This is a genomic window from Bdellovibrio bacteriovorus (assembly GCF_001592755.1).
Lineage (GTDB): Bacteria > Bdellovibrionota > Bdellovibrionia > Bdellovibrionales > Bdellovibrionaceae > Bdellovibrio > Bdellovibrio bacteriovorus_E.
Map to the genome: position 1 here is coordinate 1 of NZ_LUKF01000014.1, position 230686 is coordinate 230686.

General features: G+C 45.9%; 217 protein-coding genes and 1 tRNA gene (1 of these 218 cut by a window edge). 118 read left to right on the forward strand and 100 right to left on the reverse strand.

Features of this window, described 5'->3' with window-relative positions:
* Positions 1–16 precede the first annotated feature (16 nt).
* Entirely contained in the window at positions 17–388 is a 372-nt protein-coding gene (locus tag AZI85_RS08070; RefSeq protein ID WP_063243611.1) for a hypothetical protein, read from the forward strand.
* A gap of 28 nt (positions 389–416) precedes the next feature.
* Here the strand turns inward: AZI85_RS08070 and AZI85_RS08075 are convergent, their stop codons facing one another.
* The 16 genes from AZI85_RS08075 to AZI85_RS08150 form a co-directional block, all read right to left on the reverse strand.
* The gene (locus AZI85_RS08075) at positions 417–1844 is read right to left on the reverse strand and encodes a methyl-accepting chemotaxis protein (RefSeq protein ID WP_063243612.1); all 1428 of its coding nucleotides are present in this window, start codon (positions 1842–1844) and stop codon (positions 417–419) included.
* Positions 1845–2066: 222 nt separating this feature from the next.
* Complete coding sequence (locus tag AZI85_RS08080) at positions 2067–3659, reverse strand: response regulator (RefSeq protein ID WP_063243613.1); 1593 nt, start codon at positions 3657–3659, stop codon at positions 2067–2069.
* A gap of 91 nt (positions 3660–3750) precedes the next feature.
* Entirely contained in the window at positions 3751–4593 is an 843-nt protein-coding gene (locus AZI85_RS08085; RefSeq protein WP_063243614.1) for a CheR family methyltransferase, read from the reverse strand.
* Positions 4593–7964, reverse strand: a complete 3372-nt coding sequence (locus AZI85_RS08090; RefSeq protein WP_063243615.1) for a response regulator — start codon at positions 7962–7964, stop codon at positions 4593–4595. The genes AZI85_RS08085 and AZI85_RS08090 overlap by 1 nt, the downstream gene beginning before the upstream one ends.
* 291 nt (positions 7965–8255) lie before the next feature.
* Positions 8256–8861, reverse strand: coding sequence for a peptide-methionine (R)-S-oxide reductase MsrB (msrB, locus tag AZI85_RS08095; protein ID WP_081110961.1), 606 nt, complete (start codon positions 8859–8861; stop codon positions 8256–8258).
* A gap of 136 nt (positions 8862–8997) precedes the next feature.
* Positions 8998–9219: a hypothetical protein gene (locus AZI85_RS08100; RefSeq protein ID WP_063243616.1), complete on the reverse strand. Its 222-nt coding sequence runs from the start codon at positions 9217–9219 to the stop codon at positions 8998–9000.
* A 129-nt stretch (positions 9220–9348) separates the two neighbouring features.
* Positions 9349–9771, reverse strand: a complete 423-nt coding sequence (locus AZI85_RS08105) for a hypothetical protein (protein WP_063243617.1) — start codon at positions 9769–9771, stop codon at positions 9349–9351.
* A 111-nt stretch (positions 9772–9882) separates the two neighbouring features.
* Entirely contained in the window at positions 9883–10311 is a 429-nt protein-coding gene (locus tag AZI85_RS08110) for a VOC family protein (protein ID WP_063243618.1), read from the reverse strand.
* An 11-nt stretch (positions 10312–10322) separates the two neighbouring features.
* Positions 10323–12041, reverse strand: a complete 1719-nt coding sequence (gene ggt, locus AZI85_RS08115) for a gamma-glutamyltransferase (RefSeq protein ID WP_063243619.1) — start codon at positions 12039–12041, stop codon at positions 10323–10325.
* A 40-nt stretch (positions 12042–12081) separates the two neighbouring features.
* Positions 12082–12699 (reverse strand): uridine kinase, encoded by a 618-nt coding sequence (gene udk, locus AZI85_RS08120; protein ID WP_063243620.1) that lies wholly within the window; start codon positions 12697–12699, stop codon positions 12082–12084.
* Between the two features lie 9 nt (positions 12700–12708).
* Complete coding sequence (upp, locus tag AZI85_RS08125) at positions 12709–13341, reverse strand: uracil phosphoribosyltransferase (protein ID WP_063243853.1); 633 nt, start codon at positions 13339–13341, stop codon at positions 12709–12711.
* Positions 13342–13354: 13 nt separating this feature from the next.
* A complete protein-coding gene (locus AZI85_RS08130; protein ID WP_063243621.1) occupies positions 13355–14569 on the reverse strand; it encodes a DUF1688 family protein in 1215 nt (404 codons plus the stop codon).
* Positions 14562–15809 (reverse strand): GTP cyclohydrolase II, encoded by a 1248-nt coding sequence (locus AZI85_RS08135; protein WP_063243854.1) that lies wholly within the window; start codon positions 15807–15809, stop codon positions 14562–14564. Before AZI85_RS08135 ends, AZI85_RS08130 begins: the two co-directional genes overlap by 8 nt.
* Positions 15810–15820: 11 nt before the next feature.
* Positions 15821–17296: an aldehyde dehydrogenase family protein gene (locus tag AZI85_RS08140; protein ID WP_063243622.1), complete on the reverse strand. Its 1476-nt coding sequence runs from the start codon at positions 17294–17296 to the stop codon at positions 15821–15823.
* Positions 17297–17376: 80 nt separating this feature from the next.
* On the reverse strand, positions 17377–19596 hold the full coding sequence (locus AZI85_RS08145) for a S8 family serine peptidase (RefSeq protein ID WP_063243623.1): 2220 nt from the start codon (positions 19594–19596) through the stop codon (positions 17377–17379).
* A gap of 122 nt (positions 19597–19718) precedes the next feature.
* Entirely contained in the window at positions 19719–20204 is a 486-nt protein-coding gene (locus AZI85_RS08150; protein ID WP_063243624.1) for a glutathione peroxidase, read from the reverse strand.
* A gap of 193 nt (positions 20205–20397) precedes the next feature.
* On the opposite strand from AZI85_RS08150, the gene AZI85_RS08155 reads away from it, so the two are divergent.
* Positions 20398–21855 carry a hypothetical protein gene (locus AZI85_RS08155; protein WP_063243625.1) on the forward strand — a complete coding sequence of 486 codons (1458 nt, stop codon included), beginning with the start codon at positions 20398–20400 and terminating at the stop codon, positions 21853–21855.
* A 68-nt stretch (positions 21856–21923) separates the two neighbouring features.
* A complete protein-coding gene (locus AZI85_RS17650) occupies positions 21924–23450 on the forward strand; it encodes a hypothetical protein (RefSeq protein ID WP_253720909.1) in 1527 nt (508 codons plus the stop codon).
* A gap of 75 nt (positions 23451–23525) precedes the next feature.
* Here the strand turns inward: AZI85_RS17650 and AZI85_RS08165 are convergent, their stop codons facing one another.
* Positions 23526–24713, reverse strand: coding sequence for an aspartate kinase (locus AZI85_RS08165; protein ID WP_063243626.1), 1188 nt, complete (start codon positions 24711–24713; stop codon positions 23526–23528).
* On the reverse strand, positions 24710–25669 hold the full coding sequence (locus AZI85_RS08170; protein WP_063243856.1) for a lytic transglycosylase domain-containing protein: 960 nt from the start codon (positions 25667–25669) through the stop codon (positions 24710–24712). Before AZI85_RS08170 ends, AZI85_RS08165 begins: the two co-directional genes overlap by 4 nt.
* Positions 25670–25891: 222 nt before the next feature.
* Here AZI85_RS08170 and flgF point away from each other — a divergent pair, with 222 nt between their 5' ends.
* From flgF to fliW, 12 genes are all read left to right on the forward strand, one after another.
* Entirely contained in the window at positions 25892–26710 is an 819-nt protein-coding gene (gene flgF / locus AZI85_RS08175) for a flagellar basal-body rod protein FlgF (protein ID WP_063243627.1), read from the forward strand.
* Positions 26711–26772: 62 nt separating this feature from the next.
* Positions 26773–27558 (forward strand): flagellar basal-body rod protein FlgG, encoded by a 786-nt coding sequence (gene flgG / locus AZI85_RS08180; protein WP_063243628.1) that lies wholly within the window; start codon positions 26773–26775, stop codon positions 27556–27558.
* A gap of 3 nt (positions 27559–27561) precedes the next feature.
* Positions 27562–28494, forward strand: coding sequence for a flagellar basal body P-ring formation chaperone FlgA (gene flgA, locus AZI85_RS08185; protein WP_063243629.1), 933 nt, complete (start codon positions 27562–27564; stop codon positions 28492–28494).
* The gene (locus tag AZI85_RS08190; protein WP_063243630.1) at positions 28491–29255 is read left to right on the forward strand and encodes a flagellar basal body L-ring protein FlgH; all 765 of its coding nucleotides are present in this window, start codon (positions 28491–28493) and stop codon (positions 29253–29255) included. The genes flgA and AZI85_RS08190 overlap by 4 nt, the downstream gene beginning before the upstream one ends.
* Entirely contained in the window at positions 29248–30255 is a 1008-nt protein-coding gene (locus tag AZI85_RS08195) for a flagellar basal body P-ring protein FlgI (protein ID WP_063206273.1), read from the forward strand. Before AZI85_RS08190 ends, AZI85_RS08195 begins: the two co-directional genes overlap by 8 nt.
* 624 nt (positions 30256–30879) lie before the next feature.
* Entirely contained in the window at positions 30880–31602 is a 723-nt protein-coding gene (locus AZI85_RS08210) for a rod-binding protein (protein WP_063243633.1), read from the forward strand.
* A 78-nt stretch (positions 31603–31680) separates the two neighbouring features.
* On the forward strand, positions 31681–32010 hold the full coding sequence (flgM, locus tag AZI85_RS08215; protein ID WP_063206275.1) for a flagellar biosynthesis anti-sigma factor FlgM: 330 nt from the start codon (positions 31681–31683) through the stop codon (positions 32008–32010).
* 82 nt (positions 32011–32092) lie between these two features.
* The gene (locus AZI85_RS08220; protein ID WP_063243634.1) at positions 32093–32614 is read left to right on the forward strand and encodes a flagellar protein FlgN; all 522 of its coding nucleotides are present in this window, start codon (positions 32093–32095) and stop codon (positions 32612–32614) included.
* 78 nt (positions 32615–32692) lie between these two features.
* Positions 32693–34099: a flagellar hook-associated protein FlgK gene (flgK, locus tag AZI85_RS08225; protein WP_063243635.1), complete on the forward strand. Its 1407-nt coding sequence runs from the start codon at positions 32693–32695 to the stop codon at positions 34097–34099.
* 69 nt (positions 34100–34168) lie between these two features.
* Positions 34169–35251, forward strand: a complete 1083-nt coding sequence (gene flgL / locus AZI85_RS08230) for a flagellar hook-associated protein FlgL (RefSeq protein ID WP_063243636.1) — start codon at positions 34169–34171, stop codon at positions 35249–35251.
* Positions 35252–35311: 60 nt separating this feature from the next.
* Positions 35312–35539 carry a carbon storage regulator CsrA gene (gene csrA / locus AZI85_RS08235; protein WP_041869353.1) on the forward strand — a complete coding sequence of 76 codons (228 nt, stop codon included), beginning with the start codon at positions 35312–35314 and terminating at the stop codon, positions 35537–35539.
* Between the two features lie 296 nt (positions 35540–35835).
* The gene (gene fliW / locus AZI85_RS08240) at positions 35836–36363 is read left to right on the forward strand and encodes a flagellar assembly protein FliW (protein WP_063243637.1); all 528 of its coding nucleotides are present in this window, start codon (positions 35836–35838) and stop codon (positions 36361–36363) included.
* Between the two features lie 349 nt (positions 36364–36712).
* On the opposite strand, the gene AZI85_RS08245 is transcribed toward fliW, so the two are convergent.
* Positions 36713–37936: a DNA recombination protein RmuC gene (locus tag AZI85_RS08245; RefSeq protein ID WP_063243638.1), complete on the reverse strand. Its 1224-nt coding sequence runs from the start codon at positions 37934–37936 to the stop codon at positions 36713–36715.
* Positions 37937–38035: 99 nt separating this feature from the next.
* Between AZI85_RS08245 and menA the strand changes: the two genes are divergently transcribed.
* The 4 genes from menA to AZI85_RS08265 are packed head-to-tail and all read left to right on the forward strand — an operon-like array spanning position 38036 to position 41380.
* On the forward strand, positions 38036–38935 hold the full coding sequence (gene menA / locus AZI85_RS08250) for a 1,4-dihydroxy-2-naphthoate octaprenyltransferase (protein ID WP_063243857.1): 900 nt from the start codon (positions 38036–38038) through the stop codon (positions 38933–38935).
* Positions 38932–39924, forward strand: coding sequence for an o-succinylbenzoate synthase MenC (gene menC, locus AZI85_RS08255; protein ID WP_063243639.1), 993 nt, complete (start codon positions 38932–38934; stop codon positions 39922–39924). Before menA ends, menC begins: the two co-directional genes overlap by 4 nt.
* Positions 39900–41060 (forward strand): AMP-binding protein, encoded by a 1161-nt coding sequence (locus tag AZI85_RS08260; protein WP_063243640.1) that lies wholly within the window; start codon positions 39900–39902, stop codon positions 41058–41060. The genes menC and AZI85_RS08260 overlap by 25 nt, the downstream gene beginning before the upstream one ends.
* A complete protein-coding gene (locus tag AZI85_RS08265) occupies positions 41057–41380 on the forward strand; it encodes a (2Fe-2S) ferredoxin domain-containing protein (RefSeq protein ID WP_253720910.1) in 324 nt (107 codons plus the stop codon). The genes AZI85_RS08260 and AZI85_RS08265 overlap by 4 nt, the downstream gene beginning before the upstream one ends.
* Here AZI85_RS08265 and AZI85_RS08270 read toward each other — a convergent pair.
* The 3 genes from AZI85_RS08270 to AZI85_RS08280 form a co-directional block, all read right to left on the reverse strand.
* The gene (locus AZI85_RS08270) at positions 41377–43299 is read right to left on the reverse strand and encodes a hypothetical protein (protein ID WP_063243641.1); all 1923 of its coding nucleotides are present in this window, start codon (positions 43297–43299) and stop codon (positions 41377–41379) included. The two genes, AZI85_RS08265 and AZI85_RS08270, sit on opposite strands and share 4 nt — an antisense overlap.
* A gap of 118 nt (positions 43300–43417) precedes the next feature.
* Positions 43418–43873 (reverse strand): YkgJ family cysteine cluster protein, encoded by a 456-nt coding sequence (locus tag AZI85_RS08275; protein WP_063243642.1) that lies wholly within the window; start codon positions 43871–43873, stop codon positions 43418–43420.
* A 1-nt stretch (position 43874) separates the two neighbouring features.
* Positions 43875–44297, reverse strand: coding sequence for an acyl-CoA thioesterase (locus AZI85_RS08280; RefSeq protein WP_063243643.1), 423 nt, complete (start codon positions 44295–44297; stop codon positions 43875–43877).
* A gap of 91 nt (positions 44298–44388) precedes the next feature.
* Between AZI85_RS08280 and AZI85_RS08285 the strand changes: the two genes are divergently transcribed.
* The 7 genes from AZI85_RS08285 (at position 44389) to AZI85_RS08315 (ending at position 52292) form a co-directional block, all read left to right on the forward strand.
* A complete protein-coding gene (locus tag AZI85_RS08285; RefSeq protein WP_063243644.1) occupies positions 44389–45345 on the forward strand; it encodes a polyprenyl synthetase family protein in 957 nt (318 codons plus the stop codon).
* Positions 45342–46409 (forward strand): prenyltransferase, encoded by a 1068-nt coding sequence (locus AZI85_RS08290; protein ID WP_063243645.1) that lies wholly within the window; start codon positions 45342–45344, stop codon positions 46407–46409. The genes AZI85_RS08285 and AZI85_RS08290 overlap by 4 nt, the downstream gene beginning before the upstream one ends.
* The gene (locus AZI85_RS08295; protein ID WP_253720911.1) at positions 46385–47143 is read left to right on the forward strand and encodes a class I SAM-dependent methyltransferase; all 759 of its coding nucleotides are present in this window, start codon (positions 46385–46387) and stop codon (positions 47141–47143) included. The genes AZI85_RS08290 and AZI85_RS08295 overlap by 25 nt, the downstream gene beginning before the upstream one ends.
* Positions 47121–48281, forward strand: a complete 1161-nt coding sequence (locus tag AZI85_RS08300; protein WP_253720912.1) for a hypothetical protein — start codon at positions 47121–47123, stop codon at positions 48279–48281. Before AZI85_RS08295 ends, AZI85_RS08300 begins: the two co-directional genes overlap by 23 nt.
* 68 nt (positions 48282–48349) lie before the next feature.
* Positions 48350–49240, forward strand: coding sequence for a PP2C family protein-serine/threonine phosphatase (locus tag AZI85_RS08305; RefSeq protein WP_063243647.1), 891 nt, complete (start codon positions 48350–48352; stop codon positions 49238–49240).
* Positions 49241–49446: 206 nt separating this feature from the next.
* A complete protein-coding gene (locus AZI85_RS08310; protein WP_063243648.1) occupies positions 49447–50586 on the forward strand; it encodes a citrate synthase in 1140 nt (379 codons plus the stop codon).
* Positions 50587–50765: 179 nt separating this feature from the next.
* The gene (locus tag AZI85_RS08315; RefSeq protein WP_063243649.1) at positions 50766–52292 is read left to right on the forward strand and encodes a L,D-transpeptidase family protein; all 1527 of its coding nucleotides are present in this window, start codon (positions 50766–50768) and stop codon (positions 52290–52292) included.
* Between the two features lie 331 nt (positions 52293–52623).
* Here the strand turns inward: AZI85_RS08315 and AZI85_RS08325 are convergent, their stop codons facing one another.
* The 3 genes from AZI85_RS08325 to AZI85_RS08335 are packed head-to-tail and all read right to left on the reverse strand — an operon-like array spanning position 52624 to position 56566.
* Positions 52624–54429 carry a hypothetical protein gene (locus AZI85_RS08325; protein ID WP_063243651.1) on the reverse strand — a complete coding sequence of 602 codons (1806 nt, stop codon included), beginning with the start codon at positions 54427–54429 and terminating at the stop codon, positions 52624–52626.
* Positions 54430–54485: 56 nt separating this feature from the next.
* Complete coding sequence (locus AZI85_RS08330) at positions 54486–55892, reverse strand: sensor histidine kinase (protein WP_063243652.1); 1407 nt, start codon at positions 55890–55892, stop codon at positions 54486–54488.
* Positions 55889–56566, reverse strand: a complete 678-nt coding sequence (locus tag AZI85_RS08335) for a response regulator transcription factor (protein ID WP_063243653.1) — start codon at positions 56564–56566, stop codon at positions 55889–55891. The genes AZI85_RS08330 and AZI85_RS08335 overlap by 4 nt, the downstream gene beginning before the upstream one ends.
* A gap of 122 nt (positions 56567–56688) precedes the next feature.
* Between AZI85_RS08335 and AZI85_RS08340 the strand changes: the two genes are divergently transcribed.
* The 9 genes from AZI85_RS08340 (at position 56689) to AZI85_RS08380 (ending at position 67321) form a co-directional block, all read left to right on the forward strand.
* Positions 56689–57090 carry an HIT family protein gene (locus AZI85_RS08340; protein ID WP_063206295.1) on the forward strand — a complete coding sequence of 134 codons (402 nt, stop codon included), beginning with the start codon at positions 56689–56691 and terminating at the stop codon, positions 57088–57090.
* Between the two features lie 5 nt (positions 57091–57095).
* The gene (locus AZI85_RS08345; protein ID WP_063243654.1) at positions 57096–57338 is read left to right on the forward strand and encodes a DUF1653 domain-containing protein; all 243 of its coding nucleotides are present in this window, start codon (positions 57096–57098) and stop codon (positions 57336–57338) included.
* A 153-nt stretch (positions 57339–57491) separates the two neighbouring features.
* A complete protein-coding gene (locus AZI85_RS08350; RefSeq protein ID WP_063243655.1) occupies positions 57492–58859 on the forward strand; it encodes a hypothetical protein in 1368 nt (455 codons plus the stop codon).
* Positions 58860–58878: 19 nt separating this feature from the next.
* On the forward strand, positions 58879–59964 hold the full coding sequence (locus AZI85_RS08355) for an imelysin family protein (protein ID WP_063243656.1): 1086 nt from the start codon (positions 58879–58881) through the stop codon (positions 59962–59964).
* Between the two features lie 12 nt (positions 59965–59976).
* The gene (locus AZI85_RS08360; protein WP_063243657.1) at positions 59977–61488 is read left to right on the forward strand and encodes a di-heme oxidoredictase family protein; all 1512 of its coding nucleotides are present in this window, start codon (positions 59977–59979) and stop codon (positions 61486–61488) included.
* Between the two features lie 378 nt (positions 61489–61866).
* Entirely contained in the window at positions 61867–63612 is a 1746-nt protein-coding gene (locus AZI85_RS08365; RefSeq protein WP_063243658.1) for a chemotaxis protein CheA, read from the forward strand.
* Complete coding sequence (locus tag AZI85_RS08370) at positions 63609–64373, forward strand: chemotaxis protein CheW (protein WP_063243659.1); 765 nt, start codon at positions 63609–63611, stop codon at positions 64371–64373. Before AZI85_RS08365 ends, AZI85_RS08370 begins: the two co-directional genes overlap by 4 nt.
* A complete protein-coding gene (locus tag AZI85_RS08375; RefSeq protein ID WP_063243660.1) occupies positions 64370–65932 on the forward strand; it encodes a chemotaxis protein CheB in 1563 nt (520 codons plus the stop codon). Before AZI85_RS08370 ends, AZI85_RS08375 begins: the two co-directional genes overlap by 4 nt.
* 9 nt (positions 65933–65941) lie before the next feature.
* Positions 65942–67321 (forward strand): aldehyde dehydrogenase family protein, encoded by a 1380-nt coding sequence (locus AZI85_RS08380; protein WP_063243661.1) that lies wholly within the window; start codon positions 65942–65944, stop codon positions 67319–67321.
* 49 nt (positions 67322–67370) lie between these two features.
* Here AZI85_RS08380 and AZI85_RS08385 read toward each other — a convergent pair whose 3' ends face one another.
* Entirely contained in the window at positions 67371–67577 is a 207-nt protein-coding gene (locus AZI85_RS08385) for a hypothetical protein (protein WP_063243662.1), read from the reverse strand.
* Between the two features lie 181 nt (positions 67578–67758).
* Between AZI85_RS08385 and AZI85_RS08390 the strand changes: the two genes are divergently transcribed.
* Complete coding sequence (locus tag AZI85_RS08390) at positions 67759–68676, forward strand: hypothetical protein (RefSeq protein ID WP_063243663.1); 918 nt, start codon at positions 67759–67761, stop codon at positions 68674–68676.
* On the opposite strand, the gene AZI85_RS08395 is transcribed toward AZI85_RS08390, so the two are convergent.
* From AZI85_RS08395 to AZI85_RS08415, 5 genes are all read right to left on the reverse strand, one after another.
* Positions 68673–70649: a response regulator gene (locus AZI85_RS08395; RefSeq protein WP_253720913.1), complete on the reverse strand. Its 1977-nt coding sequence runs from the start codon at positions 70647–70649 to the stop codon at positions 68673–68675. The genes AZI85_RS08390 and AZI85_RS08395 overlap by 4 nt on opposite strands.
* A 144-nt stretch (positions 70650–70793) precedes the next feature.
* Positions 70794–71885: a D-alanine--D-alanine ligase family protein gene (locus AZI85_RS08400; RefSeq protein ID WP_063243665.1), complete on the reverse strand. Its 1092-nt coding sequence runs from the start codon at positions 71883–71885 to the stop codon at positions 70794–70796.
* A gap of 20 nt (positions 71886–71905) precedes the next feature.
* Positions 71906–72559, reverse strand: a complete 654-nt coding sequence (gene elbB / locus AZI85_RS08405; protein ID WP_063243666.1) for an isoprenoid biosynthesis glyoxalase ElbB — start codon at positions 72557–72559, stop codon at positions 71906–71908.
* A gap of 86 nt (positions 72560–72645) precedes the next feature.
* Positions 72646–73515: a hypothetical protein gene (locus AZI85_RS08410; protein ID WP_063243667.1), complete on the reverse strand. Its 870-nt coding sequence runs from the start codon at positions 73513–73515 to the stop codon at positions 72646–72648.
* The gene (locus AZI85_RS08415) at positions 73512–74603 is read right to left on the reverse strand and encodes a GNAT family N-acetyltransferase (RefSeq protein WP_063243668.1); all 1092 of its coding nucleotides are present in this window, start codon (positions 74601–74603) and stop codon (positions 73512–73514) included. The genes AZI85_RS08410 and AZI85_RS08415 overlap by 4 nt, the downstream gene beginning before the upstream one ends.
* A gap of 156 nt (positions 74604–74759) precedes the next feature.
* Between AZI85_RS08415 and AZI85_RS08420 the strand changes: the two genes are divergently transcribed.
* The 6 genes from AZI85_RS08420 to AZI85_RS08445 are packed head-to-tail and all read left to right on the forward strand — an operon-like array spanning position 74760 to position 79290.
* On the forward strand, positions 74760–74996 hold the full coding sequence (locus AZI85_RS08420; RefSeq protein WP_063243669.1) for a ferredoxin: 237 nt from the start codon (positions 74760–74762) through the stop codon (positions 74994–74996).
* Positions 74980–75684 (forward strand): endonuclease III, encoded by a 705-nt coding sequence (gene nth / locus AZI85_RS08425; RefSeq protein WP_081110964.1) that lies wholly within the window; start codon positions 74980–74982, stop codon positions 75682–75684. Before AZI85_RS08420 ends, nth begins: the two co-directional genes overlap by 17 nt.
* Before the next feature lie 14 nt (positions 75685–75698).
* Positions 75699–76181: a DoxX family membrane protein gene (locus tag AZI85_RS08430; protein ID WP_063243670.1), complete on the forward strand. Its 483-nt coding sequence runs from the start codon at positions 75699–75701 to the stop codon at positions 76179–76181.
* 1 nt (position 76182) lies between these two features.
* Positions 76183–77223 (forward strand): thiamine ABC transporter substrate-binding protein, encoded by a 1041-nt coding sequence (locus tag AZI85_RS08435; RefSeq protein ID WP_063243671.1) that lies wholly within the window; start codon positions 76183–76185, stop codon positions 77221–77223.
* Positions 77220–78683 carry an ABC transporter permease subunit gene (locus AZI85_RS08440; RefSeq protein WP_063243672.1) on the forward strand — a complete coding sequence of 488 codons (1464 nt, stop codon included), beginning with the start codon at positions 77220–77222 and terminating at the stop codon, positions 78681–78683. The genes AZI85_RS08435 and AZI85_RS08440 overlap by 4 nt, the downstream gene beginning before the upstream one ends.
* Positions 78655–79290, forward strand: coding sequence for an ATP-binding cassette domain-containing protein (locus AZI85_RS08445; protein ID WP_063243673.1), 636 nt, complete (start codon positions 78655–78657; stop codon positions 79288–79290). The genes AZI85_RS08440 and AZI85_RS08445 overlap by 29 nt, the downstream gene beginning before the upstream one ends.
* Here AZI85_RS08445 and AZI85_RS08450 read toward each other — a convergent pair.
* The gene (locus AZI85_RS08450; protein WP_063243674.1) at positions 79287–82001 is read right to left on the reverse strand and encodes an ATP-binding protein; all 2715 of its coding nucleotides are present in this window, start codon (positions 81999–82001) and stop codon (positions 79287–79289) included. The genes AZI85_RS08445 and AZI85_RS08450 overlap by 4 nt on opposite strands.
* A 271-nt stretch (positions 82002–82272) precedes the next feature.
* Between AZI85_RS08450 and AZI85_RS08455 the strand changes: the two genes are divergently transcribed.
* Both AZI85_RS08455 and AZI85_RS08460 read left to right on the forward strand, forming a co-directional pair.
* Entirely contained in the window at positions 82273–82989 is a 717-nt protein-coding gene (locus AZI85_RS08455; RefSeq protein ID WP_063243675.1) for a 3D domain-containing protein, read from the forward strand.
* 85 nt (positions 82990–83074) lie between these two features.
* A complete protein-coding gene (locus AZI85_RS08460) occupies positions 83075–84112 on the forward strand; it encodes an alpha/beta hydrolase (RefSeq protein ID WP_063243676.1) in 1038 nt (345 codons plus the stop codon).
* Here the strand turns inward: AZI85_RS08460 and AZI85_RS08465 are convergent.
* Positions 84093–85346, reverse strand: a complete 1254-nt coding sequence (locus AZI85_RS08465; RefSeq protein ID WP_063243677.1) for a hypothetical protein — start codon at positions 85344–85346, stop codon at positions 84093–84095. The two genes, AZI85_RS08460 and AZI85_RS08465, sit on opposite strands and share 20 nt — an antisense overlap.
* Before the next feature lie 135 nt (positions 85347–85481).
* Positions 85482–86456 carry a hypothetical protein gene (locus tag AZI85_RS08470; protein ID WP_063243678.1) on the reverse strand — a complete coding sequence of 325 codons (975 nt, stop codon included), beginning with the start codon at positions 86454–86456 and terminating at the stop codon, positions 85482–85484.
* Between the two features lie 266 nt (positions 86457–86722).
* Here AZI85_RS08470 and AZI85_RS08475 point away from each other — a divergent pair, with 266 nt between their 5' ends.
* From AZI85_RS08475 to AZI85_RS08495, 5 genes are all read left to right on the forward strand, one after another.
* On the forward strand, positions 86723–87679 hold the full coding sequence (locus tag AZI85_RS08475; RefSeq protein ID WP_063243679.1) for an N-acetylmuramoyl-L-alanine amidase-like domain-containing protein: 957 nt from the start codon (positions 86723–86725) through the stop codon (positions 87677–87679).
* Positions 87680–88157: 478 nt separating this feature from the next.
* The gene (locus AZI85_RS08480) at positions 88158–88982 is read left to right on the forward strand and encodes a flagellin (protein WP_063243680.1); all 825 of its coding nucleotides are present in this window, start codon (positions 88158–88160) and stop codon (positions 88980–88982) included.
* Positions 88983–89257: 275 nt separating this feature from the next.
* Positions 89258–89896 (forward strand): transposase, encoded by a 639-nt coding sequence (locus tag AZI85_RS17535; protein WP_081110965.1) that lies wholly within the window; start codon positions 89258–89260, stop codon positions 89894–89896.
* Between the two features lie 403 nt (positions 89897–90299).
* Positions 90300–91133, forward strand: a complete 834-nt coding sequence (locus tag AZI85_RS08490; protein WP_063206326.1) for a flagellin — start codon at positions 90300–90302, stop codon at positions 91131–91133.
* A 285-nt stretch (positions 91134–91418) separates the two neighbouring features.
* On the forward strand, positions 91419–91721 hold the full coding sequence (locus AZI85_RS08495; protein WP_063243682.1) for a hypothetical protein: 303 nt from the start codon (positions 91419–91421) through the stop codon (positions 91719–91721).
* Between the two features lie 162 nt (positions 91722–91883).
* On the opposite strand, the gene AZI85_RS08500 is transcribed toward AZI85_RS08495, so the two are convergent.
* Together AZI85_RS08500 and AZI85_RS08505 are read right to left on the reverse strand one after the other, a co-directional pair.
* Positions 91884–93092 (reverse strand): PQQ-dependent sugar dehydrogenase, encoded by a 1209-nt coding sequence (locus AZI85_RS08500; protein ID WP_063243683.1) that lies wholly within the window; start codon positions 93090–93092, stop codon positions 91884–91886.
* Positions 93093–93282: 190 nt separating this feature from the next.
* A complete protein-coding gene (locus tag AZI85_RS08505; RefSeq protein ID WP_063243684.1) occupies positions 93283–93618 on the reverse strand; it encodes a hypothetical protein in 336 nt (111 codons plus the stop codon).
* Between the two features lie 234 nt (positions 93619–93852).
* Here AZI85_RS08505 and AZI85_RS08510 point away from each other — a divergent pair, with 234 nt between their 5' ends.
* The 15 genes from AZI85_RS08510 to AZI85_RS08580 all read left to right on the forward strand — a co-directional run bounded on the left by AZI85_RS08510 (position 93853) and on the right by AZI85_RS08580 (position 107906).
* Positions 93853–94899, forward strand: a complete 1047-nt coding sequence (locus AZI85_RS08510) for a hypothetical protein (RefSeq protein WP_063243685.1) — start codon at positions 93853–93855, stop codon at positions 94897–94899.
* Positions 94900–94958: 59 nt separating this feature from the next.
* The gene (locus AZI85_RS08515) at positions 94959–95333 is read left to right on the forward strand and encodes a hypothetical protein (RefSeq protein ID WP_063243686.1); all 375 of its coding nucleotides are present in this window, start codon (positions 94959–94961) and stop codon (positions 95331–95333) included.
* Positions 95334–95505: 172 nt separating this feature from the next.
* Entirely contained in the window at positions 95506–96873 is a 1368-nt protein-coding gene (gene fliD, locus AZI85_RS08520) for a flagellar filament capping protein FliD (protein ID WP_063206332.1), read from the forward strand.
* 40 nt (positions 96874–96913) lie between these two features.
* A complete protein-coding gene (fliS, locus tag AZI85_RS08525) occupies positions 96914–97309 on the forward strand; it encodes a flagellar export chaperone FliS (protein ID WP_063243687.1) in 396 nt (131 codons plus the stop codon).
* Positions 97310–97328: 19 nt separating this feature from the next.
* Positions 97329–97754: a hypothetical protein gene (locus AZI85_RS08530; protein WP_063243688.1), complete on the forward strand. Its 426-nt coding sequence runs from the start codon at positions 97329–97331 to the stop codon at positions 97752–97754.
* 145 nt (positions 97755–97899) lie between these two features.
* Entirely contained in the window at positions 97900–98949 is a 1050-nt protein-coding gene (locus tag AZI85_RS08535; RefSeq protein ID WP_063243689.1) for a tetratricopeptide repeat protein, read from the forward strand.
* A gap of 2 nt (positions 98950–98951) precedes the next feature.
* Entirely contained in the window at positions 98952–99560 is a 609-nt protein-coding gene (locus tag AZI85_RS08540; RefSeq protein ID WP_063243690.1) for a hypothetical protein, read from the forward strand.
* The gene (locus tag AZI85_RS08545) at positions 99560–101137 is read left to right on the forward strand and encodes a glycosyltransferase family 9 protein (protein ID WP_063243691.1); all 1578 of its coding nucleotides are present in this window, start codon (positions 99560–99562) and stop codon (positions 101135–101137) included. Before AZI85_RS08540 ends, AZI85_RS08545 begins: the two co-directional genes overlap by 1 nt.
* A gap of 56 nt (positions 101138–101193) precedes the next feature.
* Positions 101194–102660: a glycosyltransferase family 9 protein gene (locus AZI85_RS08550; RefSeq protein ID WP_063243692.1), complete on the forward strand. Its 1467-nt coding sequence runs from the start codon at positions 101194–101196 to the stop codon at positions 102658–102660.
* Positions 102647–103330 carry a hypothetical protein gene (locus AZI85_RS08555; RefSeq protein WP_063243693.1) on the forward strand — a complete coding sequence of 228 codons (684 nt, stop codon included), beginning with the start codon at positions 102647–102649 and terminating at the stop codon, positions 103328–103330. Before AZI85_RS08550 ends, AZI85_RS08555 begins: the two co-directional genes overlap by 14 nt.
* A gap of 70 nt (positions 103331–103400) precedes the next feature.
* Entirely contained in the window at positions 103401–105287 is a 1887-nt protein-coding gene (locus tag AZI85_RS08560) for a PAS domain-containing sensor histidine kinase (RefSeq protein ID WP_253720914.1), read from the forward strand.
* 3 nt (positions 105288–105290) lie between these two features.
* Positions 105291–105644: a response regulator gene (locus AZI85_RS08565; protein WP_063243695.1), complete on the forward strand. Its 354-nt coding sequence runs from the start codon at positions 105291–105293 to the stop codon at positions 105642–105644.
* Positions 105641–106216, forward strand: a complete 576-nt coding sequence (gene rsmD / locus AZI85_RS08570) for a 16S rRNA (guanine(966)-N(2))-methyltransferase RsmD (RefSeq protein WP_063206341.1) — start codon at positions 105641–105643, stop codon at positions 106214–106216. The genes AZI85_RS08565 and rsmD overlap by 4 nt, the downstream gene beginning before the upstream one ends.
* Positions 106209–106691, forward strand: coding sequence for a pantetheine-phosphate adenylyltransferase (coaD, locus tag AZI85_RS08575; protein ID WP_063206342.1), 483 nt, complete (start codon positions 106209–106211; stop codon positions 106689–106691). The genes rsmD and coaD overlap by 8 nt, the downstream gene beginning before the upstream one ends.
* A 12-nt stretch (positions 106692–106703) precedes the next feature.
* The gene (locus AZI85_RS08580; protein ID WP_063243696.1) at positions 106704–107906 is read left to right on the forward strand and encodes a pyridoxal phosphate-dependent aminotransferase; all 1203 of its coding nucleotides are present in this window, start codon (positions 106704–106706) and stop codon (positions 107904–107906) included.
* 72 nt (positions 107907–107978) lie between these two features.
* Here AZI85_RS08580 and AZI85_RS08585 read toward each other — a convergent pair whose 3' ends face one another.
* Entirely contained in the window at positions 107979–109190 is a 1212-nt protein-coding gene (locus AZI85_RS08585; RefSeq protein ID WP_063243697.1) for a hypothetical protein, read from the reverse strand.
* A gap of 159 nt (positions 109191–109349) precedes the next feature.
* Here AZI85_RS08585 and AZI85_RS08590 point away from each other — a divergent pair, with 159 nt between their 5' ends.
* Genes AZI85_RS08590 through AZI85_RS08600 form a run of 3 tightly spaced genes read left to right on the forward strand, consistent with a single transcriptional unit; the run spans position 109350 to position 111026 of the window.
* Positions 109350–110282 carry a DUF2802 domain-containing protein gene (locus tag AZI85_RS08590; RefSeq protein WP_063243698.1) on the forward strand — a complete coding sequence of 311 codons (933 nt, stop codon included), beginning with the start codon at positions 109350–109352 and terminating at the stop codon, positions 110280–110282.
* A 4-nt stretch (positions 110283–110286) separates the two neighbouring features.
* Entirely contained in the window at positions 110287–110529 is a 243-nt protein-coding gene (locus tag AZI85_RS08595; RefSeq protein ID WP_063243699.1) for a hypothetical protein, read from the forward strand.
* 59 nt (positions 110530–110588) lie between these two features.
* Complete coding sequence (locus AZI85_RS08600; protein WP_063243700.1) at positions 110589–111026, forward strand: SRPBCC family protein; 438 nt, start codon at positions 110589–110591, stop codon at positions 111024–111026.
* Between the two features lie 99 nt (positions 111027–111125).
* Here the strand turns inward: AZI85_RS08600 and AZI85_RS08605 are convergent, their stop codons facing one another.
* Positions 111126–111638, reverse strand: a complete 513-nt coding sequence (locus AZI85_RS08605; protein WP_063243701.1) for a hypothetical protein — start codon at positions 111636–111638, stop codon at positions 111126–111128.
* 207 nt (positions 111639–111845) lie between these two features.
* Complete coding sequence (locus AZI85_RS08610; RefSeq protein WP_063243702.1) at positions 111846–114788, reverse strand: hypothetical protein; 2943 nt, start codon at positions 114786–114788, stop codon at positions 111846–111848.
* Between the two features lie 120 nt (positions 114789–114908).
* On the opposite strand from AZI85_RS08610, the gene pal reads away from it, so the two are divergent.
* The 6 genes from pal to smpB are packed head-to-tail and all read left to right on the forward strand — an operon-like array spanning position 114909 to position 118734.
* Positions 114909–115415: a peptidoglycan-associated lipoprotein Pal gene (gene pal / locus AZI85_RS08615; RefSeq protein ID WP_063206351.1), complete on the forward strand. Its 507-nt coding sequence runs from the start codon at positions 114909–114911 to the stop codon at positions 115413–115415.
* A gap of 22 nt (positions 115416–115437) precedes the next feature.
* Positions 115438–115749, forward strand: a complete 312-nt coding sequence (locus AZI85_RS08620; RefSeq protein WP_063206352.1) for a DUF4398 domain-containing protein — start codon at positions 115438–115440, stop codon at positions 115747–115749.
* Positions 115746–116420 (forward strand): tetratricopeptide repeat protein, encoded by a 675-nt coding sequence (locus AZI85_RS08625; protein WP_063243703.1) that lies wholly within the window; start codon positions 115746–115748, stop codon positions 116418–116420. Before AZI85_RS08620 ends, AZI85_RS08625 begins: the two co-directional genes overlap by 4 nt.
* 6 nt (positions 116421–116426) lie before the next feature.
* Positions 116427–117461: a tRNA (adenosine(37)-N6)-threonylcarbamoyltransferase complex transferase subunit TsaD gene (tsaD, locus tag AZI85_RS08630; protein ID WP_437435120.1), complete on the forward strand. Its 1035-nt coding sequence runs from the start codon at positions 116427–116429 to the stop codon at positions 117459–117461.
* The gene (rsmA, locus tag AZI85_RS08635) at positions 117458–118285 is read left to right on the forward strand and encodes a 16S rRNA (adenine(1518)-N(6)/adenine(1519)-N(6))-dimethyltransferase RsmA (RefSeq protein ID WP_063243705.1); all 828 of its coding nucleotides are present in this window, start codon (positions 117458–117460) and stop codon (positions 118283–118285) included. The genes tsaD and rsmA overlap by 4 nt, the downstream gene beginning before the upstream one ends.
* Positions 118282–118734 (forward strand): SsrA-binding protein SmpB, encoded by a 453-nt coding sequence (gene smpB, locus AZI85_RS08640; RefSeq protein ID WP_063206356.1) that lies wholly within the window; start codon positions 118282–118284, stop codon positions 118732–118734. The genes rsmA and smpB overlap by 4 nt, the downstream gene beginning before the upstream one ends.
* Here the strand turns inward: smpB and AZI85_RS08645 are convergent.
* Complete coding sequence (locus AZI85_RS08645; RefSeq protein ID WP_063243706.1) at positions 118679–119338, reverse strand: hypothetical protein; 660 nt, start codon at positions 119336–119338, stop codon at positions 118679–118681. The genes smpB and AZI85_RS08645 overlap by 56 nt on opposite strands.
* 85 nt (positions 119339–119423) lie before the next feature.
* Here AZI85_RS08645 and AZI85_RS08650 point away from each other — a divergent pair, with 85 nt between their 5' ends.
* The gene (locus AZI85_RS08650; RefSeq protein WP_253720915.1) at positions 119424–120197 is read left to right on the forward strand and encodes a hypothetical protein; all 774 of its coding nucleotides are present in this window, start codon (positions 119424–119426) and stop codon (positions 120195–120197) included.
* Here the strand turns inward: AZI85_RS08650 and AZI85_RS08655 are convergent, their stop codons facing one another.
* The 3 genes from AZI85_RS08655 to AZI85_RS08665 form a co-directional block, all read right to left on the reverse strand.
* Positions 120198–120881, reverse strand: coding sequence for a PilZ domain-containing protein (locus AZI85_RS08655; protein WP_063243707.1), 684 nt, complete (start codon positions 120879–120881; stop codon positions 120198–120200).
* Complete coding sequence (locus AZI85_RS08660; protein ID WP_063243708.1) at positions 120857–121756, reverse strand: SAM-dependent methyltransferase; 900 nt, start codon at positions 121754–121756, stop codon at positions 120857–120859. Before AZI85_RS08660 ends, AZI85_RS08655 begins: the two co-directional genes overlap by 25 nt.
* 61 nt (positions 121757–121817) lie before the next feature.
* Positions 121818–122120, reverse strand: coding sequence for a hypothetical protein (locus AZI85_RS08665; protein WP_155722527.1), 303 nt, complete (start codon positions 122118–122120; stop codon positions 121818–121820).
* A gap of 201 nt (positions 122121–122321) precedes the next feature.
* Between AZI85_RS08665 and AZI85_RS08670 the strand changes: the two genes are divergently transcribed.
* Positions 122322–123533: a hypothetical protein gene (locus tag AZI85_RS08670; RefSeq protein WP_063243709.1), complete on the forward strand. Its 1212-nt coding sequence runs from the start codon at positions 122322–122324 to the stop codon at positions 123531–123533.
* A 62-nt stretch (positions 123534–123595) separates the two neighbouring features.
* On the opposite strand, the gene AZI85_RS08675 is transcribed toward AZI85_RS08670, so the two are convergent.
* The 3 genes from AZI85_RS08675 to map form a co-directional block, all read right to left on the reverse strand.
* Complete coding sequence (locus tag AZI85_RS08675; RefSeq protein ID WP_063243710.1) at positions 123596–124111, reverse strand: MarR family winged helix-turn-helix transcriptional regulator; 516 nt, start codon at positions 124109–124111, stop codon at positions 123596–123598.
* Between the two features lie 200 nt (positions 124112–124311).
* Positions 124312–124707: a hypothetical protein gene (locus AZI85_RS08680; protein WP_063243711.1), complete on the reverse strand. Its 396-nt coding sequence runs from the start codon at positions 124705–124707 to the stop codon at positions 124312–124314.
* A gap of 276 nt (positions 124708–124983) precedes the next feature.
* Positions 124984–125742, reverse strand: coding sequence for a type I methionyl aminopeptidase (map, locus tag AZI85_RS08685; RefSeq protein WP_063243712.1), 759 nt, complete (start codon positions 125740–125742; stop codon positions 124984–124986).
* A 26-nt stretch (positions 125743–125768) separates the two neighbouring features.
* Between map and AZI85_RS08690 the strand changes: the two genes are divergently transcribed.
* Both AZI85_RS08690 and AZI85_RS08695 read left to right on the forward strand, forming a co-directional pair.
* Entirely contained in the window at positions 125769–126614 is an 846-nt protein-coding gene (locus AZI85_RS08690) for an NAD(P)H-hydrate dehydratase (protein ID WP_063243713.1), read from the forward strand.
* A gap of 89 nt (positions 126615–126703) precedes the next feature.
* The gene (locus AZI85_RS08695; protein WP_063243714.1) at positions 126704–127654 is read left to right on the forward strand and encodes a hypothetical protein; all 951 of its coding nucleotides are present in this window, start codon (positions 126704–126706) and stop codon (positions 127652–127654) included.
* Positions 127655–128101: 447 nt separating this feature from the next.
* On the opposite strand, the gene AZI85_RS08700 is transcribed toward AZI85_RS08695, so the two are convergent.
* Entirely contained in the window at positions 128102–128698 is a 597-nt protein-coding gene (locus AZI85_RS08700; RefSeq protein ID WP_253720916.1) for an NUDIX hydrolase, read from the reverse strand.
* 154 nt (positions 128699–128852) lie between these two features.
* Between AZI85_RS08700 and AZI85_RS08705 the strand changes: the two genes are divergently transcribed.
* Positions 128853–129113, forward strand: coding sequence for a PepSY domain-containing protein (locus AZI85_RS08705; protein ID WP_063243716.1), 261 nt, complete (start codon positions 128853–128855; stop codon positions 129111–129113).
* A 2-nt stretch (positions 129114–129115) separates the two neighbouring features.
* On the forward strand, positions 129116–129667 hold the full coding sequence (locus tag AZI85_RS08710; RefSeq protein WP_081110966.1) for a cytochrome b/b6 domain-containing protein: 552 nt from the start codon (positions 129116–129118) through the stop codon (positions 129665–129667).
* Here AZI85_RS08710 and AZI85_RS08715 read toward each other — a convergent pair.
* From AZI85_RS08715 to AZI85_RS08725, 3 genes are all read right to left on the reverse strand, one after another.
* Positions 129664–130089 (reverse strand): hypothetical protein, encoded by a 426-nt coding sequence (locus AZI85_RS08715; RefSeq protein WP_063243717.1) that lies wholly within the window; start codon positions 130087–130089, stop codon positions 129664–129666. The genes AZI85_RS08710 and AZI85_RS08715 overlap by 4 nt on opposite strands.
* A 76-nt stretch (positions 130090–130165) precedes the next feature.
* Positions 130166–130783, reverse strand: a complete 618-nt coding sequence (trhA, locus tag AZI85_RS08720) for a PAQR family membrane homeostasis protein TrhA (protein WP_063243718.1) — start codon at positions 130781–130783, stop codon at positions 130166–130168.
* 116 nt (positions 130784–130899) lie between these two features.
* Entirely contained in the window at positions 130900–132102 is a 1203-nt protein-coding gene (locus AZI85_RS08725; RefSeq protein WP_063243719.1) for a TCR/Tet family MFS transporter, read from the reverse strand.
* Positions 132103–132221: 119 nt separating this feature from the next.
* Between AZI85_RS08725 and AZI85_RS08730 the strand changes: the two genes are divergently transcribed.
* A complete protein-coding gene (locus AZI85_RS08730) occupies positions 132222–132461 on the forward strand; it encodes a hypothetical protein (protein ID WP_063243720.1) in 240 nt (79 codons plus the stop codon).
* Positions 132462–132513: 52 nt separating this feature from the next.
* Here the strand turns inward: AZI85_RS08730 and AZI85_RS08735 are convergent, their stop codons facing one another.
* Both AZI85_RS08735 and AZI85_RS08740 read right to left on the reverse strand, forming a co-directional pair.
* Positions 132514–132858 (reverse strand): RNA recognition motif domain-containing protein, encoded by a 345-nt coding sequence (locus AZI85_RS08735; RefSeq protein WP_063206374.1) that lies wholly within the window; start codon positions 132856–132858, stop codon positions 132514–132516.
* A gap of 205 nt (positions 132859–133063) precedes the next feature.
* Complete coding sequence (locus tag AZI85_RS08740; protein ID WP_063206375.1) at positions 133064–133600, reverse strand: TetR/AcrR family transcriptional regulator; 537 nt, start codon at positions 133598–133600, stop codon at positions 133064–133066.
* 78 nt (positions 133601–133678) lie between these two features.
* Between AZI85_RS08740 and AZI85_RS08745 the strand changes: the two genes are divergently transcribed.
* From AZI85_RS08745 to AZI85_RS08770, 6 genes are all read left to right on the forward strand, one after another.
* Positions 133679–134566 (forward strand): aminoglycoside phosphotransferase family protein, encoded by an 888-nt coding sequence (locus AZI85_RS08745; RefSeq protein WP_063243721.1) that lies wholly within the window; start codon positions 133679–133681, stop codon positions 134564–134566.
* A gap of 77 nt (positions 134567–134643) precedes the next feature.
* The gene (locus AZI85_RS08750) at positions 134644–135198 is read left to right on the forward strand and encodes a HutD/Ves family protein (protein ID WP_172795320.1); all 555 of its coding nucleotides are present in this window, start codon (positions 134644–134646) and stop codon (positions 135196–135198) included.
* Positions 135199–135271: 73 nt separating this feature from the next.
* Positions 135272–136549, forward strand: coding sequence for a trans-sulfuration enzyme family protein (locus AZI85_RS08755; protein WP_063243723.1), 1278 nt, complete (start codon positions 135272–135274; stop codon positions 136547–136549).
* 135 nt (positions 136550–136684) lie between these two features.
* Complete coding sequence (locus AZI85_RS08760) at positions 136685–137437, forward strand: 3D domain-containing protein (protein WP_063243724.1); 753 nt, start codon at positions 136685–136687, stop codon at positions 137435–137437.
* Positions 137437–137889, forward strand: coding sequence for a hypothetical protein (locus tag AZI85_RS08765; RefSeq protein WP_063243725.1), 453 nt, complete (start codon positions 137437–137439; stop codon positions 137887–137889). Before AZI85_RS08760 ends, AZI85_RS08765 begins: the two co-directional genes overlap by 1 nt.
* Before the next feature lie 93 nt (positions 137890–137982).
* Positions 137983–138261 carry a PilZ domain-containing protein gene (locus tag AZI85_RS08770; protein ID WP_063206381.1) on the forward strand — a complete coding sequence of 93 codons (279 nt, stop codon included), beginning with the start codon at positions 137983–137985 and terminating at the stop codon, positions 138259–138261.
* Here AZI85_RS08770 and AZI85_RS08775 read toward each other — a convergent pair.
* From AZI85_RS08775 to AZI85_RS08800, 6 genes are all read right to left on the reverse strand, one after another.
* Positions 138258–139352 (reverse strand): DUF2914 domain-containing protein, encoded by a 1095-nt coding sequence (locus tag AZI85_RS08775; protein WP_063243726.1) that lies wholly within the window; start codon positions 139350–139352, stop codon positions 138258–138260. The two genes, AZI85_RS08770 and AZI85_RS08775, sit on opposite strands and share 4 nt — an antisense overlap.
* Before the next feature lie 9 nt (positions 139353–139361).
* Positions 139362–140492, reverse strand: a complete 1131-nt coding sequence (locus tag AZI85_RS08780; protein WP_063243727.1) for a hypothetical protein — start codon at positions 140490–140492, stop codon at positions 139362–139364.
* Positions 140493–140566: 74 nt separating this feature from the next.
* Positions 140567–141304, reverse strand: a complete 738-nt coding sequence (tsaA, locus tag AZI85_RS08785) for a tRNA (N6-threonylcarbamoyladenosine(37)-N6)-methyltransferase TrmO (RefSeq protein WP_063243728.1) — start codon at positions 141302–141304, stop codon at positions 140567–140569.
* Positions 141304–144480 carry an isoleucine--tRNA ligase gene (ileS, locus tag AZI85_RS08790; protein WP_063243729.1) on the reverse strand — a complete coding sequence of 1059 codons (3177 nt, stop codon included), beginning with the start codon at positions 144478–144480 and terminating at the stop codon, positions 141304–141306. The genes tsaA and ileS overlap by 1 nt, the downstream gene beginning before the upstream one ends.
* Before the next feature lie 199 nt (positions 144481–144679).
* Complete coding sequence (locus AZI85_RS08795; RefSeq protein ID WP_063243730.1) at positions 144680–145276, reverse strand: redoxin domain-containing protein; 597 nt, start codon at positions 145274–145276, stop codon at positions 144680–144682.
* On the reverse strand, positions 145273–147282 hold the full coding sequence (locus AZI85_RS08800) for a protein-disulfide reductase DsbD family protein (protein ID WP_063243731.1): 2010 nt from the start codon (positions 147280–147282) through the stop codon (positions 145273–145275). The genes AZI85_RS08795 and AZI85_RS08800 overlap by 4 nt, the downstream gene beginning before the upstream one ends.
* A gap of 288 nt (positions 147283–147570) precedes the next feature.
* On the opposite strand from AZI85_RS08800, the gene AZI85_RS08805 reads away from it, so the two are divergent.
* Positions 147571–148635: a lactonase family protein gene (locus AZI85_RS08805; protein ID WP_063243732.1), complete on the forward strand. Its 1065-nt coding sequence runs from the start codon at positions 147571–147573 to the stop codon at positions 148633–148635.
* A 344-nt stretch (positions 148636–148979) separates the two neighbouring features.
* Positions 148980–154535, forward strand: a complete 5556-nt coding sequence (locus tag AZI85_RS08810) for a hypothetical protein (RefSeq protein ID WP_063243733.1) — start codon at positions 148980–148982, stop codon at positions 154533–154535.
* Positions 154536–154575: 40 nt separating this feature from the next.
* Here the strand turns inward: AZI85_RS08810 and AZI85_RS08815 are convergent, their stop codons facing one another.
* The 4 genes from AZI85_RS08815 to gcvT all read right to left on the reverse strand — a co-directional run bounded on the left by AZI85_RS08815 (position 154576) and on the right by gcvT (position 156845).
* Positions 154576–154911, reverse strand: coding sequence for a hypothetical protein (locus AZI85_RS08815; protein ID WP_063243734.1), 336 nt, complete (start codon positions 154909–154911; stop codon positions 154576–154578).
* Between the two features lie 314 nt (positions 154912–155225).
* Positions 155226–155308: transfer RNA gene (locus AZI85_RS08820), tRNA-Leu, on the reverse strand.
* A gap of 54 nt (positions 155309–155362) precedes the next feature.
* Positions 155363–155752, reverse strand: coding sequence for a glycine cleavage system protein GcvH (gene gcvH, locus AZI85_RS08825; protein ID WP_063206394.1), 390 nt, complete (start codon positions 155750–155752; stop codon positions 155363–155365).
* Positions 155753–155762: 10 nt separating this feature from the next.
* A complete protein-coding gene (gcvT, locus tag AZI85_RS08830; protein ID WP_063243735.1) occupies positions 155763–156845 on the reverse strand; it encodes a glycine cleavage system aminomethyltransferase GcvT in 1083 nt (360 codons plus the stop codon).
* A 54-nt stretch (positions 156846–156899) separates the two neighbouring features.
* Here gcvT and AZI85_RS08835 point away from each other — a divergent pair, with 54 nt between their 5' ends.
* The 3 genes from AZI85_RS08835 (at position 156900) to AZI85_RS08845 (ending at position 159063) form a co-directional block, all read left to right on the forward strand.
* On the forward strand, positions 156900–157421 hold the full coding sequence (locus tag AZI85_RS08835; RefSeq protein ID WP_253720917.1) for a tRNA (adenine(22)-N(1))-methyltransferase TrmK: 522 nt from the start codon (positions 156900–156902) through the stop codon (positions 157419–157421).
* Between the two features lie 89 nt (positions 157422–157510).
* Complete coding sequence (locus AZI85_RS08840; protein ID WP_063206396.1) at positions 157511–157987, forward strand: DUF4423 domain-containing protein; 477 nt, start codon at positions 157511–157513, stop codon at positions 157985–157987.
* A 134-nt stretch (positions 157988–158121) separates the two neighbouring features.
* Positions 158122–159063 (forward strand): M12 family metallopeptidase, encoded by a 942-nt coding sequence (locus tag AZI85_RS08845; protein ID WP_063243736.1) that lies wholly within the window; start codon positions 158122–158124, stop codon positions 159061–159063.
* Here AZI85_RS08845 and AZI85_RS08850 read toward each other — a convergent pair.
* The 12 genes from AZI85_RS08850 to AZI85_RS08905 all read right to left on the reverse strand — a co-directional run bounded on the left by AZI85_RS08850 (position 159060) and on the right by AZI85_RS08905 (position 174295).
* Positions 159060–159323 carry a YheU family protein gene (locus AZI85_RS08850; protein WP_063243737.1) on the reverse strand — a complete coding sequence of 88 codons (264 nt, stop codon included), beginning with the start codon at positions 159321–159323 and terminating at the stop codon, positions 159060–159062. The two genes, AZI85_RS08845 and AZI85_RS08850, sit on opposite strands and share 4 nt — an antisense overlap.
* Positions 159324–159330: 7 nt before the next feature.
* Positions 159331–162516, reverse strand: a complete 3186-nt coding sequence (locus tag AZI85_RS08855; RefSeq protein WP_063243738.1) for a hemagglutinin — start codon at positions 162514–162516, stop codon at positions 159331–159333.
* A gap of 134 nt (positions 162517–162650) precedes the next feature.
* Positions 162651–163670: a small ribosomal subunit Rsm22 family protein gene (locus AZI85_RS08860; RefSeq protein WP_063243739.1), complete on the reverse strand. Its 1020-nt coding sequence runs from the start codon at positions 163668–163670 to the stop codon at positions 162651–162653.
* 9 nt (positions 163671–163679) lie between these two features.
* Positions 163680–164666 carry a glycosyltransferase family 9 protein gene (locus tag AZI85_RS08865; protein WP_063243740.1) on the reverse strand — a complete coding sequence of 329 codons (987 nt, stop codon included), beginning with the start codon at positions 164664–164666 and terminating at the stop codon, positions 163680–163682.
* 3 nt (positions 164667–164669) lie between these two features.
* Positions 164670–167543 carry an aminomethyl-transferring glycine dehydrogenase gene (gene gcvP, locus AZI85_RS08870; protein WP_063243741.1) on the reverse strand — a complete coding sequence of 958 codons (2874 nt, stop codon included), beginning with the start codon at positions 167541–167543 and terminating at the stop codon, positions 164670–164672.
* A 101-nt stretch (positions 167544–167644) separates the two neighbouring features.
* Positions 167645–168793, reverse strand: coding sequence for an MFS transporter (locus AZI85_RS08875; RefSeq protein WP_253720918.1), 1149 nt, complete (start codon positions 168791–168793; stop codon positions 167645–167647).
* A 72-nt stretch (positions 168794–168865) separates the two neighbouring features.
* The gene (locus AZI85_RS08880) at positions 168866–169612 is read right to left on the reverse strand and encodes a hypothetical protein (RefSeq protein WP_063243743.1); all 747 of its coding nucleotides are present in this window, start codon (positions 169610–169612) and stop codon (positions 168866–168868) included.
* 66 nt (positions 169613–169678) lie between these two features.
* Positions 169679–170443: a hypothetical protein gene (locus AZI85_RS08885; protein WP_172795321.1), complete on the reverse strand. Its 765-nt coding sequence runs from the start codon at positions 170441–170443 to the stop codon at positions 169679–169681.
* 210 nt (positions 170444–170653) lie between these two features.
* Positions 170654–171124 carry an actin-binding protein gene (locus AZI85_RS08890; RefSeq protein WP_253720919.1) on the reverse strand — a complete coding sequence of 157 codons (471 nt, stop codon included), beginning with the start codon at positions 171122–171124 and terminating at the stop codon, positions 170654–170656.
* Positions 171125–171187: 63 nt separating this feature from the next.
* Positions 171188–171511 (reverse strand): DUF4286 family protein, encoded by a 324-nt coding sequence (locus AZI85_RS08895; protein WP_063243746.1) that lies wholly within the window; start codon positions 171509–171511, stop codon positions 171188–171190.
* Positions 171512–171521: 10 nt separating this feature from the next.
* Positions 171522–172859 (reverse strand): TldD/PmbA family protein, encoded by a 1338-nt coding sequence (locus AZI85_RS08900; protein ID WP_063243747.1) that lies wholly within the window; start codon positions 172857–172859, stop codon positions 171522–171524.
* Between the two features lie 11 nt (positions 172860–172870).
* Positions 172871–174295, reverse strand: a complete 1425-nt coding sequence (locus tag AZI85_RS08905) for a TldD/PmbA family protein (protein WP_063243748.1) — start codon at positions 174293–174295, stop codon at positions 172871–172873.
* A 218-nt stretch (positions 174296–174513) separates the two neighbouring features.
* Here AZI85_RS08905 and AZI85_RS08910 point away from each other — a divergent pair, with 218 nt between their 5' ends.
* The 4 genes from AZI85_RS08910 to AZI85_RS08925 all read left to right on the forward strand — a co-directional run bounded on the left by AZI85_RS08910 (position 174514) and on the right by AZI85_RS08925 (position 180195).
* Complete coding sequence (locus AZI85_RS08910; protein ID WP_063243749.1) at positions 174514–174753, forward strand: hypothetical protein; 240 nt, start codon at positions 174514–174516, stop codon at positions 174751–174753.
* 12 nt (positions 174754–174765) lie between these two features.
* Complete coding sequence (epmA, locus tag AZI85_RS08915) at positions 174766–175980, forward strand: EF-P lysine aminoacylase EpmA (protein ID WP_253720920.1); 1215 nt, start codon at positions 174766–174768, stop codon at positions 175978–175980.
* Positions 175981–176117: 137 nt separating this feature from the next.
* A complete protein-coding gene (locus AZI85_RS08920; RefSeq protein ID WP_063243750.1) occupies positions 176118–179711 on the forward strand; it encodes a tail fiber domain-containing protein in 3594 nt (1197 codons plus the stop codon).
* 178 nt (positions 179712–179889) lie between these two features.
* Positions 179890–180195, forward strand: a complete 306-nt coding sequence (locus tag AZI85_RS08925; RefSeq protein WP_063243751.1) for a hypothetical protein — start codon at positions 179890–179892, stop codon at positions 180193–180195.
* A gap of 37 nt (positions 180196–180232) precedes the next feature.
* On the opposite strand, the gene AZI85_RS08930 is transcribed toward AZI85_RS08925, so the two are convergent.
* From AZI85_RS08930 to AZI85_RS08955, 6 genes are all read right to left on the reverse strand, one after another.
* A complete protein-coding gene (locus tag AZI85_RS08930) occupies positions 180233–180523 on the reverse strand; it encodes an HU family DNA-binding protein (RefSeq protein ID WP_063206413.1) in 291 nt (96 codons plus the stop codon).
* 95 nt (positions 180524–180618) lie between these two features.
* Entirely contained in the window at positions 180619–181878 is a 1260-nt protein-coding gene (locus tag AZI85_RS08935; RefSeq protein WP_063243752.1) for a glycosyltransferase family 4 protein, read from the reverse strand.
* 4 nt (positions 181879–181882) lie between these two features.
* Entirely contained in the window at positions 181883–182998 is a 1116-nt protein-coding gene (locus AZI85_RS08940) for a hypothetical protein (protein ID WP_063243753.1), read from the reverse strand.
* Positions 182986–183447, reverse strand: a complete 462-nt coding sequence (mutT, locus tag AZI85_RS08945) for an 8-oxo-dGTP diphosphatase MutT (RefSeq protein ID WP_063206416.1) — start codon at positions 183445–183447, stop codon at positions 182986–182988. Before mutT ends, AZI85_RS08940 begins: the two co-directional genes overlap by 13 nt.
* Positions 183434–184417 (reverse strand): quinone-dependent dihydroorotate dehydrogenase, encoded by a 984-nt coding sequence (locus AZI85_RS08950; protein ID WP_063243754.1) that lies wholly within the window; start codon positions 184415–184417, stop codon positions 183434–183436. Before AZI85_RS08950 ends, mutT begins: the two co-directional genes overlap by 14 nt.
* 52 nt (positions 184418–184469) lie before the next feature.
* A complete protein-coding gene (locus tag AZI85_RS08955; protein WP_063243755.1) occupies positions 184470–185744 on the reverse strand; it encodes a Glu/Leu/Phe/Val family dehydrogenase in 1275 nt (424 codons plus the stop codon).
* A 192-nt stretch (positions 185745–185936) separates the two neighbouring features.
* Here AZI85_RS08955 and AZI85_RS08960 point away from each other — a divergent pair, with 192 nt between their 5' ends.
* Positions 185937–187559: a hypothetical protein gene (locus AZI85_RS08960; RefSeq protein WP_063243865.1), complete on the forward strand. Its 1623-nt coding sequence runs from the start codon at positions 185937–185939 to the stop codon at positions 187557–187559.
* 63 nt (positions 187560–187622) lie between these two features.
* On the opposite strand, the gene AZI85_RS08965 is transcribed toward AZI85_RS08960, so the two are convergent.
* Complete coding sequence (locus AZI85_RS08965; protein ID WP_063243756.1) at positions 187623–188867, reverse strand: NAD(P)/FAD-dependent oxidoreductase; 1245 nt, start codon at positions 188865–188867, stop codon at positions 187623–187625.
* Between the two features lie 86 nt (positions 188868–188953).
* Entirely contained in the window at positions 188954–189877 is a 924-nt protein-coding gene (locus AZI85_RS08970) for an alpha-ketoglutarate-dependent dioxygenase AlkB (RefSeq protein ID WP_063243757.1), read from the reverse strand.
* Positions 189878–189981: 104 nt separating this feature from the next.
* Here AZI85_RS08970 and rfaE1 point away from each other — a divergent pair, with 104 nt between their 5' ends.
* From rfaE1 to AZI85_RS08985, 3 genes are read left to right on the forward strand one after another with little or no spacing between them, the layout of a single operon-like run.
* Positions 189982–191010, forward strand: a complete 1029-nt coding sequence (gene rfaE1 / locus AZI85_RS08975) for a D-glycero-beta-D-manno-heptose-7-phosphate kinase (protein ID WP_063243758.1) — start codon at positions 189982–189984, stop codon at positions 191008–191010.
* Between the two features lie 55 nt (positions 191011–191065).
* Positions 191066–192592, forward strand: a complete 1527-nt coding sequence (locus AZI85_RS08980) for a phospholipase D family protein (RefSeq protein ID WP_172795322.1) — start codon at positions 191066–191068, stop codon at positions 192590–192592.
* A 49-nt stretch (positions 192593–192641) separates the two neighbouring features.
* A complete protein-coding gene (locus tag AZI85_RS08985; RefSeq protein WP_063243760.1) occupies positions 192642–193019 on the forward strand; it encodes a DOPA 4,5-dioxygenase family protein in 378 nt (125 codons plus the stop codon).
* Here the strand turns inward: AZI85_RS08985 and AZI85_RS08990 are convergent.
* The 4 genes from AZI85_RS08990 to AZI85_RS09005 form a co-directional block, all read right to left on the reverse strand.
* Entirely contained in the window at positions 193012–194586 is a 1575-nt protein-coding gene (locus tag AZI85_RS08990; RefSeq protein WP_063243761.1) for an exonuclease domain-containing protein, read from the reverse strand. The two genes, AZI85_RS08985 and AZI85_RS08990, sit on opposite strands and share 8 nt — an antisense overlap.
* Entirely contained in the window at positions 194583–196949 is a 2367-nt protein-coding gene (locus AZI85_RS08995; protein ID WP_063243762.1) for an ATP-dependent DNA helicase, read from the reverse strand. The genes AZI85_RS08990 and AZI85_RS08995 overlap by 4 nt, the downstream gene beginning before the upstream one ends.
* A gap of 2 nt (positions 196950–196951) precedes the next feature.
* Positions 196952–198028 (reverse strand): PA0069 family radical SAM protein, encoded by a 1077-nt coding sequence (locus tag AZI85_RS09000; RefSeq protein ID WP_063243763.1) that lies wholly within the window; start codon positions 198026–198028, stop codon positions 196952–196954.
* A 184-nt stretch (positions 198029–198212) separates the two neighbouring features.
* Complete coding sequence (locus AZI85_RS09005) at positions 198213–199409, reverse strand: MFS transporter (protein WP_063243866.1); 1197 nt, start codon at positions 199407–199409, stop codon at positions 198213–198215.
* Between the two features lie 259 nt (positions 199410–199668).
* Between AZI85_RS09005 and rlmN the strand changes: the two genes are divergently transcribed.
* The 4 genes from rlmN (at position 199669) to AZI85_RS09025 (ending at position 204150) form a co-directional block, all read left to right on the forward strand.
* Positions 199669–200880, forward strand: coding sequence for a 23S rRNA (adenine(2503)-C(2))-methyltransferase RlmN (gene rlmN / locus AZI85_RS09010; RefSeq protein ID WP_063243764.1), 1212 nt, complete (start codon positions 199669–199671; stop codon positions 200878–200880).
* 4 nt (positions 200881–200884) lie between these two features.
* Positions 200885–201793, forward strand: coding sequence for a PfkB family carbohydrate kinase (locus AZI85_RS09015; RefSeq protein ID WP_063243765.1), 909 nt, complete (start codon positions 200885–200887; stop codon positions 201791–201793).
* A 114-nt stretch (positions 201794–201907) separates the two neighbouring features.
* The gene (locus AZI85_RS09020; protein WP_253720921.1) at positions 201908–203455 is read left to right on the forward strand and encodes a tolA protein; all 1548 of its coding nucleotides are present in this window, start codon (positions 201908–201910) and stop codon (positions 203453–203455) included.
* A complete protein-coding gene (locus tag AZI85_RS09025; RefSeq protein ID WP_063243766.1) occupies positions 203452–204150 on the forward strand; it encodes a J domain-containing protein in 699 nt (232 codons plus the stop codon). The genes AZI85_RS09020 and AZI85_RS09025 overlap by 4 nt, the downstream gene beginning before the upstream one ends.
* Here AZI85_RS09025 and AZI85_RS09030 read toward each other — a convergent pair.
* Together AZI85_RS09030 and AZI85_RS09035 are read right to left on the reverse strand one after the other, a co-directional pair.
* Positions 204147–205835 (reverse strand): GMC oxidoreductase, encoded by a 1689-nt coding sequence (locus AZI85_RS09030; RefSeq protein WP_063243767.1) that lies wholly within the window; start codon positions 205833–205835, stop codon positions 204147–204149. The two genes, AZI85_RS09025 and AZI85_RS09030, sit on opposite strands and share 4 nt — an antisense overlap.
* 8 nt (positions 205836–205843) lie before the next feature.
* The gene (locus tag AZI85_RS09035) at positions 205844–207634 is read right to left on the reverse strand and encodes an alpha/beta fold hydrolase (RefSeq protein ID WP_063243768.1); all 1791 of its coding nucleotides are present in this window, start codon (positions 207632–207634) and stop codon (positions 205844–205846) included.
* Positions 207635–207850: 216 nt separating this feature from the next.
* Here AZI85_RS09035 and AZI85_RS09040 point away from each other — a divergent pair, with 216 nt between their 5' ends.
* The 5 genes from AZI85_RS09040 to AZI85_RS09065 all read left to right on the forward strand — a co-directional run bounded on the left by AZI85_RS09040 (position 207851) and on the right by AZI85_RS09065 (position 213087).
* A complete protein-coding gene (locus tag AZI85_RS09040) occupies positions 207851–209170 on the forward strand; it encodes a hypothetical protein (protein ID WP_063243769.1) in 1320 nt (439 codons plus the stop codon).
* Position 209171: 1 nt separating this feature from the next.
* Positions 209172–210311 carry a metallophosphoesterase gene (locus tag AZI85_RS09045; RefSeq protein ID WP_063243770.1) on the forward strand — a complete coding sequence of 380 codons (1140 nt, stop codon included), beginning with the start codon at positions 209172–209174 and terminating at the stop codon, positions 210309–210311.
* A 40-nt stretch (positions 210312–210351) separates the two neighbouring features.
* Complete coding sequence (locus AZI85_RS09050) at positions 210352–211569, forward strand: hypothetical protein (RefSeq protein ID WP_063243771.1); 1218 nt, start codon at positions 210352–210354, stop codon at positions 211567–211569.
* Positions 211570–211606: 37 nt separating this feature from the next.
* On the forward strand, positions 211607–212542 hold the full coding sequence (locus AZI85_RS09055) for a diguanylate cyclase (RefSeq protein ID WP_063243772.1): 936 nt from the start codon (positions 211607–211609) through the stop codon (positions 212540–212542).
* A 161-nt stretch (positions 212543–212703) separates the two neighbouring features.
* The gene (locus AZI85_RS09065; protein WP_063243774.1) at positions 212704–213087 is read left to right on the forward strand and encodes a hypothetical protein; all 384 of its coding nucleotides are present in this window, start codon (positions 212704–212706) and stop codon (positions 213085–213087) included.
* 76 nt (positions 213088–213163) lie between these two features.
* On the opposite strand, the gene AZI85_RS09070 is transcribed toward AZI85_RS09065, so the two are convergent.
* Positions 213164–213910, reverse strand: a complete 747-nt coding sequence (locus AZI85_RS09070; protein WP_063243775.1) for a hypothetical protein — start codon at positions 213908–213910, stop codon at positions 213164–213166.
* Between the two features lie 328 nt (positions 213911–214238).
* On the opposite strand from AZI85_RS09070, the gene AZI85_RS09075 reads away from it, so the two are divergent.
* Genes AZI85_RS09075 through AZI85_RS09085 form a run of 3 tightly spaced genes read left to right on the forward strand, consistent with a single transcriptional unit; the run spans position 214239 to position 215839 of the window.
* Positions 214239–214859 (forward strand): RNA polymerase sigma factor, encoded by a 621-nt coding sequence (locus AZI85_RS09075; protein WP_063243776.1) that lies wholly within the window; start codon positions 214239–214241, stop codon positions 214857–214859.
* A 3-nt stretch (positions 214860–214862) separates the two neighbouring features.
* Complete coding sequence (locus tag AZI85_RS09080) at positions 214863–215333, forward strand: hypothetical protein (protein WP_063243777.1); 471 nt, start codon at positions 214863–214865, stop codon at positions 215331–215333.
* Between the two features lie 23 nt (positions 215334–215356).
* Entirely contained in the window at positions 215357–215839 is a 483-nt protein-coding gene (locus tag AZI85_RS09085) for a hypothetical protein (protein WP_063243778.1), read from the forward strand.
* Here the strand turns inward: AZI85_RS09085 and AZI85_RS09090 are convergent, their stop codons facing one another.
* From AZI85_RS09090 to AZI85_RS09115, 6 genes are all read right to left on the reverse strand, one after another.
* Positions 215840–216127, reverse strand: coding sequence for a hypothetical protein (locus AZI85_RS09090; RefSeq protein WP_063243779.1), 288 nt, complete (start codon positions 216125–216127; stop codon positions 215840–215842).
* Positions 216128–216317: 190 nt separating this feature from the next.
* Positions 216318–216497, reverse strand: a complete 180-nt coding sequence (locus AZI85_RS09095) for a hypothetical protein (RefSeq protein WP_063243780.1) — start codon at positions 216495–216497, stop codon at positions 216318–216320.
* 79 nt (positions 216498–216576) lie between these two features.
* Positions 216577–217302, reverse strand: a complete 726-nt coding sequence (locus tag AZI85_RS09100) for a hypothetical protein (protein ID WP_063243781.1) — start codon at positions 217300–217302, stop codon at positions 216577–216579.
* A 75-nt stretch (positions 217303–217377) separates the two neighbouring features.
* Positions 217378–218379, reverse strand: coding sequence for an aminopeptidase (locus tag AZI85_RS09105; protein WP_063243782.1), 1002 nt, complete (start codon positions 218377–218379; stop codon positions 217378–217380).
* A gap of 47 nt (positions 218380–218426) precedes the next feature.
* Positions 218427–218996, reverse strand: a complete 570-nt coding sequence (locus tag AZI85_RS09110) for an outer membrane beta-barrel protein (protein WP_063243783.1) — start codon at positions 218994–218996, stop codon at positions 218427–218429.
* Between the two features lie 132 nt (positions 218997–219128).
* Positions 219129–220013: a cell envelope integrity protein TolA gene (locus AZI85_RS09115; protein ID WP_063243784.1), complete on the reverse strand. Its 885-nt coding sequence runs from the start codon at positions 220011–220013 to the stop codon at positions 219129–219131.
* Positions 220014–220103: 90 nt separating this feature from the next.
* On the opposite strand from AZI85_RS09115, the gene AZI85_RS09120 reads away from it, so the two are divergent.
* From AZI85_RS09120 to AZI85_RS09145, 6 genes are all read left to right on the forward strand, one after another.
* Positions 220104–220613, forward strand: coding sequence for a PilZ domain-containing protein (locus tag AZI85_RS09120; protein WP_063206446.1), 510 nt, complete (start codon positions 220104–220106; stop codon positions 220611–220613).
* Positions 220614–220727: 114 nt separating this feature from the next.
* Positions 220728–222050, forward strand: coding sequence for a PhoH family protein (locus AZI85_RS09125; protein WP_063206447.1), 1323 nt, complete (start codon positions 220728–220730; stop codon positions 222048–222050).
* Between the two features lie 12 nt (positions 222051–222062).
* Positions 222063–222479, forward strand: a complete 417-nt coding sequence (locus AZI85_RS09130; RefSeq protein ID WP_063206448.1) for a MaoC family dehydratase — start codon at positions 222063–222065, stop codon at positions 222477–222479.
* 15 nt (positions 222480–222494) lie between these two features.
* Entirely contained in the window at positions 222495–222917 is a 423-nt protein-coding gene (locus AZI85_RS09135; RefSeq protein ID WP_063243785.1) for a BLUF domain-containing protein, read from the forward strand.
* 19 nt (positions 222918–222936) lie between these two features.
* On the forward strand, positions 222937–223368 hold the full coding sequence (locus AZI85_RS09140; protein ID WP_063243786.1) for a DoxX family protein: 432 nt from the start codon (positions 222937–222939) through the stop codon (positions 223366–223368).
* A 260-nt stretch (positions 223369–223628) separates the two neighbouring features.
* Entirely contained in the window at positions 223629–224294 is a 666-nt protein-coding gene (locus AZI85_RS09145; protein ID WP_081110967.1) for a KGG domain-containing protein, read from the forward strand.
* Between the two features lie 51 nt (positions 224295–224345).
* Here AZI85_RS09145 and lipB read toward each other — a convergent pair whose 3' ends face one another.
* Positions 224346–224993: a lipoyl(octanoyl) transferase LipB gene (lipB, locus tag AZI85_RS09150; RefSeq protein WP_253720922.1), complete on the reverse strand. Its 648-nt coding sequence runs from the start codon at positions 224991–224993 to the stop codon at positions 224346–224348.
* 179 nt (positions 224994–225172) lie between these two features.
* On the opposite strand from lipB, the gene AZI85_RS09155 reads away from it, so the two are divergent.
* A complete protein-coding gene (locus AZI85_RS09155) occupies positions 225173–226789 on the forward strand; it encodes a hypothetical protein (RefSeq protein ID WP_063243788.1) in 1617 nt (538 codons plus the stop codon).
* A gap of 48 nt (positions 226790–226837) precedes the next feature.
* Here the strand turns inward: AZI85_RS09155 and AZI85_RS09160 are convergent, their stop codons facing one another.
* From AZI85_RS09160 to lpdA, 4 genes are all read right to left on the reverse strand, one after another.
* Positions 226838–228256: a lytic transglycosylase domain-containing protein gene (locus AZI85_RS09160; protein ID WP_063243789.1), complete on the reverse strand. Its 1419-nt coding sequence runs from the start codon at positions 228254–228256 to the stop codon at positions 226838–226840.
* Positions 228257–228515: 259 nt separating this feature from the next.
* Positions 228516–229427, reverse strand: a complete 912-nt coding sequence (locus AZI85_RS09165; RefSeq protein WP_063243790.1) for a DUF72 domain-containing protein — start codon at positions 229425–229427, stop codon at positions 228516–228518.
* Positions 229428–229543: 116 nt separating this feature from the next.
* Positions 229544–229966 (reverse strand): DUF3011 domain-containing protein, encoded by a 423-nt coding sequence (locus AZI85_RS09170; protein WP_063243791.1) that lies wholly within the window; start codon positions 229964–229966, stop codon positions 229544–229546.
* A 186-nt stretch (positions 229967–230152) separates the two neighbouring features.
* Positions 230153–230686, reverse strand: partial view of a dihydrolipoyl dehydrogenase gene (lpdA, locus tag AZI85_RS09175; RefSeq protein ID WP_063243792.1) — the end only. 891 nt of this gene lie beyond the right edge of the window; the window shows 534 of its 1425 coding nt (coding positions 892–1425); its start codon lies beyond the right edge, outside the window; the stop codon is at positions 230153–230155.

Here is a 230686-nt window from a genome sequence, read left to right on the forward strand (position 1 = left end):
GCTTTGAGGGGGGCTTATGTTCAAGCGTATTTTATCTGTAGTTTTATTTTTCTTTTTACCGGTCTCTGCCTTCGCAATTTCCGAAAAAATAGAGTGCACGGCGCAGGTCTTTGAATCTTTTCCGGACGGAACCGCTCGCAGAGAGAGCGCACCACTGACAGTCGAAACAGAATCCGTAAGGCATATTGCTTTATCTGCTTCGCTAGATGGAAGGGCGTTTGTTTTAAGTGGCGATAAAGAAAGCGGACCTTACTTTGTTAGCATTACGGAAGAGCCGGATTATACAAAAGGTTCATTGACGACTGCGGAATTTTCTAAAGAAGGCCGCTTGCAGCTTTCAGTGGTTCAGGGGCGACTTACTCACAAGTTAGAGTGTTTTAAAAGATAAAAAAAGGGACCGCGAGGTCCCTTTTATATTAAGCCGCTTTATTTCCTTCGATCAGTTTTCGCAGATCTAAAATCAGAGCATCGACGGCGTTGGTCTTATCTGTCAGCTCGTCGGCAATGAAGGACATTTCCTCCGAAGCTTTGCTATTACTTTGAGATGTGGAATCAAGATTTACCAAAGCTCCACTGACTTGTTGAATTCCGGTTTTTTGTTCTGCTGCCGAAGACGCAATATCTTGATTGTATCCCGAGACCTGCTCGATGTTTGTTAAAATGGTTTTTAGAACTTCCTGACTTAATTCTGCCTTTGAAGCTCCCTCTTGAATGTATTCAGCGCTTTGGGAAATCAGGTCCGAGATTTCCTTAGCCGAAGTGGAGCTTCGTTGCGCCAAAGATCGAACGGCCTCAGCAACCACGGCGAAGCCACGGCCAGCTTCCCCCGCTCGAGCGGNNGCCAGAAGATTTGTTTGGAAAGAAATGTCTTCGATGATGTTGATGATGTCTTGCATTTTTTTCGAGCTGTCGCTGATCTTAGCCATCGACTGCATTAACTGCTGAATGGCGTGCGACCCATCTTCGGCAGAACGTTTGGATTCTTCTGACGCTAGTTTTGCCTGCATCGCACGCTCGGCGCTTGTTTTTACGATGGATTCAATTTCGGTCATGGAAGCTGTGCTTTCTTCTACCATTGCTGCGGCTTTACTAGATCCGCCATGAACCGTTTTGCTGGTTTCGGTCAAAGCAGATGAAGCTTTGTGAACTTCTAAAGAATTTTCCGCTAAAGCCTCGCAGATTTTTTTAACTGTCTTACTAATAGAGATCGCCGCGACGAAGGAAACGACGCCCGCTAAGACGATGGAAACAATGGCAAATAAGCTCACCCATGTTTTAGATTCGGCTTCTGCTTTGTGGGCCAAAGCGGAAGCTCTTTCCGCATACTCAACCTGATATTGGGTTTCACGCAATAGCGGAGCATAAACTTTATCGGCCTTTTCCGGGCAAACCTCGCGAATCAGATTCGTGATTTTTACTTCGTTAGTTTGAAAGTCCTGGGCCAACGTAAGAACTTCGGCGCCAAAATTTTTAAATTCCTTCCAGCCGGTTAAAAACTCCTGAAAACTCGCTCGCTGAGAGGCCGCAGGATCTATCTTCATATAGCGTTCGATGTGTTCTTCAAATAGGGCTATTTGTTTTTTAGATTGCTCTGCGTATTTTGAAACGTCTTGCTGATTGTTGCCGGACAACCCGATACTCCGCACGTGAATGCGCAGTTCGCGAATGGTGGCACGCAGATCCGCGAGTTCTTTGAGAGAAGGAAGATTTTCATCAGCAACAATACTGTATTCGTCAGCAACTTCGTTTAGGAAATAAAAACCAATCGCTCCGCTTGTCGCAGCTAGTAGCGATACAAACAAACCCATGACTGTAAGCTTCGCTTTAAGACTCCAAGATTTCATAAACGTCTACTCCAGTTGGTAAAGGTTCCTAAAGAATTCATCGGCTGGAGTTGTGAAAGATGTAGAAGAAAAGATCACAAAAAATAAACTTCATGTTTTTTTGGACCTAAACATTTCGACGAAAATTAGACATCACAAAAGTAAGTTTAGCAGAATGAAAATTAAATGGAAATGTGATGTGGAAAAGTAAACGAGAGGGGGAAAGAATTGCCCCCGAAGTATCTAATGCAAGACTTCCTTTGGAGAAAGAAGCTTAATAATAAGTTCTGTCAGTTCTTTGCGGCGAACAGGTTTTGTCATCACCTCATCGCATCCGGCATCTAAGCATTTCTTGGCTTCTTCCTTCATTGCATGAGCAGTGAGGGCGATGATAGGACCGCCGTAACCGTTATCACGGGCTCGTCCTGTGGCTTCATAACCGTCCATCAAGGGCATTTGAATATCCATCAAGACTATATCCGGCTTTCTATCGGATATCATGCTCAGAGCTTCTGCGCCGGAGCTGGCCTCAATGATTTCTGATCCGGAGTGTTTCAAATAGCGATCAATCAAAAGGCGGTTATCACTCACATCATCAACGACAAGAATCTTTTTACCTTCCAGAACTTCAACTTTAGCTTGGCTGCCTTCTTGAGGAAGAGTCGCTAAGTGAGGAGCGTTGGCCAGGGCTTGCGAATTCTCTAAAATCATTGAAATTTCAAATGTGGAACCTTCGCCAGGCACAGATTCTTTTAGAATCAAATCCCCATGAAGTGTTTGAGCTAAGTGCCTAGAAATCACTAAGCCTAATCCCGTGCCACCAAAGCGACGTCGAGTCGAAATATCCGCCTGACTGAAAGGTTGGAAAAGATTTTTCTGTTCGTCTTTGGAAATTCCGATACCAGAGTCTTTCACTTTGAAAAACAATCGCGTGGAATTTCTGCCAGCTGGCTCGGCGGTCACTTCGACGTCGACGCTTCCTTTTTCCGTAAACTTCACGGCATTACCGATGATGTTTAAAAGAACCTGCTTAATACGAATCGGATCAGAATAAAATTTAGATTGCGGCAAGAATCGGCGAATGCGCAGAGCGATGCCCTTTTGTTCACAGCGCAAGTTCAATGTCGCGCTGATATCATCAATCACTTCATCCAAAGAAAATTTTGCTTTTACCAATTGAAGCTGTTGCGCTTCGATTTTTGAAAGATCCAAAATATCATCGATAAGACGCAGAAGAAGTTCTCCGTTACGACGGATGGCCGCTAAACAGTCCAATCTTTCATCTTCGCTCAGAACTTCCTGGGAAAGAACGTCAGAAAATCCTAAAACCGAAGCCAGGGGCGTGCGAATTTCGTGAGACATGTTCGCTAAGAACTGGCTTTTTGCCATATTGGCGTCTTCTGCTCTTCTGCGAAGGTTTTCAACTTCCTTCATCTGTTCACGCAAAAGACGAGCTTGATAATCTAGCTGAACGAAGGCCTGCACTTTGCTGCGAACGATGTAGGGATCCAAAGGTTTAAACATTAAATCGATGGCACCGGTTTCATAGCCCTCGAAGATGATGGACTGATCGCGCTGTTCTGCCGTCACAAAGATAACTGGCAGATTGCGGGTGCGATGCACACCACGAATAAGTCTTGCGAGTTCAAAACCGCTGACCCCAGGCATTTGAATATCTAAAAGCGCCAATGCGAAATCGTGCTCCAGAATATGATTTAAGGCCTCTTCCGCATTGACGGCAGAGTATATATCGATGTCATCATTCGCAATCAGCTCTGACATCGCAACAATGTTTTCTCGGTGGTCATCCACGACGAGAATTTTTGTTTTATCCATGTTTCTCCCAAACATGCCATCTCCACGAACGTACCGAATCATGTAAACAAGTTGTTATAGCTGTTGTCCACATCTATTACAGAATCATTAATTACACTTTTCTCATTTTCTTTGCTACTTGCATTGGATTCTTTTGATAAATTCTTTGTCCCGCATCAATCTCATCAAACGATTCGTTGTGCTGCGAAAAGCGCAAAGTTTCTTTGGAACCCAAGCCTAAAAATCCGCGATCACTTAAAGAGTTATAGAAAAGATCAAAAACCCGTCCTTGCAACTCTCGATTGAAATAGATCATCACGTTGCGACAGAAAATTACGTTGTGCTCTAAGAAAGACTCATCAGTCGCCAAATTATGATCAGAGAAGACAACGTGATCACGCAAGGAAGACCGAAAGCGCGCTAAGTTATAGTCTGCCGTATAGTACTCCGAAGGACTTTCTTTTCCGCCAGCGGCGGTATAGTTTTTCGCGAAGGCGCGCATGCTTTCAACGCTATAAATACCTTCTGAGGCGGTCTTTAAAGAATTGTGATTTATATCAGTCGCGTAGATCAGCGACCTTTCATACAAACCCTCTTCTTGAAGCAAAATAGCTAAACTATAAACTTCTTCTCCGGTACTACAGCCCGCGATCCAGAAGTTGAGCGCGGGGTAAGTCTTCAGCATGGGCACAACTTTTTCACGAAACGACAGAAAAAACGAAGGATCGCGAAAAAGCTCCGTCGTCGAAACCGTCAATTGAGGAACCAGTTCCGCAAAAAAGCGTGGATCGCGCAGAATACGAGCCATAAGCTCTAACTCATCTGGCAGACCGTACTTCGTCAACAGACCTTCAATTCTGCGGGTGAACGAGCTTTCATTATAGCCAGTAAAGTCGTAGCCGTACTTCTCGTAAATTCCCTGCAGTAAAAGTTTTCTTGCCAGAGCATCGTTCATTAAACAACAGTCTCCAAGGAAGAAATCCACACTTTCAATACCGAAACCAAACTGCCTAAATTGATCGGCTTCGGTAGATAATCATTGGCACCGACTTGAATGCACTTCTCGTGATCGCCCTTCATGGCTTTGGCTGTCAATGCGATGATTGGTGTTGTTGCGTACTGACTTTTTTCACGGATTTTCTGGATGGTTTCATATCCGTCCATACGTGGCATCATGATATCCATAAGAATCACGTCGATTTTGGGAACTTCATCCAGCTTTTCAAGAGCTTCGATACCATCGCGGGCAACCACGACCTTAAAGCCTTTGCTTTCTAAAACATGGGTTAGTGAAAATAAGTTTCGCAGATCATCATCGACCAGAAGAACTGTTCTGCCTTCAAAGCTTTGCTCGCGGCTGCGCAACTGCTTTAATATATCCCGTTGCGATTCTGGTAAATCTCCTTCAACTCGGTGAAGGAACAAGTTCACTTCATCTAACAAGCGTTCCGGAGAACGCACGCCCTTAAGAATAATGCTTTCGGCGTACTGACGAAGTGCTGCTTCTTCGTCGCGAGAAAGATCCTGACCTGTATAGATAATAACCGGAGGCAGGTGAGAGCTAACGGCGTTCAACTTATCCAGGAATTCCGCACCGCTCATGTCTGGCAATGCAAGATCCAAAACCACGCAATCAAAATTTTCTTTTCTTAAATGTTCTAAAGCTTCTTCGCCGTGGCTAGCACCCACTATTTTAAGGTCTAAACCTTGAACCAGACTGATAATCGCTTCTCGTTGGGCCTGATCGTCTTCGATAACTAAAAGGCTGCGGGCTTTTTTCGAAATCAAAGCTTCAATTTGGCTAAGGGCTGTGCCGACATCTTTTGTCGAAGTCGGTTTTGCTAGGTAACCCATGGCCCCCATGCGCATCGTGTTGTGTTGGTAGTCCAGAGCCGAGATCATGTGAACCGGAACGTGACGCAGGCGAGGCATCTGCTTAATAGTTTCCAGCAAGCCTACGCCGCTGATCCCGGGCAGTTTAATATCTAGCATGATCGCCGTCGGAACATACTCTTTTAAAACGGCTAAAGCCAGTTCTCCCGAAGATGCTTCTAGTGATTGGTAACCGTAGCCTTTGGCCGTCTCGGCAATCAAGCGGCTTGTGGCTTCGTCATCCTCGACGATTAATAAAGTTTTTCTTTGGGGTTCCAAAGATGAAATCATGGTTGAAACTTTTTCGTCGACGATCACAGAGGAACGTTCCGGTCGCGTTGGAGCGGTGTATTTAACCACCTGTTGAGAAGCCGTTTCGCTATGAGGTGATGAGCTCGCTCCAGGAAGTGTTTGCGGAATTTCCAAAGTAAACGCGCTACCGTAGCCAACTTCGCTGTCCACGTAAACATGTCCACCTAAAAGCGATGTCAACTCGCGAGAGATTGTCAGTCCTAATCCAGTACCGCCATAACGTCGACTGATGGAACTGTCTGCTTGCTCGAAGGCTTCAAAGATGGTGACGCGTTTTTCGTCAGAGATGCCGATACCTGTATCGATGATTTTGATAGTCACGAAATCTTTATGTGTCGACGAATGTTCCGCTTTAATGGTGATGCTTCCTTTTTCAGTGAACTTCACCGCATTGGAAAGGAAGTTGCGCAGGATTTGTTCAACACGCTGTAAATCTGTGTTCATGGGAAGTGCTTTGATCTCTTCCGAAGCGTCAATCACCAGACGCAGATTCTTTTTATTTGTTTGCGGCAAGAATGTGGATTGAAGCTGGGAAATCAAGTGGCCCATCGTGAATCGTTCGGCTCGCAAAGTCAGCTTGCGTGCTTCAATTTTAGAGATGTCCAGGATATCACTGATAAGACCCAACAAATCATTTCCGGCATCATAGATCGTAGAAGCAAAACCGATTTGCTGCTCGTTCAGGTTGCCCTCTTTGTTTTCTTTAAGCAGTGTCGCTAGAATCAGTAAGCTGTTCAGTGGGGTGCGCAGTTCATGCGACATCTTGGCTAAAAATTCTGACTTGTACTGATTGGTCTTTTCTAAATCCAGGGCTTTGGCTTCTACTTCCTTACGCGAAAACTCCAATTCACGGTTTTTATTATTTAAGTTTTCTTGTTGAATTTCCAAAGCACGTGCTTGTTCCTCAAGTTCTTCATTGCTTGCACGAAGCTCTTCTTGTTGTGCTTGCAGTTCGAGGGCTTGTTCTTGAGTTGTATTCAATAAACGCTGCAAATCTTCTTTCGCATGCGCGGTGTTGATTCCCACGGCGACGACTTCGCGCAGACTGTTTAAAAGCGCGCGCTCGTCGTCAGTAAGATCGCGGAAGAGTGCGAACTCTAAAATGCCCACCGGTCTGCCATACTGATAAATCGGAAAGAACAGTATCGACTTTGGATCTGTGATGCCCAGACTAGATTCGATTTGCAGATAGCCGCTGGGAACATTGCGGATTTTAAACATCTCATCTTTTTGAACGGCTTCTCCTAAAAGAGTTTCACCGATTTTAATACGTTCAATCCGTCTATGTGCGAAGGCTTTGCTTTCAGCGTACGTCGCCTTCAATAGCAGACTGTCCCCATCCGTAATGTAAAGACGAGCCGCCGGAATTTGCAGCAGACGACAAAGATAGTGCAGGACTTTGTCGCCAAGTTCGACCATCGTAAGATCTTCCGCTAAGATGGCGGACACTTCTGCCAGTCGCGACTTCATCCAGGTTTCACGTGCTTGACGTGCATTTTCAGCACCCTGTTGGCGCCAACTACGACGAATAAGATAAAAAGCCGTACCAGTTAAGGCTAAGTTCACCGCAATCGAAAAGAACCAGGATATAAAACCAATGTCTTCAGAGTTCTGCGCTTTTTCTTGGCGATCTTTAAGCAGTCTTTGTTCTTCCGCTTTCATGTGACCGACTTGATCGCGCAACTTGTCCATGACAAGTTTACCCTCACCGGGTAAAGCCGCGTCTTCGCCGACGGAAGTGTTATTGCGAAGGGAATTTTTGAAAGCCGCTTCTCGATCCGCTAAAGTTTTTTCGATATCGTTCAAAGAGGCTTGCTGTCGAGGATTGTCGATCGTGAGACTGCGCAGATGTAGGTAGCGTTCGCGGGCTTCTTTCACGCCAGAAAAATACGGATCCAAATAATCTTTACGATTTGTCAGAAGATACCCGCGCACGCCCGTCTCAGCATCTTTCACGGCTGACATCATCAGATCGAGTTCGGAAATAACATTCGCTGTATGCTGCACCCAAATCTGCTGTTGGCGAATATTTCTAAAGACATTCAGAAGAAGAATCGAATTAAAAACGATCAGAACGGCAGCGATCAGAAAGAAGGTTTTTAATGTCGTAAAGCGAGAGCTTTTTTCGAAGGTTTCAGTCACATCACACCTTTAAAAAGTTACAAATTGAATGCGATATTGCAGAGATAGCGACCCTTCCTATCACACCAGAAATAAAAATCCACAAAGGGACGTACTTTTCTCAGAAATTTGATGTACGCATCATAAAAAAGAAAATACTTAGCACTGCAAGTTCAGAAAGAAAACAGCAACGTGTTTTGATTTTTGAACGCTTTTTAACAGCAGCCTGTTTTCAGAGAGGAAATTCAGGAAATTCTTACAAGGATGTAATAGACGCGCGCTCCGATGTTGGAGCGCGCGAAGAAATTTGAACTATGGTTTATAAGGATTCTTTTTAGCTTCGGCCCAATCTTTTTCGTTAAAATCTTTGAGCCAATCTTCATAACCTTCCGCCTCCATTTTTTCTAATGGAACGAAACGCAAAGAGCCGGAGTTAATACAATAGCGCAAACCATCTTCTCCGGGACCGTCATCAAAAACATGGCCCAAGTGTGAATCTGCGCGAGAAGATCGAACCTCAGTTCGAACCATGCCGTGAGACATGTCTTTCTTTTCTTTCACGGTGCCTTTACTGATAGGTTTACTAAAGCTCGGCCATCCCGTACCAGAATCAAATTTGTCCTTTGACGAAAATAACGGCTCTTTAGAAATCACGTCGACGTAAATTCCGGGATGATGATTATTCCAATAGGTATTTCTAAAAGGAGCTTCGGTTGCATTACGTTTTGTGATTTCGTATTGCTCGGGACTTAAGAGTTTTCTTAATTCCGCATCATCTTTCGGAAAGGCGCAAGTTTCAGGGTTGTACTTTTCAGTCTTCACGGATTCCTCCTTCGGGGGAGTCGCTTTTTTGCTAGGAGCTGCCGTAGCACCAAAGGCCAGTGTCACAAGCAGCGAAATAAGTGCAGGTGTTCTCATAAGAAAAACCTCCGACGTATATTCTACGGCGAATGAGGGGCTTTCTCAATAGTCCTGCGAGGAATAGTGTGAAGAGGGCTGGAGGAAAAGTGGTATCCACGGCGTCTCTTGCGAGTCGCCGTGGAACTTCCGAATTTTAGTGCTTTTTCTTGTCGGGACCGTACTTTTTCAAAAGAGAAGTCAAAACGCCTTTGACCTCTTCTTCATGCAGACCGCATTTTTGTTGAACTAAGCCGTAGATAGATTTGATACTTCCGTGAGTCATATCTAATTCTTCACTAGAAATGTCTTCCCATGTCTTTTGTAGCTCGGCTTTAAGTAAAGGCCATTTCTCTTTTGAAATCTGTGTATTCATCATACCGCTCTCCTGCGTTATGTGAATAAGAAGAAGCACAGGCGGTGCCAGCGGTTAAAAACGTCCTGATCAGTTTAAATGATTCGGATGGGGTATAATTCCACACAGCCGGGAATTGCTCCCGGCTTTTGCTTATTTACAGGAAAAACCGGGACCCGCACCAGAGTCGCGGAAGTTAAAATAGTCTCGTGTCTCAAGATCGTTCACAAAAAGCTGCCCTGTATAGTGAGAGAACTCAGATCCTTTAAACTGCGGATACAATCTGAGGTAAACGCCTTCGGCATCACCACGCATACTGATGTCGCTATAATACACTTCGGGTGTCATGCGAATATTCGAGTTCGTATAATTCTGTGCGAAACCTTTTTCTTTCACGATCAACGTGGCCCCGAAATTATAACTGCCGATAAAAGGAGTTTTTGGGTCGATGGCTTTATTGAAAAGCACCTCAATTTGCACGTCATCATTCTGAGACGGAATACAAATCAAACGGGTGACGGAAGCAAGTGCGGATGAAGAGGACAGGGCAATTAAAATGGAAATCAGTGTTTTCATAGTGAAGGGAATTAACGATCCCGGATCACAAACGCAAATAAAAAAACTCCGTGGAAAGCTCAATGAGAAAATGCGGAGGATGGCTCCGCATTTTCTTAGTCGAAAACAAAATTAGAATGTGATTTTCACGGAATCTGCTGATTTTTTCGCTGGTCCATGAAATACCGCCTCGATGTTGTTGCCATCAGGATCGATCACAAAAGCAGCGTAATAGCCGGGATGATAGGGACGTTCCCCTGGGGCGCCATTGTCTTTGCCGCCGGCTTCTAAAGCGGCTTTATAAAACTTCTGAACCATGTCGCGATCCTGAGCTTGAAACGCTAAATGCACACGGCCCGTAAGTTTTCCAAGGGCGGCTTTGCTATCTGACGACGACACAAACAATTCATCGACCCAGAAATAATCGGGGCCTTCACCGCCCAAGGGAATTCCCAGGGTGTTGAAGACAGCCATATAAAACTTTTTGCTGGCGGCAAGATCTTTAACTACTAATTGAATATGGTCGATCAAGCGACCGCGGTGAAGCTCGTTTGTTTCCATGAGGACTCCTTTTATTTTGCGACACTAATTCCGATATCACGTGGGTCGGCGACGCCGTGAAGAGTGTCTCTTTCATTTGCAACGGCCATGACATAACAAGGCACCGGCTCGATTTTTACGTCGTATCCCATCCCTTGAAGTTTTGCGATCACATCCGCTCCAGGTCCTGGGGGATCAATATACAAAACATCCGGTTGCCATTGGTGGTGATAGCGTAGCATAGCGACGGAATCATACAACGATGTTTTAAACTCGACATAGTTTAAGATTGTTTGCGCGACACAGCTAATGATGCGAGTGCCACCGGGGGCGCCCACTGCTAACACAGGTTTCTTGTTACTTAAAAGCAAAGTCGGCGACATGCTGCTTAAAGGTGTTTTTTGAGGAGCAATAGCATTGGGTTTTCCGCCAATAGCCCCAAATAAATTAGACCCGCCTTCTTGGGCTGAGAAGTCGTCCATTTCGTTATTCAAAACAATACCCGTGCCCGGAGCGACAATCGCAGCACCCATCCAGCCATTGATAGTTTGAGTGGTGGCAACAGCGTTGCCTTCTGCATCCATCAAAGACAAGTGCGTGGTTTCCGTAGATTCGTAACCTGGAGGTTTACCCGCCGCCACTTCCGCGGCTTTGCGAGCGCGATCTAGAGACACTTCGTTACGCCGGCTTTGCACATAATCTTTAGAAATCAAACCTTCAACGGGCACCTTCACAAAATCGGGATCACCCAAGTATTTCGCGCGGTCGGCAAAGGAAGACTGTAATGCCGAAGCGGCAAGATGGATGGACTTCGCGGTAAGGGGACCTTCTTTTTTTAGCTGATCTCTTTCAAGAAATTCTAAAAATTGGATAACGTGAACTCCGCCAGAGCTGGGCGGCGGCATAGAAACCACTTCATATTTTTGAAACTTTCCGACCAATGGTTTACGCCACTTCACTTGATAGCTGTCGAAATCTTTTTGGGTGATAATGCCTTTGTGTTTCTTAGACAGCTTGATGATGGATTGAGCAACATCCCCTTTATAGAATCCACTCTTTCCATTTTTCGCAATCAAACGAAGAGTTTTCGCTAAATCTTTTTGTACCAAAATCGTTCCTATCGCAGGCACCTTGCCGTCAGCGGTTAAGAAGACCTTTTTCGCTTCAGGATCTTTAGCAAGAACTTCCGCGCGATTTTCTAAAGCCCGATGGAATTCGGGGTAAATGGGAAAACCATTTTCCGCGAGTTCAATCGCGGGTTGTAAAACCGTTTCCAGAGGTAAAGAGCCAAAGCGTTGGTGAATCTCTAAAAGCCCCGCCACTAAGCCAGGAACCGCGACAGCTAACACGCCGTTTTGAGATTTATCGGCATCAGCCTTACCATCTTTCCCGATATACATATTCTTGGTGGCTTTTAATGGAGCGCGTTCACGAAAATCTATGGCATAGGTTTCTTCACTTTTAGCGTCGTGAAAGATCATAAAGCCGCCGCCGCCAATGCCGGTTGATTGCGGACGCTCCACCGACACCGTGAATGATGCCGCGACGGTGGCATCAATGATATTTCCGTTTTGCGCAAAGATTTTCTCTGCGGCCTGAGAGGCGAACCGTCCTTGCGTAGAAACGGCGTAACGTGAACCATAGGCTTGAGCCGTCTCGCGATCGACACGTTCTTTGTCTGTGCGTATGACTTTGTTTTGACAGCTTAAAAGTAAAGCGGTGAAGGAAAGAAAGAGCAGTCTTTGTTTCATGCGCAACGTCCTTGATGCTAGGCTTTTTGCGCAAAAACTTTTAGGAATCTAAGTACGTGTTCAGTCTTTGGCAAAAAGAGTTTAAAGTTTCTGAGTACTCTCCAAGATCTTTTACCACGATATCGGCAAAGCTCTTGGAAGGTTCGACAAACTCATTGTGCATCGGACGCACTTGAAGTTCAAATTGCTTTTTAACCCCGTCAGGCGTGCGACCGCGGTGGTGAACGTCGCGATGAAGGCGACGTTGGAAACGCAGTTCTTCAGGAGTATCAAAGAAGACAGCCTCGTTAAGTTCGGCACGCACTAAATCCGAGTGCAGAATCAGGATTCCATCCACTAAAACTATTTTTGTGGGGCTTTTGGTCAAAGTTTCTGGGCGTCGTGTGTGAGTTTTAAAATCATACAGAGGGACTTTAATGTCCTGACCCTCTTTAAGTTGGCGAAGACCTTGCGCCAATAAAGAAAAATCCAGGCTGCTAGGATGATCGAAGTTCACAGATCCGCCATCGCCATCAAAGCGGGCCGACTGATCGATGTAGTAGTTGTCTTGATACAGGATCATGCAATTGTCTTCACCCAATTGCTTTTGTAACTCTAAGGCGAAGTGAGTTTTGCCTGATCCGCTGCCACCTGTTACACCGATAATGTAAACGCTCATGCATGGTCCCTATTTGGTTTGAAACAATCTGTCTCCGGCATCGCCCAGGCCTGGGACTAAGTAGCCCATTTCGTTGACCTGTTCTTCGATGTTGAGCGTGTAGATCTCTACATCCGGGTGAAAGTGCAAGATTCTATCAAGCCCGTGATGGCTGGCTAAAATACTTAAAACCTTCACTTTGCCGACGCCGTAGTTTTTTAAACGATCTATAGCTGCCACAATAGTGTCCGCCGTGGCAATCAAAGGATCGCAGAGTATAATTTCTTTATTCTGAACATCCTGAGGAAGTTTAAAATAATACTCCACGGTGTTTTGAATAAATTTGTCTCTATAAATGCCTATAAAGCCCGTAGAGGCGCGCGGGATCATCGACAGCACGGCATCCAGCATCCCGTTCCCGGCACGCATTATAGACACGACGACGGGGGGCTGAATAATACGTTCGGCGACGGTTTTAGCAATGGGAGTCTCAATAGGAACTGATTCCAAATGCTTCCAGTCGCGCATGGCCTCATACACCAGAATTTTTGAAATCTCTTTTACGATTTCCCGAAATTCATGGGAGTACGTGTCCTTATCGCGCAAATAGCCGAGTTTATGTTTAAGTAAGGGATGTTCAATGACTTTGACTTGAGTATGCATATCAAAACTCCAATTAAAATACGGTTCCATCGCTCTCAATTTTTAAAGGAGGCGAGCTGTCTTTTCTGAGGGATCCAGCGGCTTTACGACCTGCCCACCACGTGCCCCCTTCAAGAACTTTTGCTAATGGAAAATCTTCGTCGGACTTGTTTAATTTTTTGCGAACTTCAGCGCCGATTCTGTCCAGCAACGAAATTGTCAGGCCTCGCCACTCAATTACCAAATCTGAATCCGGTCGGTGAGGACGCTGCTGCAACTCATTTTGCTTTAAAGAGATCAGTCCTAAATCCAAAAGCAGGCCGCCATTGCGGTACTCGGCTAAACCGGTCAGTTTTTCGATACCGGTAATTTCAAATCCCGCTTCCATCAACGGCTCCATTAAAGAATAGCTCATCCACTGTGAAAGCTTGTGAAAGGCGGCAAGGCCTCCCGGGATTTTATCGTAAGACCAGATGTCGCCCAGATTGGTGGTGCCGACTTTCACGCGTCCCGGCCAAATATCGCCGAAGCCATCTAAAACAGCGCGCAAAATTTGCGGACCGGTCACGGTATATCCATAGCGAGCCAGAAGATAATCCACCAATCCGCCGGGACGTTCGCCTTTGAATAAATCTTTTTTACGCGCCAGAACTTCACCTAGGTTTTTTAACAGAGCCAGGCGACCTTCAACGCCCACAAGAGGGTTGTCAGGGCGCACTTGAAAAGCCGAACGCAAAGTTTTTTCGTTAAGGCTTCGTAAAGCCAAGGAGTCCACTTGCAAAGGATTCGTACGATGGCTGGAAAGATGCCCTTGGATAAAAAGATAGAAGCTGGCGACGGCTAAGCCTTCTGAACGCGAGATTTTTTTACCAGTCAGTCTTTCTTCGTAAATCCACGAATCTCCGGCCCCGGCATCTAGCAACACCGAGGTGATAACGAGATCTAGCTTTGTGCGCGCAATTTCTAACGCATCTTTTTCTGAAAGCTTGGCCTCTAGAATCTTCACGCGATCCACCTGTCCTGCACGGAAGTGGCCCCAACGTGAATGAAATGGAATGTCCAAGGTCGGATATTTATCGCGAATCACATCCACGACATAGTTTACGACTGAACTCATTTTTTCCGGATGATAGTTGAAGTGGGTTTTCCCATCTTCAGTCAGTTGCAAAATCTTTTCGGCACTGTCTCTGATTGCAGAAGGTGATAAAAGAAAGTCCAAATCTTTTTCTGTGTAAGTATGACTATTCATCGATAGGTCTCCCGATAACTGTTTTTAATTCTTCTGCTGATTTGCTGACGTCGGCGGTGAAATAACCTTTGGCTTTTTTCGCTTCAATTTCGACCTGGGCATCTGGAGGAATTAAATGCGGAGGAATACAGACTCGGTTGACCACTTCGATGCCGCTTTTGACGATGGCATCGTATTTCATATTACTCATCGAGTGCAGATTGTGGATTTTTGTAATGCCAAAGAAATGCAAAATATCAGGCATTAATTCTTGAAAGCGAGCATCTTCAACACCCGCAACACATTCCGTGCGGTGAAAATAGGTCGCTGCCGAATCGCCGCCTTGCTGGCGTTTGCGAGCATTGTAGACCAGGAACTTCGTGACCTCTCCGAGGGCGCGACCTTCCTTGCGGTAATAGGCGATAATTCCCACGCCGCCGTTCTGCGCTGTGCGAGCCGCATCTTCAATACCGTAGATCAAATAAGGACGGCATGTGCAAATATCTGAACCGAACACGTCAGAACCATTGCACTCATCATGCACTCTGCATGTCAGCTCGACGTCGGGCTTTGCCAAGTCTTGAGGATTGCCAAATATATAAACTGTGGTGTTACCGATCGGTGGCAGCATGACTTTAAGATCAGGCCGTGTCACTAGCTCCGGAAACATGCCGCCCGTTTCTTGGAATAAAATTTTTCTTAAGGCGCCTTCTTCCACACCCAAACGCTGGGCGATTCCTGGAAGGTACCAAACAGGTTCGAAAGCGACTTTCGTGATTTTAATATCTTTGTTTTTTGTGATGATCTTGCCATCAATATGTAAGCGCCCGGCAGCGATGGCCTCGTTGATCTCAGGAATTTGCAAATGAGCTTGGGTCACAGCAACGGTCGGACGAATATCGTAACCTTCTTCGAAATACTCTTTGAAGTGATGAGGAACATCAAAACCCCATGGGTCAATAGAGACGATTTTTTTTGAATCATACCAAGAGGCATAAGGTCCGATCTTCACCGGGCTTTCGGTATTGTGAAGATCTGGCTTATGCAGCGTCGAGTATCTGCCTTGGGCTATAGAAAGAGCCCGGTAAACTGTGTAACTGCCACTGTGAGTGCCAATAGCGTTTCTTTTTTTCGGCTCGGTTAAAGAGGCAATCACAGGGCCGCGCTCTTGAGGGGACGATGCTCCCCACTTTATCGGCGGGCTTCCTCGAAAAACCTGACTGGAATGTGACGTCAAAATAACGTGCGACGATCTTTTCATATCTATCCCTGTTACGACATCCATGTGGTGTCCTCCTGTTTTTCCCATTTCACTGTGACTTTTTTGATATTCGACCAGAAATCCAAAGAGTGATGGCCGGTGATATCACCGTGACCAAACTTAGAAGCATTGACGCCGCCAAAAGAGAAAGGCTCGCGGGGAACGGGGACGCCGACATTGACTCCCACCATTCCGGTCGAGGCCATCCGCACTACTTTTTCCGCCAAGTTTCCATTTGAAGTGAAAACAGAGCAGGCATTTCCGTACTCGACGCTGTTTTCAATTTTCATCGCTTCTGAAATATCTTTACAGCGAATGATGCTTAATACGGGTCCGAAGAGTTCAATTTTCGCGATCTCACTTTGAGGTGATACCTGGTCAATGATTGTCGGCCCGATCCAGTGACCTCCCTCATATCCCAAGGGAGCGCGTGCTTTTCTTCCGTCCAGCAGAATTTTCGCGCCTTCCTGTTCCGCTTTGGCGATGGCTTTGTTTAAAAATTCCACTTGGCCACGAGTGATAATGGCGCCCATGTCCTTTCCTAACTCTAAAGACTTTGCTCTTTCGATGATTCTTTGAATGTGTTTATCCACGTCACCGACGGCAAGAAGGACGGCCGCAGCCATACAGCGTTGTCCCGCGCAACCAGTGAAAGAATCACTGATACCTAAGCCCGAAAGATCGGGATTGGCATCTGGTAAAAGCACGATGTGATTCTTCGCGCCACCCAATGCCAGCACGCGCTTACCCTGTCGTGTTCCACGCTCATAAACTTGTTGAGCGATTTTTGTTGAGCCGACAAAGGCGACGGCCTTAACCAGCGAGTGGTCGATGATGGCTTCGACAGTTTCTTTTCCACCTTGAAGGACTTGCAGAAGACCTGCTGGCAATCCCGCTTCGTGAAAGGCTTCGGCGATTTTTAAGGAAGTTAAGGGAGTTTTTTCTGAAGGCTTCCAGATATAGGCGTTTCCCAGGGTGAGCGCGATCGGCATTGTCCATAACGGCACCATCGCTGGAAAGTTAAAAGGCGTCACACTTGCGACGACACCCAAAGGCTCGCGACGGTATTCACACGTGACCCCGCGAGAGACTTCTGTCTTTCCGCCTAAATCCATATTCTGTAAAGCAATAGCAAACTCTAAGACTTCGATACCTTTAAGCAGGCCGGCTTTACCTTCAGTAAAACTTTTTCCGGATTCAGCGCTTTTCAGATGTGCGATTTCTTCCAAGTCGCGAAGAAGAATGTGACGAAGGTTGAACATCACCTTGGTGCGCTCTTTCATGGGAATCTCCGCCCACTCTTTTTGCGCCTTCGCCGCGGCTTTCACGGCGACATCAACGTCTTCTAAATTGGAATGATGGAATTCACCGATCTTTCGGCCATTGTAAGGACTGACGATCTCACTTTTAAATCCTGAGGCCTTGTGGAGTTTTCCAGAGACGAAGTTTCTGCAATCAATGACATAGTCAGGGACTTGTACGTTCATTCTAGTTTTCCTTTGCCAGAGCAATAAAAACCAGAATGATTGTTCAATGACGTGTTTATGCCAAATTAAAAGGGTGTACTCTACTTTTTAAGAATGTAATCCAATGAGTGGGCACGCATTTCAAAATAGTCGATGACGAATTCTTTTGAGCCTTGTGACTTCAGAATGTCGATATTACTTTGAATCTTTTTAAGCATTGAGTCCTTGTCGAACTGAATTTCTTGTCCGTGAAGATAATAAGCCTGTAGGTGCTTCTCAAGCGAAGACAGGCGTAATAAAACGTCTTTCTCAAAAATATTTAAACCACCTTGAGTGCTCATATATGTTTCAATGTCGGTGCAACGATAAGCAAACTCTTTAAGAATGCAGTCTTTGCGGTCAAGACCGTTGAGCTTGCAATTGCGTCCTTCTGAAGAGCGATAAAAGTTTAAAATTTCTTCTGTCGACTGCTCTTGATATGTGGCAGATGGCATAACACCGTTCTTCGTGAAACCTTTTTTATTTTCAAGATAAGTGTATCCATGGACTTCAGATAAAAAAGCCGCAGGGAGAAGACGACCTTTTTGATCGACTCTTCGAAAGGCCACGATGTCACCGGCTTTAAGCTGATCTAGGTTTACGGATTGGCATAGGGGCGATTCAATAAGAAAAGCGAATTCACTTCCAAAAGTATGATGAACGCCTTGAGAAAGTCCGGCTAAAAGAGTTGAAGAGTTCCAACAATTAGGGCCTTCTTGGCGAGCGGTAGAATTTTTTAGAAAATCAATGCGCCCTTTTAAAAGTGCAGCTTTTGTGTCGGCATATCCTTTGGAAAGGACGGGGGCTTCAGGCGTCATCACCTGAGCGGTTTCAATAAAAAGTTGGCGGATTTGAACGGCACTTAAGTGGGGAAGTTCCATCCACACTTTGGCAACTTCGTGAACCATGAAGGGTGTTGCCATCGAAGTTCCACTGTGTGCAATCAGGCCACCGCCAATGCTGGCCGCGACCACTTTTGCTCCCGGGGCCAGAATGTCGACAGTTTTCGAGCCGTAGTTGCTGAAATCAGCCATCTTCGCATTTGCAGGTGTGACTTTACTAAAGTCAGCTGCATCCAAAGCGCCGACTTTTAAAACATTGGGTTGTTCGAAGCTTGCCGGATACTGGCGATTTTTTCTGTCGTCGATATTTAAGGACTCGTTGCCGGCCGCGACCACAAAGAGAGTCTCTGGATTTTCATCAATCATGCGGCGATAGGCCTTGATTCCATCGCGAAGACCCAGAAGATCTTTGGTGTCTGGGGGAAATCCAATGCTCAAATTTACAATTCGCACTTTGTGCTTTTTAAGAAAGGCAGAAATTTTATCGATATAACTGGCTTGAGTATAATCACCCGCGAAACCCACAAGGGCCGCATTCGTCAAATCACCAATAGCAATATGAGCCACATGGGTTCCGTGCGAAAGGGGACGATCATCGCGCTGAAAAGAGGTCGAAGACTCGGTAGGAAGCCCGACATTCTTTACTTGTTCCCAGCCAAAATTATCATCCACCCAGCCATTGCCATCGTTATCTTTGCCATCAATGGGATCATCAGGGTTGTTCCACCACTTCGTCACCAATGCGGCGTGATTGTAGTCGAATCCCGAATCAATAATCCCGATAAGAAATTTACCGGGGTTTTCGCGATGACGCTTATACAGACGAATCTCTTCTTCCGATTTTCCCAGGGAGCGTAAACGTTGTACAAGATCATAGGGTTCATACATTGAAAAACGCGTTTTTATTTTTCCATCTGGAGTAACCTCGACAAATCCCGTAGGCTTTTCATGACGGTCATTGGAGGCATAAGAAAAGGTGATCGATGAAAGGGCTTGGCCTTTTTCATTTTCATAATCTTTGCCGATCACGCGAAACGGTGTTTGCGTTTCGTAGCGTTCGATGAACAGAAGCTTGCGAGGGGCTTCATCGCTATAAACCCATTTGCGAAATAGAATTGAAGATTCGGTCTCACGGTTTTTTGAATCTAAGTTGGAAAGTTCTAACTTGGAAGTGATTTGCCCGTAGTCTTCTTTTTCAACTGAAAGATTGATGCGAACGGTGTGACCGTTTTCAAGGTAGCTGTAGCGGGACCAGCCCGAGAATCTTCCTGCGATATCAAAGTGTCGCTCTTCAACAAGTTGGGTGTCTTTGAAATAATATTCTTTAGAAACAACGCCGTTGTCGAATTTCTCTTTACGGACTTCGAACTCTGCCTGTGCAGAGGTACTTCCCAGAATGAGACACAATGTGAAGATCGCGCGAAAGGAAGAACATTTCATGAAACACCTCAATAGGGATAAGAGGTGCAACAGGGGTGCCCTGACAGATTGAATACGCTGACGGCGGGCACGGATCCTCTGTCAAAAAAAGTGACAGAGGACCCAGAGCGACACTAAGGAAATTATTTGATCGCTGCCTGAATATCAGGTGTCAAATTTTTAGGTTCTTCTTGAGGTGGATAACGTTTGATGATCTTACCGTCTTTGCCAACTAAGAATTTCGTGAAGTTCCATTTGATCATCTCGGTTCCGAGAAGCCCCGGAGCGGCTTCTTTCATCCATTTATAGACGGGATCTGCACTGTCACCATTCACGTCGACTTTGGCCATCACTGGAAATTTCACGTTGTAATTCAAACTGCAGAACTGCTGAATGTCGGCGTTACTGCCAGGCTCTTGGGCGCCAAACTGATTGCAAGGAAAGCCAAGAACCGTAAAGCCCTGGTCTTTGAATTGTTCATACAGATTTTCGAGTCCCTCGTACTGAGGCGTGAATCCGCATTTGCTTGCGACATTCACAACGAGCACCACTTGCCCTTTGTATTTATCTAAAGGGACGTCAGAACCGTCGGCAGCTTTCACGGTGAATGAATGTAATGTCTTTTCCATTGACCACTCCTTAACTGAATTTTTGAATTACTATTCTGTCATGTGTTCTCATCTTGAAACAACCTGAATCATATAAAGCTGTTTATTTCGTGTCGAGGGAAATGCCGATTAAAACTTATGAACTTCTCTTTATATTACAGAAGTGTGGACCGATAATGAAACCATGGGGACTTGGTATATCTGGATACTCTTCATGATAGCGATATCTTTTTCGCCGGCGCAAGCTGCTGATCCATTTTTGGGTTGTGCAGATTACTGTGCGATGCGCTTTACAGCTGGCAGCAAAGCTTGGGATAACTGTATAGTTCAAACGCAGAACGAAGGATATTGCGGTCGTCCACCGAGTTCATCTACTCCCACACCTTCACCAGCACCTCGAGAAACTCCCAATCAGAGCACCGGAAATAACCAGAACCGAAATCAAAATCAGAATCAACAAAGTCAGTGTTATGCGCAGTATGAAAGTTTGCTGCAGCAATGTAACACACAGATCGAAGACACGTCTTACACTTGCGACGAAAAAAATGATTCCGGTATGAATAGCGTCGCGAATACCGCGTCCCAATTGGCTTTGCTGATGGGCCAACAAACTTCCGCGAGCGTTCAAGCCGCATGTTCCAGAATGGGTGATCTTTCTCAGGCAGCCAGCGGTGCTTTGGCCGCTTATCGACTTACTTGCAGTGAATCGATGAAAACGTGCCGTACAACATGTGATGCAGCCGTGGATTACGTGAAGGCAAATACCACATGCTTTCCAACCAACTCTGCAACACAGTTGAGTGCCGTGAATGCTTTGTCTCAGGCGCAATCTCGTCGCGATAAGTGTAATAACTTTGAAAGTAAAATGAATGAAGCGCAACAAGCGATTCAAAACTATGGTGCGACTTCGGCAAATGCCTCTCAGTGTGAAGAGCAGAATAAGGGTGAAGCTACATCCACGACGCCGGATTTCTGTAAAACGACTCCGAACTATCCAGGGTGTAATCCGGCGGAACCTGTTGATTGTACAAAACCCGAGTTAGCGAGTTCGAACAAAGTTTGTATCTGTACGAAAAATCCATTGGATTCTGCGTGTTTCACGCAGGAAAAAACAACGGGAAATGCTCAGGTAGGAAATCTTATCGATTCATCCAGTCGTTTAGCGGCTAAAGGTGGCGACGACTTAGGCGGAGATCTTCCTGGATTGCCAGGCATCGAACACGGCCAACTTCCTTCTGGTGGTTATGGTGATGCTGTCGATGGGGCTCAAGGCGGAGGCGGATCGAGCCTGGGTGGTGAAAGTAGCAGCGGTGGAGGCAGTTATGCTGACGCCTTAAATGGTGAAGGCAATGCTGCGGCTAACGAAAAAGCTTCTAACGTGAATGGTGGATACTACGGCGGCGGCGGAGGAAGTGGAAGCGGACTTGGTGGCGGAAGCGGCAGCGACGGCCAACCCGGAGTTCGCCAACCTTCAGCTGCGGGCACCGGAGGCGTTGCTGGCAAAGGCGGTCCCGATCTTCGCCAGTTTTTACCGGGTGGAAAATTTGATCCGCGCCTCCGTGGAGTAGCGGGTGCTTCGGGCCCCGATGGTATCACGGGACCTCATTCGAATATTTGGCATAAGATCCAAAACAGATATAAGGTGGTCAGCCCTTCGTTGCTACCATATTGAGACGTTTTGAATTGAGATAGTTTATACTTTTGTAAAGTTGTCGATCCCGAGATCCGATAAATGGGTCTATGGGAATGAAGTTTTTTGCCGCAGTTTTCTCTTTCTCCTCACTTTTATTAAGTGCTTCACCTACCTTGGCCGCAGAGGCCTGTGGCTCGATGACCTGTCGAGACGATCACTACTGCGAGCGCAAAAATAATCTCGTGGGCAAATTGACGGAAACATGTAAGCCTAGATCCAACTACACGGCTCCCGATAGCACTTCAGGAAATGCAGCGCAAGCATTGGCCGACTGCCGTAGAACTTGTCAGTCTCCCAATGTCTGTAATGCCGACAACAGTGAGCGCACGAGCTATTCATGTCGTGCGCCTGATGGCAATCGCGCCAACGCGAATAACGCTCCAACGTGCAACCAGCAATTCCAACAATTGATGCAAGCTTGTACCTCGCAAATTGAAGACACATCTTACACTTGCGACGAAAAAAATGACTCCGGCATGGCCGAAGTCACTAACACAGCTTCGCAACTAGCTCTTCTCATGGGTCAACAAACCTCGGCAAGTATTCAAGCGGCGTGTTCGAAGATGGCATCTTTATCACAAGCGGCTAATGCCGCTGTTGCAGCTTACCGTTTGACATGCAGTAACTCTATTGGAAGTTGTAAATCGGCTTGTGGAGCAGCGAAAACTTACGCTCAACAACAGGCGACTTGCCTTAGTGCTGGAAACGCTGCTTTAGCTGTCCAACTTGCTTCTCAGGCGGACACAGAGTTAAAACGCTGCGACAGTTTTGAAAACAAAGTCAGCGAGGCCAATCAAGCGATTTCAAACTTCGGTACGACTTCCGCAAATGCTTCGCAATGTGCTTCTTTGACTTCCGGTGAAGCAGCTCCAACACCCGAGTTCTGTACGGCGAATCCCACTTATCCAAGTTGCGTGGCTCAACAAGCCGTGGATTGTACAAATCCATCGCTTGCTACCACGAACAAAGTTTGTATCTGTCAGAAAAATCCGATGGACCCTGCCTGTGTAACAGAGCAAAAAGTGGGTGACAGTGGCTCTGTGGCTTCGATGATTGACTCGTCTTCGCGTGTCGGCGCCAAAGCGGGTGAAGATTCTTTCGGCGGTGATTTGGGTTCCACTCCACCTATTCAACATGGTCAACTTCCTTCTGGGGGAGCAGGCCAATCGGTTGACGGTTCCCAAGGTGGTGGCGGAGGCTCTTTAGGTGGAGGCAGTGGCTCTGGCGGTGGTTCTTATGGATCCGCAAGTGGCGGTGGCGCCGCTGGTGAAGACGGAGCCAATGTGAATGGTGGTTTCTATGGCGGTGGCGGCGGCAGTGGTCGTTCTTTCGCTGGGAGCGGATCGGGCGAAGGCGGTGGCGGCCCAGGCGGAGCTGCGGGTATGCCCGGTTCGGGTGTTCCTGGGGCGAATGGACCTGATTTAAGAAAGTTTCTTCCGGGCGGGCAGTTTGATCCAAGACTTCGTGGCGTTGCCGGTTCTTCGGGACCCGACGGTATTACGGGACCGCATTCAAATATTTGGATGAAAATCCAAAACCGTTACAAGGTGATGGTGCCTTCTTTGTTGCCTTAGTAAAAATAGAAAATCTAAGTAATAAAAAAGGGAAGATCACTCTTCCCTTTTTTTATTCTATTTGTTCGAGTTAGTTTAGATAAGTTGATGCAAGCTTTCGATGACTTGCTTTCTTAGTGGTGCATCTACCAGAACGGTAACGCTCATAGCGCTCATCATTAATTTGCGTGTTTCCAATTTCTTTTCTGACAAAGCATTCAAAACTTTTTGCGTGATTTCCGGCGAGGTGGCACCGGTGCACGTCAACGTCACTGTGGAAAAATCTGTGGGCAGTAATGTGAACTGAGCATGATTCTGAAGTTCTTTCTTAATGGCTAAGATAATTTCAGAAGGGCCCGTTAACAACATTTCTGTTTTATCTAAATTCATTTCGTAATGCAGAAGCTGTGGGAATGGAATCTGCTTTTCATCAAAAAGAACTTGAAGGTCTTTTAAGGCTTTCGCCGGATTTTTTTCCTTACTTAAAATTCCAACAACTGTTTCATGAGAGTTCAAAGAAAGGGCTTTGCAGGATTCAAACATATTCAATCCTTTTTTAACAAGTGTTCCATCAGAAGTTTTACTAGAAGCAGGGCCGATGTACAAAGTGACATCGCGAAGTTTAGCCAGCTCTACCGAGCGGTAATGCAGAACTTTGGCGCCCCAGAAAGTCATATCCATCAATTGATCATAGCTGAGTTCTTGAATGGGTTTTGCCGCCTTAACAACGTTTGGGTCCGCAGTGAAAACGGCAGGAACATCTTTCAGAATCTCACAGCGTTCCGCATTGAATGCCGCTGCCATCGCAACAGCTGAAGTATCCGAGCCGCCACGACCCAATGTCGTAATCTCTTTTGTCACGGGCGATACACCCTGAAAGCCAGCCAAGATAACAACCTTGTCGGTTTTCAAAGACTCTTCCACGCGCATTGGTTTTACATCTTTGATGAAAGCGTTGACGTGCGAATCGTCAGTGAAGATTCCAGCCTGACTTCCTGTAAAGCTGATCGCCGGACAACCTAAGTCATTGAGCGCCATGCTCATCAGTGACATACTGATTCTTTCACCCACAGTCAGAAGCATATCCATTTCGCGACGCTGAGGATGAGCAGAAACTTGGTTTGCTAGATCGATCAAAGAATTTGTTGTCTTACCCATAGCACTGACAACAACGATCAAGGAATTTTCTTTAGATTGAGAAGCGACTCGCGCAGCGACAGACTTGATTTTTTCAGGATCTGCCAAAGTGGCGCCGCCGTATTTTTGTACAATCAGAGGTTTCATTCCAATGCAACTTTCCGACTAAACTGGTGCACGTAAGAGGAAACAAGCTGTCCCGCACCTTTAGGCACGCGAATAAAATGTTTCTCGACCTGACGAGGAATGTACCCCAGATAGAGTTCGGCGTTCAAATCTTTTAATGATTTTCTTGTGACACTCAAATGATCCGCTAATGCATCCAGATCTGTGCCACCTGGCACAAGAACGATTTCGTATTCGAGCGGGTCCATCTTTTCTAAGTCGCGAAAGCCATAAAGGTTGGGTGCTTTGGCAATCAACATAGCCGCAAGAATTTTTGGAACATACTCCTGCGTTTCGACGGGAAGTGCATTGAGTTTTATGAGTGTCCAGTAATCTTTGGTGCCATATTTCTTGATGCGATTGCGAAGGCCGTTTTCACCCATGTTGTAACTCGCGGCAACCAAATACCAAGAGCCAAACTCTTGATGCAGATCTTTCAAGTAGCGAATGGCGGCAAGCGTACTTTTCTTTAGATCACGACGCTCATCCAACCACCAAGTTTTACTGAGGCCGTAACGAGTGCCAGTCGCTTCGATAAATTGCCAAGGCCCTACGGCGTCAGCGTGGCTGATGGCGTTGGGTGCAAATCCGCTTTCGATCATCACCATGTAGGCCAAATCCAAAGGTAAGCCCGCTTTTTTTAACTCCGCTTGGATAAAGGGCATGTACTTGTAAGAGCGCTGCAACCACTCGCGAAACCACTTACTGCCGCGAGCTCCCTGATAGTGGGCGATCCACTTGCTGACTTTTTTATTGTAGGTCACTGGCAAATCAAAAATCAGATTGTCAGACTGAACATGAGTGGAACGTGAGGTGAGAGCTTTTAACTTCTCTTTTAAAGTCAAAGCCGGAGCGGGAGCTGCGGGTGTTACAGACGTTCCCGCCTGCGCAAATTGGATAATAAAAGTAGATAAAAGGACTGCGACCCACGTGCTCATAAAGTTCATTATGAAGCCGATTCTTTGACACTGTCGACAAAGAACTGACAACACCGCAATGCCATCGACAAAGGTCAATGCACGGTCAAATCCAAAAAAACTTGAGTCCAAGAATTTCTTTTGCGACGAAGGTCCAGCGTGGAAATCATTTCCTAGACGAAGATCGGTCCTGTCAAAACATGGCACACGCCTTGCTGCTCAACAATGTGTGGAGGAGTGTTCATGGGTGTAAAAGGGGTCTATACAGCTCTTAGCGGAGCGATCGCGCAAAGTACAAAGCTAGATACCATCGCCAATAACTTGGCGAATGTGAACACGCCCGCTTTCAAACGCGATCAGCAACTTTTCCAAGAATATTTAACTGCAAACGAAAAGCCACCTGAGACGACACAAATTCCTCGCGACGTCGCTTCGATCGAAAGCTTCTATAATATGCAAGGTGGCGACAAAAGTTACGTTGATGCCAAAGGCACCTTCACGGACTTTTCTCAAGGTGGTTTAAAACACACAGGAAATCCCATGGACGTTGCCATTGATGGCAAAGGCTTCTTTGAGGTTGCCACTCCCGGCGGTGTTCGTCTGACTCGTGCGGGAAACTTTACTTTGGATGGAAATGGTCAATTGGTGACTAAAGAAGGATTCCCGGTTCTTCGCGCGGGCGAACCAGGTGCTGATCCTGCTTCGCGCGTGATTCGCCTTCAAGGCACAGGTCTTCCACTTTCTATTAATGATAATGGTGATGTTTTTGAAGGAACTGAAAATATCGGACGCGTTTCTTTGGTGAACGTGAATAATCCCGATTCTTTACAGAAAATGGGAAGTTCGCTTTATTCCTTTAAGCCAAACATGGCTCCTGAATTGACGAATGTTAACAATCCAAGCTTAAAACAAGGTTTCTTAGAAGCTTCTAACGTCAACATCGTTCAAGAAATGACAGACATGATTTCCACCAATCGTGTTTTTGAAAGCACTCAGAAAGCCATCACCGCTTATGATCAGATGGCAGATAAAATGGTTAACGTGGTGGGAAAAACAAACTAGTCAGGATGACTGGTTTGCATGGATTTGATTTTTAAATAAGCAATTAATGGAAGGATTCTTTAATGCTTAAAAGTTTAAATACAGCAGCGACAGGTATGGCGGCCCAACAGACAAATATGGACGTCATCTCAAATAACATCGCCAACGTTTCTACGAATGGCTTTAAGAAATCGCGCGCTGAATTTGAAGATCTGATGTACCAAACTCAAAAAGAGCCAGGTGCTCAAAGCGGAATGAATGCGTATTCACCGAACGGTGTGCAAGTCGGTTTGGGTGTTCGCACCGCCGGCATTCAAAAGAATTTTGAAAATGGCAGCGCCGCGGTTACCAAGAATCCTCTTGATATTCAAATTGAAGGTTCTGGTTTCTTCCAAATTCTGACTCCGGATGGCCAAATCGGTTACACGCGTGATGGTGCCTTTCAAAAAGATCCTAATGGTCGTGTCGTCGATAAAAACGGAAATCTTCTTCAGCCTGAAATCACAGTTCCACCGGATGTAGCGGGTCTTGAAATCGCTCCGAACGGTGAAGTTCGTGTGATTCAAGGTTTGAACTCCGCTCCGCAAACTATTGGTCAAATTGATCTTGTGAACTTCGTAAATCCTGCGGGCCTTAAAGCTGTAGGTAAAAACGTCTTTATGCCAAGCCCTTCCAGTGGTCAGCCCGTTGTGGCTCGCCCAGGTATGAACGGAACAGGTTACTTGGCGCAAGGACAGCTAGAAACTAGTAACGTCAATATCGCTGAAGAAATGGTGAATATGATCACGGCGCAAAGAGCTTTTGAGACGAATTCAAAAGTGATCCAGGCCTCTGATCAAATGCTTCAATCTGTGAATAGCATGAGATAATTGATGAATAAGTTTTTGTCTTTGGCACTTTTATTTTTCAGTGTTCCGTCTTTCGCAAGACCTGAGATCACCATTCCAGCCAGCGTTGAGATTTCTCAACGTGAGCTTTTGCGTTTAAGTGATATCGCGACGGTGAAGGATGGCACGCCGGAACTTCTTTCGTTTATGGAAAGTGTTGTGATCCGCGAAGACGCACGTGAGCTTTTGTTGTCACAAAAACTTCCGTCTTCAGAAATTTTGACCAAAGTGCGTGAAGCGATGAAGAGCCAATCCGGTCTTCGCGCTTTAAATCCTGCTTATAAAATTCCTTCGCAAGTGGCGGTGGCGTTTGCTTCAACACCGATTTCTCGTGAAGAAATTCAAAGGAAAGTTCTGAATCATCTTCAGGTTCGCTGCAATGAGTGCGAATACAAAGTCAGTATTCAAAGCACGCCGGCTCCGGCACAAAAGCAATGGGATCTCGATTTTACGCAACTTACAGGCAAAGGAGGCTTCCTTTTGCCACTGCGCGACGGCGATCAGCGCCAATTAAAATGGATTTCAGGAACAATTCGCGTGTCGCAATTAACCCCGGTTGCGTCTCGTTTGATCTTACAAGGAGAGAGAGTGCAACAGGAAGACGTGCGCATGGTGATGACCGATGTGACGTTTGCTAAAGACAATGCACTTCGCCTGGCTGATATCCAAGGACAATTGGCAGCTAGATCTCTTCCCGTCGGTACGGCTATCTGGTCGACCGATCTCAAACGTGAACCGGCAGCTAAGAAGGGACAGATTGTAAAGGCATTGCTTGGCGATGAGGGATTTGAAATCTCCGTCAATATGCAGGCTGAAGACAACGGCTTTGTTGGGGATCTCATTAAAGTTAAAAACTTGGATAATCAAAAAGTTCTCTCAGGCGTCGTGATTGAAAAAGGTGTGGTGAAGTTGCAATGAGACTTAAATCTTTCTTCGTAACTATTTCTTCGTTGGTGGCTCTTACGTTGTTCACAGGTTGTGCGACGATGAATGATCTTTTGGCTTCATTGGATGGTCCCAAAGAAAACCCGCCATTAGAAAAAATCAATACGGCTCCTCGCTATTCTGACACTCAGAATTTGGGAGTACCGACAGATCGTCAATACAAACGCATGACTCGCAATCGCATGGAAGAAGAATCGGACTTAGGCGCCAATGCCGGTTCGACTTGGGTGATGGAAGGTCAAGGCGCTTATTTGTTCGCGCAAAACAAAATGCGTCGCGAAGGCGATCTTTTAAATGTGAAATTGGACGGACCTGCTTTGAAACAAGTAGAAACAAAAGTTTCTGTGATCAAAAAACTTTTGAAGCAGCTTGAAGAGCAACAACAACAAAGTTTGAATAACTCTTTAGCAGCAAATGGCACGGATGCATCTCGTACTCCGGCGTCGACAGAGGCAAAAAAGCCGGAAGCGGCTAAGCCCGCAGAAAAAGAAGACGACAAGGACGCTTTGGCGGATGTGCAAAACATACCCACTCGTATTGTCGAAAAATTGGCTGATGGAAATTACCGCATCAAAGGGCAACAGCCTTTTATGATCGGAAAACGTGAATACAAAGTCATCGTGACGGGTTTGATCCGTCCAGAAGACTTCAACGATCAAGGTATCGTCTCTGATAAACTTCTTGATCCGCAATATGATGTCGTCAGCATCAGAAGGAACGCACGCAATGAATAAACTATTTAGCGTTATCGTACTAACGGCTTTTTTTGTGATGGTGGCTTTTGAAGCGGCGAACGCGGCTCGCTTGAAAGACATCGCCAGCATCCGTGGTGTGCGTGAAAATCAACTTTTGGGTTACGGTATCGTCGTCGGTCTTAAGGGCACCGGTGACGGTAAAAATGAATTCATGAGTAAGAGCATGGTGCGCATGCTTGATAAATTGGGAATGAAACTAGATTCGCCTGAATTCGCAAGTAAGAACGTGGCGGCCGTGATTATCACCGGCACGATGCCTGCGTTCGGTAAAGCAGGGAATCCGATTGATGTCACGGTGAGTGCTATCGGTGATGCTTCTTCACTTCAAGGTGGTACTTTGTTGCAAGCACCTTTGCGTGCGGCGAATGAACAAGTTTACGCTGTCGCTCAAGGAAGCATCATTATCGGTGGTGACGGAAAAGATCAGCATCTCACTTCAGGAAGAATTCCGAATGGTGCAACGATTGAACGAGACATGACAGCGGATTTTGCTTCTCGCAAAATGTATCGTCTGACTTTGATCAATCCGGATTTCACGACGGCGGCTCGCTCGGTATTGACGATCAATAAAGAATTGGGTGGTCACTACGCTTCCGCAAAAGATTCAGGAACGATTGATATTATCACTCCATTTGCCTATGAAAATCGCGGTGTGGAATTGTTGGCAACGATTGAATCTATCGAGATCAATCCCGACATGAAAGCGCGTGTTGTTGTGAATGAAAAAACCGGCACGATTGTGATCGGTGATAAAGTGAAGATTTCAAAAGTCGCTATTTCTCACGGTTCACTCTCTGTAAAAGTTGGAGAGGGAAAAAATGCGAAAGATGAGAAAGTGGCTGTTTTAGAAAGTGGTGTCAGTGTTGGGGAACTCGTGCAAGCACTAAACAAATTAGGTGTCTCGCCGAAGGACCTGATAACTATACTTCAGTCCATCAAGTCAGCTGGAGCTTTGCACGGGGAACTCGAAGTATTATGAAATTTGTGTTTCGAAATGACACACTATGCAATAGACTTAATTTTATAGTTTCAGACACATGGACGTGTTTGGAACGCGGGGAGGGTGAGGAAGAGATCGCGAACCATGGAAGGTCAAGAGTCAAAAGTTTCTCGCAGGAAACAGGAGCAATAGGTCAGCAGGCACCAAGGATTGGTGAACACGAGCCGAAGCTACACTCTAAGAATCAATTGCAGGATGCATATGATTCTCCGACTCTCACTCCCCTTTTTTCTCTTTCTTCAAATGACATCGTTGCGTTGGAATCTGTGAGTAGTGGGTTGCTGGAACCTGCTGCTTCGGACAGTCCTCGCGCTTGGAGATTTTCTTGGCTTTGATGTCGGGTCGTTTTCTTTCTTTTTGTTGCTACTGCTGGCGTTCGCTGGCGCTGCGGAACTTGCATCAGGTTCCAGCAACCCACTACTCACAGATTCCAACGACGCGTTCGCTTGTTGGAAGCGAAGTTGGGGGTGGAGGGGGAATCAGTTCTTCTGGTTTTCTTCGAGTGGGGGCTTCTTTTGTTTTTGGGTTCTGGCCGTCTTTGACGGCGTTTTTTTCTCTGCTAATTTTTGATTTTCAGTTTTCTAACTTCGCTGGGAGCTTCTTATGAGTGATGCTGCTGGTGGGGCTGGAAATTTTAAGGCTTTTGGGTCTAAGTTTCTTTCTCGGCCTGTGTCTAAATCTCCGGAGCAGAAGCTTCGTGAAGTTTCGGATATGTATGAGAAGCATTTTCTTCGGGAGATGACTAAGGCTATGCGTTCCACTATTCAGGAAGGTGGATTTATTCAGACTAGTCATGCGGAAAAAATTTTTCGTGAGCAGTTGGATGATCACTATGTTGAGAAGTGGGGAGAGCGTGGTGGTGTTGGGCTCTCTGATATGATTTACACTCAGCTGGTTGAAAAATTTGGTGTGATGATGGGAATTAAGACTCAGGTGTCTAAGCCTCAGGGTCCTCTCCCTCTTGACACGAAATCTTTCGCGGCTCGTCCGTTTCAGCATCCTGGTAAAAAACAATCCGTGTCTTATCGAATTGATAATACGCAAGGTCCGCAAGGTGCAGATAAAGCGCCTGAAGCTGTCAAAGCCCCATGGGACGGGGTTTTGCTGGGGAAGAAGACTTTGGCGGATGATCAGACAATGATTGAAATTGAGCACGACAATGGTCTTAAAAGTCAGATGGTTTTTAAGGGTGGAGTGTCTAAAGTTTCGACAGGGGAAAAACTGCAAGCTGGCGACACCCTTGGGTTTTTAAGTCCTGAGGCGAAGTCACTCTATTGGACAGTCGAGAAGGGTGCAGAACCTGGACCAGAAACTGTCTCAGAATGATTTGGTGTAACTGTCCCATTGTGATACTATGAAAAGAACAAAGAGTGTATTCTAACACTCGAAAGCAGGAGGCCTTCAATGAAGATCACGCACAACAAAGTTGGACAGAATTTGAATCTGACAGATTCTTCTCGCTCTAACAAAGCGGATGCAATTAAAAATAATTCCGCTGGTGCGCCGACAGCAAAAGCAGATGCTCTGACTGCGTCGACTCTCGGTGAATCTTCTCGTGTTGAACTTTCTCCACGTGCGCAAGAAGCAAAAAGAATCAAAGAACTTGCGATGTCGGCTCCTGATGTTGACGAAGCCAAAGTTGCTAAGTTCAGAAAATTGATCGACGACGGAAAATACAACGTCGATGCAAAAGCTATCGCCGACAAAATGGTCGACGAACACTTAGATTTCTAAATTGCCGGAAGCCGGTAGAGCTAGCACCCATGCAGGGGTTTATTAACAACCTCACCGCCCAGGCGGCATCAAGGATGATGAAATGATGGACGCAACAGTAGAAAGAGCGTTTCAAAAGTTAGAAGCCAATCTCGAAGAACTCACAAAGATCTATCGTTCTCTTCTCGATATCGTACGCAAAGAAAAAGACCTTCTTCTTCAAGCGGATCGCGATGCTTTGGATGAAAGCAATAAACTCAAAGAAGAATTGCTTTTCAAACTTCGCGCGCAAGATGCTTTGCGTTCTCGCTATGCGATGGATCTAGCAACTATGGTCGGAGCCGACGTTGAGAATCCTCGTTTGTTGGAGCTTGCCCAAAAATTGGCAGGCACTCCCGCAGCCGATCGTCTTCGCACTCAGCATTCCGCTTTGGATATGTTGATCAAAAGAATCACAGATATTAACAAAGATAATGAAGAATATGCTAAGTCCGCTTTGCACTCGTTGAATGGTGCTCTTGGCGAAATCAAAGATACTCTCTCTGGTAAAAAAACTTACGGAGGCAAAGGCCAATACAAACAAGGCCCTCAAGTATCTGGCAACTTCGTTAGTAAAGAAGCGTAAGCGCGGAAGCGCGCAGAGCCGCAGGGCGGAGCCCGAAGGCTGAAGCAGTAACAACGACCCACCGAAGATGAGGATAGGATGTCTAAAATCTCGGCTATGATGGATACGGGTAAGCGCTCTCTGATGAACTCTCAGACAGCATTGCAAACGGTCGGTCATAACATCGCCAATAAATCAACCGAGGGCTTTTCACGCCAGCGTGTTGAGCTATTGTCGAATCAGCCTATCGGTGAAGGAAATCTGCAAATCGGTATGGGTGCCCGTGCCGGTGTCGTGACTCGTGTTAACAATCCTTGGTTAGAAAAACAAATTCAAAAAGAAGGCATGAACATGGGTTTCCATGATTCTCGTGCCGATGCTCTGGGCCGTGTTGAGCAAATCTACAATGAGCAAAACAATAAAGGCCTGAATCAGTACATGACTGATTTCTTCAACTCGTTCCGTGAACTTTCTAATAACCCTGAAAGCTTGGCATCAAGAACTTTGGTGCGTGAGTCCGCTGTGGCGATGTCTAAAGATTTCGGTCGCGTGGTAGGGCAGTTGAAAGCCGTTCAGGAAGATTTGGATGGTCAGGTTAAGACAACCGTGAACGAGATCAATCAGTTGACGAAAGAAATCGCGCAACTGAATGAAAAAATCCAAATGATCGAAGTTCAAAAAACTCCGGCCAATGATGAGCGCGATCGTCGTGACCTAGTTCTAAAAAAACTAGGTGAAAAGATCGACATCTCTTGGGCGGAAGGCCGAGACGGCATGGTGACAGTTACTGCTGGTCGTACAGGTATCCTGGTTTCAGGTATCGGTTCTTCGGAATTGAAGGCTGAACAAACCGGCAGCCGTGACCGTGTCGAAGTTTTCTTCGTGGGTACGGGAACTCCCGCGAACATCACAGATCAAATCACGGGTGGCCGTATTGGTGGTGCCTTGGAAGTTCGTGACCGTGTGATTGAAGATCTTTTAAATCACGTCGACAACATGGCTTACACATTGGCGAAAGAAGTCAATAAAGCCCATATCGAGGGATTTGATAAAAGCGGTCGTCCCGGTGTTTTATTTTTCGAAATGCCGGAACAGTCAAAGGGAGCCGCATCAGTTATCGGATTAAATAAAACAATCTTTAACGATGTTGGCAGAATCGCGGCCGGAGCCCAGTCCGGTGCGACTGGTGATAATACCGTCGCGAACGTGATCTCTTCTTTGCAGCACCGTCAGGTGATGGATGGTGGGACATCGACGTTAGACGATTACTACAACACGCAAGTCGGTCAGATCGGTGCGATCTCCCAACGTGCGGTGAAGTCACAAGAGTCTCAGAGAAACGTGATGAACCAACTTACAAATATTCGTGAGAGTATTAGCGGTGTTTCTTTGGACGAAGAGACAACAAAAATGATCGAGTTCCAAAAAACTTACGATGCCTCTGCTCGTTTGATCAAAACAGCAGATGAAATGTTTGATACAGTATTGAATTTAAAACGGTTGTAGGCGCGGTAGCGCGCAGAGCCGCAGCGCCTAGGCGCGCAGGCTGAAGCAGCATAAGGATAGAAAGACTTAATGAGAATTGCAGATAAAATGTCATTCAATCAAGTAAACCAGAATCTGACGAAGAATCGTTCAGATATGGCAGACTTGCAGAATCAGGCTGCAACTCAAAAGCGTATCAATAAACCTTCGGACGACCCTTTAGCGTCCGCGCGTGTTTTGGCTTCTCGTACTGAAGAACGAGGAAACTCTCAATTCATTAAAAATATCAATAACGCTCGTTCCTTCCTGGAATTTTCCGACCAATCTTTGGGCGAACTTTCAGAAATCCTAGTGCGTGCAAAAGAACTGGCTGTCAGCCAATCGAATGATGCCAGCGGAAATGAAGAAACGCGTTTGGTCACAGCGTCTGAGATCGAGCAGATCTACAATCAGGCGATTCAAATCGGAAATCGTAAACTCGGTGAGCGTTACGTTTTCGGTGGCTATAAAACTCAAACCACTCCGTTTAATCAAGCCGGCGAATACTTCGGTGATGACGGGGATATGAAGATCCAAACTCACAAGGACTCTTTCGTTGCCATGAATATTCCGGGCAGCAAGGTCTTCTTGGGTAAAGGTTTGGGTGGTGATGGCATCGTACGAGCTCGTTACGAAGCGCCAACAACGGTTGAGCAATTAAAGCAGTTCCAAAAAGAAGAACAAGAGCGTGAAGAGATCAACCGTGAAGTGGAAAGCAACTTCGTTGAAACGCGCGGTCCGGCTTCAGAGCGCCGTTCAAGTCGTTTTGACAAGCAAGATCCGGTGACCGGTGGCGGGGGAACAAACATCTTTTCGACCATTAAGGACCTTGAGATTTCTTTGCGCACCAATGATAAGCAAGGCGTTCAAGCGGCCTTGGATACCCTGGATCAGGCGATTTCTCAGGTGGTTTTGACCCGTTCTGAGGTTGGGTCCAGAATCATGGCTGTGAACAACACCATGGACTCCCTGCAAAAAGCGGTGGTGGACAATAAGGTGGCAGCATCCCAATTGGAAGATGCTGATGCATTCCAGGTTATTTCAGATATCAATAAGACCGATAGCACCCTAAAAGCGACTCTCGAAACGTCGGGAAAGCTTATTCAACCAAGCCTTCTTGACTTTCTAAGATAAAAATAATACCTACAGTTCCGCTTAAAACTACCGATAACGACTGCAGCAAAAGGAGTTGTCATGCTGGTTCTCACACGGAAGTTGGGTGAAAGCATCGCTATCGATGACCACATCAAAATCAGAGTAGTTCAGATCAAAGGTAAACAGGTTCGTTTAGGCATTGAAGCGCCCAAAGACACCAAAATTCACCGTGAAGAAGTCTACGTAGCTATTCAGGAACAAAACCAGCAGTCTGCAAGTGTGCCCGCTGATAAGACACGTAGTGTCGCTAAATTGCTAAAACCGTAACGGTCGATGAAAAGGACCCGTCTGACTGCGTTGTCGGGCCTTTTCCTTCACTCCGACGTGCTTCAGCACGCCTCCGTTTCGAAAAAGACCCTCCGCCTTGCATCCGAGTCCTTTTGATCGACCTCTCTTTCCTAAGAACTCTCTAAGCCGTGCTAGCAGCGGTGAAGCGGGGTGTTATCTCTCCTAAATTTTAATTGAGTCTCCCTAGATTTAGGTCCAGATTTATAGGTGTATTCACCATCATGCCGTCTTGGTGTGTCTAAAATTATGGATGAATACGTTTTCCGGGAGGATGAATGATCATTTCGACATCGCGCTTCGGCCAAGTTGAGCTGAAACAGGAAGATGTTCTGACGTTTCCAGAAGGCCTATTGGGTTTTGGGGATCTACGTAAGTTCGCTCTTCTTGATGATCCAAATGACGAAATCTTCGCCTGGTTGCAAAGCTGTGAAGCGCCTCAGATCGCTTTCCCAGTTTTAGAGCCGGAATTGTTTGCTCCTCAATACAAAGCCACATTGACGAAAAGTGATATGGAAGCTTTGAAGTTGTCAGCACAAGAAAAAGCTCGCTACTTCTCTATCGTAACTATTCCAGATGATCCTACGCAAATGACGGCGAACCTAAAAGCGCCTGTCGTTGTGAACGTAGAAGCACGCACAGCTCGTCAATGTGTCCTTCAAGACAACAACTTGGCGATCCGTGAGCCTATCTTCACAAAACTTCAACAGCGCGTGGTTCAAAACCCTGCGGTGGCTATTAAGAACCAATCTTCTGGTATCGACGTAGCAACGAAATTGAACATTGTGAAAGAAGCGGGATTATAGTTCCGAATCAAAATTAAGAATGAAAAAAGGCTTGGTCACCCAAGCCTTTTTTATTTGTCCGAGCAACAGACTTCCACTGATCTTTTATCTACTCGATTGATTCTTGTGTTGAAGTCAGAATTGCAAATAAGAAAGGCGGCCTCAAGACCGCCTTTTCTTATGGATGAGAGTCCCCTCACTCAAGGAGGCTCTCTATGAAAAATACCCCTGAACAAGGTACTTTTCGGAAGTTTATAGAATTACTTAAGTTGTTAATCCTGATTCTGTTTTTACTAATCAGTTCGTGCAGTTAAGTTGTTAAGCTTGCCATAACCGGGATTCATCAAGGATGAAGCGGTTTTGAGGCCGCTTAAGCATTCTCTAACTGCGGTAATGATTTTTCCGTTTTAGCACCCAAGCGTTTGAGATCTTCCACTTGATCGATCAAGTTTCCGCGACCTTCCGAAACTTTCTTAATCACATCTTCATGCGCTTTTTGAGCCGCGGAAAGTTTTTCGCCTAGGTTTTGAAGGTCTTTTAGAAGGCCTGCGAACTTTTCGTAAAGAAGGCCACCGCGCTTCGCGATTTCAAGCGCATTTTTTTCCTGACGATCTTGTTTCCACAAAGCTGCCACAGTTCTTAGTGTCGCTAGCAAAGTCGTTGGGCTGACGATCGCCACGTTTCTTTCCCAGGCATATTGGAACAGTTCAGGCTTCAGTTTAAATGCCAAAGCAAAAGCCGGCTCTAAAGGCATGAACAAGATCACGAAGTCCGGTGAAATCAATTTATCGGCGGCGTGATACTTTTTCTCAGACAGACCATCGATATGCTTTTTCAAAGACTCAACATGAAGTTTTCCCGCACGCTCAAGATCTTCAGGAGTTTCTGCTGAAGAATACTGTTCGTAAGCAATCAATGTCATCTTCGAGTCGACGATCAAGTGTTTTTCGTCTGGTAAACTGACGATCACGTCAGGACGAAGAATTTGTCCGTCCTCACCACGCAAATCCAGGTCTGTTCCCTGAATGATGTACTCTTCGCCTTTGCGAAGACCAGAACGTTCCAAAATATTTTCTAAGATCAGCTCGCCCCAGTTCCCTTGTGTTTTTACTTCACCTTTAAGGGCCTTGGTGAGGTTTTGAGTTTCCGCTGACATGACTTTGTTCAGTTCCATCAACTTCGAAAGCTCACCGCGAAGCATGCCGCGTTCGGAGCGCTCTGTAGAGTAAGTCTCTTCAACTTTCTTTTCGAAGTCTTTGATACGCTCTTTAAGAGGTTCCAAAACAGAGGCGATGTTTTTGTGATTTTGGTCTGTGAATTTCGCCGATTTTTCTTCAAAGATCTTTTGCGCCATCACTTCGAACTGCGTGTTCATTCTTTCGGCCAAAGCCTCTTGTTGCTTGCGAGCGTCTGTCATCAGAACTTTTTGCTCGGCCAGGCTTTGTGAAAGAAGGTCATTTTTCATCTGCAAAGCTTGCACATCAGCCTGCAACTGAGCTTTTTCCGATGTCGCTTGGGCTTTCATTTTAAAATAGACGACGAGGCCCGCGATAAGCGCTCCGGCGAAAAAAGAAAGGATGACAAAAAGATTCATGGAAAGACCTCCGACGGTTTCTTTTTGCACTTAGAAATTGCGTTGGTCATCAGAAAAAGTTCTGATAGAAGTGAATCAGAATTAACTCTCAATGGTGCAATGCAAAATATGACTTCTTCTGCTATTCAAATCAAAAGTATCCTTCTGGCATTCCGTCCAAAAACTCTTACGGCGGCTTTAGTGCCTTGCCTAGCGGGAACCGCCTTGGTTCGCGCCATCGGTCTTTCTTGGGATGGTTGGGTTTTATTTTACGCTTTAGCAGCTTCGTTTTTAATTCAAATCGGAACGAACTTGGTTAATGACGCCGTTGATTTTAAAAAAGGCGCTGACACAGAAAAACGCATTGGACCTCAGCGTATCACGCAAGCGGGAATTCTGACGGCAGGTCAGGTCATGGCCTTAGGTTCCGTCTGCTTTCTTCTGGCTGTTCTTTGCGGTATTCCCCTGGTGATGAAGGGGGGCTGGGTCATCGTGGCCATCGGGATTGCTTCTGTGTTGATGGGTTATTCCTACACGGCGGGTCCTTTTCCTTTAGCTTATCTAGGTTTGGGTGATCTTTTCGTTATTTTGTTTTTCGGTCTTCTGGCCGTGATGGGCATCGTCTTCTTAAATACCGGCGAATGGATGCAAGAAGCTTTTGTCCTGGGATTGCAGATTGGGTTTCATGCCACTGTTCTGATTGCGATTAACAATCTTCGCGATCACAGTGGAGACGCCTTGGTGAATAAGAAAACTTTGGCAGTTCGTTTCGGTGTGAAGTTTTCTCGTTACGAAATCGCGACATTGTGTTTTCTGCCATTTGTACTCAATCTTTACTGGTGGTTTGAAGGCTACAAGATTCCAGCGATGCTTTCGATGTTTGCGTTGCCCTTGGCTTTTAAGATTACAAAAAATGTTTTCGGAACAGAGCCCAGTCCGGCCTATAATAAATTTTTAGGTCAGGCTGCGGGACTTCACTTGGTCTTCGGCCTTTTATTGGCGATAGGATTTGCATTTTGATTCAAATTTCATACAGCCCTTACTCTTTACAACCCTTGCAGGCGCTCAACGCGGTGGCGGGGGCTGGCGCTCGTGAAGGAGTGCTGCTGAAAATAGAGTGGGCCGATGGATTGAAAGGTTATGCAGATCTGCATCCGTGGCCAGAACTTGGTGATTTAACTTTAGAAGAACAGCTTTCAAATCTTCGCCGTGGCAAGATGTCGGCGCAAATTGAGCAGTGTTTTTGGCTGGCACGTCGAGATGCTCAAGCGCGCAAAGATGGCAAAAGTCTATTTGATGCCGGCGAAAAGTTAAAAAATAATTTTCTGCTTTCAGACTTCTCCGCAGTAAAGCCGGGTTTTCTTGATGAACTTAAAAAAGAAGGTTTCACCACTTTGAAAATTAAAGTGGGCCGCAATCTTCAAGAAGAGGCTGAGCTCCTCACTCATATTGCCGCTGCCGGATTAAAAATTCGCCTGGATTTCAATGCCGTGGCGACGTGGCAGATCTTCGAACGTTTTATGGGAAGTTTACCCGCAACCGTGAAGCCCTCTATTGAATACGTGGAAGATCCATTTCCTTTCGATGTAGCTGCGTGGTCTGAGGCAAAAAAACTCGTCAAGATTGCGGTTGATAACCAATACGACAAAGTGCCTTGGGAGAAATTACAGAAGGCGCCTTTCGATGTGATAGTCATTAAGCCAGCGAAAATCGACGTCGATAAAGCCATCTCGCAATGCAAGCAGTGGAATCTTAAAGCCACGGTGACTAGTTATATGGATCACGCGGTAGGAATCGCGCATGCGGCGGCTGTTGCGATGGAATTAAAAAAGCTGCACGGTGAGATGATATTGGAAGCCGGCTGCCTGACTCATCGTCAGTTTAAAATGGACACTTTTTCGGCTGAGCTCAACACTCAGGGACCCTACTTATTGAAAGTGAAGGGTCACGGTATCGGCTTTGATAAGCTGCTTGAGGGGGTGCCATGGCATCAGCTCAAGAAAAGTTAGATTTATATTCAGATAAAAATGAAATCTTGCTCAACCCGCGTCTTCCTAAAGAAGACTACGAGGCGCTTTATTCCCTGGCAGTTGCTATTCAAGACGAAAGAAAATTGACGGGACATGTCTGGATCGCGACATCGGGATCAACGGCGGATTCGGCGGCTCGGACAAAGCTGGTGGCTCTTTCCAAAGAAGCTTTAAGAAGTTCTGCTTCAGCCGTGAACTTTCATTTACAAAGCACTTCACAGGACGTGTGGACGCAAGTACTTCCGCCTTTTCATGTCGGTGGATTGGGGATTGAAGTGCGAGCCGAGCTTTCGGGTGCGAAAGTCATTTCCGCATTGAAAGAAGGCCGATGGGACGTCCATCACTTTTACGAAATTCTTAAAAGTGAAAAATGCACTTTGTCCGCCCTAGTGCCGACTCAAGTGTACGACCTGGTTTCTCATTCTTATCAAGCGCCTTCGACCTTGCGAGCGATCATCGTGGGTGGAGGCGCTTTTGAAGCAGAGTTATTTAAAAAAGCGCGTTCATTAGGTTGGCCCGTTCTTCCCAGCTATGGAATGACCGAAACGGCTTCGCAAATTGCAACGGCCGGCCTGGATTCGTTAAAAAGCGGCGAGTTTCCAGAAATGCATTTACTTTCGCATGCTACAGCCAGAACCAGTGAAGAAGGTTTTTTACAAGTGCAGGCCCGGTCACTTTTCACATGTTATGCGCAGAACACTTCGGAAGGGCCAAGATCTTGGGACCCCAAGAGCGACGGTTGGTTTACGACGGAAGATCGCGGCCAGGTGATTGAGGGGGCTCTTCATATTCAAGGCCGAAGCAAGGACTACATAAAAATTGGCGGCGAGGGGACCAACGTCGCGCAGTTAAGATCTGTTCTAGAGAATTGCGCCCTGGCTTTGAATCCTAGTTTTCCTTTGAAAGTGACGTTGCTTGATATGCCATCTGAAAGGTTAGGGTCTGAAATTCACATTGTCAGTCTGCTTTCAGAAGCAGAAACTGATAACATAGTGAAAGCCTATTCTGATAAAGTGCTTCCGTTTGAAAAACCTCGCAAGGTTCATTACGTGAAGAGCATTCCACGCAGCGACTTGGGCAAAATTTTGTGGGCGCAATTGAGGAGCTTGTTATGATTAAAAAAGAAGAAAATCCATGGTCGAAGGGCATCGTGCTTGTTTGTACGAAGTGCCACAAATCTATCAGCTCTAAAAGTTTGCACGAAGAAGGCAACGCCGGAGAAAATCTCAAAACTTTTCTAAAAAAATCATTTAAGGAAAGTGGCGATCTCTCTAAAATTCGTATTGTTACTTCGAGCTGTCTTGATGTCTGTATTGATGAGTTGCAAGCTTTATCCTACGCCAGTGTCGACGGGAAGACAGAGACATTCACGGTCCACCCCGAGGCAGACCGTGAAGAGTTGATGCAGATGTTACGTCAGAAAATTAAGGGCTAGTTAGAAAGAGTTCCCATCAGACTTTCTGTATAGAATCCAGGAAGCACCGGTGACACTGTTAGCTGCGTTCCATTTGGGATGCCGGACTTCGAGATATAGAAAGTTGCAGAGGCCATTCCACCTGGAATGGTCACAGAAGATCCCAGTGCTGTTGCACAGCTCGAATCACTGTAAAGTCGATCATTCACGCCGTCACCAAAACTGACGTTCAACGGAACGTTCAGACTTGTTGGTAAAAAGACAGGATTAGAAGCCTCATCTTTGCGAGTCACTGTCACGGCTACACAGCTAGGAGCCAAGGATAGATTCCAAAGACCCGAATCGGCGTGAAGAGCCATGCGACTAGCAACGGTTTTGACTCTGATCTCTGTATTATTGTTTGCAGTCAGACCACTTAATTTAAAGTGATAAGTGCCATCACCGATAGTGGGCTTGAAATACACCTTGGCTGAATCAGCACCCGCAGAAACCACGGCCTGTGTGACTTCATAGCCTGCGTAACAACCCGATGTCGCATAGAAGGTACCCACCGCACTTTCCACAGTTGCAAGATGGAGTGTCATGTCGGTGCTAGCTGGCATGCGAGTGCCATTTTCATTCATCACCACGACTTGGTATGCCTGACAAGAATGGCGAGCCACATCTCGAGGCCCCCAAATATCTGCTTTCGTGACTGTGTTTTGGCTCGAAAGATCCACCTTCATTTTGTATGGTGCAAAGTCATAACCGTAAGAACTACCCGATGCCGTCGTCGCGGAAATATTAAATAACTTATAGGCCTCTGTTTCGGTTCCAGAAACGTATTTCATATGGACTGTGAATTCATTGCTGTACGAGGGCAGGTTTACATTCGTCGATTCCGTGGTACAGGTGTTGTCTGCATAAAACTTCACCTTAGGGTCAGAACTGGTAAGGCTGAGAACGCCACCGGCATTGTTATCCACGGTCGAGTGGTTGTAGTTATTTGTGCGCATTTTCATCGGATAGCAGATGTCTTTGTAAATCTGATAGCGATGGTCTTCCAATGAAATCCAACGTGTCGCCGTCGAAGCAGAATCGCGCATGGTCACTGAATAACCTGTTGGGTTTGCCGTCAAAGCTGATGGAGAAATTACTTTGAAAGTCATGATGCCGGATTTGGCATCAACCGGAAATCGATAAATAATATCCACGCCATCTTGAGCCGCAGGAATGGAAAACGTTGTTAAGCCCGCAGTTCCCGCGGTATCGCTTTCACAATCTTGAAAGTTAGTATAGGCCGCAATTGGAGATGAAAGACTCTGAAAAGTTTTTTGAACGGAAAAACTAAGAGCCGACGTATGCGAAGCACGATGGCCCTGAGCATTTGTCAGATAGACCCTCATGTAATCACATTGTCCAGAGCCCGCAAAGCCTGCGGGCCAAGTTTTTTCAATATTCACTGTCGTGGCGGCTCCGGAGCCTCCGCCACCATGGTCTTCAGGATCTTGCAGAACAAGAATCGCCGTATCACCAATCAGCGTTTCGCCTTTGATATAGATGTAATCAACATCGGTGCCGTTACTTCCACCTACGATGCCCCAAATGTTTTCTAAATCATTCTTCGTAAGATAAAGATCGAAGGCTCCATCAGAACAGTCGCGATCGTTGGTCACGCCTGTAAGATTTGTTCCCGTTAAATCGGGAGTTGAAGGCGGTTGATGCCACGTCGTCTTATCAAAGCTTAAAAGAATATTTCCCACGCGGGCATCGCAGCTTCCTTGGATGCGCACATAGTTTTGCAAATCAAAATCCTGATCAAAAGGACTTGAGCCTTTCAGCGAAGGCGCTGGCAACTTTTTACCCAACGAAGCCACTTCCAATTCAGGACTTTTGCAACTTGTTAACAAGGCCGCAGAAAGGAATAAAACAGAGAGATATTTAGAGCTTACGTTCTTCATGAGTATCTCTTCGACAAAGGACGAGGGGTCCTTAAGATTCAGAATGAGATTCTTAGAAGAACTAAATTTCTTGTAAGCCTATTGATTCAGACTGAGACAAAAAGAAGAATGGGCTCGGTTATTTGCCCCAACCCTTCTCACTTTGAATTTGTTCGCGCAATTGCGCTTCAATTTTTTCTGCGGGAATCACTTCGCCACGACCGACACCAGGGCAGAAGGCTTTGACGTCTTTGGCCCAAGATTTCGCATTCATCACTTCAGGCCAGAAGGGCCATGTACGACATTGAGTCGGGCGTGCTTCATAAGCTCCGCAGCTTTTTCCTTTAAGAAACATACAGTCTGGATTTTTTGGATCTTCTTTGAGATGCCAGATGCCGTCGCTGCGAGCGCAGTATTTTTTTGTGAACTCTCCCACACGCATGTTGAAGTGCTTCGCAAAACGTTTGCGGTCTTCAAGACTTAAAAAGACATAGCCATATTCACCATGGGACGTGCAGCATTTTCCAGAGCCCGTACATTCAAAACGAACTCCCTTACGCCACCATTCATCACCCGTAAATTTGAACTCTTCCATCTTAGCCTTTCAATGCTTCCAAGTAAGGTTCCAAGCGCGATTTCATTTCGGCAGGCAAAGCTGCTTTTTGCTTGGTCTTTCCGTCGACGACAGAATGAACCATGTGAACCACCGCGTTTGTTTTGCCAGACTGAGTGAAAACATACTTCATTTTGAAAGAAGTTTCACCAAAACTCGCCACCGTCACTGCGATGTCGTAGGTTTGCCCAGGAAAAAAAGGAGACAAAAAGTCAGATTCCGTGTGGCGAATAGGAATGATCAGGTCACGCTGTCCAAACCAGCCCTGATAAGTGTAGCCGGCGGCTTGAATAAACTCTTCAAATGCGTCGTGGGCGAACCCGAAAATATTCCCGAAAAACATGATCCCCGCAGGGTCGGATTCCCTGAAAGTCAGGGTCTTTTTGGTGTGAAAGATTTTATTCATATTGTCTCGAACTTTAAGGCCGGAGAGCCCTTGACAGCAAGCAGATAAATCGACAAGTTATCGGCTTACGACCCACCTTCAGGAGTTCAAATTGCAGCGAAGTGTCATTGATCTTAAAGTCTATGATCCAAAGGATTTTCCGGCTTATTTGCCGAAGCTGAATAAGCTTTATGATGATCTCTTCGCTGGTGGAAAAGGCTTCCGCGCAAAACTCATCCGTATGATGAGTTCCAATCTTTCTTTAGATCCAAAAGCGGAACTTCTTTTAGGCCAAACCATTGAATTCATCCACAATGCTTCTTTGCTTCATGATGATCTTATTGATCGCTCCCATCTTCGCCGTGGCAAAACAGCGGCTTGGTTGAAGTACACTCCTGAATACGCCGTGCTTGCGGGCGATTATCTTTTGGCGCGCGTGATGGTGAATCTTTCCGGCCACGGCAATATCAAGCTTGTTCAATACACAGCGGAAGTGATCTCGGACCTTTTAGAAGGGGAGTGGCTTCAAGATTCTGTGGTGGGTGACTTCTTCGTGACCCTTGAACAATTGGATCGTATTCACAACTTGAAGACAGCCAGCCTGTTTAAGTGGTGTATTCGTGCGCCTTTCATCGCTCAAGAAAGATACGATGAAGAATTGCACCGTGTTCTTGAAGAGATGGGAACTTTGTTGGGACAGCTTTTCCAGCGCAGTGACGATCTTTTGGATTACGACATTCGTAACAACGAAGGCAAAGCCATCCTGGGTGATTTGAAATCAGGGTACTTGAATTCTTTCGGTGCCTTCGTATCTAAGGGCCGCTCTCGACAAGAGATCGACACCTTGGTGAAAAGCAAAAATCTTGAAGAGTATTACGCTAGCATCGGTGGCAAAGCTCAATTCGATCAAAAACTTCTTGAGTTCGACGAAATGAACAAAGGCTTAATCCAAATGTACAACCATCACTTGGAGCGCCTAAAAACTTTCTTAAAACCCGGTGAAGAAGGTTTGATCGAACAACTTCGTCCTTTGACCGAGATTCTTTATTGGAGAAGGAAACCGTCGTGAGTGAATTGATCACGCTTTCCAAGAATTCTCCTGAGTTTGAATCTTACTTGCTGGGCACATTCTCAAAAACTCAGCGCGCTCTTCCCGTGCAAACACTGAACGTAAACTCGGCGTCTGAAACAGTGACATTTCGTGTTTTGCCTATTGAAAGCATCAAGAAACCTTCTTCATTGACCGTGCTTTTGCAAACTTTCAAAGCGCGCAGTTTTTTACTGATTTTGGCGCCCTTGTTTTTGGTGTTAACAAAGAACATTGCCTACCGCACCGTCGTAGACCCTTTAACGACGGCTATTGCGACCATCGGCGTTTTGTTAGCTTTTATCGCCGTGAATTTGCGGAACGACTACATGGACCATATGAAGGGTGTGGATCGTGTGCTTGAAAGAAGTGGCAGCCGTTCAATCCAAAACGGGTGGGTGACGGCTTTTCAAGTCAAAAATTATTCGACGGTGCTTTTAAGCCTCGCGATTCTGTGCGCTCTTCCCATCATCTTTGCGTTCCCCGAAGTTGCAGGCGTGATTTTTTTAAGCCTGATTATCGGATTGTGGGCGCAGTTTAAAAAACAGAATTCATTCAAGTATCAAATCGGCGGAGAATTTGCGCTCTTCTTGATGCTGGGGCCATTGTTAACCGTCGGATATCAGCTTGCTATGGGAGCTGGTTTTGACTGGGAAAGCGTGTGGCTGGGCTGCCTTTGGGGCTGGCTCGTTCTTTTCGTCGTTCAATTGAAAAACTTCATGAACATCTTTCCAAGTGCACAGGCGGGCTTCACAAATACTGTGAACTGGCTAGGTTTTGATAAAAGCCGTCGTCTGTTGGCGGTTTGGTGGATCTTGTTTTTAGGTTTCAATCTGCTCTTCCATGTGAAGTACGCAGGATTCTATTGGGGATTTTATTTATCTTTGGTTTTAGTTTTTCTTTCTTTTAGTTTTATCTATAAGCTTAAAAATATTTCCAGTCCTGTTGGCAGCGAACTGCGTGCCGTTTTCAAAGCGGGATTTTATCTTTTCCTGATCACCATAGGCCTGTGGGTATTTGAATGTCTGTGGTATCTGGGAACGTAAGTTCAACTCGAACTTGTATTTTAGCTTCTGAAAATGCTTTAGAAAAAGCTCAGCAATGGGCTTCCTTTTTAAATTGTCCTGTAAATCCTGTAAATAAAGGCGATTTCTTTTTTCACTTCTTTGTGGAAGCAGACCGTGTGTACGTACGCGATCAGGAACGTCGTCTTTTGGAAATTGACTTTGATAAAAACCATCTGGATTACGAGCGCAAAGGTCATCGCGGTAAAAATGAACTTATCGCAAAGGCTTTGGGCGTCGCTAAGGGCTGTCGAAAAGTTTTGGACCTTTCTGTGGGCCTGGCCGTAGATAGCGTGTTTTTGACTCAACTGGGATTTCAAGTCACCGGCGTTGAAAGATCGCCTGTGCTTTATGCTCTTTTGAAGGAAGCGTTTGAAAAGACTCAGAAAGAGTATCTTAAATCTTACGAACTTTTTTATTCCGATAGTCTGAAATTTTTGAAAGAAAAAAAAGGCCAGATCGAAATCGACAGTATTTATTTTGATCCGATGTATCCCCATAAAAAGAAATCAGCCTTGCCGAAACAAGAGATGGTCGTTTTTCGTGATCTCGTAGGACATGATGACGACGCGGTCGAAGTGCTGAAAGAAGCTCTGACGTGGCCGGTGCAAAGAGTGGTTGTAAAGCGTCCACTGCATGCAGAGGAATTGTTACCCGGGGTTCGTCACGCGTACGAAGGAAAGGTGGTCCGATATGATACTTATGTGGTTGGGTAGTTTCTTTCTAGTGATGTATGGTCTGATGGAATCCCAAAAACATCTCGGGACGCTTTTCTCATCACTGCACAAAAAAGTTCTCAACATGGGGATGGAAACAAGCTTGGTGAAGACCTTCATCCGCTGCGCTGATGTGGTGGTTTTTGAAGTTTCGCCACAACGTTCATTGTACACCGGGATGGCCCTCTACAACTTGCGTGTTCTGCCGTTGGCTCCAGCGACTTTGATTATGGCGATGAGCACTTTGGGTGCTTGGTGGATTGCGATTCTAAGCCTTTTGTTCTTGGGCTTCAGCGGTTATTTTGTTTTAGGCCTTTGTATTTTAGGTCTGTTTATTTTTACTTCCAGTGCGAAAGCGAAAACACTTTTGCAATTTGCTTTCAGTGTAGGAATTTTTTTGATCGGCGGTGAGAGTATGATCAAAAATTCCACGGTGATTCAAAATCTTTTGGGGCAAAGTGATCTGGCTTTCTTTTTAGCTGATGGTCGCTTTCCTGCGGTTTTCACACTTCTTTTAGCAAGTCTTTTATTAAGTCTTGTTATTAAAGCCGAGTTTTGGACGCTGGTTCTGGGATTGAGTCTTCTTATGACCAGCACCGTTTCTTTAAACGGCGTGATGGGACTTGTTGTGGGTGAAAGAATAGCTCGCATGATTTTGTTCTGGTGGCACTCTCGAGCTTTGAATCAAGATTGCCAACGCATCGGAAAGCAGCTCTCGGCCGTTTCCATTCTTGGGGTGTTGATTGGTTTTTGGCTGGCGGGGGAAGCACGCAATCTTTTTTATTTTAATTTTTCAACGGACATGGCTTCGTTTCAGGATAAGAGCCTGCAATTTGTCGGACTCTTTTTGATGGTCTTAGTTTGTCAGTTCTTAGCGCAAATGATTTGGGGCCACTTCGGCAGCCGCGTCAAAGTCGATGAGCTGCAAGAGGCTCGCTATTTCCCATCCATGTGGAACGAGCGCGAATATCTTTCTTTACCTGCGATGGCCTGGGCGAAAGAGAAAGTGCAAAAACGTTTGAGCGAAATCCGTTACCATCTGCAAGGTCTGAGCTCTCTGAAAGAGGGGCAGGTGCCAGAGCACATTCAGAACCGCCTGAAAGATGAAGAACAGCAGCTAGCTCGCCTGACGTTCTAAACCTCGACTAAAGGCTGTGACTTGCGTTAAGGATGACACTCTCGAGTGTCCTCCTTACAATATTTTTCATGGCAGACGAGACTGATTATAAAGAGCGTATTTCCGAACTCGAACATGAACTCGCGGTGAAAGATGCCGAGCTTCATCGTTATCGATTAGAACTTTCCAAAGCGAACACGGCTCTTGAAAAACTAATCACCCAGATTAGTCAGGAACTGAAGTTTGCGCAGACGCTGCAAAAGTTTCTTTCTCCAACTGAACTTCCCAATGTTCAAGGTTTTGAATTCAGCACAAAGTTTTTGCCGGGCACGCGATCTGGAGGCGATTACTTTGATATCTTTGAACATGAAGACAAATTAAAATTCGGAATTCTGATTTCCAGCGCCAGTGGCTATTCCCTGTCTTCGCTTTTGCTTTCGGTAATTATTAAAATCTCTTCGCAGATGGAAGCACGTCGTGGGCTTGAGGCTCACAAGGTCGTGGCTCTGCTAGCCAAAGAGATCGTCCCGCACATTCTGAACGAAGACAAAGCCAGTGTATTCTATGGCGTCGTCGACCGCCGCAGCTATGAAATGCAATACTGTTCTGTCGGAGTCATCGACGGCTTTTTGCAGGTCTATGGTCAAGATGGCCTTGTCGAGCTTTTGCCAACGGGGCCCAGCTTTTCCAAAGATTTTAACACGGAGCCTCAAGGTCGCACAGTGCAGCTCAACCCCCGCGATCGTCTGGTGATTGCCACTGAGGGTCTGAAGAATTCTCAGAACTCTTTGGGTGTGAACTGGGGTGGACACGGCCTCTCTGAGGCGATTGCCCGGGCGCCGAAGCAAGGCGTTCACGAACTGCGCAATGAGATCTTATATTCGAACGAAAAGTACACCGGTAAGACGGATCCCGTGCGAGACCAAACCTTGATTGTCACGGAAGTGAAAGACAAGGTTATTAAGCTCGCTAAAACTTAACGGCTATAAGAAGTTTTGTGAAAAACGCTCTTCTCCAGAGCGTTCTTTTCTTGAATTCCAGCTCCATTTTCGTGGGTTCTTCGCCGGGGACCAAATCGTTTTCAACTACGAGTTTATGGGACTTTGGATGTGTAAGTCCGTGACTTGTTGTTGAATTTCTTGTTATGAGTACAATGTTTAAGTGAAAAGTCAGAAAGGAAACTACAATGGCTGAAGTAAATATCTACGAAGGCGCCTTGGATAAGGGTTTGGAAGGCGTTGTTGCGTGTACGACGAAAGTATCTTTTATCGTCGGTGATTCTTTAAATTTCCGTGGTTACACAATTGACGATCTAGCGGAAAACTCAACATTTGAGGAAGTTACTTACCTTCTTTGGAATGACAAAATGCCTAACGCGAAAGAGCTAGAAACTTTTTCCGCGACACTTCACAAAGAAATGGCATTGAGCCCAGAATTTATCAAAGTTCTTAAAGCAATCCCTACGAACGTTCACCCCATGGGTTGGTTGCGTACAGCTGTTTCATTGATGGCTCACTGGGATTCTGATGCTAATGACAACTCTCCTGAAGCGAACCTTCGTAAATCAGTTCGTTTGACAGCAAAAATGGGAACTTTGCTTTGTGCATTTGATGCTATTCGCAAAGGCCAAGAGCCTGTTCAACCGAAGACTGATAAATCTATCGCTTGGAACATGATGTACATGCTTGGTGGCGGCAAAGAGCCTAATGCTGAGCACGTAAAAGTCATGGACACGTGCTTGATCCTTCACGCGGACCACGAATTGAACTGCTCTGCATTTGCAACTCGTGTAACGGCTTCTTCATTGTCAGATCTTCACTCTGCGATCGTTTCTGCGATTGGTGCGTTGAAAGGACCTCTTCACGGTGGTGCCAACGAACAAGTGATCTTGATGCTTCAAAAAATCGGCACAATGGACAAAGCACAACAGTTTGTTAAAGACGCTTTGCAAGCCAAAGAAAAAGTCATGGGTATCGGTCACCGCGTTTATAAAAACGGCGACCCTCGTGCTCGTATCTTGCGTGGCATGTCTGACAAATTGACTAAAGCCGCTGGCATGCACCACATGTACGAAATGTCGACTTTGATTGACGACACTATGTACAAAGAAAAAGGTTTGATGCCAAACGTAGACTTCTATTCAGCAACTGTTTACTTCTCTATGGGTATCCCAACAGATCTATTCACTCCGATCTTTGCGGCTTCTCGTATTTCTGGCTGGTGTGCGCATGCGTTTGAACAATACGCAAACAACCGCATTTATCGTCCTCGTGGTAAATGGGCAGGTAAAGAAGGTCTTAAGTGGACTCCTGCAGCTCAAAGATAATTTGTTGAGCTTCAAATTTTCTACTTCGAAAGAGGAGACTTCAGGTCTCCTCTTTTTTTTGCTCTTTTGCATAATATTTTTTTTTCGAAATATATGCGTCCCTAGCCCACTCAGCGCTGCCCAAATTCCCTAATTCGGAACAGAATTTTCTTTAATGAATGGAACCTGAGGGGGAGGCTATGAAATTGTTTCTAATCGCTTTTCTTCACACGTTGCTGTTGGTGAGTACACAGGCTAACGCGCAATTTACGCAGGCCGCACGCGCAGACTACTTGAACATCATCGATGAACTCGATTTGGGTGACATGCGAAACACGATGCTCAACGTGGGGAATGAGGGGCTGAATCCCAGCCGCTATTGGACGACCTCCATGGAACAAGCCTGGAAGGTCGGAGGCTATTGGGATGCGAATCTGAAGCGCCAGGCGAACGAAAATTTTCTTTTGCTTCTTGAAGACATGCACGGAGGAGTTGTCGATCCAAGCACGATGGGTTCCGACATCAAAATGTCGAAGAAATCTTTTGTCAGCGATAAGCAGCTTCGGGTGCTGATGTACACTCATGGTTTACGCTCACAACCATTGTTGATGAGTTTTTCTCCGCAATCCGCGCCATACATCTCTTTAAAAGAAGCTCTTCGTCGTATCACTTACTACTGTAACAACGGCATGTGGACGAATCTTCCGACACCCGCGAAAAAAGTAGAACTTGGCGGAAGTGATCCGGCGATTCCTGCATGGAAAGAACGTCTGCGTCTTCTGGGATATAAAATCTCTAGCGTGGATCAGACTTTCGATACGCAGATGATGACGGCAATCAATGACATTCAGTGGTTGAACAAAGTCGTGCCGGACGGTTCCATCACGGCCAGTGGAAGTACTTATAAGTATTTAAACACCGGTTGCATTGAAAGAGCTCGTCAGATTCGCTTAGATATGGAAAAGCTTCGTTGGTTCCCACAAACTTTCGAAGATCGTTATATCTATGTGAACTTGGCGATGACTCAATTTAATTTGGTCGACAAACAAACAGGCACGAGTATGAACTTCCGTACGATCAATGGTCGTACCGCGCGTCCTTCACCCACGATGAAGGACAAAGTGGTTTATATCGTGATCAACCCGTATTGGGTCGTGCCGCCGACAATTTTCCGTGAAGATAAAATGGAAGATTTAAAAGGATTAAGCCCTTCACAAATCACAGAGTATTTCGATAGTCATAACTATGAACTTTGGAATAGCTCTTTCACGAAGCGTGTGGATCCTTCAACGGTGGATTGGAACAGTCTGGACCCTAACTCAGATAACTTGTTTTATATTCGTCAGCGTCCTCACTTAGGAAATGCTCTGGGAGTCTTGAAGTTCATGATGACAAATCCTTACGCGATTTATCTGCATGATACAAATCAGCGCGAGCTTTTCGCGGATGGACAGCGACAGTTGAGTTCGGGCTGCATTCGCTTGGAACACCCCGTTGAATTGGCGGAGTATCTTTTGAAAGGGACGAACTGGAATCGCAGTGCTATTGAGGCGGCGATGGCGAAGCCTGGGGAAGTCATGGAAAACGACACCCGCGTTAACTTGCAAAAGCCTATTCCGGTTTATCTCGTGTTCCAGACTTCGAGTTTGAATTCGGATGGGGTTATTCGGTTCTCTGAGGATACTTATCGTCAGGGAGCGCGGATGCTTCAGCGCGGGGCTTACTAGTCTTTCGCTTCGAACGGGGGATTTGGCCTGAAGAAAGATCTTCGTGCTGAGTCGCTTCGTTCGGGCACGCCCTCCAGGCTCTGTCGGTGCCGAGGCTTCGCCTCGGTTCGCGCCATCGTGGCGCCACCGAAGGCCCTCACTTCGGACTCATCCCGAAGATCTTTCTTCAGGCCAGATCTTGTTCGTACCGGAGCTTGTAATCCCGGCTGTTTTTTCACGTCTTTGGATAGATCTAGGAATGAATAAAATTTGAATTTTGTTGTGAGTTTGGAAATGAAGCTGAGGAATTATCTTCAGCTTCGTTTCGGTATTTTGGCTTACGCTTTTTTGGTTAGCGGCTGGAGGGGATTATTGTTGAGGTTGTTCCTGTTGTTCCGATCACGCTGCCGGGGAGGGGAGTTAGGATCGAGGTTCCTGTTGTTGTTCCTAGTGAGGTGAGGCCTATTGAGCTTGTGGAGCCAATGTAGCTTGTTCCGTAGCCGTATTGGATTTGTTGGATTCGGGACATTAAGTTGTACATTTCTTGTTGGAGTGAGGATACGGCTTGGTATTTTTGCAGTGTTTGCGATTGGTACTGTTGTTGGTATTGCATCATGCTTTGATATTGTTGCATCTGCATTTGCATCATTTGTTGTTGATACTGGGATTGCATTTGCATCATTGTGGAGTCGTAGCCGGTCATTGTTCCCATGCCCATCATGTTTCCGTAGCCCATCATATTTCCATAACCCATCATGGATCCTGTCATTGAGCCCATCATTGAACCCATCATTGATGCCATGGGATATCCTGACATCATGGTGCCCATTCCCATCATCGATCCCATTGGATAGCCGCTCGTCATTGCTCCCATCATAGAACCCATCATGTTTCCCATTCCCATGATGCCGCCGACACCCATCATGCTTCCATAGCCACCCATCATATTACCCATGCCCATCATTGGGTAACCGCTCATGCCGCCATAACCGGACATTCCCCACGGGCCCATGCCTCCGTTGAAGATGCCGCCGCCCATAGTGTTTCCCATCATGCCTGCGGGATAACCGAAGGCGCCGCCCATGCCCATGTTTCCGTAGAGGCTTCCGGTGCCATAAGCGCCCATCATGCCCATCGGGCCGTTCATGTTTCCGGTTCCACCCATGCCGCTTCCACAGCCGAAGGCTCCTTGACCCGTGCCGCCACCTAGGGCGCCGTAAATTCCTGCGGCTAAGTAGGGGAAGCCGTAGCTCCAGCTGGGGTAACTTTGTGTGGGCCATCCGATGTTGGAGTTGTATTCCGCCACCATCTTATTTTGTTGATATCCTGTGTACGTCGCTAGTAATCCCGTTCCGACGTTGGCGATCACATTCGCCCAATCTGTTTGGGGTTTTTGATATTGATAACCGCCGTTACCTTGTTGCATACACTCGACACAAATGCCGCCTTCGGTTTGCGCGGTCATGCGTTCGCGTTGCTCTTCTAAAGCGTTTTGTTTGGCGTCTTTTAAATCTTCTTTCGAGCGTTCGATCAGTGATTCTAAACTTTCAATTTCGCGCTGAAGTTTTTGCGACTTGGCGTAGGACTTTCTGTATTCACCCAAGCCTTTTTTACAAGTATTTGCATCCGCACGTCCACCTTCACTGGGTTTGAAACGCGAGTTCGAACAAATAGAGGCGCTGACCGAACCGGCTTTGCCTGGATCACAATACTGTTTCCATTCAGAAATCGTGAACCCATGAACAGGAGTCATCGCTGTGCCAGGAAGTTGCTCAGAGCCTTGCTGGCCTTGCGCTGAAAACTCACCTTCGTCTTGCAAGCCTTTATATTCATAACACTGACGATTGTTTTCAATGTGTTCAAAGACGAACTGGGCATAGTCATCGGAAACCGTTTTTTCAATGTCCGCCTTGTGTCTTTCAGATTCGCGATCGGTCTTTTTCTTTTCAGACTTCTTTGTCTTTAGCTGCTTTTGCGCTTCGCTGATCGCAGACTGAATTTCTTTAGTCTCATCATCTTGATTGGTAGCTCCGTTGCCGGCGCGGGTTAGGTATGAGCAGCCCTGCATTCCGCCCCACATGCCCGTGCCCCACATCGATTGGGCCCAAGAAGCGATCGGGCAAGAAATCAAAAGTACTAAACCTAAATTGCGAAGCATAAGACCACCTTGTTCGTGATCTTAGGTTAGCTAAGAAGTATGGAGCGAATATGGAGCTAGGACTTCGTGAATGAAAATGAGACTTTTGCACCCAGGACTTTGCCATCTTCAACCTGGTTGGCGGCGCGAAGCTGTCCTCCATGCAGTTGAGCAATTTCTTTCATAATGACGGATCCAATACCGACAGAAATGCGCTTGTTGTCCAATGACTCTGAAACCAAAGTGCGACTGGATTTTTTGTGGCCGAATTCTAAAAGGCCCTTTTCGCTAAAGCCGGGACCATCATCGATAAGTTGAAGCCGCAAATCTTTTCCCGATTGAGTCAGCTCAATACGGATTTTAGATTTAGCAAAGGAACTGGAGTTCTCGAAAGCATTGCGAAGCATGCGATCAATAAGGCGAGGCGCACCCATCAACGCAAAAGCGTCTCCTGTTTTCTGAAAATCAAATTGCAGTCCAGGATAGCGTTGTCTGAAAACGGTGACTTGTTCTTGCACTCTCTCCTCAAGGTGAATTGTCTCGGTTCCTAAAGAGTATTTCGGCTCTGTGATTTGAGCTAAGAACAAAAGATCCTCAACCAGTTTACCAAAGTACTCAACTTCGGTAAAACTCAAGGATAATACTTCCTGGCGCTTTTCCTCTGAAAGCTGGTGGTTGGCAGTTTGCAAAGTTTCCAGAAAGGATCGCAGTGAAGCCAAAGGAGTTCGTAAATCATGAGCAAGATCTTGCAACAATTCACGACGCGTGCGATCCGCCTTGCGCAATTGTTCGACCATGTTTTCTAAGTCACCCGCCATTTCGTTAAATGCATTGGTCAGTAACGCCAACTCATCAAACTTGCGTGACGGAAGGCGCGCTGAAAGATTTCCTTCACGCAAAGAATTAAGTACGTCCAAGGCTTCGCGGGAGCGTTCTTGATACTTAGAAAATTGATAAAGCAAAGCAATCCCGATAGAAATAATGATACAAGCGATCAACGCAATCAAAGTGACGATCGGTCCAATAGGTGGCTTATCCTGTGACCCACCAAACTTGCTTAAAAGGAAAACTCCTTCCTGATTGGTGACGGAAATCACTTCTGGAGGAGGGCCCGGCATGCGCTGAGTTTCAGAGGGGCTTGCGGAAATCGCGAGATCTTTTTGCAAAGCACGCAGTTGATCGGCGGTCAGGGAAGACGACAAAACTTTTTTTCCCGTCGTCAAACTCACACCGTCGGCATTGATCAGATCATGTTGTTCTAAGCCATTTTTGCGTGAAAATTCATTTAAAAGAGGCAGGGCCTTAAAAGGATCTTTGTCATAAGCATCTAAAAGGGCTCGGTTCATCCCCGCAGGTCGTAAGAACATTCGATCTCGCTCAAAACTTGTCAGAATCCATGAGGAGGCAATCGCTACCACCACGAAAACTAAAATGATCGAAACAAAGATCAAAAAGTTCTTACGAAAAAGCGGTTTAGTTATCATACCGCTTTCTCAAGCCGGTATCCTTGTCCATAGACCGAATTGATTTTAACACCTTTGACTCCATTTTTAGAAAGCTTTGAACGGATATGGCTGATATGTGAATCCACGGTGCGATCAAAGATCTCTTCACCGGAAGCCAAACGCTCTATCAATTGCTCTCTGGTCACAATCGTCTCAGGGTGTTCAAAGAAAGTCGTCAAAATTTCAAATTCACGACGGTTTAAACTAATCAAAGCTTCGCCGTGTTTTAAGACCTGCTGATTTTTGATCAGTGTCACTCCGTTGAAGCGCACTAAATCCAAAGTGGCCTTCATGTCAGAAAGCTGATTGCGGATGCGAAGGGCTAATTCTTTTTGATTGAAAGGTTTGCGAATATAGTCATTCGCTCCTTCCTCAAAACCACGAACCACACTTTCTTCATCCGTTCTGGCCGTCAAAAAAATCACGGGAGTGTTTAATTTTTCTCCACGCAGCCACTGACAGAAATCATAGCCGTTGCCGTCTGGCAGATTGACGTCCAATAGAAATAAATCCGGCGGCGATGTCACAGAGGCTCTGTTCTTGGCCTCAGTTAAACTTTGCACCCATTCCACTCTGTAAGATTGAAGTTCCAGTTGAAGCTGGATGGCTTTTCCAAGAATGGGATCGTCTTCTAAAAGAAATATCGTCGTCATAATATTAGCCTACCATGTCAAGAGTGCTTACTCATGAGTTTATTCTCTACGGCAACTGTTGAAGAAACGTGGAAGTCTGGTCTAATGTCTCAGTACAGAACAATGGCGACAGGAGATTCGAGATGGCCTCTATTTTCACAAAAATTATTTCTGGTGAACTTCCTTCTTACAAAATTTATGAAGACGACCACGTGCTATCCTTCTTGGCTCTGGACCAAGTGAACTTGGGTCACACACTTGTGATCTGCAAAGAAGAGATCAATCATTGGACGGAAGTTCCTGCAGAAACCTACGCGCACCTGCACAAGATTTCTCAAAAAATCGGCAAGGCCATTCTCAAAGCGGCGGGCTCTCCTCGCGTAGGACAAATCGTGGCAGGATTTGAAGTGCCTCACTATCACTTGCACCTTATTCCGGCGTGGTCGATTCCAGATTTGGATTTCAAACGAGCGCAACGTCGCTCTGACACTGAAATGAAGCAGATCCAAAACGAAATTATCAAACACTTAAATGAAATGAAGTAATCAAGATGGCGGAACAAAATAGTTACGAAAACATTATTCCGGGAGCTATTTACCAACACTACAAAGGTAAACCTTACCGAGTGATCGGCGTCGGCAAGCATAGCGAAAGCTTGGAAGATGTGGTTTTGTACGAAGCTCTTTACGAAAATCCGTTGGGCCGTTTGTGGTGTCGACCGGCTTCGATGTGGTCTGAAATAGTCGAAGTCGATGGTCAGAAAGTGCCTCGTTTCAAATTCCTATTTAAGTAATAATTTCAGGGCGTTCCACCACCGCCGGTGGGACTTCTCATTACGTTTTCATTTGGATATCAGGACCTTCTCAGTTGGAAACAAAATGGGGTCCCTCTTTTGACCTTTACATGCCGCTTCTCTACAAACGGGCCTCACGGAGAAGCAGTATTCATGAAACGTTTGTTATTAGCTATTTTTGCCCTTTCTAGTATCGCTAATGCCCAAGAGCCTACAAGCTCTTCCACAACGACAGCTCCGACGACAGAAATCCAGGCCCCGGTATCGGCCCCAACAACAACTTCCATCGAAGAAGAAGACGAAGATGACGAAAGCCGCGAAGCGGCCGTATCGACTTCAACAACAAATGGAAATGTTGAAAAGGCTTATCCTAAGTTCGAATTCACGTCGTACGGTTACATCGTTTTCGGCCAACGCGAAACTTTCAAAACAGTACAAAACCTAACGCCTATCACACGTCGTGAGATGGATCTGGCAGAGATTGCCTTTGAAGGTGAGTACATTCTTTCTGACAGCTCCAAAATCGAGTTCGAAATAGAAATCGAGCACGGTGGGGTAGGAACTGTGGTTGAGTTCGACCCTTTCGAAGAGTTCGGTGAATTCGAACAAGAAATCGAAAAGGGCGGTGAAGTCGTTCTGCCTGAGTTGTACTACAAAAAAACTTGGAAGAAGACGAACACCGCTTTGAAGGTGGGTAAGTTCCCATTGTTCATCGCTTTGGGTTCTGTTCAGACGAAGCCGCATATGTATGCTTCGATCTTGGCTTCCGATCTTGAAGCTCGCATGATTCCATTGAACTGGACAGAAACAGGCGTTCAAGTAGAACAAAAATTTTCCGATTTCACAGCGCGCCTGGGTGTTGTTAGCGGTTTGAACTCGGAGTTCTTCCGTACGTACAACTGGATCGGTGGCGGTTATCAACGTCACTTTGAAACAACAAATGCAGATGACCTTGCTACATTGGCAAGTATCGAGTGGGGCAGTGTTGCTAAAGGAAAGGGTTTTGCTCTTTCTTATTACGCAGGAAACACAACCGGCAACCGCTACAAAGTCGACAAATTGAAAGAGGACGCAGAAGTCACTCTTTGGACGTTGATGGGCGGTTATAAATTCGGAGGTTTCGGATTTAGCGGTGAAGTGATCGAAGGAACTTTGGAAAACTCCAATTTGGTTTCTGCGGCGAATGCGACTTTGGGTGGTTTGGCAAAACCAAAGGCGTTCGCTCCACTAGGTCATAAAGCTCGTTTAGAGTCTTTGCAAATCTACTACGATTTCGCATCTATCAGACTGACACCGTTCTTGAAGTGGGAACATGTGAACACGTTTGAAGAAGTTGAAGGCAACATCAATAAAAACCCTCGTTACGATGTGACTCGCAACTCGGGTGGTTTGATGTGGTTCTTTGATCAAGGGGCCTTCTTGAAAGCTCAGTACGCGACAGAAGTGACTGAACTTGATGGCCTGCCTGAAACGTATCAGGCAAACATTGCATTCGGTTTTGATATAGACAGTTTTAAATAATCAATAAGGAGAAAAGCTCATGAAAGCTTTGAAATTAATGGCTGCAGCTTTGGCCTTCGTAGGCGCAACGGCTCAAGCGGCGACAAATCAAGAGATCATTAATCACGTTTCTTACAATGTGATTCTTGCGACATACAACGACCTTGCTTCACAAGCGGCAAACTTAAATGCAGCTGTGAACACGTTGGCAGCGAATCCGACAGAGGCAAACCTTGCGAAAGCTCAAGATGCTTGGCGCGCAACTCGTATTCCTTGGGAAAGCTCTGAAGCTTTCTTGTTCGGTCCGGTAGATTCTTTGGGTATCGATCCTCTATTGGATACTTGGCCATTGAACATCTTAGATCTTGATTCTGTTTTGAAATCAAACCGCGCTATCACAACTGATTTCGTACGCGCTTTGGGAACAAACCTTCAAGGTTTCCACACTATCGAATATCTTTTGTTCGGTGATGGTAAATCAGCAAACACAAAACCAGCTTCTGCTTTAACTGCAAAACAGTTTGAGTACTTGAAAGCAACAACGGCATTGTTGGCTGAAAACACGGCTTACCTTGCAAACTCTTGGTCTAAAAACTATGACCCAGAAAATCCATCTGCTCCAGGCTACGTGCAAGTTATCAGCGCACCGGGCTTCGACAATCCATTCTACTCTTCTGACAGAGCGGTTATGGAAGAGTTCGTTCAAGGCATGATGGGCATCCTTGATGAAGTTGCTAACGGTAAAATGTCGGACCCAATGGGTGCGGATATCAACTCTGCAAACATGGCATTGGTTGAATCTCCATTCTCTTGGAATTCTTTGAATGACTTCACAAACAACATCCGTTCTGTCTACAGCATCTACACTGGTCACTACAGAAGCACTAAGGGCCCAGGCGTAAAAGCTTTGGTTGAAAGAGTGGACGCTGCATTGGCAGCTCGTGTTGAAGGCGAAATCTTGAACTGCATGCAGTTGATCCAAGCTATCCGTCCTGCGGGTGGTGGTGACTTCGGTCAAGCGATCTTTACTCATGACGGTCGCGCTCGTGCACAAAAAGCTATCGATGCTTTGAATGCTCTTCACGCAACTATGGAAAACGAAGTTCTTCCAACACTAGATATGTAATTTGGAGATTCTGTGAAAGCCTGGATTCTACTTTCAGCTTTTAATATCTTCGTCGGAGGAGTTGCTCACGCAGCTCCTTTTGTCGATATGGACTATGTTCACGCGGTCAAATCCGGTGGTGATACGACGATCATGATAAAAGGGGAATCCATCCGGGCTTTCCGCAATCCTGCGACGAATCTCACTGAAGAGGAAATCGCACGTCACTTGACGGGCGATGCTCTTTTTGAAAGAAATTTTTCTGATGACGCCAGCCGCTTTGATCACGGTTTGGGTCCGGTGTTTAACAATACAAGTTGTAACGCGTGTCACTCGAAGGACGGCCGTGGCGCCTTGCCAGTGATTCTTCCGGGACAAGAATGGGTGCAGCTTCGCCAGAATGAATCGATCTTTTTGCGCATCAGTATCGAGGACGGCATCCAACGTCCTAAAACTGCACAGAACCGCTGGGGTGCTCCAGTTGCGGTTCCGGGTTTTTCCGATCAACTTTTCCACTTAGGTTCCATGGGGGTTCGCAAAGACCTTCCCGGTGCGGGCCAAGCGCAAGTTTGGATGAAATATGATAAAAGCACGTTCACTTATCCTGATGGCTCAGTGGTGCAACTTCGTAAGCCTGTCTTTAAAATCACGGCTGCTTACGATGAATATTTTGACTCCGTGACAGGCGAAACAAAAAGCCGCTTGTATGAAAAAGACGTAAAAACAAGTCCACGCATGGGAACTCCTATGATCGGCTTGGGACTTCTTGAAGCTATTAAAGAATCGGACATCCTGGCTTTGGCCGCTCGCGATCTTTCCGCTGAAGGCGTGAAGGGTTCCGTGAACTGGGTGTTTGATATTGAAAAAGCCATGGCCAACGATCCTTATCCGGTATCGATGGGACGCTTTGGTTTAAAGAACAATACACCCTCAGTTTTGCATCAATCCTTGGGCGCACTTCGTGGTGACATCGGTGTTACGAATTATGCTTTCCCAATGGAAAGTATTTTCGGGACAGCGCTGTTTGAATCCTTTGTTCAAGATCCAACAGTGCCTGCTCCTTTGGAAGCTAGCGATCAAGTCGCTAATGATCTGGTGTTTTACTCGCAAACTTTGGCAGTACCTTCACGTCGTAACGTGACAGAGGCCGAAGTGATTCGCGGCGCGCAGATATTTCATCAAGTCAGCTGCACAAGCTGTCATCAACCTAGCTTTGTGACGGGTCCTCATAAAATCGCCGCTTTCAGCAATCAAAAGATCTATCCTTACACCGACATGCTTTTGCATGACATGGGTGACGGGTTGGCTGATGGACGCCAAGACTTCGATGCGAACGGGCGCCAATGGAAAACTCGTCCACTTTGGGGTATGGGTCACACACACACGATCAATCCGCGCGCTGGTTTCTTGCACGACGGTCGTGCACGTACGGTTGAAGAAGCGATTTTGTGGCACGGTGGTGAAGGCGAATATTCGAAAAACAAATTCGTAAATCTTCCCAAAGCGGACCGCTCCGCTTTGATTCAATTCATTCGCTCACTCTAGGGAACTGTTTCATTATGAATGGTTCAGAAAATCTGGACCAGGACGTAGTGGAAGTTTTCAATCTTGTTATAGTACCATCGATATCAAGCTTCTATTGGGGCTGGTAAGGAGGTGGTGCTTATGGTTAATACATGTGACATAACCAAGGCGGAGGTGGCGGTTTCTTAGAAACCCCAGGGCCTTCGCCTAGGATTCGAAAGAATTCTTAAACCTTAGAGCGGCTCGCAAGAGTCGCTCTTTCTATTTCTGAGCCTTTCTTTATTATTTTTTGTCCGTTACGGTCCCAAAAATATTCTCTGTAATCCTAACTTAAATACTGAATATTCCGATAAATTCCTAAGACTTCAAACACTTGCATAAAGCGGGAATTTTCAATTCATGTCTGACGAAAATAATAATAACGGAATTCCGGGACAGGATGACTCTGTCGTTCTGATCGACTTCGCGCAAGTGGAAGAAGTCTCTCGCGTCTTTTTTGAAGAATCCAAAGAGATTCTTGAAGAGCTTGATGCGCAAATCTTAAAACTCGAAGATGCTCCTTCAGACCAAGATCAGATCAATGTTCTTTTCAGAAAAGTGCACACCATCAAAGGCAGCGTGGGTGCTGTTCCCGGAGGACAACTTTTAGGTTCGCTGGCGCATGAGTTTGAAGCGCTTTTGACTCGTATTAAACGTGAAAATCACACGGTCACCAAAGAGTGTATCGACCTCTTTCTGAAAAGCTCGCGCATTATGAAAGTCTTGGCGAAAGCGTTGCGTGATAAGAGCGAACTTTATCCTGAAGAACTCAGCGAAGCGATTGAACTTATTGCGAGCTATGGAAGCTTTGATTCTCTGAGTGATGCGGGAACAGCCGTAATAAAGAATCATAAACCACGTCCGTCCAGCACAGGCATGAACGCCGATGAACAGGGTGTCTGGTTGTCGTTGAATCAATTGAATGAATTTCTGCGCCTTTCCGGAGAGCTTTTAGTTCTTAAGAACTTCTTTCAAATGATGAATCAAACCGTGAACTTTCGTTTGCAACCTGAACTGTTTGAAAGACGCCAAGCCGATTTTTCTCAGAACTTGAATAAGATCAGCGATCAGTTTCAGAACCAAGTGCAAAGTGTTCGTAAAGAAAAAGCCAGCGAAAGCTTTAAGTCGTTGCAGTTGCTTGTCCGTCAAGCTTCAACGGAGCTCAATAAAAACGTTCAACTAGAAATCCTTGGCGGCGAACTGATGATTGATAAAGGCTTGGGACAAGATCTCTATGAGACTCTGGTGCACATAGCCCGAAATTCAATTGACCACGGTATCGAAGATCAGTTCGAGCGTGCTCTGCAAGGTAAATCTCCTATTGGAAATTTAACTCTTGAGATTCAAGAAAGAAACAACACCATTCATCTGTCATTTAAAGATGATGGTAAGGGTTTAGATAAAGAACGCATTCTTCAACGAGCTTTGAAGAATGCTCTGGTTTCCGAGTCTGAAGTTTCGCAGCTTTCAGATGAGCAGATTTATAAGTTTATCTTTCACGCTGGATTTTCTACGAAGGACAAGGTGACGACCATTTCGGGTCGTGGTGTCGGTATGGACATCGTGTTTGCCATCGTCGAAAAATACCAAGGTAAGATCCACATTGAGAATACCCCAGGGCAAGGCGCTTCTTTCCACCTTGAAATTCCCGTGCCTCAACACATTATGGTGGAAAGTGCTTTACTGTGTTCGTGGAATGATTTCCGTTTAGCCGTTCCATTGACGTCGGTCGCACACATCAGTTCTTGCCATGAGCTGCAAATGACGACTGTAAATCGTCTGCGTTTCTGTCAGTTCAGTGGATTGACAGTGCCGTTACTAAATTATCACGAGATCTTAAATCACCAAGTAGCGGCGTCGGAAGATCTGGTTCGCGGTTCTTCGGCTGTCTTTATTAAAGTCAAAGAAGGCGTATTCGCCCTTCTGGTGGATCGCATCGAAGCGCAAACAGATCTCGTCGTTAAGGGCTTTGGTAATATCGTCAAAGAACAAAAAGGCTTCAAAGGCGTTTCTATTTTAGCGGATGAAAAAGTCACTTACATTGTTGATCCCGAAAAAATGATTCATTTCTTGTTTCAGCTAGATAGCATGCAGGAGGCCGCATGAGTGACTTCTTTAGTGACGACTTTACGGCCGAGCTGAAAGCCTATTTCCTGGATAGCGTCTGCAAAGAGGCCGACAAATTTATTGATTTGACTGACGAGTCGACATTACGTCGTATTCGTAACGAGGTTGCCGAGCAAACTCGTGCCTGGGCGGTCGACGCTAAAACAAACGAGTTTTTGCATTTTTCCCAATGGCTGGAACTGTTTGAAGAACGCACACAAAGTTTCAAAGAGCCCAGAGAACTGATCAAATCGCTTAAAACTCTGAAAGCCTACGCCGAAGCGTTGATTCAGGAAAAAACAGATACAGCGGATCATCCGGTGCGCTTTGCTCTTTCGGCAGAACTTAGACAAGATGTTCAGCTTTTGCATTGTCGTTGGGGGAGCCAGGATTTCGCTATTCCGTTATTAAATGTCGTCGAAATCAGCAGTCAAATTCCCCTATACCCATTGCCGGATAAAAAAGAAGGCCTTATGGGCGTGATTCCTTTCCGTGGTGAGGCTGTTCCCGTGATTAGTTTTCATGACCACGGCTTTAACCAATCCGAAATTAAAAACACTTTTTACGTTATCTGCGAACATCAAGGCGTCCGCTTTTCTTTGCAGGTGACTGAAACCGATGACTTGATGAGCTTAAAAGAATCTGAACTGTTGAATGTCGAAAGCCATTCCACCGTTATTCAGACGGCCTTTGTGTCGCAATTTTTTATTAAAGGTAACAAGAGCATCATGATTCTAGATCTTGAAAAACTGGTGGCATGATGAATACCCATTATTTGTTTCCTGGAAAATTAGCGGCCTTTAAAGAAGAAACTGTGATCTCGACTTTGTTAGGTTCTTGTGTGGCCGTCGCTATTTTTGATCCGACTACGAAAATCGGTGGTCTGAATCACTATCTTTTACCTGAAGGCCTGCCTGAAGAAAGTCAAAATAGCCGCTATGGCAGCTACGCCATTCCTCAGCTGATTGAAGAGTGTGTTCGCCTAGGCGCCAACCGCAGTAAAATGCAGGCAAAAATTTATGGTGGCGGTAACGTTATCAGCGTTTCACAACTAGGTGACGGGATCGGGAAACGCAATATTGAAATTGCCGAACAGCTGATGCGTGAATTCAATATCCCTATCATCGAACGCAATGTCGCCGGCGAAAATGCTCGCACCATTAAGATGAATACTTTCACTTTTGAAGTGATTCATAATTCACCGCGGGATACGGGCTCTGTGGATAAACCTGTGGACGTGTCGGGCTTCAGACCCTTGTCTATAGCGAAAAACGTGAAGGTGCTTGTTGTTGATGATTCGGCAACGGTCCGTACTCTTTTCACGAATATTTTTACAAAAAGTGGCTTGGAAGTCGTTGGTTCGGCTGCAGATCCTTATCAAGCTCGCGAAATGATCTTGAATAAAAAACCCGATGTGATCACTTTGGATATCGAGATGCCGAAGATGTCAGGCGTGATGTTTTTAGAAAAACTTATGAAGCACCATCCAATTCCGGTGGTGATGGTGTCTTCATTGGCGAGCACGGGTGAAGCGGCACTGAAATCTTTAGAGTTGGGTGCTGTGGAGTTTGTTCACAAACCCTCGCAGTTTGATCCGGCAGTTTTAAAAGATCTTGCGGCGATGCTTGTTGATAAAGTGCGCGCCGCTGCTTCAGTGAATGTGTTGAAGAGGCTGAAGGAAGCTCCTCCGGTAGTTGAAATTAAAACCAACGCACCAGTGAAAATTGTGCGCAAAGCCGCCGAACTTAAAGTGGTGGTCTTAGGTGGCAACGCCGGTAGTGCGGATGCCGTAGAAAAGTTCGTAAAAAATCTGGCGGCAGATACGCCTCCGGTCGTAGTGGCATGCAGTACCGTAGCGAACTTTGCGACAGCGTTTATCAGTAAGTTGAAACAAGGCTCTAAAGTAACTCCCGTTCTTGCGAAGGACGGCGAGTTTTTAAGAATGGGTCATGTTTATTTTATTCCTGCAGAACATCATGGGAAAATTCAAACAGGCGGTACGGGGCCAGTCTTGCATATCGCCAAGGGGACTCCTGTATCGTCACAACTCCCGTCGGCCAACGTTCTTTTCCAGTCTGCCGCGCAGTCTTATGCGAAGGGCGTTTATGCGGTGTTATTAGGAGGCTTCGGCGCCGACGGTGTCGATGGTCTTATCGACGTGCAGAAAAAAGGGGGCGCCACTGTGGTGCAGCACCCGGAAGAAGCACAATTCCCTTACGGCCCACAGAAAGCCATTGAACTAGGGGTGGCGGATGAGATACTTAAGGCAGATATGTTAGCGCATCATCTGATGCAGTATCGAAACCAAAACTTATACTAGGATCTTTCTTTGGAACTTTCGAACTTTATCGGCGGGGAGTTTGTCCCCGCTGAAAGTAAAAACACGTTTGCTAAATTCAATCCTTTCACCGGCGAAGTTCTGGCGCAAGTTTCATCATCCGACGCGATGGATGTTATTAAAGCCCTGCAACCGGCAAAAAAAGCAGCGACAAGTTTTAAAGACAGTTCCCTAGAGCAAAGGGCCACCTATCTAAAATCTCTTGCACAAATCCTTCAAGAAAACGCCGATCAAATTGCTTATGACGAGGCTCTTCATCAAGGTTTGCCTCACGCCTTCGTTCTAAAAAACAATGTCGAAGTTTCTATTCGTATTTTGCAAGAAACTGCGGAAGCTCTTTTGCAATTGCAAGATCCAAAAATGCTTTATCAACCTTCAGGCATTGTCGGTATCATCACGGCCTGGAGCTGCTCTTTACGTCTTGTCGTAGAAAGACTGGCGCCAGCACTGGCCGCGGGAAATGTTGTTCTGGTGAAAGTTTCCGAGCAATCTCCGATCACGGCGAAAATTCTGGGAGAGGCTTTGCAAAAAGCTCAGATCCCGGCGGGCATCGTTAATATTCTTCAAGGAAATGCCGAGGTCGCGCAAATCATCGCGGGTCATCCGAGTATTCGTGCGGTGACTGCGGCTGGAAAAACTTCCACGCTTGAAGCCATCGCAAAAACTGCTTTACCGCAATTTAAAAAATTGCAGTTAAGTGGGGGAGCAAAAAATCCATCAGCCGTTTTAGCGGACACAGATTATAAGAATCTGCTTCCCGAAATTCTTCGCCCTTTTTTAATCGGCCAAGGACAGATGTGTTGGAATATTTCCCGTTTGTTCGTTCTGGAATCTTTTGCTCCTGATTTCTTAGAGGCCGTGAAAAACTATTTTGCGGATCTAAAGCCTCTTAAAGATCCTCGCGGAAGTGAAGTTTGGACACCTTTGATTTCACAGAGCTCAGTCTCTCACATTGATGAAAAAATTAAGTTCGGTGTTTCTGAGCACGGAAAAGTTTTTGTCGGCGGTAACGTTGAAGGTGTGGGATTCTTCTATAAGCCAACAGTGATGTTGGATCTTCCTAACTGCAGTGTCTTGCAACAAGATGAGCTGCACGGACCTCTTTTGTTAATCACAGCCGTAAAGTACCAGCATGAAATTCAAAAGTGGGCGAACACTTCTTATGTCGCGCACTCCTCAGTGGTATGGGGGCCTTCAGAAAAAGTGATGAAGGTTGTTTCCGCGTTAGACACCGCCCATGTTTGGGTGAATTCTTGGATGAATGGTGAAACCACCACGATCTTCGGTCACAAGCAGTCGAGCTTTGGAAATCTCGACATGTCTTGGAACGGCTCTTTTTATTCGGATGTAAAAAAATTGGCGGGGACCTAACATCGTCAAGACTCTGACGAAATCAGGCGTTGGAAAATTGACAAGCCCTTTAGTTTAAAACGTGGGTTTTGTTGCGAGTTTTCACTTCGCATTGGGTGCAGAAAGCTTCTTCCGTGATCTCACCCGTGGCTCGATCCGCGATGTGTTTTAGTTCAAGGACAGTGCCGCAAAGTATGCAATTGTTTTGGGAAATTATAAACTCACGATGTTTGGGAGAGTCGGTTTTTTCAAAATAATTGATCTTGCTGTATTCCATGTTGTCTCGTCCTTCGAGTTCTTCGCTTACGTGCTGGCAAAGGCTCCATCCTGGAGCAAAACTCATTCACTGCAAAAGCTGTTCACAGGCCAACGTCCGGACACCGGATGCATCCTTTCGCCTGATCTCCACTTGTCCGGCTTCCGTTTTGGATAAGCCGAGCGATGAAGGAGAAACATATATGAAACATAAAATTTCTAAACTAATGTTGTTCGCTGCGCTTATTCCATTGTGGGGTTGTGTTGAAGTGAGAGATAAAGAGGTGACTATTGCACCTCCAGCGACTCCGGCTCCCAAAGTGATCGAGCGAAAGTTTTCGGATTTGGTCGTGAACCAAGATCTTTATCTCTATAAAGGCGGTCTTCGTACCAAACAAGAAATGGATGCGCTGATTGCCAACGAGGGTCTTTTAAGAGAGGTAGAAACTTATTCACTGCAGTTTCAAAAAATTATTTTTTCTGCTGAAGGACGTCTTTTTACGATGGGCAATGTGGTCACCTTGAAAGCGGAAGAACTGATTTCGGAAGAGGGACATATTTTAACCTTCCCTGAAGGACAAGTGGCTCCCTTAGGTCACGATGGCCGTCACGGCGGACACATAGCTCTCATTATCGAGAATGCAGAAGGCCTACTAAGCATCGTTCTTCGTGGCGAAAATGGTGGTCAAGGTCATCCTGGAAAGGATCCCGATCTTGCGTTGAAAGGAAAAAAAGGAAGAGACGCCAACGGAGGCTTATGCGTGAACGGAAAAATCCGAGAGGCATGTACACCAGATCCAGGTGGACAAGGACTGCCAGGATATCAAGGGTTGCCAGGTTACCGTGGGGGAAATACAGGAACTCTGAGTCTTGAAATTAAGTCTAAGAGTAAGTTTCAACCAAAAATCTATCGTCTCGTTGGCAAGGGGGGCTCTGGTGGAGTCGGTGGCAAAGGTGGTCAAGGCGGCGACGGTGGAGATTCCATAAATCGCAAGAAGCCTCGAGTGGGAGCTGGCAGTCAAGGCCCCGAAGGTCCTCAAGGTAAGCCTGGCCCCTATGGTCAGGACGGCATTCAAGAATCTGTGTGCGCCGTGAACGAATCCGGCGCGAACTGCATCTAACCCAATTCTTCTTCGATAGGCGCGTGACTTAAAATAGTTTGAACAAGCGCATCGACATGCACGGGCTTTGTTAAATAGTCCGTGCAGCCTGCTTCCAAACATCTTTCCCGGTCATCCTTCATCGCGTGAGCGGTAAGAGCAATGATCGGTTTTTTATATCCGGCCTGACGTAATTTTTTTGTAGCCGTATAACCATCCATGATCGGCATTTGAATATCCATCAAGATAATATCGTAATTTTCTGCCAGCGCTTTATTTAAACCCTCTTCACCATTTGTCGCCAAAGTGAGTTTCGCGCCACGTTTGCTTAACATTCGTTGAATCAAGAGGCGATTGTCTTCGACGTCATCAACCAAAAGAATCGAAGTTTCGGAAAGCTGTTTTGCGTGGATAAAGTCTTTCTTCGGTAGCTGAAAACCTTTTTGCGATATATTTGCTGGATCAAGCCCAATGCGGACCGTGAAGGTACTTCCTTTGCCGGGGTCGCTTTCCTCCAAAAGAACTGTTCCGCCCATCATCTCTGCCAATTTACGAGACAGAACCAAGCCTAAACCTGTTCCCTCATACTTTCTAGAGACCGAGCTGTCCACTTGACTGAACGGCTGGAACAACAAAGAGCGCTTTTCTGCAGAGATTCCTACGCCGGTATCTTTAATCGTGAACAAAAGATTAGGGCCCGAGACCTCATAAGTCATTCGCACATAACCTTGATCGGTGAACTTAATCGCATTGCCTAAAATATTTGTAAGCACTTGTCTTAAACGAAGAGGATCCGTGGTGATGGTGTCGGGAACAATCCCGCGGCGATTGAATTCAATATGAATCGGTTTTCCATGAGCTCGCGCGACCATCAAGACGTGAATATCATCAAGTAAAGTGGAAAGTGATACCGAGCTTGGTTCAATCTCTAAGTGGCCGGCCTCAACTTTGGATAAATCCAAAATATCATTGATGATGCGTGTGAGGTTTTCGCCGGTACGTTGAATGATATTTAAGTATTGCAGTCTTTCTGATTCTGAAAGCTGTGAGTCTTTAAGAAGATCTGAAAATCCAATGATGGCCGCCAAGGGAGTACGGATTTCATGGCTCATGTTCGCTAAGAAAAGACTCTTAAGCTGACTGGCTTGTTCGGCTTGTCTGCGCTCGCCAATACTGTGGCGCAGATCAAAGGCCATCTTATTTAAAGACTCTGCAAGCTGACCGATCTCGTCGCCAGAGCGCACAGGCACTTCGACGTTAAATTGGCCTTCGCCGATTCGTTTCGCAGCGGTATTGATCTCTTTAAGGCCTTTTGAAAGATTTCGGCTGGTCGCCACGGTCAAGGCTAAGCCCGTTCCTTCGACGATCAAAACGGCAAACAGCAGAGTGATCAACAAAACTTTTTCCAGCCAACGTGAACCTTCACCCAAGGTATAAGAAAAATTCCCTTCAAGAATTGTCAGTCGGTCATTCAGTTCATCGATTTTATCCAATGTTTGAATCACCTGCTGTTGAGAGGCATTGCTAGCAATGAGTTGATGAAGATTTTCTCCGTAAGAGATAAGTTCGTTGGTCAGGTCATCGCCTTCTCTCCAGATGCGGATGGCCTCTTTCACATAATGAAAGTTATGAAACTTCATGAGGTTGATAACGCCTGGAATATCGTCTTCGTGAATTTTTCCTTGAAGGAAACCTTGGTAAGCACCTTCCTCATCGGGAGGCACTTTTTCAAGCGCGCGACGAGCTTTGCTGTCCCCCAATGGAATCTCTAAATTTTCACGGAAAGATTGATAGAACTTCGGATCACGCGTACGTGCATACTTATGAAGACTGATGACTGCGTCTTTTTGCGCTTTGGACCACAGGCTTTCTCCCGTCACAAAACTGCGCACCGACGAAAGCGTGTTCATTGCGAAATACAGAGAGAAAAGTTCTAAGGCGATAAGCAAAGCCATAACGCCAATCACGGCATACAGCTTATTAGATACAGACATATATTTCCAAAAGCGTCGAAGTCCCATGTGATACTTATCGGAAATTTATAACATTAGTAAACAAAAAACACTTTCGGATTTGCAGGACAAGAGATGAAAAGACCTTCATTTTGAAGGTCTTTTAGACACATTGATTGCAACCGCTTAATCTAAGTAAGAGGTTTTAAGTTTTTGTTCCGCCTCGTGCTTTTCGAGACCGAATTGAATCAGTTTTGTAATCAATTCTTTATACGATACGCCCGTTGCTTCCCACATTTTCGGGTACATCGAGATTTTCGTAAAGCCGGGAATGGTGTTGATTTCATTTATGAACAACTCACCATTTTGTTTTAAGAAGAAGTCAACGCGAGTCAAACCATCGCAACCCATAGTTTGATAAGTCTTCTTGGCCAAGTCTTGCAGTTTTCCCAAAGTTTCTTGGGAAATTTCAGCGGGGATCTTTAACAAGGCCCCATTGTCATCAATGTACTTAGCCTCATAAGAATAAAATTCGTGCTGCGGAATGATCTCTCCCGGCAAAGAGGCTTGCGGTGCATGGTTATGCCCCATGACGGAACATTCGATTTCACGGCCCTGAATGAATTCTTCCGCCAAAACTTTAGTGTCAAACTGGAAGGCGTCTTTGAGCTTCGTTTCGAAGTCCGCCGCTGATTTGATTTTATGAACGCCAACCGAAGAGCCTGCATTCGCAGGTTTAATAAAGAAGGGGCTTCCAAGCTTCGCCACGATGTCGTCGTAATTGTTTTTTTGAAACGGAGTTAAAAGCATGTAGCGTGCATTTGGAATTTGCGCCGCGACGAAAAGTCTTTTCATCACTTCTTTATCCATGCCGGCAGCAGAAGACCAAACTCCGCAACCTACGAACGGTACTTGCACCATTTTGAAAAGACCTTGAATCGTTCCATCTTCACCCATAGTTCCGTGCATAATAGGGAAGGCAACATCAATAGGTGTTTTCGAGTGGTCTTTCAAAGAGTAAAGAACAGGCTTCCCTTGAAATGAAATCAAAGCCACCGATTCCGCGTTAGCTGGAAGTGCAGAATCAACAATCTTTGTAGCTTGAGAAAATAAAGACATGTCAGGAAAGCGATACCAGCTTCCTTCCTTGCTAAGACCAATCAAGATGGGAGTGAATTGATCTTTATCCAAAGCATCTGCAACATTTTTAGCAGAGCGAAGAGACACTTCGTGTTCTGCAGACTTTCCACCGAAAATAAGAGCGACTGTTTTTTTCATTTTATTATCCAATTTTTAAATTAAGCCCATTCAACCAGTTCGTGCGCCAGACCGAAGATTCCTTTAAAGACTTCGTTCGGTTTCGCATCGTCATACATGTATGCTGGAGTCGTCACGATCTTGCCTTCACGATCCGTGATGTAGTCATCAACAGGGCAGTCCTCATGAATAGCGCCCGTTTTTTGAATTTCAGCGGCCGTTTCTTTATCTTCACCGATAGTGATCGTGATTTTTTTATCACCCAGAACACGCGCTAGCAGAACAGGAGCGATGCAAATCGCACCGATGGGTTTGCTTGCCGCATGGAATTCAGTGATGACGCGTTTTACATCTGGATTGACGTCACACTTCGCACCTTTTTCAGCCCAGTTACAAAGGTTCTTCGCGGCGCCATACCCGCCCGGGAAAGCGACTGCATCGAAATCTTTGGTTTGAAGTTTGTCTAAGGCTTGCACCTGACCACGAGCAATGCGAGCAGCTTCCACAAGCAAGCGGCGTTTTTCACCGGAAGCTTGCCCTGCCAGATGATCCATCGCAGGAATTTCTATATCGGGAGCAAAGCAACTGACTTCGGCACCGGCTTGAGTAAGAGCAATAAGTAAACTGACAGCTTCCGTGATTTCGCTGCCATCGAGATATCCGCATCCGGAAAGAACAACGGCGATCTTTTTCATAAAAAAAACCTCCTGCAAGGGAGGTTTTAGAGTACTGTCATTTAGAACTCTTGGCAATGAATCGAGGTCGATTAGGACTGTGTGCCTTAAGGAGTTCCTCTTTTAAAATTTTTTAATTTTGTACAAGTCGTCACCAAAACTTTTTGACTCTGAATAGGGTAAAGCTGGCGATAGCAATATTCCTGCATGCGTGAAAAGAAAGGCATGTCAGGACTCAAAGTTACCCAGTAATTCACCTTCTGCTTCTCTACGGTTTCGCCGCGCTTCAATGCGATTGTCCAATTGAAAGCGACCTTTTTCGTTTTGATGGAGCAGTTTTCAAACCCACCGCAGTTGGGTTGAGCTTTAATCAAATCTGGAACGGGACGCATCTCTTCTTCTACTTTAAGATTCGAACAAGTGATGTCGCAGCTATCGACTTGCAACTCTTCTTTGCAATATTTGTCTAAGGCCTCGGATTTTTCGCAAGCATAAGCCAAACCATAAAGGCGCTCAAAGCCCAGCACCATTTGATTGTCGTCAGCCATAGTTTTCAATTCTGGCTGATAACTCATCACTCTTTGAGCATTCGCGATGGACGTATCCAGTTTTGCGACGGATCGATGATCTTCGCGTGTGGATTCCGCTCCTTCTTGGTCGCCTTTGTAGGCTTTGCTTTGATAAGCGTAAGTGTAAAGCCACTCATCCTCTTTTTCTTCTTTGTTGGTGATGGTGATGGCTTCCTGCAAGACATAAAACGGCTGAGGATTGGTCTCGAGCGTTTGCTCGGTTTCCTGAAAAAGAAAGTCATTCTTTGCCATGGTCAATGGATCTGCCTGGCCCCAGGCTGTTGCCAAAGCGTCTTGCACTTCGGCGACACTTGCGGGAGTTTCTGCTTCTTCTACAGGTTCTTTAATACAAGAGACAACACTGCTAAGAACTAGCAGCGATAATAAACCGTGTTTCCATGAAATCATATTGAATCCCAGCCCCAAATCCAGAGGTTTAGTGGTAATACCTTTTCAAATTTTTCGACGGTTTCGTCTTTGAAGATACCCAATGCGCGGTAGTCTACAGGGCCAAACAGAAGACGAACCATGTCAGTTTCATTTTTGATAGTGTAAAGATCCTGACCGATGCCGAAAACGAAGTGTTCAGGATGTTTTTCAAGAACGATGTCAGCCACACCCTCAGCGCGGAAAGCGCGTTTGATCTTTGCTGACAACTGATCAAAGTTCACAAGCTTAATCATACCCAAAAAACCTTGATTCATTGTGACAGGCTTTTGTTGCAACTGCTGAATCAAATTCGTCGCGTGGCGAGGACAGATAATTGTGTAAGGCTGATTTTTTTGCGCGCGAATAAAACTGAAAAGAGCCATCAGCTTAGAAACCGATCCGCCCCATTCATGAATATAGCCACCCAGGTCCACGCCTTTGCCTTCAATGGCATAAGCGGCCAACTGACCGTTCGATTCCCAAGCGGTGTAGACTTTTGTTTGTGGAATTGAAAGAAACTTTCGAGTCTCTTCAATCGTGCGCACCGAGTTCACGGAATGTGAAGAATACAGACGATAAATAGCATCTGGAGAAACTTTAGTGTCTGTGGAAAAACGCAAGTTCACTGGCGGAATATCGAAGTTTTCTTCAACGACGAAGCTGATCTCACTCCCGGCAAGCTCAAAACCCATGCGACGATAGAAATCGAACAGATCTGTCCAGAGGATCGCGATGTCGCAAGATTGCTCCGTTGCCGATTTTAAGCAGTCAGAAATAACCTGAGTGCTATAACCCTGTCCGCGATGGTTATCATCCGTAACAACGGAGCCAATCGCGCCCACTTTAAAGATCACATGGGGGGACTTAATAATAAGAGGTTTCAATACCGCATGTGATAAAACCTGATCTTCATCAGCTATAATGCGCATATTGTGCAAGTTGTTAGATGAAAAGGCTGTGGGATATTCCGCAGCAATCGACCAGGAGGCTTCATTACGCAACTTTTTGTTCAAAAAATCTAAAACACGAGGCAATTCGTTTTCTGACGGCGAGCGAGGTCCTTCCATGAACTCTCCTTTAATTTCCTCTCTAGAATATCTGTAAAAAGGCCAGGACCCCAGCATTCAACAAAGAACGTCGTGAAAAATGCGACCCAAGTCGGGAACGGGGTTTGACATCAAGGTCAAAAGTTTTATATTAAGGTCGCATATTTAGGAGACCTCATGGCCGATAAGAGTCAGCAGTGGAAAGAGAATAAACCAGGCAAGATATTCGTGGATCAGTCCTGCATTGCTTGTGACGCTTGTGTTCTTACTGCTCCTAAGAATTTCTCTATGCATGAAGAAGACGGTCACGCCTTCGTAAGCAAACAACCCGACTCTCCAGAAGAAGAAGCTCTTTGTAAAGAGGCTATGGAAGGTTGTCCTGTAGAAGCTATCGGTAATGACGGTGACCAATAAAAAGACCGTAAAAAAGCCGGCGAAAACCTCTAAAGCGCCGGCTCCTAAAAAGGCTTCCTCTAAAAAAGCCCCTCTTCTAGATACCCTGGCCCTTTTTAAAAGATATTATCCCGACGCCCACTGTGCTCTGAATTTTACCAATCCTTATGAGCTTTTGGTGGCCACGGTCTTATCCGCGCAATGCACGGATGAGCGGGTGAACATGGTGACGCCGGCACTTTTCAAAAAGTATCCGACGCCGCAAAAAATGGCCAAGGCGTCGGTTGAAGACATCGAGCAACTTATTCGTTCTACGGGCTTTTTTAAAAACAAAGCCAATAACCTGAAGCAAGCCGCCATTCAGCTGACAGAGAAACATAAGGCCGAGATTCCGCAGAATCTCGAGGCTTTGGTCGAGCTTCCGGGCGTGGGTCGAAAGACTGCCAATGTGGTTTTAGGAAATGCTTTTGGGATCGCCAGCGGTATCGTCGTCGACACGCATGTGACGCGTTTATCTTACCGCTTGGGTTGGACTCAGACCGACAATGCTGTGTTGATTGAAAAAGAATTGGTGAAGCATGTGCCCGAAGAAGATTGGGTGATGTTCTCTCACTATCTGATCTCTCATGGTCGGGCTATCTGTAAGGCGAGAAAACCTGATTGCAGTCACTGCTTTCTAGAGGAGACTTGCCCTAAGAAGGGTGTCTAGTTCACAATGTCTTCATGTTGGTTGCATTTTTTGAGAGCGTTAAATACGTAGGCCATCTTTTACCTATTTCTTTCTTAAGAATTTTCTTAGGTTATTACTATTTAGAACAAGCCATGGTGAAGTATCGCGGCGATTTTTTAACTCGTCCGCGAATTGCCGATCAAATGGCCGAGTGGTTGCCGGCAAGCCATGCTCCGAACTGGTTTAAGATCTTCGCCAGCAGCCAGATGATTCCGAATTGGCAAACGGTGGCCTTTATTATTCTCGGCTTAGAGTTCGCTGTCGCAATTTCCTATATCATCGGTTACGTGGTTCGTCCCGTGGCCTTGTTGGGAGTTTTGTTGTGTGTGACGATGCTCTTTGTTTCGGGACCGGCAACGGAAGATCTGTATAAAACATTCTTGGCCATCCATTTGATTCTTGCCTGGGTCGGCGCGGGTCGCTGCTTAGGTTTTGATTACTACTTCTTCAAACGTCGCCGCGGATTATGGTGGTAGAGTGAAACATTTTGTCTTTTTCTTAGCAGTTATTTTCTTAGGACTTTTCTTGGCTGTTCTGAATAAAACAGATCAAGGCGGCAGCGCAAGCTCTCTTCCGACGTTGCGTGTATTTGGATATGCCTCTTTCACCGGTCGCTGGGGGCCGGGACCACTTTTAAAAGAAGCGTTTGAAAAAACTTGTAAGTGCAAAGTGGAATTCATCGAAGGCAGTGATTCAGGAATTCTTTTGCAGCGACTTAAGATCGAAGGCGAAAGCCTGGGTGCTGATGTTGTCGTGGGCTTAGACCAATTCGATATTTCAAAAGCCGTGGCGGAACAGCCATGGCGCAAACTCAGCTTGGGTCAATTGGACGTGTATGATTCTGTTCGCCCGGCTTTGGCTAACAGTTTTTTTGTTCCTTATGACTGGGGCGCTTTAACTTTTATCGCTCGCAAGGATGAGCTGACTCGTCTGCCTTCAAGTTTGGATGATTTGTTAGCTCCGGAACTTTCAAAGCGCATTGCTTTACAGGATCCACGAACGAGTTCTCCCGGAATGCAGTTTCTTTATTGGGTGGTGCGTTCCAAGGGCGAAGAAGAAGGATTTAAGTTTTTGCAAAAGCTGATGGGGCAAGTTCATAGTTTTTCGCCAACTTGGTCGACAGCCTATGGTCTTTTCACCAATAAGCAAACAAAACTGGTGTATTCCTATGTGACTTCGCCTTTGTATCATGAACTCGAAGAAAAAAAGAGCGGCTACATCGCGCTTCCATTTAATGAACCTTTGCCAGTGCAATTTGAATTCGTAGGAATCCCTGATTTCTGCCGTCACTGTGATCTGGCTGAAAAATTCGTGAACTTAATGCTGTCTCAAGAAGGTCAGCGCATCATCATGGAAAAGAACTATATGTTCCCGGTGATGAAAGGTGTTATGGAAGACACGGCGTTTGCCCCGTTGATGAATGTAAAAACAATGGAGCAAGTGGAAATTCTATCTTCTTCAGAAGTCGATCGTCTTTTAAAGCGCTGGACGGAAATTCGTAGGAGCGAGCTCAATTGAACTTGAGAAGTGCGCTTCGTCTTAGCGTTGTTATCTTTTTGCTTTTTCCGTTTCTTTTTTTGCTAGCGCAGTTTCGTATTACGGAATGGCCTGACACCGGTGAACTGTTGTGGGCCTTTAAGAATAGTTTTATTCAAGCATTCTTTTCCGCCGTATTTTCTTTGCTTATCGGCTTTTGGGTGAGCTTAGGTTTACTGTCATTGAGTTCCGGTCCCTATAAAAAGCTGCGGTTCGCTCTAGAAATTCTGTGTCTGCTTCCCAATTTTTTACCTCCGATATTCATTTTGCTTTCGACCTTGAATGTCGTGGATCCATTCCCTATGGGTGTCATTGGCATTGTTCTTATTCACACGTTGATGAATTTTGGCTTGGTCGCCGTTTTATTAGCAGGAATTATTGAAAATAAAATGGGCGGCATGATTGAGCTTGCCTATGTCGAAGGAGCCCGTCGGTGGCAATTTCTGACGCGCGGACTTTTCCCTTTTCTTAAAAAAGATTTCTGGCTTTTAGGACTTTTCATTTTTGTCGTTTGCTTCGGCAGTTTTGCAGTACCGCTCATCGTAGGCGGAGGCAAAGGAACGACCGTAGAAGTTTTAATCTATGAAAAAATCCGGCTTTCTAATAATTGGGGAGACGCCGTTCTTTTGGCCTTTTTGCAATCGACGTTTATCTTTGCCCTTTCCTTTGTTGCTAGTCGGGGAAAAGGTGCTTACGTCACCCGTGAAGCGAATCTGAATCTGATCAAGTCTTGGAGTGGTGTTTTCATTATTGTCGCTCTTTCTTTCATGTATCTCTATGGTTACGTGCAAGGCTTCTTTTCCGGGCTGACGTTGATCACGAACTTTTACGAACTGCAGTCAGCGCTTTTCTGGAATTTCTTAGGCAGTATGGCGCTGGGCATTTCTGTGGGTGTGCTTTGTTATGCAGGCTTGATGCTAATTGCTTATTGTTGGCCGAAGGCTTGGTTTGAAAAATTCTTAAACGGTTATGTTGCTCCTTCAACCTCCCTGGCTTGCTTCAGTCTTCTTTTGTTGGGGCCTAATGAAGGTCTTTATCCGTTTATCAAAATTCCTTTGGCTTTAACCTTATTGAGTCTGAATAGTCTTTTTCGCATGGGCTGGGATGGAGAGCTGCACGCCCTGCAATCCCAGATTACGGTGGCCTATGCAATGGGGGCGTCTCGCTGTCAGATTTTTAAAGAGATTCTTTTCCCGCAGCTTTCAGCACGCGCCGGGCTGCTAGCGGGGATTGCTTCTATTTGGGCTTGTGGAGACTTTGCGGTATCACGAATACTTGCGCATCGAGACCTGAGCATCGCGATGATGACCGAGACCTTGATGTCAGGTTACCGTCTGAATCAGGCCATTGTCTTAAGCAGCTTGATTATTCTTGCAGGCCTGCTTTGTTTTTTCATCTGTGTGGGGGGAAGTCGTGTCCTACGTCGAAAATTTGCACCGTGATTATGGCGATTTTAAAATCGACATTGATCGTTGGGAAATCCTGGATCAGGGCGTGACCGTTCTTTGGGGGCCTTCGGGTTCTGGAAAAACTTCGGTGTTTCGTATTTTGTTGGGACTTGAAGAATGCCCGGGAATGAAATGGAGTTTTCAAGGTGTTGATCTGGCAAAGTTAAAAACCCCGGATAAAAGATTAGGGGTCGTTTTTCAAACCTTGGATTTATTTCCTCATATGACGGCGGAAGAAAATATTCTGTTTGCAGCCAGAGCGCGCAAAGTTGACAGCCGGAAAGTGGCCAGTCGCATGAAAGAGCTCAACGAAGTCATGCAAATGGAAGGCTTCTTGCAAAGAAAAGCTTCGGTTCTTTCAGGCGGAGAAAAGCAACGCGTGGCCATTGCGCGCGCCATCGTCGGAGAGCCCCGACTTTTACTGTTGGATGAACCGTTTTCGGCCTTGGATCAAGAGCTGCGTGAAGAAAGCCGTAAGCTTTTAAAGCGTGTGATCGAAGTTGAAAAAATTCCCGCTTTGTTAGTAACGCATGACCACAGAGACGTGGAAGTGTTGGCTAATAAAGTTTCAAAGATTCGTAACGGACAGCTGCAATCTTAAACCGTATATCGCTGAATCATATCCACTAGATAAGATTTTTTAATAGGTTTCGTGACGTGCTCGGTGCAACCGGCATCCAAAGATTTTTGTACGTCTTCTGCCATAGCATTGGCACTGACAGCGATAATAGGGATGGGCTTGCGGTGAGTTTCAATTTCCCACTGGCGTATCTTGCGAGTGGCCGCGTAACCGTCCATCACCGGCATCTGAATATCCATCAAGATCAAATCAAAAGGTTCAGAGAATACTTTTTCGACCGCTTGAAGTCCGTTTTCAGCTTGCACGACTTCAAAAGGCAATTTCTTTAAATAAGTTAAAAGCAAGAAGCGATTGTCTTCCGTGTCATCAACGACCAAGATTCGAGAATTGCGCGTCAGATCTTTTTCTTCCATTGGTGGCGGCGTCGGTGGAGCGAGAGCTGCCGGAGCCGCCTCCACACCCGGTTCTGCCGGAATGAAAGGAATCGTGAAATAGAAGGCGCTGCCTGCACCTTCTTCACTTTCAAACCAAATACGCCCACCCATAAGCTCGACCAGATTCTTAGAGATTGTCAGACCTAAACCACTACCGCCAAATTTACGCGTGATCGAGCTGTCCGCTTGTACGAAGTTCTGGAACAAAAGATGCTGCTTATCTAAAGGAATTCCCGTGCCCGTGTCTTTGATACCGAAGCGGACACATCTTTTCGTTTCGTCTTCGAAATCCAAACTGACGGTGATTTCGCCTTGCTGAGTGAACTTGATGGCGTTGCCAATCAGGTTGAAAAGAATCTGCCTTAAGCGTGTCGGATCCCCTACAACAAGACGTGAGGCCGCACTGTCTAAGTGCATTTCTAAATTAAAGCGCAGGTTCTTCTCGGCGGCTTTCTGTTTTAAGATGTCGCAGATATTGTTCGTTGTTGCTTGCAGATCGAACGCGATTTTTTCCAAACGAACTTCGCGCGCTTCGATCTTCGAGATATCCAGAATGTCGTTAATAAGGGCTAAAAGGTTTTCACCCGCGTTGGCGCAGACTCTGACCAATTGTTCTTGCTCGGGCTTCAAGTCCGACTCGGTCAGAATGTCGGTGATACCAATAATAGCATTGAGCGGAGTACGAATTTCGTGACTCATACGCGCTAAAAACTCGGACTTCGCTTGCGAGGCTTTCACCGCCGCTTCACGCGCTTCGATCAATGCATTTTCTGCGGTGATACGATCCGTGATGTCGGTGCAGACGAACACGAAAGTCAGATCTTTGCCTGTACGTCCGGGAAGAGCCGCCCAGTTCATCAGGATCGGGATGCGTCGGTTTTCGGCATTCACAATTTCGGCTTCGATACTGTGACGTGTGTGTAAAAGCCAATTGTAGTTGCTAAATTCGGGCTGTGCATGAACCAATGTTTTTAAATCGATGTGCGAAAGCTGACTGGGTGTAATTCCCAATAAATTCATCGCGGATTCATTGGCTTGAGAAACCACGTAAGAACTTTGGCGCCAATCATCGTTATGAGTTACACGGACGATAAAAAGGAAGGCCTTAATCGACTGAATCACGCTATCCAAAAATTCTTTTGATACCGTGGTGGTTTCAAGGCGATCGGCCAATTGGTTGTACTTGCTGACAAGAAGACCGATTTCATCTTTGGAATTGTAATTGATTTTTTGAGTTAAGTTGGATGTTCCCAGCTTTTCCAGGCGATCTGTTAAAAGCTGGATCGGCTCAACGACTTTTCCAGTGGCCGCGAACGTGGCGAAGAAGAAAAGGATGAAAATCAAAACGGCCGCGGCACTAGAAGCGATCGCAATACGATCCAAAACGGCGAAGGCTTCGCTTTCGTCAATCTTCGTCTGAATATACCAAAGCTCACCATTGGGGAGATAAATTTTTCCGATAGAACGAATGACCTTTTGCCCGCGATAGTCCGTGCCAAGTTCCCGCACTTCGCTCAGATTCTCAATCTTTTTGATATCCTCATCACCGCGATTGGAAGAAAGAATTTCGGCTTCAGAACTTTTCGCACTTTGACCACCTTCCACTCGAAAGCGTCCCGTGTTACGCAAGCTCCAGTCTTCTCCGTAAATCAAAGTCTCGCCAGTTTGGCCCATCCCATGTGTGGCCCACGCAAAATTATCACTCGTGATGCGATCAATTTCTGAAATGGAAATTTTCAGAATCAGAACACCGACCACGGTGCTACGACGGAAGATAGGAGCGGCGACAAATCCCGTGGCAGAATTGGGACTGATAGCATCTTTGTCAAAATCAAGAAACAGTGTAGAGCCTTCTTGAGCTTTCATGCCCCATTGAAAAAGATCTTTCAGTTTGTTGGCACCATTGGTGTCCTTCAAAATTGAAATACCGTCTTCAACATCTTTGCGAGTGGTATAAACGACGACACCTTTCGGGTTCACTAGCGCCATGTCATAGATATTGAAATCTAAAACATAGTTATCGAGCAGACGGCGGAACTCCGGATGGGATTCCATGTTGGTATCCATCATCAAGTCATCGGTTTGCTCATGAGATGAAATGAGGTTGATGGCAGTCTGTAAATCCCGAAAATAATTTTCGATGGCCGTGGTTTTACTAATACGGATTTGGGTCAGCCGCTCATAGGTGCTGTCGATGACCGTGGACTCAACAATCTTTAGACCAATCAAAGCTACAACGAATGTCGCCAGAAAGACCGAGATGAGGTTGAATAAAAAAATCCTTAAACGTAAAGTCATGAACCCTTTTTAATGCCCTTGTCTTTCAGTGATAACTTATCCCTATTTAGTGGGCAACGAGTTGTTCTCTATCAACGTGAAAACAGGCCTTTTTTCGCTCGGACTGAAGCCAGATTTTTCATTACAAAATTCCTGCTAAAATGGGGGAAACGTTGATTACTTTTTTGACAGGCATGAAGGCTTTGCAGGTGGAGTATGTATTTTCAACGGGAGGCTCGGCCATTTCGGTGAAGTTTTGGTATAAATAAGGCCACACGGAGGCCTTTTGGATATGAAAACATGCCAGTCATTAGTCGCATTGCTATTGATGCTTCCGGTGCTCCTCGTCTCTTGTGCAGTTTCAAAATCTTCGGACGGATTTGGACTCACTCCTTCCATTTACTATAAGCCCACTATTGTGCAGTCGAATAATAAATGCAGTCTGACCCATATGCGTGATTTGATCACTCCCCAAGGAGATACCTTAACCTCCATGTGTGAATCCGATTACAAACAATGTTTGATGCAAGGTTCTTGTTTCGTGCAAAAAGACGGAGTCATGACTTCGTATAATTACCATTCTACGATTGAAGGCATTCCACGCTTTGTCGAGGTGGATTTAACCACATGTCCTTTTGGCTATGGCGCCTATGGCGATTGTCTGGACCCTTATTTCTCTGTTGCTGCCGATCTTAGTTATCACAAAGTGGGCGACGTGATTTTTATTCCACGTCTGGTGGATGCCATTCTTCCGAACGGAGAAATTCATGATGGCTTTGTGATTGTACGTGACTCTGGTGGAGCTATCACCGGGCGCGGCCGCTTTGACTTCTTCACGGGTTTTTATAATCACTTAGCCAAAGAAAATACGCTGGCAACCTTGGGCTTTGGCGATACGAAAAATAGATTTGATTACCGTCTTGCCACTGACGAAGAAGCCCAGGCGGCACGTGACAGAAGAAACTTTCCTGGCCTGAAACCCTCTGTATTAGCTGAAGGCATCCGTTAGAGCATTAACTCTGGACATTCTTTTTGCTTTCAAAAAAAGGCAGTGCTAAGCAGGTCGTGTCGTCTTCATTTTCGAGGAAATAAATATGAAAACCTGGGTACTAGCGTTTGCTGTTTTATTGGTCTCTGCCGTTTCTGTCGCTGAAGTTCGTTACCTCCCATTGGGTCCCGGTAAAGTCCTGGCTTATGAGTATATTGAAAGTTCGGCAGCGGCCCCGACGTTGATTCTGTTGCCGGGAGTGAATCGCGGACTGTCTTCTAACGACACTTCGGTAAGATTGCTTATCAAACAGGGTTGGAATCTGCTTCTGTCCTCGTTACCGGCACACCCAAAATCCATTCAAGGCTTGAAGTCGGCAGAGACTCCGTATTTCACTTTTAATAGTTCCATTCGCTCTCCTGAGTTCGCGAAGGATATTACTGAGCTGGTGCATGCCTTAGGTATCCAGCGCGCAGTGCCGGTGACTTTGTCTTACACTTCGTCTGTGGGTGTATATCTTGATGAAAAAGAATTTCCCCATATTATCGAAGCCGTCCCGATGGCGATTCCCACTGAAAACGACCCTGATGCCGCAAAAAAAGCAGAACTTTGGGAATCCTGGTTCAAGTTAAATCCCTTCATGGCGCCGTTCTGGATTCGTCAGTTTCGTGATCAGGCGTATACAAGTCACTGGAGTCAAACTGTCGATAAGAACTTGTCTGCTGATAATGAATTTTATGGCGAAAATCCTCGGGTAGCGGATATCAAAAATGGCTACGTCACGATCGCTCGCGCGGCTGAAGACTTTAATTTCACGAAGTGGAATTTTAAAGCCGAGCGCAGAACGCGTGATTTTGTTTTTGCAGAAGATGAAAATCCCGAGCGATTAAAAAATCAGGTGGAAGTGTTAAAGAACTATTTAGCTACGGAAAAACCCGTGCGCGTGATTTTGGTTCAAAACGTAGGTCATGTTCTGCCGACGGAAAATCCAGAGGTGTATGCGGCGACGTTAGGACTTTTACTGCGTCAGTCTCGCAAAGCACAGACGCAGTTTGCGGTGGTCAGTACTGCAAAATCTGTTGAATCCATTGAGTGGAAAGATCGCAGTGCTTTAGAAGCTTGGATTAAAGAGAACCAACGTTAAGCATAAAGGTCATGCCTTCTAAAGGTTTTTCCATGTCCTTTAAAATCTCGCCCCAGGTTGGCGTCGTGTTCACTCGGAAAAGGTGTTTAAAAAGAACTTTGTGAACCGGCGTCTCGTAACCAAAGTAGCTGGAAAGACCATTTGTCAGAATATCAATTTTTCCTTTGGATTTCTGCTCTTCGAACATAGTTAAATAATACGAGTAGCTGGAGCACCCATCAAAGAAGAAGATTTGGTGCTTACGGGGATTGAATTCAAATCCCCCGGCTTTTTCTTCCAGCGAGCCGATGTCTAAGTTCCCACCCAATCCCGAATGGCCGGCATAGATAACAACATCGGCGTTTTCGACGGCGTGTTTAAAGAACTTTGCGAATGTGACGTTCTTACTTGCTACGGCTGTCTCAGCAAGAAGACGGGTGATGCGAACTTGTATTTCAGAACCGTCCGCCTTTTTTAAATTTTTTGTAAACTGATGGATGGGGCGGTTTTGATAACGAGCCACGATTTTTTCGTTGAAACCGGATTGTCGCAGCCACTGGTTCATGTCTTCAAAGGCCGTGCGCCCTTCGTCGTCAGGATCTTTCGCGCTATCGGCGTACCCGTTAATCGTTGTGATTTCAAAAAGATCTCCATTGCCGTTATCACCACGAAGCTTTTCTAAGGCCGCGTCCGTATCAGATGAAGCATTTTTTAAAGCCGCAATTTTGATGTTCACCGTTTTTGCCATAGGTGCCTGACGAAGAAACTCACAACCCTCGCGGAAAGGATCATAGAAATACCAAAAGTCGCCGAAGCTTGTGTAATGTTCATCGGTGCATTTTTCTTCATAGAAATTATCGAGATCACTGGGCAGGGTGATTTTCCAAGATCCCGTTTCTAGAATTTTTTTGGCCATGTTTTTATTTACGAGCATCACACCTTCGACTTTGTAAGCGATCGTGCGCACTCCTGCGGACTTGCGATTTTTTAGAACCTCGTAAGCCAAGGGGAATTTAGGGGCGCCGATGCCGGGTGTGTTTGCGTCGATGCCGTAAAAGCCTACCATTGTTGGAGATTGCATATATCCAAAAAGATGTTGGGCATGAAGGTCGGAAAGAGTGACAGCATCGGAGGTGTCTGTCGTCGTGAATTCGGTGCTGTAAGAAAACTTAACTTCGACAGAACTGGGAGAAAAAACTGCGCCCGACGCGGAAAGCGCCGAAGCCAGAACCAAGAAAAACGCCAGGGACTTCATACTAAGGACCTCCTGTTTTTTTACCGGAAGCCCTTTTTATGTGAGGCTATAAGAACCGTCAATACGAGGTAAACAAGCCTTGTTATTCTTTCAGAGGGGCGGGTGAGAGAGTCCCCTCTAAACGCATATACTCTTTTAGAAGCTTCCCGTGACGGAAGCAGAAATCCAATAAGGCATGTCTAAGCGAATGTCGTCTTTATTGATGGCGTCTCTATAGAAGGAAAGGCCGCCTTCAAGCGCTGCCGTCGCCCCATAGTAAGGCGTCGGAGTTGAAAGTTTCCCTACGAGCTCTGCATCCCAATTGATTTGCGGAGCATGATAATATTGGTGGCCATCGCCATGAGCGACGTTATTCCAGTTGTTGTTTTTTTCGTAACCTTCGTCGCGCCCTTGAACGGCATCGCGGGCTTTATAATTTCCGACAACACCAGCTTCGAAATAGGAAGTCACACGATACTTGCTAGAAAGCTGAGTGAGAAATTCATTTCCTAAGGCCCAACCTTTGGCATTTCGTCCTCCGCGCACGGTCAGTTGTCCTCGTGCCGAATTCACCCACTTTGCAAGATTGTAGGAGTACGCCGAACCTAGAATTAAATCCGGAGTACCTGAACCTAACTGCATATTGTAAGCGGCGGTTTGAGACGGGTTCGAAGTGAAAGTTTCGTCAATGCTTCCCGTAGGCAGCGTGACACTGATGTCGGAAAGAACAAGGTGGGCTTCTTTAGCATAGGTTGGCGTCATCGCCATCAAACGAACATCACCCAAGCCTTCCGTGTAGTCGCGCGTTTTAAAATTCAATCCACCAGGAATAGGTTCGTATTTTGTCTCTACCATGTTTTTGATGTGTGGAAGAAAGGCGAGCAACGTCCACGTCGGGCTATAGAGCCACGTCGCAGTGATCATGTTCACATCCACTGTCGAAGCATCAAATCCGTAAATGCGGGTGTTTGCGTTGTTTGTACCTTGAAGATCGTATTTGTAATAGCTGTAAGTCAGAAAAACCGATGGAGGCTTCGGTGCCGGTGTGATGGAAGTGCCGGTAGTTTCAGTTTGTGCGAAACTAGAAATCGAAAAAGACATCGTCAGAATGAGTCCCAAAATTTTCTTCATGAAAAGTTCTCCTTTGCTCGAGCATAAAACTCGCGAAGGTGATTTTCAGTCAATGGAATTCGTTCGAAAAAATCTAGAGTAATTGCTTTAATCTGCGAGTGAAAAACAGAAAGATCTGACGGTATTTTCTGGCAAAAGAAGAAAGGCTTTTTGTCCCTAAACTGTCGCCGTGTCAAATTGATACACACCGCTTAAAGCTTATATCGCGCTTCACGCTGACCTACTTCTTGCTTAAAGGAAGTCGGAATAACTCAGGGACGTTTATTATGAAATTAGTTGTGAAGCCTTTAATGATTATTTTATTCGCCGGAATGGCGGCTCCGCATGTGATGGCGCAGGTTTCTTCCTCTGCGGCTTCAGCCGTGATTGAGCGTTCTGCTGAAAGTGATCTTCACAAGCTCTTTAATAAAGCTCAAGAACAGGGTGTGCTTTTTAAATCCCTGCGCGATCGCGTGGATTTCTTTTCTTCCCAGTTTTTAGGAAGACCTTATCTGGGAGGCGCTCTTGGAGAAGGCAGTAATTCATCCTTTGATAACGATCCGCTGTTTCGTTTTGATGCTTTTGATTGCACAACTTATGTTGAAACTGTCGTCGCTCTTTCTTTGGCTTCGTCAGAAGAATCATTTAAGAATTTACTCACCCAGATTCGCTACATGAATGGCCAGATCAGTATTTTCACACGCAATCATTTTACAAGTATCGATTGGAATCCTAATGCTGAACGCTTGGGCGTCTTAAGAGACATTACGACTGACGTTGGTTCTTCGCAGACTTCGACATTGGAAACTCTTATTGAAAAGGACACTTGGTTTGCCCGACAAGCTTCAGAAATGGTGAAGGCGAAAGAAAACGAAGCAAAGAAGATAGAGTATATTCGCGCAAGCACACAAAATTTTTCGAAAGAAACGGCTCGCTTAAACTTCATTGATAAAAAGACCTTGGTTTCAAATACCCAGTTGCTTCGTTATTTCCCCAAAGCCGGAGTGATCAATATCGTTCGCGCCAACTGGAAAGTGAAAGAGGCTATCGGAACTGCTTTAGATATTTCTCATCAAGGAATTTTCTTTGAGAGAAATGGGCAGATTATTTTCCGTCACGCGAGCTTTAAGCGCGGGTCGCAGTTTGTCGTCGAAATCCCGCTAATTGACTATGTGAAGAACAACTTGGGCGATTCTACTTTTGCGGGAATTAATATCCTGGGTTTAAACGATCTTCGTTTCTAAAAATACGTAACATAAGCATTGAGATTTACTTGCGTTCAATCCTTTGGTCGAGGCTTGCCTAGACCTTCGTCTTAAAATTTTTTGGTCCTAATATCCAGTCTTTTCAATACTTAAGCGCGGTCTTGAGAAAATTCCTAGACCTAAGCCCTAAAGTTTCCTGGACCATGGTCCGAAGAGTTTCTCGTACACGTTGGTGCAAAGCTTCAGACGCTCGGACCCCTCCAAAACTCGAAAGAGTTCCTAAAGGCAACCTTCTCTGATGGCTCGGTTCCTCGAAGATCGGGACAGTCACCCTGATCCCGAGGGACCCTCCAACCTAATTTTAAATTTTATTTTTTAGTGAGTTAGCAAATTTAAATAACTGATCATCGTACGTTGGTGGGATTCAAGATTGTTCTGATGGCAAGTGGTGCTGCCTAGGTCCATGAATAGTTCCGTAAAATCAGCGCACGAGATCTCAATCCCTTAGGAGGTTCTCATGGGCTTAAGAATCGCAACAAACACTGCATCAATCGCAGCACAACGTGTGCTATCCAAACAACAAAAACGAGCGGAACACTCTGCGCAAGCTCTTGCGTCGGGTTCGCGTATCGTAAACGCCGCCGACGACGCTGCCGGTTTGGCGATCTCAGAAAATTTCAAAGGACAGTTAAAAGGTATTGCGCAAGCGCGTAACAACGCGAACAACGCGATTTCATTCTCGCAAGTGGGTGAGGGTGGATTGAGCGAAGTTTCAAATATCCTGATTCGTCTCCGCGAGCTCGGAGTCCAAGCGGCCTCAGACACTGTCAGTGATACGGAGCGGGGGTTCCTCAACAACGAAGCCCAGCAATTAATCCAAGAAGCAGACCGTATTGCTAAGACCACTACTTTCGGTAACACGAAACTCCTTGATGGTTCCGGTGGTAAATTAGAATTCCACGTCGGCGCCTACGGTGGAGAAGAAAATATCATCGCCTTCGACTTCGATGCCGACGCGACAACCAGCTCGCTGGGAATTAGCGGTATCGATGTGGCGGATAAATCGGGAGCGCGTAGCACTCTAGAATCCGTCGACGAAGCCATCCAAAAAGTCGGTTCACTGCGCGCCAGCTTCGGTGCGATGCAATCACGACTTGAATCAACAGTAAGTAACCTCGATGTTTCTTACGAAAACTTGTCATCAGCCAACTCTCGTATCCGCGACACTGACGTGGCGAAGGAAACAGCAGAAATGGCGTCAGCAAGTATCTTGCAAAACACAGCGGTATCGGTTCTGGCTCAAGCCAACCAATTACCAAACGTGGCAATGAAACTAGTATAATAAAAAAATCAAAAACCATATTCGTACACTACGATATCGGGTGGGATCTTACTGGGATAGGATCTCATTCGAGAATGAGGGGTCGCCCACATATACCTCTCGTGTCTTAAGCCCACCCTGGGAGCACCCGCTCCCAGGGATTTTCAAGGTGCCTGCTTCTTTTTTGCACTGCTGGGCGTAAATTAAGATTTTTTCGAAGTTCGGACTTTGTATTTTCCCAGAGTCACTCTCTTTTCAAGTTTGTCCTGTTATTGCGCTTGCATCGATTTACTTAAATGGGACGAGAAATATTCCAAAATCACACCGAAATTCCGTATCACATTACTGCTCGATGTATTAACCGTGACTGGTTTTCTTTAGATATAGAGGACGTCTGGGAAGTAATGACTCGGCAGCTTTACTTTATCAATCATGCATTCAATTTACGAATTCATGCCTTTGTTCTCATGAGTAATCATTTCCATATGATCGTGAGGACACCGGATGCCAATCTCAGTGATGCCATGAAGTATTTCATGCGAGAAACAAGCAGAGAAATTACTTTCCTCAGCGGAAGAATCAATCAAACTTATGGATCACGATTCCATCGTTCGTTGATTCATTCACCTCTATATTACCTACATGCGTATAAGTATGTTTATCGTAATCCCGTGGAAGCTGGATTGTGCGATCACGTTGAAGACTATAAGTATTCCTCCCTGCAAGGCCTTTTGGGGGAAACTTGGCTGGATGTTCCTGTGAGTGAAGATGATAACTGGAAAGACTTTTTGAGCAGGCAGAACACTTTAGAATGGCTCAACAAAAAACCATCGGCTGAACATTGGAATCAAGTTGCAGTCGCATTGAAAAAAACAAGTTTCAAACTTCCCCGTGAAAAAGGAAAGAGCTCCTGCCTCGAAGAGCAAGTTCTTTAAGGACTGCTTCGCCACTTTAAATAATCGAAAAAATTTTGTTGGACGCTAAGCAGTGCAGAAAAGAAGCAGGCACCTTTTGCCTTTTGGTCGGGGGGATTTTCGTCGGGGGCTGGACTTTGGTTTGGGTTTTGGATGGATTTTGGGCTTGGTTTCAGGATGTTGGTCTAGGTTTATCTGGATGATGGTCTAGTTTTGCAGGACGCGACTAAAGGCTTCACAGACCTCGCCGAAAGGTATGTCAGAAGCAACGACGGAACTTAAGTCGAAGTACTCGAGAGACTCGGATGGAGTGACTGCCTGAAGAGAATCGTTAGCAGAGGAACTCGACAAAAGTGAAGTCACTAACGTGTACAACAGGTAAGCCTAAGTAGGTATAAGGCTGCCGCAATTATGGGGGTCCCACATGGGAATGAGAATTTCTACTAACGTATCAGCGATCAACGCACAGAGAACTATGATTACTTCTCAGCGTTCAATCGGTAAATCCATGGAGCAATTGTCTTCTGGATCACGTATCAATAAAGCGGCAGATGACGCTGCGGGATTGGCGATCAGTGAAAACTTGAAATCGCAAATCAGATCATTGAGCCAAGCAGGCCGTAACGCCAACGATGGTATCTCAATGGTACAAACTGCAGAGGGTGGCTTGAGTGAAATCTCGAACATCTTGACTCGTATGAGAGAATTAGGTGTTCAAGCTTCATCTGATACTGTTGGTGACACTGAGCGTGGCTTCTTGGATAAAGAGGTTCAACAATTAAAAGCTGAAGCTCAACGTATTACTCAAACAACTAAATTCGGAACTACAAAACTTCTTGATGGTTCTGGTGATAAGTTTGACTTCCAAGTTGGTATCAACAACAACGAAGAAGCAGACAGAATTTCGTTCAATGCAGGTGAAACAGATTCAACAATTGCAGCGCTTGGAATTGATTCTTTCGACTTCTCTTCCAAAGCGGGTGCGCAAGAGGCTCTTGAGCTAGTGGATAAAGCACAATCTCAAGTGAACGGTTACCGCGCAAATCTCGGTGCCCTTCAAAACCGCTTGCAATCCACAGTTGATAACTTGGGTGTGCAACATGAGAACATCTCTGCTGCGAACTCTCGTATCCGTGACACTGACGTAGCTGCGGCTTCTGCTGAGTCGACTCGTAACTCAGTACTGTTGCAAGCAAATACTGCGGTGTTGGCGCAAGCGAATGCGATGCCAAACTCAGCATTGAGATTGATTGGTTAATTAATAAGAAAATAAAAAGTTTGATCTGGGAGGGCACCTCCGTTCCCTCCCGGTACCAACCTACCCAAGGAAGCTGTAACGCTTCCTTGGGGTACTAACAGGCCTTGCAAGAAGGCTTTTTGTATTTGTCCTTACCGTTACTGCAAATGTCGTCGGTCAAAAAAGTTCCTCGATAGTATTCGAATTACCAGAAAAATTTTAAGTGATCAGAACGTAATGGCGGTTTTTTTGACCGTTGGTTCGTGTCGTATTTTTGTGAATGCCTCACAGAAAACGGAGGTATTTATGAAAATTCTTTTAGCGTCTCTTTTACTAATGGCTTCTTCATCTGCTTTGGCTCTTGAAAGTCACTATGGCCAAGTTTCAAGATCAGGTCATGTTTGGCACTGTTCTTTAAGCAACCAATCAGATGAAACATTGAGCATGAAATATGTTGAGTTTGGTTTTTCTCGCCTGGGATCAAAAGGAGAGGATCTAGAAGTTCGCAAGCAGATTGATGAACAGGTTTATCCAGGCGAGACTTTGACTTCATCGGTCAGAGAGTCTCGTGCTCACGGCGCTTACTTTTGCCGATTCTGGGCTCGCTAGTTAATAGTTAGTTAGTTAGTTAGTTAGTTAGTTAGTGCTGCGACGATTTAATAAAAAATAAAAAAGAGCTCTTCAATTCACGAAGAGCTCTTTTTTACTGTCTTTCTTTCTATGCAGCATGGGTTTCACTTCTGAAACAGAAACCATCCAAAGAACGAAGAGTTATTGTGGCTCTACTTTCCAAATTTGACCGCCATCGGTTGCGATGTAAAGATTGCTATCGGGACCGATTACCAAAGAGCGCATGCGTGCTGAAGGTAAAGTCGCTGTTGTGGTGGCCTCTCTTTCGCCTGAGCTATTTAGATAAAACACGTCCATACGCTGAGCGGCCATCATACCCACCGCCAAGTTTCCTTCCCAAGCGCGCCACTTAGCACCCGTCAAGAAAGTCGCAGGTCCCATACCTTGAGAGTCTGCATAAACAACAGTAGGTCGCAAAGCGTTCGGAAATTTTTCGACGTCGGTCATTGGCGTAGGAATACCGCTGGGTTTATTCGAGATGTATCCACAATAGTTGTCAGCGCAAGTCACGCCAGGCTCTGGTTTCGGATCCCAGCCACCGTTGCCTCCGGGAGTCAAGCGAGTGACTTCATCGCTGTGGTTCGGTCCATGCTCTGCAATATATGGCTGACCTGTGGCTGGATGAAAAGTGATGCCTTGAACATTGCGATGTCCAAAAGTGAAGATGCGTGGATCACCTCCCGAGGGCGAGTTATTGCCGGGGATGCCAGTGCCATTAGTATCAACGCGCAAAACTTTTCCACCCAGTTTCGTGACGTCTTGAGGAAGCGGGCCATTGTGATTATCTCCGGTCGTTACGTAAAGATATCCGTTGCCGTCAAAACGAATCCGTCCACCGCTGTGAGATCCCGCGCCACCCCAGTTGTTCGCGGCATTTTTATAGGAAATATCGGTGATGATGTCAGTGCGGTTTAAGGCGGTTGATAAATCTTCTGACAATGTCAATTTCACCACCCGGTTGGTGCGCGGGCTAGAAAGATTTGAAGCCATGTAAACGTAGATCAAACGATTGGAAGCAAAGTTTGGATCTAAAGCCACACCATGCACTCCGGATTGTCCCTCACAAAAAAGATCGTTCGCGACCAGAGAAGATCCCGTCGTGCCAAAAAGACGAACAATGCTTCCATCGGTTTTACGCATTGAAAGCCCACGGCACTTTTCCGTGAAGAACATGGTTCCGTCAGGAAGGAACGTCAGATCCCAAGGATTCTGTAATCCCGTCATGAAATTGGTCTTTACCAACGTGGGTTCACGGGAAGACCCCAGTGATTCTTCCCCACCATTAGAGCTGCCATTCGCACAAGCCGCCTGCAAGACCACATAGGCTATGAGTAGCTTCTTCAAAGACATCTATCACCTCCATGATTTTTGATAACGAAGCAAGGGTACACAAGGCGAAGAATCGGTTCAAAGAAATCGCATATGTATGTTGAAGGATGCGTAGGCACAGAAACTGAAAGAGAAGAGCGCTCATAAGAACGAAATAAAAAAGGGAACTAGCAACCGCCAATTCCCTTGCGAAAGTCTTAAGTCTAAAATCCTATTTCTTTTGGCAAGTCACTTCGATAATGTCGCCATCTAACGCCAAACCACCGCGCCCGTTGGCTTCATAGATCAAAGCCACGCCACGACGAGAGGCTCCGCCGTCAAGATCATTATCTTTGATCGCGATTACACTGCCGTGGTTGTTGTGAGTAACCAGGAAACGCTCTTTTGATTCGCTCAAATGATGAATCGTCAAAGTCTCTTCGCCGCCGTCGCGGTCTACAGTAACAAAGTCAAATCGATTCGTTTGAGTAATACACTCAACACCTGCCGAAGCGGCTTGAACGGAAAAACCGATTGATAAAGCCAGTAACGTAGCCGTGATTTTCATAAATTCTCTCCTTTTTTTTAACGTAAAGATCCGTCTTGAAGAGTGCGAAACCCGTGCCCTTGTTTTAATGCTTTCAATGAGAGCTGGCCTCTGTCAAAGTGCTTGGGAGCAAGACAGGTGACGGGGAGGGGCGCTGGACCTTGAAGTGCTGATGTCTCAGATTGAGACGGCTCCAAGAGAACTCGACGGGGTCGTGATAAAGAGATCCAAGGTGAACTCCGATAAGTCTTCATCATGAACGTCATGGGAATACTCTTAATTTTAGCAATGGCTTCGACAGCATACGCCGGTGAAAATTGTTCCACGGTCGATTACCGCAAGGAACTAGGTCCTAATCGAGACCAAGGCGAACTTAGCTGGTGTTTTGCTTACACCTCTGCCGATCTTATTTCTCAAAGAGTGAAAACCCGGGTTTCCGCAACCGATATCGCTTCGACTTTTATTTTGGCCGATCCCTATAAACTCGAAGAGTCGACACAACCTGAAGTGAAAAACTATCTTCAGGAAAATCCTGAAATTTACACACGCCTTCAAGGAATTCGTCTGGCTTCAGCAGGCAAATATGATCCGGAACACATTCTGCGCAAAGAAGGCTTGATGGATACCGGAGGTCAGGAGGACGCAGCTATCATTCTGGCGAACACCAAAGGTATGTGCACAGAAAAGAATTTTCCGTCGACGGAATCTCACCAGACAAAGTTTTTCAGCCAGATAACGAAACTCTATAAAAAAAGAAACGAAGCGCATGTAAAACAGAACAACTGTGGTTTGTTTCAGTCCCAAGCCGATTTCACTTCGGCGGTCGTGGATCCTTTTTCTGTTGCAATCACAAGTGTGTACGAGGATGAACGGGATCGTCGTTGTCAGCGTAAGCCGTGGCCCGTGCCGTTAGTGCCGGTCATGACGAAGTTCGGTGACAGTCTTGAAGAATATGAAACGCGCATCAAGAAAGGCGAAATCAATAAAGATGACGGGGCAAAAAAACTCTTCGCAACTATTGATCACGCCTTAGAAAATGGTCGCATCGCAGGTATCGGCTACAATGCCTATTCGCTGATGGCTCCCGAAGAGGGTGAAGATAACAAGCATGGCGATCACTCCAGTGTCATTGCAGCCCGCAAGATGATTGCGGGAAAATGTCAGTACTTGATTCGAAATACCTGGGGTAGCGATTGTTCGATCTACTACGCGAAATTTCACAAGCGCTGTGAAAAAGGAAATGTCTGGGTGACCAAAGAGGAATTGAAAGAGTCCTTGTATAGCGTCGTCTATATGAAATAGGCCTCGACGAAAGTGATGAAATTCAAGTTCTCTCTCTGAGAATCCGATAAGAACCTCGTATGAATATCAAAGGAATGATTTCAAATATTCTGCCCAACACTGAGGTTCGCTCTGTCGACCGCACGGGGCAGGCTATTAAGTCAGATCAGACCAATGATCGCGACGCCAACGGACAAGAGATGTACGGTGGCAATCAAGAACAGCGCGAGCCCATGACCGATGAGCAGCTTGAAAAAGCGATGGAGCATCTGCGCAACCTACCCGCAATGAAAGAACACAAGTGGACGGTAGAGCTTGATGCTGATGAAAAAGGTCGCTTCGTTCTCGTGAAAGACAATCTGGGAACGGTCATCCGTCGCATTCCTGAACTGGAATTGTGGACTCTTCCCTCTGACAACTCTCATCGCGGGCAGTTGTTGAAGCGTTCTGCTTAATTATTTTTGTAGTCACAGCAATTGCTTCCTAGATCGACGTCCAGAGAAATCTGCTTCCGTCAAAATCCCTGCCGTCTAAAATCCATTAGAGCCCGGAAATGCACTCCACTGGCCCTTTCGAGAGACATTTAATTGACTCACGATTCCTGCCTCACTTTGACACAATGAATTCATGGCAGGAATACGTTTTTCAGGGATGGCCTCTGGCTTACCACCAAATATCGTTGAGCAGCTGATGGAAGCTGAGCGTATTCCTGTGAAACAAATGGAAGTGCAGAAGACCAAGCAGGAAGACAAATTAAAACTTGTCACTGAGTTGGAAACAAAAGTCAGCGACATCACCAAAAATCTGGGTGAGCTGACTTCGACAAGCGGATTTATCGACAAGAAATTTGTCAGCGGTGATCCGAATGTGATCGAGGGACAAGTAGATCCCAATTCGGCAATTCCCGGGGACTATTCGATTGAAGTGGTGCAGTTGGCACAAAAACCAGCAGCGATTTCAAACGGTTTTCCCGATAAGAACGAAACGCAAATCGGTGTGGGCTACATCAAGTTCGATACACCCGAAGGCGTGAAAGAAGTTTATATTAACGGCAAGAATTCGACGTTAGAGGGCGTGATGAAACAAATCAACGCCGCCAACGTGGGATTGAAAGCGCAAGTTTTGGAAGACCGAAAGGATGCGGATAATCCTTTTAAACTTTTGATTTCCGGTCTTTCCACAGGAAAAGACAGCCAGGTGACTTTCCCGAAGATTTATCTTTTGGATGGCGACCAGGATATGTACTTCGATCAATCTCGTCCGGCGCAAAACGCCAAGGTGAAAGTCGACGGGTTTGAAATCGAGCTTCCTGATAATAAATCCACGGATTTGATTCCGGGAGTGACGTTGGATTTTAAATCGGCGGCTCCAGGACGAGAAATCCGTATGAGTGTGAAAGAAAACTTGGAAGTGATCAGCGGAAAAATCAAAAGTTTCGTTGATTCTTACAATGCGGCCTTGGACTTCATCCAAAAGCAAAACAAATTGCAAGCGGGTGACGGGAAAAATCCAAAGCTGGGCCCCTTGGGCGGTGATGGAATGCTTCGTTCCATCGAGAACTCACTTCGTCGTGTGATTTTAAATCCGACGATGGGGGTTGATACTCCGATCCGCCGTGTGGGTGAACTAGGTATTGAGTTTAATAGAAACGGTACTTTGAACTTCAATCAGGACAAATTCAACAAAGTGTTGAATGCGAACCCGGCGGGAGTCGCCGCCTTCTTCCGAGGCGACGGTTTCAATACGGGCTTCGTGTCGGGATTGAAAAGAGAAATCGGAAATCTGTTAAACGGTCAGTTTGGTACGATTGCCAATCGCAAGAAGGGCCTGACAGATCGTATTAATCAGGTCAACGGACGTATCGAAACCAAAGAGCGTCAGTTGGAAAGAAAAGAAGAAAGTCTGCGACGTAAATTCGCGGATCTGGAATCGAAAATGTCGGACATGCAGGCGCAACAGGCACGTTTCGCGGCAATGGCTCCGAAAGCAGGGTAGTTAAGTTAGGAACTTTTTAGAGTTTTAGGTGTGAGGGACTATGAACAAGAATGCGTATCAGAAATATAAAACGACGTCGGTACAAAGTGCCAGTCGCGAAAAAATTCTTTTGATGCTCTATGAAGGAGCTATCAAATTCACTAAGCTTGCAATCAAAGCTGCCGAAGAAAAGAAGATTGCAGACCGTGGAATGAATATCGGCCGTGCTTTCGATATCATCATGGAATTAAACAACACGCTGGACCACAAGGTCGGCGGTGATGTCGCTATTCAGCTGGAACAGCTTTATATGTTCATGATGGAACAATACACCAAAGCCAACATCTCAGGCGACCCAGAACCTTTAAGAGCCAATCTGAAGCTTCTGAACACGCTTTATGATGGTTGGGTGCAAGCAGTTGAAAAATTAAAAAAAGAAACAGATAAAGCAGGCTAAAAATTCCCACGGAGGGGACATGACTAGGATTATCACGTTGTTGAACGAAAAGAATCACTACCTCGAGAAGTTCTATTCACTGAACGAAGTAGAGTTGGCGAATTTTGCTCAAGGGCAATTCGATAACTTGGAACACTTCTATCAGACTCGTGAAAGAATTCTTGAAGTTCTAAAGTACGTTGATGCACAAATTGAAAAAGTGCACGACGAAGAAGCTCAACAAAACGCAATCACTGATGGCGAACGCCGTGAAGTGAAAGAGGCGTTGGCAATCAAGGATGAATACGTTGCCCGCATTATCGAACAAGATATCCAAGTCTTGGCCTGCATCGAGATGGCGAAAAACTCTATCATCAAAGAATTGCAAGAAGTTCGACGTTCACGCAAAGCGGTGGGAAGCTATAAAAGCAAGACCTTCACTAATCGCTTGAACGAAGAGGTCTAGGAAAATATTTCCTGACAAAATCATGACGGCGAGTTCAGGCAAAGAGTCAAATCTCCCTGCTGAACTTGCCTCAAATCTAATAGAAATGAAATAAAGCTTTGGCATCTGTGTTGCTCCTATCAATCTTTCGAGGAGACCTATTCAGATGTTGGAAAATCAGATCGTTCAAAAGTCCAGTGAAGTTTCTGGAAGCATTTCAAATACCGAATCCCTAATCGAAGAGTCCGGTAAAATCTATTTTGACCCGCAACAAGCTATCGCGGAATTTGAAGCCGAATCACAAACAGAAAAAGAAACTTCTGTTCAAGATCCTCGCGTCGCTAAATTTATCCAAAATGCAAAATTGTTGATGAAGCACAAGGAATACGCATTGGCGATGAACCTTCTTCGTCAGGCCAGCAATGTGGATTCAAAGAACCCTGCCACTTTGCATCTTCTAGCTTCGTGCTTAGAGACAACATCTCGTCTGGGCGAAGCGTTGATTGCTCGTAAGACTTTGGCAAAAGTCGACTATAATTTCGAGAACATGTGCCGTTACGCCACGACACTTTATAAATTAGGTCGCGATCAGGAAGCTCTAGATAAATACTTCGAAGCTTTGGCTATTTTGACTGAAGAAAACGACTACCTTTTCGAAGTCTACAAGAACATGGGGAATATCTTCGTTCGCCAAGGCGATTTTGATGGGGCGGAAGAGTACTATAATAAGGCCTATACGATGAATTCACAAAGTGACGTGTTGTTGGTGAATTTCGGCACATTGGAAGTTCAAAGAAATGATTTCGAAAAATCTTTGTACTGTTTCCGTAAGGCCGTAGAAATCAATCCTGAAAATGATAAAGCTTGGGTTGGTCTGGCGATGGTTCACAACCAATTCGGTGACAGCGACCTTGCCTGGGCGAATATTGAATCTGCGTTAGATATCAATCCCCAAAATCGCACAGCCGTTCACTTGGCGGCAAACTGGGGCTTGCGTGATGGTAAAATCCAGAAAGCCATTGATGCCCTTCAAACTTATCTTTCTTCGGTCGAAGAAGACGAGGACATGTCTTTAGTGCTTATCAATCTTTTCTGCTCGGCGGGACAGGTAGACAAAGCTTTGATCGAGATGGAAAGAGTTCTTTTGTGGAACCCCGATCATAAAGAAGTCCGTACTTTGAAAAAGAAAATTCTTCAGTCGCAAAAGGTGGCTTAGTCATGTCGATCACATTTTCTGAAAATCACGAATCATCTTTAGTGGCATTTGAGTCGGGCGAATCTTTGGCATCTTTGCGCGATCCCCGTGGAGAGGCTCTTAAATGGGTTTATTCTTTAGGCGCTATCCCCACGTCTCATGTCGTGGTGGTGGGATTGGGCTCGGGATTTCATATCGCGGCCTTGGCAGATGTAGACCCAGGCTTAAAAATCAGCGTGGTGGAGTCTCGCGAATCTTTAATTCCTGTCTTTCGCTCGCAGTTCCCTGATCTTCAGGACCGCGTTGAAATCATCGTGATTCAAAATGTCCAAGATATTTATAAAGGTGAGTTCTTCCAAGAAATTCTTGATAACCGCTCCTACGTTCTTTCTTTTAAGGAATGCTGGGGGCAAAACGTGCAGTTCTTTTCGGAAGTGTTCGCAGGCTTGACGGGCCGTTCGGTGGAGTCCGTGAAATATCACTTTGAAGAATTCAGTATCAATATGAAGGCACTTTACCTAGAGCAAAATAAGCTTTTGTCCATCAAGGATGTGATTCCGGTGGTGGAAGCTTCTGTGGTGCCAGAGAACAAAAAACAGATTTTCCGTATTCTCGGTGAATTGGTGAAATAATGAAGATATTAGTTTTGTCGCTCTTAAGATTGGGCGACATCATTCAACAAGCTCCTTTGCTTAAAGGATTGCGTGAGAAAAATCCTCACGCCGAGATTCATTTGCTCTTAAATCGTCAGTTCGCCAATGTCGAAAAGATCTTGGATGGAGTTGTCGATCACTATATCTATTTTGAGCGTGAAACTTTGCAAAAAAGCTTGGGTGACGCTTCCGCGAATATTTTATGGTCCTACCAACAAGTGGAAAAACTTGTGGAAAGCCTTAACAGTCAAGGGTTTGATCAAGCCATCAACCTGACTCACAATAAGCTGAGTGCCTATCTTATGGGGACTCTGGAAATTGCGGATAAGCGTGGTCTGTACCAAGCCGATGGGCGTTTTCAAGGTTTGTCCAATCGTTGGCTAAGATATTTCAACGATCGTTTTTCAGGAACGCAAAAATCCCTATTCCACTATGTGGAACTTCTGGGAAAAGCTTTTGATATCCCGGTGCAAACTGAAAGTGCCACGACGCCACGTAAGAAAAGTAAACTCGTATTGTTGCAATGTCTTACAAGTGACAAAAAGAAAAACTGGGGTCTGGAAAGATTCTCTCAGTTAAAACGCACGATAGAAATTTCCTTAGTTGATTACGAGGTGATGGTTTTAGGAGCTTCTTTTGAACGAGAATCCTTGTTGGAGTTTTTCTCTGAAAAAGATCTTTTGATCTGCGACCTTCCTGAGGCGCGTAAGCATTTGCAAAGTGCCGCGCTCTTGGTGACGGGTGACACCAGCATTAAGCACATGGCAGCGCAAATCGGAACACCGATTGTAGAAATCGCTATCGGAAGCAGTGACCCATCTAAAACCGCGGCGTATTCCTCACAAGCGGTGGTAATTCAAACTCAGGCAGGTTGTGCTCCTTGTGTGCATTCGCAAGCCTGCCCTCAGCCGACTCATGTTTGTGCCGAAGATGTTTCGGTCGAGCAGGTTTTTGGCGCCGTGTGGGATCAATTGAGCGGAGAAAAAATGGCGCAAAGAAGTTTGCAACTTTCTTTGGAAAAAGCCGTATGGACTTTGTATTTGGATAAAGCCAATGCTCACGTTGAACCTTTTTATGCTTTGGCGGCAGCAGAATTTTTGAACTCTCATCCGACGGAGGCTTTACAAAATGTATTGGCCGCTTGGAATGAAAAATCTGAGCAATATCGTCAGTGGCTTAAGAAAGCCTTTGCCGTCTTACCAACGCGCGAAGAACTGGCTGTGAAAAGAAGCTTTCAAACTTCTGACATTTCAGACCTGATTCTTTGTGCTCAGGATATTTTGAAATCTAAAAAAGATGAGGTCGGCTACTTCCAAGTTTTTGTGGAAGCTTTGTTGTCTCGTTTTAATCAGCCCGTGCAGATCTATGACCGTGTGTCAGCGGCTTTGCAGGAAGTTGAAGAACTATTAACTATTCGTGAATCATTCACTCGTCATTTGCAAACAATCTCCATGGAAGGGGCCTACTATGCAAAAGGAATTGGACAACTATCTATCAGTGGCTTTGAAGAGACTCGAAAAAGCCTACAGCCAAATCCTCAAAACGCAGAGCTATAACCAGGAAGCTGAAAGAGTTCAGTTGCTAAAAGAACTTATTAAGGAACAAGTGAAAAATGAAAATACTCGTCCTACAACTCGCTAGACTTGGCGACATTTACATGTCATGGCCTGCGATGCGCGCGCTTCGTCGGGCGCATCCCGAGGCGGAAATTCATTTCCTCACTCGTCCTCGTTTTGAAGGCGCCATAGAAGGATTAACGGCGATTGATAAGCATCTTTCTTTGCCGGTCAGCTCGATTCTTGCGCCATTAGTGCAAGAGAACGCGGATATTGAAGCCGCGATGGCGACCTTGAATGAGTCTGTCGACGCCCTTCGTGATGAAAATTATGATTGGATTGTCAATCTGACTTTTTCACCGGCCTCGAGCTACCTGACTCATGCGATCACAGGACCGACGGCGACCGTCACGGGTTACACTCGCTATAATGACGGCACTTTGTGTCTTCCCGATGAAGTCAGTTCTTACTTCTATGCGCAAGTGGGTATTGATAAGCCCAATCGTGTGCACGTTGTGGATGTGATCGCATCGATGTTGAATTTGGAATACATAGAGGCTGATTTTGCAGCTCCACAAGTGGGAGATTTCGCAGCGGCCCTGCCAGAGACTTATCTGGTTTTACACGTGGGTGCGAGCGAAAAGCAGAAGTCCTTGTCCCCTGAAAATTGGGCGAAGGTTCTGAAGCCACTCGCGGCGACGCAAATCCCCATTGTTTTAATCGGGGCGGCGGGTGAAGCCGGGCTTGCAGAAGAAATTCAAGCGCACGCGATTGAAAATGAATTCGTCAACCTAGTAGGGCAAACGAAGATCTCTGACATCTTCGCGATCCTTCAAGACGCGGAACTTTTGATTGGGTGTGATAGTGCTCCGATCCATATGGCTTCACTGACGGATACACCGACATTCAATGTCAGTATCGGGGAAGTGAACTATTGGGAAACGGGGCCAAAATCCACATTGGGATTTATTTATCGCGCTGAAAATGAACAAAGCCTTAATGCTACTCGTGTGGGTGAATGCATTTTGGGTCTTTTGCAAGGTCAAGCCGCGCCAGAGCTTATCACGCGGGCGGCGGGCTTGGTCAGTTATGAAAAAAATGAAACTGCGAATGAGCGTTTTCAATGGGATTTAGTTCAAGCTCTTTATTTGGGTGCGGCTTATCCTTTAGCGGACCGCATGGAAATCCTTCAGGGAGCCACTCAACTAGCGGATATCAATAAGTTCGCGATAGAGCAAATTCGTCTTATTCCTGAGAAAGGCTTACAAAATGTAGGTCCTTTCTTGGATCGGGCCGAAGAAGTGATCGAAAGTATTAGCCGAATGGTTCCGGAACTGAGTCCTCTTATTAGCTGGTATCAAGCGGAGAAGGTCCGCGTCGGTCCCGGCACTTTAGAGGAGATCTGTACCGCAGCTTTAGATGTGCATGAAAGATTGGCTCGCCATGTTCATGCCTACGTTCCTCAAGAAGCTCTGATCGAACAAGAGCAAGAGCGCAAGGAGGTCTGCGATGGAACGCTTTAAGGTGTCTGGCCAAGAACTACGCGATTTCTATAAAGAGAATATCGTCTTGGGAAAGGTCTTTACCGACATTGAAAACGACCTGCGTTCAACGAACCAGGTTGTCTGTCGCTATATCGTGAATGGCTTAGAAATCAACGAGACGGAAGAAGCTCGCTTTGCCACAGTTCCCTTAGAGCAGATCGACACGTTAGAATACCTTACGGAAAACAGTCGTGATCTGACTTCGATCGTTCTTAAAGGATGGATCGATGCTTTGCCCGAGTTAATCCAAAGCACTGAAAACTTGGCAAAAAGAATGCGCGTTCAAGGCCTCAGCGGTCTTTTAAAGCCTATTCACGATTTGGTGCAAAACTGCGAGTTCCTTATCGACAGCACAATGACGGTGAAGGAGATGATGGGGGATCAGTTCCTGGTTTCCAGTCCAGTTGATTGGTTTAAAGCGGAGCAAGCCAGCAAGAATACCGTTTTGCAGGCACTGCGCGCCTTAGAAAATAAGGATTTTGTTCTTTTAGCGGATGTCCTAGAGTATGATTTGAACAATGTTCTGCAAATGTGGTTAGATCATTTGCGAGTGTTGGAGAAGTCACTGAATGGCGAATACACAGGATCTCATATCCATTCCGAACAAGCTGGATCCCATCCTGTGGATCGGAAACGTTTCGCCAATTAGATTGCCCCATTTCTTCCCCTTCCAAAAACGGGAAGTGGAGATTGTTTTCAAGGCCTCCTGTGGTGAGGCCTTGTCTCTTTTAAAAACTCAGAAATTTTCCTCGATCTTAGTCCAGAATACATCCGGCGATGACAGCCTGGAGTTCTTAATGCAGGCCCGGTTGTTCCAACCGATGGCTCCACGTCTTTTGATTGCCGAAGATTTAAGTGAAAGCGAAGTCCGTGAAGGGATTAATAAGGCGCAAGTCTATCGCTTCATGCGTTGGCCTCTTTCGGAACGTGAAATCTGGGCGCAGTTAGAAAGTGCCTTACAGAAACACTCAATGTATTTGTCGCGCTCTTTGCTTTTGCGCGAATCTTCGCATCAAAATAAGCAGTTGGAGGCTTTGACGCATTCCCTAGAAGCCATGGTTGAAGAGCGCACGCAGTACATCGAACTTTCCCACCACGAAGAATCAGAAAAACTGAATCGGGAAAGACAGCTCGTTCGCTTTATCAAAGATCTGGCCACGCAAACTTCGTTTGAAGATATCTTGGGTATCTTACGTAAAGAATTGCGCAAGTTTCACAAGATGGGTGATCCCATCTTAGCGTATCGCTTGGGTGGCAATAAAACTTTCTTTTTAAGTTTTCAGTTGGGACACTTTACTCAGACGGAATCGTTAACTCCCTATGAGTTTCCCAAAACTCCGCAAGTCCCTAGCGCAGAACTCATTCGCTATTTTGCAAACCACTTCGGTCGCCCTTTTATTAAAGCCTACGTTGTTCCGTTGGAACTGCGTTTGACAAGTCACTTTGTCGGCGGCGAAGGGGAGGCGATCTTATGTATAGAGAACTCTCTTTCCGATAAAGAGATGGGACCTTTCATCGACTTTATGAGCGATCGCATGCGCCCCTTAAGCATGGCGCTGGATCGTGTTCTTTTGGAAAGTCAGCTTTCCAGCTTCTCTTATCGTTGGGAAAAAACCTTCGATGGGATGCGCGACCCCATTGCCATCGTCGATGTCGATTACAACGTGGTTCGCGCGAATAGAAAATTCTCGGATCGGTTTCTGCAACATAAGTGTTATGAAAGCTTCGCGCATCGCAAGTCACAGTGTGAAGGTTGCCCTGTTCCTCAAGCTATGAAAGAGGGACACCCTCAAGCAGGACAGATTCAGGTTGATGGGCGTATTTATCAGGTTCATAGCTATCCTGTGCTCTTAGATCAGGGAACACGCCCTACAAATGTGGTAAATCAATACGTCGACATCACGCAGTCTCGCGAGCTTTATTTGCGGATGTTACAGAATGAAAAAATGGGTGCGATCGGCATGCTTGCGGGTAACATCGCGCATGAACTGAATAACCCGCTCACGGGATTAAGAGCTTTAACTCAAGTTCTTTTGCAAGAAGCGCCTCAAGAGGGAAATCTTCACGCCGACTTGGTCGAAATCGAAAAAGCCACGGCTCGCTCACAAAGAATTATTAAAAACCTTTTGGACTTTTCAAAAGGCGAAGATCAGCCTTCAGAGTATATCAGTGTTGATGAAATCATTGAACGTACTTTGCCGATGCTGAAATCAGCTTTGCGCACGCATCGTCTAGAAGTGGATTTGCAGACACTGGGGCAAACCGTCTTCGTAGAGCCCCATCTTTTGCAACAGGTGGTCTTCAATCTGATTAACAATGCTTGTCAGGCGATGAAAGATCCAGGTCGTCTGAAAGTGACGACACACTCTGAAGGAAAACTTGTTATCGTGGAGATCGAAGACACGGGGGCGGGAATTCCTTTGGAAATCCAACGTCGCATTTTCGAACCTTTCTTTACGACAAAAAAAGAAGGACATGGAACCGGTCTTGGGTTAAGTATGTCTAAGTCCATCATTGAAAAATTTGGCGGCACTATTCAGTTCCATAACGTCGAACCTCATGGGAGCTGTTTTACAATCGAGCTGCCCCGCAAGGATTCGGAGTAAGCGTTGAAGATTCTGATTGTAGATGATGAAGCCCTGGTCCGTCGTTCATTAAGCCGTGCTTTAAAAAGTAAAGGCTTTGACGTCATGGAAGCCACCAATGGCCACGAGGGATTGCAATCTTGGAAAAGCTGGGCGCCAGATTTGGTCTTCTTGGATGTGTTGATGCCAGGAATGACGGGCCCAGAAGTTTTAAAAGAGATGGGCACCAGCAACACAGCTAAGGTCATCTTAATGTCGGCCTTTTCGGGCGAGCACAATATGCAAACCGCTCAGCAGATGGGGGCGAATCTTTTTGTTCCCAAACCTTTTGAAGATATTTTCGCCGTCGTAAAGATGGCTGAGGACCTTTTAGCATGAGAATTATTTCAGGTAAGTACCGTGGTCACCAGCTTGTGGCCTTTAAAGCTGATCATATTCGTCCCACCACAGACCGCGTAAAAGAAACGCTTTTTAACAAAATCCAGTTCCAAATCGATGGTGCGAACGTCGCAGATTTGTTTTGTGGCACAGGCAATCTGGGTATTGAAGCATTATCTCGTGATGCTAAGTTCTGTACCTTCGTAGAAAAAAATCCCAAATCTTTGACCATCACTCGTCAGAACTTAGAAAAGCTTAAAGTTCCTAATTCGGAATATAAGATCATCAACATGGACGTCATTGCTTTCTTGAAATCGTACCAGGGCGAAGCTTTCGATATTATTTTAGCCGATCCTCCCTTCACCGAAAAAATGGCTCATTCAGTCATGGAGGCTGCGAGTGTGAGCGCGGGCTTTGCCGAACACACGATTATGGCGATAGAATCTGAAAAGAAAGAGCGCATGGAGGAGCGTTATGGTTCCTTGGTGCGCTACGATCAAAAAGATTACGGCGACAAATACTTAAATATGTTTTGTCACGAAGCGGCCCTGAAGGAAGAGAACAATGAGTAAGATTGCAGTTTATCCAGGAAGTTTTGATCCAATCACTATGGGCCACGTGGATATCATCAATCGTATTGCGGCCGTGTATGATCAGGTCATTGTCTTGGTTGCACAGTCGTCACAAAAATCCTCTATGTTCAGCGCAGAAGAACGTAAAGTCTTGATTGAAAAATCTTTGTCTCATGTGAAGAATGTGAAGGTCGATATTTTCGGCGGTCTGACTGTCGATTATATGAAAAAGGCTAAAGCTCAAGTCATCGTGCGCGGTCTTCGTGCCGTCGTGGATTTTGAGTACGAGATGACCATGGCTAACATGAATAAGAAATTGGCTCCGGAAATTGAAACGCTTTTGGTGTTCGCAAGTCCTGAGTACTATTACATCTCTTCTCGAGGTGTGAAAGAAGTGGCCGTCAATGGCGGCGCTTTAAAAGGCTTAGTGCCCGACGTGGTGATAGAGGCTTTAGAGAAAAAGATCAAAAAATAAAAGGAGTGGGCTTTGCTTCAACTTTCTAAAAGAGCACAAAACTTAAAGACGTCTCCTACTTTATTTCTCGTCGCTAAAGCCAGAGAGCTGGCATCTCAAGGTCACGATGTGATCTCACTAACGGTGGGTGAACCTGATTGGCCCACGTTTAAAGCTCCTTCCGAAGCCGGAATTGAAGCTATTCAAAAAGGTATTACGAAATACACGCCCGCTAATGGAACTCTAGAGCTTCGTAAAGCTATCACAGAAAAAATGAAGCATGAATTGGGCTTTGAGTATACGCCGAAAGAAATCACGGTGGCTTCGGGGGCGAAGTACATTATCTTCGCAGCTTTGCAGATGCTGTGCTCTCCCGGCGATGAAGTGATCGTGGCGACTCCTTACTGGGTCAGTTATCCAACAATGATTGAACTTGCCGATGGCGTGCCTCATATCGTGGAATGTGGCGAGCTTGAGAATTTCAAAATCACTCCAGAAAAGTTAGAAAAAGCGATCAATCTTAAAACGCGGGCTTTCTTATTCTGTTCTCCAAGCAATCCGACAGGATTGTCTTACACGGCGGACGAGTTAAAAGCTTTGGCCGAAGTGTTGCGCAAACATCCGCATGTGGCGATCATCTCTGATGATATCTACAACCGTTTAGTTTTTGATGGCAGTAAAGTGGCTCCGCATATTCTTTCGGTCGCTCCAGATCTTCGTGAGCGCACGGTTTTAGTGAATGGCGGATCGAAAGCTTACTCGATGACCGGGTGGCGTATTGGGTGGGCCGCGGGCCCTGAAAAACTAATTACAGCGATGGCCGATTATCAAAGTCAGTCGACGGGTTCTCCTTCAAGTATTTCTCAACACGCTCTTCTTGCGGGTCTTCGCACCAGCGAATCTGACATTAACGGCGTGGTTGAAAAGCTGATCTCAAGAAAGGTTTCAGGACTTAAAGAGCTGCAAGCGATTGAGCACTTCAAAGTCGCTGAGCCTCAAGGAGCTTTTTATTTCTGGGTCGACATTCGTAACTGTCTTGGTAAAACCTATCAAGATCGCATCGTCAGAACTTCCAAAGATTTCTGCGATATCTTATTAGAAAAATTCTTCGTCGCGACCGTGCCGGGTGCAGAATGTGGAACCGAAGGTTTCATGCGCCTCAGTTTTGCCGTGTCTGAAGACACCATGAAACGCGCCGTCGGCAGAATGCGCGATTTCGTAGGGCAGTTAGTTTAAGCAAATCCACATTTAAGAATAAAAAAAGGAGAGTTTGAACTCTCCTTTTTTTATTTCAATTGTCTGATGTTTCTAGAAAAGGTTTTTAAAGAAAGAAACGATCTTAGCAAAGAAGCCTTGCTCTGCTAGTGGAGTCGCTTTAGTCGCAGAGCTAGGGGCGCGACCGTCGTCAGGGCACGAGTATTTTAAATCAATCGTGCGTCCTGCTGGAACCGGCGTATCAAAGACCAAGTTCATACCTTCGATGCGCGAAGAGATAACTCCGGCAGAAGGAGTGATCGTCACCGTGATGTTTCCATCAACCGGAGCACATTCCAAAGGAACAGAGCTTAATGAATCTTGAATGCGATCTAAGAACAGATTTAGGTTCGTTGAGAAGTCTGATTCGCAGATGGAACCAACACCACCGCCGGTCATCTGAGAAAGTTCCGCGTATTTAAATCCGTAGTGAGATTTTGCTCCACCCGCATCTTGAGAAGCTTTGCACGAGCTGTCGCCTGGTTTCACGATGATAGAATTCACTGTGAAACGGCGATCGGCTCCGAATGTATCGCGGAAAGACTGAACGAACACTTCAGGTTTATCTTCATCTTCCAGTGGCTTTAACTCGCCAGAGTAAACTTGTTGAGAAGAATCTCCACCAATGCTGCGCTCATCTTCATCCGAAATAATGATATAAGCCACTGCAGAATCAGGACGATAACAACCATTGTTGCCTGAATAGCGAAGGTCCCCGTTATAAACGTGGCGCCACATAGCTTTAATGGCGCGTTCGTCGTCAGAGCCAACCCAACCGGCGTTGATGTAGTTGATTGTGTTAGAGAAAATTTGCGAAAGATTCGATGTTCCTCTTTGCAAAACCATTCCTAAAGAAGTGGAAGCCGTAGAAGAGCTTTGCCAGTAGATCGATGCACCCCAAGCCGTCTGCGTGGAAGAAACGGGAAGAGCACGAGTCACCGTCGCACACATTTGCCAATCAATATTGGAATTCTGAAGCTTGGTTACGAAAGGGGCTAAATTCGCCGCAAGCTTTTGGTTATCAGGAAGCATAGAGTTTGAATCATCGACAACAAGAACGATATCCAACTTGTTATCGCGGGCGCTGACGGTATTTGTATAATTTACTTCACGAATCGAACCGCCAGGAACTGGGCCGGGATCGACATTGCTATCATCCACATCTCCTGCTGACTTCGAAGAAAATTGCACAGGTCCACAAGCGGTCAATGACAGCACCGCCGTCAAAGAGGCCCACACCAACCCCTTAGATAATTTGAGCAACATATCCCACGCTCCCCTTTGTTGCATAATAACACACCATTTTTTGTGTACCAAAGCAGGGCGGAGTCCAGGTCCTGGTTTGATACGATTGTGACCTAAGTCTCGTTGTGAGACGGACCTTCGGCAGTTTAGAATTTAATTAATGTTCGGCGGGGAGGCCTAGTGAGTTTCTGGTTCTTACTACAAGTGCTTGTGAATTTAATTCTATTAGCAGGTGTTGTTGGTTTGTGGGTTCGTTTAAACCGTCCTCCTAAAGATGATCCAAGACTCAGCAAGGGTTTGCAGCTTTTGCAAAGCAAAATCGCCGTGCTAGAAGATCTTTCAGACCGAACTGAAACTCAGGTTAATCAGTTAACGGCTTTGCTGGAACAAAAAGTAAAAGACATTCAAACCAAGATTCAGGCTTCAGATAAACAACTCGCAAAAATCGAACAGAGCATGCAAAAGAGTTTGGAAGTCGCAAAGATCTTCCAAGATCGCATTCCTCATAACGAAATCTTAGAACGCAAAAACACGATTAAATACGTTAAGGCCGCTCGTTTAGCGCATCAAGGTCACAGCATTGATGATATCGCGGCTCAAGTGCCCGAACTTTCTCGCGGTGAAATTGAATTCATTGCCAACGTGAACCGTGAGCAATTGATGTTCTGTGAAGACAGTTTGCCTGAATGGGCGCAGGGCGAAGCCGATATGCAAGATTCTTCAGCGGATCTAAGTGACGTGGATAACATGTCCTTCATGGCGCCTTTACAAAGAGACTCTGCGCACGACATGAGTTCTGTATTTGAAGTTCCAAAAACAGACAATGAAGCACTTAAAAAATTAGGTGAAGCTTTTAAGGCCGCTTGTATTGAAGTGGAAGAAAAAGAAACCGCCGCCCAACAAACGGCGAACAATGTTTCTGCTCTTTTCAATGTAACTCAGAATATTGCGCAAACTTTCTTAAGTGAAAAACCAACGCCAGTGGCACCAACGGCTGCTCCGAAGGCTCAGACTTTGGCAACGACCGCTCCAACATCGGCGAATGGAAAAAAAGACAATGTGATTCGTCCCGTAGAATTCCGTCGCTTAGATATGACGAAAGATTTGGGATAAGACTTTGGCTTCGCGGAGCTTTATAAAATCTTTGCAGAAAGGTCAGATTCTTCAGGCGGTGGTCGAAGAAGTGACGTCTCCAAAGGAAGCTCTGTGCAACTTTCAAGGTGATCTTTTGCTCGTCGGTAATCACACGGGTTTGCCTTTAAAAAAAGGCGATCCGATCAAATTACAAATCATCAGCACTCAGCCTTTGCAATTTCAAATATTCGACGCCAAGAATATGCGATTTCAACGAGTCGTCTAATATTTCTAGGGCCCCTGACACACCTCCTTTATCCTGAAAGAACAGGAAGAGAGGTGCGTATGGTTACAAAGATTGAAAAAACAATCTCCCTTAAAGCTCCGCGCGAAGATATTTGGCGAGCTCTTACCAAGAAGAATGAACTCTCTCAATGGTGGAATGAAGGGGTGATTCTTCAGCCCGATATTGGTGGTATCTTTCAAGAACCGTGGATCGATAGTGAGGGCCAGAAACACTTAGCTTCGGGGCGAGTCGTTTATTCCCGCGAAAATCACGACATCGTCTTTACCTGGCATGAGCACGAATGGCGCCCGGAATGGGAAACTGAATGCATGCTGAAGATTGAAGACAAAGGCGAAGAGCGTACGGTGACTTTGCAACACTATGGCTGGGAGCACTTTCCAGATGCCCAACGCGAATCCCTGCAAAAAGAATTCGATGTGGTCTGGGATATACATCTTAAAGATCTCAAAAATTACATCGAGTCAGGTCCCCATTAATTAAATCAGCGGCGCCCACAGCTCCGGATGGTCAGCGCTAATAAAAAAAGCGCTGCTTTGTGGGCAGCGCTTTTTTGAATTCTTTTTTAAATTTTAAAACTACTTCGAACTTTCTTTGATGAACAAAGTCAGATAGTGGCGAACCATGTATTCCAGTTTCACTGGCAAACCTTGGTACATCCATACTAGCTCACCGAACGCGCCCCATTTCGCTTCGACAATATGCTCATCCATAACATTCGTCGCCGTTTGTTGAGCTTCTGAAGAACCTGGAGTTGGGATGTAGTTAGTTCCGATAAAGTTGAAACGAATGCTGATTTGTCCCGGGGCTTTTAAAGAGAAGATCATTTTAAAGCCGTTACGGAAAAGCATGAAGTCCGCGTGAGTTTTTGCGATACCGTAAATTTTGATACGACCTAATGCCGAAGGTTTCAATTCATTGAATGAAGTGGAGGCATCAACAAATTCGGTTTTTAGTTCTAGCAGGAATTGAATGCTTTCGTTGATCAGAATTTTTTCTGAATCAAATCCGAAGCTCATATCCACGAGGCCAGACTCTTCCATTTGTTGTTCAGCTTTCACAAGTTCTTTAATCCAGCTGATTTTTTCCATGAACCCTCCCGGTTGACAGCATAACGCAGCATCCTCGCCGCTAGTTGTCGATTACTTTAATAATTTCGAGGGCCTGGGTCTTTGTCAAGACTGGTAAGTTTGGCTCGGCGCGAAAGGGGGACTCCCATCGCCCGAGGAGGGGGATCCTTTGTGGGCGATGGGGCTTTTCAGCACTCATTAGTAAGACGCTGAAGAGCCCAAAGAGGGTTAAAACCCAGTGATCTGAAAGGCGCTTCCAATAACTCCCTCGGAACCTGTGGGGGTGTTGAAAGCCACGTAATATCCGACGACCAAGCTCACGGGGATGACGTAACCCAAAGTGGTTTCCAATTTAAGCTCGACCCCGGAACTCCAATACCAACGTTTCATGTCGGTAGTTTCATAGACGGAACGAACATCGTTAACAAAAAGTCCATCCGCCGCGGCGCCATCGGCAATAACGGCTGCTGAAAGACGACGTAAGAAAAGAGGATCCGTTCCTGAACCGCGATAAAAATCCATCACGGGCAAGCGGTATTCTGCATTCACCACTGCCAGGTTTTTTCCGAACAGCTGACCTCGTTTGTAACCGCGCAAAATATATTGGGGTAGTGGGCTGTCTGGAACGAAAACCAAAGGCTCTGTCGCGACACCGTAAACCGCGGAAACACGGTCTGGCGTGTACACACCATTCGTTCGTAACATCAAGACGTGATGTTTTGGCAAATAATGAGAAAGATAAATTTCTCCACCGGCTAAAAACTGCGTGTGACTTAAGTATCCGTCTTGAGCAATGTAATCATAAGCTCCCAGGTAAGCGCCGCCGCCACTTTCCGGAGAAATCTGCGCTCCCGCTTTTGAATAATTCGCGTGACTCAACATCGCATAGGGGCCAGTGCGTTTGGTGTTTGTATTTACGGTTTCGCGTTCTAGATATTGCCAGCCGATTTGCAAATTCGTGTATTTTGAAACCCAGAACATACTTGGTAAGACCGCGGCGGCAAGCCCGTAATCGTTCAGCTCGTTCGATACAGTTCCTAGATAAGAACTGCGTTTATAGGCCAAAGCCGTCCAAGGAAGAGCGGTGGTTTGATTCAAATAAGTTCCCACCAGACTTCCACGATTCAGTCCCGTATCCCACGAGCCAATCAAGGTGTAGCTATGCTTTTTTAAGGGGTCAAAACCTGAAGTCTGCGCCGTCAGAATGATGCCGGTTTCACTCGAAGAACCCGATACAAATGGCATCCAATACTGAGGCCACAGATAACCATAGGGAGAATAATCTTCAAGCGTTGACTGATTTAAAGCGGAACGAGCCTCTTCGATCTTTTTTTCATCAGGTTTCACATCAGGATAACGATCCGCCATCAAACCTTTGATTTCTGGAAGTTCTGAAGGGGCGTTTCTCCATTCTTCCGATTTGATTGCGACAACTTTCGGCCCTTGCGATGTCATATGGGTCGCAAAAATATCTTTACTGATAGGATCAAAATCGGCCGTAAAGAAGGCGGTCAAAGTATTCGAGACAGGCCGCACTTTTTTTAAATCAGGATCGGCGAGATACAGGTTCAAGACTCCATTTTGACCGGAAGTGAAAAGCAAACCTTCAGGAGTTTTCTTGGCAAAACGAACGTTTTTATATTCTGGAAAAAGGATTTCCGCTTTTTGCGAAGACACGGAGTAGCTGTAAAGATGTTCAGAGCCGTCCACTTTGCGTAAGGAAAATAAAAGAAGATCCTGATCCCAGAAAAGCGGATAAGAAATTCTTTCTTGAATGGCTGGTGAATAGAGGATCTCTTCTTTCCATTCTCCCTGACTGTTATTCAGGATTCCCAGGTGAGTTTTACCGCCTTCCAACTTCACAAAGACGATAGAGTTGCCATTGGGGGCCACAGAAGGTTCACGACCCCGCAGGTTTTGGGTCAAGCGTGTGGTTTTTTTAGTGATCAGATCATAGACGTGTAAATCAGAGAAGCGTTCAATCCGGTTCACGTAGTCAATTTTGTCATAGACGATCTTCTCAGAATTAGGAAACCAACTGATTCTTTGGATACTTCCTGTTGGTGGGCCATCACGTTGGGATGCGGGTTCAAATTCTTGATTGAACTTCTCTACTGTGTCTGCACTTTGGGCATCTAAAAAGCTTTGTGAGTCATTGGCACGAGTGATGATTTTGACAGAGCGGGCGCTGGCATCATCTTCGGTGACAACTGCCAAGTGTTTCCCGTCTGGAGAAATAGAGGGGGCCGTGACGGAAATAAAACTATTTTTTGGAATGATGACTTCAGTGATTTTGGCTTCACGAATGGTCTTAAGCTGCGACTGCGCGCGAACAACGACTTCATCAAGCATCTGGTTGTATTGAGCCGTGTAGTTCATTCCCAGAATTTCTTTGGCCGGAGTTTCGATGAAATAAGGAACCCGCCCGCCTTGTCGTTCGTTCAAGTCTTTAGCGACGTGCAGTCCATGCTCCGTGAACATCTGACTCCACATAAGGGAGCCAAACAAATAAGCTCGCATGCCTTCGGGCCAAGTGGGAATGTACTCGTTGGCTTCGGCGATGTCGTAAGAGTAAAAAGTTTTGTCTTCGACCATCGCGCGAATCGTTGCATCCTGATAAAAAGATCGCAGACGCCCATGATTCCCCAAGCGGGTTTCCATTTCGACGGCGACACCCTCCTTCCACCAGGTTGGCAAAAGAATATTCGGTGCGATGATATTTCCAAAAACGAAACGCAAAGGCTTCATAATTCCGTTGGCGGGTTCAAAATTGAGAATGTGAGTGTATTCGTGGGCAAGCAGCTCAAAAGCCCAATCTCCGGTGTCCGCCAAACTCTCTTCCGGGCCCGGTAAAACGGGATAGGCCATAATGTGAGGGTACGGAATGCGAGTCGCATACCCATTTGTGACGTCAGTTTTATCGTTTATAATGACGATGGTTTTTTCCGGCAATGAGTGAAAATAAGAACGAAGTTCGGTGTAAGCCTTTTCTAATTTTTCGGCATAGAGGAGACCAAGGTCCTGCTGCTTGGCATTAAAGATGATTTCAAAATGAGGGGTTTTTAAGGTCTTCCATTTTAGGTCGGGCGGAACCTCAAGTTGCGCAAACGACGAGAGAGAAAAAAGAAAAATGAAAGAGAACCAAAGATGTAAAACACGCTGTCTGTGCATAAAGTCTCTTAGCCGTACAGCAACACAATATCATTTAGGAAATCTAAGGTTTGACAATGAGCCGCTATAAATTAAAGTTTTTATCTAATGATAACTATTGGATCTTCATAGGAGGACATCATGTTTCGTAAATTAGCTCTTGGTCTTGTTGCCTGCGCGGTTGTTGCTGGTTGTAAAGGAAAACAAACTCAATCGGATCAATCCATTGAAACTTTGCCTGCAGGTGGCCAATCTACTGCCATTGACTCATCACCTTTGAGCTATGATCCAATGGGTTCTGACTCTGGCAAAATCGCGGGTCTTGAAACAGTTCACTTCGGTTACGATAAATCGAGCTTGGATGCGGCTTCTAAAAAAGTGATCGCTTCTAACGTTGAGTGGATGAAATCAAACCCAGGCGTGAAAGTTCAAATCGAAGGTCACTGTGACAACCGCGGTACTATCGAGTACAATGTGGCTTTAGGTGAAAGACGCGCTAACGCCGTGAAAGCTTATATGGTAAGCTTGGGTATTGCTGGCGATCGTTTGAGCGTTATCAGCTACGGTAAAGAAAAACCACTTGATATGGGTGACACTGAAGCAGCATGGGCGAAAAACCGCCGTGCGAACTTTGTTCCTGCTCAGTAATTTAAGTTAAGAAAGGTGTGCAGTGAGACTACAGAGACTTTTCATCGGAGTTCTACTTTTTACGGTGATTGTCAGCTGTCAAACAGTCCCTGCACCCGTTGAGGATTACTCCCTCGCACGAGCTGCACTAGATGCGGCTCGTTCTGTTCAAGCGGCCCGCCATTCCCCTGGTTATTGGCACCAAGCTGAAGAAGCTTACCGTAAAGGCCGTATCTATTTTGAAGATCGTGATTATTCGAAAGCTAAAGAACAATTCGTGCGCGCTCGCGTTTCTGCGGAAAAAGCGGAAAACTCGGCACGATTGATTCGTCAAAGAACAGGAGATGTTCTATGAAGAAAATCCTAGTGGCTCTTGTTGCCACACCTCTATTCCTGACTGGTTGTTTGAAAACGCGCAATGAAGTTCGTGAGACAGAACAGCGCCAAGTCATGCAGCAACAAGTAACGACTCTGCAAAGAAGCAATGCCGATGTTTCAAACCGCTTTGCAGACCTCGAAGAACAAATGAGAAATCTGAATGGCCGTGTTGACGTGGTTGAAAACCGCGTAGGTCAAGGCAACTCCGGCATGGAAACAGCCGTAAGAAATACTCAACAGCAGAATCAAGATTTGAACCAGAAGGTCACGCTTCTTCAAGAGGCTCTGACAAAGATGGAAAAAGACATTTACACTTTGAACGCCGAAATCCAATCCCTGAAAGCCGAGCGTGTCGCGGGCCAAGCGGAAAGATCTGCAAAGCAAGCTAAGAAGAACGTTTATGAAGTTGGCGAAGAGTTCTTCAATAAAAAAGATTGGAAACAGGCGATCTTAAACTACCAAAAATACCGTGACGACAATCCAAAAGGATCGAAGTTCGCGGATGCGACTTATAAAATCGGCGTGTCCTTCCAAGAGTTGGGCATGAAAGACGAAGCAAAAACTTTTTACGACGAAGTAGTTAATAAATTTCCGAAATCAGATGAAGCTCGTCGTTCTAAAACTCGCTTGAAGGGTTTGAAAAAATAATTCGTGATTGAACGTGTATTAGCCATTGAAACCAGCTGTGATGACACTTCCGTAGCGATCGTAGATCGCAGTGGTTGGGTGCACTCTGTTGTCGCGGCTTCGCAAGATTTAGAACACGAAATCTATGGCGGTATCGTCCCTGAAATCGCCGCTCGCAATCACTCCATCGCTCTGATTCCCTTAATTGAAGAGGCTTTTAAAAAAGCCGGAATGACTTGGAAAGACGTCGAGGGAATTGCCGTCACCAATCGTCCTGGTCTGATTGGTGCTTTGATTGTGGGGCTTGTGACGGCGAAATCCTTGTCGCAAGCAAAGGGTCTTCCCTTTCTAGGAGTGAATCACTTAGAAGGTCACTTGTTAGCACCTTTCTTGCGTGACTCCCAATATGCTCCACCTGAAGACTTCGGATATCCTTACGTAGGGTTAGCCATCAGTGGCGGTCACACCAGTCTTTATCAAATCAAAGGTTTGGGTGATTACAAAGTTCTGGGCGCCACGAAAGACGACGCAGCCGGAGAGTGCTTTGATAAATTTGCGAAGATGGCGGGTCTTGGTTTTCCCGGCGGTGTGCGCATTGATCAAATGGCAAAGACGGGAAACCCCCATGCTTTTGAATTTCCTCGCAGTATGATTCACGACGAAACTTTCGATATGAGCTTTTCGGGTTTAAAATCCTCGGGCCAGCGCATGCTGGAACAACTAGGTCCTGAGTTAGTTCAAGAGCAGCTTCCCGATCTTTGTGCTTCTTTTCAAGAAGCTATTGTCGATGTTCTTATTGCTAAATTAGATCGAGCGGCCAAAGTATTTAGATCCAAGCGCGTGATTTTAACCGGCGGCGTGAGTGCGAATTCTCGTCTGCGCGCGCGTGCGGAAGAATGGGCCGCGAAAAAAGGTCTGACGCTCGTAGTTCCACCGATCCGCTATTGCACGGATAATGCGGCGATGATCGGGTACGCAGGTGTTCTAAGAATGAATGCCGGGGAATTTTCAAACATCGACCTCGGACCTTCACCTCAAGTTTTGACAACGGATTTTAGATGAGCCAATCACGCGAACGCTTAGAGCACACACTGCAAGAGTTAGGCATTCTTGCTAAAAGATCTTTGGGTCAAAACTTCTTGGTCAGCGATGTCGTCATTGAGCGCATCATCAACCAAGTGAAAGAGTTTAATCCCGAAGAGTTGATTGAGGTGGGTCCAGGGCCTGGCGCTTTAACTTATTTTCTAAAACAAATGAATGTGCCTTTGACTTTGATTGAGCTGGATCGCGTGATCGCGAACTACTGGCGCGAGCAGGGGCAGAATGTCCTTGAAGAAGATGCTCTGAAATTAGATTGGTCGCGCTTTTATTCAGACAAGAAAGTCGTTTTCGTCAGCAATCTGCCTTATCAGATTTCTTCAAGCATAGTGATTGAGCGTTCGATGGAAGAAAAAGGTGTTGAGCACATGGTTCTGATGTTTCAGAAAGAAGTGGCGCAAAGAATCCGTGCGGTGGCGAAGTCAGAGCATTACGGACTTTTAAGTGTTATTGCTCAAGTCTTCTGGAAGACGGAAATGGTGACTGAAGCGGGGCCGCGAGATTTTTCGCCTCCTCCTCGTGTCGCCAGCCGAGTGTTATGCTTTTCGCGTCTGCAAAGTGAAGTTAAAAACCGCCAAGCTTTCCTGACTTTCGTGAAAGCGGCCTTTGCCCAACGCCGCAAGCTTTTAAAGAAAAATTTGTCTGGTCTTTTAAGTCAAAAGAAGCTAACTGAAGAGCAATTGGTGGGCTGGATCACCGGCATGGGTTTTACAGAAACGGCTCGTGCGGAAGAACTGAGCCCTGCGCAGTTTGTGACTTTGTATAAGCACTTTGGATTTGAAGCATGAGCATTTTAATTGTTCAAGAGAACAAAAAAGCCCGATTCGATTACACGATCGTAGAAACGTACGAGGCGGGCTTGCAGCTTATGGGCAGCGAAGTGAAATCCTTGCGCAATAAAGATGTGCAGCTCAAAGACTCTTACATCTCTTTTCGCGGAGATGAAGCCTTCTTGCAGAATGCTCATATCGCTGAATACAAAGCCTCCAGTTACAACAATCATGCCCCTGAAAGACTTCGCAAACTTTTACTGAATCGCAAAGAGCTGGACGAGATTTTTGGTGCGTTGAAAGAAAAAGGCTATTCCTGCGTGCCGCTTAAAATCTATTTTAAAAACGGCCGTGCGAAATTAGAAATTGCTTTGGTGAAGGGTAAAAAGACTCACGACAAGCGTGAGGCCATTAAGAAACGCGACGTTTCTGATCAAATTCGCTCAAGTCTACGACGGAATCGTTAGTAATAAACTCTTCACGAATACCTAGACGCGCGCGCTTTTCTGCCAGCAAATGTTTCCAAGCGGCATAAGCTTCGCGGTTTTGCGGATCAATGCTTAATTTTTCTAACAGCTTCAGCTCAGTCTCTGTATTCGCTTTTAAAGCGCGATAGAAATAGTCATACGTCATCGCTAGATCGCGATAATCGTCTTCTTCTGGCAAGTGATAATCAGGAATATGCCACTGACCCAACATCAATTGGTGCATGTGTCTTTCCATCGTCACTAATGGAGAAAGAAGATTCTTCGTCATACGAATTCCCAAGAACAAAGTAACTCCCATAAGGAATAGGAAACTAGCGCTTAAGAAAATTTTAAGCCACGTCACTTCACGCTCTAAGTGTTCTACTAAGTAGGGATGTGTGTCGTAAGCAAGACTTTTGAAGAGATCATAATTCTGTACGATGAAGTAATAGGCCGGAAGAAGAAATAAAACCGCGCCACCCGCAACAGCCGTCACCATATACCAGCAGTATTTGTACTGAAAGCTTTTATTTAAAATAAAGCGGCGAGGACCTTGTCCATGGGGCACACGCTGGGGTTCGATAACTCTTCGTCCGTATAACATATGACCTCTTATCGGTCTGTTGTGTTTTCAAAAGAGTCCAATTATTCTCAAAAGTATACATTCGCTGAAATAAAGAGGAGTCTTCATGCGTGGTCCGGTTCAAGATACAAAGCGCCGTTGGATTTTTACCGTATTCCTGACAACTCTCCTGGTATTTGGTGCTGAAAAACTCTGGGCCTTGGATGAGCCGACAAATCGCCCTGACAATGACACGACCTTGGTCGATGAAAAGTATTCTTTAAAAGCCGACCGCGAAGCCTTTGATAAATTGCGCAAAGATATTCCGCCTGAACGCCAAAAAGAAAACGATGAAAAAGCTTTTATGGATCAATTGATGTCGGACTTTTCGCGCTCTCCTTCCGAAGTGCGCTCGAAGTTCTCTAGCATCATCAATAAAAAGCGTGAGCTCTTTAACAAAGACATGACGAAAAGCCGCGAGCAGTTTAATAAAACCCAAAAGAAAGAGCGCGACGAGTTTTCAAAAAAACAGGCCGATGCACGAAAAGACTTTTCAAAAAAGAAGGTCACTTCTGACGAGCGCAAAGAGTTTTTCGAAGAGCTTGATGGCGAAAGAAAAGACTTCTATTCGAAACAAAAAGAACAGCGCGATGAGTTTGAAGCCGATATGCGCGATAAAAGAAAAAACTTTGACGATTACGCTCGCTCTAAAACCGACGAGTTTAATCAGTTACACCGTGATTATACGAAACGCTATGACGAGAATAAAAAAGCACAGTCGGACTTGAAAAAACAAGCGGAAGAAAAACGGAAACAGCTACAGAAAAGTATTGATCAAGAGTACGAGGGCATTCGTCAGAAAGATCCTACGATCCTGGAGCCAGCGACCCAAGGTCAGTAATCACGACGGTCTTTTAAAGACTTCTTTATGAATCTCCATTGTCAGAGCGAAAAGTTTGTTTTCGATCATCGTAGACAGTGGACTGAATTCAATCCCGAAGGTCTGAATCACTTTGTTGCCTTCATCCACTTTGATGTGGCGAACGACGCCTTGAATTTCAATCGGCGATCGTTTCCCAATCACCAAGTGTCCTGTCACTTTATCGCCGATCTTCATTAATGGCGCATCCATTCGATAAATCACACGACAACCTTGGCTGCTAAGGTCGGCCAATTGTCCGATGATTTTCTGCGGTTGCTCGTTGACTAGAACAATATTGTAAAACGCTTGGTAACCTTCAGGAATGCGCACGCGGTAATTTTGGCGACGTTGCAGATGATAGAGTTCTTCTGCGACCGGGACGACGACTTTTTCCTGATGAATTTGTGCGAAGCCCTGGAAGTAGTATTTCTCTCCGCCTAAGAAGAAATGACCTAGGTATTCTTCTTGGGGTTTTAAAGTCGTGATGGATTCGACAGTGCACTCAAGGCATTTAGTTTTAGAATTGTAAAAGTTCACGCGCAGTTTACAGATAGACTCTTCTTTACCCTTACAAAGAAGCTCTCCTTGAGCTTGAGCAAGATCCTGCCAAAGCTTGATCTTTTCGTCTTCGCGACCTACTAAGGTGAAGATGTCTTTATCCATACCGTGACCTCGTGCTTGTTGTGATGCAGATGTTGCACACGTGCATTTTCTAAGGACTGGAACTTTTTGAGAGTCGCAAAGTCCGTCTTACCTTGAAATTTTATCGTGCAAACGAAGTTCGAGCATAGTCCTGAACTCTGCCACATCTGAACAAGTTCCAGAAGTTTTTCGGGGTAGCAGATGATATCAGAGAAAAACCAATCGATGGCCCCAATGTCCTCGGGCTTCACCGTGAAGGCATTGGTCTTCATAAAATGAATGCGCGGAAGTTTGGCGATATGAGGTTCTAAAGGAGCGCGATCAATACTGACCACCTCACAACCGATTTGCTGAAGCACCCAAGTCCACCCTCCGGGACAGCTTCCGAAGTCGACGACCCTTTGGCCCTCTTTAGGAACAATCCCATAAACCGTGAAAAGTTCCCAAAGCTTCAGATAAGCCCGGGACGGAGGATTCTTTTTATCTTCGTTGAACTGAACTTCCCCTAAAGGAAACGGGGAGTTCGTTTTGCTAGAGGCTAAAAGTGTATTTTTATCGATCAGGGTCCAAGCTCCCAGGTTGTCTTCAGGAAGTTCCCCCAAAAAATCCACCACGCGAGGCTTTACCTTCGGCAAGAGCTCTTGGATAAGTTGCGCGCGGCGATGATTATCGAAAGTGTAAGGCACCCACAGCTTACCCAAACCCTTTAAAGCTTTTGCGGCCTGGCTGATGGATTCAAAAGAAATGATTTCGGGGTTGAGCCAAATATTTTGGGCCCAGACAGAGTGCTGCAAGGGCCCATCAGTAAGAACCAGGCTTCCGTGAACTGAGCGAACGTTTTTAAGTTCCTCGAGAAGCTCTGGCAGAAATTGTTCTGTGGTTAAGTATGCGATCATTAATTAAAAACCAGTCCAGCTGCGCGGCCCGAAGGCCGCTGCGCTTCCTCGGCAAAGCCGGTTAAGCTGCTTTAGTTGCCACAGCTGGAGTCAGAAGTCCACGACTGTTCCAAGTCGTCATGCAATCATTCCAGAATTTTTCTTTTAGTTTGATATCTGCAGGGCCCATTTTCACTTTTGGGAAATCCTGTTTTGTGAAGTGCTCAGTGAAATGAGCTTCGTCACATGCGCGTACGATCTTCAACATCAGGTTGAAGTGAGCCTCTGTCATTGGCTTATTATCCACGAGCATTTTTCTGAGACCAGCCTCTGGCGTGTGCAATAAAAAATTATAGAGGTTTGGTACATCATAAGTTTGACTCATTTTGAAACTCCCTTTGTTTTGTTTCATTCCTCATATCGGCGAATCAAAAGGGGAGCTTGAACGATTATTTAGGACCATGGTCCTAGTGTGGCTGATTAATAATTTTTCAGTTTATCCAGACTTGCCGATCATCCAGGAAAAATGGTCCAGGTAAAGTCTAGGTTCCCTTAAGTCCTAAGACCTAGCTCCGATCTAGGAGGCATGAAAACACAAAAAATCAATACAAACATCTTGGCAGCTTTGATCGCAACAACACTTTTCTCTAGCTCAACATACGCAATGGCTAAAAAGCCAGTTAGCGGTGGCGGAGGCACGAAACCTCCTACGACGACTCCAAGCAATCCGACGACACCAACACCGCCTACGCGTGAACCTGCGGCTGTCACGGACTCTATCACTCCAGAAGGTTTCAATGTCTTTACTGAAGTTTCTTATCCGGTGGGTTCGGTTGTTGATACCAACTACAAAAACTACCGTGAATTGATCCCGACAAGAAATGCGCAACAAGCGCATGCGACGGACATGTGTGATACGAACCTAGACCAAAACGATCGTTTCTCTGATCGCATTTCTTATGCGGTGGAACTAAAAATGCAGCCGGCGAAAGCGCAACTTGGTTATGTCGCTTCTTACTTCGGTTTGAACAGTGACGTAAATACTTACCTGCCAAACAGTTTGATTTCACACCCATTGTGTAATGTGACTTCATCGACTTTGAACACGACTTTGAACGGCAAGAATGTTCCCGGCGCTTCAACGATCAAAAAAATCAATGAGTTTGCAGACCGCATGAACTCGTATCGTCGTGAAGCTTTGTCTGGAAACAGAGAAGGTTACGTGAAAGCTTCTAAGCTTTGGTCAAAATTCATGATGTGTCTTTCTTATATGGAATCTTTAACGACAGCGGACAACTCAAAATCTCAAAGCGTGGCAGCGAAGTATGCTCCATCAGGCTATCGTCGTCCTGCAGGCGTGAACTTCTACGAAGACCCTTATCAACCGGCAGAGTCTCGTTTGAACATCGGTCTATTTCAATTCACTCCGGATGCAGGTGGCAATATCCAGGCTTGTATTCGTGAATGGAATGCTCTTTATCCAAAATGCGGTATCTCTCAAAAAGCCAGCCAGTCTGAATTGATCCGCATCTTGGGAAGCTCGCTGCAAACATTCAACTCATTCTGTGCCGCTTCGAAGGTGACAGGTTCCTTTGCGGTGCAAGTGAATACGACGAAGTCGGCGAACACTCATCCATATAATGTTAACTCTAATGGAAAATTGAAAGCTCCGGCAGAGCGTTGCGTGAGCCCGCACATGGCCGTGGGTCGCTCTTACAACCACTTCGGTCCTTTCCAAAATACTTCGGGCTATACAACTGAAACCATCATCAACTGTGCGTTGACGGGTGAATACTAAAAAGCGGGTCAACAGGCCTCAAAAAGAAAAAACCCTGATGTTTCCATCAGGGTTTTTTTTATTTAGTCTTGTCCAAGTTTTGGGATACTGCGAATCATTCTTTCTAAAAAGCCGTTGATTTGCGGCTTTTCATTTTCGTTGAATTCGCTCCAGAACTGCGTGATGCGCTGATGGTAATGCGGCATAATTTCATCGCAAAGAGCACGCCCCTTATCTGTCAAAAGGATCACGAAAGAACGTCCGTCTTTTTCATGCGTCGTTCTTTTTACGATGTCGGCTTTTTCTAAACTATTAATCAATCCAGAAATCGTCGCTTGAGTGACGCCCACTTTTTGCGCCAGCTCTGAGGGCATCATACCTTGAGTGGCTCTTTGAAGCAGAATCATCAAAGTAAAACGACCCGAAGACAGACTGTAGCGAGAAAAGAAGCTGTCCAAGTTGATTTCCATTTCCGTTGTCACCTTGCGAAGCAAGATGTGTGAATACAACGTCAATGAATCCATATCAGGATAAAGAGGACTTTCAGATTTTTCGAGGGCTTCCCGAGTCGGAATCTCGGTAAAGTAGAGCTTTGCCATAGTGAATTCTCCGATCTGTGAGGTTAAGCGGGCCTTAGTAGTTTAATTAGGGGTCTAATAAAGCGCAAGGAAAAGGACGCAATAACAGCACAGATTCTAATTTAGAGTCGCATTCGCAAGCTAAATGAGAAGAGAATTGACGAAAAAAAAATGGAAGGACGAAATCCTTCCATTCCCATAAGTTTTCCTAAAGACGAATCTTACTCGAGAGTGTAAACAACCACTTTCACAGAATCTTTAGCTGCAAGAGAACGTCCCAAGCAAGCGCGAGATGCTTCGAAAGTTGAAGATCTTTCTTTCGTACCGAAAGTGATCAACAATACGCCGTTCATTGTTTCGCCATAAACTTGGCAACGCTCATCATCCAATCTGAAAGCGCGACCTTTGCTCACAGGAATTTCACCAGCAGCCGTGTACTTGATTGCGCAAGAAAAGAAGCTTTGAGGTTTGTCTGTTTCACCAGACACGTTTTTCAAGCAAGTCGCGTTAACGTCGTTGATCTCTCTTTCAACAGCGATCACGTTTCCAACTTTGCGATCATTAGCTTGAGCAGAGAAAGCCAAAAGCATAGAAGCTACAACAAAAAATAATTTCATAAATCCCTCCGTAAATAGACAACGATAGCCTTTCACCTTTTCAGGGAAGCTCAAGGTCTTTGGCACCGTGTCTATAAGAAATTATTCCGCGTCAGGATGAGTGGATTCGAACTTCAGGGCCCCGATAGACCACAATACGGCCTGGTGAGCCACCCAGCAGAGCAGAATTATGAACGAGATAGAAACTTCGTAGGGCATAAAACCTCCGTGGAAAGCAGTCCTACAGAGGATTTTAGGCTTTAAAGGCATGGGGAATCAAAGAGACCGAATTTGTATTTAGACAGGATCAGGAATGGTCACAATCAAGGCGCGGTCTTTCAAAACCACCATCGTGTGTTCAAATTGAGCTGTGCGATATTCGCGCCCTGCAACCAGCGTCCAGTGATCTGGCTCTTCATCAACGACACGGGCCCCGGTAGAAACAAACGGCTCAATCGTGATGACGTGGCCTTCCTTCAATTTTCTTTTGTCGCGCTTGTCATAATAAGCCGCGATGAATTTCGGTTCCTCGTGCAGACCGCGACCCACACCGTGACTTCCCAGATTCTCAATCACCGTGTAGCCGTTTTCAGTCGCCACTTTTTCGATTTGATAGCCGATCATGTTGATATAAGCGTCGGCTTTCACAATGCTGATCGCCGCTTCCAAGGCTTGTTTTGTAACATCCAACAAACGTTGATCTGCGGATTTACCGGGAGGAATAATAAAAGAGCCGCCGTTATCAGCGTAGTAACCATCCAACTCAGCGGAAACGTCGATGTTAATTAAATCGCCTCGTTGAATTTGCTTTTGAGATGACGGAACGCCATGCGCGACCTCGTGATTTAAGCTGATGCAATTGTAACCGGGAAAATTGTAAGTCAGCATAGGGCCCGAGCGTGCGCCATGCTTTTCTAGGAATTTTCCACCTAGCTCATCAAGCTCTTTGGTCGTCATGCCAGGCTCGATAGAGCGCGCCATGTAATGCAGACAATTTGCGACGACCTTGCCAATTTTTTTTAGACCTTCGAGATCTGCTTCCGTCTTTACGATCATGCAAGGCTAGTTATACACTGATCCGGATGAAAAAAGCCACTGCGCAAAGATATTTCCTGAAGAAACACGGGGCTAAGAAACTTTTACCTAAGGTTTCCACCTCGGATAATAAATCTTCGCGCGGTCGCAGCCTGATCTTAGCGGGAAGTAGCGAGTATCCCGGTGCGGGTGTCTTAGCGGCGAAGGCGGCGCTTCGTACGGGAAGCGGTTACGTCACGTTAGCGCAAAAAAACATCGCCGTCTCTTCGTTAGAAAACCCAGATTTTTTGCTTTGTGATCTTAATAAAAAATCGTGGCAGGAAATAAATTTCGATGTGGTTTTAGTAGGACCGGGTTTTGGAGTAAATAGCTTCACGGCCCAGATCATTCGCGAACTCAAAAATAAACAAATAGAGAAAGTCATTCTAGATGCCGACGCTCTTACGGTGTGTGCAAATGAAAATCTATTTCCTTTGCCGTCTTCGTGGATCGTCACTCCACATACGGGAGAACTTGCGCGCTGTTTGAAAATCAGTGTCGAAGAAATCAATGCCGATCGCTATAAAGCGGCTCGCCGAGCTCAGGATCTTTTTCAGTGTGTGGTGATTTTAAAGGGACATGAAACTTTGATCGCGAATCGCCAAAGAATCTATACCAATAAAACCGGGAACGCGGCCTTGGCAAAGTCAGGGACGGGGGATGTGCTGGCGGGAATATTAACCGCTTTACGCGGGCAGGGACTGACTGCCACTCAGGCGGCCGTTTTAGGGGTTTACATCCATGGGGCGACGGCCAATCTTTGGGCTTCGCGCAAGAAGGACCTTCTCTCGATGATGGCCTCGGATGTAATCGAATATATCCCATCTGTACTGCGTATTCTTCGAGGTAATTGAAAAAAGTTCTCACTAGCGGGACTGACACAACCTTGTCTTTCCTTTTTGCGGGCTCCTAGGTAAAAACGGCCGCAAACAGGGAGAATTTCATGAATAAAGGGCTTTTGCTCGCAGCTCTTGTGACTTGGTCTTTCGCGGCCCAAGCACAAACTTCTACCACGACACTTTCAACGACTTCTTCAGCTTCCAGCTCTGAAGTAGTGAACCAAGAATCCACGATGAAAGTGGACAGCGTTCTAAAAAATAAAAAATTCGAAGACGATAAAGACATCACAGATTCTCGTTTGAAAGCGGACTCTGGATCTCTTTCTAGATACTCTCTGAAATTTTCTTTGTCTTACTACGGTCCTCCGATCGGTGACCTTTCTAACAAAAAACAACCGAATCCAGATGGATCTATCGGCAACAACGACACATCATTAAGCGGTTCTATCAGCGGTCGTTACCGTCTTGATAGCAAAAGCGCGATCAGCATGGGAACAGGTGTAAGTGCTTTAACTCCGTTCCACGGTTCTGAGCGTACAGATGTTAAAACGCCTTTCGTGAACTACGATCGCAACACACGTCTTGGTAACGTACAAATGAGAAACTCTTACGGAGTTTCTGTAACGACAGTTCAAGAGTACATCGATGTTGGTCAGTATGCGACTTTGAGCTACGACAACTCCTTGGTTTACAACTTGGGCGCTTCTGGTTTTGCGGTAGGTATGGATGCGAGCTTAAGCTACTTCCTTTACAACCGTGATTACCAAGCCAAAGACCGCACCGCGGGCCGCTACTACCTTGGCTGGTACCCACAAGTGAAATACAACGTCACAGACAAATTCAACATGTACACGTCCGTTGCTGTTGGTTTCACAAACCCACGTGCTCGTGAAGACCAATTCGCGATGCTCAACAGAACAACAAGCCAACGCTTGGGCGCTGGTTACGCTTTCACACGCGACATCTATCTTTCAACATTCTTGAACTTCTACCCGAAAGATCTAAGAACTGAATCCACAACAGTCAGCTTCTCAACAGTCTTCTCGATCCTATAGGTGCCTGCTTCTTTTTTGGGTCTACACCGCGTAAAAGTTAAAAAGGGAACTCACTGAGTTCCCTTTTTTATTTCTTAACAGTCACCAACGACGCTTCTATAGCGGCTTTCGCTGTATCAAAAATAAATTTTCGCTAAAATCCCTGACGATCTTCTAAACACTGCTCGAAGTTTGATCAGCATTTCTTGTTTCAATCCAAGAATCGCCGCGATTTTTTAAAATTTTGAAAAATTCCCCTCAACTCTACAAAGGTCCAGCCGATAAGTTTACTACCTTGAATGAAAGGAGCCTTGAATGGCGAAATCCAAAGTAGTACGTCACGAATATATTCTTAGTCAGGAGATTCGTGAATTGGCTCTACACAGGGAGACAGGTCCACCTTGAAAGAATAATTAATAGGTGAAATTGGTGAAACCAGAATCGCAAGGGATTCTGGTTTTTTTATTTTTAATTCTGTGGTCCCAAGCTGCGCAAACGATTCAGCAGATCAATCACCATCATATAAGTGAGTCCCCACAACGGTGGGTCCCGATCCAAATAAATCGCCGGCAAGTGATGATCATGGCCGTTGTCGCGCTTGATCTTGTAGTGAGTCTGCCGTTGAGGATTCTGGATTTCTTTTAAGGGAATCCAAAAGAAATCGGCGACTTCGGAAGCGTCCAAGGTCAGCGCGAAATCACGATTCGTATAAAAGACAAACGGACGAATATAGAAATCCAGCATAGAGCCCGATTTGCGCGCCTGCACATCGTCCAAGCGGCCTAATAAATCATCGGCGGTCAGATCGACACCGACTTCCTCTTTGGTTTCGCGAAGCGCGGCATCCAAATCCGTCTTATCGTAAGTTTCACGAATACCACCGGGAAATGCCAGATGTCCCGCCCAACGATCTTCGGGGTGAAAAGCTCTTTGAATAAACGCGATCTCCAACTGCTCGTACGAGGTGCCGCGCAAGATCGCCGCGACACAAGCGTGACGTGTCAATTTGGATGCAAGATCCACGGGAGGTTGAGACTGAAAAAGAGAATGAAGTATGTCTTTCAAGGTAAAATCCTTCGCAAGTTCTAGCATAGCACGAGGCGAAGCAGAATCTTAGATTTTCATCTTGTTTTCAGTGAGGTCGAAGGACACTCTAGACTCTGGACAAGGTCCCCGGATTTCAGCAAAACAAAGGACCACTTATTAGGAGGACTTAAAGATGAAAACTCTACTAGCTATCGCGGTACTTTTCGCAGGTTCGATTTCTTTCGCGGCACCGGATTGCACAAAAGAAGCAAAAGACAAATGGATGCCAGAAGCCAAAATGAAAGAGATGATTTTGTCTCAAGGCTATAAAATCAAAAAATTTAAAATTGATGGCAACTGCTATGAAATCTACGGCTGGGATAAAGCGGGCGCGAAAGTAGAAATCTACTTCAACCCGGTAGATGGCTCTATCGTAAAAGAATACAAAAAGTAATTTTGCTTTTGATCAAGGGACCAGGAATGAATGCCGTCGAAAAAAGAATCTACGTTTGGGATCCTTTTATCCGCGTATTTCATTGGACGCTGGTCCTTTGCATTTTTCTAAATTATTTCATCACCGAAGAAGGGGACACGGTGCACGAGGTGATTGGTTACATCGCCGCCGGCTTCGTTGTCGCTCGTATCATTTGGGGATTTATCGGTGGTCCTAACGCCCAATTTCGTAACTGGTTTGCAAGCCCGGTGACGGTTTTCAAATATCTGCGCCATTATAAAAATCGTAAAGCCTATGTGACCCACAATCCTATCGCCGGTTGGATGATGGTTTTTTTGTTAGCGTGTGTGATTGGATTAGGCGTGACGGGTTACATGATGGGAACTGACACTTACTTCGGCGAAGAATGGGTGGAAGAACTTCATCACAATATCGGCAATGTGATGATGGGCGGGGTGGCCATTCACGTTCTTGGTGTACTTCTAGCCAGCTACCACGAGAAACAGAATCTCGTGGCAGGCATGATTCACGGTTATAAAAATCAAAAAGATTAACGGCAGTCGCGACGAGACACAGTCTCAGAAGTTTCGCTGCAGCTGACGATACGGCAGTTGTTGTAGCGATATTGACATTGATAGATAGCGTCTCTTTCAGAGCTATAGCGATCAGGTCCACGGCCTTGCATTGTCATGCGGTAGCCACGGTAATCCGTTCCTTCCGCCGTGCATGAATAGAAACTTGATTTACATGTCTCTACGCAGTTGCCATGCTTCGCTAAACACTCTCGACAGCTTCCGTGTCCACCCCAGTGTTCTTCCCAGCCATCGTCAGTGGCAGAACATGTGACGTTCGGGCGATGTGGTTCATAAGGGCCTGGACGACCTGGGCGATCTGGTTTGATCCAACCAAAGATGCCAGCAGCAAAGGCATTTGCTGTGAATAGTGTGATCATTAAAACGGTGGTTAGTGCTTTCATGGTTTTCCCTCCAAGTTGGTTAACAAAGAGGGATATTTCAAAGAGGATGCCAAAGAATTCAGAGTCACTCTGACACTTAAATTAGATAAAGCAGAATGCAGAAGTACTGACACGCGCTGCCAGCAAGAACGAAAAGATGCCAGATGCCATGAAAGTGTCGGACCTTTTCATCAAAAAGAAAAAAGATAATACCCACCGTGTACAGGATTCCGCCCAGAGTCAGCCACACCATCGCCGCCGTCGATAAAGCCGCAGTCAAAGGTTTAAGAGCGACGACAATCAACCATCCCATCACAACATAGATAATCATGGAGGGAGTGCGCGTGCGATGAGCCAAGGTCAGCTCGTAGATGATTCCCAAAGCAGCGAGTGTCCAGTTGATCCCAAAAATCCACCAACCCCAAGGACCGCGCAAAGTGATCAAGGTAAAAGGAGTGTAAGTTCCTGCGATCAGAAGATAGATCGCGATGTGATCCAGCTTTTGCAAAACCTTTTTCGCGCGACCTTGCATGCTGTGATAAAGAGTCGAGATCGTATAAAGAAAAACAAGCATGCCACCATAAACACTGGTGCCAACGATCTTCCACACGTCACCATGCATACTTGCTAAAGTCACAAGTACGGAAGTGCCGGCCACAGACAATGCGGCACCGACAAGATGTGTGATACTGTTAAAGCGTTCACCGTGGTAGATAGGGCCTCCAGTGAATTAAGAATATCACAAATTTCGATTTAGAGATGAGTTACAAAAAATTACGCTAAAAATTAGGACAGATGAAAGCTCTTTAAGAACAGAGCTTTCATCTAATTTTAAGCCGCATGTTTGTCTTTGATAAGGACGATCCAAGCGGCAAAACAAACGACGGCCGCAAAGAAATAAGGTGCGCCTGGAATATAAACTCCAGTTTTGTCAGCCGTGAAGATCGCAAATAGTTTCGTAGTTACAAGGGGATTGATGATCGCGGCAAGACTCGTCAAACTGACCAAAGTTCCTTGAAGCTCTCCCTGCTCCTGCGGTGGAGTATTATGAGTCACTAAAGACTGAAGTGCAGGACCACAAACCCAGAATACTGATGACGCCGTTAAAATCGCATACATCATCCAGCCTTGATTCGCTAAGCCATAAAAAATGCAAGCAACGCCAAAACCTACTGTTCCCCACACAACTGTTCGGCGTTCTCCCAATTTGGGAATTAAAAGACGTGTGAGCCAACCTTGAGAAATCGCAGAAAGAACTCCGACCAAGGCCAATGACAACCCGACCTCGGAAGTCGTCCAACCAAAGCGTGTTTCTGTATACAACGTCCAAATAGACGGATGAGTTTGCCCGGCAAGTTGAAAGCAGAAGTAAACAATCAATAACGCCAACAAATGCTTGGCTTGAAAGATTTTAGAAAGCGAGCTGAAGGGATTTGTTTTTTGCAAAACCACTTTGCGTCGCATTTCTTGCGGTAAAGATTCTGGCAGAATGAAAAAACCAAAAAGGAAGTTCAGTAAATTCATTCCCGCTGCCACCAAGAATGGATAGTGCGCGCCGTAGTGACCCAAAAGTCCGCCGATTGCTGGGCCGATAATAAAACCCAGACCAAAAGCAGCGCCGATCATACCGAAGTTTGCAGAGCGATTGCTATCATCGCTAACATCCGCGATATAGGCCATAGCAACCGTGATGTTCGCGCCTGTTAGGCCCGCCAAGATACGTCCAATAAATAAAATTTCAATCGTTGGTGCATAGGCCATCAGAATGTAATCGATGCCGGCGACAAACAAAGAAACCAAAAGCACGGAACGTCGGCCGAAGCGATCTGAGAGCGCTCCCAATAATGGTGAAGCTACGAACTGCATGAGCGCATAGATAGAAATAAAATAACCGAAGTATTCAGACACCGAAGTTTCGCTGGATACAAAACGTCTCATGATATCGGGAAGGGACGGGATCACTAGACCCACGCCGATCATGTCCAAAGTCACTGTAATAAAAATGAAGAGCAGTCCTGCTTTTGATTTTGTCATAAAAATGAGGCTACGAAAGTGCCTTAATTTTGTCAGCAATAAGATTTGGGGGCCAAGCGATTTTCTTTAACCGGAAGGGCGGACTGCCGCATCTTACTTATAAGAACGGGAGGGCAAGGATGCGCTTCTTAATAGCTTTAATAACTTTGACGGGATCGATCTCTTTTGCGGAAGTTAAAAACTTTAACGGTTTGGTGGCAGAGGCCACTCAACAAGAAAAGAGGATGCATAGAAAGCTACTTCAATCGATACAGAATGTTCAGGTGTCTATTGCGTATAACGATAAAATAGAACAGATTCGATCGGCCCGGGAGCCCGCTTCAGAAGCGATCAAGGTTCGACTGGTGTCGGCAGAATAAAAAAAGGGGATCGTAAGATCCCCTTTTTGTTTTTTCTTATTTAGAAGAAAAATTAGTAACGAGAACGACCACCGCGATCGCCGCCGCCGAAGCCGCCGCGAGAGTTACCGCGACCGCCACCGAAACCGCCACCGCGATTTTCACGAGGAGCCATTGGTTTAGCTTCGCTTACGTTCATGTTACGGCCACCTTGTTCAGAGCCGTTCAATTTTTCGATAGCTGTTTGAGCTTCTTCGTCAGAAGCCATTTCAACGAAACCGAAACCTTTGCTACGACCTGTTTCGCGATCAGTGATGATGCGAGCAGATTCAACTGTGCCGAATTGTGCAAAGATGTCGCCCAAAGATTGATCATCTAGTGAATAAGAAAGATTTCCAACGTACAATTTTTTGCCCATTATTTCCTCCGTAGGATGGGGGACTCTTAAGGGAATGAGCACTATGCTTTTCACACTAAAGAAGACCGATAATTGCTGAAACTGTTTGTAGCCTGCCTGTCTTTAAATTGAAAGAGGAAAGAAAGAGAAAATAAAAAATGATTGGGTAATCGATAATAATCGCCCTCAAATCGTTTATATTTGAGCCTAGACCTTTTGGTAGGTCCTATGCGGTCTTATTTTCAAGGCGTTTTAGGTAACTTTTCAGGTTCAAAAGGGCCCTATCGGGGTTGCCCCCACCCAAAACATACAGGTCCAAACCCAATGCATAGATAAATACATCCTCCGCGAACTTCTTCATGCGGGAGGGGAGAAGTTCGCGGAGGGAGCCGATCACCTGTTCATTTTCATGCAGACGCGAGGTCTTTCGCGGGTTCTGCAACGTCGAAATCAAACTCAAACGCCGATCGTCTTTGTTTGAGCTTTGCAAAGAAGAGTGCCACGCCTGACACACAAGAGCTTTCCAGTTTTTTTGGGGAGGGGCGCTGGAAAGATCCTTATGCAGCCGTGGCTCAAGAAGCTTTTGACATTCGTTAATCAAATTTTCTTTCGTGCCGAAGTGATGCACCAGCATGCGTGTGGTGGTGTGAAGCTGTCTGGCCACTTCGTTCAAGGACAAGTCCCAGGCGCCGTGTTTGCGAAACACTTTGAGAGTTGCTTTTAGAATTTCTTCGCGTCGTGCGAAATCCTTAGGTCTTGCCATGAATCTCCATTCATGTACTAATTAGTTCATAAATGATTTTAGATAGCAACAGAATTTTAATTTTTCGAAAGAAAAGTGATGAAATTACCAGAAGAGTTTCAAAAAAATATCTGTGAAGTTTATGGCGACATCGGAAGACAATGGCTTGTAAATCTTCCACTGCATTTGCAGGCTCTGTCGCGTAAGTATGATTTGCGTTCGATGATTCCAGTCGCGAACTTAAGCTACAATTACGTCGCGATTGTCGAGAATGCGAAAAATGAAAAGTGGGTTTTGAAAACATCCCCTCAGGGAGCGGATTATCGTAAAGAAACTCTTTGGTTGAAAATGCATTCGGAGGTCGCGCCGCAGGTGCAGATGTTTGATGAGGGATACAATGCCTTCTTCATGGAGTTCATCCCGTCGTCGCACACGCTTCAGGAAACTGTTTATCAAGGCGACGACGATAAAGCCACCGAGGTTTTGGCCGGGCTGATTCATAAGATGTACAGCAAGCCAGCGCCCATTCCCGAAGACATTCCACATTTATCCACATTGATTTCCTCTTTTCAGTTCCTGAAGGGAAAGCTGAGCGACGCTTTTGTGGATAAAGCCCGCACTCTTTGGAAGGATTTGACAGTGGCCCAAACGAGCGATGTCTTTTTGCACGGAGATCTTCATCACGATAACGTCCTCGTGACAGATCGTGGGCCAAAGGTGATCGATCCGCATGGATATCTTGGCGACCCATGCAGTGAAGTGGGCGCTATGATTTACAATCCTCTGGGTTGGGAGGCTTTACATGATGAAAAGCGTTTACGTCGGCGCTTAGAAATCTTGGGTGAAGTTTTGCCATTTGATAAAAAGAAAATCCGCGCCTGGGCTTTTGCAAAGACGATGCTTTCGATGGCTTGGACCGTCGAAGGATCAGGCCGTGTGCCGCCTCACGAATTAAGAATTGCAGAAATTTTAGAAAATGAACTCTGACAATATGCCAAAGGTTCCGGGCGGGTTTCTTGCCTGAGAATTGGGGTCGTGTTCGAATGAAGAAAAAGGATGAAGTCATGAAAATGTTAAGAAAAGCTGATTACGAAATCATGCCTTGGAAAAATGGAATAGGAGTGACTTCTCAGATCGACATTTACCCTGATTCGGCACAATTCCCAGACGGGGACTTTCTGTGGAGACTCAGTTCAGCGACGGTGTCAGCATCGGCGCCTTTTTCAAAGTTTGATAACTGCGATCGCCTGCTCGCGGTGTGGAAGGGAAAAGGCATGAAGTTGAATGATCATGATTTGCCTCCGCTCACGCCTTACAAATTTTCCGGGGACTCGGCGATGGAAGGTGTATTGAAAGATGGCGAGGTGATGGATTTGGGGATTATCTATCGCCGCGGAAAAGTGTCTGTCGATATGACTTCAGAAGAGTTTACCAAAGAGGTTGTGGCGATGACGTTAGCGCCAGGATTCCACTACTTTTTCTGTGTTTCCGGCAGCATGGCCGTGGGACAAAATCTTTTAGAAGAAGGCGATACCGTGCGGGTGGATGGTGCTCAGGCCGTGAAACTATCCGGCAAATTAGGCACGAAGTATTTCCACATTGCAGCAATGCCACGCTGATGCGGCAGCTCCTCGCTTCCCAAGGACTAGATCATGTGCTCTAGTACGGTCTATTTAAAGCAAGTGAGGACTCATGAAAAAGGCCAGCAAAAAGGCGATGTCGCCACGGACTCAAGCAATTCACGGTGAATTCCAATCCAGCTCGTGGGAGTTTTCTCATCACTTAATTCCACCGATGACGGCATCAACAACATTCCGTCTGGAATCTTTATCTCGCGGAGCTGAAGGCTTTAGCACCTTCGGAGCACAAACTGAATCAGGAAAACCGATTTGGATCTATGACCGTTTAGAAGAACCCACGACGAAAATGTTGGAAGACCAACTGGCGATTCTTGAAAAAGGGGAGTGCGCCATCACTTTTGGAAGTGGCATGGGTGCGATCGCCTCCACTTTCATGTCGTTGCTTAAAACGGGCGAACGCATCGTCGCTCATAAAACTTTATACGGTTGCACCTACAGTCTTATCACCAACTGGCTTCCGCGCTTGGGGGTTCAGAACTCTTTGATTGATGTTAATGACTCGGCTTCTTTGGCAAAGTTATTGGCGGATGAAAGCACGCGAGTTGTTTATTTTGAAACTGTATCAAACCCTATTTTAGAAATAGCCGATTTAGAAAAGATCGTCAGCCTGGTCAAGGCCGCGAATAAGAAAAGAAAAAAGGATCAACAGATTTATACGGTGGTCGACAATACCTTTGCGACTCCTTGGGCCTTAAGACCTCTTGAATGGGGTATTGATTTTGTTATTCAAAGTCTGACGAAAAATATTTCGGGCTTTGGCACCGAGATGGGCGGGGCGGTGATTGCTCCTAAATCTTTTGAAAGCATGTTGCGTGTGGCGCGTAAGGATTTTGGCGCCATCATTCACCCTTATTCTGCTTGGCATATTTTAGTTTATGGTATTTCAACTCAAGCGATTCGTTTTGAACAGCAACAGGCAACGGCTTTAAAAATTGCACAGTTCTTAGAAAAGCATCCTAAAGTGCAAAGTGTGACGTATCCGGGACTGAAAAGTCATCCGCAGTACAAGCTTGCGAAAAAATATTTAAAATCGCCCGAGTCTCAATTTGCTCCAGGCACGATGATTTCCTTCCAGCTTAAAGGCGACATGAAAAAGTGCCAGAAGTTTGTGGATGATATCGCTAAGAACTCCTACGCAATCACTTTAGCCGTCAGCTTGGGTTTAACGAAGACTTTGATCGAAGTTCCGGGCTTTATGACCCACTCGGCGATTCCCAATGAAAAGCGTGGTGAAAGCGGTATTGACCCGCGCGCGATCCGTTTGAGTATTGGTTTAGAGAGTGCGCAAGATATTATTGATGACCTTGCCGAGGCACTTAAAAAGGTTTAGCCGGAACACTGTCTCAAACTAAGAAGTTTCATTCTGAGAAAGTGTTGAAACTGACAGACACTGTAAAAAGCGCTGACGATCAACTGCCATAAACTGGCACTCGCGTTGGTCTCAACATTGCTTTGTAGTGTTTGCATGAGAAATCAAAATGGTCGCGAAAAAAATAAAAGAAGTGCGCTAAAGACAACGGTTCAAGTGTTTGCCGTGGGTGCGATGATGATCGCCGCTAATGCCAGCAATGCGCAGTTGTGCCCTAAAAATATTGCGACGACGACGACGTATTTCGTGCCTCATATTAAGGATTATTGCTCATCGCCGACTCCATGCGCAGCTTTCAAAAAAGAAGTTCGCATGCAGGGTTCGGGCACCTTATCAGGAGGCCGTGTCCTGACTTACACCGGTAAAATCTTGAAAATGGATAATTGCGATACGGCGATTGGAGCGAGCGGAAAGTGCTTGATCCCATTTATTTCCGTAGCGGCGGATCCACGCCATCACAGTATGGGTGATATTATTCAAATGCCTTCTTTAAAAGGAAAGATCATCACTTTGCCTAACGGTAAAAGAATGACTCATCCGGGATATCTAATTGTGCACGATACAGGTGGTGCGATTAAAGGAGCCAACCGCTTTGATATTTTCACTGGCGGCTTCAATATGAATAATGACTTTAATGCCTTTGGAACTTTGGGAAGTCCGGATATGCAAATGGTCGATAAGTCTGATTGCGCTAGCCGTAAGCAGTTCACGGTGATTCGTCGAAGTGCTCCGAATTATGAAAATGCTTTGATTGCCATTGAAGACTCTGTCAGTGAATCTATTGAAGAGAAAAAAGTTATGTATGCTTCAGTTATGGAGTCGGCTCCAGCTCGCGCGGGAATTCAGTAATGAGTAAGACAGTTTTCATATTGGTTTTGTTTTTAAGTATGATGTCCATGGGTGTTGCCAAAGCGGCAGAGAGTTCTGAGATCGATATGTCAGCGCCTCCCTTCTGGATGTCATCCTATGAGGAATTTAAGGACCTTCGTGAAGAGCAGAAAAAATTCTATCTTGAAAAACTGGTTCAAGAGTTCAAGAAGGTGGATGTTTTAGACAAAGTCACTTTGCATGAACTCAAAGAGGCGGCAGAGTGGACACCTTCCTGGAATACCATTCGTCGTAAGCTTTATGTGGCTTGCCAAGATAAAGAAATGGAAAAAACCTGTGAAGAAATTGCGGACCTTCGCATCGCGGCCCTAGAAATGGGATCCCCGCGAGCGCCACAAATAGAGTCCAAATCGAGCGAAAAGCCTCCATCAGACTTAGACGCTAAAAAGAAACCAGAGCCGGCTAAAAACTAAACCTGTCTGCTAAATTACAAACTGCTCATCTAAAAAGCCCGATCTTTGCCTGTCTTTGCATTTGCATATAGACTTAAAGAGTTGGGAGGTCCCATGAGCCGAGCCGTGCGTTTTCAACCAGATCCTTTGGATCATGCCCTTATCGATTATTTGGATGAAGATACCTTTGATCCCACTGCGGTTGGCATCATCCTGAATGAGTCTTTCACTGGCTGTGCCTTGGTGGTGAAGGCCAGTCCCAACCTCGTTCCGAATCAAACTATCAAAGTGAAAGTGGGCCGTTTAGATCCCATGTCAGCACGCGTGGTTTGGATGGAGCCTTTAGACACCACGCTTGTAAAAATCGGTATCGAGTTTTTAGAGAATATTTAAAAGACGTCTTTATAGAACATGCGGTTCGGATTGGCTTCCGTCACTTTGCTGACTTTGAAGTAGATCCGACCGATCTCTCGGCCATCCGTTGTTTCTACACTCACGCGCCATCGACCTTCCGAATAATTCTGCTTTGAAGAAAATCCACGATATCCTGTTTTGCGACCGCCAGCGATACTCATCGGAATTTTATCGGTGGTCTGCCATCCTGCGCGCGGATCCAAATAGTACCAATGCAAAATCACGGAATCACTAAAGCGAGCAGGAGAAAAGATTTGGGCAAAGATGTAAATCGTGTCGCCGGGCTCAGCAGTAAAATCTTGGTCTCCGTGATGCCAGAATTTCCATTGGGGAGTTTCATACGAAAGAATGTATTGTCCTTCGGATTTTTCGACACCATGATATACGCCGATGCTTTGAATCGAAAGTGGCACTGGTGGGATCCAGCCCAAGAAATAAAAAATCAAGAAGAGTGCGACGATGGCTCCACTCGGTGCCAACAATCTTTTTTTAAGATAGTTCAAATCTGTGGTGCGAGACTTTAGCAGAAGAAAAATGCCGTACATCACAAGAACCGTCAGAAGAATGGATAGAAGGAAAGGGACGACACCCACGAAGCCTAAAAGCACAGGAACCGTCATCGAAAAAAACGAAAAAATACAGATCACAAAGAGCGCGATTTTGATTGAGATATCACCCTTACGGATCCTTTGTAATTCGTTAGCAACCATCACCGCCAGCAATAGCACAATAAAAATGATCGAAGAAAACATCGAGGCACTTTTAATAAAGAAAAGCGAATAGATGCTAAGAAGGCTTCCGAAAAGAAAGTGCACCAAAAGCTGGCGATAATCCCAGGCCTTTTCAAAGCGCTTTGGAATTTGGACTAGGCCTTGCGTTGCCAAGAAATCCCAGTAAAGAACCGTCCCTAGAATCAGCAGATAGGCAACCTGTTGACCAATCCCGAAAAGGTTGTCGATATCCGACAGAGTAAAAAGATCAAAAAAGAAACCACCTAAGAAAAAGGCGATATCCACTTTCACTTCGTTTTCTTGATACAGCTTATACAGGCGTTCTTTCAGTGCAGTCATAACCCCACATTAGCGCGAGAGGGCTCGAAGGACCATGTTTTCTTTATCTTGTGAGCTGAGGCATTCTTTATTTTCGCCGCTAGATTCGTCGACGATGTAAAAGGCATTAGGTAAGTTTTCCCAATGTCGCAGGTCCGGACCCAAAGTGTATTCAACGAGATCTCCCGAGGCCATAATAATACCGCCTCCGCCGTGAATAGCGGCTCGGCACAGTTCATCAGCGCGAATTTGACTGGCCAAAATACACCCGGAGAACCCGACCGCAACGCCTGCACTCACTCCAAGGATTCCGTAGGTCACTCCGAAGGGAACTCGTAAAAGACTTTTAGTGTAAAGAATCGGGTGATAATCCACTTCGTAACGGCGAGAAAGTTTATCAATCCACGAAGACGTTGGAACTATTAAATCACCGTCTGAAGAGCAAGTCTTAGGAAAACCACCCGTAGCAGAAATTCTGTAAGGACCTTTTTCCCGTTTAATAAAATCGGCTTCCCAAGTAAGTCCAGGTAAGGTGCCAATCCCATAAACTTTCCAGTTCCGTTTTGCTGAGGACCCGCTGCGATCTATTTCCGAAAGTCTTGCTTGTGCAAACTTCACCACAGCCTTCGAGGATTTTTTATCCTCACTCAATCTTTTCCAGTAGGGTCGCGCCACTTGGGGATCGAAACGAGTCCAGAGTGTTGCGTGCAGGACCGTGATAACCGGGTCATTTCCATGGTTGTAAAGCTGAGCTTGTTCGTCCGTCATGCTTTGACGAAGCTCAACTTGGGCCGCGTTTTCATCGTTCAGATTCAGGTAGCTAAGTGAAATAAGAAGACTCAGATAAGATCGCTCGTAAGATTCTAAAATATACTCTGTTAGTGTTCCTTCGGGAGTCGCAAGTTCGCCGATTTCAGAGGTAATGCTGTAAAACTTATCGCGATGGTGTGAACGAATATAAGAGCCTAAAACAATGACTTCATTAAAACAGCCCATTTCAAATAACGTACTTACGCGATTGAGCTGACGATCTGAAGGCTCAAAAACTCCATCGGAAAAGCTCTGTTGACAGGGGATAGAGGTAAACTTCTTTGGTTTCGTTATCTGAGGTTTGCTGGCGCAAGCACTCAATACTAAAAACAATAAACAAAGTTTTTTCATGAGTATGAGTTTATCAGCTTTTTCATGCGAGGGAGCAATTTCAATAGGAAACATGCGTCAGTATGACGCGAAAGCTATTCCAGAGCGTAAACGACGAAAAGTCCTTCTTGTATCTCGTACTTAACATCGTGTTCTAGAACGTCAAAGCCGTAGCGGCGGCCCCAGGTTTCTTTTTCTGAAACGGGGTGTTGGCGTTTTTGGAAGGCGGGACGGGGATCTAATTCAAGAATACTGATGATCAGGCTGCGCAGATTTTTTTCTCCGACGGGATCTTGCTTTTGAATATCTGCTTCTGCTTCGGGAGTAAAACGCACTTCAAAACGCGGAATGGGTTCGGAAGCCCATCCTGCATTCGCATCAGGAATAGAATCGGCGTAAGGGATGTAGGGCTTGATATCTAGCACGGGTGTTCCATCAATAAGATCCACGCTGCCCACATAAATTTCAGGACCCCCTTCAGCATCTAAATCAATTTTCTCGATGCTGACGGCAGAAAGACCAATAGGATTCGGGCGATGAGGAGAACGTGAAGCTAAAACTCCGACTTTGCGATTTCCACCCAAACGCGGAGGACGAATGCTGGGCTTCCAGTTTTTTCCGCCGTGTTCGTGGAAAACAAAGACGATCCAAAGATGGCTAAATTCTTCAAGGCTTTTAAGTGCGGTTTTTAAATCGGGATCAGGAAGAAGTTTGATAACACCTTTGGCTTCCGCCGCAAGACCTGGCTGACGTGGAACCCCGAACTTATCTTTGAACGGGGTCCTTACGTGACCGATAGCTGCGAATTCGAAAGCCTCACCGTGTTTTTTCATTATGAGCGAGGCAGAGCTGTAACGCCGATTTTGATCACTTCGCCGTCAATGTCCGAAGTTTCAGTGTGCACACCTTTTGGATCTGCATTCAAATCTAAAACATTCAAATTCTTCGTCAAAGTTTCAGAAACGATCATATCTTTGTGAGCATTCAAAGCTTCAAGCAAAGCTCCTGCACAAGCGATATCCAAGGTGATTTTGTCATCCATTTGGAAGTCCGCTGTTTTACGAGCGACTTGGATCTTACGCATGATCTCGCGAGCTAAACCTTCACGTTCTTGCTCTGGAGTCACCGTTGGATCCACTTCGATCGAAACCACTTGATGCACAGACAGGTTTGCATTGTCGCCTTTAGGTGCGCGGCGGATTTCAACATCAGAAAGCTGAATTTCTTCACCTTCCACCGTGATGGTTTCGCCGTTTTCAAGCTTCAACAAATCCTGCAATTGCAATTTTTGAATTGCGGCACCCACGGCCTTCATCTTAGGTCCCAGGCGTTTACCAAGAACCGGGAAGTTGGCTTTCGCTGTGATTTGTACGAATTGGTCTTCGTTCGCATCGTAATTTACTTTGCGGAAGTTCAATTCGTCGATGAAGTAAGGTTCAAAGCGTTTCAATGTCTCAAGAACTTTAGCGCTTCTATGGATGATGCGAATTTCGCGAAGTGGGATTTTCGCTTTCACCTGGATTTTTTCGCGGTGATTACGCCCCAAAGTCACTAACACATCCATAGCCTTCACGGCTTCTTCCAATTCAGGACGAAGCAATGAAAGATCGGCTTCCGGGAAGCTTTCCAAGTGCACAGAGTCTTTTTTATTCGGAAGAACTTGTGCCAAGTTTTTGTAAGTCGTCTCGGACATGAAGGGAGCAAATGGCGCCATCAAGCGAGCTAGAGTTACAAGAACCTCATGCAAAGTTTCGTAAGCAAAACGCTTTTCTTCCGGCATACCGTCTTGCCAGAAGTGGCTGCGGTTAAAGCGGATGTAGGTGTTCGTCAAATCCTCGATAAACTGAAGGAGATGAGGAACCACGTTGTACAAACGATAAGCGTCCATCTCTCTATGTGTATTTGCGATCAGACCGTTTAAGCGAGAAAGAACCCACTGATCCAGAATGTTCGGAGATTTTTTCGCGTCACCTTTTGGTACGAAGCCGTCGATGTTCGCGTAGTTCGCAAAGAACGAATACGAGTTCCACCATCTCAAAAGGATTTTACGAACCACATCGTAAACGCCTTTTTCAGAGAACTTCAATTCTTGCGCTTTCACGACCGGAGAATCAATCAAGTACAGACGAAGCGCATCGGCACCATGCTGATTCAATACTTCCATTGGATCAGGATAGTTACGAAGACTCTTCGACATTTTGCGACCGTCTTCTGCAAGGACAAGCCCGTTCACTACGACATTTTGGAACGGAGCTTGGTTGAACAACGCCGTTCCGATGACGGACAAGGTGTAGAACCAACCACGAGTTTGATCTAAACCTTCCGCGATGAACTGCGCAGGGAAGGCTTTTTTGAACTCTTCCACATTCGCGTTCGGGAAGCCCCACTGAGCGTAAGGCATAGAACCAGATTCAAACCAGCAATCCAAAACGCCATCGACACGCTTTAGCGGAGATTTACCCGTTGGAGACGGAATTTCGATTTCGTCGACAAACTCGATATGCAGATCAGTTACTTTTTTGCCGGATAATTTTTCAAGCTGCTCACAGGAACCGATACAGATGACTTCGCCTTCTTTGTTTCTCCAAAGCGGCAAAGGAGTTCCCCAGAAACGGTTGCGCGAAATCGCCCAGTCACGAGCGTTTTCTAACCAGTTTCCAAAACGACCATCACGAAGGTGATCAGGCACCCAGGACGTGTTTTTATTGTTCGCAACAAGGTTCTCTTTGATCTTTTCAACGGCAACAAACCAAGAAGACACCGCACGATAGATCAGTGGAGTGTCCGAACGATAGCAGTAAGGATAACTATGTTGAATCGTGTCCTGTTTGAAAAGATTCCCGCGTTTTTTTAGATCCGCGATGATGTCTTTATCCGCGTCTTTCACGCGTTTGCCAGCGTAATCGGGAACCTCGCTTGTGAACATACCGTCATCATCGACGGGATTTACTAAGGGAATGCCCGCTTTCGAACACGCATAGTAGTCCTCTTCACCAAACGCCGGAGCCATATGCACCACACCCGTACCGCTGTCAGTCGTGACGTGATCTGAAGAGATGATACGGAAAGCCCCTTTATCGGCGCGATCGCCGAAGTAAGGGAATAAAGGTTCATAGGTCAAATCAACAAGGTCTTTGCCCTTCATCATTTGCAAAACTTCAACTTCTTCATCCGGTTTTTTGAAAACAGATGGAAGAAGAGCTTGCGCCAAAATCAATTTGCGACCGGAAGACTTCTCTTGAACTTTAACGTAGTCGATATCCAGACCCACTGCCAAAGCTAAGTTCGAAGGCAACGTCCAAGGAGTCGTCGTCCAAGCCATGACTGCGGTGTCTGGTTGGTTGATGAGTTTAAACATCACCGTGATCGCCGGGTCTTGAACCATTTTATAGTTTTGGTTGGCTTCGAAGTTTGAAAGCGAAGTCGAGATTCCTACAGAGTAAGGAACAACTTTGTAGCCTTCATAGATCAAACCTTTTTCGAAAAGCTGTTGGAACACCCACCAAACGCTCTCCATGAAGGAAACATCCATCGTGAAGTAAGGGTTTTCCATGTCGACCCAACGACCTACGCGGCGAACTGTGGTTTTCCACTCTTCAGAATATCTTTTTACGATACCGCGACAAGCATCGTTGTAATTAGCAACGCCCATTTTGAAAACGTCTTTACGGCTTTCGATTTTATGAGCTTTGTTGATTTCGTACTCCACCGGAAGGCCGTGACAGTCCCAACCAAAACGACGAGGAACAGTGTAACCTTTCATCGTCCAGTAACGAGGAACCACGTCTTTCAATACCCCCGCAAGCAAGTGTCCGTAGTGAGGAAGACCTGTCGCAAACGGAGGACCGTCATAAAAGCTGTAAGTCTTTTTTCCTTTTGGATCTAAAGACTTCGCGAAAATTTTTTCCTGATCCCAAAAATCTAAAATGGATTCTTCCTGCTTCGAAAGATTCACATCGGGTTTTACAGAATTATAAGGGGCTGTACGAGTGGTGTTTGCGTTTGTCATAGGTCCTCAATATCTATCAGGTTTCGCTCTGAGATGCATCTTTTTCAGGCCCTCAGGAGAGGCCATTTTTTCGGGGTTAATGCGATGCAATAGGGGCGGGGACGCCAAAGCCCTCAAGTTTCAGCGTTATAAACACTCAGTTTCAATCTTTCAGAGACGTTTGGACAGGCTGCTTGTAAGGAGCAGCCTCGTTGGGGAATTAGTATTTCACACTGCAACCATAAGGTTTGCTGGTTTCTTTCGCGATCTTTTCGCCTTTTTCGGCACTCGCTACCGCACGAACAATGTAGTTTTCGGAAGTTGCAATCGTCTTAGGATCCGCAGAATCGTTGCTGTCGATAGCACCGTTATAACGAAGGACACCTTGAGGGTCGATCAGGTACATGTGCGGAGTGGTTTTAGCTCCGTAAGCTTTTCCCATCGCGCCTTTTTCATCAAGAAGGATAGCTGAAGCTTTGGAGCCTTCTTTCTGTGCATTCTTCACGGCATCAGCCGCGGCCAAATGACCTTGTTTGCCAGGAGCTGAAGAAATCACCGACAGCCACACGATGTTTTTCGCGGTCATGTCACCTTGGATCTTTTGCATGTTTTTGCTGTCGTAATGTTTGCGAACGTAAGGACAATCCTTGTTGTACCACTCAAGCACAACATACTTTCCTTTGTAGTCAGCAAGTTTATGTGTTTTTCCTGTGGCATCGACGACAGAAAAATCAGGAGCAGGGCTTCCTATTTTTGCTTCGGCCATCGCCAAAGAGCTTGCACATGTGATCAATAACATTGCGAAGATTTTTTTCATTGTTCTTTCTCCTTGTTAAAAAGTTCTAAGATAATTCCTTTGGTTAAAATCTCGGGCAAAATCTGCGGTTTCTGAGAACCGGCAGCATAATAAACATAAAGAGGCAGGGAATTCCGACCATATCCCGCTAATGCGTCGGTGATAGCGGGATTCTTATCGGTCCAATCTGCTTTATAAAGTTGCACTGCATTCGCAGTAAAAGCGCTTTGAATCTCAGAGGTGTGAAGAACGAGTTTCTTATTCACCTGACAAGTGATGCACCAAGCGGCGGTGAAGTCGATAAAGACGGCTTTTCCTTGGGCGATATCTTCTGCGATGGATTCTTTACTGAAAGTTTTCCAAGCCTCGTCTTGAGAGGCTTTCATACTTGTGACAGATTCTTGTGGCATTAAGACTAAGACGGCGAATGAAAATAGAAATCCCAGAAGCAAAAGAATTTGTTTCCATCTTTCATTGCGAACCTGGCGCGAAGTCCAAATCCACAAGGCGATGAACAAATAAATTCCTAATAAGAAAAGTAAACTCGCGATGGTCACTTGATGTGACAAGACCCATAGCAGCCAAAGCACCGTTGCAAAAAGTGGGAAGGCTAAAAACTCTTTAAGTTTTTCCATCCAGGCGCCAGGCTTCGGAAGGTACTGAATTGTTTTTGGAAAGTAAGCCAGAATAAAGAATGGCAAAGCCATTCCCAAACCCAGTCCTGCAAAGACAAGCAATGTGCTTGCGGCTGGCATTGCCAGTGAAGCTCCAAGGGCCGCGCCCATGAACGGTGCCGTGCAGGGAGTAGCGACCACAGTGGCAAGCACTCCTGTTAGGAAGGAACCCGCGCGATCTGAAGAGGTTTTCTTTGCGCCAAGATAAGTTAACGACTGTCCAATCTCAAATGTGCCTAAAAAATTAAGACCTAACCAGAAAAACAAAATAGAAATGCCCGCAGCGATAACGGGAGATTGCAATTGGAAACCCCAACCAATCTGCTCACCACCGGCGCGTAAAAGCATCAATGCTCCGCCGAGAATTAAAAAAGACATCATGACGCCTAAAGTGTAAAACAGACCCGAAGTTCGCAGACTTTGTGCATTTTTATCCGGACCTAAGAAGCTTAAAACTTTGATGGATAAAACGGGAAACACACAAGGCATAAAGTTTAAAATAAATCCACCCAGCAAAGCCCACAGCACGACAAATCCCAATGAAGCGGGAGCGGTTTTTTGCAAAGAGATTTCGTAGCCCTGCTTTTTTCCGTCCGCGTTTTCAGTGACAAGAAGAAAGCGTGCACCTTCAAAATCGGTTTTGGAAGTATCTTGCAAAGCTAGGTTGATTTCGAAGTTGTTGCCCTCTGGGATTAACTCTGGTGCGGAGGCTTTAAAGCTTTCGCCATCTTCAGGAAAGATTTCTAAATTTTTCGGTGTTGCTTGCGAGGAAAGATTCAGAACAGTTTTTAAAGTCGAGCCCTCTAATTTTTGAGGGACCCAGGAAAAAGACGAGGGAGCTGACGCAGGGTAAACGAACTTCGAGAAAACCTCTGACGGAGGCCCTCGCTGAGCAGAATAGGGAATTTCGGTCTTCAGTTCCGTGAAATAGGGAACGCATTCGATTTTGCAAATAAGAAACTCTACATGGACCGAAGCTTGAACAGAATTCTGCTTTGCCTCAGGTTCTAGATCGAAGACAAAAAGAGATTCGTTGGAGTAACCAAAGTTGATCAGACCTTCGACGGGAATACGTTCCGGAAGAGGCCAATGCTCTTTCGTAATCTTCGCGTTTGTTAAACTCCAGTTCCATTTCGGAGCCGCACCGGAATCACCCGAATTTTTCCAGTATATATGCCAGTGATCTTTAATTCTAAAATGAATACCTAAAGACGGTTTCAGATTTTCATTCCAAGAGGTCCGGGACGAAATAAGTTTTACTTCCCCTTGGGGGAAATGAAAAGTATCGGCCGCAAAGGACGTGCAAGAGTAAGTCATGATGAGAGCGGTAAAAAGTCGGGCAAGAAAAAGCATTCTTTAGTTATAGAAAAATTTCTGCTCGACGCCAACATTACTGCGTTTAGCTGGCCGTATTAAATGCAATGCGGGGTTAGATTGTTTAAAATCAACTGAGAATTGGAAGAAAGCCTGCGTCCTTATGTCTGCAACGGCAATGGTTGTAAATTCGGCACTCGCCGATGACACGGCAGAAATGGTTGCCGATTTTTCGGCAGGGCTCGTGCCAGCTCTGGATAAATCGAATTTGAAACAATATTTCTTTGGGTCCCTGCTTGCATTCAGAGATGTGCTGAGGAGACGCAGATGAAGCACATTATTTTAAAAATAGGGATGGGACTGACAATTCTTGGTTTGGTGGCCTGCAGTGGCGGTGGAAGTGGAAAGAAGATTATCGGTCAAGATCAGTTTGTCTATGTATTAACCCGCGATGACAGCAAGATTCATGAATATCATCTTTCTAAAGAAGGTGTGCTGACAGCATTGACGACTCCTACAGTCGCCACGGGAACCATGCCGTCATTCATGGTCATGGATCAAGCCCAGCAGTTTTTATACGTAGCGAACGAATACGACGGAACCGTTTCGCAGTTTAAAGTGGGTGCTGATGGAGTGTTAAGCGAATTAGCCGCCGCGATTTCCACGGAAGATATGCCGGTGCATCTTGCGATAAGTCCTGACGGAAAATTTCTCTATGCTTCCAGTATGACTGAGCCCAATATCACGCGTTTTGCGATAGCTGCTGACGGGACTTTGAGTCTTAGTGGCTTGATTCCTTACGCAGATGCCTCTTTAGGAGTTCACTTCTCACCTTCGGGCGAGTTTGCATACGTCATTAGTCATTACACGGATTCGATCTCTCAGTTTCGTTTGCAGTCTGACGGAAGTTTTCAAGCTTTGACGCCGGCATCGGTTCAAGCTGAAAGCTGTCCTTCGGGTCCTGTAGGTATCACTCAACTTACGCAAGGATCTTTTTTATATGCGGCAAGTTGCTGGACAGACTTAGTGGAATCTTTTGCGATTGGAAGTGATGGCACTTTGAACAAAAAAGCAACCATTGCAACGGGAGCGGCTCCGCAAGGTTTGCTCATTTCAGGAAGTCAGATGTTTGTAGCAAACGCAGGGAGCAGTGATATTTCTTTGTACTCTATCCAGCAGGATGGATCTTTGATTCATCAGTCGCCGACTTCGGTGTCTGCGGGTGTTGCTCCCGTGGGTATGGCAGTGAATGCAACAAGCACCTTTGCCTATGTTGTTGATTCTGGTGCTGATCAAATCCTCCGCTTTAAAATTTCTAGCCAAGGCTTGATTAAGGACGACACTTTTTCAGTCGGGACGGGTGGGTATCCCGTGCAAATATTGATGAAGTGACTCGGTATCGATCACTCATGGAACGGCGAGGAACAATTCTTCTGCAGAGTCGAATGCGTTGCTCGCTATGATTGATTTTCGGTCGTTCAGATCAGAAAAAATATGAGTGAAAACTCACTCTGAAAAATCGAGGAGACCCTCGAGTTTCCGAGGGAAGATTTAATGTTTATAATAATCTTACACGAGCGTTTGTTTACGGACCTGGCGAAATCAAACAGAAGTGCGTGAGAGCAATTTCTCATATTGTCGCCGTCTCAGAATAGGAACTGAGCGATATTCGCAGAACATAATACCCCTAACAGGACTTAAACACTTCGCGAGGATTTCCCGATAAATATAGAGTCATGTTCTGGGTTTACTTGCAGGAAGTCCTGCTTCCATCATTTCTGGTACGTTGCCGCTCGGTCGGAAACTTTCTTGTTGCAGTCATCGCTGCGACAAGCCTCGCGTCTTGTACACTTGATACTCAATTGATAAACGGTAAATCTCTCGAATTTTTCTCGGTAACGAGTGACAGCGAAGGCCGTATCAATGGCAGCAATATGACGGCTGCACCCTTCAAAGGAAGTTGTGTTCCTGGTTCAAAAGTTAAAATCACAGAGGCGACAGCAACGCTGAATCAAGAGTTCACGTGCGACAACTCAGGTTCCTGGTCACGAGCTTTGGATCTTTCCGTGTTGCCAGCAAACTATATTGGCGAGTTGGTTTTCACGATGACGGTACCAACGGGTCAAACTTTTGAGCAGAAATATCCTGTTGAAAAAGACGTAGTGCCTCCGACGGTAGTGATTAATGCTCCTGTTGCTGTCACTCCTTTGAATGAAGCCGCTTATCCGATCTCGGGCAGTTGTTCTGAAGATGGCAAGACCGTGACCCTGATTGCGGAAACAGTTTCTACGACGGCCCTATGTACGGCGGGAGCCTTCACTGCAAACGTAGATCTTTCTTCTGTGACAAGTTCGCCGATTTCTATTTCTGCATCGCTAGCGGATACTGCGGGTAACACGGGTAGTGACTCTGTTTCAGCAACTCGCGGTGGTGCACCTCCTGTGATTAGTTCTTTTGCACTTAATAACGGAAACTCTGTTACGACAAATAACGTCGTGACCGTTGATATGTCCATCACTGACGTTACTGAGATGTATCTGACCGAAGTAGCTGGTTGTGCTTCAGGTGGAAGTTGGGTTTCGTATTCTGCGACGGCATCCTGGACTTTGCCAGCTCTGAATGCGACGAATACGTTGTATGCGAAATTTAGAAATGCGGGCGGAGAGACTCTTTGCGTTTCAGATAGCATCATCCATGACTCGACATCTCCGACGATCACGATTGATTCTCCGGCAGCAAATAGTTATGTGAATATGGCCAATGTTTCGGCCTTCACTATAAGCGGAAGCTGTTCTGAATTAAATCGTTCGATCACAATTGCGGGTCCAAGTGGATACACGGCGACCACGACGTGTTTGGGAACTTCGTATTCTGCGATTTTAGATTTAACGGCTCTTCCTCAGGGGAATTTCATTCTTTCGGCTTCCTTGTCAGATGAAGCTGGAAATTCGGGTTCCGCGAATTCTGCCAACTACATTAAAGACACGGTCGCGCCTGCCGCAGGAACTATCTCAATCAACAGCGGTCAAGCGGGTACAACCAGCTTAAATGTGACTTTAACAATCTCTGGCGTAGCTGGGACCGCTCAGTACTATCTCACCAACGATGTCGACTGTAGTTCTGGTGGTGTGTGGGAAAACTACGCTGCTTCTAAGGCCTGGGTTTTGCCAACTGCAAATGCGACGAATACTGTTCGCATGAAACGCCGTGATGCTGCTGGAAATGAATCGAGCTGTGTTTCGGATTCGATTGTTCATACGAGCTCCGTTCCTAGTCTATCACTGGCTTCACCGGCGGCGGGTTCCTATATCGGTTTGATGAATGCAGCGGCATTCACTGTTTCGGGCGCGTGTTCTGAAGAAGGGATGCAGGTTACGTTAACCGCCAATGGAATTACGCAAACTTCGCCGCCGACTTGTTCGGGTGGAACTTGGACAAAAACTTTGAACCTTGCTTCAAATGCCACCTATGGACAAGGTAACGTGACTATCGTTGCTAACCACTCTCGCATGACGGGGGTCGCGGCTCCCTCGGTGACGGTTGTTTTTGTTAAAGACACGGTAGCGCCGACAGCAACGATGGCCATCAATAACGGTGATGCCTACACAAATAACTTAGCTGCGACACTGAACCTTTCAATGGCGGGCGGCGCGACAGAAATGTACATCACCAACAACGCGCTTTGCCTCACTGGAGGCACTTGGGAGCCGTTTGCTGTTACGAAATCTTGGACACTTCCTACGGCAAACGATAACAACTGGATTTACTATAAAGCTCGCGATGCGGCCGGCAACGAGACGAATTGTTTGTCGGACACGATTATTCACGACACTGTCATTCCTTCACTCGAAGTGACTATGGCAGTAGGTACGTACATCAACGGTGTGAATCAGAATGCGTTTGAAATCACCGGAACCTGTTCCGAGTATGGTCGACCTATCACTCTTTCTTTAGCTGGGGAACCAAGCATTACTGGCACAACGACTTGTGCAGGTGGCTTTTGGTCGATGACGGTCAACGCTAGTGGCATTGCTGATAATAGTAGCTCGACATATGCGTTCAGTTTTGTTCACACTCGTCCGAGCGGTAATACCATAACGGCGTTTGGTCACTTCTATAAGGACACAGTTCCTCCGGGTAATGCTGTTTTGACCAATGCTCCTTCAGGTGCGAACAACAACAGTGTTCTGAACGTGACGGTGGGTGGAACGGGTGTCACTAGATTTAAATACTTTGTGATCCGTCCCGGAGAAGTGAACTCATGTGATGCGACTACGAACTACATGGGAAGCGAAAATCCCATCGTTTCACAGATCTCAGACAGAATTCTTGTGAACGGAAACTACAAACTTTGTGTTTGGGGTAAAGATAGTGCAGGTAACTGGTCGCCGGCGCACACCGAGACCTCATGGACTCGTGATGCTTTGACGGCAGTCATCACGGGAGCGCCAACAGGCGTATCATCAGCGACTTCTGTCAACATCACGGTTTCTGGAACAAGCGTTACACAATATAAAAAAGCATTTATCACCTCAGGCACTTGTGCGACAGCGACTTACAGTGGGCAAATTCCCGTGGGGTCTGCGATCACTGACAATATAAGCGCCATTCCGAATGGTCCGGTCACTTTATGTGTGATCGGTTCAGATACTTTTGGCACTTGGCAGTCAGAAACAGCGGCGACAGAAGTTACTTGGATTAAAGATGCCATTTCAACAGTGCAGATTACTTCGGCCTCGCAAAATAGAGTGAACGAAGGGGATAGCGGCCAAAATATCACGTTCACCATCAATCCAGTTAAAAACTACGACGTGATCGTCTATTACAAGGTGACTGGAGATGCGTTGAATCCAACTCATCATAATTTAAGTTCTGGTTCTGTGACGATTCCTGCTAATACGGCTTCGGCTTCGATCACGGCGAACTTCCCTGATAATGCGCTCACGGAAGGTGAAAAAGTACTGAATGTGCACATCACTCATACGTCGACAATTGCGGCGATTCTTGGAATTAACTATCAGTCGCAGTACTTCATTGCTGATGATGAAAAGAATTTGAAAGTGACGGCGGTTGCGCTCAACCAAAAACACTCTTGCGCGATTTTATCGGATGGATTTATTCGTTGCTGGGGACACAACTCCTCTCAAGCCCTAGGGACGGGTGATAACAATTTCCGAGACAGAGCCACTCTTGTCACTGTTGCTGGGAATCCTACATTCGCCAGTGTATCTGCAGGACTCGACCACACTTGTGCTATTACTACTGCGGGTGTGCTGTATTGCTGGGGTACTAACTCGATCAAACAGCTTGGCGACGGCACTAATACGAATCGTTCAAGTCCCGTCATAGCAGACTCTCCCAATCTGTATTTGATGATAAGCACCGGCAATCGACATACGTGTGGTATTACTACCAACAACAAACTTCGTTGCTGGGGCTCGAATAGCTTCGGCGAAATCGGAAAAGGCACGACGAGCCCTACCCCTTCAGACCCTGTCGAAGTTGACGGAGCTACAGACTATAAATATGTATCCGCGGGTGCAGATGGTTCCTGCGCAGTGACTTCCACTCATAAGTTGCGTTGCTGGGGAAATAACGGAAATGGCGCATTACCAACCGGTGGCAGCTACAATACCCCGCAAGATGTCGACTCCACCACGGATTATTCCATGGTGGCTGTCGGATCGTCACACTCGTGTGCAGTGACTATGACGGGCCAATTGAAATGTTGGGGTGGCGCTAATTCATGGGGTCAGATTGGCGACGGTACAAATATAGCAAAATCTAGTCCTACCAACGTGGATTCTTCTGAAACTTTCGTCTCCGTCGCGGTGAATACGGATACAAATGCGGGCGTGCCTCGGGGGACAACGTGTGCGCTCACCACAGGAAAAGTCCTATATTGCTTCGGATTTAATGATGCTGGTCAGGTCGCTGATGGAACTTCAGGGAATTCTCGGAGGTCACCGACTCTTAGTGACGGCGGAATGTTGTATGATAAAATTGCTTTGGGCGCGGGGCGTGTCTGCGGAATTCCAACGTCAGGCTATTTACGCTGCTGGGGAAATTTTGGTTTCGATGGCGGTGCCAATCCGCAATACAACTCCTTCGGTGCGGGTCATAACATCAGCTTCTTCTCTCGCTGGGGAGAGTTTTTCAAAGATTTTAGCTTTGATACCGTCTCCTTCGGAGGAGGCGGGCATCATGATACGGTTGCCTGCGGTATCAACAATAAAAAACTTTATTGTTGGGGCACTACCGAGGTGATGGGTGATGGAACAACGGCCACGGTACGTCGACCGGCGCCAGTTTTAATTGATGCAGATACAAATTACGTTCAGGTGGCTTCTCGTCATAGCTCTGACCATTGTGCCATTACGGAAAGTGGCGATTTGAAATGTTGGGGCCGAAATCATTATGGTGAACTTGGCTCGTCTTCGGTGCCATCTACTGGTTCCGCTCCGCGAGTGAACGTCCCAACACTGGTAGATCCTGGCTACAAATATGTTCATGTCAGTATGGAAAACCATGGAACTTGCGGAGTTACGACAACCGGAGATTTACGTTGCGCTGGTTTCAACGGCTCGGGCCAGCTAGGTGATGGAACGACTACACCAGTAGCGGCATTCAAAACGATCGATGCGCCTACGAAATATAAAACAGTGGAACGCGGCTTTAATCATACTTGCGGCATCACCACAACGGGCATGTTGAAATGCTGGGGTACTAACACCAACGGACACTTAGGAATTGGCAATACAACAAACAATCCTAATCCGACGGAAGTAGATCCGGGAGTCACTTATAAATCAATTTCATTGGGTTCTACCTACACTTGCGGTGTAACGACGGCTGGCAAGCTGAAGTGTTGGGGCGGTAGTGGAGATGTCGGGAATGGAAGTTCTGGAAACGTAGTGAATCCTTATCTGATTGATGGAACCAATGACTATTTATCAGTTTATTCAGGCGCGGATTTCGCGTGCGGAATCTTAACTAGCAACGTAGTAAAATGCTGGTCTGTGCATATGCCCACCGTCGGTTTAGCGCAGCCTCCTTTTGGGAATGCCGTGCTTAATCAATTTAATGCTACGATTATTGATTCTGGATTGGGATATTCAAAAATTCTGAGTGCCGGGGATATGTTCTGCGGATTGACCCTTGGAAAACAATACCGCTGTCACGGATTCGTCGAAGGAGCCGTAGGCGGTGAAGTTGATACAGCTGTTTCAGTCTCTAACGTAAATTCAAACTTCGTTTATCAACCGATTTATTTACACAAAATGTTCTACTAAAATAATAAGAGCGACCTCTCAGTCGCTCTTATTTCAATGACTACTTGCAGTCGATCGCACCTTTGTAAATTTCAGGTTTAGCTGCACCCACAGTTTGAGATACATGGGCTTTACCCATAGCCAAAGTCACGATGTACTTGCTGTCACCAGGAATTCTTTCCAAGCACTCTGTCACCGGAATGTCCGCCGCATAAGTCATGCAATCCATGTCGATAACAAACTCACGAGAATCAAAAGCCAAAGTTGCCGGGCCTGTCACAGGCATTTCGAATTCAACGTAAGTTCCAGAATTTAAAGTACCAGCACAAATAACTGCTTCAGAAGCAAATGCCGAAGTTGAAGAAAAAAGAGCCGCGAAGATAACAAGACTTTTCATTGTGATTCCTTTGAAAGAAGTTCGGATGAAGCCTTGTATCGCAAAAGAATTAGAAGATGTGTTTGGGTTCCGTTAAGGACATAAAACCCGTTACACCACCATCCACAAGCGACCCCGAAGGGGAGCGTCTAAAAATCAAAGTCGATCGGAGGATGGCCCCGCGAGGTTGTGCCCGCGGTAAAACGATCCCGTGGATCGTTTTATTGCGGAGCATGGAGGAAGGTGAACCGCGAAGGCGGTTCGCCGACCGAGAGGCCCGAAGCGGCGGCCCCAAAAATAAAAAAACCAACCCTCTGGGTTGGTTTTCTTATTTTTGGTGCCCCGCGAGGGACTTGAACCCCCACGCTTGCGCACTAGATCCTAAGTCTAGCGTGTCTGCCAATTTCACCAGCGGGGCAACACCGTAATTTGAAACAAAGAGATAGCGCATTTCCGCGCTATCTTGCAAGAACTATTTCTCGCTGATCAATTTTTTGTAGTCAGGAGCTCTCATAAGGTTTGCTAGTTCTTTTTCAGTATCCATTTCGATGCGAACCAACCAGCCTTCATTTACTGGATCGTCGTTCAAAACTGACGGATCATCAGATAAAGCCGTGTTAACTTCGATTACAGTGCCTGAAACAGGGGCATAAAGGTCGCTGACCGCTTTAACTGATTCGATAACGCCGAAAGTTTGACCTTGAGTGATTTTTTGACCTTCTTCTGGAAGTTCAACGTAAACCACTTCACCCAATTGGTCTTGAGCGAACTCAGTGATACCGACAGTTACGATGTTCTCGTCAACTTGAGCCCATTCGTGTTCTTTTGTGTAATAGTAGTCTTCAGGGATGTGAAATGCCATTTTCGGCTCCTTATTTCTGAACAAAAGGTGTCTTACAAACCACCGCTTTAGTTTTACGGCCGCGAATATCTAGAAGAAACTCAGTTCCTTCTTTCGCAAAAGCTACGTCGATGTAGGCAATACCGATAGGTTCATCCAAAGTCGGAGAATGTGTACCACTAGTTACCTTGCCGATTTCTTTGTTGTCAAAAGAAAACAGGCTGTAGCCTTGGCGAGGAATACCCTTCTCAAGCATCTTAAATCCCACAAGATTTCTTTGAAGGCCGGCCTCTTTTTTACCTACGATAATCGCTTTACCGATAAAGTCTTTTTTAGCTGGCTTAATAACCCAGCCCAAGCCCGCTTCGTATGGATTCGTCGTGTCATCAATTTCGTGACCGTATAATGAATACTTCATTTCTGTACGAAGAGTGTCACGAGCGCCCAAACCGATAGGCTGAGTTCCCAAGTCCTTACCTTCGTTTAAAAGATGATTCCAAAGAGCACCAGTGCCCGCCGCTTCAACGAAAACCTCACAGCCTTTTTCGCCTGTGTAGCCCGTTGTTGCGACCATGATTTTGAAATTTTGGAATTGGCCGGATTTCAAAGTGAAAGGTTTCATTTCGCTGACTTTGAATCCGAAAACGCGATCGCAAAGTTCCAAAGCTTTCGGGCCTTGAATCGCGATCTGACCCCACATATCACTTTCATCAGTGATATCAGCGCCTTTATTATTCTTCGTCATCCAAGCGAAGTCTTTGTCTTTATTCGAAGCGTTTACGCAGACCAAGTAGTCTTCATTTTTCTTCAAGCAATAAACGATGATGTCGTCAACCAAGCCGCCTTGGTCATTCGGAAGAAGCGAGTATTGCGCTTCTCCGTCATTCAATTTCGCAACATCATTCGTTGTCAGCCACTCTAAAGTTTCTAGAGCTTTGGGTCCCTTCACACGAACTTCACCCATGTGAGACACATCGAAAAGACCGACGTTCTTGCGAACATTGTCGTGCTCTTCACGAAGGCCAGAATATTGAACAGGCATGTACCAGCCTGCGAAGTCGACCATACGGCCGCCCGAATTTACGTGGATATCTGCTAATGGAGTCTTTTTCATAGCCCGGGAGTTTCCTTTTCCCTTGGCAGACAGTCAATGATATCTAGAGCGTCGATGTACAAATTGCCTCTCCGCATGCAGCTTATTTTTGATCAACTTCTTCCCGGACAGCCTGTCTGGGACTTTTGCTGCGACCATGGCATTTTGGGAATCAGCGCGTATCGCAGCGGATTGTTTCCTGAGGTCTACTTTGTCGATCAAGTCGCACATATCATGGATCGATTGCGCGCGCGTTTTAGTGAAAAGCATTTTGACGAGCTGTCTACGAGCCGGGCGGAGTTCTTTACTTCCGCAGGTGAGGATTTAGACACGGTGCTCAAGGGGACTGTGGTCATTGCGGGAGTGGGCACGCACACTATTTTTAAAATCTTGAACTCACTTCATCAAAAAGAGCTTTTACAAGCGCAGCGAGTGATTCTGTGTCCGCAAAATTACGAGGATAAATTAGTGGGTTTTCTCTCCGAAATCCCTCATTTTCAGTACGAATTCTGTAATGAACATTACGAATTTGTCGAACGCGGACGCGCCCGTAAACTGTTGATTTTACATAAAAAACCAGTAATGGAGTCCGTGTAATTGACGCAGCCGGAATGGCTTTATTAAATGTCTGTAAGGCTGTGAACAACTTATTGATTATTAGGAGTCCTGCACATAATTGTGTCCTCATGCAGGACGTAAATAAAAACTCGGATTTCCGACAATTCCTAGAAGATGAACTGGCTCGCCGTAGCCAAAACTATCCTCGTTACTCTCTACGCGCGTTCGCGCGCCATTTGGAAGTGGACTCGTCATTCTTGTCCAAAATTCTAAATGGAAAAAGAACAGTAACTATCAGAACAATTCGTATGTTCGGGGAGCGTTTGAACCTCACTCCAGACGAACTTCAACGTTTTGGTGAAGTTTCTCGTGAAAAGAAGATGAAGCGCAAGCTTGAGCGTCTTCTGGAGAAAATGCCCACTGAAGAGCGTGAGCAATCAACAATCTCTATCACTGTTGATGAAAACCGCTTGCCAGAAGCAAAAGAGAAAATCAAAAACTTCCGCAAAGAACTTGCTCAGTTTCTTGATGCCGGCGTAGCGCAAGGAAAGACATATCAAATTTCCGTATCGCTATTTCCTGTTTCAGGATTCAGCAACGACTAATTGCTTTCATCTTCAACCCTTAACAATTTAAAACACGACTTTAAAAAAACACCGGCTCACGACACCGGTGTTTTTTTATTTTGACCTCTGTCTAAAAATTCTCAACGCTTAGATATACTTTAAGGTGGTCGGCATTGAGCAATCGCTTCTTAATCTCTCTTCTAATTTTTCTTATTGTTCTAGGCGCCTATTTATTTTCAAAGCGCGACGATGCCATTCGCGAACAAAATGCACCGCCTTCGGAACAGCAAGTTTTGAACAAAGAAGAAAATCTTCAGTCTTTAGTGAATGACCCGTCAGGCCCTGCAGTTTCGGCGCAGAATCCGAATGAAAATATTCCAGGAAGTGAAAGACAAGTCGAAGCTTTGCCCGTAACTCCGTCGCAAAAAACTCCGGCGGAACTGGGTGCAGTTCGCTATCGTCTTGAAGAGGGTATGGCTGTCGCTGACGGTGACATCATTTTAGGTCAGGTGGAGGCGGGCGCCCCAACGACGGGATTGACGAAGCCGCTCGAGTTGCAACTTTGGGATTCGGCGGAAATTCCTATTTACATTCAGCCTGACTTAGAAAATCCGCAGCGTGTGCGCGAAGCTTTGCTATTTTTTGCAAACACACCGATTCGTTTTGTGGACTACACAGATCAAGAAGATGTTTTGGTTTTCCAAACGGGCTCTAAAGACTGCAAAAGCTATTTGGGAAAAATCGGTGGAAAACAACCGGTGTGGCTGGCTCCGAATTGCGCGCCAGCAGAAATTGCTCACGAGATCATGCATGCCTTGGGATTCATTCACGAGCAGAACCGCACGGACCGCGAGTCCTTTGTGCAAGTGCTTAAAGAAAATGTCGAGGACGGGTATCTAATAAATTTTGAAATTTTTCCGTCCAGCCTTATGAAGGTGTCAGGCCTAGCGGCATTTGATTATAACTCGTTGATGCTTTATCCGAGCGACACTTTTGCAAAGCCAGGCACATCGCAGACGCTAGTATCGAAAGATCCGGGACGTCAGATTGCACCTTTAAGAAATCTTTCTCAGTCAGATATTCAAAGACTTTATCAGGCGTACGGAAACCGTTAGGATTTTTGCAGCTTTTGCCAGTCGCGTGTGTTCATCAGTCCCACTGTTTCGGTGTTGGGATCAAAAACGATCTTCACATCACCTTTGTCGATCTGTTTTTTGATCTGATTGAACTTAGTTTCAAGTGCGACTTCTTCGCGACCATAATCAGTGCCTTCACGTTGAATGAAGTTTTCAATGATTCCACGTAAAGCCTCTTCACTTAAGGCTTCTTTGGGAATTTCTAAAGGCGGGCGTGATTCGTTTTCTTCATAAGACATGCAAACACTATTGCACATCAAAGATTGGATTTGGAACCATTAATTTGGGATAAGGGACGACACTGTTAAGGCGAGTGTCGTATCTGAAAACTAGATTTCCCACCGCAAATAGGGCGTAAGGGGATATGACAGAGCCACGGAACTCTCCATAGTAACGACTGTGGACGTTGTGCGCGTTCACACGAAGATGGTCAAAAACCGTCGAGACGCGGAATGAATTAATGGTAGGTGCACCAATTTTGGAAGGTTGTTCGCCCCAATAGCCGGCCCATGTCCAACTGTAGTTTGCGAAGTTCGTCATTTGATAGGCGCCATTCACGCGGCACATGCTCTCATAGGCGCGTACAATATCTATTAACGTGTTCGTTGCGGGACGATAGACGTTGCGAACATTGGGAACGTAGTTATAGTTCGTAACCACACCTGTCCAATTATTGAAAATTTCTTTCGCCATAGCGCACTTCCAAGGATCGACAGAAGCGTCGCAGGCCGTGTAATTCCCGTTAGATACATAATGCGTGTCGAGGTAAATAGCGTGCTCGGGACGAAGAGGGCAGGTCATATATTCCCATGCTCCCGCATCCTCATTGCTCTTTACTGAAGCCACGGTGCCGCCGGCGTCACGTAGACCCGACGGGTTGGCGTCATTCACAATTTTTCGAGCATCATTAGCGGCGTTGTTGGAATTTCGAATGTGCGCAAGATCGTAAAGTCCTATTCCCATATGCAAGTTGCGTGAGGACGTGATTTGCAACGTGGGAGATGCCGCTCCGCCAATGTAATTGATCGCCGTGCCACGATTTGTTTCGATAAAGACGTTCCCTGCGACATAAATAGAACAGCCGACGTCGTCGGTTTGAATATCAGGGTTCTTTAGGTACAAAGTTCCGCTGATGATAATACTGCCGTAACAAACAATAGTTCCGTTGTTTCGGACGAAGTCTCCGTATCCATAGTCATGAATTTCTAAACCGCTCAAGCCAGGTTTTGAATTCGGACCTTTATAGACAAATTCAGTGTCACTTGCAGAAAGCGATGAATCCAACGCCAATATTTCTGCATCAGAAGGAGCACGAATTTTTACGGAGTTCTTTAGAGTAATTCCACCATTTATAGGAGGCATCGCCGCCATCGTCGTCGGAGCTGCGGCGACTTTCACAAAGCCATCGGTATCCGTTAATAAAGTTCCTTGTGCATCGGCTTCAGGTTCATAATAGTTCCAAGGGTTCAAAAGAAAACTGCGAAGATTGACGGCAGGTCCGTTGGGCGTTCCGCTCACTTGTTTGATAAAATTTTTATCAGTGACCGTAATGTCAGGCATGTACAAAGAGCCTGTCACCGTGAAGCCAATGACATTGTTGTCGGCATGATACATGTGCGACGAATTAATCCGTGCAAATCCCAAGATGTTATTGGCGTTAGTGTAGTTGGCTTGCGAGATACCGAAGTCCATCACAATATCCGCCTGAATATTCGCGTGACACAAAATACAAGAAAGTGGTCTTGAGACTGCGAGCGCCGGATACATGCTCATCACATAGTTATCGACATGCACTCCAAAAGATTTTGAAACTGTTGTTACTCCGTCACCGACGGTTAAGGTGATCAACGTCGTATCTGTCGAGGAAGCATGAGCCGATCCCATCTGCAGAGAAAGTGTTCCCGTAGTCCCACTCACAGAACAGCTGGCCACCGATACATAGTAACCATCTGCCGTCGTCGCTGAACAAGTCAGAGTTTGAGGATCTGGAAATCCTGCGCCACCTGGATTGGCTGTAAAATTTAAATCAAATATCGCGTTTGCAAAACATTTGTTCCCGCACTTTTCAGCGGCCGTGCCATTTGTACCCGGCCATGCTGTGATTTGCGGAAGTTCGTCGATAAAGTTCACGGTGACCGCGACGTCGGCCTCAACGAGATGTCCTGTTGGCAGAACCTGATCCGTGAATTGCACTTTGATATTGCAAGGGCCGCCGTTGTAGTCGGTGGCTCCATCTTTATTGTAGTAATAAGCCGTCGGAGTATAAGTCAAAGCCCCGGTTGAAGAATCAATAGAAACGCTGCCATAGTCAGAACAACGGGGCGCAGAAGCTGTTCCCAAAGAATAAACACCCGCACCTTCTTCATCTGAACTCACAGCCGAATCGTCGAAGAGAACAGTAGCTGAGCTATTTCTATCTAAAGAGGCCGTCGCGGGAACGGTCAAACTTGGAGTGATCGTATCGAGTGTGAAACTCACAGTATTACTTTGATTGATATTTCCGGCTTCATCGCGAACCCACATCGTCAAAGTGTGCGTGCCTTCAGCGCCCGTGACTGGAACATAATTATTCCCGGCGGCGCAGTTAATCCAAAGTGCATCCGAAAAATCAGGAACATCCGCACCATCTTGAGTGAAGGCCACTTGAAAATAACTGTCGGGCACCTGGTTTGTGTCATCGCAAGAGGCTACGTCCACGATCACCGGACTGTCTTGAATCGCGTAAGGTAAACTGATTGATGGAGTCGACGGCTCGGTTTCATCAAAGACATAAGGCAAAGGATACGGATAGCAATAGGTGTTTCCCGCAGCGTCTTCGCTAAGAACGCTCCAAGCGTAAGCACCTTCAACGGTCAGCGCGTTTCCAAGAGGAAAGTGAAAAGCCCCGGTCACACTGTCGGCTTGGGTATCTGCAAGCTTATCACCCGAACATGTAATAGAATTATAAAGAGTCACAATGGCTTTAGGTTCGGTTTGGCCATCAATAATAGGACGAGGATTGGGACTGACGGCCGCAGGAAGAATTGTTGCCGTTCCCGTTACGGGAATCGAGTTGTCATAATAGACTTCGAAGTTTTCTGATTCGAAAGACTTCTTACCTCTTTCATCTAAGGCTGCGCCTTCGGGAAGATTTAAAATCACACGTCCTTCCGCAATCGGGGTCATCTCGACAAGGTATGAAAAATTATCTAGCTGAGTGATGCTGACGATAGTGGCGTTTTCAGTTTTAAATTCCGTATCCACGATTTTTGTCGGCGGACGATTGAACTGCACTTTCACTTTTATCGATGCGTTGTTTGTGTAATAAGAGGGAGTCGTCGACTTCAAAGTCGGAACTAAATCGGGATGATTGATGTCCGCCTTGATACAACCTGAAAGGGTCGCACTAAGCCCGAGTATTATGAATGTTACCGTTACGTTCCATGTATTCATAAATTTTCCGAATATGAATACTTATCGGCGTTTTCAGAGGGAGGTCTTAATTAAATTCCGGTGAAGAAAGGGCTAGCGTATCACTTTGAGACATTTTCTGTGAAAGCTTACTTCAGAATGAAGAGACTCGATTTTCAGTCGAGAACTTCCACTTCCTTTGAAACGCGAAGCTCATTTGAGACTTTCTGAACCTCGGTTGGATTTTTGATAAGAACGCCGCGAGGGATCTCTTGCTGAATTTTAAGCTTATGCATCCAAGCTAAGAATTCACGCTCAGGACCTCGGCAAATCATCTGACGATCTTTGCCTTTTTCCTCTAAACGATCACCCACTACGCGGGCCGCGGTTATGACTTCAGGACGCGTTTTTCTCATCAACAAATAGCTCATTGTCAGGGTGCGGTTTTTCATCGGAAGCTGCTCTTCCATTTTTAAAAACCATTCCGGTGCTTGAAAGTGAACGCGGTCATGACACCAGTCATGCTTTGATTGAGTCAAGAGCGGACAAGGTCCCTCATGCGTGCAAGGCGCCCAGACATGATAGCCGTTTTCTAAAAGCTTCTGACGGAGTTGTAAAAGCTTTCGACCATCTTGTTGCGTTGAAGGTTCTACCAACATCAAGGCTTCGCACTGATAAGCCCAATCCGGAATATCTGAAAGCTCGGTCAAAGAATAAGAAAAGACCGCCAAAGTTTTTTTAGGATCTTTTAAGCGGGGAGCACTGAAGGTGCGCTGCCATTCTTCGGCTTTGAATTGAGGAAAGTAAGTTTCGATAATTTTTTGAGGTTCACTCGCTCGCTCAACAAGGTGAAATTGCAGAGCATGCTTTTGTGAAATGCTTAAAGAAGCTGTCGCTAGGCCCGCGCCGAAATCAACAACACGCTCAAGACCGGCGAAGAAATTTCTTTTGTCGGCTTCTTCGATAATGCCTGCAAGACGAGTGGAGTTTAGCGGCAAGTAATAACAAAGATAGGCCACTTGTGCCCAGGATTCATGCCAAGGGGTTACGTCCTCAGGTTTATGAATGAAATAGTCAGATAAAGCCAGAACACATTTTGCGAGGGCTTTAGAGTCCTGCAAAGACAATTTATAGCTCGCTAAAGCTTTGGTAATAGATTCTTGAAATGAAGCTGGAAAAGTAAACTGTCTTTGCATGCTGATATTTTAAAGCGAAGACAAAGCTTTTAGCAAATCTTCGACAGAAATCTCGTCCATGCAGCGAGGATCGACGTTATCCTGATCCTGACTGTGAGGCATAAAGATGCGAACGTGAGGGCCTCTAGCAGCCCAACGGCGAGGATGTTGAACGCGAACTGGACTGTAAATACCTAAAACGTTAGCGCCTAAAGAGGCTGCCATGTGCGCTACACCCGTACTAGGAACCACGACGGCCTTTGAATTTTTTAAAACCGTAAAAAGCTCTGTTGCTTTCAATTGATTCTGTAAGGATAAAACTTGCGAGTCGCCAGCGAAGCGTTCTTTGATTTCTTTCAACCAAGGTTCATCGGCTGCGGTGCCCGTCAGAACGATTTGATAGTTCTTCTTTGCTTCGACAATGAACTCGATGTACTTCGCAATCGGCCAATTTAAAGCCGAACCGGCCATGCCCGGATGAACTACAACGTATTTCCCAGAGATCAATCCATGTTTGGCTAACAGCTCTGGATTCATGGGTGCAACAAGCTTTAATTCGGGAGTTTTTTCTTGCGTGATTTCTTCATTCACACGAAAGGCGTGCAGAAGCAGGTCCAAGTTGTAATCGGATTCGTGTTGTACAGCTTGGCTGCGGCGTTGGCGCAGACCACGATTTAAAAATAAGAAACTATGCCATTGAGATTTAACACCCGCACGCACCGGAACATTTTCCGCCCAAAGCGCATAGCTGACCCACCAGGGGGCTTGAAAACTCACGGCCACATCGGGTTTAAAGTCTTTTAAAAATGAACGTAAAGACTGGAGGGACGTCTTCCAATCTTCTTTGGAAAGCTCAAGGTACTTTCTTTTGGGGTCTGCATTGTCGGGAACAAATCCCAAACCTTTAGAGATCACCCAATGAACATCGCGGTCTTTTAAAAAAGAAACCTGATCAACACACATGGTGCAGATCAGGTCGCCAATTTTATCAAGTCGGATAAGAAGAACCTTTTTCACTTCTTAAGTGTATTCTTCCACAGAAGGGCAAGAGCAAATTAAGTTTCTGTCACCGTACGCATTATCCACGCGTCCAACAACAGGCCAGAACTTGTTCGTGCGCAACCACTCAACAGGGTAAACCGCTTCTTCGCGAGAGTACGGATGATTCCATTCAGGTTTCATCAACATCTGCGCCGTGTGCGGAGCATTTTTAAGAGCATTGTTTTCTTTATCGATCTTGCCCGTTTCAATCGCCGTGATCTCCTTACGGATAGTCACCATGGATTCAATGAAACGATCGAGTTCTTTTTTAGACTCAGACTCTGTCGGCTCGATCATCAAAGTTCCCGCAACCGGGAAGCTCATTGTCGGAGCATGGAAACCAAAGTCCATCAAACGTTTTGCAACGTCTGTCACGTCAACGCCCGAAGTTTTCTTAATCTCGCGCACGTCCACGATACATTCGTGAGCCACAAGACCGTTTTTACCTTTGTAAAGAACAGGGAAGTGAGCTTCCAATTTCTTCGCGATGTAGTTTGCACTCAAGATACTTACTAAAGTGGCTTTGCGAAGACCTTCGGCTCCCATCATTGTGATGTAAGCCCAAGAAATCGGAAGAATGCTGGCGCTGCCCCAAGGAGCGGACGTCGTTGCACTGATGCCAGTTTTAGGACCCGCTTCAGGAACCAAAGAGTGTGTCGGCAAGAAATCTTTCAAGTGAGCCGCAACACCGATAGGACCTACACCCGGACCGCCACCACCGTGAGGGATTGAGAATGTTTTATGCAAGTTCATGTGAGAAACGTCAGGTCCAAACACACCGGGACGGCACATGCCCACAAGAGCATTCATGTTAGCGCCATCCATGTAAACTTGTCCGCCGTTGTCGTGAACGATTTTACAAATCTCAACGATACCTTCTTCAAACACACCGTGAGTCGAAGGGTATGTGATCATAAGTGCTGCCAAGTTGTCGCGATGTTGTTCGGCTTTCGCTTTAAGATCGCTGACATCAACGTTCCCTTGATCGTCACACGCCACCACCACGACTTGCATATTCACAAGAGCCGCGGACGCTGGATTTGTTCCGTGTGCAGAAGATGGAATCAAGCAGATGTTACGGTGACCTTGACCACGAGATTGGTGGTACTTACGAATCACCAAAAGACCCGCGTATTCACCTTGAGAACCCGCATTCGGTTGCAAGCTCACAGCGGCAAAGCCGGTGATGTCGCAAAGTTTTTTCTCGAGGTCATGAATCATCTCGATTAAGCCCGCTGCTTGCGCTGTGGGCGCAAACGGGTGAAGCTTGCTGATTTCAGGCCATGAAACTGGTACAAGCTCTGTCGTCGCATTCAACTTCATCGTGCAAGATCCCAATGGAATCATCGAGTGAGTCAATGTGATGTCTTTGTTTTGCAAGTGATGGATGTAACGAAGCATCTCTGTTTCACTGTGATGAGAGTGGAACACTGGATGAGTCATGTAAGTTGAAGTGCGTGTCAGTTTCGCAGGCACTTCTACATCTTTCATCGCTTCATCGATAGATAGAGCCGAGAAAGGAGCGGCATTGCCACCATTGAAAGCGGCCCAGATCATCTCAACATCTTCTAAAGAAGTTGTTTCGTTCAAAGAAATACCCAGCTTGCCGTTACCGAAGTTACGGAAGTTCATCTGCATTTTTTCAGCTTGAGCAATGATCGCGGCTGCTTTGTCTGTCGTCACCGTCACAGTGTCGAAGAACGCATTCTTAGAAACATTCAAACCCAATTTGTTCAAACCTTCAGCCAAGATGCCAGTCAAGCGCTGAACACGAAGAGCGATCTTTTTAAGACCTTCTGGTCCGTGGTAAACCGCATACATCGAAGCCATATTCGCTAGCAACACTTGCGCTGTACAAATATTCGAAGTCGCTTTTTCACGGCGGATGTGCTGTTCACGAGTTTGCAAAGCCAAACGCAAAGCCATTTTACCTTGAGAGTCTACACTGACACCCACAAGACGACCTGGCATCAAACGTTTGTAAGCATCTTTTGTTGCCAAGAACCCTGCGTGAGGGCCACCGAATCCAAGTGGTACACCAAAGCGTTGTGAGTTACCCACAACCATGTCAGCGCCCCACTCACCCGGAGGAGTTAACAAAGTCATCGCCAATAAATCAACCGATGCTGTGACGAGAGCGCCATGGTCTTTGTACTTTTTAGTAAGATCTGCGTAGTCTTCAACCACACCGCTTGTATTTGGATACTGGAAGAACACGCCGAAAACAGGTTTTGCAAAATCATATTTCGCTGGATCCATCACGATCATCTCAAAGCCCAGAGGCTCTGCGCGCGTGCCCATAACTTCGATCACATGAGGGTGCATCTCAGGTGATACGATGAAAGCATTTGCTTTGTTTTTGCAAAGAGAGTGCGCCATGAACATCGCTTCGGCGGCGGCTGTTCCTTCATCAAGCAAAGAGGCATTTGAAATTTCCATACCGGAAAGATCGCTGATCATAGTTTGGAAATTCAAAAGAGCTTCCAAGCGACCTTGCGAGATTTCTGGTTGATAAGGAGTGTACGCCGTATACCAAACAGGGTTTTCAAAGATGTTTCTTTGAATCACTGTCGGTGTGATTGTGTCGTGATAGCCCATGCCGATGTAATTTTTGAAAACTTTGTTTTTTGAAACCATTTGTTTCAAATGATTCAAAAGACCGTATTCAGAAATTCCCGGACCCACATCGGCGTAATTGTGCTGAGTGCGAATCTGTTGAGGAATAACTTTGTCAGCCATTTGATCCAAAGAATTAAAACCTAAAGTTTTAAGCATCTCGTGGATGTCTGAATCAGTGGGACCAATGTGACGGGGGATAAATTCGTTCTTAGAAGAAAGATCGGCAATTTTCATGTGCACCTCTATAACGCCGTCGAGACTAGCACAGGCCCCCTTAGGAATGAACGATTTGTAAGGGGAGCACTGGGGCTAATGCAAGGCGAAATGGGTGTATTTTACGCTAGTTTTGTCGAAGCCGCTCGTCTTTTCTGACCTCTCTGAAAAAGCAGGGTCGCACCTAAGCAAAAACCCAGACCGCCCAAGGAAACGGCAGGCCATCGGCCTAAGCTCCATAGCAGAGAACCAATATATGAGCCTAGAGCGCCACCGACGAAATAGCTGAAGATGTAAATCGAGCTTAAACGTGAGCGAGCTTCAGCGGAGACTTCGAACATGCGAGTTTGGTTTGAAATATGGGCTACCTGAATGCCCAAATCCAGAATAAGAACTCCTAGGATTACGCCGACGACGGCCGTAGATGAAACCGCTAAAATCGCAAATGCCGCCATTGCGCAGTAAAGACCTAAGCGGATGGTCGCTGCGGGTCCTTTTTTATCGGCATAGCGTCCTGCTAAAGGCGCAGCAAAGGCACCAATCATTCCCAAAGCACCAAAAAGACCGATGGTTTGCGGCGTGTATCTGAAAGGCTCGCCTTCAAGCAAGAATGTCAAAGTGGTCCAAAAAGCTGAAAACGATCCAAAAAGAATCGCGCCCATCAAGGCCGCTTCGCGAACTGTCGCATGCGTTTTTACTAAATCCCAAGTGGAAGAAAGCAGTGCTTTGTAAGTGCCGTGGAAGTGAGACTCTGCTGCAGGTAAAGCCCATTGAGTGATGATGGCTAAGATCAGATTCACCGAACCTGCGAAAATGAAAACCATCTTCCAGCCAAAATTTTCTGCCACAAATCCCGCTAAAGTTCGCGCCATTAAGGAGCCAATCAGAATTCCTGACAGCACAATACCGACGATACGTCCTCGCTCTTCAGGCTTTGCTAAATTTGCTGAAAACGAAATCAACACTGTCGCTGAGACATTGAAGAATCCCATGATGAAGCTAAGAATACCCAAAGTTAAAATGTTGGGACTGACGGCTAAAGAGATCGCAAAAAGTCCCGCGACCATCATACTTGCTTGCATCAGACGACGTCGTTCGACCATGTCACCAAGCGGTACAAGAAACAAAATTCCCAAAGCGTACCCGATCAGGGTGAAAGCCGGCACCATTGAGACAGACTTCTCACTCACCGCGAATTCACGCGCTAACATTCCTAGTAAAGGTTGATTGTAGTAGAGGTTGCTGACGACAAGAGCGCAAGCAACGAACATGAAGGATACTTGAAATCGAGAAAGACCTTGGCCCATCTCTTGGTGTTAATCCATATTCAGAAGAAGAACAAGCTAGATTCCCAATTCAGAATGACATTCGGAAATGACTTGCTTACGAGATTTTAAACCTCGCTCGCAGGAGCGAGTAAGTTCACGCAGGATTTTCAGTTTCTCGTTATCTTGTTTCGCTGTTTCAATGCGATCTGAAAACGAAGTCGCCTCTTTAAGGACGGCAGTTTGAAGTTGCACTGCCAACGCGAGTTTTTGTGTGGTTGTCTCTGCATTGGCCGCTTCAATTTGCGAAAGAACATTACGGAAAGAAACGGGAAAAAGAGCCGAAAGCAAGCCGACTTCTTCTAGCTTCACTCGGAAAATAGGATCGGTAAAGGCGCGGGCGCCTTCGTTTTTATAGTAATGTACTAAGTACTGTGTGCGCTCATTCGTTAAACGCTCTCGATCCATGTAAGAAGGATTGCAAAGCACCGAGCAGATCTCAGGCATGTTTTTTTGTGCAATGGAAGAAGCTAGTTCGTCAAAAAGATTTAACTCTGTCACATAGTTATGACCAATGTGAGTGAGTTCTCGAAGATTGGGATTCACATCGGTATTTTTGCCTTCGCCATCTAAAGGCAATGTCGGCATCATGGTCGCTTTGGCGACAGGCATTTTTTTAGAAGACTTCAACGGCTCGGGACGGGTGGCTTTACTCAGTTGATCGATGGCTAAGTAAGACAAAGCCGTGACGCTAAGAAGGGCGCAGGTGATCGCACCCAATACAAAGAACAAAACATATTTTAAAAGCCGTTTTACAAAGCGCATGGCATCTTGAAACTAACAGAAGGGGACAGGGCTGTCAGCACAGACCACGACCTGCGTAGAGACTTTTTAGCTGGCAAAGACTTTCGAACAGCGCTGAAAGAATTTTTCCTCTGGCGAAAGGCGGTTCTTTTTAAAGTATTCAAACATGTCCTTGAAATAATCGTTGTAAAAAGGATCCATCAAACCACCGGGCTTTATGTTGTACTCCCAAGCACTAGGCCCGATTTTATTCGCTTCCGTTACAAACATACGAAGTTTTCCGTCGGTCGAGTAGCCTTGAAATTTCTTAAACCATTCTTCCAGAGGAACGGGTCTGCCGATAAAGTTATCGACTGCATACCATCCCGCATGATCATTAGCTTTTACGATAGTCGTGACGTGAAACTGCCAATCAATTGTTCCCGTACGCATAGGCCCGACAACGAACACTTTTTTGATAGAATCTTTCGCAACACCATGACGAAGCAGTTCTAAGTGGGCATAGAGCGCGCGACCAAAACAAAAACCTACAATGCCTTTCGGATCATATTTTCTGCCCGCGCTAAAACCAGTGACTTCGTTAAGATTGATTTTTTGAATGATACTCTGCGCTTGTTCAGAAGTGATCCCATCCACACGATGTTGGGTGGTGGGTTTAAAGTTATTGATTTCATCAATGAGACGGCGGTTGTTTTCAGCAATATCCTGACCATTGTTAAGTTCCTGACCGCGCATAGAATAAAGGTCCGCACGGATATTCATTTCATTCCAGCTAGCCGCTTGAACGCGGGCGGCATAAGCCAGAGCAAACGCAATAGCGCAAATATATAAGCCCTGTTTTTTAAGCTTCAACGCCGACCTTTTCATAATACCCAGAACCAAAGCAATTCCTTCGCCGCCAGGAAGGGGGCAGAGCTGAAAATTGGGGGATTTAGAGGGAAAAAATAGGCTAAGCTTTAACCACAGAGACCATCTTTGGCGCCATTAAAGGGTTTGGGACCAATAAAAAAAAAGGAAGGCTTTCGGCCTTCCTTTTTCATCTTAGAATTCGCTAAAAAACGATTAAGCTTTTTTAGTCGTTTTCTTTGTGGTCTTGCGAGCAGCTGGTTTGGAAGCGGCTTTTTTAGTTGTCGCTTTTGCAGCTTTCTTCGTCGTCGTTTTTTTCGAAGAAGATTTTTTCATCGTTTTGTTGAAAAGAGATTTTTCAAGCTTCGCCTTTTGAGCAACGGCTTTCTTTTTGTAAGCCGCGATGTTTTTTTCCAAATCATCGGCAGACTTTTTCAATTTCGCGATTGTTGTGTTCACTTCTTTTTCGATTTTCGCTTCGGAAGTGCTCAATACTTTTACGATCTCTTGATACTTTTTCCAAGCAAGTTCGATTTGCTCTTCTTTCTTTTGATCGAAAGTTTTTTTAAGCTCAGACTCTTTCTTTTTGATTTCGTCGTTCAGCTTTTGGAAGTTTTCAAGAAGGTTTTGAACGCCTTTGTTAGCAGAGATATTTTCCAAAATTTTTTGAAATGAAGCTGTAGCCACCAGAGTCTCCTTTGTTAAGACCTAACATACACCTCGAAGGGGCGAATTAAAAGCCCCTTGGGACTATTTTGACGTAAAATTAATAGTTTCTAACCAAACTTCGCGTTGAGCAGAAAACTGCCCTGGGAATTTCTCAAGACCCTTTTCGCGGGCTTTCATGGCGTATTCGGTCATGTAAACCTTCATCGCTTCTTCGTCTTTCATCGAATAGATGATCTTGATGTCTTTGCTGGAAGCTTCTAAATTTCCACCCTTGCGCAGACATAGTTCGGCCCCCAGAAAGCCCGGCAACGCCAGCATCTCTGGAATGTGTTCGTTTTTAAGCCAGTCTACGTACTCAGAATACACTTCGTGACGAACCATCACGTGAACAAGGTATTTAACCATCGAATAACCCCTACAAGGTAAATTTGAAGTCCTTGATTAGCATACCGGGAACCTTTTTTCCACCGAAAGCACGGCTTTCATAGGTTGAAACCATCGGATCGACAGCCTGGAAGTCGGTTACGGCTAAAAGATTTTCCCCTAAGCAGTCATAAAGGCTTTCATCAAAACGCAAATCCGCGATCGGAGCCACGATTTCGCCGTTTTCCACCCAGAAACACGCATAGCGAGTCATACCCGTGATTCGAGCATTCATTCTATCCGACCAATTCAAGTAATGGAGGTTGGAAAGGTAAAGGCCCGTGCCTAGTTCTTTTAAGATGTCTTGTTCTTTCAAAGAGCCGGGCAAAATCTCCATTGCACGTGGATATTCCCCACCGTCAGCTCCATTGGCCTCCACCGAGTATTCTTTCGCCGAACGAGTGCTGGTCATAAAGCTTTGCAATTGACCTTTTTGAATCACGTTCAAAGTTTCCGGAGCCAATTCTCCCAAACCGTTAAATCGGTGAGTCAAACCCATGGCGAAGTTTTCACGGACAGAAAAGAGCGAAGACAAAGACTTCTCTTTATCCGCCAGTTTTTGCAAAGCACTGTTACCCTGTTTATAAGCCGAGAAGCTTAAAGCCCCCCAAGAAAACATCGAAGCCATTTCAGCCACGGCGCCTGGAGCAAGGTAAGTGCGATAAGCCCCTGGAGCTAAAGTCTTTTTGGGACGATCCATCAGGCTTAACTGATTTTTACTTTGCGCGAGGTTTGCTTCGAATTCCTTCTGATTCCAATGAGTGCCAGCGTAGACTGACTTCACGGCTTTTTCGCCCAGGTATAGCGAATAATCCATAAAGAAGTTTTCCGTCGCAAACCAATGACTTTGGCCTTTGGAGTTTTTATTGGCCGAAATCAAAGGACCCGCGCAATAAAGACCCGCAAGGTCTACTCCCGCGGCCGGTGCTGTGATAGCAGCAACAACGGATTCTTCAGAAAGCAAGGCGCCCTTGAAAGTACTGTCGCTGACGCCATTATTTTTCAAAGGCACTTGATAAGGATCTTCAGGAAGAAGTGCGCACTCTTTGCGAGCTTCCGCCAACCATTGATCCGCGCGTTTTTTATCCTCGGTTTCATCACCAGTGATCGAGAAACTAAAAGAAGCCGTCTTGCCATCTTTTTGCAGAAGCAGACTTAAAGTTCTTTGTTCCACGGTTGTATTCTGGCGAACTTTGTTGCCGTTAAAGCGAATGAACACCGATTCTTCGGCGTGAAGGTTGACGTTGGCTTCTTCGCCGGCTTGCAAGTTTCCAAGAATATAGTCAGCAACTGTATTGAAGGATTTTTTTGTAATTTCTGTAAAATTCATAATCAACCTTCCTAAGCGCCAAACACTTCAACGTTAGAGAATAAGCAATACGGAGTCGTGTGACCCACGCGAATCACTTGATTGGGTTCACCTTTACCGCAGAACGGAGACCCGTAAGTTTCACGATTTTCACTGACGGCTTTCAAACCATTCCAGAACTTCACGGTCGTGCCGCGATAATTTGGATTTTTCAAAGTCTTCGTGATCTTTCCATTTTCGATCAACTTTGCGTACTCGCAACCGAATTGGAATTTGTTGCGGTAATCATCAATCGACCAAGATTTATTCGCCATCATGAAAACACCGCGTTCGATGGACGCGATCATATCTTGAAACTTGGTTGTTCCAGGTTCTAAGTTGATATTCGCCATACGATCAATCGGAGCACGATTCCAAGAAGAAGAACGGAAGTTCGCAACCCCTGGAAGATTCAAACGTGCTTGAGACTCCAAACCGCCCAATCCACGAACAAGCACTCCATCTTTGATCAAAAATTCTTTCGTCGCTTTCAAGCCGGAATCATCGAAGGCATAAGAAGCCATCGCATCGGCAATCGTCGGATCGAAAGTCACGTTCATTAGTTTTGAACCGTACTGAAGGTTTCCGAAGTCTTCAGGCTTTACGAAGCTCCAGCCAGCATAGTTGCGCTCATCACCCAAGATGCGATCATACTCAAGTGGATGACCGATGGACTCATGCACTTGCAACGTCATCTGATCTGGAGCTAGAAGCAAATCCATCGCTTCGTCAGGACAGTTGTCGGCAGAGAGAAGTTCTAAAGACTCTTCCGCAATGCGTTTGCTGCGAGATAAAATATCGGCGCGATCGAACACTTCCGCACCCACTTGGAAACATCGAGCAAGACCGCCGTTATCAGAACGAGTTTGTGTTTCGCCAGGTCCGCCCGACGTTGCAGAAAAGTCCGTGCTAACGATGGAAAAATTTTGTTGGACTTCAGAACCTGAAGAGTTCACGACGTGGAAGGACGTTTCAACAATCATTGTGCCCGCAGAACGGCTGATGATTTTGTCAGACACTTTCATCGCCTTGGTCGCATCCACAAAAATATCGGTAATTTCTTTTGCCGATAAAGAATCGATCGGGCGAATCACCGGAGAAGAATAAATACCTTTGGCTTGAGGGCGTTGAGCTGTGGTGAAGTTATGAACCTTCTGAGAAGATCCTGACCTGGCCATCGCAACGGCTTTTCCTAGAGCTCTTTTGATACCAGACTCTGTCAGATCACTTGTTCCCGCAAAACCGAAGTGACCATTCACCAAAACTTCAACCATCACACCTTGATCAAAGTAGACAGAATTGCCGTCGATTTTTTCATCGCGGACACGACGGTGTGTGGTTTTTTCAGTGACCTGACGTAAACTGACCCAGTCCGCATCGGACTTCACCTGGTTGAGGGTTCTTTGCAAATCGAGCATTATGAGCTCCTTTCCTCAATGTAATTCAACAGTTGAAATAATTGATGCTACTTGAAAAAACAATCCTGAAACGTCCGATTGTTAAAAGTCGCACTGAGTAATACCGAGGGAAAGCCTCGCAGGACTCGGTAGCAAAATTTCCTGGCAAGCACTTTGCTTTATAGATCTGGCAGGAGGGAGCTGGTGTCATTAAGACCCAGCAGAAAAAGGCGAAGTTTATGAGAATCGTACTAGCATTTCTATCCACAATGATTATCGCGATGTTTACTTACCTTGTACCGGCTCACGCGGCAGTTTCTTCGGTTCCGTCATGCACAATGGCGAGCGAAGGGATCTTCCAGGGCTTGTGGGTGAAGCACCGGATTTATGTGAACGAAGATGTGGTTTATGGTGCGAACGATATGAATTCGATTCTAGCTCAACTTGAAAACTTGCGCAGCGAGGGCCTTTGCCGCTAAAGTGGCAGGGCTTTGACAAGAAAAGACTATCTCAACCTTATTTGGAAATCTTATCCCGCGATGCCGTCTGGTGCTCAGGCGGCTGGGCGCATCTACAAGATCGAAAAAGACGGGGAGTCGCTCAAGCTGACTCTGTCCCGCGATAATAAAATCCATAAAATTGAATTTGCCAAAGCTCCAGAACATTCGGAATTTTTGCTTGAAGGGGATTTAGTCGCCGTCGTATCGGCCACACAAATCGTGCTCTTAGCGCCGCAAAAAGCACCTCTACCGAAGCGAATTTTCAATAAGGACCTGCTGGCAAGTTGGTCTGAGTATCTGCAAGGGATTAAGGACTTTTTCACTCAGGAAGAGTTTTTAGAACTAAAAACGCCATCTTTAGTAGCCTGTCCCGGTACGGAACCCAGCCTGGATGTTTTTTCGACTGTTTTGCAAGTCGGATCCCGCAAAGAAAAGCTGTACCTTCCTACCAGTCCTGAGCTTCATTTGAAAAAAGCTTTAGCCTTAGGGGCTGAAAAGATTTTCGAAATCGCTCCTTGTTTTCGCAATGGTGAAATCACCGAAAGACACCAGCCCGAATTTTTAATGCTGGAGTGGTATCGTGCTTATGACAATCTTTCCACGATTAAAATAGACGTGGAAAAGCTGGTGGTTTTTCTAGCAAAAAAATTAAAAGTCGAAGCTCCCAAAAAAGTGCGCAGCGTGAGCATCGCGGAGCTTTTTAAGCACTACTGTGACTTTGATTTGCAGCCAGACACGACGAAAGGAGCACTTAAATCTCTCGCGACAAAGCTTGGCGTTGATGTGCGAAGTGCCGAAAGTATCGACGACTATTTCTTCCTTATCTTTATGGAAAAAATTGAGTCGGTGCTGCCAGCAAATGAGCTTATCTTCGTCGAAAAATATCCTCCTTATCAGGCGGCTCTAGCCCGCCTTACGGAAGACGGCTGGGGGGATCGCTTTGAGGTGTATTGGAAGGGTTTAGAACTTGCCAATGCCTTTCATGAACTTAACGACCCAGGCATTCAGCGCCTGCGCTCGAACGAGGATCTTGAAAAAAAGAAGGACATGGGGAAAGAAGTCGTGACTCTGGATGAAGAGTTCTTTCAGTGCTTAGAAGCGGGGATGCCGCCTTCGGGGGGAATCGCCTTAGGTCTAGAAAGACTTTTCATGGCATTGATCGGCCTCTCTGACATCACAAATGTTAGGGTCTTTTCAAAATCGTAAGATTCAAATCGGCTTTACGAGCTGCTTAACAAAGTCCGTTTCATCATGAGATTCACGCGGAACTTTGTGGAGTATTATCATATTATAGTTAAGAAAAAATCGTAAGGGGTGCTGAGGACTGTTCCGAAAAGTGTATCATGGAACAGCAAACGGTACGTAAAGGATTGTTTTTCTTTGCGCTTTTGTTTTTATCAAAAGCGGTCGCGACGCCCACGACTTTGAATTATCAAGGTCGCATTCTTAAGTCTGACGGAACGCCGTTAGAATATAACAACGTGAGCTTTGCATTTGAAATCACGAATGTCTCTGGAACTTGTGTCTATTATCGTGAACAGCGTAATGCCGTGAATATGCAAGGTTCGAAGGGTGTCTTCGATGTTCCCATCGGTGAAGGTACTAAACTTTTTCCATCAACAGCCAGTTATTCTTTAAGAGACGCTTTCAACAATTCCGTCACACATGATTGTGATGGCGGTACGACTTATACGCCTTCTTTAGATGAAGTGCGTGTCTTGCGCGTACAATTTCATGATGGCGCTGGCTGGAAGGCGATTACTCCCAACAACACGATTCGCTCTGTGCCTTTTGCGAACTATTCTTATTCCGCAGCGAAGCTCGGCGACAAGCTTCCTTCGGACTTCGTTTTAAAAACCAGTGTGACCTCGTGTCTGCCGGGGCAGTACCTGACCTTTGATGGCGCCAGCTTCGCCTGTCAGAATGATGCCGGGGGAGCAGGCATGGTTTCTGACGTCAACGTCACCGCTCCGCTCACAAAAGGCGGAACGGCTTCGGTTCCTGTGCTGGGTATTTCCGTGGGTACGACGGCGGGAACGGTGGCAGCCGGGAATGATGCACGCTTCACAGATGCGCGTCCTCCAACAGGAACTGCAAGTGGAGATTTAAGCGGTTTGTATCCAAATCCTTCTGTTGCAAAACTTCAGGGTGTCGCTGTCTCTTCGACGGCGCCGACCTCAGGACATTTTTTAAAATATGACGGTGCTCAGTGGTTGAGTTCGGCGATCGTTATCAGTGACGTGACGAATCTGTCAGCCACTTTAGGAACATATCTGACGACGTCGGCTTTCAATTCGGCGGTGGGAAGTGCCAACTGTGCGGCTCATCAAACTCCTTATTGGAATTCTGTTTCCGGGTCCTTCCAATGTCAGTCGATCAACGTCTCCGTTGCGGGCGATGTGAGCGGAATGATTGGCGCTGTGACCGTTAACAAAATCAAAGGCGTGGACGTGGATACGACTGGTTTAACCACCGGTCAGGTTTTGAAATACGATGGGACGAAATGGGCGCCTGCGAGTGATTCGAACGCAGGGGGTACGGTTACGAATATCGCCACGGGCACGGGTTTAACCGGCGGCCCGATTACTTCGACGGGAACTATTTCGCTTGCGAACACGGCAGTGACTGCCGGATCTTACACGCGAGGGAATTTCACAGTCGATGCTCAAGGTCGGTTGACTGCCGCTTCTAACGGATCCGCCGTTAATCTTGCGACAGAAGTCACAGGAACTCTGCCGATTGCGAATGGCGGCACAGGACAAACGACAGCGGTCGCAGCGTTTAATGCGCTTTCTCCTTTGGCAGCGAAAGGGGATGTCGTTGTTAACGATGGAACGAATGACATTCGTCTTGCCGTAGGTACGAATGGACAAGTTCTTTCTGCGAATTCTGCGCAGCCTTCGGGACTTCAGTGGGTGACGCCGACAAATGGAACTGTGACGAATGTCACGGGAACGGCTCCGATCGTTGTTGCAACGGGATCGTCGACACCTGCGATTTCAATTACTGATGCATCGACCTCTGCAAAAGGCGCGGTGCAAATTGGGGCTGGTATCGCGGTTTCATCTGGAACTATCAGCGCGGATCCTGCGAACTTTCCGGCCGCTGTTCCTGTGAGTAAAGGCGGTACGGGCGTAACATCGCTGACCGCAAATCGTCTTATCGCTTCGAACGGTACGGGCGCCGCTTTGACAACATTTAGCTGCGCGGTCGGACAGCTTGTCAGTTTCGATGCGACGGGATTGATGACCTGTTCGTCATTCACGACCGGCTCGGTTTTCCTGAATGGAGGAAACAGTTTCGGAGCCGCAGCGACATTAGGAACGAACGATGCTTACAATCTCGCTTTTAAAACGAGCAATACTGAGCGTATGACAATCAAGAGTGATGGTAACGTCGGTATCGGCGTGACAAATCCCACGGCGAATTTACATGTTTCAGGGGCGAGCGCGGTGGCGCGTGTTTCGGCCAGTGGTTTAAATGAAGACGCAACTCTACAAATCAATAATGGCGCTGAAAATACGGGCTTTGCGCTGACTCGTTCAGACACGAATAATGCTTTACAAATCAACTATGAATCACCGATTGGCACCGTTTCGAAACAAGCGATGTCCATTGCGAGTACGGGATATGTGGGTATTGGAACTTCGACGCCAACTTCGGGTCTGACCTTGGTGAACAATGCTGTGGGCGACGCGAATGATGATATCAATATTCAGACCTATTCCGACACGAATACGCCATCATTGATCTTAACAAGATACCGTGGCAACGCTACGACACCGACGCCCCTGGCTTTAGGAAATATCGGAAGTCTTTTGGTTCGCGGTTACAATGGTTCGACTCTTATGGAGGCGGGAAGTATTCGTTTCGCGGCAGAGGAAGCCTGGACGGCCACGACGACAACCAACAATGCCGCTTTGACTTTCCATAGTGCTACGGATGGAAGTTCGACGGAAAAAATGCGAATCGCTTCTAGTGGAAACGTGGGTATTGGTCTCACTGCGCCTTTAGCCACTTTGCATGTCGGCGGCAATATAAAGCTGGGCCCTGTAAATCCCGCAAATACCGGGACACTGCCAAACTACGGAAACTTTCTGTATTTCCACGGCGGACCCGCGCCCGCAACTTCAGACAGTGACGTCACCGATCCTCTTTGGATGGCTCGTTATAATATTGCGGCCGATCAATCCGAGCTGCGTGTGAATTTCTCGGATAACAATCAAGTTCAGGATGCTTTCTCTGTCGGTTACACGAGTGCTGGCGTTTTCAATCAATTGCTGCGTGTGCAAGGTGATGGCAAGGTGGGAATTGGTGATGCGACTCCCTCATTCAAACTCGATGTTGCCGGGGAAATCGCCGCTCGTAATGGTCCGGGCACTGTGATTTACATGGGCGGTGACGCAAGTGCGGATCTTGAAATCGGAACGACAAGCACGGCGCAGAACTCGCTCGTATTTTACAATCGTGGTGGTGGTTACGCGATGGACATTCAAGCGCGTAATATTACGTATGCGGGATCGCTCAATCCTTCGGATCGCCGTTTGAAGAAAGACATTCAGCCTTTGCATTTTTCCCTCGAAAAAATCTTGAAAGTCGAAGGGGTGAGTTACTACTGGAAAGAGCCGCTCCAGTATTCCGAAGGCTTGCAACGAGGAGTGATCGCTCAACAAGTGGAAGAGATTTATCCTGATCTTGTAAAGACGGACAAAAAGGGCCTAAAAAAAGTGAACTATTTGGGCTTTATTTCGCCGATGATTGAAGCGCTCAAAGAGTTTTATACTCTTTGGTACAACGACAGCCAAGAATTGCACAAAGAACTGGACGAACAAAAAAGAAAAATGGCTTCACTTGAAGAGACGAATAAAAAATTAGAAGAGCGGAATAAGGCCTTGGAAAAACGCCTGCAAATAATTGAATCCAAGCTCGGAAAGTAAAAAAGTACTGATTCTCTCCCCATTCGCGAGGTCCCTGAGACTTTTTCACAGCCGTTCTTGGAAATTCCACGGTTTAACCGGTAAAAATAACAAACAACGCAAACCTGACTTTGAAAGCCAGGTTTTCTTTTATAAAACCTCAGCATCTTTTTAAATAAACACCGCAAAGAGGTTTTCGATGAAGAAGCTTGTTCTCGCTTTATTAGTTTTATCTGCAGCTCCTGCCCATGCTGGAAAAATGAAAGCTATCTGGGAAATGACGAATGAAAGCGTCTTGTCTGAGTTGGGCTTTGATGAAGGCATCGTGGCTATCGAAGGTCACAAGTTTTTGCAAATTCCGAATGCGGATTTAGCCGTGCAAACTCAGGTGCGTGGTTACTATCGCACTCGTGGCGAAGTGCCTCTTTTTTCTTGTGTTACTTATTTTGTAAAGTTTGAAAGCTTCTATGAAGTGACTCACTCCGAGTGTGAAAAAGCGAAGTAATCGGGAATAAAAAAAGGGGCTTCAAGCCCCTTTTTATTTAGCCTTTTTTAGGCCCGTTGTTAATGTCCTCTTTAAGTTCTTTTCCGACTTTGAAGAATGGAAGTTTCTTTTCTTCCACATTGATGATTTCACCCGTGCGCGGATTGCGTCCTTTATAGGCGCCATATTGGCGATTCACAAATGAACCAAAACCACGGATTTCAATACGGTCATCACGCATCAATGCTTCAACCATAGAGTCAAAAATGGTGTTCACAACCGTCTCGGCTTTAACACGGGTGATACCCGCTTTTTCAGAAATCAAATTAATCAAATCCGCTTTTGTCATCGTCGGCTTTCCTAAAGGGCTCAGCTTAAAGTATTGATAACACTCTCGATTATACAGATATGAAGTGCTGTGACATCAAAATTCAAGCATTTAACTCAATGCTTCTTATACAGACCCGTATTGATCAGGATTTTACGATAGGCATCAAGCGTCGCCTGGACCATTTTAGGCGTGTCAAAAAGGTCGACTACTTTTTGGCGTGCTCGATCGCCGATCTCGTCAGCAGGCATGGTTCCAGAGAAAATTTCGACCAAAAGATTACTCATGGAGTCCACATCGGCCGGGCGAAGCAAAAATCCATCGCGCCCATCTTCAATAATGTTGGCAATCGGGGACACTTCCGAACCCAAAACCACCTTTTTTTGCGCCATGGCCTCTAAAGTCGTCGGTTCAAAGCCTGTCGTTCTAGACCCCATGTTGATGAAAACATCACCTAAAACAATATAGTCTTCGATCTCAGCGGCAGGAACAGCGCCAGGCATAACCACACGATTGCCTAAAGCGTGATTTAGAACCTGGTATTCAATGTCTTTAAATTTGGGACCATTTCCGATAACGATCAAATAGCTGTTGGGCTTTTTGATCGCAACCTTTTCAAAGGCCTTTAAAAGAGGTGTGAGCTCTTGGGCCTGAGTCATATCCGACAATGTCACGGCCACATGCGCGTTTTCAGGAATTCCCAATTTTTTACGAAGCTCGTAAGACTTTTCTTTCGGTGTCAGGTCACCCAGTTCAATTCCATAGGGAACCGTGTAGGTGTGGAAATCCGGGTAAAGATAATATCTTTCCAGAATGATTCTTTGCTCGGGATTGGTAACAAAGATTCCATCGGCTGTGGAAAGCAAGCGTCGATCGCCGCCATAGTAAGTGGTCAGGAATTTATAAGTCGTCGCGATGGCCGTTGAAAGCATACTTCCCAAAGTGTCCTGCTTCATCGCACGAATCGCAAAGAGCTGCGACATCTGAGTCGCTTCCACGTCATAGGCCACGGCGACTTTTAAATCGTCTTTGCGACTGCCAATGCGGTAACCTGATTTATCAATGCTATGAACCAAGTGAAACGGATCTTCTTTATGAAGCTGCATGAAGCGTTGGCGAACCGCCATTTGAAAGCTCATGTGCGAAAGATTTTTTGCACCTTCATGCAGGAAGAGCACGCGAACACCATCGCGCACGACTTCAGGCTTTTTCAGAGGAGAACTTGCCGCTAAAACTGTGACCTTATGACCTTCTTTTGCAAGGCCTCTTGCGATCGGCCACAAAAAACCATGATCTGTCGCGCGACTTAAAATCGGAAAGCGATGCGAAGTCAGGCAGATATTTAAGGTTTCAGGCAAACGAGGTTTGTTGAGCATAAGCTCATCTTAAATGATTTAAAGCCCGATTGTACAGACGATTGAGTTCATTCAATGATGAATCAATCAGGTGACGGTCTTCTGCCAGCTGTTCAGACAGGCTTTCGGGGACACGCAAGTGAGGTTTTGCTAAGAGCTTCACCAGATCCGCATGAATATGGTCGTGATTTAAGATCCAGCAATTAACTGTGTTCTTCCAAAGATCCGAATGCACGCTAGATTGTTTAGAATCTAAAATCAAAACCGCATGAGAATGGATGGCTTTCATATAGAAATCCGTCATCTCAATCGGTGTGAATCCCTGGCCGGCCAGCATTACAGCCGTACTTTTTTCTAGAAGTTGGCGACCAGCTTGAGGGCTGAGGCTTCCTGTCACCGTCCAGTTGTGCCCGCACTGAAATTCATCCATCCACCCGGCGAACTTCTTACGATCACGAAGACTCCAGTGCGAATAGCTTCCCCAAAGAACGACTTTGTACTTTTGAGCCATCGTACGAATGCGCACGAAGTTTTCCGATTCTGGGTCAAAGTGAGTCTCGCGGAAGGGAATGACCACATAAGGTCGGGTTTCCAGCGCCTGGAAAAACTGCTCTTCGATATCTTCATGAAAGACATTCACGGCAAATTCAGATTTCAAATCCAAAACCGGAGGTAAAATCCCGCGTCCTTGACGAGGAGAACGCACATTCAATCCACGCAATTGCCCTAAGGCTTCCACCGTTGGACACGTGATAATGTCGCTTTCTTCCACTAAGTAACGAACCGGATTGCGGCGATTTAAACCGCGACGAATATTCAATAAAGAAGTCGTAAGAACACAAGAAGGATGAGATTTCGCAAATGTCGAAAGAATCATCTGCGCTGGATTCATTTGATCTTCATCTAAAAGAACATGCAAGATTTGCGGGTGCAGTCCAAAAAGGCCCGGAATGATGCGAAAGCCTTCAAGCACGCTCCAGCTTTTGAAGTACCCCATGAATTCAATACCGGTTGTATCTTCCGGAGGAACTTCACCATAACTCGTAAGCAGAACCACTTCATGCTGCTGACTTTTTAAAGCTTGCGCCAGCTGCCACGAAGTTGCGTTCACATGTTTGCTTACGAGGATTATTTTCGCCATTCAAGTCCTAAAGCTTTGTAGATCTTGTGCAGGATCTTGCGATTGGCCTCTGGGATATTGCGATGTTTGAGCTCTTCTGGATGGATCCACTCTAGCATCATATGGTGCTTAGCCCGAGGTTCGCCTTTCCAGTATAGGATTTCATAAAATAATATGAGAATCCCTACATCTCCATAAGAGTGTGTACAAGCAAGTTTCAGCTCGCCCACTTCGGCTTCAATACCCAACTCTTCATTAAGCTCGCGCGAAAGAGCGTCTTCAGGTGTCTCACCATTTTCGATTTTACCGCCAGGGAATTCCCATTGACCGGCAAGGGAGTTATTTTCAGGACGCTGACCGACTAAAATTTTGCCATCTTTGCGCAAAAAACCCGCGACAACTGGAATCCAGTGACCTTTGCGGATCTTGGATTTTTTGGGTTTAGTTTCAATAGCGCTATCGTCCGTCATTATACCTTCTAGCTACATCATGGAAAAAGTTCGGTCCATGAAACACAAGTGCACTATAAATTTGAACAAGATCTGCGCCCATTTGCAATCTTTCAAAGACATCTTCAGGAGTTAATATGCCCCCAACGCTGACCAAAAGCAGTCCTTCGCGTTTTTTGCCTAAACTTTCAACAGCCACTTTCAAGGCTCGTTGAGACAGATCTTTTAAAGGTGCACCTGAAAGACCCCCTTCTTCAGGGAAGTGACAGCCGGCAGGACGTGAAAGAGTCGTGTTTGTTAGCACAAAACCATCAACGCCTAAGTCCTGACAATTCAAAACAGTTTCCGCTAAAGCCTCATCGCCCATGTCGGGTGAAAGTTTGACCAACACCGGAGTGGGCTCAAAGTGGGAAACGCGATCGACAATAGGGCCGATTAAAGAGCGCAGATTTTCTTTGTTCTGAAGATCTCGAAGTCCCTTGGTGTTGGGGCTAGAGATATTCACAACAAAAGCATCTGCAAACGGACGGAATTTATCGACCAAAAATAAATAATCTAAAACCGCTTGGTTGTTAGGAGTGTAGCGATTCTTTCCGATGTTCACAAAGATCGGTGTGCGATAGTTCGGAGCATAGTACGTCAGATTGTAGAAAGTCTCTTCGGCTCCTTCGCTCGGAAAACCCATCTTGTTCCACATCGCTCGAAGCTTTACATCGCGATCTAAAATTTTACCGGGATTCGGTGTCTGCGGCAGGGGAGTGACCGTGCCCACCTCAACGAAACCACAGCCGAGCGACCACCATTCTTTCAGGTGTTCCGCGTTTTTATCAACGCCGCCAGCAATGCCTAGAGGATTTTTGAAATGAAGATCACGCCAAGTGAAGCTTTTCCATTCGGGCGTTTTTCTTCCATGAATCAAAGAGTAGAGAGGTAAACCCCAAGAGCTCAGATCGTGAGCCCATTGGGGTGGTAAGAGCATCCAAGGCTTCATCGAGAGCCTCGCGCAGAAGGTGGAGCGGCCGCAGCCGCGCAACCGAACTTAATCATCTAGGATATAGGCCTCTTAGAAGCATCGCTTTTTCAAGACGTTGAACAGAAACCGCCATGGCAGCAGATCTCATGTCGACGTTTTTCTCTTTAGAAAGAGCATAACCTTTGTCGAAAGCTTTCGTGATGATACCTTTCAAACGACCGTTCACTTCATCTTCGTCCCAGAAGAACGACATGATGTCTTGAACCCATTCGAAGTAAGAAACGATCACACCGCCACCGTTCGCGATAACGTCTGGAGCGATGAAAACACCACGCTTATGAAGGATTTTTGTCGCTGCATTTGTTACAGGACCGTTGGCACCTTCGCAGATGATTTTCGCTTGGATTTTTTCTGCGTTGTGAGTGTCGATTTGATTTTCAAGAGCGCAAGGGAATAGAGCATCACACTTCACCTCAAGCAATTCTTCATTGCTGATCGGTTGAGCTTTTGGATAGCCCTTCAAGAATTTGTGAGCTTTTACGTATTCCATCACTTCAGGGATATCAAGGCCATCGCCATTGTAGATACCGCCAGAAACGTCAGAAACTGCTACGATGCGAGCACCACGTTCGTGAGCGAACTTCGCGGCGAAAGAACCTACGTTACCGAAACCTTGAATCGCGATAGATGAACCATTCATTTTCATGCCGCAAACTTCGAAAGCTTTTTCAGCGACATAAACCACACCCAAACCTGTTGCGTGGTTACGGCCCAAAGATCCACCGATTTCTACCGGTTTACCAGTCACAACACCCGGTTGTGCAAAGCCACCTTGCTCTTGCGAGTAAGTGTCCATGAACCAAGCCATTGTTTGTGGATCCGTGCCCACGTCTGGAGCCGGAATGTCTTTAGTGGGTCCTACGAAAGGTCCAATTTCAGAAGCATAACGACGAGTCAGATTTTGTTTTTCAGTGCGAGAAAGTTTTGTGGGATCAACAGTGATACCACCTTTTGCACCACCCAAAGGAAGACCTAGTACCGAGTTTTTGAAAGTCATCAAAGCTGCAAGGCCGACAACTTCAGAAAGGTCTACGTTTTGGTGATAGCGAATGCCGCCCTTGTAGGGGCCCAAAGTTGGAGAGTACTGCACGCGATACCCAGTGAAAACTTTAACGCTGTAGTCATCCATACGAACGGGAACAGAAACTGTGATCGCGCGACGAGGACGTTTCAAGCGCTCAAGTACGTTCGGGTCACAGTTGATAATTTTTGCCGCTTCTTCGAGAGTTTGAATAGCGTTTCTGAAAAGAGGCCCGTCATAAAGGGGCTCTATCTTGTGTTCCATGATTTGTGTCTCCTTAAAAATACACTCGCCAGAGTCTAATGAAGCAAATACTCAAAGTCACTCCGGAAAAAGGAGATGACTCAGTGGTTCTTTTTGGCCACAATCAGGCCTATGCTTCGGTCTTGTTTTAGCCTTCTTGGTTTCGTTGTTTTCGCCCTTCCGGTCTTCGCCAGTAGTCCGCAACGCACTTTCATGGAGCAGTTCAATAGCTCGCGTATTGAATTTCCAGCGGAAAACGCGCCCATTCTGACTGACGCATCAGGGCAGTATCCCGAACCTCTGAACTTCCTCTTCACGAATATCGTGAGCTGGATCCCGCGCGGGGAACCAAAGCTTTTTAGTGCCATGTGCAACCCCGATGTTTGGGGTCAACGACTGAAGGATCCGCGTCTGAAAAACTCTTCGCAACTGCAAGGGGCTTTGATTCAGAAGTATTTCCAAGATTGCCGCGCCGAGCTTGAAACGGGTGACAATAGTTATTTCGCAAACATGAGCATGCTGACGATGAAATACGACCCTTTCGGTCATCCGTTTCTTCGTCGTGTCGTTCTAAATTTCCCGGGCAACGTGAAGCTCAAAGGTCTTTTGGGGCTTAAAGGAGATTTCAAAAGGCGTCCTCTGGTCGTCATTCGCTTAGGGATTTTCGCCAACAGCGAAGATTTTAAGGCGGAGCGTGCATGGATGATGATGCTTTTTGAACAGTCTCCGTTCAACGTGCTTCTGCTGGAAAACATGTCCAGTGGCCAGTTTGTCGCCAATAACAATCAGTTTTCATTCGGCGGATATGATGAAGGCATTCAGAATATTTTGCTCGCAAAACTTTTGAACGACAATAATGAACCGCTGTCTCAGCTTGTCGATTCCGTTCACTTCTTTGGTATCAGCTTGGGTGGACACGGTGTTTTGTTTGCTTCGCTTTTGAATAAATTCAACTCTTCATCACGCCCCTTGATTCAAAGTTTTACAGCGCTTTGTCCGGTTGTTGATTTGAATGCCACGATGTTAAGTTTAACGAACAGTGGAGTGAAGTCGGCCTTTGTCGACTTGTGGGGGCGTCAGCGTCTAAGCGCTTTGGGTACAAAGATGCCAGCGCTGGTTAGCTATGAAAGCTTTTCTTTTTTATCCACGGCTATTACGGAAGTTGCTCGGACTTACAAAGGCGGGCTGTCGTATATTTCAAGTGTGAAGCTGCCTCCCGGAATGAAAGATGGACCGGATTTTTGGGGTTTGAATAATTTTTGGAAGTTTTATAAAAACGTCGAGCAACCTGTGTTGATCTATGCGACCGAGCAAGACCCGGCAGTTCCTTTCAATATCAATTCCCAGCGTATCCAGAATAAAGATATCAAGATTGAGAGCAAAAATATTCGTGTGGTGGATTTGCCTCAAGGCATTCATTGTTCACTGCCGATCACTTATGACTGGGGGGCTTTGACGACACTTCTGCAGTCCCAGATTCTTTCGCATTCTCCGAACTTCAAGATGACAGAAAAATCTCTTTCTATCGAATTGACCGATGAAGAATGGAAGGGTTTTTTTGACAAAGGTTCTTCCGTGAAATTCACAGTGGAAGAGCCCGGTAAAAAATCAGGATTTGTAACTGTCGAGCTTGAACTTGAAAATGCCGCTGGTAAAGAAAAGACAATGAATTTAAGTCTGCCGCTCTCTCAATTTGATTTCCGCTTTTTGAATAAAGAACTGAGTGGTTCAGAACAAGAAATGATCGTGCGCTGGTTGAATCAAAATCTGCGCTTCACTTTGGATACAACGACAGGCAAAGCCATTCTTAAAGCTTCATGGCCGGTGGCTCAATAATTTGAATTGAATGATTTTGAAAAAAAAGGCTTTGCAGTGAATGGCAAAGCCTTTTTTATTTTCTTAGAAACGATTGGCGTCTAAAACTTTCATATCAACAAAAGGTGTTTTTCCTTCGATAAGATCTGAAACCAAAAGACCTGTGCCGGTGCCACTTTGCAGTCCCAACATCTGGTGACCTAAAGCCAACATCAGATTTGAAATCTTATCGTGATAGCCGACCAAAGGAACACCATCAGGAGTGCAAGGACGAAGACCCGCCCATAATTCTTGAACTTGAAGCTCTTCTGGTAAATGCAAGAATTCACGCGCGCCTTTTTTGATATTGTCGACGCGTTTTGGAGTGATGGAAAAATCCTGATCCACAAGTTCCAAAGTTCCGGCAATTCTCAATGAATTTTGACGAGGAGTGATCGCGATTTTTTTCTCAACCAACATCATGGGATATTGCGGTTGATTTTCCAAAGGCGGAACAATCATCGCATAACCTTTCCCACCTAAAACAGGGACGCGCAGGCGCATCATGCGCGCCATGGATTTAGACCAGCTGCCTGTCGCCATAACGACTTGTTTAGCTTTGATTTCACCTAGCGAAGTAACGACTTTTTCAATCTTATTTCCACTGACCGGTAGATCTTGAAGCGTGCAGTTTTCTAAAATTTCTCCACCGTGCGCGCGAATCTCTTTTGCTAGTGCTTGAACCACTTGATAGGGTTCCGCCATCGCTTCCTTTTCAAAATAAACGCCACCTAAAAGTGGTGACTTTAAAGCCGGCTCCATCTGACGAATGTCATCCGAGTTTAAAACTTTTCCGGGAACCCCTAAGTTCTTCACGTAGTTTAATTCTTCGACCGCGGCGGTAACGCCGGCTTCAGTCTTAGAAACCATCAAAAGACCTTTTTGTTGGAAAAAGATCTCGGGATATTTCTGTCCTAGTTTTTCGTATTCCGTCAGACTTTTTTGCGACAAAACGACCAAGGCATCCACCGCGCGGCGAGCTTGTGTTTCGTTCATCGCTTTCATGAATTGGAAAAGCCAAGAGGCCAAATCCAAAGACAAAGAAGGTTTGATGTAAAGGGGACTTGCTGGATCTAGCAACCACTTCATCGATTTTAAAAGCATTCCCGGCATCGGAAGTGGCATGGCAAAGCAAGGTGTCATCCAACCGGCATTCCCATAAGAACACCCGCGACCTACAGTGCCTTTATCGATCACTCCGACTTTGGCTCCACGACGAGATAGCTCTGCGCCGATAGAAGTTCCAATAATCCCTGCCCCTACAATCAAAACATCGAACTCTTTTTGCATGGATCTTATTCAAAGATTTTTCTGAGGCAAAAGCAAGACCGGCGTCACAATTTGAAGCCGGTGACCAGAAGAGGATTAAGTTTGGTCTAGGTCTGAGGTTTTGCGAGTTGCTCTTTAAAGAATTCTGAGCGCTCGGAAAGCTTTTCTACGTAACCCTGCACATCCTCTTTCACAGTCTCTGGCAGACGTTGAAACGGGACGACGTGTTCGTCAGGAACATAGCGGAAAGTGAAGTTGATTCGACGGGTTTCAAAATTTGAAATCTCATTCAACGGAAAGAAGTGACCTTCTTTGGTATCTACGCGTTGCACACGGTGAAAAAGGTGTTTTTTAAATTTATCACCACCAAAGATCTGTAAAGAGCGGTCTTCCAACCACTGCTGCAAGATCACATTGGATTTTGACTCGGTCCCTTTGCTGGAAACAAATTGAAAGAGGGCGCGTTCGCCAAAAGAAATAGAAGCGACAGGTCCAGGCTCGAAATCTTTGTGCTCGCCGACGCGAGCGCAGTCGATGCGTTTGCCTTCTTCAGTGATCTGATTGCCATAGTAATTGATAAGGCAGGTGTTCAGGTGCCAGCCTCGCGGAATGTCGCGCGGTTCAAAACTTTCGTGAACCAAGGCTTCAATTTTTTGCACCAGATATTCCAAAACCGGCGGGTAACCTTCAGCTTGAACGCAGCGGTTATAGATTCCTTTCGGGGGATGATAGTAGTTCAGACACGCAAACTGCCAGTTTCCAAGCCAGTAAACGGGGCGCAACAATGGCCGTTGCTTCTGGTTTTCGGGGGGAGGATTGTTCTTGGAATAGCGCATCTCCCAGATCGGATAAAGAGTCGCTAAATACTTAAGGATTTCTTCTTTTTCACGGGGACTGATGTAGCCACTTTTATACACCAGACCTCGCGCCGGAGCCTTCTTCTCGGAAGAAGGTCGCGTTGCAGAAAAGGCACCTTTTTGCGGAGGTCGCGAAGGTCCTTTACCGAAGAATTTTCCTTTGGATTTTGTCATGGGATGTCCATACCATAGCTAGGGGCTCATGGCCAACGGCCGAGTGATAAGAAGGTGACAGGGCCCCTGCCTTCCGTTAAAACCAAGGCCTGAAGGATGAAAAAATGACAACACCTGTAAAGGCGACCGTAGGTCCGCAAGAAAAAGAACTTCTGATCAATCAACTGCCTCTAATGAGAGGTAAAAAAATCCTCATTATCGGCGACGTCTGCGTTGATGAATACGTCCTGGGTGAAGTTCGTCGTATCAGCCCTGAAGCTCCGGTTCCGGTTTTGGAAGTAGAGCAAGAAGACGTGCGCCTGGGTATGGCGGCCAACGTCGCACAAAACGTCTGCAGCTTGGGTGGACAAGCAATGCTGGTTTCTGTTGTCGGTAACGACACGGGCGCAAACCTTCTTCGCGATCTTTGCGCTAAAAGCGGAGTGAGCTCTGAATTTCTTGTTACGGATACATCTCGTCCAACGACACGCAAAACACGTGTGATGGCAAAACATCATCACTTGGTGCGCGTGGATTACGAAGTTCGTTCCAGCCTTTCTGCGGAAGTGGAAGCCCAGATGATCCACATGGTGGAAAAGAATGTTGAAGACGCAGATTGCGTGGTAATTGAAGATTATAAAAAAGGCGTGATCTCTCGCAACGTCATCGAAAAGGTTGTCGCGATTTGCAAACAAAAAGGCAAACGCGTGCTCGTTGATCCACATAAAACTTCGTCGGGTCCTTTCTATCAAGGTGTGGATTTGATCAAGCCAAACTTTGATGAAGCGGTGACTCTGGCCGGAATGGATTTTGACGATCTTCGCAACAATCCGAATAAAGTTGTCGAGGTGGGTCGCGCTCTTCAAAAAATCACGGGTGCAAAAGAAGTTGTTCTGACTCGAGGAAAAGATGGAATGACGATCTTCTCTGGCGATCACATCACGGAAGTGCCAACGTATGCGCGCAAAGTTTTTGACGTGACTGGAGCAGGGGACACGGTGATTGCGGCTCTCTCTTTGGGTTTGGTGTCTGGCCTTTCGTTGGTTCAATCTTGCATGCTTGCGAACTTCGCAGCAGGTGTGGTTGTCGGCAAAGTCGGCTGCGTTCCTTGCGAGATTCCTGAGCTTAAAGAGTATATACAAACGGCTCACTGAGCGGTTTCAAATGACATATGGCTCTAAACTCTACAAGCAGCATAAACTGATGAATATGAAACTTGTAGTTTTTGGGGCCTTTCTGTTTTTGGGCGTTTTAACAAGCTGTCAAAGCATACCCAAAGATTTCAAAGCGCCTGAATCCTATTATATAAAAAACACGGAACATACTTGGTGGGCAAAAACCCTGGCTGCCGAGATAAAAAAACATCCTGATCAATCGGGTTTTGTCCCTTTGGCCTCCGGGCCCGATGCTTTTATTGCGCGCTTGGCCTCTGTTCGTAAGGCCGAAAGAACTTTAGATATTCAGTACTATATCTGGCATGACGATCTTGTGGGTCGCATGCTCATGCACGACGTTTTGCAAGCGGCCGACCGGGGAGTTCGGGTAAGATTATTGTTAGACGATCTGAATATTGGCCAGTACCAAGATACACTGTTGATATTGGACTCTCATCCTCTGATTGAAGTGCGAATGTTTAATCCCTTTGCCAATCGAAAGCTTCGATTTTTAGATGCCTTTCGCTTTAGCCAGGTCAATAGGCGTATGCACAACAAGGTGATGATCGCCGACAATCAAGCAGCCATTCTGGGCGGGCGCAATATCGGCAATGAATATTTCACGGCCAGCGAAGAAGAAAACTTTGGTGATTTCGATGTCTGGTGCTTTGGTCCTGTCGCCGAAGAAAGTTCTCAGTCCTTTGACCTTTATTGGAATAACAAACTAGCTGTTCCAATTCCGATATTGAACAAACGCGAACTTAAAAGCACAGAACTGGCAGAGCTTCGCCAAAATTTAGAAGGTGCGAAAGCAGAAGTGCAAAAATCCAAATATGGTCAGGATTTAGAAAATTCGCGCTTGATGAAACAGGTCCATGAACGGGACGTAAAAGCCTTTTGGGGACGCGCCAAGGTTTTTTACGATTCACCTGAAAAAGTGGAAAATGGCAAAAGTAAGTTGATGCTGAATCAGATCACGGCTCTTCCGATTCGCTCGACTAAAGAAGTTTTTATCGTTTCACCTTACTTTATTCCGGGTAAAAAAGGTGTCGATTACTTTGCGAAGAAAAGTAAAGACGGCATCAAAGTCACAGTCGTGACAAATTCATTGGCATCGAATGACGTCAGTTTGGTATTTGCCGGATATAAGAAATATCGCAAAGGTTTGCTAAAAGGCGGCGTCGATCTTTATGAAATCAAACCTCGCGTGAATGTGAAAGCTCGCAAATCCAAAGTCGCTGGTTCTTCAGGGGCTCGCTTGGGTTTGCACGGCAAGGTTTATGTTTTTGATCGTCATGTGATGTTCGTGGGCTCGATGAATTTGGATCCTCGCTCTGTGGAGCTAAATTCAGAAATGGGAGTCCTTCTTGAAAACAAAGACTTCGCCAATCACTTCGTCAACTTAATGACCACCGAGCTTCCGGATATTGCGTATAAGGTGACCTTAGACGATGGTGATTTGCGCTGGACGACTCGTGAAGAAGAAGGTTCCGTCACCTTGAAGAAAGAACCTGAGGCCTCCTTCTGGAAAAGCTTCCAAGCCGGCGTCCTCAGTCTTTTTGTCCCGGAAAGCCTGCTCTAAACCAAAAAATCTCTGGCACCTTTTGGTTTCTCGGTGTTAGAAGATCTGCATGGAAAGAACTTACAAAGTAAATTCTCAGTTATTGCCTCAAGGATTTCCGCGCGAGTTTGATGCGCATATTTATTTTTCGAATGAGTCCTTGCAGTTTGCGACGGAGTTACGTGAAAAGGCGATAAAAGAATTTGCGGGGCGCCAGGTCTTTGTCGGACAGATGATTCCTGAAGCTATTGGTCCTCATCCGATTCCGATGTTTGAAATCAATTTTCCGTTGTCTCTATTTACAGAAGTAGTGCTCTGGTTGATGAAAGCACGCGGGGACCTTTCGGTTTTAGTTCACGAGCTGACAGGCGATGATCTTTACGATCACACTCAAGCAGCGCTTTGGTTGGGCAAAGAAGTGCCGCTTCTTTACGAGCGCTTTAAATAAAATCGATTTTTCGATCTTGGTTTTTGAGCTTATTGAGCTCGGTGAAAAGCACGGTCATGCGATCATAAGTATCAATCGACAGATCTTTCCACGAGCCGCGTTGTTTTATCAGCGGGGCTTCAGGTTCAACGACTTTTCCATTTTGAATTTTCAAAGTCATCGTTTCTTCAATTTGAATATGCACGTTCAAAAGCTTTGTCAGGCGTTTGGTGCGAAGATAGGTTGCCGCAGACCTGATAAAGTGGCGCTCATATTTATCGGCCAAGTCTTCGGGGGTCAGTTCAACTTCTAAGATTTCTTCTTCGCTTTCTTCGGGCGTGCTTTCGTTTGACTCGGAGGTTTCAGAAGCTTCGACTTCTTCTAGATCTTCCGTCTCTTCTTCCTCTTCGAGTTGACGATACCAATTCAAACCTACAGCTAAAATAGAACGAACCGACGTAAACGCGTCTTTGGAAAAACCATGGCGCTCGCAGAAAAGATCAAAGCCTTGTTCTAAAAGAGTGGCGTCAATCGGCTCATAGAACATGTTTTCGTTAAACGACTTATCTTGCAAAGAAGCGCTGAGCTTGAGGATCGAGTCCAAAGCCAGCGCATTTGAAAAGGGGCCAATACAATGATTTTCATCTGCTTCCGTTTGGAAGGAGGTGAAATCTCGACTGAAGAATGCTAATTCCCGTCGGCCGGTTTTTAAACTGATGTTGTATGGCGGATCCAGGCGTTTGATCTCGTCTGTTTCTAAGAGTGCCGCTTCCAGAGGACTTCCTACCGGAGTGACATGCAGATCCCAAACTTGCGTTAACATCTCTAACTTGCGAGTGTCGCGATTTTTTTGCCCGCGGAAATAGCTATTCACGCGATCATGCAAGGAGGTCGCTTTACCCACATAAAGCACTTCGCCCCAACGGCTCATCATGCGATAAACGCCGGGCTGCTTGGGAAGACTTAAACGTTTTTCTTTTGGCAAAGGATATTCGTACTTTACCCGCGCGGCCTTCGGTGTGTCTTGAAGCCACTTTTGCAGGTCTTCGATAGAATGAATTCCTTTTTCTGACAAAGCCGCCGTTAATCCCTGCCAGATCACTTGGGTGGCCTGCACATGATTAGAAGCGCGCTTTAACTCACCTGAAGGGCAGCCAAAATATCCTGCAAGTCCCTTGATTCCGCGCGTGGGCAGATTCGGGAACAGACGCTTTGCAATTTCGTGCGTGCACAGAATTGAAAACGGCATTTCTTCTTGAAGCTTTTCATAAGCATCCAACAAGAAAGGTCGCTCAAATTGAGCAAAATGAATCACGGCGATGGGATTTGCGCCCAGATTTTTATCGATAAAGCTTTTTAAGTCGGAAAAGACACTGGCAAACGGGCGAGCCGCTTCCATGTCTTTTTTGTAGATGCCCGTGATGAATTGAATACGACGAGGAACTTCCTCGGCCTGTTCAATCAAAGAGCTTTCGATATGCTCGCTGGCGAGAGAGGCCCAGGCCATCTCAAGAATGCTTGCCGTGTCGGGTTTAGCTCCGGTTGTCTGAAGATCTAAAAATAGCACGGGTGTTTTAAGAAGACTCATACTGGTGTCTCCCAAAACTCTTTAATGTCATTCAAAATTTGGCGAGATACTAGTTCTTGCGGGGACTGTGTGAACCAACCCTCGGGCATAGTTTCATAGTAGCTTGTCTGTAAAAAGCGCGAGTCTAACATGACGATCACACCACGATCTGTTTCAGAGCGAATCACGCGGCCTGCTGATTGAATAGCCTTAGCCATTGCTGGATACACGTAAGCATAGTTAAAGGCATGCTCTTTCCCATAACGAAGCTCATAGTAAGAACGAATTTGTTCCCGTTCAAAATCAAAGTTAGGCAGAGCGGGACCAATGACGAAAGCCCCAATCAACATATCACCCGGAAAGTCGACACCTTCTGAAAACACGCCCCCTTGGACACCCAATAACAAAGTCGGCTTTTGCCCTGACTTTAATTCATCTAAGTACTCTTGAGTCTGCTTTTGCTTCATCTCGCGCTCTTGCACCAGAATTTGAAAGTCTGGCAAAGAAAGCTTTGATTCCACCATGCGCATAAATTCAAAACTTGGGAACAAGGCGATGTAGTTCCCTTTCTTTAAAGCGGTGATGCGCTGAATGGTTTCGGCAATCTTCCCGCTGCTAGCATGGCGATCCGAAAATTTTGTCGAGATTTGCGGGATGATAAGCAGTTTGCGGTTTTCTTTCTCAAACGGTGAAGAAAACTCAACTTGTTTTGTTGATTCCGTCGGAAAACCCATCAGCTCTTGATAATAAGTGAAAGGTTTTAAAGTCGCCGAAAACGCGACGACGTTTTTGAATTCTTTGTAAGCTAAAGACAAATGCTCGGAAGCATCACAACAAGTGATCTTCAGCATTTCGGTGAAAGTACTTCTTTGATAAGTTTGAAAAAACTCTTCACCACTTAAAGTCAAAGACGCTACGAACTCTGACCACATGTTCATCATACGTAAGATGGGGTCTTGTGACAGAATCTCGGTTTCTGATTCTAGATAAGACGTCGTCATTTCGCGAACGTCTTGTTCCAGTTCTAAGAATGGATCTAGATCAATGTTTACCTTTTTAGAAACGCCATCTTTGCCATAAGAAGAAATCAACCGGCGCGCGCGCTGACAAAGGGCTTGGGCCTGCATATAAAATGTCGGCGGCAGACGAGAAAAATCTTTTTCTAATAAAGCCAGTTGTTGAGTTGAAATACTGGGAGAAAAATAATCTTGAGCACGAGAAGGCAGATTGTGAGCCTCGTCGATCACTAGATTGGCTTTTTCTTTCTGCTCTAAAAGTGGCTCCGCCAAGCGGCCAATCAAACTTCTTGGCGCAAAAACATAGTTGTAGTCACCAATGACGACATCAGCTCGCTCAATCGCCTCTACGGACAACTCAAACGGGCAGACTTGATACTCTTCACCCATTTTTTTGAGTTTTTCACTGTCCAGGCTGCGAAGTCGCGAAAGCTTATTCACTAAGTCGTGTTCAGCGACTTTTTTGTAATAGTCTTTCGCGAACTCACAGTACTGAGGATTGCACAAAGGCTCGGCTTTTAAGCACATCTTGCTTTTGGCAGTGATAGTAAGTGAACGAATTTTACAACCTTGCTCTTGCAAGCGTTCGACAGCTTCTTCAGCGACCTGATGTTGCGAGTTTTTTGGAGTGACGTAAACGACTCTTTGACCGCGAGGCAAAGCCTCTTTCAACGACGGATAAAGAACACCAATGGTTTTTCCTAATCCTGTCGGCGCTTGAACTAAAAGTGGATTTTCACTTTGCAGGTTCTCTGAAATCGTATCGACGAGCTCTCTTTGGCCTTTGCGCGGGGATGCGAAGGGAAATGTCATTTCTTCGCCGGCCTTCTGGCGTTTTTTAAAAAGCTTTTCTTTTTCTTTCGTCTCTTCGACTAATTCCTCAAGACGGATTTTCAACCACGCTTCATAGCCATCTAGATCCAGTTCGATATTTAGATCATGCGATTTAAAATTGCGCAAAGAAACCAGATGCAGTTTTAAAGTAGGGAACTGACCCGTTTGCAGAAAATGAATGTACCCATAAGTGCGCAGTTGCCACACGTAAGGATGGTTCGGTTCTCTTTCTAATTTTGCGCGCAGTTCATCAATATCGAAGGCGGATTTGATTTCTTCAATCAAGCCTGTCGCTTCGACAAAGCCATCGGCCCGGCCCGAGACGACAAATTCATAAGGACCCGCTTCAAAAGAGTGAACTAATTTTTTTTCTGGAGTGTAGCCGGGATTTTCGCGCACGCGCTGACGTTGGATTGTGACGTGCACTTCTTGCCCACTTGTGGGAATGGGGCCATAGCCTGAATGCGTCTCGATGCTACCAACACGAGGCGCAGGCAATGCAAATTGTTTTAGATCCAACGTTATTTTTCTCATCACTATTCAATATCAAATTTGAGTTGATCACCACGACGCTGAAAGTGCTCGGTGGAGAGATCAAACTTTTTCACATTTAAACCGTATTTGCGAGTATAAAGCTTGAACATTTGCGCCATTTGGTCGGCCCGAGGCCCTTCTCCGCGCATACGCGATCCGAAGTTCGCGTCATTCAATTTGCCGCCGCGTATATCACGCACCGAGTTTAAAACTTTTTCCTTTTTTAACGGTTGATGGACTTCCAGCCACTCTTCAAAAATAGGGCGCACGGACGAAGGAAGTCGCAAAGGCACGTAACCCGCGTACTGGGCTCCCGCATCTTTGGCGGCTTTTAAGATCGCCGGCATCTCGTGGTCATTCAATCCTGGAATGCACGGTGCGACGTTGACGCCAACGGGGACACCGGCTTTCGCCAAAGTTTCGATCGCTTTAAGACGAGCTGCGGGACGGGACGTGCGTGGCTCTAAGATTTGCACCAGATCATCATTCAAAGACGTGATCGAAAGAAAAACCAAAGTGCCGTTGTAAGCCGCCATCTGCGAAAGAATATCGACATCGCGAGTGACCAAAGCATTTTTAGTAATTAATGAAACTGGATTTTTAAACTCTAATAAAACTTCAAGACAGCCGCGAGTCAGCTGCATCTTTCTTTCTAAAGGCTGGTAGCAGTCGGTGATTCCGCTCATCGCGATCACAGCAGGCTTCCACGAAGGTTTCATCAAAGCTTCGCGCAAAAGTTTTGGAGCTTCTTCTTTCACGAAAATTTTCGATTCAAAATCCAAACCGGGTGAAAGGCCTAAGTACTCGTGTGTGGGACGAGCATAGCAATACGCGCAGCCGTGTTCACAGCCGCGATAAGCGTTGATAGAAAATGTGAAGCCGATGTCGGGGCTTTTGTTTTCCGTGATAATCGTGCGAGAAGAATCTTTCAGAACTTCCGTTTTAAGAAGAGCTTTTTCGTCCTCAAGATAATTGTCGAAATCTTCTTCGGTAGCTTCGTATTTGAGTGAGTCGTAACGATTGGTGACGTTGCTACTGGCTCCACGACCGCGGATATCTTTACGAAATTCACGAGTCATAAGAAACAAAGTATGCCACAAATCCCCCACCCTTCCTAGTCGGCTGGTGAAAAAGGCCCATCCGACTGCGTTGTCGGACTCCAGCTTGCTCTCCGACGTACTAGAAGTACGCCTCCGTGGCAGCTGGAATCCTCCGCCTTGCGGCTGGACCTTTTTGACCAACCGATGAGATGTGAGTGGATTTTTATTTGGCGGGGGCGTGGGTGTCGTGGTGGTGGAAATGTGGGTGTTTTTCTTCTTTGTGGCGTTTGAAGATGTATTTGTAGGTGTTGACCATGAGGAGGGAAACGACGACGAAGGCTAGGCCGAAGAGGACGGCTTCGCGGATGCCGAAGAGGTCGGTGAGTTTTCCGATTGCTAAGTGCATGATGATTAACATCATTGAGTCGGTCGCCATCATGTAAGAGACGGCGGTGTCTAGATCTTCGGGGAATTCAGAGGAGATCCAGGAGATCGCTAGTGGATAAAATGGCGCGATCATAAAGCCTGTTCCTGTTAGGAACAATGGGTGGATGAAGACGCCTCCCAGAATGCAGATTGCCGTGAGTACGAGTGACGCTGAAAGCAGGAATTGCGGAGAGCGTTTGAAGTGGACTACGGCGAAGAGCAATCTTCCTAGCATCATCGCGATGAAGAAGTAGGTGACATAGATACTTGCCGATTCCATGTCGTAGTTCCAGGTTCTTTGCATGTACAGAGCTAAGCGTGATGAGACCATGATTTCAGCCGCGACGGCTAAGCTTAACATCACAGCTAGGAAAAGCTGAGGCTTGAAGTTTTTCTTTTTATTCGCTTTGTGCGTTTCAGGTGAAAAAGTCGCTTTCGTGTGCAGCGACTTGTGACTTGGATGAAAAGTGTAACCCACAAAAATCATCGGGGCTAAAGAGGCGGCGGCAAATGTCCAGCGCCAGCTTCCTGTGACATACTCCATGCCGGCGGCTAAAAGTGGCGCCATCAAACTTGCTAAGCCATACATCGTGTGAAGGCCTGAAAGCATTTGTTGTTTCTTTTGGGGAGTCGATCCCATTGGCACCAAAATGTTTGGTACCAGACCTAAAATACCCAGGCACAACCCATAAACGAAACTGCAAACCAAGAACATCGGGAAGATCGGGGATGCAGCTAAGCCCCACATCGCTAACATCAAACCGACCGCGCCCCCTTGAAGAACGCTAAGGCGGTCATAACGTCGTAGCATGTATCGGCAGCCGTAACTCGCAATAAATCCTGAGATATTGCTTAACGCAAACATCAAGGACCCCATCGAGTCGCTGACGCCAAATTGCTTTAAGATTTCGGGAAAAAGAGGGCCCCTGATATTGTCAGTCAGACCAAATACAAACAAGCTCGCATAAGAGAGAAAAATAAAGGGCCAAATCATGAAACCCACTATAAAGACCGCTTCTTAGGAAGACAAGGGCAACTAATTATGCGGCTTTGGAATAGGTCGCGCCCGACGTGTCTATCGGGCAGGCACAATATGTAGAAAATGCTTGGGAGTCCTGCTCAATTTACTGAAATCTCTAGGAAATAAAGGGGTGCTATGCTACAAACGGAGCCCACATAAATCCTTAACCAAAGGGACTGACAAGGTCCCAGCTGTAATAAGCATGGCTGTAACAAGCCAAGGAGCCCCGAAGATGGAATTGAATGACGGTGCTAACACCACTCAAGCTAGCGCGCCCGTAAACTATTCTGACGATAATGTCGCAAAACCCCTCGAAAACAAGCCGGTGAATTTTTACTCTCTGACACTAGAGGGTCTAAAGTCTTATCTTAAAGGCAAAGGGAAAGAGCAATTCCGTGCTCAACAGATCTTTAAATGGGTTTACGAACAACGTGTGACAGACCCGGAACAAATGACGAATCTGTCAAAAGAGTTCCGTGCCTCTTTACCCCAAATTCTTTCTTTCGATCTTCCTCCAGTTCTGACTCACTTAAAGTCTGTCGACGGAACACAAAAACTTCTCTTTGATATGGGTGGCGGTAACAGCGTTGAAGCCGTCGTCATTCCATCTGAAGACCGCCTGACTTTGTGTATTTCTTCAGAAGTGGGTTGCAACATTGGATGTAAGTTCTGCTTCACTGGAAAACAAAAATTAAAGCGTCGTTTGCGCACAGAAGAGATCGTTGGCCAATTCATGCAAGTGCATGACCGTTTAGGCGAAGGTCAGCGCATCACGAACATCGTGTTCATGGGTATGGGCGAACCTTTGGATAATCCTGAAGCGGTTTTCCAAACTATCGATGTGTTACATTCTCCATGGGGCATCAACTTGTCTCGTAAGAAAATCACGGTTTCTACATCCGGTATTGTTCCAGAGATGTGGAGAGTTTCAGAAGCAAAAGTTCGTTTGGCGGTGAGCTTAAATGGTCCTACGGATGAGATTCGTACCCAAGTCATGCCGATCAATAAAAAGTGGAACACAACAGAACTTTTGAATGCTTGTAAAGAGCACTATCGTATCACGAAAGATAAAATCACTTTCGAGTATGTGTTGTTAAAAGGTGTAACGGATCAAATCGAACACGCACGTCAGTTGGTGAAACTGGTGAAAGACGTTCCGTGCAAGATCAATATCATTCCGTTCAACGAACATCCAGGTTCAGGATATGAGCGTCCTTCAGATGAAGCTGTCGAGGCTTTCCACTCTGAATTGATGCGTCTTGGGGCTCACGTTCTTCTTCGCCGCTCTATGGGTCGCGATATTTTCGCGGCTTGCGGCCAGTTAACAAGCCAAGTTCCAAATAAGCCTGTTTCTATGGACATTTCGAATTCAAAATTAGCAGGTCTACCAAAATACAAACGCGAGATGCTAGAAAACGCAACGGCATCACAACAGGAGCAATAGTTTTATGTCAGAGATTTTAGTCGTTGGAAGTTTGGCTTACGATTCCATTCAAACTCCTTCAGGAAAAGTGGACCGCGCCTTGGGTGGTTCCGCAAATTACTTTTCTTTGGCCGCTTCTTTGTTTTCTAAAGTGCGTGTGGTTGGTGTTGTTGGTGAAGACTATGATCAAGGAGACTACGAGCTTTTAAATTCTCGTGGGGTTGATTTGAGCGGTCTTTCTAAAGTAGCTGGGAAGACCTTCCATTGGGCGGGTTCTTACGAAGGCGATATGAACGAAGCAAAGACGTTGCAAACAGATTTGAACGTTTTTGAACACTTCAATCCGCAATTGCCAGAGCACTTTAAAGATTCTTCTTTCGTCTTCTTGGCAAACATCGCTCCGGAATTGCAATTGCAGGTTCTTGAGCAGGTGAAATCACCAAAGTTTGTCGGCATGGATACGATGAACTTCTGGATTTCGATCAAAAAAGAAAAGTTGATCGAAGTTCTTAAAAAGGTCGATCTTGTTCTTATCAATGAAGGTGAAGCAAAAATGTTAACGGGCGCGGCGAATGCTATTTCTGCAGCTCCGTTGATCACGGCGATGGGTCCTCAGGCCGTTGTTATCAAACGTGGCGAATACGGTTTTGCTATGTACACGAAGGAAGAAGGGTACTTCATCCTTCCCGCAATGCCGATTCCGACTGTTGTTGATCCGACGGGCGCGGGTGATACTTTTGCTGGTGGTTTCTTCGGTTACTTGGCAGCACAAAAAGACAAGCCGACATTGGGTCACTTGAAACAAGCCTGCATCATGGGCTCTATGATGGCTAGCCATACGATCCAAGACTTCTCTGTTCGTGCACTGTCTAAAGTGACTTTGGGCGACGTTGAAAGACGCTTAGCTGACTATAAGAAAGTCATCACGCTTTAAAAAATACCGGATTTCCCAGAGGGTCTTTCGGACTCTCTGGGACTATTGTCCAGAGTTCTTTCTTCCTGATAAATCCACCTTAAATCCCTCTCAATCCACGATATCTTAATAGATATGCGTTTTATTTTTGCCGTGAACATTCTGGTTTGGTGCTGCTTATTTTCTTGGGGCGCACATTCGCAAGAAAAAGAAGCTCTGCTTTCAAAGCAAATCGCCTGGGCGGCGGCGAACATTGAGAATCCCGCGGTCACGTCCGCTTTCAAAAGTTCCTTTGAAAAATTCATCAGCGATCCCGTAAATAAAAAAGCCTTGGAATCGCCGGAAGGAAAACTTTTGCTTCGTCAAGGCCGTGGACTTTTGAATGTTGTGTCTTTGCAAGAGAAGTTGAAAAAGTGCACCGTCAAAGAAGAGGCCTCTCAAGAAGTGCAAAAGGCATTGATCGCGGCCATTAACGGAAAAGCAGCGACGGACCTCTCCAATTACGATCCTTGTCGCGAGGATGCACCAGCCCTCGAGTTTGCTAAAGGCTTGGTCGAACATCAAAAAGCTCAAACCCAAAAACGTATTTTGTCGATAGCTCAATCGCAAGTCCAACAAACCCAGAACTATTGGAAGAACGTAAAATCAAAGGACCCGATCGACACCGCCGTAGAGCTGATGGAAAAAGAGCGCGATCTTAAGGACTCTCCTCCGAAGGCGGGGGTTGAACTTTTGCTTTACACCCAAGCGATTAAGAAAAGATCTAATAAAAACGTAATCACTAGCGCCAATGTTCATTCGGCACTTACCGAAGTGGATGCAGAACTGAACAAACACCAAAAGTATCTTGAAGACCTAGCCAAGGCTTCGTCCGACGAAGCTTTGCAAAAGTTGGTGGTCAGTAATCCAGCCGCGACAGCTCAGTATATGTTAGAAAATCCAGAAAGTTATGATCTGCTTTGCCGTTCTTTGCAAACCTATGACAAAGAGGCTTCGAAAAAAGCATTTATAGATAAAGCCGTGTTCTGGGGAGGTCTTGTTGTCGGGGGCGTCCTACTGGCAACAGGTATTGGCGCCGGTGTTGGAGCGATGGTGGTTTCTAGTGCGACGGCCGCGACGACATTAACTACGGTGGCCGCTGGTGCTGCGTTAGCGGGTACCGTCACCGCGGGCGGAGAAGTTCTTTATTCATCCTCGAAGTCTCATGCTTCTTTTATCGAAGCACAAACTTTAAGATCAGCGGGATTTTCGGAATCTTCTTCATCGAATATGAAACGCGCTGATAAAGCCACGGACCGAGCTTACGACGAATTGGCTGAAGCCGGATTTTCTGCCGTGTCCATCGTACCGTTCGGTGCGGGATTCAAGTATATGAAAAATGCGGCAGCCGCTTCAAAATTGGGGTCCGCAAGTAAAGTCGCTTCAGAAGGTGTGAAAGTAGAAAAAGAAACGGTTCAGGCTCTATCGGCTTCGTTGAAAGAGATTTCAACAGATAAAACGGCTTTAAAAGTTTTAGAAGACTCTTCTAAACAGGTGAGCTCTGAGGAAATGGGAACATTTTTAGGTTACTTGTCGGATCTTCCCGCGCAACAGCGAAAAGAAGTTTTAGAGATGATCAAAGAAAAGCCAGATCGAGTCGCTAAATCTATTCGCGAATCCACTCAATCCGGAGTTTGCCGATGAAATTAAAGAAACTTATTCTTCTTTTAAGCCTGACATTTTCTTTTCAAACCTTCGCGCAAACTGTGGAAGAGGCCAAGAAGATTTTAAATAGAGGCACTTCGCTTTACGAAGTTTTAGGGGTCTCCCCGAACGCTTCTGAGAGTGATATTAAAAATGCTTATCGTCGTTTGGTGCGCGCTTATCATCCAGATCGTTTTCAAGGGGATCCGGTAAAATCACAAGTCATGAGTCAGGTAACCGCGAAGCTAAACACCACGCGTGACACCCTCATGGATTCCAACTTGCGCCAGCGCTATGATCAAACACTCAAAGCCTCAGGACGTTATAATACGACCTCATCTTCGGCGACGCCCAAAGCGGAAACTCCATCATATAAAAAATATGACTTCGGTAATATCAATCCCGAAGAGCCGGTGAAAAAAACGCAAGAACCGCCTAAACAAAGTGCTGAAACATCTAAGAGCACTGAAAAAACAAGTCGTCCGACCGAAGAACCAACGAAACCCACATCCTCGGCAAAGACCTCGGTCAACGAAGCTTCCGTAGCTCCAAAAACTTCTTCAACTCCTGCGACAACCACAGGAGGACAGCCTCGCGCCACTTCCGCCGAGGCGGCCAGGGCTACGAAGCTTTATAACGATGTTCAAAAATGTTCCGGTGGATTTTATAAAGCCTTCGTAGACGTGATGATCTAAGCTTCCATTTTATCTTTGGTCTTAACGGTGTGCTTTTCGGGAATTTGTTCGGCAATGTATTCAGCCATCGCCGCAATCGTCAAAGACGGGTTGGTCCCAGTTGAAGTCGGAAGAATACTTCCATCGACAACATACAGTCCGGGATAGCCAAATACTTCGCCTTTTGTACTCACAAAACCTGTTTGTTCGGAATCTCCCATCGGGCAGCCGCCGAGCGGGTGAACTGAAATAACTTTCTTTAAGTGAGTCAGTGGGTTTTCGACATAAACGCCATCCACCATCTCGGCCAACTTTTTCATCTCAGTGCGGATGCGCGTAAAGTGCTCTTGGCTTTCGTCGATTTTCCAACGAATCAATGCTTGATCGTCATCGCGCAATTGGATCTCTCCGTCGGGCTTGTCCCGCCCCATACCTAGAAGTACCAGGCAACGTTTCGTGAATTCAGCTCGGTCGATACTTTTAGCCATTTCATCACCAATATTGATCTGATCATGGCCGACAATTTTTAAAACTTTGAAAATATATTTTTTCACGTGATGGGCGGCCATAGTGGCTAGACCCGCAAGTCCACTGAACTGAGGCACCTTGCCTGAAAGAAACCACGCAAATCCCACAGGAAAACCCGCTTCTTGAATAAACATTCCGTGCGGATATCCGTCAGCATAATCTTTATACTTATATTCGATGGATCCCGTGATCACCGGGCCATTCGTTCCATCGACATTGTGTTTAGACTTAAAGATCAGGGAAATAAAATCTCCGTTGCCGCTCCATTTTTTTCCGAGCCACTTATTAAGAAGAGGCAAGTGCCCATAGCGTTTCATTTTTAAAAGCAAAGAGGTCGAGCCCAAAGAACCAGCCGAAAGCACCACGTTTTTGGCCGTGAACTTATTTTCCTGCATTGGAAATTCAGGAATGACATAAGTGACGACGTAGTGATCATCTTTCTTTTCAATTCTTGTCACTTCGGCATGCGTGCGCACTTCTGCTTTATGAGCGGCCTCTTTCAGATTTCGGGCACGGAATAGATAATTTAAATCCAACGTGTTTTTTGCGTGAATATTGCAACCAATGTCACAATCTCCACATTTATTACAACGAGATTGAAGAGCCCCGTGAATATTTCGCGTTTGATGCCCAGGAAACTTTCCTTCAAAGCGTACGCCGATAGGTGGAAAGACCATGGATGGTTTTTCAGTCGCTCCTGGAGGAGTCGCCATTTCCTCGGCCAGCTTTTTTAGCAACGTGGTTTTAGGCGTGTTGCGATAGTAAGGATGAGTGTCGTAAGGATAGGGTTTCGCCTCCATTACATTAAGAACGCGTTCATAATACGGTTCGAGTGTTTGGCGATTGATATTTCCCGGCCATCCCTTAAAGAAATCTTCGGGCATTTTATAAAGGACATTGGCATAAATAAGGCTGCCGCCACCCAAGCCACTGGACGTGATAGTCATGACATCACTTTCAGGAGTGTCACGAACTTCCATCAGGCCAAATTTATTGTCGATCGGATCCCAGAACATATTCTTGCGAACTTCATGGGGGCGGCGAGGGAATTCGTGCATCTTCCATTCGCGGCCGCGCTCGAGCAAACAAACTTTATAACCTTTTTCAACAAGTCGGCACGTCATCACGGACCCGCCAAAGCCGGATCCGATCACGATATAATCATAGTCCCACTTCATTTAATTCCTCACGCAATGCGAAGCTTGCGGGTTTCGACACCAGAGATACCGGAATGTTGTTTTAAAAATTCTATCAGTTCGGGAAATACTTCGTTGTGACAAAACTGTCCCATAAAGACGTCCTGATGACCGTAGTTCGTAAATTCTTTATAAGAGACTTTTGCCGCATTCTTCGTCTGACTTAAAATTTCATAAGTCGTCTTATTTGAGTTCGGGAAGATATGATTGTCCGCTCCCGAAATCAGCAGAGTAGGAGGCATGTCTCGTTTTTTCATCTCTTCCAAATAATTGATTTTCGAGTCAAAAGAAACCGACGCCTTCGCTAACAGCATTTTACGAATGTGTTTGTGATAGTGAAAGCTTGTGCCGCCGAATAAGTCCATCAAACGACGGTGAGTCACCGGATGAATATTACGATGATTGAATGCGGCGGGAAAACCCCAACCCCACATAAAGCTCACCATATGACAAGCCGGCTCTTTGCATTCACTGCGCAGACTGCGCTCCATCCAGTACAACCATCGTCCAAAAGCACGGCCGGGATGATAGGGGATTTTAGGTGAAACATAGGGATAACCTAAAACCTGCTCTAAGATTTCAGGCCCCACCATCATTTTAGCCATGGCCTGCCAAGGAACCATCGGAGTTAGCGAGACACTGTTTGCCACAATGCTCGCAATATTTTTGACGTATCCCGCTGCGTACGAAGCCATGAAAGACAAGGCGCCCACACAGTGAGCGATGACGTGAATTTTTACGTCGTTGCCGCAGGATTCTCGAATGAAATCGACGGCGCGGGGAATATCGTACTTTGCCACGTCATCCATGGTGTAGCGATGCGGAGACATATTGTAAGTAAACCTTCCGCTGCCGCGCCAATCCAGCGACCACACGTCTGAATAGCCCGACGTATGAAGCTGATTCACGAGGTTTTGGTGCTCAGGCATGATGAACATATCTGTTGATGTCGTCAGTCCATGCAGTAAGAGCACCACGTTTTTGGATTCTTGATGTTTAAATCTTTGCACGGAAATTGTCAGTCCGTCGCGGGTGTCTAAGGGATGAAGAGTTTTTTCTCCTAAAGCCACACCTTGAGTCGTATGCATGGGATATTGATGCTCATTCCACCGAGCGGAAGTCGTTGTGAAGATAAACGGAGCATAACCTTCCCACAAAGTGTCGGTGAAAGCTTTGAAGTACTTCATCAAGGCTTCTTTTTCTTGTAAAAAAGAAGAGGCGTTTGTTTTAAAACTTTTCATCTGGGTTAAGAAATCACTCAGCGAAATACGCAAGCTGCCAATAGCATGCACTTCTTTGTCACTGTAATTATCAAACGGAGAATGTCCTTCCCAAAGATAATAGTACAAAGTCGTCGTTTGCTTCCACACCTCCGAAATATCTTCTTTTAAAAGGGCTTTGTAACCAAAAAAAGTCCATTTCTTTCCTTCACGATCCGTCAGAAAAAGAGTGTAGTGCATCTCTTTGACGGTATCGAAATGGGGACTTGCGGCTGGCAAAGTAAAAAGTTGGAAGTAACCTTTTTCGATGCGCAGTTCATCGCGAAAACGAAAATCCGTGATTCTTCCATACATCTGCGAAGGTGTGCTGTGATCGGCTAAAAACTTGTCGAGGTTTGGAACTTTGATCGTCACCGTAAACTCAAAAGGCTGCTTATCGAAACGATCGTTTTCGGCTAGAAAATCTGAATGTGAAAGCGGCTTGCCAGGAGACAAGACAAACTTTTTCGGAACAACGAATCCCGACATTCTCTCGGTGAATTCGACAGAAAGTGACGTCATAAATATCCTTTGTTTATATAAACAATAGAGTGTTTCACAATTTCTGTAAACGCGACTGGGACTTACGATCGGTGGCCAATTCAACCGGTTTTGACCACAGGTTGAAGGGCGAGAGTGTCTCATACTAAGAATCTCCCGACCTTGATCCTGATGTAGGGGGCAAGCTGTTTTATTCTTAAAGGGGACCAGGAAAAATTCCGATATTTCCCTATAGATATGAGCAAAAAGAAAAAGAAATCTTCAGCCGCGGAAAACCTTATTGAGTCCTTGATGGATGATCTTAAGGATATTCAGGCCGATTCTTCGTATCATGCGGGGCAATCGGAGGATGACTTTTCTGGTTTGCCAACTCTGGAAGACGAAGCTCACCGCGTGGAAAATACCAGTGCGGGAAATAATCTGTGGGACAACTTAGAAAAGGGCTTAGAGAAAGATCTTGATGCCTCTGAGTTTACCGGCGGAGTGGAAGCTTCTTCCGAGGAAGAAGTTCCCGTTGAAGATTTTGATATGCCAGAAGGCTTCGGTGATTTGCCACCGTCAGAGCGTTTCATGGTGAACGGGGCTCCGACCGCTGAAGAAGAACGCTATCAAGGTCCTTCTGCCGGTGGTGGATACCAATCTTCCGATGAATTATTTTCTCCTCCCACGCCAGATTTTTCATCTAGCGAATCGAGTGACTCTTCTTCCGATGAGGACGAAGCGACTCGACCGGTCTTTAGTGGACAAGCTAGTGGTGGTGAAGACAAAACGGTTTCTATTCAACAAGATTTCAATGTGACATCTTCGGTGGCGTCGACAAATTCGGACGCTGATAAAACTGTGGCAGTGGATGGTTTTGCTAACGCTCGTTTGGGTGCGCGCAAGTCTGCTGACGTGGATGTCAAAGTCAGCGTCGGTAATTTCCGCGGAAGCCGGGGCTCTGCCAACGTGATGACATCTGTGGATGCCAGTTTAGCTCAGGCCGAAAACCTGAAGCTGGCGCAACAACGCATCCTTGAACTTGAAAAAGAAGTGGAACATCTTCGTGGCGACAATGAAGAATTGGCTTCGGCTGGTGAAATCATTCGTTCCCGCACGGATGAACTGACAGTTCGCATTACGGCTTTAGAAAAAGAAAAAGCCGAGATTCAAGAGTCCGCGCAAAGTGAAATTCTTATTTTAAAAGGCAATCTTCAGTACAAAGAAAACGAAGTTGCCAAGGCGCGTATTAAAGTTGAAGAACTGGAAACTAGACTTAAATCTGACTTTAAAAAGATCCGCGTTCGCGAAAGAGAACTTGAAAACCGTCTGGAACTGCTGCGTGCAGAGAAGTCGGCTCTTGTTCGGTCCAAAGATGAGTATATTTTAGAACAGAAAAGAAAGATTGATCAGCTCTCTCAGGAACTCGATAATTACCGTAAGAAATGTCTTGAGCTTAACAAGACTATCGAGGCCAACCAAGATCAGGTCAAACGTACAGAGCGTGCTCTGCGTTTAGCCTTGACGAACTTGGAAGCTAAAGAGGAAAGTGCCATTCCACTGAAGAAAGCTGAGTAGTATGGAATCTGCTTCCCCAGAAGAGAGCAACGAGACCGCCGTCGCGGTGAAGCCCGCTCCTATTAAAAAAATCAAAGTGATTGTGAGCGACCTCCATCTGGGGAAAGGTCGTCTATTGGAACAAGGCGGAATCAACTCTTTAGAAGAGTTCTACTATGGGGAAAAGTTAGTGGAGTTCATCCACTACTATTCTTCGGGTGTGTACCGCGATTACGAAGTGGAACTTATCATCAACGGGGATTTTCTTAACTTCTTGCAGTGTGATTACAAAGGCCATTTTCTTTCCGTCATCACTGAATCCGTCACTCTGGAAATTTTAAAAGAGATCGTCAAAGGTCACCAAAACGTTTTCAAAGCGCTGGCGGAATTTGCCTCTAAGCCGAACAACACCGTGACTTACATCGTAGGCAATCACGATCAAGGTATGTTGTGGCCTGCGTGTCGCGCTTATCTGAACCAAGTGATCGGCACGCCTATTCGTTTCAAAAACATCGTTTACTTTTTTGATGGTGTGCACATTGAGCATGGGCACATGCACGAAGCGGCCAACCGTATGGACCCCAAAAAGTTTTTCCTAAAGAAAGATTTGGTAGAGCCCATCTTGAATTTGCCTTTTGGTTCCCACTTTTTCTTGGAAGTGGTGTTAAAGATCAAACAACACTATCCGCACGTCGATAAAATTCGTCCGTTCGGAAAAATGGTGCGCTGGTCTTTGATGAACGAAACTAAAACCATGATTCGCGCTTTCTTTATGGCGCTTTTCTATTTTGCCAAAAGTGCTTTCATTAAAGATCCACGTCGTCACTATCCTTTGAAGCGGATCATCAAAGTCATTGCAGAAAGTGCGATCTTTCCTGATTTGAGTGAATCAGCGCGTAAAATTCTTCACGATGACCGCGTGCATACAGTTGTTTTTGGCCACACCCATGTTTACCAATATCGTCAGTGGTCCGAGAATAAAGAATATTTTAACTCGGGAACATGGACGGAGATCACATCTTTGGATATTGTGTCCCTAGGAAAAATCACAAAGCTGACTTATGTGCTGATTGAGTACCCTGAAGACGGAGGTCGTCCTCGTGGCCGACTGAAAGAGTGGAAGGGTTATCATCGTATCGAAGAAGACGTTGCGATTTCTTAGGGGCCAACTATACTGGCCTCTCTTACAATGAGGCGGACGTATGTTGGAAATTGTTCAAGCTGGTCATAAACTCGATGATGCTATCCTGCAAAAGTGCCAGGAATCCCTAAAAATCTTTTTACACCGTAAGGACATTGGCTTTCCTCAATTGGTAGAGCGCATTCCTTTGTGGCAGCAATCTCACAAAGTGGGTCAAGAGTTCAGCCGTCGCTTCAAGCAATTGGTGGTGGTCGGTCTTGGTGGCAGCTCTTTGGGAAATCGTGTTTTGGCGGAAGTCTTTCGCGCAAAGAACATGTTCTTTGTCGATAATGTGGATGCCTTAGAGTTTGAAACTCTGATGGAAGAGCTCGGGGACCTGAAAGAGGTTGGCTGGGTTTTCATCTCTAAGAGCGGAACAACGATCGAATCTTTGTGTTCATTAGAATTTATCGATCAAATGTACAAGCAAGAGAATCTAAATCTGGCTTCTCAAAGTGTTGTTATCTCTGAAAGCAAAGACAACACGCTAGTTCAGTGGGCGAAAAAGAATGACATTCCTATGTGCGAAATTCCAGTGGATGTCGGCGGACGCTTTTCCGTTCTGTCACCCGTAGGAATGATGCCCGCAGCTTATTTTGGCTTAGACTTAGAAAAGTTTCGCGTAGGTGCAATGCGTGCATTGCAAGACACGGCCTTAGTGACGCAAACTATGGCGCATGTAGCGCAAAGTTATAAGCGCGAAGAGTGGATCACTCTTTTGTGGTTCTATGGTTCACGCCTTAAAAACTTCGGCGCTTGGTTTCAACAATTGTGGGCCGAGTCTTTAGGAAAAGCTCACGGTCGTGACGGTGGACCTGCGGCACGTGCCAGCACTCCGATGTCAGCGGTCGGAGCTTCTGATCAGCACTCGATCTTGCAACAAGTGATGGAAGGTCATCGCGATAAATTCGTGATCTTCATGCGCATCGAAGAAGCCGAAGCCGGATCTCAGCGTTTGAAAAAAGCGCAGTTCAAAGAAACTATGGATCTTGAAGGCCGCACCATGGGTGAGCTATTGAGGGCAGAAGCTTTGGCCACACAAGAAGCGCTCACTCAAAATGGAGTGTCAACGATGACTCTTAAGACAAAGGTCCTAGATGAACATGCATTGGGTTATATGTTTATGTTCTGGGAACTTGTCGTTGCGGGCCTAGGTGAATACTTGCAAATCGATGCCTTTAATCAACCAGGTGTAGAGCTAGGCAAGAGACTAGCGAAAGAGAAATTGAAGAAAGCGTGATTGTCATCAGTCGTAGAGGAGATTTATACTTTCCTCTATGGCTCACAACGATGATTCTTCCAATGACAACTTAGAAAAAACCAGTATTGTCGCCAGTGACACTTTCCGCGGTCGTCTGAAAGAGGCCGACGAAGTTCCACCGGCGATTGTTGTTTTAATTGGTCCTCCGGGATACGTGGGAAAACAATATCCTATCACCGCGAACGACATCGTGATCGGTCGCTCGGTGGAAAGCCAAGTTTACATCGACGATAAAAGTTTAAGTCGTTCGCACGCAAAATTTGCGGTGAATGGCAGTGAAGTGTCGGTGATTGATCTAGGTTCTACAAATAAAACCATCGTGAATGGCCAAGTCATTCCGCCGCTGGCTTCTTGTCTTCTAAAAAATAATGACCAGATTAAAACTGGGAATGTCATCTTCAAGTTCCTTGAAAAAGGAAGTATCGAAGCGATGACCAATGCGGCGATGTACGAGCGCGCGCAAAAAGACGCGTTGACGGGAGCGCACTCCAAAGGGGCTCTTCTTGAAAAGGGACCCGAGGCGATGAAACGCGCCGAAGTCCTCAACGAGCCGCTGAGCTTAGTGACTTTTGATATCGACCACTTTAAGAAAATCAATGACAACTACGGACACCCTGGTGGCGACCATGTGCTTAAAGAGTTATGCCGGATTGTCATCACTAAATTGATTCGCTCGAACGATTTCTTTGCACGCTACGGTGGAGAAGAGTTCGTCCTGCTTCTTTCAGGATCTCCTTCGAAAACAGCCGGCGAAGTGGGTGAGCGTATTCGCCAAACTATCGAAGCTCATGAATTCGTTTTTGAGAATAAAAAGATTCCTGTAACAATTTCTGTCGGCGTAGCCACGAAATTACCACAAGAAACTGAGTGGACTCAGATATACGACCGCGCAGACAAGGCGCTTTATCAGTCGAAGCAAGGTGGCCGTAACAAGGTTACGATTGCTCCATAGGTTTCCACGAGAAAGCCTCCAATAGGAGGCTTTTTTTATTTCGGGGGCCAGCGAGTACAAAAAATGGCTTTCTTTTGAAAGAAGCTCCCGTCCACTGAATTCTCTTACGGTTCCGGCTAAGATTTGTTAATACTCTCTTCCGAAACATTCGGAGGAATGCCATGAAACTTAGCGCTGCTCTTATCACTCTTTTGACTGCGTTTTCAGCTCAAGCCCAAACACCTGTAGTTCACGCCGTTTGCACTGGTAAAATTGATGACATCCAAGTGGTGTTTGAAATTCGTGACACTTACGCGGTTACTTTGAAACAAGGTCTTTTGACTATCGGTGAGGATACTATCAGCCTTCACTGCCGCGACAGCAAGAAATCAAAACTAGCTGATAAAACTTCTGTGTATCAATGTGCAGAGTCTCGCAAAGGTGACGGTAAACTTCTTGTTGAAGTTGAGCGCGGAGTCACAGGTCATTTGATCGCGAACATCCAACGCGAACAAATCTACCCAATGCCACCAGCGTCTTTGGGTTCGTTACTTTGTCTTGAATAATTATTTTGAATCAGAAATGAGTTTTGATTCCTATGTGTGTAGGGCCTCTGAAAAGAGGCCCTTTTTTTTACCCGAACTATTTTTCTTCAATCAGGCTAAGGACAGTCCAACGTAAAGGGATGCCGAACGCGAACTCTTTAAAGTCTTCGCGACCGGCAGGACGAACGAAGTTTTCCGAACCCGCCTGAAGCCAAGTATAGCGTGTCGGGCTTTCGGGATCGATCACGCCGATCAGACCTTTTTCTTTATCTGCAAAGACCTTTAAGACAAAATGATTTCCTCGCACCGGAGGACGGTCATTAAGCATATCATCAGGAAAGGGTATGTCACGGCGAGGAGGAAAGCGTCCCCCACGTCCTGGTGGGTTTTGCGGCCGAATCTCTGTATAGTTCAACATCAAGATTTGAATCTTGTCTGACCATACTTCTTCAATATTGAAATTCGTGCGGCCTTTGATAACGAAGTCACGCTTGATATTCAACTTAGTATCAAGAATTTTTAAAAAGCGGACTAGGTCTGTTTCCAGCAAGCCGCGATTGATCTCTATATAATGAGGGCGCAGTGCCTCGCCGGTTTCTTTAATAAGGTCTACCAACTCCTCTTTAGAAAAAGTTTGTGCCTGAAGCTGCAACCAGTTCGCGGCACTGGTAGGACCACATAAAGAGCTCGATTGGTTAGCGGGAATCACACCACGATCATAAAAAAGTTCATCTTTTTGATCGAGCATAAGGTGGCGAAGTGCACCCTCTTCAGGAAGAGCCTGCGCCAGTGACACCGATCCCCAAAAGAGCACCGCCGTTAGTAAAAGTCCGATATTTTTCATGAGCGCTGTTTTAGCAGAGTTCCGGTGATTCCCACAGGGGGCGCGGACCCATTCAGAAATCTTTCCAGTGTCGTCGTGTTCCTAGACCAAGGCCCGGATCCATAAGTTTTGCTAATACGTGTTATAACGGAATGCGTAATTCCTAAATTATTTCATATATTTAGAGCCATTTTGACCACCTTTCTTCGGCATCAACGTTGCATTAACGAAACAGTGTAGGCAGCGCGGGTTTGGGGGCGAATTTACCGCGAGCTGAGGGGGGCCAGACGGCTTCACTGGGAAAAAAATTCAGAACGTTAACCGAATTTAGACAGAAGCGAGTCAAAGTATGGAGAGAGATCTTTTAGTATCGGATCTTGAACTGGTTGAAAAAGTAAAGTCTGGCGACAGACGTTCTTTTTCCGAACTCGTGAAACGACATCAGAGAAGTGTGCTGCGACTGAGTTTGAGGTTTGTGAAGGACATGGACACCGCGGAGGATGTGACGCAAGAAGCGTTCATCAAAGCTTACGAGAAGCTGAACTCATTTGAGGGCAGAGCTTCTTTCAAAAGCTGGTTGTTTCAAATCGCTGTGAATACAGCAAGAAACAAAATCCGTGAGTGGAAAAGGGAAACCGTCGATATAGATGATGTGCAGCTGGCAGTGGATGCTGAAGCTGAAACAACTCTGGTTCACACGGCGGTGGCTGACATCCTTCAGCAAGAGGTGGAGAAGTTACCCTTCAAACAAAAAACAGCGTTGGTTCTTCGCGTTTACGAAGACCTTAGCTTTAACGAGATTGCCGATATTATGGAGTGTCCTTACGACACTGCGAAGGCGAATTACCGCCACGCTCTCCTTAAACTTCGTCAAACTTTTGAGCAAAAAGCAGAGCTCAAAAATTGGACGGAAGAAGTAGGTGGTTTCTTTATGGAAGTGAATCAAAGATTTGCGGAAGCAGAAGGATAATCAATGGATCGTATGGATCGATTAGACAAAGTTCGAAAAGGACTTAAGAAAGCCGATGATCTTGAACTCCCGATGAATGAAGATTTCTTCAATCGTCTGCACGACAAGATCATGGCCGAGGTCGAGGAGACTGCAATTGCTCCCGCGCCGATGTTGATGACGCCACGAAATCTTTTGCGCTCTCACTGGAGAGGATGGCTTTATCCTGCAGGCGGTGTAACATCTCTTTTTATTTTGGCGTCACTCTTGCTCACTCAGGTGTCAAAAGTAAACCAATCCATGCAACGCGTAGGATTGTTGAGCGATGGTCATGAAAGAATTGTAGCAGAAGCCTTGTTGTCCCCAGAGGATTTATCCCAGACTTTAATCAGCACTCAGAGCGAATCTGATTTTTATATGGACGTAGCTCGCGAATCATTCGAAAATTTATCAGGATCTAAATTCAATAAAATCATGGGTGAAAGCGGACGCTAATCACCCATTGTCGGGTGATAAAAGTGCGTTTGATTTTTCTGTTCACTATTTCAATTCTGTTTTCCACGTCGTTGGTTTCCGCTGCGCACGCGGCGGAAAAACGCAATCAGCTGGAAGAGTTGCTTATTTGGAAAATGAGTGACGAATTAAAGCTGACTCCGGTGGAAGAAAAAAAGTTCACGGACATTGTTAAAAGCCTGAATCGGAAAAAAGCAGACCTCAATCACGAGTTGCAAGTCTCTGTTGAAAAAATGCAGAAGGCAGCGAACGCGAAATCCAAAGAGGACGAACTTACAAAGTACCGCAAAACGTTGCAAAGCTATGGACGAGTGGGTGAAGAGGAGTTCGATAAACTAAAACCCCTTCTGGGGTCAGAGCGAATGGCTCAATATCTGGTGATCAAGCAGGATTTAACGAATCGAATTAAATCCATGCTCGCCAATCCTGAAAGCAATGGCAAAGGAAGCAAAGCACTCCCTTCGCCAAAACTCATCGAAGAAAAATAATTAGTTACAGTCAGAGTAGTTTTTGCCTGAACGGATACAAGCTTCGAACTCAGAACGATCTGGGCCGGCAGCTTTTGCGCACAATTGGATAGCGTCAGCGTAGTTGATGCCGTTGTTCTGTCTGATGATTTCAGAAACGTTGCAAGTCGCTTCGCCCAAACGGCAAAGTTGAGAAGCAAGTTCACGGTCACCGTGAGTCTTCTTCATCATTTCAGATACACAGTTTGAAGCCGCATTTGCAGCAGAAAAAGAAAGTACAACAGTTACCATAGCAATAAGTTGTTTCATGGTTTCTCCTTTAGATGCCGCCTGCGTATCAAGGAGAAAAATTGATGTCTATGTGGAAAATCGTAATATTCGGGCTCGTGGAACACTTTGAGGATAGGACAGAAGTTTATTAGGTCTGGGAAATGTTTCGCTTTTTATGGCGGAACACTTCCCAGGACATTATCTCAGAAAATTTCGTGGAACAGCTAAACTAAGGAGCTTGTTCTTCGGAATCGTCTTCAACATTACCTTGGAATTGTTGTTCGCTTTGTTGGCTACCAGGCTGCTGTTGTTGTTGGCCTTGGTTGCGTGACTCTTTTTCCAGGTTTTGTTCTTTAGAAGGGATTTTCGAAGACTGCTGATTCTGTTGGTTCATGTTTTGATTAGCCATATATCACCTCCTACGGTTGATCTGCCCTTATTGTACTCAATACAATCGTGAGAAGGTGATAGTGTGTGATTAATCAGTATTAATTCTGCAATCCTGTGCGAATTAAAACTAGATCAGCTGACTTTTTAGCGAGGTCCATCATTTGTTCCTTGTACAAAGTCGCGACTTTCTCAGGACCAAGCTTCAGGGCCTCCGCACAAGTTTTGCCCGTTTTAAATGCCAGATCTTCTGGCGTGATATTCACCGTGGCTTCCAACTCTTTTGTTTTCACATTCCAGAGTTGCGCACGCAACAGCGTGTAGCCTTGCAAGTCTCCTTTCACGTTCGTGGTAGATTGGCAGAAGAAGCCAAAACCCGCGCGATAATTTGTGTAAGACTCATGAGTTGCCGGGTGAATGACGAAGAGGTATTTTGCCCCTTGTTTTTCGGCTTCGGTGCCTAGATATTCTTGAAGAGCTTGATAGCGATTGCCAAGGTAAATGTCCTTTAACTGGGCTCCGGTTTCTTTCCCTGTTTTAATCACTACGGGATCTACATTCAGCTCGAAGACTTTTTTATTTTTATCCTTCAAGCTGTTCTGAATTTCAGCGGCCACACTTTGATTTAAAGACCAGGTGCTGATGTTGGCGGACATTTCTTTATTGGTCTTTTTATTTGTGCCTACATACTTTACCGGAAGCGTGTCATCAAAAAGAGCGACAACACCCACGTCGTTTAATTTTTGCAAACGTGTTTCTGGTTTTGAGGTGGTGGTGCAGGCGAAAAGAAGTGCGGATGCGCAAGTAAGAACAACATACTTCATCATTTGAATCCTCCGGGAACTTTGAAAGAGGATACGAATTTTTAAAGACGAAGTCATCGTCAGGAAAAAACAACTAGGCTATTTTGCGGCGCTCAGATTTTGGATCAAATCTTTCAAACCTTGGTTTGGATCTTTTGATTTTTCCAAGGATTTGCAGGTTTCAATGAAACGAGAATAATTGGATCCGACAAGTTCATAAAGTTTTTCGAACTCACTCAAGTCCTGCATATATGTCTTATAAACAAGAAGGCGGGCGTTGTTCAACTTCAGTTCGGGGAACTTTGCATAGTTGTCTGTCAACATCTGCGGCTGGATCTCTTTAACGAACTTGTCCTGAATTTCGTGAATCCGCCGAAGACGTTGTGCCTCGTCACGTTTATTGGAGGGAAGATTTTTATACCAGTTTTCTAAATCCTTAAGCTCCGCAGAGATGAACTTCGAGAATGTTTTGCTGTCAGAACTTTCTTTTTGAATTTCTTTTAACGTCGGAGAATTTGGGCCTTCGCGTTTTAAATAAAACTGTTCGGCGCCTTTATTGCCTAAGAATGTTGCCAAACGTTCGTTAAAGTCCGCGGAATTTTTGATGTACAAGGTCGCATGCACGGTTTCGTGAATGATCGTGTTCACCAAAGTATAATCGTCATAGCGAAGCATGGAACTTAAAATAGGGTCGTTAAACCAACCTAATGTGCTGTAAGCAGAAACACCCCGCATGTATGTATCGAGATCTTCTTTCTGCATTTCTTTTTCAAGTTCTTGAGCGTCGGCCTCATTGAAGAAGCCCTTGTAAGGCATCTTTCCCATGAATGGATACGACCATTGATAATGCTTTAATTCCCAACGTGGGGCCGCACTCACGACATACGTGACATAAGGTCGACCTAGTTCCACGTAAGACGTGTAGTTTTTTGTCGCGGTCAAGTGCAGCTCTTGCTCGGCAAATACGCGGGCCTCTTGAGCTAAGCGCAATTTCTGCTTTTTACTGTCTTCTAGTTTAGGATCTTTTAAAGCTTCCTCTAAAGGGACGCGACTGCTCAGCAATTGCATTTGTCCCATGCCAGATTTCATCAGATAGCCCATCTGGCATCCCGTCAGACCTATCAGAAGAGTGGCTAGAGTCAGAGATTTTAGAGCACCCAAGTGATGCCCGCACGAACTGAAGAGTCATCCGTTTGCATGCCGCCACCAATGGGCGTCTTCCAAACGTCATAGCTCAACTTGATCCCGAAGGTCTCTGTCATTTGAATTTTTAAACCGGCGCCGTAACTGGGAACGGTCGCATTTTCAGGTTCGATCGTATAGGAGTCCTGTCCTTCGATTTTAACTTCTTGGAAACGGCTGATCTGCGCGCCGCCACCCTTGATGTAGGGTTGAAACAAAGATTTTTTATCCGCGAAAACCAGAATCAGGTCCGCACCCATGATTTGGGATTTTTGCGTTGTTGTACGTTGAGGATCCGAAGAATTCGCTTTTTCTTCACGCAAGCCGCGCGCGTCTGTGTAGCTCAGTTCCAGCGCGAGACGTTCCAGAAAGTAGATTGAGATCGAGCCCGTGATAGATTCAGAGTCGAAGGAGTTGTTTTCATCAAAAGTCGTCGTTTTTCGTCCGTAAGAAAGACCCAATTCCGTATAAAGAGCATGGGCCGGGGAAGACATGAACAAAACGGTCAGAACAAAGACAGAAAATACTTTTTTCATATCTTTTCATTCTAGCAAGGACTGTGGCGAGTGACAGAAATTTAAGACCGCAGCTAGACAAAAGTGGAAATGGAAACCAGAAATGGTGTTGATGAGTCATCCTAAAGTCCAAGTGGCGATCTCTAGCAGCTCTTAATTTCTATTCACCAGAACAGGAGGCGCGTAGTTCACGGTGAACGAAAATTTAATATGGATATAACCATCTTCCTGCACCATTTCAGGAGGAGGATTAGGGAAAACCTTGGCATCACGAAACGCGTTCACTGCTGCGGCATCAAATGCCGGAATGCCGGAACTTTTCATGATCAAAGACTGACGAAGGTATCCGTTTTTATCCAAAAGAAATTCGATGTGGGTGACCCAGTTGCGATTTCCCGCATTCACCAAAGTCAGTCGATCAAATCTATCAATAGCTTGTTGCACTCGGCTTTCCCAGCGATAGCGAACCAGCTCTTCCATGCGTGCATAGAACGTATAGAACAAATAGCGATCCGTATTGAGTGCGGTGAAGGAACCCACTTTCATTTCGTTCGGCATAGTTTCGCCGATCGTGGACATGCCCTCGTTGAAGCGATTCATCTCTTGCAAATCTTTACTGATGTCGACCTCTTTAAAGCCATCCTTGTCCATACTTGGATGAGATTCGGTATTGCGCGATCTTTGGGGCGGGGTCGGCGTCGGTTTTTTCGGTTCCGAAACCGCAGCTTGATTGCTGCGATTTGTAGTCATCCCTGATTGAGCAGCGCGAGTTTCTTCTTTCACACGTTGTTTTTGTTCAGAAAGGAATTTCGCCAAAGTGTCGTCTTCAGGAAGCTTCATTTTTTCAGGAACTATCGCTTGTCGAACGATTTGCTGCTCTTTGGGTTTCAGGGCCTGCATGATCTGCGCTTCCGGTGTCAGTTCCACTTCAATAGTTTCCGGTTCAGGAAGCTGAAATTTCGGCGCGATCCAAATTACTGTCCCCATTAAGAGGAAGTGAACTAAAACGCTAATAAAGACGGCGCGAATAACAGGCATGTCTCAATATAAGACGAAACTGGACCTTGGTGCAAGACGGCTAAAGTTGAAACATATTTTACCGATAAGAAATGAGTCACAGGGGGAAAAATGGGTAAGGTTCTCGATATTACGCCGCGCCTAAGAGGTCAAAATTCTTTAGAAAATACAAAATTCGAAGCGCGTGCTGAGGTCCTTGATATTACTGAGGCTCGTCAAGAAATTCTGAGCCGCGATCGTCGTGATGTAAAACGTACGATTCTGACTGAGTTCGTGGGGGCGTTTGTAGTCCTTCCTGAAAAAGGTCTTTTGAAAGCAGCTTTGTACGATATCTCTGAAAACGGGATGGCGTTTGATTTGGAACTCACTGAAGGCGGCTTCTCTCAAGGAGACGAAGTGGCTATGCGTGTGTACTTGAATCATTCGACTTATTTCCCATTCACGATTCGTGTCACAAACAGTCGTGCTATCGAAGATGAAGGTGTTGTTCGTCACGGTGCTAATTTCGTGAAAGGCACGATGAATGATGTCGCACTTCATCATTTTGTAAAGTTCATCGAAAACGTCAGCGCTAGTCTGAAAACTGATTCCGGGGACGTTCTCGTTTCCCACATCTCTTAATTTAATCACGCGGCCCTTTTCCGTAGACTTTAGTCCTGCAATTTGTTGCAATTTAGACAGTAGAAGTTCTGCTGTCTGAATTGCAGAATTTCTCAGGACTATAACTACGGAGGGATGTCCTTGAGTAAAGCTAAACGCAGAAAAATTGTTGTCGACACGAATGTCATTCTTTTCGATGCTCAGGCTATCCTGCGATTCGGCGAGGCCGACGTACATATTCCCATCTCTGTTATCGAAGAGGTGGATAAGTTTAAAAGAGACCAAGGCGAAAACGGACGTAACGCCCGTCAATTCAGCCGTTTTATCGACGTGCTTCGTGCGAAGGGTTCCTTAGCGAGTGGCGTGCAGATCGATAATTCTGAAACCATGGTCTACATCAATACGGATTTGATGTTGGCGGGGATGCCTTCAGAATTGGATCACCAAAAAGCGGACAACCGTATCTTGAATACGGCGCTAGCTTTGCAAAAACAACATCCACGCTACAAAGTGGAATTGATCTCTAAAGACATCAATCTTCGTATCAAAGCGGACGTTTACGGTGTTGTTGCGAAAGACTACGAAACAAACGACATCAATCGCGACGACCTTTACGAAGGTTATCAAGAGATCATGGTGACTCCAGATCAGATCGATGCTTTCTACAAAGAAAAACGTTTCGTCACAGATGTGAAACTTTACGCCAACCAATACGTGATCATGAAGGATTCTGCGAATCCAAATCATTCCGCTATTGGTCGCTATAGCAATAATGAAAAAGCGATCGTGCCTCTTGTTCAGGCAGCGGATTCTATTTGGGGCATTCATGCTCGCAACGTCGAACAAGCTTTCGCATTGGACTGCTTGTTGAACGATGAAATCATGTTTATCTCGCTGGTGGGTAAAGCCGGTACGGGTAAAACTTTGATGGCGATTGCTGCGGGTCTTCATAAGACTTTGGATCAAGGTCAATTTCAGAGATTACTCGTATCTCGTCCGATCTTCCCTATGGGACGTGACATCGGTTATTTGCCAGGTGACATTGAGCAAAAATTAAATCCCTGGATGCAGCCAATTTTTGATAACGTTGAATTCTTGATGGGTGCGGACAAAAAAGCAGCCGGTCGCGCGCAAGAGCTTATTAATCAGGGTATGCTGAATATTGAGCCTTTGACTTACATTCGCGGTCGCAGCATTCCGAAGCAATACCTCATTGTTGACGAAGCACAAAACTTGACTCCGCATGAAATCAAGACGATCGTTACGCGTGCCGGCCGAGGGACGAAAGTAGTTCTTACGGGCGACGTTTACCAGATCGATAACCCTTACGTGGATTCAGCGAACAGCGGTCTTACGTATGCCGTCGAGAGATTCAAAGGCCAACCTATCGCGGCCCATGTCACTCTGACGAAAGGTGAAAGATCTGAGCTCGCAGAACTGGCAGCGAATATTTTGTAGGAGTTTTTTAAGATGACTGATACGGCGACTTCGATTGATGTAGGATACACAGCTTCCATTACTGTTCAGGTGACTGACAAAATGGTGCAGCAATTTGCGGATCTTTCCGGAGATCGCAATCCTATTCACTTGGATGATGATTATGCTTCTAAAAGCAGATTCGGTCGCCGTATTGCTCACGGTATGATCGTAGGGGCTCTGATTTCCAGAGCTCTTGTTGATGGCATCGGTGGCGGCGGTATTTACCTAGGCCAGTCTTTGAAATTCGTAAATCCTGTATTCATCGATGATACGATTGTGATCACGATCAAAATCACGGGCATTCGCAAAGAAAAAGGTATCGCCACTGTTGAAACAAACGCGGCGAAACTGAATGGCGATGTCGTGGTGAAGGGTGAAGCCGTCATCATGATGAGCCGCCCTGCCTAACAGACAAAGGAACTAATGGGACCTGTATTCCAACTGGTTTATTTAAGTCAGGCTGCCGAGGATATCAGCTATTCTGATATTCAGGATATTCTCGAAGTCTCACGCATTAATAACGAGACGGAAGAGGTCACCGGAGTTCTTATTTTTCGCGATGGCTATTTCTTGCAGCTTCTAGAAGGCCGCGAACAAGACGTCAAAAAAGTTCTAAGTAAAATTCTGATGGACGATCGCAATCATTCGATCCGCGTGCTTATTGAGACGACGGCGGTGGATCGTCTTTTTGAAAAATGGTCGATGGCTTTTTATGACGGCGATATTTCGCACAATGAAACCGAAGACCTGGTTGAACTTTTCAACACGTGTCTAACTGGCAGCCGTCGCACCGTTATTATTCCTATGCTTAAAAAGTTCCAGGCCTCGGCGCCGGAACCTCAATAAACATCAAAGGACCACAACAATGAAAAACTTCATGATGCGACTTCTTGCAGCTAAAAACTACAATACAAATTTAGACGACGTGGCTTTGGCCATTTTGCGCGTCTTCATCGGATTGACGATGGCATTTTCCCACGGCTTAGGAAAGCTTCCTCCGAATGAAATGTTGATCGGTGGCGTTTCCGGAATGGGCTTCCCGGCACCAGAACTTTTTGCATGGCTTGCCGCTTTGGCTGAATTCGCCGGCGGACTTTTACTTGCAGCAGGTCTTCTAACCCGTCCGGCAGCTTTAACCGTCATTATCACCATGCTAGTAGCCGTCTTTGGTGTCCACGCGGCAGATTCTTTCCAGCAAAAAGAAATGGCTTTGCTCTACCTTTTCACAGCATTATTCTTCCTACTTCACGGTGCCGGTCGCTGGTCTCTAGACCACTTCATCACCAAGAAAAATTAAAGGTGCCTGCTTCTTTTTTGCAATCCACCGCGCCAATCAAATTTTTTTAAACGAATTTTTGATTTCAAAAAAGCTGTATTTTTCTTCACAAGACGGATGTCCCAACGGGCTCCGTCTTTTTGTTTTTTGATGTTGTTTCAGAGCATTTTCCGCACTGATTTTCTGATTCTTAGACCTCTGCCTTTTCACTTTACGACATCTGCTTCAAGGTTGTGGGACCGAGAACAACTCTCGGTCTGAGAATAATCAAGGAGGGTGTTATGGCATCTAGGTCATCAAGCAGTCGGGGATCCTCTAAACGAGGATTTGCGGCGATGGATCCAGAAGAACAAAGAAGGATTTCTTCCATGGGAGGAAGAGCAAGTCATGGCGGCGGTCGTGGTCGTCGAGAAGAAGAAAGCTACGAAGGATCGGACCGTAGCAGTCGTGGCGGAGGCGGCAGCGAGCGTGGCTTCGCGGCGATGGACCGAGAAGAGCAAAGAAGGATTTCTTCAATGGGTGGACGCGCAAGTCACGGTGGTGGCCGTGGTCGAAACGAAGACTATGACGACGATCGCGGAAGTCGCGGTGAAGGCCGCAGCAATCGCGGCTTCGCAGCCATGGATCGTGAAGAACAAAGAAGAATTTCCTCCATGGGAGGTCGTGCGAGTCACGGAGGCGGTCGCAGTCGCAGCGAAGACTATGACGATGATCGTGGAAGTCGCAGTGAAGGCCGTAGCAATCGCGGTTTCGCATCGATGGATTCTGAGGAACAAAGACGCATTTCTTCGATGGGCGGACGCGCGAGTCAAGGAGGCCGAGGACGTGATTGGGATGACGACTATGATGAAGATCGTTATTCAACTCAGTCAGACTGGGATGAAGATGACGATATGGATTCCGACGAAGACTACGGAAGAGACCACCGTTCCTCGAATTACTATTAATTATATAGCCATGTTTTTCGGGAAGGTTCGACCGGGGACCTTCCCTTTATTCTATAAAATATCCAGAAGTTTTAATTTCAGTTTCTCTTTAAAATCGTCCAAATTTACGGGACGTTTCAAAAGCTCTTCAAGACTGATCATCGTTTCAGGTGGGAAACCACAAGGATTCAAACCTTGAAACGCTTGAGAATCGTACGTCATGTTAATGGCGGCGCCGTGAAAGCTGACCCATTGACGAATGCCCACGCCGACCGAAGCCACTTTTTTATTGCCGATCCATACGCCGGTATCGTCTGTGAGCGAACGACCTTCTACGTTTTCAAGACCATAGGATTTTAGAACTTCGACAATGCCTTCTTCAAAAACGCGTAGAAAAGGAACGATGTCGCGTTCTTTGCGACCTTTGCGCATCTGATTTAAATTAATAATCGGGTAGACAACAAGCTGGCTGGGGCCGTGATAGGTCGCGCGTCCGCCGCGAGTGACCTCAACTTGAGGGCCTTGCCAAGCAAAGACATCTCCAGGCTTCGTAGAGCGACCTAATGTCACGACGGGGGGATGCGTGCAGAATACAAGAACACCCGGAAGATTTTCTTTTGAAATCTTCTCTACCAAAGCCAACTGTTTTTTCAGGGCGTCTTCATAGTTGATCAGACCCCAATCTTGAAACTGCAAAACCGACATACCTTTTTTTGCCATTGAACGGAAACATTGTCATGCACTTCGATGAAAAGGGCTGGTTTCTTTGAAGTGAAAAAAAATTGGACAGCAATGTTTTTGGGTGTGTAAACGCTTTAGTCACAAAAATTTCAAAATGAGATTCGTTTGAAATGCCCCCATCTTTGCTTTCACAATGGAATTCAGAGAGGGAGTATCTCATGAAGAATCTAGGATTGATCGTCGTTCTGCTAGGAGCTATCGCACTGACAGGATGTCTTGAAAACGGCGGAGGCACGGAAGCTCCTTCAAATAATAACAACGGCGATTTCTCTGTGATCACGGAGCCTCCTCCGGAGGATCCTGGCAGCACGGGTGGTGGTGGTACCGGTGGCGGGGACAACGGTGGAACTGTCCCGCAATCCACTGAACCTAACGGGTTTGATATCAATAAAGGCGAAGTTCTTACGGGATCTAATAATCTGCTTCTTGATTTCTATCCTCCATTTACCAGCGCTTACACGAAAATTTCTGAAGATGAAACTTGCTCTGCAGGAACTTTTGCAAGCTTTGTCGGAAGCCGTTACTTCCTGAGTTCTAAAACAAATCAAAGTGTTCCATTGAGCGTTCAATTCCGTGACCATGACGGCCGAACAAGTGTTTGTTATGTTCGCAGAATTTATATCGATCAGGCGGGCCCAGAAATCGTTTTCGCCAAATACCCTTCAGCTCCGGTTGAAGAAGGTACGGATGTTGAAGTGGTGTTCTCGGTGACGGACCCAGGTGCGGGTGTCCAAAGTGTGACCTGCATGGTGGGGGCCGTATCCAAGCCTTGTGCGGCAGGGACGAACAAAATAGTATTCCCCAAACTTGCTGGCGGCGAATACACCTTGAAGGTGTCAGCGACGGACAAGTTCAATCAGTATTCAGAAAAGTCCGTCACATTCACGGTCACGTCTTTGTACAAACAAATGGTTCAAAACGTGAAGGTCAACGAGTATCAAAAAGTCGATATCTTATTCGTGATCGACAACTCGGGATCCATGGAATACGAGCAAAAAAGCATGGCTTCACGTGTGCGCAACTTTTTGGATGTCGTTAAAGGACTGGATTGGCAGATCGCGGTGACGACGACGGATCCATCAAATTCAACATTGGGTGATGGACGTTTAGTTCCCATCTATGGCCAAACAAATAACTACATTTTGAATTCATCAATGAGCGACACGGTAGCCAGAAATGCCTTAGGTATGACATTGCAAAGACCTGAAACAGGCAGTGGCGATGAACAAGGGATTTATGCGGCTTATCGCGCGATCGAAAGATCTTTAGCGTCGACGGCAACTAATAAAAACTTTATTCGCTCGGACTCGCAGTTGGCGGTGGTCTTGATCTCTGACGAAGATGAGTCCGCTAACGGAGCTAAAAACGACCCGGCAAACTTTGTGAAGTATGTGCAAACAGCCTTCAACGGACAAAAAAGTGTGAGCTTTCACTCGATCATCGCTCGCCCTGACGATAAAGCGTGCCTAAGCGGCGAAGGTTATTCCGCAGGTTACCGATACGAACAGATTTCAAAACTGACAGGGGGTGTGATTGGTGATGTGTGCGCAACAGACTATGCAGCGCAAGTCCAAGGGATCGCTGAAGGTGTGCGCCAGACACTTAAATCCATCACCCTGTCATGTTCTCCTGTTATTGACAGCATGAGATCCTTGCTTGTTCTGAAAGATGGACAGGTTTATAACGGGGCTCGTACGATTAATGGTGTGAATGTCGTTTTTAGCGATATGTTGCCGAAAGGCGATTACGAAGTTTATTACTCTTGCTTGAAATAGACCGAAATATTTCAGCACGTCGCGGGAAAAGGGCCTACCAAGGCCCTTTTAGTTTTTGCTGATAGCCGAAGTGGATTCAAAGTCGTCGTTCTGCGTGATTTTAGTATCTTCCACAGCGCGAGTGTCTTTAGTCAGAAGACTCTTTAAAACCAGGCGCGCCGGTGTGTCCACCATCAAGCTAAAGCCTGATGGAATAGCGACGTTTCTGTCCAACGCTTTTTTAAGATCCGGATTGTACATAACGAAATCTTCTTTAGCTAAACCGCTGCGACGAAGAAGTTCTTTCGCTGAAATAGCGCGCGCCAATTTCACTGTGTGTAAATCTAAAGTCTTTTCGTATTGAAGATCTTTATAGATTTGCTCGTGATACTTTTCCGCATAAAGAGCCGCTAAGAACTCACAATAAAAATTTGAAGAAGCAAAATCAAAAGTCTTCGATTGATAGTTGGCGATAATAACACCCAGGTCGTCACTTTCCGCTGCTTTCGCCGCACGACGAATACCTGAAGGGCCGTGATTCCACGCCGTAATAGCCATAGGCCAAGAGCGTTTTAGAATCATGTGATTTTCTTTAAGCAAGCGAGCCGCCGCATCGGTAGCTTTGAACGGAGAATTTCTTTCATCGATATGATCATTCACCGTCATAAAGCTCTTACCGGTGTAATCCATAAATTGCCAGATGCCCGAAGCGCCGACTTTACTAACCGCATGACGATTGAAGCTGCTTTCCACGAAAGGAATACGCGTGAGTTCTACCGGAAGTTTGTGATTGCGGAAGATTTCTTCCATACCACTTAAGTACAAAGGACTGACTTCGATACCTTCAGCAAAGAAGTTCTTTTGGCCTGTTTGCGAGCGAATATTTTTAAGTGCATCCTGAGCATTTTCCTGCAAAGAACCTTCGACGTTTTCAAAAGCTTTAGCGATGGCGACTTGATACGGGTTTTCGTCATCAACGTCTTGACCTTCAGCCAAGGACTTCATCGCTTGTTTAATCTTCTTAATTTCCTCGTCAACAAAATCATCCGCTTTCATATTGCGCATCCAGCGGGCCTTTGGAGTCTCGGCATTAATGATGTGAGAAATATCAATCACTTTAAAAACAATCCACGGATACATCGCGTGGTGGACGACCTTTTTGTTCGAGTCATAGCGAGTGTAAATATCAAACCAAAACCCGACGCGATCACGTAGGTTTGCAGGGATTGAGAACTCATCAGAGATGCGGTTCTGATAGTCATTCAGAATTTCTTCGCGGTGATAGACCACTTCCGGATCATGTGAAAAGACGACGCCGTCCAAGATCATTTTCTGGATCTTTTTGATTTGCGCGACAACGACCGGGAAACTAGCAGAGTTAAAAAGAGCAATCACCAAAGTCATCATGACGAGCGAACCCAACACATTGCGGGTGCTTCTTTTTGAGACGGCATTGATAATTTTCTTCATGTTTTCAAGGGTCTTCATGCCTTTGATAAGAGCAAGAGTGATGCTAGGGAGACAGCCTTTGTAAGCCCGTTAATTACAGCTCAGGAAGCTTCACTGTCTAAGAGTTCATCACTGACAACAATTTCGGCGCAACTCGTATAAGAGTTCGTCTTTTATTGAAACTTTATGGAAGAAAAAAAGCCCGTCTTTCGGGCCCTTAATATATTTTTGAATTTTTCGCTCGACAGCTCTTCTTGGCGTGCTCGGTGGCTGTACGAGGCTCAAATTTTAGGTGCGATTATAAATTTAGCTCTGGCGGCCGCCTGGCAGAATCTTCTTTAGAAGCCTTCTTACCCAGCATTCGCATCAAGGACTGAGCATCAAACGGAGCGCGCACTTTGATGTCGTTGTCGAAATAAACGAAAGCGTCCCGCTTTCTTTCGGTCGCAGGCTTGTCGCTGATTGAAAGCGCATTTGTAGGCTCTTTTCCTTCGGTCCACAGTTTCAACCGATCGGCCCACCACCGCAGTGTCGCATCGTCATACCCACTGGCATAGAGTTCTTCAGGACCGTGCAGCCGCAAGTACACAAAGTCACTTGTTAGATCTTCCATGTAAGGCCATGTCCCCGCCGTATCGGCAAACACCAACGCAATATTGTACTTTCTTAAAAGATCAATAAAGGCGGGATTTTCAAACGAGTGATGGCGGACCTCAATGGCATGACGAAGTTTCTTTTTAATACTTTTAAAAGGCCGAGGATATCGCTTCCCATAACGCGGTGATGATTCCGAAAGCTTCACCGCCTCAGAAAATGTCGTTGGTAAAAGTTTAAAGAAATTTTCCAGACGTTCTTCATCGAATAGAAAGTTGGGTGGGAATTGCCACAAAAAAGCGCCTAACTTTTCTTGAAGGTACAACACACCCGTTGCAAAAAAGTTCGCTAAGGGCTCTTCGATGTCTTTTAAGCGTCGAATGTGAGTGATGTAACGCGGGCCCTTCACCGAAAAGACGAAGTCTTTCGGTGTTGTGACGAACCACTTCTGGTAGGACTCAGGGCTTTGCGAAGAATAAAACGAACCGTTGATTTCGATAGAAGACACCTGCCGACTTGCATAGTGCAGCTCTTGCTTCTGCGGAAGATCTTCAGGATAGAATATTTTGCGCCAGGGTGGATAGAGCCAGCCTGAAATGCCGATTCGTATTTCCATTCTTTTACGTTAGCAAATGCGGAAGAGACTTGTCGTTGTCATGCAACAGAAGCGACAAGATACAGAAAGAAAAAAGCCCGCACGCGGCGGGCTTAAAACACTTTGTGAAACAGAAATTAGTAATAGCGAATGATTTCGAAAGTCGCATTACAACCGCGATCAACCCAAACGCGGTCACCATAAGCACCCGCAGTGCGACCCCAGATGCAAGCATCATAAGAGTGTTGAGAGTACAAACGGATTTGAGAAACACCGTAAGAGTTGAAGTAGCACTCTTGGTAACGATAACCGTAAGAAGAACATGTCACGTATTCATAACGGTAAGATGGTGGCGGATTTGGATACGGAGGGTAGCCTGGATTGTGCGGAGGGCGTGGACCTGGGCGCACAGGATCTGGATAAGGAGCAGGGCGACCCGGAGGACGAGGACCCGGTCTGATATAAGAAGTTTCTGCCTGATATTCAGAATCCATAACATCAGCATGAGCTGCTGGTGCCGAAGAGCACATCAATAGAAGCGCTGCGAAAAGGTGTTTCATGTATTCCCCCAATGGAAAGGTGTCATAGTGACGCCAAAAAATATTTTTTTACTATAAATATGCACAAACGATGCCGCGAAATTCGGTGCCAAAAAGTACAATTGCTCAGCGAGATCACGTCAGTCACGAAGTCTGTTTATGATTTTGCGCAAAAAAAAGCCCCGTTTTTCGACGGGGCTTTTTGGTTTATTTCGGAAGTGGTTTTTGAATGATGTGAATCGCGTGGCCAAGTGTGGCTTCAGCGGTTTCCATCATTGCTTCACCAAGCGTAGGATGTGGATGGATCGACAATGCGATGTCTTCCATGCGTGCCCCCATCTCGATGGCTAGAACAGCTTCAGAGATCAAATTGGAAGCCTCTGGTCCCACAATGTGAACGCCCAACAAAACATGCGTTTTCTTATCAGCGATCATTTTAACGAAACCGTCCGTTTCCATCATGCTCACGGCGCGACCATTCGCTCCGAATGGAACTTTACCAATCAATAGATCGGTGAAGCCCTTCGCTTTGGCTTCAGCTTCGGTCATGCCTGCAGATGCAATTTCTGGATCCGTAAATACAACCGCCGGAACTGTTTTCGCATCGTAAACACGATTTTGACCGGAAATAACTTCAGCCACCAACACACCTTCGTGAGAAGCTTTGTGCGCTAGCATGGGTTGTCCCGCGACGTCACCGATAGCAAAGATGTTTTGAACATTGGTTCTGCGTTGAGCATC

Coding starts and splice junctions, on each gene's coding strand:
- AZI85_RS08070 (WP_063243611.1), top strand. CDS start 17: ATGTTCAAGCGTATTTTATCTGTAGTTTTATTTTTCTTTTTACCGGTC.
- AZI85_RS08080 (WP_063243613.1), bottom strand. CDS start 3,659: ATGGATAAAACAAAAATTCTCGTCGTGGATGACCACCGAGAAAACATT.
- AZI85_RS08085 (WP_063243614.1), bottom strand. CDS start 4,593: ATGAACGATGCTCTGGCAAGAAAACTTTTACTGCAGGGAATTTACGAG.
- msrB (WP_081110961.1), bottom strand. CDS start 8,861: ATGAGAACACCTGCACTTATTTCGCTGCTTGTGACACTGGCCTTTGGT.
- AZI85_RS08100 (WP_063243616.1), bottom strand. CDS start 9,219: ATGATGAATACACAGATTTCAAAAGAGAAATGGCCTTTACTTAAAGCC.
- AZI85_RS08105 (WP_063243617.1), bottom strand. CDS start 9,771: ATGAAAACACTGATTTCCATTTTAATTGCCCTGTCCTCTTCATCCGCA.
- AZI85_RS08110 (WP_063243618.1), bottom strand. CDS start 10,311: ATGGAAACAAACGAGCTTCACCGCGGTCGCTTGATCGACCATATTCAA.
- ggt (WP_063243619.1), bottom strand. CDS start 12,041: ATGAAACAAAGACTGCTCTTTCTTTCCTTCACCGCTTTACTTTTAAGC.
- udk (WP_063243620.1), bottom strand. CDS start 12,699: ATGAGCGTTTACATTATCGGTGTAACAGGTGGCAGCGGATCAGGCAAA.
- upp (WP_063243853.1), bottom strand. CDS start 13,341: ATGCATACTCAAGTCAAAGTCATTGAACATCCCTTACTTAAACATAAA.
- AZI85_RS08130 (WP_063243621.1), bottom strand. CDS start 14,569: ATGAATAGTCATACTTACACAGAAAAAGATTTGGACTTTCTTTTATCA.
- AZI85_RS08135 (WP_063243854.1), bottom strand. CDS start 15,809: ATGAAAAGATCGTCGCACGTTATTTTGACGTCACATTCCAGTCAGGTT.
- AZI85_RS08140 (WP_063243622.1), bottom strand. CDS start 17,296: ATGAACGTACAAGTCCCTGACTATGTCATTGATTGCAGAAACTTCGTC.
- AZI85_RS08145 (WP_063243623.1), bottom strand. CDS start 19,596: ATGAAATGTTCTTCCTTTCGCGCGATCTTCACATTGTGTCTCATTCTG.
- AZI85_RS08150 (WP_063243624.1), bottom strand. CDS start 20,204: ATGGAAAAGACATTACATTCATTCACCGTGAAAGCTGCCGACGGTTCT.
- AZI85_RS08155 (WP_063243625.1), top strand. CDS start 20,398: ATGATAGCGATATCTTTTTCGCCGGCGCAAGCTGCTGATCCATTTTTG.
- AZI85_RS17650 (WP_253720909.1), top strand. CDS start 21,924: ATGGGAATGAAGTTTTTTGCCGCAGTTTTCTCTTTCTCCTCACTTTTA.
- AZI85_RS08165 (WP_063243626.1), bottom strand. CDS start 24,713: ATGAAACCTCTGATTGTACAAAAATACGGCGGCGCCACTTTGGCAGAT.
- AZI85_RS08170 (WP_063243856.1), bottom strand. CDS start 25,669: ATGAGCACGTGGGTCGCAGTCCTTTTATCTACTTTTATTATCCAATTT.
- flgF (WP_063243627.1), top strand. CDS start 25,892: ATGGGTGTAAAAGGGGTCTATACAGCTCTTAGCGGAGCGATCGCGCAA.
- flgG (WP_063243628.1), top strand. CDS start 26,773: ATGCTTAAAAGTTTAAATACAGCAGCGACAGGTATGGCGGCCCAACAG.
- flgA (WP_063243629.1), top strand. CDS start 27,562: ATGAATAAGTTTTTGTCTTTGGCACTTTTATTTTTCAGTGTTCCGTCT.
- AZI85_RS08190 (WP_063243630.1), top strand. CDS start 28,491: ATGAGACTTAAATCTTTCTTCGTAACTATTTCTTCGTTGGTGGCTCTT.
- AZI85_RS08195 (WP_063206273.1), top strand. CDS start 29,248: ATGAATAAACTATTTAGCGTTATCGTACTAACGGCTTTTTTTGTGATG.
- AZI85_RS08210 (WP_063243633.1), top strand. CDS start 30,880: ATGAGTGATGCTGCTGGTGGGGCTGGAAATTTTAAGGCTTTTGGGTCT.
- flgM (WP_063206275.1), top strand. CDS start 31,681: ATGAAGATCACGCACAACAAAGTTGGACAGAATTTGAATCTGACAGAT.
- AZI85_RS08220 (WP_063243634.1), top strand. CDS start 32,093: ATGATGGACGCAACAGTAGAAAGAGCGTTTCAAAAGTTAGAAGCCAAT.
- flgK (WP_063243635.1), top strand. CDS start 32,693: ATGTCTAAAATCTCGGCTATGATGGATACGGGTAAGCGCTCTCTGATG.
- flgL (WP_063243636.1), top strand. CDS start 34,169: ATGAGAATTGCAGATAAAATGTCATTCAATCAAGTAAACCAGAATCTG.
- csrA (WP_041869353.1), top strand. CDS start 35,312: ATGCTGGTTCTCACACGGAAGTTGGGTGAAAGCATCGCTATCGATGAC.
- fliW (WP_063243637.1), top strand. CDS start 35,836: ATGATCATTTCGACATCGCGCTTCGGCCAAGTTGAGCTGAAACAGGAA.
- AZI85_RS08245 (WP_063243638.1), bottom strand. CDS start 37,936: ATGAATCTTTTTGTCATCCTTTCTTTTTTCGCCGGAGCGCTTATCGCG.
- menA (WP_063243857.1), top strand. CDS start 38,036: ATGCAAAATATGACTTCTTCTGCTATTCAAATCAAAAGTATCCTTCTG.
- AZI85_RS08260 (WP_063243640.1), top strand. CDS start 39,900: ATGGCATCAGCTCAAGAAAAGTTAGATTTATATTCAGATAAAAATGAA.
- AZI85_RS08265 (WP_253720910.1), top strand. CDS start 41,057: ATGATTAAAAAAGAAGAAAATCCATGGTCGAAGGGCATCGTGCTTGTT.
- AZI85_RS08270 (WP_063243641.1), bottom strand. CDS start 43,299: ATGAAGAACGTAAGCTCTAAATATCTCTCTGTTTTATTCCTTTCTGCG.
- AZI85_RS08275 (WP_063243642.1), bottom strand. CDS start 43,873: ATGGAAGAGTTCAAATTTACGGGTGATGAATGGTGGCGTAAGGGAGTT.
- AZI85_RS08280 (WP_063243643.1), bottom strand. CDS start 44,297: ATGAATAAAATCTTTCACACCAAAAAGACCCTGACTTTCAGGGAATCC.
- AZI85_RS08295 (WP_253720911.1), top strand. CDS start 46,385: ATGTCTGTGGTATCTGGGAACGTAAGTTCAACTCGAACTTGTATTTTA.
- AZI85_RS08300 (WP_253720912.1), top strand. CDS start 47,121: ATGATACTTATGTGGTTGGGTAGTTTCTTTCTAGTGATGTATGGTCTG.
- AZI85_RS08305 (WP_063243647.1), top strand. CDS start 48,350: ATGGCAGACGAGACTGATTATAAAGAGCGTATTTCCGAACTCGAACAT.
- AZI85_RS08310 (WP_063243648.1), top strand. CDS start 49,447: ATGGCTGAAGTAAATATCTACGAAGGCGCCTTGGATAAGGGTTTGGAA.
- AZI85_RS08315 (WP_063243649.1), top strand. CDS start 50,766: ATGAAATTGTTTCTAATCGCTTTTCTTCACACGTTGCTGTTGGTGAGT.
- AZI85_RS08325 (WP_063243651.1), bottom strand. CDS start 54,429: ATGCTTCGCAATTTAGGTTTAGTACTTTTGATTTCTTGCCCGATCGCT.
- AZI85_RS08330 (WP_063243652.1), bottom strand. CDS start 55,892: ATGATAACTAAACCGCTTTTTCGTAAGAACTTTTTGATCTTTGTTTCG.
- AZI85_RS08335 (WP_063243653.1), bottom strand. CDS start 56,566: ATGACGACGATATTTCTTTTAGAAGACGATCCCATTCTTGGAAAAGCC.
- AZI85_RS08340 (WP_063206295.1), top strand. CDS start 56,689: ATGGCCTCTATTTTCACAAAAATTATTTCTGGTGAACTTCCTTCTTAC.
- AZI85_RS08345 (WP_063243654.1), top strand. CDS start 57,096: ATGGCGGAACAAAATAGTTACGAAAACATTATTCCGGGAGCTATTTAC.
- AZI85_RS08350 (WP_063243655.1), top strand. CDS start 57,492: ATGAAACGTTTGTTATTAGCTATTTTTGCCCTTTCTAGTATCGCTAAT.
- AZI85_RS08355 (WP_063243656.1), top strand. CDS start 58,879: ATGAAAGCTTTGAAATTAATGGCTGCAGCTTTGGCCTTCGTAGGCGCA.
- AZI85_RS08365 (WP_063243658.1), top strand. CDS start 61,867: ATGTCTGACGAAAATAATAATAACGGAATTCCGGGACAGGATGACTCT.
- AZI85_RS08370 (WP_063243659.1), top strand. CDS start 63,609: ATGAGTGACTTCTTTAGTGACGACTTTACGGCCGAGCTGAAAGCCTAT.
- AZI85_RS08375 (WP_063243660.1), top strand. CDS start 64,370: ATGATGAATACCCATTATTTGTTTCCTGGAAAATTAGCGGCCTTTAAA.
- AZI85_RS08385 (WP_063243662.1), bottom strand. CDS start 67,577: ATGGAATACAGCAAGATCAATTATTTTGAAAAAACCGACTCTCCCAAA.
- AZI85_RS08390 (WP_063243663.1), top strand. CDS start 67,759: ATGAAACATAAAATTTCTAAACTAATGTTGTTCGCTGCGCTTATTCCA.
- AZI85_RS08395 (WP_253720913.1), bottom strand. CDS start 70,649: ATGTCTGTATCTAATAAGCTGTATGCCGTGATTGGCGTTATGGCTTTG.
- AZI85_RS08400 (WP_063243665.1), bottom strand. CDS start 71,885: ATGAAAAAAACAGTCGCTCTTATTTTCGGTGGAAAGTCTGCAGAACAC.
- elbB (WP_063243666.1), bottom strand. CDS start 72,559: ATGAAAAAGATCGCCGTTGTTCTTTCCGGATGCGGATATCTCGATGGC.
- AZI85_RS08410 (WP_063243667.1), bottom strand. CDS start 73,515: ATGATTTCATGGAAACACGGTTTATTATCGCTGCTAGTTCTTAGCAGT.
- AZI85_RS08415 (WP_063243668.1), bottom strand. CDS start 74,603: ATGGAAGGACCTCGCTCGCCGTCAGAAAACGAATTGCCTCGTGTTTTA.
- AZI85_RS08420 (WP_063243669.1), top strand. CDS start 74,760: ATGGCCGATAAGAGTCAGCAGTGGAAAGAGAATAAACCAGGCAAGATA.
- nth (WP_081110964.1), top strand. CDS start 74,980: ATGACGGTGACCAATAAAAAGACCGTAAAAAAGCCGGCGAAAACCTCT.
- AZI85_RS08430 (WP_063243670.1), top strand. CDS start 75,699: ATGTTGGTTGCATTTTTTGAGAGCGTTAAATACGTAGGCCATCTTTTA.
- AZI85_RS08450 (WP_063243674.1), bottom strand. CDS start 82,001: ATGACTTTACGTTTAAGGATTTTTTTATTCAACCTCATCTCGGTCTTT.
- AZI85_RS08455 (WP_063243675.1), top strand. CDS start 82,273: ATGAAAACATGCCAGTCATTAGTCGCATTGCTATTGATGCTTCCGGTG.
- AZI85_RS08460 (WP_063243676.1), top strand. CDS start 83,075: ATGAAAACCTGGGTACTAGCGTTTGCTGTTTTATTGGTCTCTGCCGTT.
- AZI85_RS08465 (WP_063243677.1), bottom strand. CDS start 85,346: ATGAAGTCCCTGGCGTTTTTCTTGGTTCTGGCTTCGGCGCTTTCCGCG.
- AZI85_RS08470 (WP_063243678.1), bottom strand. CDS start 86,456: ATGAAGAAAATTTTGGGACTCATTCTGACGATGTCTTTTTCGATTTCT.
- AZI85_RS08475 (WP_063243679.1), top strand. CDS start 86,723: ATGAAATTAGTTGTGAAGCCTTTAATGATTATTTTATTCGCCGGAATG.
- AZI85_RS08480 (WP_063243680.1), top strand. CDS start 88,158: ATGGGCTTAAGAATCGCAACAAACACTGCATCAATCGCAGCACAACGT.
- AZI85_RS17535 (WP_081110965.1), top strand. CDS start 89,258: ATGGGACGAGAAATATTCCAAAATCACACCGAAATTCCGTATCACATT.
- AZI85_RS08490 (WP_063206326.1), top strand. CDS start 90,300: ATGGGAATGAGAATTTCTACTAACGTATCAGCGATCAACGCACAGAGA.
- AZI85_RS08495 (WP_063243682.1), top strand. CDS start 91,419: ATGAAAATTCTTTTAGCGTCTCTTTTACTAATGGCTTCTTCATCTGCT.
- AZI85_RS08500 (WP_063243683.1), bottom strand. CDS start 93,092: ATGTCTTTGAAGAAGCTACTCATAGCCTATGTGGTCTTGCAGGCGGCT.
- AZI85_RS08505 (WP_063243684.1), bottom strand. CDS start 93,618: ATGAAAATCACGGCTACGTTACTGGCTTTATCAATCGGTTTTTCCGTT.
- AZI85_RS08510 (WP_063243685.1), top strand. CDS start 93,853: ATGAACGTCATGGGAATACTCTTAATTTTAGCAATGGCTTCGACAGCA.
- AZI85_RS08515 (WP_063243686.1), top strand. CDS start 94,959: ATGAATATCAAAGGAATGATTTCAAATATTCTGCCCAACACTGAGGTT.
- fliD (WP_063206332.1), top strand. CDS start 95,506: ATGGCAGGAATACGTTTTTCAGGGATGGCCTCTGGCTTACCACCAAAT.
- fliS (WP_063243687.1), top strand. CDS start 96,914: ATGAACAAGAATGCGTATCAGAAATATAAAACGACGTCGGTACAAAGT.
- AZI85_RS08530 (WP_063243688.1), top strand. CDS start 97,329: ATGACTAGGATTATCACGTTGTTGAACGAAAAGAATCACTACCTCGAG.
- AZI85_RS08535 (WP_063243689.1), top strand. CDS start 97,900: ATGTTGGAAAATCAGATCGTTCAAAAGTCCAGTGAAGTTTCTGGAAGC.
- AZI85_RS08540 (WP_063243690.1), top strand. CDS start 98,952: ATGTCGATCACATTTTCTGAAAATCACGAATCATCTTTAGTGGCATTT.
- AZI85_RS08545 (WP_063243691.1), top strand. CDS start 99,560: ATGAAGATATTAGTTTTGTCGCTCTTAAGATTGGGCGACATCATTCAA.
- AZI85_RS08550 (WP_063243692.1), top strand. CDS start 101,194: ATGAAAATACTCGTCCTACAACTCGCTAGACTTGGCGACATTTACATG.
- AZI85_RS08555 (WP_063243693.1), top strand. CDS start 102,647: ATGGAACGCTTTAAGGTGTCTGGCCAAGAACTACGCGATTTCTATAAA.
- rsmD (WP_063206341.1), top strand. CDS start 105,641: ATGAGAATTATTTCAGGTAAGTACCGTGGTCACCAGCTTGTGGCCTTT.
- coaD (WP_063206342.1), top strand. CDS start 106,209: ATGAGTAAGATTGCAGTTTATCCAGGAAGTTTTGATCCAATCACTATG.
- AZI85_RS08585 (WP_063243697.1), bottom strand. CDS start 109,190: ATGTTGCTCAAATTATCTAAGGGGTTGGTGTGGGCCTCTTTGACGGCG.
- AZI85_RS08600 (WP_063243700.1), top strand. CDS start 110,589: ATGGTTACAAAGATTGAAAAAACAATCTCCCTTAAAGCTCCGCGCGAA.
- AZI85_RS08605 (WP_063243701.1), bottom strand. CDS start 111,638: ATGGAAAAAATCAGCTGGATTAAAGAACTTGTGAAAGCTGAACAACAA.
- AZI85_RS08610 (WP_063243702.1), bottom strand. CDS start 114,788: ATGCACAGACAGCGTGTTTTACATCTTTGGTTCTCTTTCATTTTTCTT.
- pal (WP_063206351.1), top strand. CDS start 114,909: ATGTTTCGTAAATTAGCTCTTGGTCTTGTTGCCTGCGCGGTTGTTGCT.
- AZI85_RS08625 (WP_063243703.1), top strand. CDS start 115,746: ATGAAGAAAATCCTAGTGGCTCTTGTTGCCACACCTCTATTCCTGACT.
- rsmA (WP_063243705.1), top strand. CDS start 117,458: ATGAGCCAATCACGCGAACGCTTAGAGCACACACTGCAAGAGTTAGGC.
- smpB (WP_063206356.1), top strand. CDS start 118,282: ATGAGCATTTTAATTGTTCAAGAGAACAAAAAAGCCCGATTCGATTAC.
- AZI85_RS08645 (WP_063243706.1), bottom strand. CDS start 119,338: ATGTTATACGGACGAAGAGTTATCGAACCCCAGCGTGTGCCCCATGGA.
- AZI85_RS08650 (WP_253720915.1), top strand. CDS start 119,424: ATGCGTGGTCCGGTTCAAGATACAAAGCGCCGTTGGATTTTTACCGTA.
- AZI85_RS08655 (WP_063243707.1), bottom strand. CDS start 120,881: ATGGATAAAGACATCTTCACCTTAGTAGGTCGCGAAGACGAAAAGATC.
- AZI85_RS08660 (WP_063243708.1), bottom strand. CDS start 121,756: ATGATCGCATACTTAACCACAGAACAATTTCTGCCAGAGCTTCTCGAG.
- AZI85_RS08665 (WP_155722527.1), bottom strand. CDS start 122,120: ATGAGTCAAACTTATGATGTACCAAACCTCTATAATTTTTTATTGCAC.
- AZI85_RS08670 (WP_063243709.1), top strand. CDS start 122,322: ATGAAAACACAAAAAATCAATACAAACATCTTGGCAGCTTTGATCGCA.
- AZI85_RS08675 (WP_063243710.1), bottom strand. CDS start 124,111: ATGGCAAAGCTCTACTTTACCGAGATTCCGACTCGGGAAGCCCTCGAA.
- AZI85_RS08680 (WP_063243711.1), bottom strand. CDS start 124,707: ATGAAATTATTTTTTGTTGTAGCTTCTATGCTTTTGGCTTTCTCTGCT.
- map (WP_063243712.1), bottom strand. CDS start 125,742: ATGATCGTAAAGACGGAAGCAGATCTCGAAGGTCTAAAAAAAATTGGC.
- AZI85_RS08690 (WP_063243713.1), top strand. CDS start 125,769: ATGAAAAAAGCCACTGCGCAAAGATATTTCCTGAAGAAACACGGGGCT.
- AZI85_RS08695 (WP_063243714.1), top strand. CDS start 126,704: ATGAATAAAGGGCTTTTGCTCGCAGCTCTTGTGACTTGGTCTTTCGCG.
- AZI85_RS08705 (WP_063243716.1), top strand. CDS start 128,853: ATGAAAACTCTACTAGCTATCGCGGTACTTTTCGCAGGTTCGATTTCT.
- AZI85_RS08715 (WP_063243717.1), bottom strand. CDS start 130,089: ATGAAAGCACTAACCACCGTTTTAATGATCACACTATTCACAGCAAAT.
- AZI85_RS08725 (WP_063243719.1), bottom strand. CDS start 132,102: ATGACAAAATCAAAAGCAGGACTGCTCTTCATTTTTATTACAGTGACT.
- AZI85_RS08730 (WP_063243720.1), top strand. CDS start 132,222: ATGCGCTTCTTAATAGCTTTAATAACTTTGACGGGATCGATCTCTTTT.
- AZI85_RS08735 (WP_063206374.1), bottom strand. CDS start 132,858: ATGGGCAAAAAATTGTACGTTGGAAATCTTTCTTATTCACTAGATGAT.
- AZI85_RS08740 (WP_063206375.1), bottom strand. CDS start 133,600: ATGGCAAGACCTAAGGATTTCGCACGACGCGAAGAAATTCTAAAAGCA.
- AZI85_RS08745 (WP_063243721.1), top strand. CDS start 133,679: ATGAAATTACCAGAAGAGTTTCAAAAAAATATCTGTGAAGTTTATGGC.
- AZI85_RS08750 (WP_172795320.1), top strand. CDS start 134,644: ATGAAAATGTTAAGAAAAGCTGATTACGAAATCATGCCTTGGAAAAAT.
- AZI85_RS08755 (WP_063243723.1), top strand. CDS start 135,272: ATGAAAAAGGCCAGCAAAAAGGCGATGTCGCCACGGACTCAAGCAATT.
- AZI85_RS08760 (WP_063243724.1), top strand. CDS start 136,685: ATGAGAAATCAAAATGGTCGCGAAAAAAATAAAAGAAGTGCGCTAAAG.
- AZI85_RS08765 (WP_063243725.1), top strand. CDS start 137,437: ATGAGTAAGACAGTTTTCATATTGGTTTTGTTTTTAAGTATGATGTCC.
- AZI85_RS08770 (WP_063206381.1), top strand. CDS start 137,983: ATGAGCCGAGCCGTGCGTTTTCAACCAGATCCTTTGGATCATGCCCTT.
- AZI85_RS08775 (WP_063243726.1), bottom strand. CDS start 139,352: ATGACTGCACTGAAAGAACGCCTGTATAAGCTGTATCAAGAAAACGAA.
- AZI85_RS08780 (WP_063243727.1), bottom strand. CDS start 140,492: ATGAAAAAACTTTGTTTATTGTTTTTAGTATTGAGTGCTTGCGCCAGC.
- tsaA (WP_063243728.1), bottom strand. CDS start 141,304: ATGAAAAAACACGGTGAGGCTTTCGAATTCGCAGCTATCGGTCACGTA.
- ileS (WP_063243729.1), bottom strand. CDS start 144,480: ATGACAAACGCAAACACCACTCGTACAGCCCCTTATAATTCTGTAAAA.
- AZI85_RS08795 (WP_063243730.1), bottom strand. CDS start 145,276: ATGAAAAAAATCTTCGCAATGTTATTGATCACATGTGCAAGCTCTTTG.
- AZI85_RS08800 (WP_063243731.1), bottom strand. CDS start 147,282: ATGCTTTTTCTTGCCCGACTTTTTACCGCTCTCATCATGACTTACTCT.
- AZI85_RS08805 (WP_063243732.1), top strand. CDS start 147,571: ATGAAGCACATTATTTTAAAAATAGGGATGGGACTGACAATTCTTGGT.
- AZI85_RS08810 (WP_063243733.1), top strand. CDS start 148,980: ATGTTCTGGGTTTACTTGCAGGAAGTCCTGCTTCCATCATTTCTGGTA.
- AZI85_RS08815 (WP_063243734.1), bottom strand. CDS start 154,911: ATGAAAAGTCTTGTTATCTTCGCGGCTCTTTTTTCTTCAACTTCGGCA.
- gcvH (WP_063206394.1), bottom strand. CDS start 155,752: ATGGCATTTCACATCCCTGAAGACTACTATTACACAAAAGAACACGAA.
- gcvT (WP_063243735.1), bottom strand. CDS start 156,845: ATGAAAAAGACTCCATTAGCAGATATCCACGTAAATTCGGGCGGCCGT.
- AZI85_RS08835 (WP_253720917.1), top strand. CDS start 156,900: ATGTACAAATTGCCTCTCCGCATGCAGCTTATTTTTGATCAACTTCTT.
- AZI85_RS08840 (WP_063206396.1), top strand. CDS start 157,511: ATGCAGGACGTAAATAAAAACTCGGATTTCCGACAATTCCTAGAAGAT.
- AZI85_RS08850 (WP_063243737.1), bottom strand. CDS start 159,323: ATGTCTTATGAAGAAAACGAATCACGCCCGCCTTTAGAAATTCCCAAA.
- AZI85_RS08855 (WP_063243738.1), bottom strand. CDS start 162,516: ATGAATACATGGAACGTAACGGTAACATTCATAATACTCGGGCTTAGT.
- AZI85_RS08860 (WP_063243739.1), bottom strand. CDS start 163,670: ATGCAAAGACAGTTTACTTTTCCAGCTTCATTTCAAGAATCTATTACC.
- gcvP (WP_063243741.1), bottom strand. CDS start 167,543: ATGAAAATTGCCGATCTTTCTTCTAAGAACGAATTTATCCCCCGTCAC.
- AZI85_RS08875 (WP_253720918.1), bottom strand. CDS start 168,793: ATGTTCGTTGCTTGCGCTCTTGTCGTCAGCAACCTCTACTACAATCAA.
- AZI85_RS08880 (WP_063243743.1), bottom strand. CDS start 169,612: ATGCGCTTTGTAAAACGGCTTTTAAAATATGTTTTGTTCTTTGTATTG.
- AZI85_RS08895 (WP_063243746.1), bottom strand. CDS start 171,511: ATGGTTAAATACCTTGTTCACGTGATGGTTCGTCACGAAGTGTATTCT.
- AZI85_RS08900 (WP_063243747.1), bottom strand. CDS start 172,859: ATGAATTTTACAGAAATTACAAAAAAATCCTTCAATACAGTTGCTGAC.
- AZI85_RS08905 (WP_063243748.1), bottom strand. CDS start 174,295: ATGCTCGATTTGCAAAGAACCCTCAACCAGGTGAAGTCCGATGCGGAC.
- AZI85_RS08910 (WP_063243749.1), top strand. CDS start 174,514: ATGAGAATCGTACTAGCATTTCTATCCACAATGATTATCGCGATGTTT.
- AZI85_RS08920 (WP_063243750.1), top strand. CDS start 176,118: ATGGAACAGCAAACGGTACGTAAAGGATTGTTTTTCTTTGCGCTTTTG.
- AZI85_RS08925 (WP_063243751.1), top strand. CDS start 179,890: ATGAAGAAGCTTGTTCTCGCTTTATTAGTTTTATCTGCAGCTCCTGCC.
- AZI85_RS08930 (WP_063206413.1), bottom strand. CDS start 180,523: ATGACAAAAGCGGATTTGATTAATTTGATTTCTGAAAAAGCGGGTATC.
- AZI85_RS08935 (WP_063243752.1), bottom strand. CDS start 181,878: ATGCTCAACAAACCTCGTTTGCCTGAAACCTTAAATATCTGCCTGACT.
- AZI85_RS08940 (WP_063243753.1), bottom strand. CDS start 182,998: ATGGCGAAAATAATCCTCGTAAGCAAACATGTGAACGCAACTTCGTGG.
- mutT (WP_063206416.1), bottom strand. CDS start 183,447: ATGACGGACGATAGCGCTATTGAAACTAAACCCAAAAAATCCAAGATC.
- AZI85_RS08950 (WP_063243754.1), bottom strand. CDS start 184,417: ATGAAGCCTTGGATGCTCTTACCACCCCAATGGGCTCACGATCTGAGC.
- AZI85_RS08955 (WP_063243755.1), bottom strand. CDS start 185,744: ATGGAACACAAGATAGAGCCCCTTTATGACGGGCCTCTTTTCAGAAAC.
- AZI85_RS08960 (WP_063243865.1), top strand. CDS start 185,937: ATGGAGCAGTTCAATAGCTCGCGTATTGAATTTCCAGCGGAAAACGCG.
- AZI85_RS08965 (WP_063243756.1), bottom strand. CDS start 188,867: ATGCAAAAAGAGTTCGATGTTTTGATTGTAGGGGCAGGGATTATTGGA.
- AZI85_RS08970 (WP_063243757.1), bottom strand. CDS start 189,877: ATGACAAAATCCAAAGGAAAATTCTTCGGTAAAGGACCTTCGCGACCT.
- rfaE1 (WP_063243758.1), top strand. CDS start 189,982: ATGACAACACCTGTAAAGGCGACCGTAGGTCCGCAAGAAAAAGAACTT.
- AZI85_RS08980 (WP_172795322.1), top strand. CDS start 191,066: ATGAAACTTGTAGTTTTTGGGGCCTTTCTGTTTTTGGGCGTTTTAACA.
- AZI85_RS08985 (WP_063243760.1), top strand. CDS start 192,642: ATGGAAAGAACTTACAAAGTAAATTCTCAGTTATTGCCTCAAGGATTT.
- AZI85_RS08990 (WP_063243761.1), bottom strand. CDS start 194,586: ATGAGTCTTCTTAAAACACCCGTGCTATTTTTAGATCTTCAGACAACC.
- AZI85_RS08995 (WP_063243762.1), bottom strand. CDS start 196,949: ATGAGAAAAATAACGTTGGATCTAAAACAATTTGCATTGCCTGCGCCT.
- AZI85_RS09000 (WP_063243763.1), bottom strand. CDS start 198,028: ATGACTCGTGAATTTCGTAAAGATATCCGCGGTCGTGGAGCCAGTAGC.
- AZI85_RS09005 (WP_063243866.1), bottom strand. CDS start 199,409: ATGATTTGGCCCTTTATTTTTCTCTCTTATGCGAGCTTGTTTGTATTT.
- rlmN (WP_063243764.1), top strand. CDS start 199,669: ATGGAATTGAATGACGGTGCTAACACCACTCAAGCTAGCGCGCCCGTA.
- AZI85_RS09015 (WP_063243765.1), top strand. CDS start 200,885: ATGTCAGAGATTTTAGTCGTTGGAAGTTTGGCTTACGATTCCATTCAA.
- AZI85_RS09020 (WP_253720921.1), top strand. CDS start 201,908: ATGCGTTTTATTTTTGCCGTGAACATTCTGGTTTGGTGCTGCTTATTT.
- AZI85_RS09025 (WP_063243766.1), top strand. CDS start 203,452: ATGAAATTAAAGAAACTTATTCTTCTTTTAAGCCTGACATTTTCTTTT.
- AZI85_RS09030 (WP_063243767.1), bottom strand. CDS start 205,835: ATGAAGTGGGACTATGATTATATCGTGATCGGATCCGGCTTTGGCGGG.
- AZI85_RS09035 (WP_063243768.1), bottom strand. CDS start 207,634: ATGACGTCACTTTCTGTCGAATTCACCGAGAGAATGTCGGGATTCGTT.
- AZI85_RS09040 (WP_063243769.1), top strand. CDS start 207,851: ATGAGCAAAAAGAAAAAGAAATCTTCAGCCGCGGAAAACCTTATTGAG.
- AZI85_RS09045 (WP_063243770.1), top strand. CDS start 209,172: ATGGAATCTGCTTCCCCAGAAGAGAGCAACGAGACCGCCGTCGCGGTG.
- AZI85_RS09050 (WP_063243771.1), top strand. CDS start 210,352: ATGTTGGAAATTGTTCAAGCTGGTCATAAACTCGATGATGCTATCCTG.
- AZI85_RS09055 (WP_063243772.1), top strand. CDS start 211,607: ATGGCTCACAACGATGATTCTTCCAATGACAACTTAGAAAAAACCAGT.
- AZI85_RS09065 (WP_063243774.1), top strand. CDS start 212,704: ATGAAACTTAGCGCTGCTCTTATCACTCTTTTGACTGCGTTTTCAGCT.
- AZI85_RS09070 (WP_063243775.1), bottom strand. CDS start 213,910: ATGAAAAATATCGGACTTTTACTAACGGCGGTGCTCTTTTGGGGATCG.
- AZI85_RS09075 (WP_063243776.1), top strand. CDS start 214,239: ATGGAGAGAGATCTTTTAGTATCGGATCTTGAACTGGTTGAAAAAGTA.
- AZI85_RS09080 (WP_063243777.1), top strand. CDS start 214,863: ATGGATCGTATGGATCGATTAGACAAAGTTCGAAAAGGACTTAAGAAA.
- AZI85_RS09090 (WP_063243779.1), bottom strand. CDS start 216,127: ATGAAACAACTTATTGCTATGGTAACTGTTGTACTTTCTTTTTCTGCT.
- AZI85_RS09095 (WP_063243780.1), bottom strand. CDS start 216,497: ATGGCTAATCAAAACATGAACCAACAGAATCAGCAGTCTTCGAAAATC.
- AZI85_RS09100 (WP_063243781.1), bottom strand. CDS start 217,302: ATGATGAAGTATGTTGTTCTTACTTGCGCATCCGCACTTCTTTTCGCC.
- AZI85_RS09105 (WP_063243782.1), bottom strand. CDS start 218,379: ATGGGCTATCTGATGAAATCTGGCATGGGACAAATGCAATTGCTGAGC.
- AZI85_RS09110 (WP_063243783.1), bottom strand. CDS start 218,996: ATGAAAAAAGTATTTTCTGTCTTTGTTCTGACCGTTTTGTTCATGTCT.
- AZI85_RS09115 (WP_063243784.1), bottom strand. CDS start 220,013: ATGCCTGTTATTCGCGCCGTCTTTATTAGCGTTTTAGTTCACTTCCTC.
- AZI85_RS09120 (WP_063206446.1), top strand. CDS start 220,104: ATGGGTAAGGTTCTCGATATTACGCCGCGCCTAAGAGGTCAAAATTCT.
- AZI85_RS09125 (WP_063206447.1), top strand. CDS start 220,728: ATGTCCTTGAGTAAAGCTAAACGCAGAAAAATTGTTGTCGACACGAAT.
- AZI85_RS09130 (WP_063206448.1), top strand. CDS start 222,063: ATGACTGATACGGCGACTTCGATTGATGTAGGATACACAGCTTCCATT.
- AZI85_RS09135 (WP_063243785.1), top strand. CDS start 222,495: ATGGGACCTGTATTCCAACTGGTTTATTTAAGTCAGGCTGCCGAGGAT.
- AZI85_RS09140 (WP_063243786.1), top strand. CDS start 222,937: ATGAAAAACTTCATGATGCGACTTCTTGCAGCTAAAAACTACAATACA.
- AZI85_RS09145 (WP_081110967.1), top strand. CDS start 223,629: ATGGCATCTAGGTCATCAAGCAGTCGGGGATCCTCTAAACGAGGATTT.
- lipB (WP_253720922.1), bottom strand. CDS start 224,993: ATGGCAAAAAAAGGTATGTCGGTTTTGCAGTTTCAAGATTGGGGTCTG.
- AZI85_RS09155 (WP_063243788.1), top strand. CDS start 225,173: ATGAAGAATCTAGGATTGATCGTCGTTCTGCTAGGAGCTATCGCACTG.
- AZI85_RS09160 (WP_063243789.1), bottom strand. CDS start 228,256: ATGAAGACCCTTGAAAACATGAAGAAAATTATCAATGCCGTCTCAAAA.
- AZI85_RS09165 (WP_063243790.1), bottom strand. CDS start 229,427: ATGGAAATACGAATCGGCATTTCAGGCTGGCTCTATCCACCCTGGCGC.
- AZI85_RS09170 (WP_063243791.1), bottom strand. CDS start 229,966: ATGAAACACCTTTTCGCAGCGCTTCTATTGATGTGCTCTTCGGCACCA.